This is a genomic window from Micromonospora nigra (assembly GCF_900091585.1).
In the GTDB taxonomy this organism is placed as follows: domain Bacteria; phylum Actinomycetota; class Actinomycetes; order Mycobacteriales; family Micromonosporaceae; genus Micromonospora; species Micromonospora nigra.
The window spans coordinates 286,352-517,037 of record NZ_FMHT01000003.1; the positions used below are offsets into that span (position 1 = coordinate 286,352).

General features: G+C 72.8%; 107 protein-coding genes and 7 pseudogenes (2 of these 114 cut by a window edge). 72 read left to right on the forward strand and 42 right to left on the reverse strand.

Translation table 11 applies throughout. From position 1 onward, the window contains the following. The 7 genes and pseudogenes from GA0070616_RS01610 to GA0070616_RS01640 all read right to left on the reverse strand — a co-directional run. A protein-coding gene (locus tag GA0070616_RS01610) for a type I polyketide synthase (protein WP_245712924.1) crosses the window boundary here: on the reverse strand, positions 1 to 908 show its beginning. The gene continues 8,884 nt to the left of window position 1, outside the view; the window shows 908 of its 9,792 coding nt (coding positions 1-908); its start codon is at positions 906 to 908; its stop codon lies off the left edge, out of view. A 129-nt stretch (positions 909 to 1,037) separates the two neighbouring features. Next, a pseudogene (locus tag GA0070616_RS28575) lies at positions 1,038 to 1,391 on the reverse strand (ketoreductase domain-containing protein); the annotation flags it as partial. Continuing rightward, on the reverse strand, positions 1,325 to 20,935 hold the full coding sequence (locus GA0070616_RS01615; protein ID WP_091075120.1) for a type I polyketide synthase: 19,611 nt from the start codon (positions 20,933 to 20,935) through the stop codon (positions 1,325 to 1,327). The pseudogene GA0070616_RS28575 and the gene GA0070616_RS01615, both read right to left, overlap by 67 nt. A gap of 25 nt (positions 20,936 to 20,960) precedes the next feature. Beyond that, the gene (locus tag GA0070616_RS01625; RefSeq protein ID WP_245712611.1) at positions 20,961 to 44,585 is read right to left on the reverse strand and encodes a type I polyketide synthase; all 23,625 of its coding nucleotides are present in this window, start codon (positions 44,583 to 44,585) and stop codon (positions 20,961 to 20,963) included. A gap of 305 nt (positions 44,586 to 44,890) precedes the next feature. After that, entirely contained in the window at positions 44,891 to 45,742 is an 852-nt protein-coding gene (locus GA0070616_RS01630) for a metallophosphoesterase family protein (RefSeq protein WP_091075122.1), read from the reverse strand. A gap of 154 nt (positions 45,743 to 45,896) precedes the next feature. After that, positions 45,897 to 60,185 (reverse strand): type I polyketide synthase, encoded by a 14,289-nt coding sequence (locus GA0070616_RS01635; protein ID WP_091075124.1) that lies wholly within the window; start codon positions 60,183 to 60,185, stop codon positions 45,897 to 45,899. Between the two features lie 49 nt (positions 60,186 to 60,234). Then, positions 60,235 to 65,937: a type I polyketide synthase gene (locus GA0070616_RS01640; RefSeq protein WP_425412915.1), complete on the reverse strand. Its 5,703-nt coding sequence runs from the start codon at positions 65,935 to 65,937 to the stop codon at positions 60,235 to 60,237. Between the two features lie 276 nt (positions 65,938 to 66,213). Here GA0070616_RS01640 and GA0070616_RS01645 point away from each other — a divergent pair, with 276 nt between their 5' ends. Continuing rightward, a complete protein-coding gene (locus GA0070616_RS01645) occupies positions 66,214 to 66,975 on the forward strand; it encodes a thioesterase II family protein (protein ID WP_281187695.1) in 762 nt (253 codons plus the stop codon). 64 nt (positions 66,976 to 67,039) lie between these two features. Here GA0070616_RS01645 and GA0070616_RS01650 read toward each other — a convergent pair whose 3' ends face one another. From GA0070616_RS01650 to GA0070616_RS01660, 3 genes and pseudogenes are all read right to left on the reverse strand, one after another. Beyond that, complete coding sequence (locus GA0070616_RS01650) at positions 67,040 to 67,927, reverse strand: SAM-dependent methyltransferase (protein WP_091075128.1); 888 nt, start codon at positions 67,925 to 67,927, stop codon at positions 67,040 to 67,042. Positions 67,928 to 67,950: 23 nt separating this feature from the next. Further along, positions 67,951 to 69,633 (reverse strand): annotated as a pseudogene (gene mhpA / locus GA0070616_RS01655) (bifunctional 3-(3-hydroxy-phenyl)propionate/3-hydroxycinnamic acid hydroxylase MhpA); the annotation flags it as partial. Positions 69,634 to 69,664: 31 nt separating this feature from the next. Further along, positions 69,665 to 84,391: a type I polyketide synthase gene (locus tag GA0070616_RS01660; protein ID WP_091075132.1), complete on the reverse strand. Its 14,727-nt coding sequence runs from the start codon at positions 84,389 to 84,391 to the stop codon at positions 69,665 to 69,667. A gap of 224 nt (positions 84,392 to 84,615) precedes the next feature. Between GA0070616_RS01660 and GA0070616_RS01665 the strand changes: the two genes are divergently transcribed. After that, on the forward strand, positions 84,616 to 85,449 hold the full coding sequence (locus GA0070616_RS01665) for a hypothetical protein (RefSeq protein WP_245712612.1): 834 nt from the start codon (positions 84,616 to 84,618) through the stop codon (positions 85,447 to 85,449). Continuing rightward, positions 85,430 to 86,467, forward strand: coding sequence for a 3-dehydroquinate synthase family protein (locus GA0070616_RS01670; RefSeq protein ID WP_091075134.1), 1,038 nt, complete (start codon positions 85,430 to 85,432; stop codon positions 86,465 to 86,467). Before GA0070616_RS01665 ends, GA0070616_RS01670 begins: the two co-directional genes overlap by 20 nt. A gap of 81 nt (positions 86,468 to 86,548) precedes the next feature. On the opposite strand, the gene GA0070616_RS01675 is transcribed toward GA0070616_RS01670, so the two are convergent. Next, positions 86,549 to 87,736 (reverse strand): ATP-grasp domain-containing protein, encoded by a 1,188-nt coding sequence (locus GA0070616_RS01675; protein ID WP_091075136.1) that lies wholly within the window; start codon positions 87,734 to 87,736, stop codon positions 86,549 to 86,551. A 538-nt stretch (positions 87,737 to 88,274) separates the two neighbouring features. Here GA0070616_RS01675 and GA0070616_RS01680 point away from each other — a divergent pair. Both GA0070616_RS01680 and GA0070616_RS01685 read left to right on the forward strand, forming a co-directional pair. Beyond that, a complete protein-coding gene (locus tag GA0070616_RS01680; protein WP_091075137.1) occupies positions 88,275 to 91,961 on the forward strand; it encodes a non-ribosomal peptide synthetase in 3,687 nt (1,228 codons plus the stop codon). A 102-nt stretch (positions 91,962 to 92,063) separates the two neighbouring features. Continuing rightward, the gene (locus tag GA0070616_RS01685) at positions 92,064 to 95,762 is read left to right on the forward strand and encodes a non-ribosomal peptide synthetase (RefSeq protein ID WP_091075140.1); all 3,699 of its coding nucleotides are present in this window, start codon (positions 92,064 to 92,066) and stop codon (positions 95,760 to 95,762) included. Positions 95,763 to 95,930: 168 nt separating this feature from the next. Here the strand turns inward: GA0070616_RS01685 and GA0070616_RS01690 are convergent, their stop codons facing one another. From GA0070616_RS01690 to GA0070616_RS01700, 3 genes are read right to left on the reverse strand one after another with little or no spacing between them, the layout of a single operon-like run. After that, entirely contained in the window at positions 95,931 to 96,626 is a 696-nt protein-coding gene (locus GA0070616_RS01690) for an HAD-IA family hydrolase (RefSeq protein ID WP_091089657.1), read from the reverse strand. A 37-nt stretch (positions 96,627 to 96,663) separates the two neighbouring features. Continuing rightward, the gene (locus tag GA0070616_RS01695; protein WP_091075142.1) at positions 96,664 to 97,791 is read right to left on the reverse strand and encodes a Gfo/Idh/MocA family protein; all 1,128 of its coding nucleotides are present in this window, start codon (positions 97,789 to 97,791) and stop codon (positions 96,664 to 96,666) included. Next, complete coding sequence (locus tag GA0070616_RS01700; protein WP_091075145.1) at positions 97,788 to 98,951, reverse strand: DegT/DnrJ/EryC1/StrS family aminotransferase; 1,164 nt, start codon at positions 98,949 to 98,951, stop codon at positions 97,788 to 97,790. Before GA0070616_RS01700 ends, GA0070616_RS01695 begins: the two co-directional genes overlap by 4 nt. 378 nt (positions 98,952 to 99,329) lie before the next feature. Here GA0070616_RS01700 and GA0070616_RS01705 point away from each other — a divergent pair, with 378 nt between their 5' ends. From GA0070616_RS01705 to GA0070616_RS01745, 9 genes are all read left to right on the forward strand, one after another. Beyond that, positions 99,330 to 99,761 (forward strand): type II 3-dehydroquinate dehydratase, encoded by a 432-nt coding sequence (locus GA0070616_RS01705; protein ID WP_091075147.1) that lies wholly within the window; start codon positions 99,330 to 99,332, stop codon positions 99,759 to 99,761. Between the two features lie 73 nt (positions 99,762 to 99,834). Continuing rightward, entirely contained in the window at positions 99,835 to 100,188 is a 354-nt protein-coding gene (locus GA0070616_RS01710; protein WP_091075149.1) for a DoxX family protein, read from the forward strand. A gap of 4 nt (positions 100,189 to 100,192) precedes the next feature. Beyond that, positions 100,193 to 101,146, forward strand: a complete 954-nt coding sequence (locus tag GA0070616_RS01715) for an ROK family protein (protein WP_091075151.1) — start codon at positions 100,193 to 100,195, stop codon at positions 101,144 to 101,146. Further along, positions 101,143 to 101,703 carry an NADPH-dependent FMN reductase gene (locus GA0070616_RS01720; protein WP_091075153.1) on the forward strand — a complete coding sequence of 187 codons (561 nt, stop codon included), beginning with the start codon at positions 101,143 to 101,145 and terminating at the stop codon, positions 101,701 to 101,703. The genes GA0070616_RS01715 and GA0070616_RS01720 overlap by 4 nt, the downstream gene beginning before the upstream one ends. Then, the gene (locus GA0070616_RS01725; RefSeq protein WP_091089660.1) at positions 101,700 to 102,506 is read left to right on the forward strand and encodes a shikimate dehydrogenase family protein; all 807 of its coding nucleotides are present in this window, start codon (positions 101,700 to 101,702) and stop codon (positions 102,504 to 102,506) included. Before GA0070616_RS01720 ends, GA0070616_RS01725 begins: the two co-directional genes overlap by 4 nt. 159 nt (positions 102,507 to 102,665) lie before the next feature. Continuing rightward, positions 102,666 to 103,286 carry an L-threonylcarbamoyladenylate synthase gene (locus GA0070616_RS01730; protein ID WP_091075154.1) on the forward strand — a complete coding sequence of 207 codons (621 nt, stop codon included), beginning with the start codon at positions 102,666 to 102,668 and terminating at the stop codon, positions 103,284 to 103,286. Positions 103,287 to 103,525: 239 nt separating this feature from the next. Then, the gene (locus tag GA0070616_RS01735) at positions 103,526 to 103,912 is read left to right on the forward strand and encodes a hypothetical protein (RefSeq protein WP_245712613.1); all 387 of its coding nucleotides are present in this window, start codon (positions 103,526 to 103,528) and stop codon (positions 103,910 to 103,912) included. 571 nt (positions 103,913 to 104,483) lie between these two features. Next, positions 104,484 to 107,234: a beta-L-arabinofuranosidase domain-containing protein gene (locus tag GA0070616_RS01740; RefSeq protein WP_091075156.1), complete on the forward strand. Its 2,751-nt coding sequence runs from the start codon at positions 104,484 to 104,486 to the stop codon at positions 107,232 to 107,234. 154 nt (positions 107,235 to 107,388) lie between these two features. Further along, positions 107,389 to 109,041 (forward strand): glycoside hydrolase family 27 protein, encoded by a 1,653-nt coding sequence (locus GA0070616_RS01745; RefSeq protein WP_091075158.1) that lies wholly within the window; start codon positions 107,389 to 107,391, stop codon positions 109,039 to 109,041. Between the two features lie 84 nt (positions 109,042 to 109,125). Here the strand turns inward: GA0070616_RS01745 and GA0070616_RS01750 are convergent. Further along, positions 109,126 to 109,617, reverse strand: a pseudogene (locus GA0070616_RS01750) (sigma factor-like helix-turn-helix DNA-binding protein); the annotation flags it as partial. Positions 109,618 to 109,787: 170 nt separating this feature from the next. Here GA0070616_RS01750 and GA0070616_RS01755 point away from each other — a divergent pair. The 10 genes from GA0070616_RS01755 (at position 109,788) to GA0070616_RS01800 (ending at position 119,127) form a co-directional block, all read left to right on the forward strand. Then, complete coding sequence (locus tag GA0070616_RS01755; protein ID WP_091075160.1) at positions 109,788 to 110,714, forward strand: hypothetical protein; 927 nt, start codon at positions 109,788 to 109,790, stop codon at positions 110,712 to 110,714. Continuing rightward, entirely contained in the window at positions 110,711 to 111,163 is a 453-nt protein-coding gene (locus tag GA0070616_RS01760) for an ABA4-like family protein (protein ID WP_091075162.1), read from the forward strand. Before GA0070616_RS01755 ends, GA0070616_RS01760 begins: the two co-directional genes overlap by 4 nt. Before the next feature lie 4 nt (positions 111,164 to 111,167). Continuing rightward, complete coding sequence (locus GA0070616_RS01765) at positions 111,168 to 112,394, forward strand: sensor histidine kinase (RefSeq protein WP_091075164.1); 1,227 nt, start codon at positions 111,168 to 111,170, stop codon at positions 112,392 to 112,394. After that, positions 112,391 to 113,017, forward strand: a complete 627-nt coding sequence (locus tag GA0070616_RS01770; protein ID WP_091075166.1) for a response regulator transcription factor — start codon at positions 112,391 to 112,393, stop codon at positions 113,015 to 113,017. Before GA0070616_RS01765 ends, GA0070616_RS01770 begins: the two co-directional genes overlap by 4 nt. Positions 113,018 to 113,261: 244 nt before the next feature. Continuing rightward, on the forward strand, positions 113,262 to 114,134 hold the full coding sequence (locus GA0070616_RS01775) for an STM4015 family protein (RefSeq protein WP_175439945.1): 873 nt from the start codon (positions 113,262 to 113,264) through the stop codon (positions 114,132 to 114,134). A gap of 94 nt (positions 114,135 to 114,228) precedes the next feature. Further along, complete coding sequence (locus GA0070616_RS01780; RefSeq protein ID WP_175439946.1) at positions 114,229 to 115,368, forward strand: STM4014 family protein; 1,140 nt, start codon at positions 114,229 to 114,231, stop codon at positions 115,366 to 115,368. Continuing rightward, entirely contained in the window at positions 115,356 to 116,159 is an 804-nt protein-coding gene (locus tag GA0070616_RS01785) for an STM4013/SEN3800 family hydrolase (RefSeq protein WP_091075171.1), read from the forward strand. The genes GA0070616_RS01780 and GA0070616_RS01785 overlap by 13 nt, the downstream gene beginning before the upstream one ends. Then, entirely contained in the window at positions 116,156 to 117,481 is a 1,326-nt protein-coding gene (locus GA0070616_RS01790; protein ID WP_245712614.1) for an STM4012 family radical SAM protein, read from the forward strand. The genes GA0070616_RS01785 and GA0070616_RS01790 overlap by 4 nt, the downstream gene beginning before the upstream one ends. Then, positions 117,478 to 118,335: an STM4011 family radical SAM protein gene (locus GA0070616_RS01795; protein WP_091075175.1), complete on the forward strand. Its 858-nt coding sequence runs from the start codon at positions 117,478 to 117,480 to the stop codon at positions 118,333 to 118,335. Before GA0070616_RS01790 ends, GA0070616_RS01795 begins: the two co-directional genes overlap by 4 nt. 222 nt (positions 118,336 to 118,557) lie before the next feature. After that, a complete protein-coding gene (locus tag GA0070616_RS01800) occupies positions 118,558 to 119,127 on the forward strand; it encodes a GNAT family N-acetyltransferase (RefSeq protein ID WP_091075177.1) in 570 nt (189 codons plus the stop codon). 101 nt (positions 119,128 to 119,228) lie between these two features. Here GA0070616_RS01800 and GA0070616_RS01805 read toward each other — a convergent pair whose 3' ends face one another. Next, positions 119,229 to 121,781, reverse strand: a complete 2,553-nt coding sequence (locus GA0070616_RS01805) for a hypothetical protein (RefSeq protein WP_091075179.1) — start codon at positions 121,779 to 121,781, stop codon at positions 119,229 to 119,231. Continuing rightward, entirely contained in the window at positions 121,778 to 123,103 is a 1,326-nt protein-coding gene (locus tag GA0070616_RS01810; RefSeq protein WP_091075181.1) for an SWIM zinc finger family protein, read from the reverse strand. The genes GA0070616_RS01805 and GA0070616_RS01810 overlap by 4 nt, the downstream gene beginning before the upstream one ends. A 37-nt stretch (positions 123,104 to 123,140) precedes the next feature. Between GA0070616_RS01810 and GA0070616_RS29365 the strand changes: the two are divergent. Further along, positions 123,141 to 123,448 (forward strand): annotated as a pseudogene (locus GA0070616_RS29365) (DUF6183 family protein). Between the two features lie 201 nt (positions 123,449 to 123,649). Here GA0070616_RS29365 and GA0070616_RS01815 read toward each other — a convergent pair. Continuing rightward, positions 123,650 to 124,351 carry a GNAT family N-acetyltransferase gene (locus GA0070616_RS01815; protein ID WP_175439947.1) on the reverse strand — a complete coding sequence of 234 codons (702 nt, stop codon included), beginning with the start codon at positions 124,349 to 124,351 and terminating at the stop codon, positions 123,650 to 123,652. Positions 124,352 to 124,579: 228 nt separating this feature from the next. Between GA0070616_RS01815 and GA0070616_RS01820 the strand changes: the two genes are divergently transcribed. The 6 genes from GA0070616_RS01820 to GA0070616_RS01845 all read left to right on the forward strand — a co-directional run bounded on the left by GA0070616_RS01820 (position 124,580) and on the right by GA0070616_RS01845 (position 130,867). Further along, a complete protein-coding gene (locus GA0070616_RS01820; protein ID WP_091075185.1) occupies positions 124,580 to 126,268 on the forward strand; it encodes a right-handed parallel beta-helix repeat-containing protein in 1,689 nt (562 codons plus the stop codon). 66 nt (positions 126,269 to 126,334) lie between these two features. Further along, entirely contained in the window at positions 126,335 to 127,126 is a 792-nt protein-coding gene (locus GA0070616_RS01825; RefSeq protein WP_175439948.1) for a formate/nitrite transporter family protein, read from the forward strand. A 285-nt stretch (positions 127,127 to 127,411) separates the two neighbouring features. After that, entirely contained in the window at positions 127,412 to 127,684 is a 273-nt protein-coding gene (locus GA0070616_RS01830; protein WP_091075188.1) for a hypothetical protein, read from the forward strand. 108 nt (positions 127,685 to 127,792) lie between these two features. Then, positions 127,793 to 128,719: a mechanosensitive ion channel family protein gene (locus GA0070616_RS01835; protein ID WP_091075190.1), complete on the forward strand. Its 927-nt coding sequence runs from the start codon at positions 127,793 to 127,795 to the stop codon at positions 128,717 to 128,719. A 118-nt stretch (positions 128,720 to 128,837) separates the two neighbouring features. Continuing rightward, positions 128,838 to 130,031 carry a DUF2254 domain-containing protein gene (locus GA0070616_RS01840; protein ID WP_175439949.1) on the forward strand — a complete coding sequence of 398 codons (1,194 nt, stop codon included), beginning with the start codon at positions 128,838 to 128,840 and terminating at the stop codon, positions 130,029 to 130,031. 56 nt (positions 130,032 to 130,087) lie between these two features. Next, the gene (locus tag GA0070616_RS01845; RefSeq protein ID WP_091075194.1) at positions 130,088 to 130,867 is read left to right on the forward strand and encodes a formate/nitrite transporter family protein; all 780 of its coding nucleotides are present in this window, start codon (positions 130,088 to 130,090) and stop codon (positions 130,865 to 130,867) included. A gap of 57 nt (positions 130,868 to 130,924) precedes the next feature. On the opposite strand, the gene GA0070616_RS01850 is transcribed toward GA0070616_RS01845, so the two are convergent. After that, positions 130,925 to 131,296, reverse strand: a complete 372-nt coding sequence (locus GA0070616_RS01850) for a DUF1330 domain-containing protein (protein WP_091075196.1) — start codon at positions 131,294 to 131,296, stop codon at positions 130,925 to 130,927. A gap of 202 nt (positions 131,297 to 131,498) precedes the next feature. Between GA0070616_RS01850 and qcrC the strand changes: the two genes are divergently transcribed. Genes qcrC through GA0070616_RS27910 form a run of 3 tightly spaced genes read left to right on the forward strand, consistent with a single transcriptional unit; the run spans position 131,499 to position 133,607 of the window. Then, positions 131,499 to 132,326 (forward strand): cytochrome bc1 complex diheme cytochrome c subunit, encoded by an 828-nt coding sequence (gene qcrC, locus GA0070616_RS01855; RefSeq protein WP_091075198.1) that lies wholly within the window; start codon positions 131,499 to 131,501, stop codon positions 132,324 to 132,326. Then, on the forward strand, positions 132,323 to 133,411 hold the full coding sequence (qcrA, locus tag GA0070616_RS01860; protein ID WP_091075200.1) for a cytochrome bc1 complex Rieske iron-sulfur subunit: 1,089 nt from the start codon (positions 132,323 to 132,325) through the stop codon (positions 133,409 to 133,411). Before qcrC ends, qcrA begins: the two co-directional genes overlap by 4 nt. 52 nt (positions 133,412 to 133,463) lie before the next feature. Further along, positions 133,464 to 133,607, forward strand: coding sequence for a hypothetical protein (locus GA0070616_RS27910; protein ID WP_175439950.1), 144 nt, complete (start codon positions 133,464 to 133,466; stop codon positions 133,605 to 133,607). 111 nt (positions 133,608 to 133,718) lie between these two features. On the opposite strand, the gene GA0070616_RS01865 is transcribed toward GA0070616_RS27910, so the two are convergent. Together GA0070616_RS01865 and GA0070616_RS01870 are read right to left on the reverse strand one after the other, a co-directional pair. Further along, positions 133,719 to 133,991 (reverse strand): BON domain-containing protein, encoded by a 273-nt coding sequence (locus GA0070616_RS01865; RefSeq protein ID WP_091075202.1) that lies wholly within the window; start codon positions 133,989 to 133,991, stop codon positions 133,719 to 133,721. 84 nt (positions 133,992 to 134,075) lie between these two features. Then, a complete protein-coding gene (locus tag GA0070616_RS01870; protein WP_091075204.1) occupies positions 134,076 to 134,501 on the reverse strand; it encodes a PRC-barrel domain-containing protein in 426 nt (141 codons plus the stop codon). A gap of 209 nt (positions 134,502 to 134,710) precedes the next feature. Between GA0070616_RS01870 and GA0070616_RS01875 the strand changes: the two genes are divergently transcribed. Beyond that, the gene (locus tag GA0070616_RS01875) at positions 134,711 to 135,742 is read left to right on the forward strand and encodes a S1C family serine protease (protein ID WP_245712616.1); all 1,032 of its coding nucleotides are present in this window, start codon (positions 134,711 to 134,713) and stop codon (positions 135,740 to 135,742) included. A 225-nt stretch (positions 135,743 to 135,967) separates the two neighbouring features. Here GA0070616_RS01875 and GA0070616_RS01885 read toward each other — a convergent pair whose 3' ends face one another. The 5 genes from GA0070616_RS01885 to GA0070616_RS01905 all read right to left on the reverse strand — a co-directional run bounded on the left by GA0070616_RS01885 (position 135,968) and on the right by GA0070616_RS01905 (position 140,176). Beyond that, positions 135,968 to 137,206: a cation:proton antiporter domain-containing protein gene (locus GA0070616_RS01885; RefSeq protein WP_091075210.1), complete on the reverse strand. Its 1,239-nt coding sequence runs from the start codon at positions 137,204 to 137,206 to the stop codon at positions 135,968 to 135,970. Positions 137,207 to 137,302: 96 nt separating this feature from the next. Continuing rightward, complete coding sequence (locus GA0070616_RS01890) at positions 137,303 to 138,169, reverse strand: cytochrome c biogenesis CcdA family protein (protein ID WP_091075212.1); 867 nt, start codon at positions 138,167 to 138,169, stop codon at positions 137,303 to 137,305. 3 nt (positions 138,170 to 138,172) lie between these two features. After that, entirely contained in the window at positions 138,173 to 138,688 is a 516-nt protein-coding gene (locus tag GA0070616_RS01895) for a redoxin domain-containing protein (protein ID WP_091075214.1), read from the reverse strand. Between the two features lie 76 nt (positions 138,689 to 138,764). Further along, a complete protein-coding gene (locus GA0070616_RS01900) occupies positions 138,765 to 139,166 on the reverse strand; it encodes a hypothetical protein (protein WP_091075216.1) in 402 nt (133 codons plus the stop codon). 26 nt (positions 139,167 to 139,192) lie between these two features. Next, the gene (locus tag GA0070616_RS01905) at positions 139,193 to 140,176 is read right to left on the reverse strand and encodes an AraC family transcriptional regulator (RefSeq protein WP_091089670.1); all 984 of its coding nucleotides are present in this window, start codon (positions 140,174 to 140,176) and stop codon (positions 139,193 to 139,195) included. A gap of 123 nt (positions 140,177 to 140,299) precedes the next feature. Here GA0070616_RS01905 and GA0070616_RS01910 point away from each other — a divergent pair, with 123 nt between their 5' ends. Further along, positions 140,300 to 140,770, forward strand: a complete 471-nt coding sequence (locus GA0070616_RS01910; RefSeq protein WP_091075217.1) for an anthrone oxygenase family protein — start codon at positions 140,300 to 140,302, stop codon at positions 140,768 to 140,770. 165 nt (positions 140,771 to 140,935) lie between these two features. Here GA0070616_RS01910 and GA0070616_RS01915 read toward each other — a convergent pair whose 3' ends face one another. Next, on the reverse strand, positions 140,936 to 141,766 hold the full coding sequence (locus GA0070616_RS01915) for an NmrA family NAD(P)-binding protein (RefSeq protein WP_091075219.1): 831 nt from the start codon (positions 141,764 to 141,766) through the stop codon (positions 140,936 to 140,938). 158 nt (positions 141,767 to 141,924) lie between these two features. Between GA0070616_RS01915 and GA0070616_RS01920 the strand changes: the two genes are divergently transcribed. The 8 genes and pseudogenes from GA0070616_RS01920 (at position 141,925) to GA0070616_RS27920 (ending at position 146,724) form a co-directional block, all read left to right on the forward strand. After that, positions 141,925 to 142,611: an arsenate reductase/protein-tyrosine-phosphatase family protein gene (locus GA0070616_RS01920; protein WP_091075221.1), complete on the forward strand. Its 687-nt coding sequence runs from the start codon at positions 141,925 to 141,927 to the stop codon at positions 142,609 to 142,611. After that, positions 142,608 to 143,270, forward strand: coding sequence for an arsenate reductase ArsC (locus GA0070616_RS28580; RefSeq protein WP_091075223.1), 663 nt, complete (start codon positions 142,608 to 142,610; stop codon positions 143,268 to 143,270). Before GA0070616_RS01920 ends, GA0070616_RS28580 begins: the two co-directional genes overlap by 4 nt. Positions 143,271 to 143,324: 54 nt before the next feature. Continuing rightward, entirely contained in the window at positions 143,325 to 144,068 is a 744-nt protein-coding gene (locus GA0070616_RS01930) for an aquaporin (protein WP_091075224.1), read from the forward strand. Continuing rightward, the gene (locus GA0070616_RS01935) at positions 144,065 to 144,250 is read left to right on the forward strand and encodes a hypothetical protein (RefSeq protein ID WP_091075227.1); all 186 of its coding nucleotides are present in this window, start codon (positions 144,065 to 144,067) and stop codon (positions 144,248 to 144,250) included. Before GA0070616_RS01930 ends, GA0070616_RS01935 begins: the two co-directional genes overlap by 4 nt. Then, positions 144,243 to 144,650 carry an arsenate reductase ArsC gene (locus GA0070616_RS01940; protein ID WP_091075231.1) on the forward strand — a complete coding sequence of 136 codons (408 nt, stop codon included), beginning with the start codon at positions 144,243 to 144,245 and terminating at the stop codon, positions 144,648 to 144,650. The genes GA0070616_RS01935 and GA0070616_RS01940 overlap by 8 nt, the downstream gene beginning before the upstream one ends. Before the next feature lie 156 nt (positions 144,651 to 144,806). Then, positions 144,807 to 145,022, forward strand: a pseudogene (locus tag GA0070616_RS29515) (MmyB family transcriptional regulator); the annotation flags it as partial. A gap of 127 nt (positions 145,023 to 145,149) precedes the next feature. Further along, positions 145,150 to 145,977: an SCO4651 family lipoprotein gene (locus GA0070616_RS01945; protein ID WP_245712617.1), complete on the forward strand. Its 828-nt coding sequence runs from the start codon at positions 145,150 to 145,152 to the stop codon at positions 145,975 to 145,977. A gap of 588 nt (positions 145,978 to 146,565) precedes the next feature. Beyond that, the gene (locus GA0070616_RS27920; protein WP_175439952.1) at positions 146,566 to 146,724 is read left to right on the forward strand and encodes a hypothetical protein; all 159 of its coding nucleotides are present in this window, start codon (positions 146,566 to 146,568) and stop codon (positions 146,722 to 146,724) included. A gap of 140 nt (positions 146,725 to 146,864) precedes the next feature. Here the strand turns inward: GA0070616_RS27920 and GA0070616_RS01950 are convergent, their stop codons facing one another. Both GA0070616_RS01950 and GA0070616_RS28585 read right to left on the reverse strand, forming a co-directional pair. Then, positions 146,865 to 148,925, reverse strand: a complete 2,061-nt coding sequence (locus GA0070616_RS01950; RefSeq protein ID WP_091075234.1) for a cellulose binding domain-containing protein — start codon at positions 148,923 to 148,925, stop codon at positions 146,865 to 146,867. Between the two features lie 429 nt (positions 148,926 to 149,354). After that, positions 149,355 to 149,582 (reverse strand): hypothetical protein, encoded by a 228-nt coding sequence (locus GA0070616_RS28585; protein WP_245712618.1) that lies wholly within the window; start codon positions 149,580 to 149,582, stop codon positions 149,355 to 149,357. 2,765 nt (positions 149,583 to 152,347) lie between these two features. On the opposite strand from GA0070616_RS28585, the gene GA0070616_RS01970 reads away from it, so the two are divergent. Together GA0070616_RS01970 and GA0070616_RS01975 are read left to right on the forward strand one after the other, a co-directional pair. After that, on the forward strand, positions 152,348 to 152,749 hold the full coding sequence (locus GA0070616_RS01970) for a hypothetical protein (RefSeq protein ID WP_091075241.1): 402 nt from the start codon (positions 152,348 to 152,350) through the stop codon (positions 152,747 to 152,749). A 182-nt stretch (positions 152,750 to 152,931) separates the two neighbouring features. Further along, positions 152,932 to 153,369: pseudogene (locus tag GA0070616_RS01975) on the forward strand (integrase core domain-containing protein); the annotation flags it as partial. A 547-nt stretch (positions 153,370 to 153,916) separates the two neighbouring features. On the opposite strand, the gene GA0070616_RS01985 reads toward GA0070616_RS01975, so the two are convergent. The 5 genes from GA0070616_RS01985 to GA0070616_RS02005 form a co-directional block, all read right to left on the reverse strand. Further along, entirely contained in the window at positions 153,917 to 155,014 is a 1,098-nt protein-coding gene (locus tag GA0070616_RS01985; RefSeq protein ID WP_175439953.1) for a serine hydrolase domain-containing protein, read from the reverse strand. Positions 155,015 to 155,112: 98 nt separating this feature from the next. Then, a complete protein-coding gene (locus GA0070616_RS01990) occupies positions 155,113 to 156,504 on the reverse strand; it encodes an RICIN domain-containing protein (RefSeq protein ID WP_217628173.1) in 1,392 nt (463 codons plus the stop codon). Between the two features lie 47 nt (positions 156,505 to 156,551). Continuing rightward, positions 156,552 to 158,006, reverse strand: coding sequence for an endo-1,4-beta-xylanase (locus tag GA0070616_RS01995; RefSeq protein WP_091075248.1), 1,455 nt, complete (start codon positions 158,004 to 158,006; stop codon positions 156,552 to 156,554). 483 nt (positions 158,007 to 158,489) lie between these two features. After that, complete coding sequence (locus GA0070616_RS02000) at positions 158,490 to 159,293, reverse strand: SGNH/GDSL hydrolase family protein (protein ID WP_091075251.1); 804 nt, start codon at positions 159,291 to 159,293, stop codon at positions 158,490 to 158,492. Positions 159,294 to 159,452: 159 nt separating this feature from the next. Next, a complete protein-coding gene (locus GA0070616_RS02005) occupies positions 159,453 to 160,418 on the reverse strand; it encodes a PaaX family transcriptional regulator (RefSeq protein ID WP_091075255.1) in 966 nt (321 codons plus the stop codon). Between the two features lie 278 nt (positions 160,419 to 160,696). Here GA0070616_RS02005 and GA0070616_RS02010 point away from each other — a divergent pair, with 278 nt between their 5' ends. Next, the gene (locus tag GA0070616_RS02010) at positions 160,697 to 162,046 is read left to right on the forward strand and encodes an extracellular catalytic domain type 1 short-chain-length polyhydroxyalkanoate depolymerase (protein WP_091075258.1); all 1,350 of its coding nucleotides are present in this window, start codon (positions 160,697 to 160,699) and stop codon (positions 162,044 to 162,046) included. A 58-nt stretch (positions 162,047 to 162,104) separates the two neighbouring features. Here GA0070616_RS02010 and GA0070616_RS02015 read toward each other — a convergent pair whose 3' ends face one another. After that, the gene (locus GA0070616_RS02015; RefSeq protein WP_091075261.1) at positions 162,105 to 162,629 is read right to left on the reverse strand and encodes a DinB family protein; all 525 of its coding nucleotides are present in this window, start codon (positions 162,627 to 162,629) and stop codon (positions 162,105 to 162,107) included. A gap of 370 nt (positions 162,630 to 162,999) precedes the next feature. On the opposite strand from GA0070616_RS02015, the gene GA0070616_RS02020 reads away from it, so the two are divergent. The 7 genes and pseudogenes from GA0070616_RS02020 (at position 163,000) to GA0070616_RS02050 (ending at position 168,592) form a co-directional block, all read left to right on the forward strand. Then, complete coding sequence (locus GA0070616_RS02020) at positions 163,000 to 163,296, forward strand: DUF1540 domain-containing protein (protein ID WP_091075265.1); 297 nt, start codon at positions 163,000 to 163,002, stop codon at positions 163,294 to 163,296. A 157-nt stretch (positions 163,297 to 163,453) separates the two neighbouring features. Continuing rightward, positions 163,454 to 164,275: pseudogene (locus GA0070616_RS02025) on the forward strand (DUF2470 domain-containing protein); the annotation flags it as partial. A gap of 228 nt (positions 164,276 to 164,503) precedes the next feature. Continuing rightward, entirely contained in the window at positions 164,504 to 165,043 is a 540-nt protein-coding gene (locus tag GA0070616_RS02030; RefSeq protein ID WP_091075269.1) for an RNA polymerase sigma factor, read from the forward strand. Then, on the forward strand, positions 165,040 to 165,846 hold the full coding sequence (locus GA0070616_RS02035) for a cupin domain-containing protein (protein ID WP_091075273.1): 807 nt from the start codon (positions 165,040 to 165,042) through the stop codon (positions 165,844 to 165,846). Before GA0070616_RS02030 ends, GA0070616_RS02035 begins: the two co-directional genes overlap by 4 nt. Positions 165,847 to 165,879: 33 nt before the next feature. Then, complete coding sequence (locus tag GA0070616_RS02040) at positions 165,880 to 166,686, forward strand: ABC transporter ATP-binding protein (protein ID WP_091075276.1); 807 nt, start codon at positions 165,880 to 165,882, stop codon at positions 166,684 to 166,686. Then, the gene (locus tag GA0070616_RS02045; RefSeq protein WP_091075279.1) at positions 166,683 to 168,017 is read left to right on the forward strand and encodes a hypothetical protein; all 1,335 of its coding nucleotides are present in this window, start codon (positions 166,683 to 166,685) and stop codon (positions 168,015 to 168,017) included. Before GA0070616_RS02040 ends, GA0070616_RS02045 begins: the two co-directional genes overlap by 4 nt. Further along, entirely contained in the window at positions 168,014 to 168,592 is a 579-nt protein-coding gene (locus GA0070616_RS02050) for a hypothetical protein (RefSeq protein ID WP_091075283.1), read from the forward strand. The genes GA0070616_RS02045 and GA0070616_RS02050 overlap by 4 nt, the downstream gene beginning before the upstream one ends. 29 nt (positions 168,593 to 168,621) lie before the next feature. Here GA0070616_RS02050 and GA0070616_RS02055 read toward each other — a convergent pair whose 3' ends face one another. After that, positions 168,622 to 169,815, reverse strand: coding sequence for a tetratricopeptide repeat protein (locus GA0070616_RS02055; RefSeq protein ID WP_091075287.1), 1,194 nt, complete (start codon positions 169,813 to 169,815; stop codon positions 168,622 to 168,624). Between the two features lie 202 nt (positions 169,816 to 170,017). Here GA0070616_RS02055 and GA0070616_RS02060 point away from each other — a divergent pair, with 202 nt between their 5' ends. Beyond that, positions 170,018 to 170,851 carry a MerR family transcriptional regulator gene (locus tag GA0070616_RS02060; RefSeq protein ID WP_091075291.1) on the forward strand — a complete coding sequence of 278 codons (834 nt, stop codon included), beginning with the start codon at positions 170,018 to 170,020 and terminating at the stop codon, positions 170,849 to 170,851. Positions 170,852 to 170,867: 16 nt separating this feature from the next. Here the strand turns inward: GA0070616_RS02060 and GA0070616_RS02065 are convergent, their stop codons facing one another. The 3 genes from GA0070616_RS02065 to GA0070616_RS02075 all read right to left on the reverse strand — a co-directional run bounded on the left by GA0070616_RS02065 (position 170,868) and on the right by GA0070616_RS02075 (position 174,236). Further along, positions 170,868 to 172,454 carry a peptide chain release factor 3 gene (locus tag GA0070616_RS02065; protein WP_245712619.1) on the reverse strand — a complete coding sequence of 529 codons (1,587 nt, stop codon included), beginning with the start codon at positions 172,452 to 172,454 and terminating at the stop codon, positions 170,868 to 170,870. 90 nt (positions 172,455 to 172,544) lie between these two features. Next, positions 172,545 to 172,979: a MerR family transcriptional regulator gene (locus GA0070616_RS02070; RefSeq protein WP_091075300.1), complete on the reverse strand. Its 435-nt coding sequence runs from the start codon at positions 172,977 to 172,979 to the stop codon at positions 172,545 to 172,547. Positions 172,980 to 173,093: 114 nt separating this feature from the next. Continuing rightward, on the reverse strand, positions 173,094 to 174,236 hold the full coding sequence (locus GA0070616_RS02075) for an FUSC family protein (RefSeq protein WP_091075305.1): 1,143 nt from the start codon (positions 174,234 to 174,236) through the stop codon (positions 173,094 to 173,096). A gap of 608 nt (positions 174,237 to 174,844) precedes the next feature. Between GA0070616_RS02075 and GA0070616_RS02080 the strand changes: the two genes are divergently transcribed. From GA0070616_RS02080 to GA0070616_RS02145, 14 genes are all read left to right on the forward strand, one after another. Further along, positions 174,845 to 176,344, forward strand: coding sequence for a SulP family inorganic anion transporter (locus tag GA0070616_RS02080; protein WP_091075309.1), 1,500 nt, complete (start codon positions 174,845 to 174,847; stop codon positions 176,342 to 176,344). Then, positions 176,344 to 176,790 carry a MerR family transcriptional regulator gene (locus tag GA0070616_RS02085; protein ID WP_091075313.1) on the forward strand — a complete coding sequence of 149 codons (447 nt, stop codon included), beginning with the start codon at positions 176,344 to 176,346 and terminating at the stop codon, positions 176,788 to 176,790. The genes GA0070616_RS02080 and GA0070616_RS02085 overlap by 1 nt, the downstream gene beginning before the upstream one ends. A gap of 152 nt (positions 176,791 to 176,942) precedes the next feature. Then, positions 176,943 to 178,241, forward strand: a complete 1,299-nt coding sequence (locus GA0070616_RS02090) for an MFS transporter (RefSeq protein ID WP_091075316.1) — start codon at positions 176,943 to 176,945, stop codon at positions 178,239 to 178,241. Between the two features lie 71 nt (positions 178,242 to 178,312). After that, positions 178,313 to 178,534 (forward strand): MbtH family protein, encoded by a 222-nt coding sequence (locus GA0070616_RS02095; protein ID WP_091075320.1) that lies wholly within the window; start codon positions 178,313 to 178,315, stop codon positions 178,532 to 178,534. A 21-nt stretch (positions 178,535 to 178,555) separates the two neighbouring features. After that, complete coding sequence (locus GA0070616_RS02100; protein WP_091075323.1) at positions 178,556 to 184,078, forward strand: non-ribosomal peptide synthetase; 5,523 nt, start codon at positions 178,556 to 178,558, stop codon at positions 184,076 to 184,078. Position 184,079: 1 nt separating this feature from the next. Beyond that, entirely contained in the window at positions 184,080 to 187,454 is a 3,375-nt protein-coding gene (locus tag GA0070616_RS02105) for a non-ribosomal peptide synthetase (RefSeq protein WP_091075327.1), read from the forward strand. Beyond that, entirely contained in the window at positions 187,451 to 188,110 is a 660-nt protein-coding gene (locus GA0070616_RS02110; RefSeq protein ID WP_091075331.1) for a hypothetical protein, read from the forward strand. Before GA0070616_RS02105 ends, GA0070616_RS02110 begins: the two co-directional genes overlap by 4 nt. 116 nt (positions 188,111 to 188,226) lie before the next feature. Then, positions 188,227 to 201,804: a non-ribosomal peptide synthetase gene (locus GA0070616_RS02115; RefSeq protein WP_175439954.1), complete on the forward strand. Its 13,578-nt coding sequence runs from the start codon at positions 188,227 to 188,229 to the stop codon at positions 201,802 to 201,804. Continuing rightward, entirely contained in the window at positions 201,801 to 205,859 is a 4,059-nt protein-coding gene (locus tag GA0070616_RS02120; RefSeq protein ID WP_091075338.1) for a non-ribosomal peptide synthetase, read from the forward strand. Before GA0070616_RS02115 ends, GA0070616_RS02120 begins: the two co-directional genes overlap by 4 nt. After that, the gene (locus tag GA0070616_RS02125; RefSeq protein ID WP_091075343.1) at positions 205,859 to 215,395 is read left to right on the forward strand and encodes a non-ribosomal peptide synthetase; all 9,537 of its coding nucleotides are present in this window, start codon (positions 205,859 to 205,861) and stop codon (positions 215,393 to 215,395) included. The genes GA0070616_RS02120 and GA0070616_RS02125 overlap by 1 nt, the downstream gene beginning before the upstream one ends. Beyond that, positions 215,392 to 216,456, forward strand: a complete 1,065-nt coding sequence (locus GA0070616_RS02130; RefSeq protein WP_091075347.1) for a GSCFA domain-containing protein — start codon at positions 215,392 to 215,394, stop codon at positions 216,454 to 216,456. Before GA0070616_RS02125 ends, GA0070616_RS02130 begins: the two co-directional genes overlap by 4 nt. After that, positions 216,419 to 217,114 carry a hypothetical protein gene (locus tag GA0070616_RS02135; protein ID WP_175439955.1) on the forward strand — a complete coding sequence of 232 codons (696 nt, stop codon included), beginning with the start codon at positions 216,419 to 216,421 and terminating at the stop codon, positions 217,112 to 217,114. Before GA0070616_RS02130 ends, GA0070616_RS02135 begins: the two co-directional genes overlap by 38 nt. Positions 217,115 to 217,136: 22 nt before the next feature. Further along, complete coding sequence (locus tag GA0070616_RS02140; protein WP_091075350.1) at positions 217,137 to 218,012, forward strand: TauD/TfdA dioxygenase family protein; 876 nt, start codon at positions 217,137 to 217,139, stop codon at positions 218,010 to 218,012. A gap of 100 nt (positions 218,013 to 218,112) precedes the next feature. After that, on the forward strand, positions 218,113 to 218,808 hold the full coding sequence (locus GA0070616_RS02145) for a GNAT family N-acetyltransferase (protein WP_091075354.1): 696 nt from the start codon (positions 218,113 to 218,115) through the stop codon (positions 218,806 to 218,808). A 34-nt stretch (positions 218,809 to 218,842) separates the two neighbouring features. Here the strand turns inward: GA0070616_RS02145 and GA0070616_RS02150 are convergent, their stop codons facing one another. Further along, entirely contained in the window at positions 218,843 to 219,898 is a 1,056-nt protein-coding gene (locus tag GA0070616_RS02150) for an FAD-dependent monooxygenase (RefSeq protein WP_091075358.1), read from the reverse strand. 149 nt (positions 219,899 to 220,047) lie between these two features. Further along, entirely contained in the window at positions 220,048 to 221,256 is a 1,209-nt protein-coding gene (locus GA0070616_RS02155) for a low temperature requirement protein A (RefSeq protein WP_175439956.1), read from the reverse strand. A 433-nt stretch (positions 221,257 to 221,689) separates the two neighbouring features. Between GA0070616_RS02155 and GA0070616_RS02160 the strand changes: the two genes are divergently transcribed. Both GA0070616_RS02160 and GA0070616_RS02165 read left to right on the forward strand, forming a co-directional pair. Continuing rightward, positions 221,690 to 222,589, forward strand: coding sequence for a hypothetical protein (locus GA0070616_RS02160; RefSeq protein ID WP_139128825.1), 900 nt, complete (start codon positions 221,690 to 221,692; stop codon positions 222,587 to 222,589). 290 nt (positions 222,590 to 222,879) lie between these two features. Beyond that, positions 222,880 to 224,109 (forward strand): trypsin-like serine peptidase, encoded by a 1,230-nt coding sequence (locus GA0070616_RS02165; RefSeq protein ID WP_091075370.1) that lies wholly within the window; start codon positions 222,880 to 222,882, stop codon positions 224,107 to 224,109. Positions 224,110 to 224,205: 96 nt separating this feature from the next. Here GA0070616_RS02165 and GA0070616_RS02170 read toward each other — a convergent pair whose 3' ends face one another. Then, positions 224,206 to 229,659 (reverse strand): ATP-binding protein, encoded by a 5,454-nt coding sequence (locus GA0070616_RS02170; RefSeq protein WP_091075373.1) that lies wholly within the window; start codon positions 229,657 to 229,659, stop codon positions 224,206 to 224,208. Between the two features lie 769 nt (positions 229,660 to 230,428). On the opposite strand from GA0070616_RS02170, the gene GA0070616_RS02175 reads away from it, so the two are divergent. After that, a protein-coding gene (locus GA0070616_RS02175; protein ID WP_091075377.1) for an acyl-CoA dehydrogenase family protein crosses the window boundary here: on the forward strand, positions 230,429 to 230,686 show its 5' portion. Its footprint extends 1,734 nt past the window's final position; only the first 258 of its 1,992 coding nucleotides appear in the window; the start codon lies at positions 230,429 to 230,431; its stop codon lies beyond the right edge, outside the window.

Sequence of the window (230,686 nt, forward strand, 5' to 3'; positions counted from 1 at the left end):
TGGGTCGCCCAGTCGTGGTACATGACGCCGGCGAACACGCCGGTGCGGCTGCCCCGCAACCGCGCGGGGTCCACCCCGGCGGACTCGAACGTCTCCCAGGACGCCTCCAGCAGCAGCCGCTGCTGCGGATCCATCGCCAGGGCCTCACGCGGACTGATCCCGAAGAAACCGGGATCGAACTCGGCCGCCCCGTACAGGAAGCCCCCTTCCCGGGCGTACGACGTCCCGCTGTGGTCGGGGTCCGGGTCGAACAGCGACTCCAGGTGCCAGCCCCGGTCGGCGGGGAACTCCGAGATGCCGTCCCCGCCGCCGACCAGCAGGTCCCAGAGCTGCTCCGGGTTGTCCGCCCCACCCGGATACCGACAGGCCATACCCACGATCGCGATCGGCTCGTCGGTACCGGTGGTGGCGCTGACGGCCAGGTCCGACGCGGATCCGGTCACGCCGGTCAGCTCGGACCACAGGTGGTCGGCGAGCACGGCCGGGGTGGGGTGGTCGAACACCAGCGTCGAGGCCAGCCGCAGGCCGGTCGCCGCATTGATCCGGTTACGCAGATCCACCGCGGTCAGCGAGTCGAAGCCCAACTCCCGGAACGCCCGGTCGGCCGGCACTGCGCTCGCGTCACGGTGCCCGAGCACCTGCGCCACCAGGCCCCGGACCAGGCTGGCGAGCTGCGCCCGACCCTCATCCTCGGTGAGCCCCGCGAGCCGATCGGCCCAGCCGCCGCCACCCTGCCCGGCCTGCCGACGAGCGGTGGTCGCGCCGACGAGGGCACGCAGCATCGGTGGTACGAGGCTCCCGGCGGTGGCGGCCCGCAACGCGGTCAGGTCGATGGTTGCCGGCACCAGGACCGGGCGTCCCGCCGCGAGTGCGGCGTCGAACAGCGCCAACCCGGTCTCCACGCTCATCGGAGTCAGACCCGCACGAGCCGAACGAGCCCGATCACCCGCAGACACCGACGCCGCCATCCCCGCCGTGTCCCACATCCCCCACGCCAACGACACCGCCGGCAACCCCACCTGCCGCCGAAACGACGCCAACCCATCCAAAAACGAGTTACCCGCCGCATACGCACCCTGCCCCGGCGACCCCAACACCCCCGCCACCGACGAAAACACCACAAACAAATCCAGATCCAGACCCACCGTCGCCTCATGCAAATGCCACGCCGCACCCACCTTCGGCGCCAACACCCGAGCCAACCGATCCGACGTCAACCCCTCAACAACACCGTCATCAAGAACACCCGCCGCATGCACCACACCCGCAAGCCGACCCCCAACCGCCAACCGACCCACCAAAGACCGCACCGCAGCCCCATCAGTCACATCACACGCCACCACCTCCACCGACGCACCCAAACCCGACAAACGCTCCACCAACACACCCACACCAGACGCCCCAGCCCCCGCCGCGACGCCAACACCAACGACCGCACCCCACACCCCGACACCAAATGCTCCGCCACCAACGCACCCAGAGCACCCGTACCACCAGTCACCAACACCACACCCGAACCCACCACAGACCCCACAGACCCCACAGAACCCGCAGAACCCACAGAAGCCCGCACCAGACGCGGCACCCACACCCCACCCGACCGCACGGCCACCTGACCGCCGACGGTGGTGTCGTCGAGGGTGCCGGTGAGCACGCCCAGCAGTTCGGGCGTCAGGTCAGCGGGCTCCGCGTCGGTGTCCAGGTCCACGAGGACCACGCGGCCGGGGTGTTCCGACTGGGCCGATCGGAGGAGGCCCCACACGGCGGCGCCCGCCAGGTCGGTGACCCGGTCGTCGTCGCGGGCGGCGACCGCGCCACGGGTCACCGTGACGAGGGTCGTGCCGGCGAGCGCGTCGGCGGCCAGCCACGCCTGGGTGACCGCGAGGACGTCCGACGTCACCGTCCGGGTGTGCGCGGGCAGGTCGTCGACCTGCTCGGGGGTGGCGGGGACCGGCAGCACGAGGACGCGCGGGGCGTCGGCGCCGGCGGTGATCGCAGCCACGATCGCCGCCACGTCGGGGTACGCCGTCAGGCCGGCCGGGAGCTGCGTCCGGTGCCCGGCGGTGCCGGTCAGCACAGCCCAGCCGGACACCGGCCCGGTCGGTGTGACCTGGGCCGCCTGCCAGGAGACCTCGAACAGTGACCGGGCAGCGGCGTCGGGGGCGGCCACCCCGGTCAGCTCACGCAGCACGAGCGAGTCCACCGACACGACCGGCGCACCCGACTCGTCGGCCGCCACCAGACGCACCGCCGCACCGGACCGCGCCAACCGCACCCGCAACACCCGCGCACCCGACGCGTACACCTGCACACCCTCGAACGCAAACGGCACCCGCGGCCCCGACACGTCCTCGGCCAGCAGCAACCCGATCGGATGCAACGCCGCGTCCAACAACGCCGGATGCACCCCGAACCGCACCGCCTCACCAGCCGCGTCCTCCGGCAACACCACCTCGGCATACACCTCACCGTCACCGGCCCACACCCGACGCAACCCACGGAACACCGGCCCGTACGACAGACCACCCCCCGCCAGCACGTCATACCAACCCGCCAGATCCACCTCCGACACCCCGACCGGCGGCCACACGCCCACAGCCGGCTCCTCAACCGACGCGGGCTCCAACACACCCTCGGCGTGCCGGGTCCAGCCTGCCTCCGGGTCGTTCTCGGGTCGGGAGTGGATGGTCATGCTGCGCTGCGGCGCATCGGCGGGCCCGTCGACCCGCACCTGGATGCGTACGCCCCCGGCGTCGGGGACGACCAGCGGCGTGGCCACGGTCAGGTCCCGGAGCCGGGGAAGTCCCGCCTCGTCACCGGCGCGTACGGCCAGTTCGACGAGTGCGGTGCCCGGTACCAGGGTCAGGCCGGCGACCGTGTGGTCGGCGAGCCAGGGGTGCGTGGTCAGGGAGAGGCGGCCGGTCAGCACCACCTCGTCGTCGCCGGCCAGGTCGACCGCCGCGCCGAGCAGTGGGTGCGCAGCGTCGCCGAGTCCCGCCCCCGACACGTCCCCGGTCCGGGGCCGGGGGGTCGCGGGCCAGTACCGCTGGTGCGCGAAGGCGTACGTGGGCAGATCAACCCGCCGTGCCCCGGTGTCGGCGAACCACTGCCGCCACGTCACCGGCACGCCGGTGACGTGCAGCTCGGCCAGGGCGGCGAGCAGGGCGGTGACCTCGGGCCGGTCCTTGCGCTGGGCGGCAACGGACAGCACATCGTCGTCGGGCAGGATGTCAGCGGTCAACGCGGTCAGCACACTCTGCGGACCGACCTCCACGAACGTGTCGACCCCGGCCGCCCGCAACGCGGCGACCCCGTCGGCGTACCGGACGGCCTCCCGCACATGCCGCACCCAGTAGTCGACCGTACGGATCTCGTCGGCGTCGGCGAGCGCCCCGGTCACATTCGACACGACCGGCACCAGCGGCGCGGCGAAGGACAACGTCTCCAGAACCGCCCGGAACTCGGCCAGCATCGGCTCCATCAACGGACTGTGGAACGCATGACTCACCGTCAACCGCCGGGTCCGCACCCCCCGCTCCCGCCAGACCCGCTCCACCTCGTCCAGGGTGGCGGCGGCACCGGACACCACCACCGAAGCCGGCCCGTTGACCGCGGCGATCCCCACCTCGCCCAGACCGGCGATCGAAGCCGCGACATCAGCCTCCGACGCAGCCACGGCCAGCATCCCACCACCAGCCGGCAACGCCTGCATCAACCGACCCCGCGCCGCCACCAACGCACACGCATCCGCCAACGACAGCACCCCGGCCACATGAGCGGCAGTGATCTCACCGACGGAGTGACCACCCACGAAGTCCGGGACGACCCCGAACGACTCCACGAGCCGGAACAACGCCACCTCAACCGCGAACAACCCCGCCTGCGTGAACACCGTCTGATCCAACAGACCCGCCTCCGGCGAGCCCGCCTCAGCGAACAACACCGACCTGAGCGGCTGCGGCAACAACGCATCCAGCAGTCCACACACCTCGTCCAACGCGGACGCGAACACCGGGAACACGCCGGACAACTCCCGACCCATCCCGGCACGCTGCGCACCCTGACCCGAGAACAGCAGGGCAAGCTGCCCGCGCTGCTCGGGAGCGCCGGTCAGCACAGCGGCGGACGGCTCACCGGCAGCGAGGGCACGCAGGCCGGCCAGCAGGTCGTGGCGATCAGCAGCGCTCACCACCGCCCGCTGCTCCAACATTGACCGGGTGGTCACCGACGACCACGCCACATCCACCGGACGCATCCGCTCGTCACCGGCCAACCACCGCGCCCACCGACCCGCCTGCAACGCCAGGGCCGCCTCCGACCGGGCGGACAGCAACACCGGCACGGCCCGCGTCAGCCCACCCTCGGACTGGACGGACGGCACGATCTCGCCGTCGACCACGGGCCGACCATCCGGCGCCGGAAAGACACCGTCGGCGGGCGGCTGCTCGATGATGACGTGGGCGTTGGTGCCGGAGATGCCGAATGACGACACCGCCGCCCGACGCGGCCGGTCCACGGCCGGCCACGGCGTCGCCTCCGTCGCCAGGTCCACCGCACCGGCCGTCCAGTCGACGTGCGGGGACGGCTCATCCACGTGCAGGGTCGGCGGAACCACACCATGCCGCATCGCCAGGACCATCTTGATCACCCCGGCCACCCCGGCAGCGGCCTGGGTGTGACCGATGTTCGACTTGATCGACCCGAGCAGCAGCGGACGGTCGGCGGGCCGGTCCTGCCCGTAGGTGGCCAGCAGGGCCTGCGCCTCGATCGGGTCGCCGAGGGTGGTACCGGTGCCGTGCGCTTCCACGACGTCGACCTGGGCGGGGGTGAGTCGGGCGTTGGCGAGAGCCTGCCGGATCACCCGCTGCTGCGACGGCCCGTTCGGCGCGGTCAACCCGTTCGACGCACCGTCGGAGTTGACGGCCGTGCCGCGAACGATCGCGTACACCCGCCGGCCCTCCCGGCGCGCGTCCGACAACCGCTGCACCAGCAGCATGCCGACGCCCTCGCCCCAGCCGGTGCCGTCGGCGGACGCCGCGAACGACCTGCACCGGCCGTCGCGGGACAGACCCCGCTGCCGGGAGAACTCGATGAACGTGCCCGGCGTGGCCATCACCGTCACACCACCGGCCAGCGCCAGGTCACACTCCCCCGACCGCAACGCCTGCGCCGCCAGGTGCAACGCCACCAACGACGACGAACACGCCGTGTCCACGGTGACCGCCGGACCTTCCAACCCGAACGTGTACGCCACCCGACCGGACAACACACTGCCCGACGTGCCGGTGCCGACATAGCCCTCGGCGTCCGGCGGCAGGTCGGCCAGGCGGGAGGCGTAGTCGTGGTACATGACGCCGGCGAACACGCCGGTGCGGCTGCCCCGCAACCGCGCCGGGTCGAGGCCGGCGGACTCGAACGTCTCCCACGTGGTTTCCAGCAGCAGCCGCTGCTGCGGGTCCATCGCTATCGCCTCGCGGGGCGAGATGCCGAAGAACGCGGGGTCGAAGTCCGCCGCTCCGGGCAGGAAACCTCCGTGCCGGGTGTACGACGTGCCGCTGTGGTCCGGGTTCGGGTCGAACAGCGACTCCAGGTGCCAGCCCCGGTCGGCGGGGAACTCCGAGATGCCGTCCCCGCCGCCGACCAGCAGGTCCCAGAGCTGCTCCGGGTTGTCCGCCCCACCCGGATACCGACAGGCCATACCCACGATCGCGATCGGCTCGTCGGTGGTGACGGCGCGGGCCGTCGACCGGCGGGCGGTGAGTCGGCCGGAGATCTCGGCGTGCAGGTGGTCGGCGAGCACGGCCGGGGTGGGGTGGTCGAACACCAGCGTCGAGGCCAGCCGCAGGCCGGTCGCCGCATTGATCCGGTTACGCAGATCCACCGCGGTCAGCGAGTCGAAGCCCAACTCCCGGAACGCCCGGTCGGCCGGCACTGCGCTCGCGTCACGGTGCCCGAGCACCTGCGCCACCAGGCCCCGGACCAGGCTGGCGAGCTGCGCCCGACCCTCATCCTCGGTGAGCCCCGCGAGCCGATCGGCCCAGCCGCCGCCACCCTGCCCGGCCTGCCGGCGAGCGGTGGTCGCGCCGACGAGGGTCCGCAGGACGGTCGGCACCGGGCCGGCGCCGAGTGCGGTCCGCATGGCCGGTACGTCGAGCACCGCCGGTACCGGTGCCGGCAGTCCGGCCGCGAGTGCGGCGTCGAACAGCGCCAACCCGGTCTCCACGCTCATCGGAGTCAGACCCGCACGAGCCGAACGAGCCCGATCACCCGCAGACACCGACGCCGCCATCCCCGCCGTGTCCCACATCCCCCACGCCAACGACACCGCCGGCAACCCCACCTGCCGCCGAAACGACGCCAACCCATCCAAAAACGAGTTACCCGCCGCATACGCACCCTGCCCCGGCGACCCCAACACCCCCGCCACCGACGAAAACACCACAAACAAATCCAGATCCAGACCCACCGTCGCCTCATGCAAATGCCACGCCGCACCCACCTTCGGCGCCAACACCCGAGCCAACCGATCCGACGTCAACCCCTCAACAACACCGTCATCAAGAACACCCGCCGCATGCACCACACCCGCAAGCCGACCCCCAACCGCCAACCGACCCACCAAAGACCGCACCGCAGCCCCATCAGTCACATCACACGCCACCACCTCCACCGACGCACCCAAACCCGACAAACGCTCCACCAACACACCCACACCAGACGCCCCAGCCCCCCGCCGCGACGCCAACACCAACGACCGCACCCCACACCCCGACACCAAATGCTCCGCCACCAACGCACCCAGAGCACCCGTACCACCAGTCACCAACACCACACCCGAACCCACCACAGACCCCACAGACCCCACAGACCCCACAGAACCCGCAGAACCCACAGAAGCCCGCACCAGACGCGGCACCCACACCCCACCCGACCGCACGGCCACCTGACCGCCCGTCGGGTCGTCGGCGGCCCGGGCGAGCAGGCCGAGTGTGTCCGTGTCCAGGTCGCCGTCGAGGTCGGCCAGAACGACCCGGCCCGGGTGTTCGCTCTGCGCGGCGCGCAGCAGGCCCCACACGGCCGTGCCCGCCAGGTCGGTGATCCGGTCGTCGGGGTGGGCCGCCACGGCGCCCCGGGTGACCACGACGAGCCGCGTGTCGGCGAGCGCGTCGGCGGCCAGCCACGCCTGGGTGACCGCGAGGACGTCGGCGGTGACCCGCCGGGTGGTGTCCGGGACGTCGACGGCGGTCCCCTCGGGCAGCGGCAGGAGCAGCGCGCGGGGCGCGGTGGCCCGGCCGGCGCCGACGGCTGCGGTCAGTGCCGCGACGTCGGGGTACGCGGGTAGGTCCGGCAGGCCGACGGTCCGGTCCGCGCCGGCCAGCAGCACCCAGTCGGACGGGTCGGCGGCGGTGAGGTCCTCGGGTTGCCAGGAGACCTCGAACAGTGACCGCGCCGCACCGCCCGGCGCAACGACGCCGGTCAGCTCCCGCAGCACGAGCGAGTCCACCGACACGACCGGCGCACCCGACTCGTCGGCCGCCACCAGACGCACCGCCGCACCGGACCGCGCCAACCGCACCCGCAACACCCGCGCACCCGACGCGTACACCTGCACACCCTCGAACGCAAACGGCACCCGCGGCCCCGACACGTCCTCGGCCAGCAGCAACCCGATCGGATGCAACGCCGCGTCCAACAACGCCGGATGCACCCCGAACCGCACCGCCTCACCAGCCGCGTCCTCCGGCAACACCACCTCGGCATACACCTCACCGTCACCGGCCCACACCCGACGCAACCCACGGAACACCGGCCCGTACGACAGACCACCCCCCGCCAGCACGTCATACCAACCCGCCAGATCCACCTCCGACGCACCAACCGGCGGCCACACGCCCACAGCCGGCTCCTCAACCGACGCGGGCTCCAACACACCCTCGGCGTGCCGGACCCACTCGGGATCGCCGTCGGACTGGGAGTGCAGTGCGACCGGCCGGGCACCGGTGCCGTCGGGCGGGCCGACGCGTACCTGCACGCGGACCGCCCCGGTGTCGGGCAGCACCAGCGGGGTGGCGATGGTCAGTTCCCGCAGTCGGGGGACGCCCGCCTCGTCACCGGCCCGGACGGCCAGTTCGACCAGGGCCGTGCCGGGGACGACCACGACTCCGGCGACGGTGTGGTCGGCGAGCCACGGGTGGGTGGCGACGGACAGGCGGCCGGTGAGCACCACCATGTCCTCGCCGGCGACGGTGACCGCCGCCCCGAGCAGCGGGTGCCCGGCCGCACCGAGTCCGGCGCCGGTGACGTCACCGGCCCGGGCCCTACCGATGCCGAGCCAGTAGCGTTCGTGCTGGAACGCGTACGTGGGCAGGTCGACCCACTGCGGGTCCACCCCGGCATACCACTGCGGCCAGGTGACGGGTACGCCGTGTACGTGCAGGTCGGCCAGGGCGGCGAGCAGGGCGCGCGGCTCGGGCCGGTCCCGCCGCTGGGCGGCCACGGTGAGCACGCCCTCGGCGGCCGGCAACGCGTCGGCGGTCATGGCGGTCAGGACGCTCTGCGGTCCGATCTCGACGAAGGTGTCGACGCCGGCGGCGTGCAGGGCGGTGATCCCGTCGGCGAACCGGACGGCCTCCCGGACGTGCCGCACCCAGTAGTCGGCGCAGGTCAGCTCCTGCGGGTCGGCGACCGTGCCGGTCAGGTTCGACACGACCGGCACCAGCGGCGCCCGGAACGTCAGGCCGTCGAGTACCGCCCGGAACTCGTCGAGCATCGGCTCCATCAACGGACTGTGGAACGCATGACTCACCGTCAACCGGCGGGTCCGTACACCCCTGTCCCGCCAGACCCGCTCCACCTCGTCCAGGGTGGCGGCGGCACCGGACACCACCACCGAAGCCGGCCCGTTGACCGCGGCGATCCCCACCTCGCCCAGGCCGGCGATCGACTCCGCGACATCAGCCTCCGACGCAGCCACGGCCAGCATCCCACCACCGGCCGGCAACCCCTGCATCAACCGACCCCGCGCCGCCACCAACGCACACGCATCCGCCAACGACAGCACCCCGGCCACATGAGCGGCAGTGATCTCACCGACGGAGTGACCACCCACGAAGTCCGGCACCACACCGAACGACTCCACGAGCCGGAACAACGCCACCTCAACCGCGAACAACCCCGCCTGCGTGAACACCGTCTGATCCAACAGACCAGCCTCCGGCGAGCCCGCCTCAGCGAACAACACCGACCTGAGCGGCTGCGGCAGCATCGGGTCCAGGTGTCCACACACCTCATCCAGAGCCGCTGCGAACACCGGGAACACGCCGGACAACTCCCGACCCATCCCGGCACGCTGCGCACCCTGACCCGAGAACAGGACCGCGAGCGGGCCCCGGGGCGTGCCGGTGCCGGTGACCACGGTGCCGGCCGGCGCGTCGGTGGCAAGGGCGCGCAGCCCGGTCAGCAACTCGTCCCGGTCCGCCGCCGTGATGACGGCGCGGTGTTCCAGGACGGCCCGGCCGGTCACGGAGGACCAGCCCACGTCGACCGGGTGCAGGTCCTCGTCGGCGGCGAGCCAGGCGGCCCAGCGCTGCGCCTGGGCGGCGAGGGCGGTCTCGCTGCGCGCCGACAGCAGCACGGCCGCCGGGGCGACCGGCGTGGGCGAAGACGACGGACGGGTCACGGCGGGCGGCTGCTCGATGATCACGTGGGCGTTGGTGCCACTGACCCCGAACGAGGAGACCGCCGCTCGGCGCGGCCGGCCCGGCTGCGGCCACGGCCGTGCCTCGGTGAGCAGTTCGACGGCGCCGGCCGTCCAGTCGACGTGCGGGGACGGCTCGTCGACGTGCAGGGTGCGCGGCATGGTGCCGTGTCGCATCGCCATGATCATCTTGATGATGCCGGCCACCCCGGCGGCGGCCTGGGTGTGCCCGATGTTCGACTTGATCGAGCCCAGCCACAGCGGACGGTCGGCCGGCCGGTCCTGCCCGTAGGTGGCCAACAGCGCCTGCGCCTCGATCGGGTCACCCAGGGTGGTACCGGTGCCGTGCGCCTCGACCGCGTCCACGTCGGCGGGGGTCAGCCGGGCGTTGGCGAGAGCCTGCCGGATCACCCGCTGCTGCGACGGACCGTTCGGCGCGGTCAACCCGTTCGACGCACCGTCCTGGTTCACCGCAGTGCCCCGCACCACGGCCAGAATCCGACGGCCGTCCCGCCGCGCGTCCGACAGCCGCTGCACCAGCAGCATCCCCACGCCCTCGGACCAGCCGGTGCCGTCCGCCGACGCCGCGAACGACCTGCACCGGCCGTCGGCCGACAGGCCACGCTGGCGCGAGAACTCGATGAACGTGCCCGGCGTGGCCATCACCGTCACACCACCAGCCAGCGCCAGGTCACACTCCCCCGACCGCAACGCCTGCACCGCCAGGTGCAACGCCACCAACGACGACGAACACGCCGTGTCCACGGTGACCGCCGGACCTTCCAACCCGAACGTGTAGGCGACCCGGCCGGAGACGATGCTGCCGGAGTTGCCGGTGCCGATGTAGCCCTCCAACCCGTCCGGCAGGTCCTGCACCTGGGAGGCGTAGTCGTGGTACATCAGCCCGGCGAACACGCCGGTGCGGCTGCCCCGTACCCGCGTCGGGTTGAGACCGGCGGATTCGAACGTCTCCCAGGACGCCTCCAGCAACAGCCGCTGCTGCGGGTCCATCGCGACGGCCTCCCGGGGCGAGATGCCGAAGAAGGCGGGGTCGAACGCGGCAGCGCCGCTGAGGAAGCCGCCGTGCCGGGCGTACGAGGTGCCGGGATGGTCGGGGTCCGGGTGGAAGAGGGCGTCGAGGTCCCAGCCCCGGTCGGTGGGGAACTCGCCGATGCCGTCCCCGCCGCCGGCCAGCAGCTCCCAGAGCTGCTCGGGGCTGTCCACGCCGCCCGGGTAACGACAGGCCATGCCGACGATCGCGATCGGCTCGTCGACGCCGGTGGCGGCCACCGCGTCGGGCCGGGCGACGACCGCGCCGGTGAGCTGCTCGTGCACGTGGGCCGCGAGGGCCGCCGGGGTCGGGTAGTCGAACACGAGCGTGGAGGCCAGCCGCAGGCCGGTCGCCGCGTTGACCCGGTTGCGCAGATCCACCGCGGTCAGCGAGTCGAAGCCCAACTCCCGGAACGCCCGGTCGGCCGGCACCGCGTCCGCGCCACCGTGGCCGAGCACCTGCGCCACCAAGCCCCGGACCAGGACGTCGACCTGGGCGTGGGCCTCGTCGGGGGCGAGGGTGGCCAGGCGCTGTGCCCAGCCCGAGGCCGCGCCGCCGGCCTGCCGCCGGGTGGCCACCGTGCCGACGAGAGCGCGCCACATCGGGGGTACGCCGGCGGTGACGGCCGCCGCACGCAGGGCCGGCACGTCGACGACAGCGGGGACGAGGGCGGGCGTGCCGGTGGCGACGGCCGCGTCGAGGAGGGCCATACCGACGGGTTCGGTGATCAGGCCGAGACCGGAGCGGGTGACCCGGGAACGGTCGGCGGCGCTGAGGGTGGCCGCCATGCCGTCGGTGTCCCACATGCCCCAGGCCAGGGAGTGCGCGGGCAGACCGCGGCCCCGTCGGTGGGCGGCGAGGGCGTCGAGGAAGCAGTTGGCCGCCGCGTACGCGCCCTGGCCCGGGGAGCCGAGCACCCCGGCGACGGAGGAGAAGACCACGAACAGGTCGAGGTCCAGGTCTGCGGTGGCCTCGTGCAGGTGCCAGGCAGCGTCGACCTTGGGGGCGAACACCCGGGCGAGCCGGTCGGCGTCGATGCCGGTGACGACGGCGTCGTCGAGGACCCCGGCGGTGTGCACCACCCCGGCGAGCCGGTCGCCGTCGGTGAGTTGCCCGACGAGGTCGCGTACGGCGGCGGGGTCGGTGACGTCGCAGGCGAGCACGCGGACCCGCGCGCCGTGGGCGGTCAGCTCGTCGGCCAGGCCGGCCGCGCCGGGCGCAGCGGGGCCGCGCCGGCTGACCAGGGCGAGGGAGTCCACGCCCCACGTGGTGACGAGGTGCCGGGCGACCAGGGCACCGAGCGCGCCGGTGCCGCCGGTGACCAGGACGGTGCCGCCGCGCAGCCGCGGGGTGTCCGCGGGTGGGGCGTCGGCGCGTACCAGACGGGGGGTCAGGGCCGCGTCGCCGCGGACCGCGAGCTGCGCCACGGCCGGGTCGGCGGCGGCGAGCAGCGCGACGGCCGGCGCGTCGAGGTCCCGGTCGAGATCGGCCAGGACGATCCGCCCGGGATGCTCGGACTGGGCGGCGCGCACCAGGCCCCAGACGGCCGCGCCGGCCAGGTCGTCGGCCGGGTCGGCGTCGCCGGCCCGCACCGCCCCCCGGGTGACCACCGCGAGTCGGGTGTCGGCGAGGTCGTCGGCGGCCAGCCACGCCTGCACCACGCCGAGCACGTCGGTGGTCGCGGCGCGGACCACCGCCGGCAGTTGCTCCGCCGGCAGGTCGGCGGGCACGGCGGGCACCGTCAGCAGCAGCAACGGGGGTACGTCGCCGGCGGTGACCAGCTCGGCGACTCCCGGGTACGAGGGGACGCCGGGCAGCTCCGGCGTGGACGCGCCCAGCAGGGCGGCCCCGGGTGCCGTGCCGGCGTCGATCGGCTCGGCCCGCCAGGCGACCTGGAACAGCGACCGGGCGGCGAGGGTGGCCGCCGACGGGTCGACGCTGGTCATCTCGCGCAGGACGACCGACTCGACGGAGACGACCGGCCGGTCGGTGTCGTCGACGGCGAGCAGCCGCACGCCGCCACCGACGCGGGTGAGGCGCACCCGCAGGGTGTCCGCGCCGACGGCGTGCACCTGGACTCCGGTGAACGCGAACGGTGCCTTCGGGCCGCTGGTTCCGTCGCCCGGCAGCAGCGCGGTCGGGTGCAGGGCGGCGTCGAGCAGGGCGGGGTGCACGCCGAAGGCGGGGCTGCCGTCGGAGGTGGCGGCGGGAAGGGTGACGTCGGCGTACACCGTGTCGTCGCCGGCCGTCCAGGCCCGCCGCAGACCCTGGAACAGCGGCCCGTAGGTCATCCCGTGGCCGGCGAGGGCGTCGTACCAGCCGTCGAGGTCCACCTCGACGGCTTCGGCCGGCGGCCAGGTGCCGAGACCGGCGTCGCCGGTCGGGCCGGTCGTGTCGACGGCGGTGAGCACACCTTCGGCGTGCCGCACCCAGTCGCCGTCCGGGTCGTCGTCGGGCTGGGAGTGGATGGTGACGGTCCGCCAGCCGGTGTGGTCACGCGGACCGACCTGGACCTGGACGCGGACCGCTCCGTGGGCGGGCAGGACGAGCGGGGCGGCGATGGTCAGCTCCCCCACCCGGCAGGGACCGAACTCGTCACCGGCCCGCAGTACCAGTTCGACCAGTGCCGTGCCGGGGACGACCACCGCGCCGGCCACCACGTGGTCGGCCAGCCAGGGTTGCGCGGCGACGGAGAGCCGGCCGGTGAGCACGGCGGCGTCCTCGCCGGCCAGCCGGATGGCGGCGGCGAGCAGCGGGTGGCCGGCGGCGCCGAGGCCGGCGACGGAGACGTCCGAGGCCCGGTCGGCGGGGCGCAGCCAGTAGCGTTCCTGCGCGAAGGCGTACGTCGGCAGGTCGGTCCGGGTGGCGGCGGTGCCGGCGAAGAGCGGCGTCCAGTCGACCGTGCCACCGGCGACGAAGAGTTCGGCCAGGCCGGTCAGCAGGCCGTGCGGCTCGGCGCGGTCGCGGCGTTGGGTGGGCACGGCGAGGACGCCGTGGGTGTCCCCGGTGAGGGACTCGCGGACCAGGGCGGTGAGCACCGCACCCGGTCCGATCTCGACAAAGGTGTCGACACCGGCGGCGTGCAGGGCGGTGATCCCGTCGGCGAACCGGACGGCCTCCCGGACGTGCCGCACCCAGTAGTCGGCGCAGGTCAGCTCCTGCGGGTCGGCGACCGTGCCGGTCAGGTTCGACACGACCGGCACCAGCGGCGCCCGGAACGTCAGGCCGTCGAGTACCGCCCGGAACTCGTCGAGCATCGGCTCCATCAACGGACTGTGGAACGCATGACTCACCGTCAACCGACGCGTCCGCACCCCCCGCTCCCGCCAGAACCGGTCCACCTCGTCCAGAGCGTCGACCGCACCGGACACCACCACCGCAGCCGGACCGTTCACCGCAGCGATCCCGACCCGGTCGACCAACCCACCAATCGACGCAGCAACATCGGCCTCGGACGCCGCCACAGCGAGCATCCCACCACCAGCCGGCAACCCCTGCATCAACCGACCCCGCGCGGCGACCAGCGCACACGCATCGGCCAGGGACAGCACCCCGGCCACATGAGCGGCAGTGATCTCACCGACGGAGTGACCACCCACGAAGTCCGGCACCACACCGAACGACTCCACGAGCCGGAACAACGCCACCTCAACCGCGAACAACCCCGCCTGCGTGAACACCGTCTGATCCAACAGACCAGCCTCCGGCGAGCCCGCCTCAGCGAACAACACCGACCTGAGCGGCTGCGGCAGCATCGGGTCCAGGTGTCCACACACCTCATCCAGAGCCGCTGCGAACACCGGGAACACGCCGGACAGCTCCCGACCCATCCCGGCCCGCTGCGCACCCTGACCCGAGAAGATCAGCGCGACGGGTCCCCGGTCGGTGGCGCGGCCGGTGACGACCGCGTCGGTGGGTTCGTCGGCGGCGAGGGCGGCCAGCCCACTGGTCAGCTCGGCGTGGTCGGCGGCGAAGAGCAGCGCGCGGTGTTCCAGCGCGGTACGGGCGGTCAACGACGTCCAGCCGACGTCGACGAGTCGGGGCAGGCCCTCACCGCCGAGGTGGTCGGCCCAGTGTCGGGCCTGACGGGTCAGCGCTCCCGCGCCCCGGGCGGAGAGCAGCACCGGCACCAGCGGCGGCGTGGTGGGCTCGACGGGTTCGCCCGCCACCACCTCGGCCGGCGGCTGCTCGACGATGACGTGGGCGTTGGTGCCGCTGACGCCGAAGGAGGAGACCGCCGCCCGGCGCGGGCGGTCGGTCTGCGGCCACGGGCGGGTCTCGGTGAGCAGTTCCACCGCGCCCGCCGACCAGTCGACGTGCGGGGTGGGTTCGTCCACGTGCAGGGTGCGGGGCAGCACGCCGTGGCGCAGCGCCTGCACCATCTTGATCACACCGGCCACCCCGGCGGCGGCCTGGGTGTGCCCGATGTTCGACTTGATCGACCCCAGCCACAGCGGCCGGTCGCCCGGCCGGTCCTGCCCGTACGTGGCGAGCAGCGCCTGCGCCTCGATCGGGTCGCCGAGGGTCGTCGCGGTGCCGTGCGCCTCGACCGCGTCGACGTCGGCGGTGCCGAGGCCGGCGTTGGCGAGGGCCTGCCGGATGACACGTTGCTGGGCGGGGCCGTTCGGCGCGGTCAGCCCGTTCGATGCCCCGTCCTGGTTGACGGCGCTGCCCCGCACGACGGCGAGGACGCGGTGGCCGTGGCGCTGCGCGTCGGAGAGCCGCTCCACCAGGAGCACGCCGACGCCCTCACCCCAGCCGGTGCCGTCGGCGCTGGCGGCGAAGGACCGGCACCGCCCGTCGGCGGAGAGGCCGCCCTGACGGGTGAACTCGACGAACGCCCCGGGGGTGACCAGCACGTTCACGCCGCCGGCGAGCGCGAGGTCGCATTCGCCCTGGCGCAGCGACTGCACGGCCAGGTGCAACGCGACCAGCGACGACGAGCAGGCGGTGTCCACGGTGACCGCCGGCCCCTCCAACCCGAACGTGTACGCCACCCGGCCGGAGATCACACTGTGCGCGCCGCCGGTGAGCCGGTATCCATCGAGGCCGGGGGTCTCGTCGCCGGTGCCGTAGCCGGACGGGGACGCCCCGACGAACACCCCGGTGGGGGTGCCGTGCAGCCGGTCGGGGGCGACGCCGGCCTGCTCGAACGCCTCCCAGGTGGCCTCCAGCAGCAGGCGTTGCTGCGGGTCCATGGCCAGGGCCTCGCGGGGCGAGATGCCGAAGAAGTCCGGGTCGAAGTCGGTGGCCCGGTCGATGAACCCGCCGTGCCGGGTGGCCGAGCGGCCGGGTGCCTCGGGGTCGTCGGAGAGGAGCCGGTCGAGGTCCCAGTGCCGGTCGGTGCGGAACTCGGTGATGCCGTCGCGTCCCGCGGCCACGAGTTCCCACAGTCCGTCGGGGTCGCTGACCCCACCCGGGTAGCGGCAGCTCATCCCGACGATGGCGATGGGCTCGTCGGTGCTGTCCCGGCCGGACGCGCCGGCCGGCGTCGCGGCGGGGTCGGGTTCGGCGTCGTCCAGCCGCAGCAGGGACGCCAGGTGCCCGGCGAGGGCGACCGGGTTCGGATAGTCGAAGATCAACGTGGTGGGCAGGGTCAGGCCGGTCGCGCCGGTGATCTGGTTGCGCAACTCCACCGCGGTCAGCGAGTCGAATCCCAGTTCCTTGAAGGCCCGGCGCGGGCTGACCGCGTCGGTGCCGGTGTGGCCGAGGACGGCGGCGGCGTGGTCGCGGACCAGGTCGGTGAGGTGACGGTCCCGTTCGGCGCGGGTGAGGCCGGCCAGTCGTCCGCGCAGCGCCGCGGCGGCGTCGTCGGTGGTCGCATCGGCGGGGTCGGCGGCGAGCGCCTCGCGGGCCTCAGCGATGTCGTCGAGCAGCGGACGCCGCCGGGCGGAGGCGTAGGCGGGCGCGAAGGTGGCCCAGTCGACGTCGGCGACGACGAGGCAGGTCTCGGCGTGCTCGACGGCGCGGCGCAGGGCGAGCAGCGCGGCGGCCGGCTGCATCGGGTTGAGGCCACGTCGGCTGAGCAGCCGCTGCGCCTCCTCGGTGGTGGCCATGCCACCCTCGGCCCAGGCACCCCAGGAGATGGAGGTGGCGGTCAGACCCCGGGCGCGGCGCTGTTCGGCGAGGGCGTCGAGGTACGCGTTCGCGGCGGCGTACGCGCCCTGCCCACCACTGCCCCACACGCCGGAGATGGAGGCGAAGGTGACGAAGGCGTCGAGTTGCCGGTCACCGAGGAACTCGTCGAGGTAGGCGGCACCGGCGACCTTGCCGGCCATGACGTGGTCGAACACGTCGAGGTCGGTGTCGACCAGCGCGGTGAGCCGGGTGATCCCGGCGGCGTGCAGCACGGCGGTCAACGGGGCGACCTCGTCCAGGCCGGCGACCAGCGCGGCGACCTGGTCGCGGTCGGCCATGTCGCAGGCGACGACACTGACCCGTACGCCGGTGGTGGTCAGCTCGTCGGCCAACTCCCGGGCACCGGTCGCGTCGAGGCCGCGCCGGCTGGTGAGCACGAGGTGCTCGGCGCCGTTGGCGGCGAGCCAGCGGGCGGCCTGCGCGCCGATCGCGCCGGTGCCGCCGGTGACGAGGACGGTGCCGCGCGGCTGCCACGGGGTGACCTGTGCGGCGGGACGGGCACCGGTACGGGCGAGCCGGCGGACGAAGGTGCCGAACGGACGGACGGCGAACTGGTCCTCGTCGTCGTCGCTGGTCAGGATGCGGGCCACCTCGGCCCAGATCGTGGCGTCCGGGTCGGCGGGCAGGTCGACCAGGCCACCCCAGCGGGTCGGGTGTTCCAGGCCGACCACCCGGGCGAGGCCCCAGAGCGCGTGCTGGGCGGCGCTGACCACCGGTTCGGCCGGGTCGGTGCCGACTCCGCCCGAGGTGAGGCACCACAGCGGTGCGGGCAGGTCGGCGTCGGCGAGGGCCTGCACGAGCCGGGTGGTGGCGACCAGCCCGGCGGGGACGCCCGGGTGGCCCGGGTGGTGGGCGTCGGTCACACCGAGCAGGGAGACGACCCCGGCCAGCGGGGTGTCCCGGTGCGCGGCGAGCGCCCGGGCGAGCGCGGGCCGGTCGACGTCGGCCGGGTGGACGTCGACCCGCCGGACCGCCGGTCCGCCGGCTGCGGTCAGGGCGTCCACCCAGCCGTCGAGGGTCGGGTCGCCGGCCGGGACGACCACGAGCAGGTCACCGGGGACGCTGGCCGGGTTGCTCCGGCCGATGGGCTTCCACCGCACCTGGTACGACCAGCCGTCCAGCACCGCCCGCTGCAACCGGGCCTTCCGCCAGGACGACAGCACGGGCAGCGCCGGGGCGAGCACCTCCAGGTCGGCCGGGTCACCGTCGAGCTGGGCGGCGAGGGCGGCCACGTCGGCGCGTTCCACCGCCGACCAGAACTCCACGTCGACCACGTCCGGGCTGACCGGCCCGGTGGCGGCGGAGGTGGTCCGTTCGGTCCAGTAGTGCTGCCGCTGGAAGGCGTAGGTGGGCAGGTCGGTGAGCACTGCGGTGGTGGCGAGCACCTGCCGGTAGTCCACCGGCAGGCCGTGGGTGTGGGCGGCGGCGATGCTGGTCAGCATCCGCACGGCCGCGTCCTCGTCCCGGCGGAGGGTGGCCAGCGCCCGCCCGGTCACCCCGGCGTCGTCGAGGATCGTGGTGAGGGGCATGCTCAGCACCGGGTGCGCGGAGACCTCGACGAAGTCGGTGAAGCCGGCGTCGAGGGCGGTCCGCACGGCGGTGTCGAACAGCACGGTGCGGCGCAGGTTCTCCGCCCAGTAGTCGGCGTCCAGTTCGGTGCCGTCGATCCAGGTGCCGGTGACGGTGGACAGGATCCGGACCTGGCCCGCACTCGGGGTCAGCCCGGCCAGGTCGGTGCGCATCCGCTCGGCGGCGGCGTCCACCAGCGGGCCGTGCGAGGCGTAGTCGATGTTGATGGCGCGGGCCCGGATCCCGTCCGCGGCGCAGGCGGCGACGAGAGCGGCCACCTGGTCGTGCGGGCCGGAGACGGTGACCGCGTGGGGGCCGTTGACCACCGCGATGGCGACCCCGTCGGGGAGCCGTCGGGTGGCGTCGTCGACGGAGAGGTCGAGGGCGGCCATGGTCCCGGGTTCGGCGAGGTCACTGACGGCGCGCAGCCGCACCGCGAGCAGCTTCACCGCATCGGCGAGGGTCAGCACCCCGGCGACGTGCGCGGCGACGACCTCGCTCTGCGAGTGGCCGATGACGGCCTGCGGGGTGGTCCCGGCAGCCTGCCACAACCGGGCCAGGCTGGTGGTGAGGGCGAACAGGATCGGCTGGACGATCTCGTGGCGGCCGAGCCAGGTCTCGTCGTCGCCGGTGAGGTGGCCGACGATGTCGAGGTCGAACCAGCGGTCGAACTCGGTCTGGCATTCGGCGAGCGCCTCGTCGAAGACCGGGCAGGCGCCGATCAGGCTGGTCGCCATGCCCAGGTGGTGCCCGCCGTAGCCGGGGAACACCCAGACCGGCCCCTCGGCCGGCTCGCCGGCCACTCCGGTGACCACGGAGCCGGCGGGACGGCCCTCGGCGAGGGCGTCGAGGCCGGCGAGGAGCTGCGCCGGTTCCGCACCGACGACGGCCGCCCGGTGTTCGAAGACCGACCGGGTGGTGGCCAGCGACCAGGCCACCCGGGCCGGGTCGACGTCCTCGCGGGAGCGGACGTACCGGGCGAGCCGGGCTGCCTGCTCGCGCAGGGCCGGCGCGGACCGGGCGGAGAGCGTCCACACGGTGGTGGGCGTGGTGAGCAGGCCGGGTCGTGCCGGTTCCGGCTCCGGGGCCGGTGCGGCGTGTTCGAGGATGACGTGGGCGTTGGTGCCGGAGATGCCGAACGACGACACGGCGGCCCGCCGGGGCCGGTCCACCCGTGGCCAGTCGCGGGCCTCGGTGAGCAGCGACACCGCCCCGGCCGACCAGTCGATGTGCGGGGACGGGGCGTCCACGTGCAGGGTGGCCGGCAGCCGCCCGTGCCGCATCGCCATCACCATCTTGATGATTCCGGCGACCCCGGCGGCCGACTGGCTGTGCCCGAGGTTCGACTTGATCGAGCCCAGCCAGAGCGGATCGCCCCCGCCGCGCTCCTGCCCGTACGTGGTGAGCAGCGCCTGCGCCTCGATCGGGTCGCCGAGGGTGGTGCCGGTGCCGTGGGCCTCCACGGCGTCCACGTCGGCGGGGGTGAGTCGGGCGTTGCTCAGCGCCTGCCGGATGACCCGCTGCTGGGCGGGTCCGTTTGGCGCGGTCAGGCCGTTGGAGGCGCCGTCGGAGTTGATCGCGGAGCCGCGTACCACGGCGAGGATCCGGTGGCCGTTGCGCTGGGCGTCGGAGAGCCGCTCGACGAGGAGCAGGCCGACGCCCTCGGCCCAGCCGGTGCCGTCGGCGGACGCGGCGAACGACTTGCACCGTCCGTCGGAGGCGAGGCCACGCTGCCGGGAGAAGCCGACGAACGCGCTGGGGGTGGCCATGACGGTCACACCGCCGGCCAGGGCCAGGTCGAACTCGCCGGAGCGCAGCGCCTGGCAGGCCAGGTGCAGGGCGACCAGGGACGACGAGCAGGCGGTGTCGACGGTGAGCGCCGGCCCCTCCAACCCGAGGGCGTACGCGATCCGGCCGGAGACGACGCTGCTGACGGTGCCGGTCAGCAGGTAGCCCTCGTCGGCGCCGTCCGCACCGCCGTCCGCGCCGACGCCGTAGCCGTTGGCGGTGGTGCCGACGAACACGCCGACCTTCTGCCCGCGTACGCCGGACGGGGCGATGCCGGCGCTCTCGAACGCCTCCCACGACGTCTCCAGCAGGAGCCGCTGCTGCGGGTCCATCGCCTGGGCCTCGCGTGGGCTGATGCCGAAGAAGTCGGCGTCGAAGCCGGCCGCGTCGTACAGGAACCCGCCCTGCCGGGTGGCGGAGCGCCCAGCCTGCTCGCCGGTCGGGTCGTACAGGTTGTCCAGATCCCAGCCCCGGTCGGTGGGGAAGCCGCCGATGGCGTCGTCGCCGGCGGCGACCAGGTCCCACAGCTGGTCGGGGCTGGACACCCCGCCCGGGTAGCGGCAGGACATCGCCACGATGGCGATGGGTTCCCGGGCGGCGGCGGTCAGCTGCTGGTTGAGCTGCTTGAGGCGGCTGGTCTCCTTGACCGAGGCCCGAAGCGCCTCGACGACCTTGTCTGCAGACGTGGACATGTGTACTCCGTACGTGGGGCAGGGGTCAGGACTCGGAGCCGTCGAGCGCCAGCCTGATCAGGGTGTCGGCGTCCATCTCGTCGATGTCGCCGTCCTCGTCGGTGGAGGCACGGTCGGTGTCGTCGCCGTCGGTGAGGTTGAGAAGCAGGTCCAGCAGGCCGGCCTCGCGGATGCGGGTCAGCGGGATGGTGGCGAGAGCCTGCCGCACCGCCGTCTCCGCCGGGTCGGCCGTCTCCTCCCGCTGTGTCTCGGGGACCAGTTCGGTGAGCAGGTGCCCCGCGACGGTGGCCGGGTCGGGATAGTCGAAGACCAGCGTGGTGGGCAGGGTCAGGCCGGTGACCCGGGTGAGCCGGTTGCGCAGTTCCACGGCGGTCAGCGAGTCGAAGCCCAGTTCCTTGAACGCCCGCCTCGGCTTGACCAGTCCGGGGCCGGTGTGGCCGAGCACGGCTGCGGCCTCCGCGCGGACCAGGTCGGTCAGGTGCCGGTCCCGCTCGTCGCCGGGCAGGGCGAGCAGCCGCTCGCGCAGCGACCGGCCGCCGTCGGCCGGCGTGTCCTCGGCCGGTGCGGTGGCCTGGTGGGCCTCCGGCAGGTCGGCCAGCAGCGGACGCGGGCCGGCGGCGGAGTACGCCGGGGCGAAGGTCGCCCAGTCGACGTCGACGACGGTGAGGCAGGGGCGACCACGGCCGACGGCGATCCGCAGGGCGTGCACGGCGTCGGTGGGGTTCATGACGCGCAGTCCGCGCCGGGCCAGTTCCCGGCGGGCCTCGTCGGTGGCCATCCCACCGTCGGCCCAGGGCCCCCACGCCACGGAGGTGGCCGCCAGGCCGCGGGCGCGTCGCCGTTCGGCCAGGGCGTCGAGGTACGCGTTGCCGGCCGCGTAGCCGGCCTGCCCGCCGCTGCCCCAGATCCCGGCGATGGAGGCGAAGAGGACGAACGCGTCGAGCGGTCGGTCGCCGAGCAGCTCGTCGAGGTGCACCGCGCCGGCGATCTTGCCGGACATCACTCCGGCGAGCCGGTCGGTGTCGGTGTCGAGCAGCGGGCTGACGTCGTTGAGTCCGGCGGCGTGCACGACCGCGGTCAGCGGGACGGGGTCGTCGTCGATGCGGGCGAGCAACGCGGCGACCGAGTCGCGGTCGGCGACGTCGCAGGCGGCGACCGTGACCCGGGCGCCGAGGGCGGTCAGCTCGTCGCGCAGTTCGGCAGCGCCGGGGGCGGAGTCGCCGCGCCGGCTGGTCAACACGAGGTGCGCGGCACCGTTGCCGGCCGCCCAGCGGGCCACGTGCGCGCCGAGGGCGCCGGTGCCGCCGGTGACGAGCACGGTGCCGGTGGGCCGCCACCGGTCGGCTGCCGCCGCGTCGGCGGGAGTGGCCCGGGTGAGCCGGCGCACGTGGACACCGGTCGGCCGGAGCGCGAGCTGGTCCTCGTCACCGGCGGCGGTGAGCACCGTGGCCAGTCGGGTCGGGTCGATGTCCCGCTCCGGCAGGTCCAGCAGCCCGATGCGCAGCTGCGGCAGTTCGAGACCGGCGACGCGGCCCATCCCCCACAGGCCGCCCTGGGCGGCACTGCGCGCGGCGTCGTCGCCGCCGGTGCCGACCGCACCCCGGGTGAGGCACCACAGTGGGACCGTCGGGTCGGTGTCGTGCAGCGCCTGGATCAGCAGGAGGGTCGCGGCGGTGCCGGCCGGCACGGCCGGGTGCCCGGGGTGCGGGTCGTCGGTCAGGCCGAGCAGCGACACGACGCCGTCGACCGGTGCGTCGGCGAGCGCGGCGGTCAGCTGTCGGGCCAGGCCGGCGCGGGTGGCGGTGCCCGCGTCGGCGGTCACCTGTCGCACGTCCCCGCCGGCGGCGGTGAGCGCGGCGGCGACGTCGGCGGCCACCGGGTCGCCGTCGGGGGCGACGAGCAGCCATCCGCCGGCTGTCGTCGGCCCGTCACCCAGCTCGATCCGTCGCCACTCGATCTGGTACGACCAGCCGTTGACCGTCGCGTCGCGGGTGCGGGCGTGTCGCCAGGAGGTGAGGGCGGGCAGGGCCGGGGTCAGCGCGTCGATCGCCTCGTCGCCGAGCTGCCCCGCCAACGCGGTCAGGTCACCACGCTCGACGGCGGCCCAGAACTCCACATCCCCACCGTCGACCGTGCTGCCGGCCCCGGCCCGGCCAACCGGTTCGGGCCAGAACCGCTGATGCTCGAACGCATACGTCGGCAGGTCGATCCGCCGCGCCCCCGTGCCGGCGAACCACTGCCGCCAGTTCACCGGCACCGCGTGGACGTGCAGCGCGGCCAGAGCGGCGAGCAGCGCGGCCGTCTCGGGCCGGTCCCGCCGCTGCACCGCAACGGCGAGCACGCTCTCGTCGCCAGGCAACGCGTCGGCGGTCATCGCGGTCAGCACGCTCTGCGGACCGACCTCCACGAACGTGTCCACCCCCGCCTTACGCAGCACGGTGAGCCCGTCGGCGTACCGGACGGCCTCCCGCACATGCCGCACCCAGTAGTCGACCGTACGGATCTCGTCACCGTCGGCGAGCGCCCCAGTCACATTCGACACGACCGGCAGCAGCGGCGCCGCGAAGGACAACGTCTCCAGAACCGCCCGGAACTCGTCGAGCATCGGCTCCATCAACGGACTGTGGAACGCATGACTCACCGTCAACCGACGCGTCCGCACCCCCCTGTCCCGCCAGACCCGCTCCACCTCGTCCAGGGTGGCGGCGGCACCGGACACCACCACCGAGGTCGGCCCGTTGACGGCCGCGATCCCCACCTCGGGCAGACCGGCGATCGACTCCGCGACCGAATCCTCGGCAGCGCCGACCGCCAGCATCCCACCACCGGCCGGCAACGCCTGCATCAACCGGCCCCGCGCCGCCACCAGCGTGCACGCGTCGGCCAACGACAGCACCCCGGCCACATGAGCGGCGGTGATCTCACCCACCGAATGACCACCCACGAAGTCCGGCACCACAGCGAACGACTCCACGAGCCGGAACAACGCCACCTCAACCGCAAACAACCCCGCCTGCGTGAAGAGGGTCTGATCCAACAGCCCAGCCTCCGGCGAGCCCGCCTCAGCGAACAACACCGACCTGAGCGGCTGCGGCAGCATCGGGTCCAGCAGACCGCACACCTCATCCAACGCAGACGCGAACACCGGGAAGGCGGCGGACAGCTCCCGACCCATCCCGGCACGCTGCGCACCCTGACCCGAGAACAGCAGGGCAAGCTGCCCGCGCTGCTCCGGAGCGCCGGTCAGCACAGCGGCGGACGGCTCACCGGCAGCGAGGGCACGCAGGCCGGCCAGCAGGTCGTGGCGATCAGCAGCGCTCACCACCGCCCGCTGCTCCAACATTGACCGGGTGGTCACCGACGACCACGCCACATCCACCGCACGCAGCGCCTCGTCACCAGCCAACCACCGCGCCCACCGACCCGCCTGCAACGCCAGGGCCGCCTCCGACCGGGCGGACAGCAGCACCGGCACGACCGGATCCACCGTCGCGGCGGACTGCGGGTCGGCGTCGACAGCCGGCTCCGGGCCTGCCTGCGGCAGCACCACGTCGGCGGGCGGCTGCTCGATGATCACGTGGGCGTTGGTGCCGGAGATCCCGAACGACGACACCGCCGCCCGACGGGGCCGATCCAACGTGGGCCACGGTGTCGGTTCGGTGGCCAGAGCCACCGCGCCGGCCGTCCAGTCGACGTGCGGGGACGGCTCGTCCACGTGCAGGGTCGGCGGAACCACGCCGTGCCGCATCGCGAGGACCATCTTGATCAGCCCGGCCACCCCGGCAGCGGCCTGGGTGTGACCCATGTTGGACTTGATCGAGCCGAGCAGCAACGGACGCTCGGCGGCCCGGTCCTGCCCGTACGTCGCCAGCAGCGCCTGCGCCTCGATGGGGTCACCGAGGGTGGTGCCCGTGCCGTGGGCCTCGACCGCGTCCACGTCGGCGGCGGTCAGCCGCGCGTTTGCCAGGGCCTGCCGTATCACCCGCTGCTGCGCCGGCCCGTTCGGCGCGGTCAACCCGTTCGACGCACCGTCCTGGTTAACCGCCGTGCCCCGCACCACGGCCAGGACCCGCCGACCCTCCCGCCGCGCGTCCGACAACCGCTGCACCAGCAGCATCCCCACACCCTCGGACCAACCCGTCCCGTCCGCCGACGCGGCGAACGACCTGCACCGCCCATCGGCAGACAGGCCACGCTGCCGGGAGAAGCCGACGAACGCGCTGGGCGTGGCCATCACGGTCACGCCACCGGCCAGCGCCAGGTCGCACTCCCCCGACCGCAGCGCCTGCGCCGCGAGGTGCAGCGCCACCAGCGACGACGAGCAGGCAGTGTCGACGGTGACCGCCGGGCCTTCGAGGCCGAAGGCGTACGCGACGCGGCCGGAGGCGACGCTGCCGGCGGTGCCGTTGACGAGGTACCCCTCCAGTTCCGCCGAGGCGTCGAGGCGGCTGGCGTAGTCGTGATGGATCAGGCCGGCAAAGACGCCGGTGGTCGCCTCCGTGGCGTACGGGTCGAGGCCGGCGGATTCGAACGCCTCCCACGAGGTCTCCAACAGCAACCGCTGCTGCGGATCCATCGCCAGGGCCTCACGCGGACTGATCCCGAAGAAAGCCGGATCGAACTCCGCCGCGTCGTACAGGAACCCACCCTGCCGCGTCGTCGACGTACCCGCCCGATCAGCATCCGGATCGTAGAGCGCCTCCAGATCCCAACCCCGATCAGCCGGGAACCCACCGATCGCATCCCCACCGGAGGACACCAGATCCCACAACTCATCCGGAGAGGAGATCCCACCAGGGAACCGACACGCCATCCCGATGATCGCGATCGGCTCGTCGGCTCCGGCCGGGGCGACCGTCCGCGCGGCGGCGGCGGGCGACGCCGGGTGTCCCAGTTGCTCGTGCAGGTGCTCGGCCAGCCGCTCCGGCGTCGGGTAGTCGAAGACGAGGGTGGCGGGCAGCCGCAGCCCGGTGGCGGCAGCCAACCGGTTACGCAACTCCACCGAGGTCAACGAGTCGAACCCGAGTTCCTTGAACGCCCGACCACCCGGCACCGCCTGCGCCGACGCGTGCCCCAGCACCGCCGCCGCCTCCGCACACACCAGATCCACCAACAGCCGACGGGCGTCCTCCTGCGCCACGCCGGCAAGCCGGTCGGACCAGCCTGACCCGGTGCCTGCGGAGCGGGCCTCGCGGCGGCCAGGGGTCCGGGCCAGTTGGCGGACGATGGGCGGGACCTGCTCCGCGGCGCCGGTGATTCGCAGCCGGGCGGCCACCACCGCCGGCAGAGTCCCGGCGGTCGTCGCGTCGAACAGGGCGGCGCCCTCGGTCTCGGTGAGGCCGCTCAGTCCGAGGCGGGCGAGTCGCTGGCGGTCGTCGGCACTGAGCTGGGCGGTCATGGTGCTGGTGGTGGCCCACATGCCCCAACCGATGCTGACCGCCGGCAGGCCCTGGTCCCGCCGGTGACCGGCGAGGGCGTCGAGGAAACTGTTGGCGGCGGCGTAGTTGCCCTGCCCGGGTGAGCCGAGCGTCGCCGCGATCGACGAGAACAACACGAACGCCGACAGGTCCAGATGCGCAGTCGCCTGATGCAGCGCCCACGCCGCGTCGACCTTCGGCCGCAGGACTGTGGCCAGGCCGTCGTCGGTGAGAGCGGTGATCGTCGCGTCGGCGATGACCCCGGCGGTGTGCACGACGGCCGTCAGTGGGTGGGCCGGGTCGACCCCGGCGACCAGGTCGGCAACCTGCGCGGCGTCGGTCACGTCGACTGACAGGTTCGTGACGGTCGCGCCGGCTTCGATCAGGTCGGCGACCAGAGCCGCGTAGTCGCTGCCCTCGGTGGGCAGGCGGCGGGAGGCGAGCAGCAGGTGCCGGGCCTGGCCGGTGGCGACGAGGTGCCGGGCCACCACACCGGCGAGGGCGCCGGACGCACCCGTGACCAGCGTCGTGCCGTCCGGATCCATCGGCGTCGGCACGGTCAGGACCACCTTGCCGACATGCCGGGCCTGACTGATGTGCCGCAACGCCCGCCGCGCCTGCCGCACATCCCACACCCGCACCGGCAACGGCCTCAACACACCCTGCTCGAACAGGTCAAGCAGTTCCGACAACATCTGCCCGATGCGGGCACCGCCCGCCTCGTTCAGATCGAACGCCCGATACACCACACCCGGATGCGCAGCCGCCACCGCATCGGCGTCGCGGACGTCGGTCTTGCCCATCTCCACGAACCGACCGCCACGCGGCAACAACCGCAACGACGCGTCCACGAACTCACCCGCCAGGGCATCCAACACCACGTCGACACCCGCACCACCCGAAGCGGTGGCGAAAGCCTGCTCGAAGTCCGTGGTCCGCGACGACGCGATCCGCTCGTCGGCCACCCCCAACTCCCGCAACACGCCCCACTTACCGGGACTCGCCGTGGCGAACACCGTCGCCCCGAAATGCTGCGCCAACTGGATCGCCGCCATGCCGACCCCACCCGCACCCGAATGGACCAGCACCGACTCACCCGACCGCAACCCCGCCAGATCGTGCAGGGCGTAGTAGGCGGTCAGGAACACCACCGGAACCGACGCGGCGTCCCGGTAGGACCAGCCGCTCGGCATCCGCGCGATCCGCTGCCGCTGAGCGACGACCTGCGGGCCGAAGCCCGGCTCGAACAACCCGAACACCCGATCACCGGGCACCAGGTCGTCCACGCCCGAACCGACCTCCACCACCACACCGGCACCCTCACTACCCATGACGGCGGTGGGATCCGGATACATACCGAGAGCGATCAACACGTCACGGAAGTTCACCCCGGCAGCCCGAACGGCCACGCGTACCTGACCGGGGGCGAGGGCGGCCGGGGCGGCCGGGACGATCTCGACGCCGTCCAGGGTGCCGGGGTGGGTCGCGGCGACGTGCCACAGGCCGTCGAGCGGCGGCGTCAGCTCCGCGCCCGCCTGCCGCACCAGCCGGGGTACGCGCACCTCGTCCCCCCGGACGGCCACCTGCCCGCCGGTAGAGGTCGGGTCGGCAGCGACCCCCGCCAGCAACGCCAACACCTCGACGTCCAGCACACGGTCCACATCGGCCAGCACAATCCGATCCGGATGCTCCGACTGCGCCGAACGCAGCAGACCCCACACCGCCGCACCCACCAGATCGGCCACCCGATCACCATCCCCGGCCACCACCGCACCCCGGGTCACCACCACCAGCCGCGAACCGGCACACACCTCCGCCACCAACCACTCCCGCACCACCGCGAGAACAGCCGCCGTCACCCCCCGCACCACACCAGGAAGCACAGTCTCGGCATCAGTCGAGACGGTGAAACCATCAGGGCCAGTGACCGACAACAGGACAGCCTGCGGCGGACTGCCACCCGCCCGCACCGAAGCCACCAACGCCGCCACATCCGAGAAGACCGCCACCTGAGGCAGTCGAGCGGCTCCGGGAAGGAGGACAGCGGCCGACTCGGCCGGCCCGGCCTCCACATCGGGCGTGCGGGGCAGCTCAAGCTGCGCCCAGTCCACCAGCTCGGCGACCGGAACAACCTGCTCGACCGGCCACGACACCTCGAACAACGACCGGTCCACCGCACCCGCAACAGCCACCCCGGTCAACTCACGCAACACGAGCGAATCCACCGACACCACCGGCGCACCCGACTCATCAAACGCCACCAGACACACCGACATGCCCGAACGCGTCAACCGCACCCGCAACACCCGCGCACCCGAGGCATGCACCTGCACACCCTCGAACGCAAACGGCACCCGCGGACCCGAACCCTCCACCAACAACCCGATCGGATGCAACGCCGCATCCAACAACGCCGGATGCACCCCGAACCCCGCCGCATCAGCCCCCTCGGGCAACACCACCTCGGCAAACACCTCACCGCCACCAACCCACACCCGACGCAACCCCCGAAACACCGACCCGTACGACAGGCCATGCTCGGCCAGAGCGTCATACCAGCCGGTGAGGTCGGTCTCCGGGACACCGACCGGTGGCCAGGCGGCGAGGGCGGGTTCGGTGGCGGTGGCCGGTTCCAGGACACCCTCGGCGTGCCGGATCCAGTCGGCCTCCGGGTCGTCGTCGGGCTGGGAGTACACGGCCACGTCCCGACCACCGGTGTCGTCGGCGGCACCGACCCGCACCTGCACCCGGACACCGCCGGAGGCGGGCAGGGTCAGCGGCGCGGCGATCGTGAGCTCCCGAACCCGCGACGCACCCACCTCGTCACCAGCCCGCACCACCAACTCCACCAGCGCGGTGCCCGGAACCAGCACCGCACCCGACACCACGTGCCCGGCGAGCCACGGATGCGTCGACACCGAGAGGCGGCCGGTGAGCAACGTCTCGTCGTCACCGGCGAGGCGCACCGCAGCGCCGAGCAGCGGGTGCCCGGGGGCTGCCAGGCCGGCACCGGAGACGTCGCCGGCCCGCCAGGCCGCCGCGTCGGGCCAGAACCGTTGCCGTTGGAACGGGTAGGTCGGCAGGTCGAGTGGGCGGTTGCCGTCGCCGGTCAGCGGGGTCCAGTCGATGGGCACGCCACCGGCGTACGCCTCGGCGAGGGCCGTGAGCAGCGCGGAAGCCTCGGTGCGGCCCTTGCGTAGGGTGGGCACGACCACCGGGCCGGGGTCGGCGGTGTCGGCGGCGAGGCAGTCGCGGGTCATGCCGGCGAGGACGCCGTCCGGCCCGACCTCCAGGTAGGTGTGGACGTGGCGTTGCCGCAGGTAGGCGACGCCGTCGGCGAAGCGGACGGTGTCGCGGACGTGGCGAACCCAGTATCCGGGGTCGCCGAGGTCCGCCGCGTCGGCGATCGTGCCGGTCAGGTTGGACACGACGGGCAGCAGCGGCGCGTGGAACGTCAGGCCGTCGAGTACCGCCCGGAACTCGTCGAGCATCGGCTCCATCAACGGACTGTGGAACGCATGACTCACCGTCAACCGACGCGTCCGCACCCCCCGCTCCCGCCAGAACCGCTCCACCTCGTCCAGAGCGTCGACCGCACCGGACACCACCACCGCAGCCGGACCGTTCACCGCAGCGATCCCGACCCGGTCGACCAACCCACCAATCGACGCAGCAACATCGGCCTCGGACGCCGCCACAGCGAGCATCCCACCACCAGCCGGCAACCCCTGCATCAACCGACCCCGCGCCGCCACCAGCGCACACGCATCCGCCAACGACAGCACCCCGGCCACATGAGCGGCAGTGATCTCACCCACCGAATGCCCACCCACGAAGTCCGGCACCACACCGAACGACTCCACGAGCCGGAACAACGCCACCTCAACCGCGAACAACCCCGCCTGCGTGAACACCGTCTGATCCAACAGACCCGCCTCCGGCGAGCCCGCCTCAGCAAACAACACCGACCTGAGCGGCTGCGGCAGCATCGGGTCCAGCAGACCGCACACCTCGTCCAACGCGGACGCGAACACCGGGAACACGCCGGACAACTCCCGACCCATCCCGGCACGCTGCGCACCCTGACCCGAGAACAGGACGGCGAGCCGGCCGGTGCCGGCGGCGCCGCGTACCACGATGGACGACGGCGTGTCGTCGGCGACGGCCGCCAGGCCGGCGAGGAGGTGCTGGCGGTCCCGGGGCAGCAGCACCGCCCGGTGGGTGAACGCGGAACGCCCGGTGGCCAGGGCGTGTCCGAGGTCGGGCAGCGCCGTGGTGGGGTGCCGCTCCAGCCAGGCGTGCAGTTGTCGGGCCTGGTCGCGCAGCGCCTCCCGGGTGCGGGCGGACAGCACGCACGGGGTGGTGAGGTCGCCGGAGGTGACGGCCTTCGGCCCGACCACCGTCGGGGTGGGGGTCGCGTCGGGGGCCTGTTCCAGGATGGTGTGGACGTTGGTGCCGCTGATGCCGAACGAGGAGATGGCGGCGCGGCGGGGCCGGTCCACCTCCGGCCACGGCCGGGCCTCGGCGAGCAGGGAGACGGCGCCGGCCGTCCAGTCGATGTGCGGGGACGGGTCGTCGACGTGCAGGGTGGCCGGGAGCTGACCGTTCCGCATCGCCATGACCATCTTGATCACTCCGGCGACACCGGCGGCTGCCTGGGTGTGGCCGATGTTCGACTTGATCGAGCCGAGCAGCAGGGGCTGGTCGGCGGGGCGCTGCTGCCCGTAGGTGGCGAGCAGGGCCTGGGCTTCGATGGGGTCACCGAGTGCGGTGCCGGTGCCGTGTGCCTCGACGGCGTCGACGTCGGCGGGGGCGAGCCGGGCGTTGGCGAGGGCCTGCCGGATGACCCGCTGCTGGGCGGGACCGTTCGGGGCGGTGAGGCCGCTGCTGGCACCGTCCTGGTTGACCGCGCTGCCCCGGACGACGGCGAGGATGCGTCGTCCGTTGCGCTGGGCGTCGGAGAGGCGTTCGAGCAGCAGCATGCCGACGCCCTCGGCGAAGCCGGTGCCGTCGGCGCCCGCGCCGAACGCCCTGCACCGGCCGTCGGGCGACAGGCCACGCTGGCGGGCGAACTCGGCGAGCATGCCGGGGGTGGACATGACGCTGACGCCACCGGCGAGGGCGAGCCCGCATTCGCCCTGCCGCAGGGCCTGGGTGGCCAGGTGCAGCGCGACCAGCGACGACGAGCAGGCGGTGTCGACGGTGACGGCTGGGCCTTCCAGGCCGAACAGGTAGGAGATGCGGCCGGAGGCGACGCTGCCGGCGCTGCCGTTGCCGACATATCCGTCGAGGTCGTCGGAGGTGCCGATGGCCTTGCCGGCGTAGTCGTGGTAGATCAGGCCGACGTAGACGCCGGTGCTGCCGCCCCGGGCGGTGAGCGGGTCGATGCCGGCGCGTTCGAACGCCTCCCACGAGGTTTCCAGCAGCAGCCGCTGCTGCGGGTCCATGGCGAGGGCTTCACGTGGGTTGATGCCGAAGAAGGCGGCGTCGAAGTCGGCGGCGTCATAGAGGAAGCCGCCGTGCTGCGGGGTGGTGCCGTCCCCGGTGTTCAGGGCGGCGAGATCCCAGCCACGGTCGGTGGGGAACGGCGCGATGACGTCGGCCCCGGCGGTGACCAGGTCCCAGAGCTGCTCCGGGGTGCGCACGTCGCCGGGGAAGCGGCAGGCCATACCGACGATGGCGATGGGTTCGTCGACTCCGGTGGCCGTGGCGGTGGCCGGGGTGGTCGTGGTGGCGGCCCGGCCACCGATCTCGCGGTCGAGGAAGTCGGCGAGCACGACGGGGGCCGGGTGGTCGAAGGCGACGGTGGCGGGCAGCCGCAGCCCGGTGGCAGCGGCCAACCGGTTGCGCAGTTCGACTGAGGTGAGGGAGTCGAAGCCCAGTTCCTTGAACGGCCGTTGCGGGTCGACGGTGTCGGCTGACCGGTGGCCGAGGACGGCGGCGACGCTGGCGGTGACCAGGTCGAGGAGTTGGCCGCGACGTTCGACGGGGCTGAGCGTCGCGAGCCGGTCGACCGTCGACAGGTCGGCGGCGGCGCGGGCCGCGACGCGCCGTCGGGACCGGGGTGGGCGGGCGACGTCGCGCAGCAGGGCGGGGATCCGGTCCGGGTCCGCGACCGGCGGCATCTTCATGAGTACGACGTGTGCGCCGCCGTGCCGCTGCGCGGCGTCGAGCAGGGCGAGTCCTTCGGCGTCGGTCAGGGGGGCGCTGCCGGTCCGGATGGCTCGCCGGTGCTCGCTGGTGTCGAGGTGGGCGGTCATGGTGCTGGTGGTGGCCCAGAGTCCCCAGGCGAGGCTGACCGCCGGCAGGCCCTGGTCCCGCCGGTGACCGGCGAGGGCGTCGAGGAAACTGTTGGCGGCGGCGTAGTTGCCCTGCCCGGGTGAACCGAGCGTCGCCGCGATCGACGAGAACAACACGAACGCCGACAGGTCCAGATGCGCAGTCGCCTGATGCAGCGCCCACGCGGCGTCGACCTTCGGCCGCATCACAGTGGCCAGAGCATCATCGGTCAGGGACGTGATCGTGGCGTCGGCGATGACCCCGGCGGTGTGCACCACAGCCGTCAACGGACGCGCCGGGTCGACCCCGGCGACCAGACCACCCACCTGCTCCGGATCCGCGACGTCCACCGACACGGCGCTCACCGTCGCCCCGGCCTCGGTCAGGTCCGCGACCAGAGCCGCGTAATCACTGCCCTCGGTGGGCAGGCGGCGGGAGGCGAGCAGCAGGTGCCGGGCCTGCCCGGTGGCGACCAGGTGCCGGGCCACCACACCGGCGAGGGCGCCGGACGCACCCGTGACCAACGTCGTACCCTCCGGATCCACCGGCGACGGCACGGTCAGAACCACCTTACCGACATGCCGGGCCTGACTGATGTGCCGCAACGCCCGCCGCGCCTGCCGCACATCCCACACCCGCACCGGCAACGGCCTCAACACACCCTGCTCGAACAGGTCAAGCAGTTCCGACAGCATCTGTCCGATGCGGGTGCCGCCGGCGGCGTTGAGTTCGAACGCCTGGTACGTCACGCCAGGGTGCTGTGCGGCGACGAGTTCCGGGTCACGGACGTCGGTCTTGCCCATCTCCACGAACCGACCACCACGCGGCAACAACCGCAACGACGCGTCCACGAACTCACCCGCCAGGGCATCCAACACCACGTCGACACCCGCACCACCCGAAGCGGTGGCGAAAGCCTGCTCGAAGTCCGTGGTCCGCGACGACGCGATCCGCTCGTCAGCCACCCCCAACTCCCGCAACACGCCCCACTTACCGGGACTCGCCGTGGCGAACACCGTCGCCCCGAAATGATGGGCAAGCTGAACCGCCGCCATACCCACCCCACCCGCACCCGAGTGCACCAGCACCGACTCACCCGACCGCAACCCCGCCAGATCGTGCAGGGCGTAGTAGGCGGTCAGGAACACCACCGGCACCGACGCGGCATCCCGGTAGGACCAACCACGCGGCACTCGCGCGATCCGCTCCCGCTGAGCGACGACCTGCGGGCCGAAGCCCGGCTCGAACAACCCGAACACCCGATCACCGGGCACCAGGTCGTCCACACCGGGACCGACCTCCAGCACCACGCCGGCACCCTCACTACCCATCACCGCAGTGGGATCCGGATACATACCGAGCGCGATCAACACGTCACGGAAGTTCACCCCGGCAGCCCGAACGGCCACCCGTACCTGACCGGCGGCCAGTGGCAGTGCCACGCCCGGCAGCACGTCGATGCCGTCGATCGTGCCGGGACGCACCGCCGCCACATGCCACAGGTCGGTCGACGGGATGAGGCGGTCGCCTGCCGGCCGGGTCACCCGGGGCGTGAACACGCTGCCGGCGCGCAGCGCGACCTGTCCGCCGGTGGGGGTCGGGTCGGCGGCGACCCCCGCCAGCAACGCCAACACCTCGGCGTCCGGCGCACGGTCCAGGTCGGCCAGCACGATCCGGTCCGGATGCTCCGACTGGGCCGAGCGCAGCAGGCCCCATACCGCCGCGCCCGCGAGGTCACCGGTCGCATCGCCCGGCTGCGCCGCGACGGCGTTGCGGGTGGCCACGACGAGCCGGGTGTCGGCGAGGGCATCGGCGGTCAGCCACGCCCGGACGATCGCCAGTACCTCCGCGGTGGTCGAGTGGACCCGGCGGTGCGGCTCGTCGTCTGCCGCGCCGCCGGCCAGCGGGAGCAGCACGGTACGGGGTGCGGGTTGTCCCGCCTCGATGGCGCTGAGCAGCACGGCCAGGTCGGGGTACGCCGGCGTCCCGGGCAGGTCGGCCAGGTCGCCGAGCACCGCCCAACCGGAGACGTCCCCGGTGGGGGTGACGTCCTCGGCCTGCCAGGTGACCTCGAACAGTGACCGGTCGGCGGCGCTCGACGTCGGTCCGGTGGCCATCTCCCGAAGGGTGAGGGAGTCCACCGACACCACGGGCGCACCGGAGGCGTCTGCGGCGACGAGGCGGACCGCCGTACCCGACCGGGTCAGCCGGACCCGGAGGGTCGGGGCGCCGGCCGCGTGCACCTGGACGCCCTCGAACGCGAACGGGATCCGGGGGGCGGTCTGCGCGTCGGCCAGCAGCAGCCCGATCGGATGCAGGGCGGCGTCGAGCAGCGCGGGGTGCACCTCGAACCGGCCGGCGCTGTCCGCGGCCTCGTCGGGCAGGGCGACCTCGGCGTACACCTCGCCGTCACCCGTCCACACCCGACGTAGTCCCCGGAACACCGGCCCGTACGACAGGCCGTGCCCGGCGAGGGTGTCGTACCAGCCGGTCATGTCCATCTCGGACGCCCCGACCGGCGGCCACGTGCCGACGGTCGGCTCCTCGGCCGACGCGGGTTCCAGAACACCCTCGGCGTGCCGGGTCCAGTCGGCGGCCGGGTCGTCCTCGGGTTGCGCGTGCACGGTGACGCCACGCGCGCCGTCCACGTCGGCCGCGCCGACGCGTACCTGCACCCGGACGGCTTCGGCGTGCGACAGGGTCAGCGGCGCGGCGATCGTGAGCTCCCGAACCCGCGACGCACCCACCTCGTCACCAGCCCGCACCACCAACTCCACCAGCGCCGTACCCGGCACCACCACCGCACCCGACACCACATGCCCGGCCAACCACGGATGCGTCGACACCGACAACCGACCGGTCAACAACGTCTCGTCATCACCAGCAAGGCGAACCGCAGCACCCAACAACGGATGCCCCGCCACCCCGAGCCCCGCCCCCGAAACATCACCAACCCGCCACGAACCCACCTCCGGCCAGAACCGCTCCCGCTGAAACGCATACGTCGGCAGATCCACCCCACCCGCACCCGCACCCGCGAACACAGCCGCCCAATCCACCGGCACACCGGTGACGTGCAGACCACCGAGCGCGGCGAGGAACTGGCGGGGGCCGTGTTCGTCGCGGCGCAGCGAGCCGACCACGACGCCGGGCTGTGCGGTGGCGGCCCGGTCGAGGGCGTCCTGCACCACGACCTTGAGCACGGGGTGCGGGCTGACCTCGACGAACGTGCGGAATCCCGCGTCGATCAGGGCGTCCACGACGGGGGCGAGTCGCACCGGTTCGCGCAGGTTCCGGTACCAGTAGTCGGCGTCCAGTTCGGTGCTGTCGACGAGGTCGCCGGTGACCGTGGAGTGGAAGGCGACCGTGGTGGGGCGGGCCTCGATGGTGCCGAGGGCGGCGGCCAGGTCGTCGCGGACGGCTTCCACGTGTTCGCAGTGGGAGGCGTAGTCGACGGCGATGCGTCGGGCCCGGATGTCGCGTTCGGCGCAGGTGTCGAGCAGTTCGGTGACGGCGGTCGCGTCGCCGGAGACGACGGTGACGGCGGCGCCGTTGAGGGCGGCGACGGTGAGGGCACCGGCCCAGGGGGCGATGAGCTGGGCGGTGTCGTCGGCGGACAGGGGCACGGAAACCATGCCACCGAGCCCGGAGATGGCCAACAGGCCCCGGCTGCGGGCGACGACGAGACGCAGCGCGTCGGGCAGGGTGAGCGCGCCGGCCACGCAGGCGGCGGCGATCTCGCCCTGGGAGTGGCCGATGACCGCGTCGGGCCGGACGCCGCAGGCCCGCCACACCTCGGCGAGGGAGATCATGACGCAGAACAGCAGCGGCTGCACGACGTCGACCCGTTCCATGGGCGGGGCGTCGGGTGCGCCACGCAGAACGTCCTCGGGGGTCCAGTCGACCAGCCCGGCCAGCTCGGCCGCGCACTCACCCATCCGGGCCCGGAAGACCGGCGAGGTGTCGAGCAGGTCGAGGGCCATGCCGGCCCACTGGGTGCCCTGACCGGGGAAGACGAAGACCACCTTCGGCGTACCGTCGCCGGTGCTGGCGTGGTGGTCGGCCTGGGCGAGCGCGGCCAGCCCGGCCAGCGCGTCGTCGCGGTCGGCGACCACGGCGGCCTGCCGGTAGGGGTGGTGGGCGCGGCCGGTGGCGAGCGCGTAGCCGACGTCGACCAGGTCGACCTCGGGCCGCTCGGCGAGGTGGGCGTGGATCCGGGCCGCCTGGTCGCGCAACGCACGGGCGGTGCGGCCCGAGACGAGCAGCGGTACGGCGTCGGCGGCGACCAGGCCGGGCACCGGCCCGGTGGGGGCGGAAGGGGTGGCCGGGGTGTCGGCGGGGGCCTGCTCGATGATGGCGTGGGCGTTGGTGCCACTGATGCCGAAGGAGGACACGGCGGCACGGCGGGGTCGGTCGACGTCCGGCCAGCGGGTGGCGTCGGTGGTCAGGGCCACCGCGCCGGTGGTCCAGTCGATGTGCGGGGACGGCTCGTCGACGTGCAGGGTGGGCGGGATCAGGCCGTGCCGCATGGCGAGGACCATCTTGATCACCCCGGCGACGCCGGCGGCGGCCTGGGTGTGACCGATGTTCGACTTGATCGACCCGAGCAGCAACGGTCGGTCGGCGGGCCGGTCCTGCCCGTAGGTGGCCAGCAGGGCCTGCGCCTCGATCGGGTCGCCGAGGGTGGTGCCGGTGCCGTGCGCTTCCACGACGTCGACCTGGGCGGGGGTGAGTCGGGCGTTGGCGAGAGCCTGCCGGATGACCCGCTGCTGCGCCGGCCCGTTGGGTGCGGTGAGACCGTTGGAGGCGCCGTCGGAGTTGACGGCGGTGCCCCGGACGACGGCGAGCACCCGGTGACCGCGTCGCCGGGCGTCGCTGAGGCGTTCGACGAGGAGCATGCCGACGCCCTCGCCCCAGCCGGTGCCGTCGGCGCCCGCGGCGAACGCCTTGCACCGGCCGTCGGGGGCGAGGCCGCCCTGGCGGGAGAACTCGGAGAACATGCCGGGTTGGGCCATCAGCGCGGCGCCGCCGACGAGGGCCATCTCGCACTCGCCGGAACGCAGCGCCTGGGTGGCCAGGTGCAGGGCGACCAACGACGACGAGCAGGCGGTGTCGACGGTGACGGCCGGCCCTTCCAGGCCGTAGGTGTAGGCGACGCGGCCGGAGGCGACGCTGCCGGCGGTGCCGGTGAGCAGGTGCCCTTCCAGGCCGTCGAGACCATCGCTGCCGTTGGCGGCGTAGCCGGAGGAGGCGGCGCCGATGAAGACGCCGGTGACGGTGCCGTGCACGGTGGCGGGGTCGAGGCCGGCGGATTCGAAGGCCTCCCACGAGGTTTCCAACAGCAACCGCTGCTGCGGATCCATCGCCAGGGCCTCACGCGGACTGATCCCGAAGAAACCCGGATCGAACTCCGCCGCGTCATACAGGAACCCACCCTGCCGCGTCGTCGACGTACCCGCCCGATCGGCCTCCGGGTCGTAGAGCGCCTCGAGATCCCAACCCCGATCAGCCGGGAACCCACCGATCGCATCCCCACCGGAGGACACCAACTCCCACAACTGATCCGGCCCAGACACACCACCAGGGAACCGACACGCCATCCCGATGATCGCGATCGGCTCGTCCGTCGTGGCAGGGGCGGTCGGGTGGGCGGGGTTCCGGCCGGGTGACGTGGGCTGGCCCAGTTGCTCGTGCAGCTGGGCGGCGAGGCGAGTGGGGGTGGGGTGGTCGAAGACGAGGGTGGCGGGCAGCCGCAGCCCGGTGGCGGCAGCCAACCGGTTACGCAACTCCACCGAGGTCAACGAGTCGAACCCGAGTTCCTTGAACGCCCGACCACCCGGCACCGCCTGCGCCGACGCGTGCCCCAGCACCGCCGCCGCCTCCGCACACACCAGATCCACCAACAACCGGCGGGCGTCCTCCTGCGCCAGGCCGGCGAGCCGGTGCGAGAAGGCGGGGCCGGTGGCGGTGGCAGGGCCGCCGGCCTGCCGGCGGGTGCCGCCGGTGCGGGCGAGCAGCCGGAGGATCGGCGGGACCTGCGCGGCGTCGCCGCTGATCCGCAGTCGGGCCGCGGCGACGGTGGACAGCGTCCGGGTGGTGGCGGCGTCGAACAGGGCGGCGCCCTCGGCCGCGGTCAGGCCGGCCATGCCGAGCCGGCGTAGCCGCCGCTCGTCGTCGCCGTCGAGGTGAGCGGTCATGGTGCTGGTGGTGGCCCAGAGTCCCCAGGCGAGGCTGACCGCCGGCAGGCCCTGGTCCCGCCGGTGACCGGCGAGGGCGTCGAGGAAACTGTTGGCGGCGGCGTAGTTGCCCTGCCCGGGTGAACCGAGCGTCGCCGCGATCGACGAGAACAACACGAACGCCGACAGGTCCAGATGCGCAGTCGCCTGATGCAGCGCCCACGCCGCGTCGACCTTCGGCCGCATCACAGTGGCCAGAGCATCATCGGTCAGGGACGTGATCGTGGCGTCGGCGATGACACCGGCGCAGTGCACCACGGCCGTCAACGGACGCGCCGGGTCGACCCCGGCGACCAGACCACCCACCTGCTCCGGATCCGCGACGTCCACCGACACGGCGCTCACCGTCGCCCCGGCCTCGGTCAGGTCCGCGACCAGAGCCGCGTAGTCACTGCCCTCGACCGGCAGACGCCGCGACGCCAACAACAGGTGCCGGGCCTGCCCGGTGGCGACCAGGTGCCGGGCCACCACACCGGCGAGAGTGCCGCTGGCCCCGGTGACCAACGTCGTACCCTCCGGATCCACCGGCGACGGCACGGTCAGGACCACCTTACCGACATGCCGGGCCTGACTGATGTGCCGCAACGCCTGCCGCGCCTGCCGCACATCCCACACCCGCACCGGCAACGGCCTCAACACACCCTGCTCGAACAGGTCAAGCAGTTCCGACAACATCTGCCCGATGCGGGCACCACCCGCCTCGTTCAGATCGAACGCCCGATACACCACACCCGGATGCGCAGCCGCCACCGCATCGGCGTCACGGACGTCGGTCTTGCCCATCTCCACGAACCGACCACCACGCGGCAACAACCGCAACGACGCGTCCACGAACTCACCCGCCAGGGCGTCGAGGACCACATCCACACCCGCACCACCGGAAACGGTGGCGAAAGCCTGCTCGAAGTCGGTCGTCCGCGACGACGCGATCCGCTCCTCCGCCACCCCCAACTCCCGCAGGGTGTCCCACTTACCCGCAGACGCCGTGGCGAACACCGTCGCCCCGAAATGCTGCGCCAACTGGATCGCCGCCATGCCGACCCCACCCGCACCCGAATGGACCAGCACCGACTCACCCGACCGCAACCCCGCCAGATCGTGCAGGGCGTAGTAGGCGGTCAGGAAGACCAGGGGGACGGAGGCCGCCTGGGTGAACGACCAGCCGGCGGGGATCCTCGCCACCCGTTCCCGCTCGGCGAGAGCCTGTGGGCCGAAGCCGGGTTCGAACATGCCCATCACCCGGTCACCGGGGACGAGGTCGTCGACACCAGGGCCGACCTCCAGCACGACGCCCGCGCCCTCGCTGCCCATTCGGGCCGTCGGGTCCGGGTACATGCCGAGGGCGATCAGCACGTCGCGGAAGTTCACGCCGGTGGCCCGTACGGCGATCCTGACCTGCCCCGGGCCCGGCCTCAACTCGGGTGCGGGCACCAAAGCGACGCCGTCGAGCGTGCCGGGAGCGACCGGCGCGAGGTGCCAGAGGCCCGACGCCGGGGGTGCCAGATCGTCTCCGTCGAGGCGGGTCAGCCGGGGTACGCGCACCTCGTCCCCCCGGACGGCCACCTGCCCGCCGGTAGAGGTCGGGTCGACAGCGACCCCCGCCAGCAACGCCAACACCTCGACGTCCAGCACACGGTCCACATCGGCCAGCACAATCCGATCCGGATGCTCCGACTGCGCCGAACGCAGCAGACCCCACACCGCCGCACCCACCAGATCGGCCACCCGATCCCCATCCCCGGCCACCACCGCACCCCGGGTCACCACCACCAGCCGCGAACCGGCACACACCTCCGCCACCAACCACTCCCGCACCACCGCGAGAACAGCCGCCGTCACCGCCCGCACCACACCAGGAAGCGTGGTGTCGGCATCGGTGGAGGTGGTGAGGGCGTCGGGACCGGTGACCGACAACAGGACAGCCTGCGGCGGACTGCCACCCGCCCCCACCGAAGCCACCAACGCCGCCACATCCGAGAAGACCGCCACGCCCGGCACCACATCGGGCGTGCGGGGCAGCTCAAGCTGCGCCCAGTCCACCAGCTCGGCGACCGGAACAACCTGCTCGACCGGCCACGACACCTCGAACAACGACCGGTCCACCGCACCCGCAACAGCCACCCCGGTCAACTCACGCAACACGAGCGAATCCACCGACACCACCGGCGCACCCGACTCATCAAACGCCACCAGACACACCGACATGCCCGAACGCGTCAACCGCACCCGCAACACCCGCGCACCCGAGGCATGCACCTGCACACCCTCGAACGCAAACGGCACCCGCGGACCCGAACCCTCCACCAACAACCCGATCGGATGCAACGCCGCATCCAACAACGCCGGATGCACCCCGAACCCCGCCGCATCAGCCCCCTCGGGCAACACCACCTCGGCAAACACCTCACCGCCACCAACCCACACCCGACGCAACCCCCGAAACACCGACCCGTACGACAGGCCATGCTCGGCCAGAGCGTCATACCAGCCGGTGAGGTCCACCTCGGACATGTCGACCGGGGGCCAGGTGCCAATGGTTGACCGCTCGGCGAGGACGGGCTCCAGGATGCCCTCGGCGTGGTGGATCCAGTCGGCCTCCGGGTCGTCGTCGGGCTGGGAGTAGACGGTCACCTGGCGGGCACCGGAGGAGTCGGTCGCGCCGACGCGTACCTGCACCCGGACGGCTTCGGCGTGCGACAGGGTCAGCGGCGCGGCGATCGTGAGCTCCCGAACCCGCGACGCACCCACCTCGTCACCAGCCCGCACCACCAACTCCACCAGCGCCGTACCCGGCACCACCACCGCACCCGACACCACATGCCCGGCCAACCACGGATGCGTCGACACCGACAACCGACCGGTCAACAACGTCTCGTCATCACCAGCAAGGCGAACCGCAGCACCCAACAACGGATGCCCCGCCACCCCGAGCCCCGCCCCCGAAACATCACCAACCCGCCACGAACCCACCTCCGGCCAGAACCGCTCCCGCTGAAACGCATACGTCGGCAGATCCACCCCACCCGCACCCGCACCCGCGAACACAGCCGCCCAATCCACCGGCACACCGGTGACGTGCAGCTCGGCCAGGGCGGCGAGCAGGGCGGTGACCTCGGGGCGGTCCTTGCGCTGGGCGGCAACGGACAGCACATCGTCGTCGGGCAGGATGTCAGCGGTCAACGCGGTCAGCACACTCTGCGGACCGACCTCCACGAACGTGTCGACCCCGGCCGCCCGCAACGCGGCGACCCCGTCGGCGTACCGGACGGCCTCCCGCACATGCCGCACCCAGTAGTCGACCGTACGGATCTCGTCACCGTCGGCGAGCGCCCCAGTCACATTCGACACAACCGGCAGCAGCGGCGCCGCGAAGGACAACGTCTCCAGAACCGCCCGGAACCCGGCCAGCATCGGCTCCATCAACGGACCGTGGAACGCATGACTCACCGTCAACCGCCGGGTCCGCACCCCCCGCTCCCGCCAGACCCGCTCCACCTCGTCCAGGGTGGCGGCGGCACCGGACACCACCACCGAAGCCGGCCCGTTGACCGCGGCGATCCCCACCTCGCCCAGACCGGCGATCGAAGCCGCGACATCAGCCTCCGACGCAGCCACGGCCAGCATCCCACCACCAGCCGGCAGCGCCTGCATCAACCGACCCCGCGCGGCGACCAGCGCACACGCATCGGCCAGGGGCAGCACCCCGGCCACATGAGCGGCGGTGATCTCACCGACGGAGTGACCACCCACGAAGTCCGGCACCACACCGAACGACTCCACGAGCCGGAACAACGCCACCTCAACCGCGAACAACCCCGCCTGCGTGAACACCGTCTGATCCAACAGACCAGCCTCCGGCGAGCCCGCCTCAGCGAACAACACCGACCTGAGCGGCTGCGGCAGCATCGGGTCCAGGTGTCCACACACCTCATCCAACGCGGACGCGAACACCGGGAACACGCCGGACAACTCCCGACCCATCCCGGCACGCTGCGCACCCTGACCCGAGAACAGGACCGCGAGCGGGCCCCGGTCGCCGGCCTGACCCGTGACCACCGTCGGCGAGGCGTCCCCCGCCGCCAGCGCCCGCAGCCCGGCCAGCAGGTCGTCGCGACCGCTCACGGTGACCACGGCACGAGAGTCCAGCGTGGACCGCGAACTGACCGACGAGTACGCCACGTCGATCGGGCGCACGTCGGCGTCGGCGTCCAGCCAGGCCACCCAACGACCGGCCTGCGCGGCGAGCGCCGTGGGGTGCGCGGCGGAGAGCAGGACCGGGACGGCGGGGAGCGCACGCGTGGGCGGCGCGTCCTCGACGACGGTTTCGGGTGTGGGGGCCTGTTCCAGGATGAGGTGGGCGTTGGTGCCGCTCATCCCGAAGGAGGAGACGGCAGCGCGACGGACGCGGCCGGGTTCCGCCGGCCACGGACGCGCATCGGTGAGCAGGGTGACCGCACCGGACGACCAGTCGATGTGCGGGGACGGCCGCGTGACGTGCAGGGTGCGCGGCATGGTGGCGTGCCGCATCGACTGCACCATCTTGATCACCCCGGCGACACCGGCCGCCGCCTGGGTGTGGCCGATGTTGGACTTCAGCGAGCCGAGCCAGAGCGGCCGATCCGCCGGGCGGTCCGTGCCGTACGTGGCCAGCAGCGCCTGCGCCTCGATCGGGTCGCCGAGGGTGGTGCCGGTGCCGTGGGCCTCCACGACGTCCACGTCGGCGGGGGTGAGCCGGGCGTTGTCCAGGGCCTGCCGGATGACGCGCTGCTGGGCGGGGCCGTTCGGGGCGGTGAGGCCGCTGCTGGCACCGTCGGAGTTGACGGCGCTGCCCTTGATCACGGCAAGGATCCGGTGGCCGTTGCGGCGGGCGTCCGACAGCCGTTCGACGAGCACCATGCCCACGCCCTCGGCCCAGCCGGTGCCGTCCGCGTCAGCGGAGAACGCCTTGCAGCGCCCGTCGGAGGCCAGGCCACGCTGACGGGAGAACTCGACGAAGCCGCCGGGGGTGGCCATCACGCTGACCCCGCCGGCCACGGCGAGCGTGCACTCGCCGTCCCGCAGGGCCTGACTGGCCAGGTGCAGGGCGACCAGCGAGGACGAGCAGGCGGTGTCGATGGTGACGGCCGGGCCTTCCAGGCCGAAGGTGTACGCGAGTCGGCCGGAGATGACGCTGGCGGCGGTGCCGGTCAGCACGTACCCCTCGGCGCCCTCGGGGAGGCGGCGCAGGACGGAGGTGTAGTCCTGTCCGGCGGTGCCGACGAACACGCCGGTACGGCTGCCGCGCAGCGCGCCCGCGTCGAGGCCGGAGCGTTCGAAGACCTCCCAGGTGGTCTCCAGCAGCAGCCGCTGCTGCGGGTCCATCGCGAGGGCCTCGCGAGGGGAGATGCCGAACAGGGTCGGATCGAAGTGCCCGGCGTCGTGCAGGAAGCCGCCCCGGTCGCTGTACGAGGTGCCGGGGTGGTCCGGGTCCGGGTCGTACAGTTGGGCCAGGTCCCACCCTCGGTCGGTGGGGAAGGTGCCGGTGGCGTCGGTGCCGGCGGCGACGAGGTCCCACAGTTCCTCGGGGGAGCTGACACCGCCGGGGAACCGGCAGGCCATGCCGACGATGGCGATCGGCTCCGGTTCGGCGTCCTCCAGTTCCCGCAGGCGTCGGTGCGCCTGGCGGAGTTCGGTGGTCACCCACTTGAGGTGTTCGAGGAGCTTCTCTTCGTCCGCCATGACCCACCCGCCCGGAGCTTGCTGCCGATCGATTCCACCGACTGAGGCCATCGATCCGGCGCGGCGTCACTGACCGGCACGACCGATGGCGAACACACTCACCGCTTCACCGTGTTGTCCTCACCGCTGATCACCCGCTCGGCACCGCCTCTCCCACCGGGGGAACGCGGCACCCGACCGCCACCGTGACTGGACGGTACTGAGCGGTGCGGGACGGCCCAACCCCTACGGACCCCTCATTCGCACCCGCCCGGCAGGGCGGATATCCGCAGCGTGCGGTGGGTCGGGCGGGCCGGGAACGCCGGTCAGCCGAGGTGCCGGGCGGGGGCCGGCAGGATCGTCCGCAGCCGCCCCGGTGGGGTGGCCCGGCGCCGCCACTCACGGGGGTAACCGACCGACACCTCCTCGAACCGGACGCCGTCGTACCAGGTGGTACGGGGAATGTGCAGGTGGCCGTAGACGGCGACGCGGGTGTCGTAGCGCAGGTGCCAGTCGGCGGTGAGGTCGGTGCCGCACCACTGGGCGAACTCCGGGAACCGCAGGATGCGGGTCGGTTCGCGGACCAGTGGGTAGTGGTTGACCAGGACGGTGGGCAGCCCGCCGCGTTCCGCGTCGAGCCGCCGCTCGGTCTCGATGACCCGAGCCCGACACCAGGCCTCTCGGCTCGGGTACGGGTCGGGGTGCAGCAGGATCTCGTCGGTGCAGACGATCCCGGTCTCGTGCGCCAGGGCCAGGGCCTGCTCCTGGGTGTACGTCCCGGGGGGCCGCCACGTGTAGTCGTACCCGACGAAGAGTGGGGCGATGAGGACGGGATCGCCGTCCGGGTCCCACACCGGGTACGGATCCTCTGGGGTGATCACGCCGAGTCGGCGGCACAACTCGACCAGGTGCCGGTAGCGCGCCTCGCCCCGCAGATCGACGGCGTCGTCGCGGGGGGTCCACAGTTCGTGGTTGCCCGGCGCCCAGATGACGGTGGCGAACCGCTCACGGAGCAGTCGGAGAGCCCACTCGACGTCGGCGGCGTACTCGCCGACGTCCCCGGCGACGATCAGCCAGTCGTCGTCGTTGTCGGGGCGCAGGGCCTCGACGACGGCGCGGTTCTCCGCGTACACGACGTGCAGGTCGCTGATCGCGACGAGCTGACGGACCGGGGTCACTCGGCACCTCCCGTACCTGCGGGCACCCCACCGGCCGGCGGCGTGCCGACGCGGCGGCCGACCACGACCACCTGGCAGCCTCCGACCCTATGAAGACTGCCAGGTGGCGGCACACCCCTAGCTGGGCGCGGCGCACCCCTAGGCGGGGTGGTGGTCACGACTTGCCGAACTCCCGCTGGATGATGTCGAAGATGTCGTCGGAACTGGCGGCGGCCAGGTCGTCGGCCGGTTCACCGGCAGGGGTGGCCGGCCAGTCCGCCGGCTCCGCGTCGGGGGTGGCTGGCGACGTCGCCTGGTCACCTCCCCGCCAGCGGGTGAGCAGGTCCTCCAGTCGGCGGGTGATCTGCGGGTCGCCGCGCCGATCGCCGGGAACGGCGCGCAGGAACTGGTCGAGCCGGTCGATCTCGGCGACGACCGGGGTGGCCGCGCCGTGGGGCACCAGTTCGGCACGCAGGTGCGCGGCGAGCGCCATGGGTGTCGGGTGGTCGAAGACGAGGGTCGTCGGCAGGGTGAGGCCGGTTTCGGTAGCCAGCCGGTTGCGCAGTTCGACGGCGGTGAGCGAGTCGAAGCCGAGTTCCAGGAAACCCCGGTTCGCCCGGATCCCGGTCGGCGTGCGGTGGCCGAGCACGGTGGCGGCCGTGCCGCGGACCAGGTCGAGGATGATGCGGTCCCGTTCGGCTTCACCGGCGGCGGCGAGCCGGTCCCGCAGCGCCTGCGACGGGCCCTCGGCAGAGGTCGACGGCTCTGCCCGCTCGGCGGTGCCGGCTTCGGAGATCTCGTCGAGCAGGGGGCTGGGGCGCAGGGCGGTGAAGGAGGCGGCGAACCGGTCCCAGGTGACGTCGGCGACCACCACGGTGCTGTCGTCCCGGTCGAGCGCACCCTGCAGGGCCGTCACCGCCAACTCAGGCGCCATCGCCGGCAGACCCCGACGGGCCAACTGCTCCTGCTGCTCACCCTGAGCCATGCCGGCACCGGCCCAGGGGCCCCAGGCCACCGCCGTGCCGACCGCACCACGGGCCCGCCGCCGCGCGACCAACCCGTCAAGGTACGCGTTGGCCGCCGCATAACCGGCCTGACCGGCCGACCCCCACACCCCGGAAATCGACGAGAACACCACGAACGCGTCCAACCCGTCACCGGGCAGCAACTCGTCGAGATGGGCCGCACCATCCACCTTCGCACGCAGGACATGATCCAGTTCGTCGGCGGTCAGCTCGGCCAGTGGGGTGGAGTGTGCCGCGCCGGCCGCGTGCACGACCGCTCGGACCGGGTCACCCTGGGCGGTGAGGTCGTCCAGCAGCGCGGTGAGTGCCGACCGGTCGGCCACGTCACAGGCAGCCACCGTCACCCGCGCACCGGACGCACGCAACCGTTCCGCCAACTCCACCGCACCCGCAGCCCGCTCCCCCCGCCGGCTGGTCAACACCACGTGCCCCGCACCAACCCCGACCGCCCACTCCGCGACCCGCGAACCGAGCGCACCCGTACCACCGGTCACCAACACCGTCCCCGACAACCGGAAGTCCCGCCGCACCACATCACCAGACGCCCGCACCAGACGCCGAACGAACACCCCCGACGACCGCACCGCCACCTGATCCTCGGCACCCGAGGCCAACACCCCACACAGCCGCCGCGCCACCCGACCGTCCACCGACTCCGGCAGATCCACCAGGCCACCCCACCGACGCGGCTCCTCCAACCCGGCGACCCGACCCAGGCCCCAGACGGCCGCCGCAACCGCATCCACCGGCGCATCGGACACACCCACCGACACCGCACCCCGGGTCACCCACCACACCCGCCCCACGTCGGATGCCCCGAGTGCCTGCACGGCCGCCAACGCCTCGCCGACACCCGCACCCGACAACGACAGCAACGACACCACCCCGGCGACCTCGCCGACGTCACACAGCGCCTTCGCCACCAGCTCCCGGTTGGCCGGGCCGTCGAGCAGCACCGACCGGACCTGCGCGCCGGCCGCCGTCAGACCGTCGGTCACGGCCGTGAGCAGCGGTTCGTCGATCCCGGTGTACGGCACCAGCAGCAGCCAGGTGCCCGACATCGCCGGCTCGGTGTCGGGTACGGCCCGCCAGTCGATCCGGTAGCGCCAGGAGTCGGCGGTGGCGCGTCGTCGTCCGGCCTGCCGCCACCGGGCCAGGGTCGGCAGCAGCGCACTCAGCGGCTGGTCCGCCGCCAGTGACAGTTCGTCTCCCAGCCCGGTCAGGTCATCCTGCTCCACCGCCGCCCAGAACCGCTCGTCGGTTGCCGAGTCGTTGGTGGTGTGCGGTGCGGCCGGTGGGGTGTCGTGCAGCCAGTACCGCTGGTGTTGGAAGGCGTAGGTGGGCAGGTCGACCGTACGGGGCCGGGCACCGGCCCGGGTGAACCAGGACGCCCAGTCCACCGACGTACCCGTCACATGCAACCGCGCCAGAGCGGTCAACACACCCACCGTCTCCGACTGGTCCCGACGCAGAGCCGCCACCAGATGCACCGGCCGGTCACCGGAAGTCTCAGCAGCCAACGCCGTCAACGTCGCATCCGGACCCACCTCCAGGAAGGTGCTGACCCCGGCCTCCAACAGAGCGGCGATCCCGTCACCGAACCGCACCGCCTCACGCACATGCCGCACCCAGTACTCCGGATCCGTGACCTCCACCGGATCAGCGACCCGACCCGTCACGTTCGACACCACCGGCAGATGCGGAGCACTCCACTCAAGACCAGCCAGCACCGCCCGGAACCCGTCCAGCATCGGCTCCATCAACCGCGAATGAAACGCATGACTGACCGACAGGTGTCTGGCCCGCCAGCCTCGTGCTGCGCACGACTCCGCGACCCGATGCAGCTCGGCCACCGGCCCCGACACCACCACCGACCGAGGCCCGTTCACCGCCGCCACATCCACACCGAGCGGACCGCCCCCACCGGCACCGGCACCGGCACCGGCACCGGCACCGGCGATGACCTCACGGATCTCAGCCTCAGACGCACCCACCGCCAGCATCCCGCCACCGACGGGCAGCGCCTGCATCAGAGACCCACGTGCCGCCACCAACGCGCAGGCGTCCTCCAGCGACAACACCCCCGCCACGTACGCGGCGGTCACCTCACCAACCGAATGCCCCGCCACACAGTCAGCGGCCACCCCGAACGACGACAACAACTCGAACAGCGCCACCTCCACCGCGAACAACCCCGCCTGCGTGAACACCGTCTCATCCAGCAGCCCTGCCAGCTCACTGCCCGGCTCGGCGAACACCACCTCCCGCAACGGATGACCGAGCCGACCGTCAAACAACCCACACACCCGATCGAACACGTCCGCGAACACCGGGAACCGCTCATACAACTCCCGACCCATCCCCGGACGCTGCGACCCCTGACCCGCAAACAACAACGCTCGACGACCGGCAGTCACCTCACCGACCACAAGATCCGGCACGGTCGTACCCCCGGCCAAGGCCGACAGACCCGCGCACAGGTCGTCGCCGGTGGAGCCGAGCACGATCGCGCGATGGTCGAGCGCGGCCCGGCCGGTGGCCAGCGACCAGGCCAGGTCGGCCGGGGACCGCTCCTGGTCCCGTCGCAGGTGCGCGGCGAGTCGGGTGGCCTGCCCGGCCAGGGCCTGCGTCGAGCGCCCCGACAGCAGCCACGGCACGACGGGTAGAGCGGCATCTGCCGCCGGCTCCACCTCGACCTGTTCCGGCTGCTCGATGATCACGTGGGCGTTGGTGCCGGAGATCCCGAAGGAGGAGACGGCACCCCGGCGGGGCCGGTCGACCGCCGGCCACGGCCGCGCGTCGGTCACCAATGTGACCGCTCCGGAGGTCCAGTCCACCTTGGTCGACGGCTCGTCGACGTGCAGGGTCGCGGGGACGAGGCCGTGCCGCATGGCGAGGATCATCTTGATCACCCCGGCGACGCCGGCGGCGGCCTGGGTGTGACCGATGTTGGACTTGATCGAACCGAGCAGGAGCGGTTCCCGGTCCTCCCGGTCCTGCCCGTAGGTGGCGAGCAGCGCCTGCGCCTCGATCGGGTCACCCAACGCCGTGCCGGTGCCGTGCGCCTCGACGGCGTCCACGTCGGCGCCGGTGAGCCCGGCGGTGGCGAGGGCCTGCCGGATCACCCGCTGCTGGGACGGCCCGTTCGGGGCGGTCAGCCCGTTCGACGCGCCGTCGGAGTTGACCGCCGAGCCCCGCACCACGGCAAGGACCCGGTGGCCGTGACGCCGGGCGTCGGAGAGCCGTTCGACGAGGAGCATGCCGACACCCTCGCCCCAGCCGGTGCCGTCGGCGGAGTCGGCGAACGACCGGCAGCGCCCGTCGGCGGAGAGACCACCCTGGCGGTTGAACTCGATGAAGGTGGCCGGGGAGGCCATCACGGTGACGCCGCCGGCGAGGGCGAGATCGCACTCCCCCGAGCGCAGTGACTGCGCCGCCAGGTGCAACGCGACCAGCGACGACGAGCACGCCGTGTCCACGGTGACCGCCGGCCCCTCGAACCCGAACGAGTACGCCACCCGCCCCGACAGCACACTGGTGGCGTTGCCGGTGAGCAGGTGACCGCCCACCTCCTGGTCGCGGCCCATCGCGGTCGAGGCGTACCCCTGGAAGCTGGCGCCTGCGAAGACGCCGACCCGCCCGCCCTTGAGTCGGGCCGGGTCCATCCCGGCCGACTCGACCGCTTCCCAGGACACCTCGAGCAGCAGCCGCTGCTGCGGGTCCATGGCCAGGGCCTCACGGGGGGAGATGCCGAAGAACTCGGCGTCGAACGCACCGGCGTCGTAGACGAAGCCACCCTGGCGGGGGAACGACGTGTCGGAGAGCCGGCCGTCGAGGAAGCTGTCCCAGCCCCGGTCGAGCGGGAAGTCGGAGATACCGTCGCGGCCGGTGACGAGCAGGTCCCACAGCTGGTCGGTGGTGTCGACGCCGCCGGGCAGGCGGCAGGCCATGCCGACGATGACGATCGGGTCGGTGTCGACGGCGGCGACCGGTTCCCGCGCCGGTGTCGCCGCCGGGGCGCCGGTCAGTTCGGTGCGCAGATGGGCCGCCAGGGCCAGCGGCGTGGGGTGGTCGAAGACGAGCGTGCTGGGCAGGGTGAGCCCGGTTTCGGCGGCCAGCCGGGTGCGCAGCTCGACGGCGGTGAGCGAGTCGAAGCCCTGCCGCTGGAACGCCCGGTCCGCCGGCACGGCGTCGGGTGTGGGGTGGCCGAGCACGGCGGCGGCCTGGGCGCGGACGAGGTCGAGCAGGTGCGCGTCCTGTTCGGCGGGGGTCATGCCGGCGAGCCGCCGGCCGGTCTTCCCGCCGTCGACAGCGGGGGCGCTGGCCGGTGCGGGTCGCGCCTCGGGGATCTCGTCGAGCAGGGGGCTGGGGCGCAGGGCGGTGAAGGAGGCGGCGAACCGGTCCCAGGTGACGTCGGCGACCACCACGGTGCTGTCGTCCCGGTCGAGCGCACCCTGCAGGGCCGTCACCGCCAACTCAGGCGCCATCACCGGCAGACCCCGACGGGCCAACTGTTCCTGTGCCTCGCCCTGGACAGCCATGCCGGCACCGGCCCACGGGCCCCACGCCACCGCCGTGCCGACCGCACCCCGCGCCCGCCGCCGCGCGACCAACCCGTCAAGGTACGCGTTGGCCGCCGCATAACCGGCCTGACCGGCCGACCCCCACACCCCGGCAATCGACGAGAACACCACGAACGCGTCCAACCCGTCACCGGGCAGCAACTCGTCGAGATGCGCCGCACCATCCACCTTCGCGCGCAGGGCGTCGCGCAGGTCGTCCGGGGTGATGTCGGGCAGCGGGGTGAACTGGGGTGCTCCGGCGGCGTGGAAGACGGCGCGCACGGGGTCGCCCTGGGCGGTGAGGTCGTCGAGCAGGGCGGCGAGTGCCGCGCGGTCGGCCACGTCGCAGGCCGCCACGGTCACCCGCGCTCCGCACGCGCGTAGCCGCTCCGCGAGGTCCACCGCCCCGGGAGCCCGCTCGCCCTGCCGGCTGGTCAGCACGACGTGCCCCGCGCCGACGTCGACCGCCCACTGCGCGACCCGCGAGCCGAGCGCACCCGTGCCGCCGGTGACCAACACCGTCCCCGACAGCCGGAAGTCCCGCCGCGCCACGTCCTGCACGGCCCGCACCAGACGCCGGACGAACACCCCCGACGAGCGCACCGCCACCTGATCCTCAACCCCGGACGCCAGCATCCCGCACAGCCGCCGCACCGCCCGCGCGTCGGTCGTCTCCGGCAGGTCGATCAGCCCGCCCCACCGGCGAGGGTCCTCCAGCGCCGCCACCCGGCCCAGACCCCAGGTGGCCGCCGCGACCGGATCCACGGGGGTGTCGGACGCCCCCACCGACACCGCGCCCCGGGTCACCCACCAGGTTCGACCGCTCACCTCGCAGTCGCCCAACGCCTGCACGGTCGCCAGCGCCTCGCCGACGCCCGCCCCGGACAGCGACAGCAGCGACACCACACCGGTGACCCCGCCGAGGTGGGGCACCGCGCCGCGCAGTCGCGCGGCAAGGGCGTCCCGGTGGGTCGCCGACGGGTCGAGCACCATCGGCACGACGTCCGCGCCGTGCGCGGCCAGGGCACCGACGAGCGGGTGGTCGGCCTGGTCGGGCAGCGCCAGGACCAGCCACGTCCCGGTCAGCCCCGGCTCGGGTACGGAGGGAGGCTGCCGCCACTCGACGCGGTAGCGCCAGGAGTCGGCGGTGGCGCGTCGCCGTCCCGCCCGCCGCCACCGGGTCAGGGTCGGCAGCAGCGCACTCAGCGGCTGGTCCGCCGCCAGGGAGAAGTCCTCCCCCAGCCCGGCCAGGTCCTCCTGCTCCACCGCCGCCCAGAACCGCTGGTCCAGGTCGTCGTCGGGTCGGGCGTTCCCGTTCCTGCCTGTCGTCGTCTCCGGCCAGTACCGCTGCCGTTGGAAGGCGTAGGTGGGCAGGTCGACCGTACGTGGCCGGGCACCGGCCAGGGTGAACCAGGACGCCCAGTCCACCGGCGTACCCGTCACATGCAACCGCGCCAACGCCGTGACCAGACTCGTCGTCTCCGACTGGTTCCGACGCAGAGTCGCCACCAGATGCGCCGGTCGATCGGTGCGAGTGTCGGCGGCCATCGCCGTGAGCGTCGCATCCGGACCCACCTCCAGGAAGGTGGTGACCCCGGCCTCCAGCAGAGCGGCGATCCCGTCACCGAACCGCACCGCCTCACGCACATGCCGCACCCAGTACTCCGGATCCGTGACCTCCACCGGATCAGCGACCCGACCCGTCACGTTCGACACCACCGGCACCCGCGGCTCCCGCCAGTCCAGACCCGTCAGCACCGCCCGGAACCCGTCCAGCATCGGCTCCATCAACCGCGAATGAAACGCATGACTCACCGACAACCGCTTTACCCGCCAACCCCGCCCGACACAACGCTGCGCGATGTCGTCGAGCTCCACCACCGGCCCCGACACCACCACCGACCGAGGCCCGTTCACCGCCGCCACATCCACACCACCGGCGGCGTCGAGGACCTCACGGACCTCAACCTCAGGCGCGCCCACCGCCAACATCCCGCCACCGGCCGGCAACGCCTGCATCAACGACCCACGCGCCGCCACCAACACACACGCATCCTCCAGCGACAACACACCGGCCACATGAGCCGCCGTGACCTCACCGATCGAATGCCCCGCCACGAAGTCGGGCCGCACACCCCACGAGGAAAGCAGCTCACACAGCGCCACCTCCACCGCGAACAACCCCGCCTGAGCGAACACCGTCTGATCCAACGAACCCGCCAGATCACTGCCCGGCTCGGCGAACACCACCTCCCGCAACGGATGATCAAGGCGACCCTCGAACAACCCACACACCTGGTCGAACGCAGCCGCGAACACCGGGAACCGGTCGTACAACTCCCGACCCATCCCCGGGCGCTGCGACCCCTGACCCGTGAACAACAACGCCCGACGACCGGGAGTCGCCTCACCGACAACCAGACCCGGCGCAGACCCACCCTCGGCCAGAGCGGACAGGCCCGCGCACAGGTCGTCGCCGGTGGAGCCGAGCACGACGGCCCGGTGCTCCAGAGCCGCCCGCGACGTCGCCAGCGACCAGGCAACATCCACGCAGGACAGGTCCTCGTGTCCGCGCGCGAACTCGGCCAGCCGTCCCGCCTGCCCCGCCAGAGCCGGCAGCGACCGGGCCGACACCAACCACGGCACCGGCAGCCCGGCCGTGGCCGCAGCCCCTGGACCCACCTCCGGCCGCTCCACGAACGGCTCCGACTCAGCTTCCGGCTGTTCGATGATGACGTGGGCGTTGGTGCCGGAGATCCCGAACGACGACACCGCCGCCCGACGCGGCCGACCCACCGCCGGCCACGGGGTGGGTGTCGTGGCGAGCGTGACCGCACCGGCGGACCAGTCCACCCTGGTCGACGGCTCGTCGACGTGCAGGGTCGCGGGGACGAGGCCGTGCCGCATGGCGAGAATCATCTTGATCACCCCGGCGACGCCGGCGGCGGCCTGGGTGTGACCGATGTTGGACTTGACCGAGCCGAGCAGGAGCGGTTCCCGGTCCTCCCGGCCCTGCCCGTACGTCGCCAACAGCGCCTGCGCCTCGATCGGATCGCCGAGGGTGGTGCCGGTCCCGTGCGCCTCGACGACGTCCACGTCTCCCGTCGTGAGCCCGGCGGTGGCGAGGGCCTGCCGGATCACCCGCTGCTGGGACGGCCCGTTCGGCGCGGTCAACCCGTTCGACGCACCGTCGGAGTTGACCGCGCTGCCCCGCACCACGGCCAGGATGCGGCGGTTGTCCCGCCGGGCGTCCGACAGACGTTGCACCAGCAGCACACCGACGCCCTCGCCCCAGCCGGTGCCGTCGGCGGAGTCGGCGAACGACCGGCAGCGCCCGTCGGCGGCCAGCCCGCGCTGCCGGGAGAACTCGACGAACGCCCCGGGGGTGGCCATGATCGTCACACCGCCCGCGAGGGCCAGGTCGCACTCCCCCGCACGCAGCGACTGCGCCGCCAGGTGCAACGCGACCAGCGACGACGAGCACGCCGTGTCCACGGTGACCGCCGGCCCCTCGAACCCGAACGAGTACGCCACCCGCCCCGACAGCACACTCGCGGAGGCGCCGGTCGCGCCGTAACCGGCGAGGTGTTCCCCGCCGTGCCGGATGAGGTTGTCGAAGTCCTGCCCGTTCGTGCCGGCGAAGACGCCGACACGGCTGCCGCGCAGCGTGAGCGGGTCGATCCGGGCGTCCTCGATGGCCGCCCAGGACGCTTCCAGCAGCACGCGCTGCTGCGGGTCCATGGCCACCGCCTCGCGGGGGGAGATGCCGAAGAACTCGGCGTCGAACGCCCCCGCGTCGTCGAGGAACGCTCCCTGTGTCACGTACGACGTACCGGGGCGCTCCGGGTCGGGGTGATGCAGCGCGGCCAGGTCCCAGTGCCGGTCGGCCGGGAAGTCGGACATCGCGTCGACGCCGTCGGCGAGCAGCCGCCAGAACTGCGCCGGTGATGCGGCCCCGGCAGGGAACCGGCAGTCCATCCCGACGATGACGATCGGGTCGTCGTCGGCGGGCCGTACCGTCGGGGTGTTCGGCGCGGGCAGCGCCGACCCGCCAAGCAGGTCCGTGCGGAGGTGTGCTGCCAGGGCGGCGGGGTTGGGATGGTCGAACGCGAGCGTGGCGGGCAGGGTGAGCCCGGTGGCGGCGTCGAGCCGGTTGCGCAGTTCGACGGCGCTGAGGGAGGTGAAGCCGAGGTCTCGGAACGCCCGCTCGGCCGGCACCTGGTCGGCGCTGTCGTGGCCGAGCACCGCGGCGACCTCGGCGCGCACCAGGTCGCGGAGCGCGGCGGACTGCTCGGCCTCGGGGAGCCCGGCGAGCCGCTGCCGCAACGCACCTCCGCCGGTGGCCCGGTCGGCGGTGGCGGCGTCGGTGACCTGCGGCGCGGTCAGCAGGCCGCGCAGCAGCGGGTCGGGGCGCGGGGCGGCGGCGTGGGCGGCCACCCGGTTCCAGTCGACGTCGGCGACGACGAGGTGGGTCTCGTCGTGGTCCAGGGCCCGGGTGAGGGCACGGACGGCCGTCGCGGGGTCCATCGCCCCGATGCCGGTGCGGGCCATCCGGTGGGCGAAGTCGCCGGCGCTGACTCCACCGTCGGCCCACAGGCCCCAGCCGATCGAGGTGGCGGGCAGCCCTTCGGCGCGGCGGCGGTGGGCGAGGGCGTCGAGCCAGGCGTTGCCCGGGGCGTAGTTGGCCTGACCGGGGCCGCCCAGGGTGCCGGCCAGGGATGAGAACAGAACGAACGCGGACAGATCGTGGTCGCGGGTCAACGCGTCGAGATTGCGCGCCGCGTCGACCTTCGCCCGCAGGGCGGTGGACATCTGCGCGACGGTGAGGGCGTCGACGACCGCGTCGTCGAGCGCCGCCGCGGTGTGCAGGACGGTGGTGAGCGGCAGGTCGGCCGGCACGGTCGCCAGCAGGTCACGCAGGGCGTCGGGGTCGGCGGCGTCGCAGGCGGCGACGGTGACGCGGGCCCCGAGGGCGGTCAGTTCCCGGGTGAGGGCGTCGGCACCGGGGGCGTCCGGACCGCGTCGGCTGACGAGTAGGAGATGCTCGGCGCCGGCCCCGGCGAGGGCGCGGGCCAGGTGAGCACCGAGGGCACCGGTCCCGCCGGTGACGAGGGTGGTGCCGCGTGGCTGCCAGGTACGGCCCGGGCCCGCCGGCTGGCCGGCGCGGACCAGCCGCCGGGCGTACGCGCCGGTGGTGCGCAGGGCGAGCTGGTCCTCGGTGCGCTCGCCACCGAGCAGCCGGCGCAGCAGTCGTACGGCGCGTGGGTCGGCGGTGGCCGGCAGGTCGACGAGGCCACCGAAGCGGTTGGGGTGTTCGGCGCGCAGCACGCCGCCGAAGCCCCACAGGCTCGCCTGGTCGGGGTCGACCGGCTGGTCGCGGGGGTCGACGGAGACCGCGCCCCGGGTGGCGATCCAGAGTCGGGCGGCGATCCCGGTGTCGCCGAGTGCCTGGGCGAGGGTGACGCTGGCGGCGAGGCCGGCCGGCACGGAGGCGGCGTCGGGGTGTGCTCCGGGGGCGAGGCCCAACAGCGACAGGACCGTGCCGGGCTTACCCTTCGGATCGGCGTACGCCTCGGTGAGGTCGTCGGCGAGGCCGGCCCGGTCCCGGCCGGCGGGCACCGGCAGCACCCGGACGCCGGGCGCGGCGAGGGCCGCCGCCCACTGCCCGGCCGGATCGGCGGGCACGGTGACGTCGGCGGGCGCGACGAGGTCGGCGGGCGCTGCGGCAGCGGGGGGCGCGAGGAGGTCGGCGGGCACGACGAGCAGAAGGTCGCCGACCTCCTGCCGATGGCTGTCGGGCAGCGACTGCCAGGCGATCCGGTACCGCCACGAGTCGAGGGTCGACTCGGTGTCCCGGCGGCGTCGCCACGCGGACAGGGCGGGGAGCACCGCGCCGAGCGGGGCCTGCGGGTCGACGGCGAGGGTGGTGGCGAGGGCTTCGACATCCTGGCTTTCGATGACCTGCCACAACGCGTCGTCGTCGTGGGGTGCGGTGCCGACGGTGCCGTGGGCGCGGGTACGGGCCTCCAGCCAGTAGCGCCGGTGATGGAAGGCGTAGGTGGGCAGGTCGATGGTGCGGGGTCGACCCGCGGCCTGGGTGAACCAGGCCGCCCAGTCCACCGGCGTGCCGGTGACGTGCAGCCGAGCCAGAGCGGTGAGCAGAGTGGTGGTCTCCGCCTGGTCGCGGCGCAGGGCCGCAACGAGGTGGGTCGACCGGTCGGTGGGGACGTCGGCTGCCATCGCCGTGAGCGTGGCGTCGGGGCCGACCTCCAGGAAGGTGGTGACCCCGACCTCGTGCAGGGCGGCGATCCCGTCGGCGAACCGCACCGTCTCCCGCACATGCCGCACCCAGTAGTCCGGTGTACGGATCTCCGCCGGATCCGCGATCCGGCCGGTCACGTTCGACACCATCGGCAGCCTCGGCACACGCCAGTCGAGGCTGCCGAGCACCGCCCGGAACTCGCCCAGCATCGGCTCCATCAGATGCGAGTGGAAGCCGTGACTGACCGGCAGGCGCCTGACCCGCCAGCCTCGTGCGACGCAGAGCTGCGCGATCCCGTCCAGCGCGACGGCCGGCCCGGACAGCACCACCGACCGTGGCCCGTTCACCGCCGCGACGTCCACCGCACCGCCATCACCGACCCTGCTGCCGGCTGCGCCGCCGGTGTCTGCCGCGCTGTCGCCGCCGGTGCCGGCCAGCTCCCTGACCTCGGCTTCGCTCGCACCCACCGCGAGCATCCCGCCCCCGGAGGGCAGCGCCTGCATCAGTGATCCCCGCGCCACCACCAGCGTGCAGGCGTCTTCCAGGGACAGCATCCCGGCCACGTACGCGGCGGTCACCTCACCTATCGAGTGCCCCGCCAGGTAGTCGGCCCGTACCCCCCACGAGGAAAGCAGTTCGTACAGCGCCACCTCCACCGCGAACAGCGCGGCCTGGGTGAACACCGTCTGGTCCAACAGTTTCGCCGGGTCACTGCCCGGCTCGGCGAACACCACCTCCCGTAGCGGGTGGTCGAGCCGACCATCGAACAACGCGCAGACCTGATCGAACACGTCGGCGTACACCGGGAACCGGTCGTACAACTCTCGACCCATGCCCGCCCGCTGCGCGCCCTGACCGGTGAACAGCATCGCCCGCCGGCCGGGACCGGCCTCGCCGGTGACGAGGCCGGCGGCGGTCGTGCCCGCGGCCAGCGCGGACAGGCCGGCGTACAGGCTGTCCCGGTCCGTCGCGAGCAGGACGGCCCGGTGTTCCAGGACGGCCCGCGACGTGGCGAGGGACCACCCGGCGTCCACCAGGGACCGATCGTCGCTCGCGCGCGTGAACTCGGCCAGGCGTCCCGCCTGCCCGGCCAGGGCCGGCAACGACCGCGCCGACACCAACCAGGGCACCACCGGCAGGTGGGGGCCAGGGGCCGGCTGCCCGCCGGGGCCCTCCCCCGCCGGCTGCCCGGTGCCGTCCGGCTGCCCGGTGTGCGGGTCCGTCGGCGCGGTGTCGGCCTGCTCGATGATGACGTGGGCGTTCGTGCCGGAGATGCCGAACGACGACACCGCCGCCCGACGCGGCCGATCCACCGCCGGCCACTGCCGCGCCCGCGTCGCCAAGGTCACCGCTCCGGCGGACCAGTCCACCTTCGACGACGGCTCATCCACGTGCAGGGTCGCCGGCACCACACCATGCCGCATCGCCTGCACCATCTTGATCACCCCGGCGACCCCGGCCGCCGCCTGGGTGTGGCCGATGTTCGACTTCACCGACCCCAACAACAACGGCTCGCGCCCGTCCCGGCCCTGCCCGTACGTCGCCAGCAGCGCCTGCGCCTCGATCGGATCGCCGAGGGTGGTGCCGGTGCCGTGTGCCTCGACCACGTCGACGTCGGTGGCGGACAGGCGGGCGTTGGCCAGCGCCGCCCGGATCACCCGCTGCTGCGCCGGCCCGTTCGGCGCGGTCAACCCGTTCGACGCGCCGTCCTGGTTCACCGCCGAGCCCCGCACCACCGCCAGCACCCGATGACCCAGCCGCCGCGCATCCGACAACCGCTCCACCAGGAGGACACCGACGCCCTCGGACCAGCCGGTGCCGTCGGCACTGTCGGAGAACGACTTGCACCGCCCGTCCGGGGCGAGTCCGCGTTGGCGGCTGAAGTCGATGAACGTCTCCAGGGTGGTCATCACGGTGACGCCGCCGGCCAGGGCGAGAGTGCACTCGCCGGAACGCAGCGCCTGCGCCGCGAGGTGCAGCGCGACGAGCGATGACGAGCAGGCGGTGTCGACGGTCAGTGCCGGGCCTTCGAAGCCGAAGGTGTACGCCACCCGCCCGGAGAGCACGCTGCTGGCCGTGCCGCCGCCGATGAAGCCGTCGAGGGTCGCCGGGATCTCGCCGAGCGCGGCGGCGAAGTTGTGGTACATCATGCCGGCGAACACGCCGACCTTCTGCCCGCGCAGGGTCGCCGGGTCGATCCGGGCGTCTTCGATCGCCTCCCAGGAGGCCTCCAGCATGAGCCGCTGCTGCGGGTCCATGGCCAGGGCCTCGTACGGCGAGACCTTGAACAGGTCCGGATCGAAGTTCCCGGCGTCGTGCAGGAAGCCGCCCTCCCGGGCGTACGTGCTGCCCCGCCGCTCCCCCGTCGGGTCGTACGCCCCGTCGGTGTCCCAGCCCCGGTCGGTGGGAAAGCCGGTGACGCCGTCGGTGGCGGTGGCGACGAGTTCCCACAGCTGCTCGGGTGAGCGGACCCCGCCCGGATAGCGGCAGCTCATCCCCACGATCGCGATGGGCTCGTGGTTCTTGGCGTCGGCGGCCCTGAGCCGTTCGCTGGTCTCGTGGAGGTCGGCGGTGACGCGCTTGAGGTACTCACGGAGCTTGGCTTCGTTCGCCATCGGGGTATTCACCTGTCGCGTTGGTCGGCAAGCCGGGGCGGTACGACGGTCAGGAGCGACCGAACGTGCTGTCGATGAAGTCGAAGAGTTCGTCGTCGCTGGCGTCGTCGATGGTCTCGGCGACGCCGGTGGCGGTGACGTCACCGTCGAAGCGGGTCAGCAGGGCCCGCAGGCGTGCGGTGATCGTCGAGCGGGTCTCCTCGTCGGCGGTCAGCTCCGCGAGAGCCTCCGCCGGGGTGGCGGCGAGCGTCGCCTCCAGCCGGTCCAGCTCGTCGAGGAGGGTGGGTGCGGGCCGGCCGGGACCGAGGCGGGACACCAGGTGGTCGGTGAGTGTCTCCGGGGTGGGATGGTCGAAGACCAGCGTGGCCGGCAACGTCAGGCCGGTCAGGGTGGTGAGCCGGTTACGCAGGTCCACGGCGGTCAGCGAGTCGAAGCCCAGCTCGGTGAAGGACTGTCCGGCACCGACGGCGGCTGCGGTGGCGTAGCCGAGCACCTCGGCGACCTGGCCGGTGACCAGTTCCTCGACCAACCGCCGGCGGTCCTCGTCGGACGCCCCGGCGATCCGGTCGCGGAACCCGTCGCCCGCGGCTCCGGCGGTGGTGCGTCGCGTGCGGTTGCCCGCCAGGCCGCGCAGCGGCACCGGGAGATGGTCGACGGTGGTGAGGGTACGCAACGCGGCCAGGTCGAGGCGGACGGGCAGCAGCAGCGGTTGCCGGCTGCGGCGGCTGGCGTCGAAGAGGGCGAGCGCCTGAGCGGTGCCGAGGGCGGCGATGCCCTGGCGGGCCATCCGTTCCCGACGGCCGGCACCCAGGTCGCGGGTCATCCCGCTGTCGGCCTCCCACACCCCCCAGGCCAGGGAGGTGGCGGCGAGCCCGGCGGCGCGGCGTTGGTGGGCCAGGCCGTCGAGGAACGCGTTGGCCGCCGCGTAGTTGCCCTGTCCGGGCCCGCCGAGCGGGCCGGCGATCGAGGAGAACAGCACGAACATCGGCAGGTCCAGGTGCCGGGTGAGGTCGTGCAGGTGCCAGGCGGCGTCGGCCTTGGGGCGTAGCACGGTGGCGGTACGCTCGGGGGTCAACGCGGTGACGGTCGCGTCGTCGAGGACGCCGGCGGCATGCACCACCCCGGTGAGCGGATGGTCGGCGGGAACCGCGTCGAGCAGCGCGGCGACCTGGTCGCGTTCGGCCACGTCGCAGGCGACGAAGCGGGCCTGCGCGCCGAGCCGGGTGAGGTCGTCGAGGAGGTCGGCCGCGCCGGGGGCGTCCTGCCCTCGCCGGCCGACGAGCAGGAGGTGCCGGACCTTGTGTGCGGCGACCAGGTGGCGGGCGACGTGCCCGCCGAGCGTGCCGGTGGCGCCGGTGACCAGCACCGTGCCGTCGGGGAGCAGGTCGACGGCACCCGTCGGGTCGGGTTCGGCGGGCGCGAGCCGGGGCACGAGGAGGCGACCGTCGCGGAGCGCGAGCTGGGGTTCGTCGCTGGCGAGGGCGCGGCCGAGCAGGTCGGCGTCGGCCTGATCGTCGAGGTCGACCAGCACGAACCGGCCGGGGTGTTCCAGTTGCGCCGAGCGGACCAGGCCCCAGACGGCGGCACCGGCCAGGTCGGTCACCGCACCGTCGGCGCCGACCGCGCCGCGGGTGAACACCACCAGCCGGCGGTCGGCGAACCGGTCGTCGGCCAGCCATTCCCGGACAGCGGTCAGGGTGCCGGCGAGCCGGTCGCGGGTCGCGTCCAGGGGGTCGCCGGGTGGGGCTTCGCCGGCGGGGAGCAGCACCAGCCGGGGGTCGTGCCGGCCGGCGTCGAGGGCGTGGGCGAGGGCGGCAAGTCCGCCGGTCAGTGCCGTGGCGGCGAGGCCGGCGGCGTCGAGGGCAACGATCCCGACGGCCGGGCGGGACGGCAGCGGCAACGGGGACCAGCGCAGGTCGAACAGGGGCAGCTCGGCCGGGTCGGTGGCGTCGAGCTGTTCGGCGCTGACCGGCCGGGAGACGAGCGATCCGATCCGGGCGACGGTCGCGCCGGTCCCGTCGGCGAGGGTCAGTGACACGGCCGGGCCGGCGCGGGTGACCCGTACCCGCAGCAGGGTCGCGCCGACGGCGGCGAGCGTGACGCCCGACCAGGCGAACGGGAGGCGGGCCCCGGGGGTGGGGGTGTCGGTGTCGTCGGTGAGGCCGACGACGTGCAGCGCCGCGTCCAGCAGCGCCGGGTGCAGGCCGAACCCGCCGGGGGTGACGCCGTCGGGCAGCGCGACCTCCGCGTAGACGGCGTCGTCGGTCCGCCACGCGGCGCGCAGCCCTCGGAAGGTGGGCCCGTGGTCGACGCCGAGCTGGTGCAGGTGCTCGTAGATCGGTGCGACGGGCACGGCGGTGGCACCGGTCGGCGGCCAGGTGGTCAACGGTTCCGCCGGGTCGACGGAACCGGGGGCGAGGACGCCTTCGGCGTGCCGGGTCCACTCGCCGTCCGGGTCGTCGGCGGGCCGGGAGTGCACGCTGAGCTGACGACGTCCGTGCTCGTCGGGGGCGGCCAGGATGAGCTGCACCGCGCGGGCACCCTGTTCAGGCAGGACCAGCGGGGCGGCGAGGGTCAGCTCCTCCAGGCTGTCGCAGGCGGCCTGTGCGCCGGCGTGCAGTGCCATCTCCACCAGCGCCGCGCCCGGTACGACGACCGCCCCCCACACCATGTGGTCGGCGAGCCAGGGTCGGGTGCGTACGGAGAGCCGGCCGCCGTGGATGCGTACGTCTCCGGCGGCGGTGACCAGTTCGGCGTCGAGCAGGGCGTGTGTGGTGCCCCGAACCCCGAGGCCGGTGGCGTCGGCACCGGACGAGCCGGCATCGAGCCAGTACCGCTGGTGTTGGAAGGCGTAGGTGGGCAGGTCGACCGTACGGGGCCGGGCACCGGCCCGGGTGAACCAGGACGCCCAGTCCACCGACGTACCCGTCACATGCAACCGCGCCAACGCGGTCAACACACCCACCGTCTCCGACTGGTCCCGACGCAGAGCCGCCACCAGATGCACCGGCCGGTCACCGGAAGTCTCAGCAGCCAACGCCGTCAACGTCGCATCCGGACCCACCTCCACAAACGTGCTGACCCCGGCCTCCAACAGAGCGGCGACCCCGTCACCGAACCGCACCGCCTCACGCACGTGCCGCACCCAGTACTCCGGATCCGTGATCTCGGCCGCATCCGCGATCCCGCCCGACACGTTCGACACCACCGGCAGTTGCGGAGAACTCCACTCAAGATCAGCCAGCACCGCCCGGAACTCGTCCAGCATCGGCTCCATCAACCGCGAATGAAACGCATGACTCACCGACAACCGCTTGGCCCGCCAACCCCGCCCGACACAACGCTGCGCGATGTCGTCGAGCTCCACCACCGGCCCCGACACCACCACCGACCGAGGCCCGTTCACCGCCGCCACATCCACACCCACACCACCGGCGTCGACGTCGACGTCGACGATCTCACGGATCTCCGCTTCGCTCGCAGCCACCGCGAGCATCCCGCCACCAGGCGGCAACGCCTGCATCAACGACCCACGCGCCACCACCAACGCACACGCATCCTCCAGCGACAACACCCCCGCCACATGGGCAGCCGTCACCTCACCAACCGAATGCCCCGCCACAACATCAGCCCGCACCCCGAACGACGACAACAACTCGAACAGCGCCACCTCCACCGCGAACAACCCCGCCTGCGTGAACGCCGTCTCATCCAGCAGCCCTGCCAGCTCACTGCCCGGCTCGGCGAACACCACCTCCCGCAACGGGTGATCGAGCCGACCGTCGAACAACCCACACACCCGATCGAACACGTCCGCGAACACCGGGAACCGCTCATACAACTCCCGACCCATCCCCGGACGCTGCGACCCCTGGCCCGCAAACAACAACGCCCGACGACCAGGGGTTGCCTGCCCGACCGCGAGGGTCGTACCGGCGGTGGGGTGACTCGGCGCGGAGGTCTGCTCTACGGGGCCGGCGGCGAGGGCGTCCACCGTGGCGACGAGCGCATCACGGTCGGTGCCGATGAGCACGGCCCGGTGGTCGAGGGCGGCACGGGCGGTGGCCAGCGACCAGCCGATCTCCACGGGCGACGTCCCGGTCTCCCGTCGGGCGAACTCGGCCAGGCGGGCCGCCTGGCCGGCCAGGCCCTCCGCGGACCGCCCCGACACGAGCCACGGCACCGGCAGGTCGGGGTCGTCCGTCCGTGACGACCCGCCGGGCACCGCCCCCACCGCCGGGGCGTCGACCGACGCGAAGACGCTGGCCGGCTGCCCGCCGTCGGCCGCCTCCGGCAGCCCGGTGGCGGCGGCAGCCGCCTGCGCGGTGCCCACCTCCGGCTGCCCCGCGATCGGCTGTGGCTGTGGTTGTGGCTGCTCGATGATGATGTGGGCGTTCGTGCCGGAGATGCCGAACGACGACACCGCCGCCCGACGCGGCCGATCCACCGCCGGCCACTGCCGCGCCCGCGTCACCAAGGTCACCGCCCCGGCGGACCAGTCCACCTTCGACGACGGCTCATCCACGTGCAGGGTCGCCGGCACCACACCATGCCGCATCGCCTGCACCATCTTGATCACCCCGGCGACCCCGGCCGCGGACTGCGTGTGGCCGATGTTCGACTTCACCGACCCCAACAACAACGGCTCATGCCCGTCCCGGCCCTGACCGTACGTCGCCAGCAGCGCCTGCGCCTCGATCGGGTCACCCAACGTCGTTCCGGTGCCGTGCGCCTCCAGCACATCCACGTCGGCCGTGGACAACCGGGCACTGGCGAGGGCCTGCCGGATCACCCGCTGCTGGGACGGCCCGTTCGGCGCGGTCAACCCGTTCGACGCGCCGTCCTGGTTCACCGCCGAGCCCCGCACCACCGCCAGCACCCGATGACCCAGCCGCCGCGCATCCGACAACCGCTCCACCAGGAGGACACCGATGCCCTCGGCGAGGGCGGTGCCGTCGGCGGCTTCCGCGAAGGCCCGGCAGCGGGCCGACATCGACAGGTTGCCCTGCCGGGTGAAGTCGACGAAGATGGCCGGGGTCGACAGCACCGAGACACCGCCGGCCAGGGCGAGGTCACACTCCCCCGACCGCAGCGACTGCGCCGCCAGGTGCAACGCCACCAGCGACGACGAGCACGCCGTGTCCACGGTGACCGCCGGCCCCTCGAACCCGAACGAGTACGCCACCCGGCCGGAGCTGATGCTGCCGGCGTTGCCGAGTCCGAGGTAGTCGACGGCACCGTCGGGCACGTCGGTGGCGCCGGTGGCGTAGCCGCCATGGGTGAGGCCGGCGAAGACGCCCACCGGGCCGCCCCGGAAGCCGGTCGGGTCCACGCCCGCCGACTCGAACGCCTCCCACGACACCTCCAGCAGCAGCCGCTGCTGCGGGTCCATCGCGAGGGCCTCCCGGGGGGAGATGCCGAAGAACCGGGGGTCGAAGTCGGCGGCGTCGTGGACGAACCCGCCCTCCCGTACGCAGGAGGTGCCGGGGCGCTCCCGGGTCGGGTCGTACAGGTCGGTGAGGTCCCAGCCGCGGTCGGTGGGGAACCCGCCGATGGCGTCGCCGGAGGCGGCGACGAGGTCCCACAGTGCCTCGGGCGACGTGATCCCGCCCGGGAACCGGCAGGCCATCCCGACGATGGCGATGGGCTGGTGGGCCTCGTCCTCGACGTCACGGAGCCGTTGCCGGGTGCGCCGCAGGTCGGTGGTGACCCTCTTCAGATACTCCCGGAGCTTCTCTTCGGTGTCCATCAACCTGACCCATCGCGGTGGCCGGCGGAGACCTGACGTAGGCGACGGTACGAATGCGCGAATTCCTCAAGCCAGATCGGTGACGTCCTTGTGCACAATTCAGCCGAGAGCCACGGGTCCCCTCGTCGGGGAAGTTATGGCGTCGCGATGACCTGCGACAACCCCTAACCCGTACGCCCGTCCGCTAGGGGTGTGCGGGCTCGGTGGATCGGTTTAGCGTCCCTGTGATCACCCCTGTGCCAGGTGTCCCGGCACCTCCGCTGGAAGGACCGCGTGAGAATGACCGATTCAGACAACGGCCTGTGGGTGCGCCGCTTCCACCCGGCACCGGGTGGGACCGGCGCCCCGCGGCTGGTGTGCCTGCCGCACGCCGGCGGGTCCGCCAGTTTCTACTTTCCCGTCTCCCGGGCGCTGTCGCCGGCCGTGGAGGTTCTCGCCATCCAGTATCCCGGGCGGCAGGACCGTCGCCAGGAGCCGTGCGTGGACGACATCGGGGAGCTGGCGCGGCAGGTGTTCGAGGTGCTGCGGCCGTGGCGGGACCGGCCGCTGGCTATCTTCGGACACAGCATGGGCGCGACCCTCGGTTTCGAGGTGGCGCGGCTGATCGAGGCGGACGGTGGGACACCGGTGGCGCACCTGTTCCCGTCGGGGCGCCGGGCGCCGTCCTGCCCCCGGCACGAGACGGTGCACCTGCTCGATGACGAGGGTCTGCTCGCGGACGTGCGCAAGCTCAGCGGCACCAACTCGGCGGTGCTGGGTGACCCGGAGATGCTGCGGGCGGCGCTGCCGGCGATCCGCAACGACTACCGGGCGGCGGAGACGTACGCGTACACGCCCGGGCCGAAGCTGAGCTGCCCGGTGACGGTGTTCACCGGGGACGACGACCCGAAGACCACGATCGACGAGGCCAGGGCGTGGCAGCAACACACCACCGGGCCGTTCGACCTTCAGGTCTTCGGGGGCGGGCACTTCTTCCTGGCCCAGCACCAGCCGGCCATCCTGCGGACCATCTCGGCGGCGCTGTCCACGACGGTGGGCTGACCCGACCCATGCACGTCGCGGCCCCGCCGCCCGGGACACACCCGGGGCGGCGGGGCCTCGCAGGTCACGGCTTGTGGGCCACGGCGATGACGTAGTCGAGCAACGCCAACTCCTTCTTGATCAGTTCCTCGTCGCGCCAGTGGTTGGCCATGCCCTTGACGGCGCTCTGCTCGGCCGCCGCCCGGAAGGCCGGGTCGGACGGACGGGCGGACTGGAACCGCCGCCACCCCTCCCACGTGTGGTCCTTGATGGACCGCACCTCCGGGTTGGCGAAGCCCGCGGCGGCCAACTGCTCGGCGTAGACGGTGCGGTCGTGCCAGTTCTCGTCGGGCACGCTGAACTTGACGAAGCTCAGCGGACCGGAGCTGATCGACATCCGGGGGGTGTCGGAGCTGAGCGGGATGATGTCGGCGGTGGTGAGGGTGCCGCCGGGCTTGAGCACCCGGAACGCCTCGGCGAAGAAGGCGCTGCGCGGATAGAAGTGGAAGGCCGACTCCAGCGCCACCACCCGGTCGAAGGTGCCGTCGGCGTAGGGCAGGTCGGTAGCGGTGCCGAGCCGGAACTCGGTCTGCTCGGCGAGGCCCTCGCGCCGGGCGCGGTCCTGGGCGTGCTCGACGTGCCGGGGCGTGACGTTGATGCCGTGCACCTTGGCCACCCTGCGGTTCCGCAGCCAGGTGAAGTCCTGGTCGCCGTAGCCGAAGCCGACGTCGAGGACGGTGTCGTCGGGCTTGAACCCAGCGGCGTCGGCGAGCTTGGTGGCCAGTGCCTCGCCGGCCACGTCGATGCTGGTCACCCCGTCCTCCCAGTAGCCGACGTTCATGTAGCGGGTGGTGCGGGCGGCGAACTCCACGCCTGGTGACTGGATCTCGTAGAAGCGCCGGACCCGGTTCACCGGGTCCTTCGTGGCCAGGGTTCGGATGACCCGGCCGAGGGTGCGGAGGTTCTCCAGCATGTCGTCTCCTTGAGCAGGGATGGTCAGGGGTGCAGGGCCCGGGCGCGGACCTGCTGGCGCAGGTCGTCCACCAGGGCGGCCAGGGCGTCCGGTCCGGTGGCGACGCCGAAGACGTAGAAGTCGGGCCGAACCAGCACGGCGTCGGCGTCCGCTTCGGCCAGCCAGGTGAGGTGGACGCCGTCGAGGTCGACGACGTCGATGATCGCGTCGCCGTCGACCGGGCCGTCTGTGGTCACGTCGTCGGCCGACCGACCGGCAGCGGTCGCGTCGCCGCTGGTCAGGCTGGCGGAGGAGGCGTCGCCGCTGGTCTGACCGGCGGAAGAGGGGTCAGCCGGGTGGACGGTGACCCGGCGGGTGCCCAGGGCGGCGAGGAACGCCGCGGCGTCCGGGTCGAGAGGGAGGTCGACACGGGTGATCAGGACGAAGCCGGTGCCGACCACGTCGTCGAACCGGCCGGTGCGGCCGGCCGTCGCCACCCGTCCCTGGGCAGCGGGCTGGCCGGCGTGCGGGGCCGGCGAGCCGTCGGCGTCGCGGTGCAGCACACCGTCGACGATGGCCTCGCGCAGCGAGCGGGCGTGTCGCTGCTGGGTGCGGCGGCGCAGCGCGGCCAGCATCACCGCGTCCCGACCGGCGGCCTTCTTCGGGTCGGTCTCACAGATCACCGTGCCGGAGTCGATGGACATCCGGATGGCGTGCTGCACGTGTGCCCGTCGCTCCACCTCGTACGTGTCGAGCAGCGTGTCGTCGGCGATGCCCCGGTGCACCAGGTCCAGCTTCCAGGCCAGGTTGACCACGTCCCGGAAACCGGAACTCATGCCCTGGCCGAGGAAGGGCGGCATGACGTGGGCGGCGTCCCCGGCGAGGAACACCCGGCCGCGGCGCCAGGTGTCGGCGGAACATGCCTGGGTGGTGTAGACGCCGTACCGGTCGAGGCGGGCGGTGTCGGGGGTGATGTCGAACAGACCGAGCAGCCGCCACGCACTGGCCTCGCTGCGGAACTCCTCCAGCGTCTCCCCCGGCACCCGCATGAACTCCCAGCGGCGGTAGCCGGGGCCGGCGGAGACGGCGGTGCGGGGGCGGGCCGGGTCGCAGATCTGCAGGTTGTTGGGCTTGAACTCGTGGGGCTCGTTGAGCACGACGTCGCAGACCAGCCAGTCGTGGGTGAAGCCGAGGTCGGTGACGGTGGCGTTCATCCAGCGGCGGACGAAGCTGTTCGCGCCGTCGCAGCCGAGCACCCAGGCGGCGGTGAAGGCGTGGACGCCGCCGTCGGTGTCGACGGCGGTCACGTCGACGCCGTCGCCCCGGTCGGTCATGGCGGTCACCTCGCACCCGCGTAGCACCTCGATGCCGGGCAGGGCGGCGCCCCGCGCGGCGAGGCGGGCCTCCAGGCCGGGCTGGTAGAAGGAGATCGAGTCGGGCCAGCCGGCGGGACCGTTCTCGGCGGCCTTGACGTGCAGCAGGGTCCGGCCGAAGCCGTTCTTCCAGGTGTACTCGCCGGACAGCTCGCACACCGGGTCGAGGGTGTCCCCGAGATCGCAGGCGGCCAGGATCCGGCTGGCCTCGCCGTCGTACGACACGGCGCGGGGCATGTTGTACGGGGTGGCCCACTTCTCCACCACCCGTACGGTGAAACCGCGCCGGGCCAGCAGGATCGCCGCCACCTGGCCCACCGGGCCGTAGCCCACGATCAGCACGTCGGTCATCGCCGCTTCCTCGTCGGTTCGTGTCGGGCTGGCATCAGAGCCCGAGTTCCGTGTCGATCAGGCTGAAGATCTCGTCGTCGCTGGCCTGCTGGAGGTCCAGGTCGTGGTCGGTGGCGGACGCGCCGCGCATGGTGCGCCACTTGGCGACCAGCACCTCCAGTCGCGCCGCGACCTGGGTGTGCAGTTCCGGTTCGACCACCGTCTCGGCCAGTGACCGTTCCAGGTTCTCCAGCTCGGCGAGGATGGCCGGGGCGGCCTGCCCGCCGTCGGGGACGAGCTGGACGCGCAGGAAGTCGGCCAGCGCGGTCGGGTCCGGGTAGTCGAAGATCACGGTGGGGGGCAGCCGGTGTCCGGTGGCTTCGGTGAGCCGGTTGCGCAGCTCGACGGCGGTCAGCGAATCGAAGCCGATCTCGTTGAACGCCTGGGTCGGCCGGACCGCGTCGGCGGTGCCGTGGCCGAGCACGGTGGCGGCCTCGGCCCGGACCAGGTCGAGCAGCAGAACGGACTGTTCGGCGGTGGTGAGGGCACGCAGCTGCCCGGCGAGGTCCCGGCCACCGGTGGTCGCCTCGGCGCGGGCCCGGGGGCGCTCCCGGCGGACCAGGCCGCGCATCATGGCCGGCACGGTGGCCCGGCCGACGAGCGCGGAAACGTCGACTCGGGTGGGCACCAGGTGTTCCTCGGGTGCGCCGAGTGCCGCGTCGAACAGCGCCATGCCCAGGTCGGTGGGGATGGCGAGCTGACCGTCGCGGGCGCTGATCCGGGAGTCGGTCCGGTCCAGCCCCGCGGTCATCGCGCTGGCCTGCTGCCACAGGCCCCACGCGTACGACTGGGCGGGCAGTCCGGCGCCGCGCCGCCGCCTGGCCAGGGCGTCGAGGTATGCGTTGGCGGCGGCGTAGTTGCCCTGCCCGGGGACACCGAACACGCCGGCCCCGGAGGAGAACAGCACGAAGCCGGCGAGGTCGAGATGGCGGGTCGCCTCGTCGAGGTGTCGGGCGGCATCGACCTTGGGGCCGAAGACGGTGTCGAACCGGTCGGGGGTGAGCGCGGTGACCACCCCGTCGTCGAGCACCCCGGCGAGGTGCACCACGGCGGTCAGGGGGTGCTCGGCCGGCACGGCGGCGACCAGCCGGGCCACCTGGTCGCGGTCGGCGACGTCGGCGGTGGTCACGGTGACCGTGGCGCCGAGGTCGGTCAGCTCCCGGGCCAGGGTCACCGCGCCCGGGGCGGTCGGGCCGCCGCGGCTGGCGAGCAGCAGGTGCCGCACCCCGTGCCCGGTGACCAGGCGACGGGCGACCAGCCCGCCGAGCAGGCCGGTGCCGCCGGTGACCAGGACGGTGCCGTCGGGGTGCCACCGGGTCGGCATGGTGAGCACGACCTTGCCGACGTGCCGGGCCTGACTGACGTGGCGGAAGGCTTCGGGTGCCTGGCGCACGTCCCAGGCACGTACCGGCAGCGGGGTGAGCGCCCCGGCCGCGAACAGGTCCATCAGGTCGACCAGCATCCGCTGGATCTCGGCGGGGTCGACGGTGGTCAGGTCGTACGGCTGGTAGCTGACACCGGGATGGTCGGCGGCGACCCGGTCGGGGTCACGCAGGTCGGTCTTGCCCATCTCCATGAACCGGCCGCCACGCGGCAGCAGCCGCAGCGACGCGTCGACGAACTCGCGGGCCAGCGAGTCGAGCACCACGTCGACGCCGCGTCCGCCGGTGGCGGTGCGGATGTGCGTCTCGAAGTCGAGGGTGCGCGACGAGGCGAGGTGGTCCTCGGGTAGGCCCATCGCCCGCAGGGCGGGCCACTTGGCGGGGCTGGCGGTGGCGTACACCTCGGCGCCGAGGTGCCGGGCGAGCTGCACGGCGGCCATGCCGACGCCACCGGCGGCGGCGTGCACCAGCACCGCCTCGCCGGCCCGGAGCCCGGCCAGGTCGACCAGCCCGTGGTAGGCGGTGAGGAACACCACGGGCACCGTCGCGGCCTGGGCGAACGTCCAGCCGTCGGGCACCGGCACCAGCAGCCGGCGGTCGGTGACCGCGACCGGGCCGAAGCAGCCGGTGAAGACACCGAGCACCCGGTCGCCGGGGCGCAGGTCGGTCACGGCGTCACCGACCTCGGTGACCACGCCGGCGGCCTCGCCGCCGGGCGGACCGGGGTCACCCGGGTAGTGACCGAGGGCGTTGAGCACGTCGCGGAAGTTGAGGCCGGCGGCACGGACCTGCACCCGTACCTCCAGGGGGCCGAGCGGCCGGTCGGCGGCGTCGGTGGCGGTGAGGGCGAGCGTGTCGAGGCTGCCGCGGGCGGGGGCGTCGAGTCGCCAGGCGGTCGCGCCGGCCGGCGGGGCGAGCGTCGGCGCGTCGGCACGTCGGGCCAGCCGGGGGGCGTACGGGCTGCCGCCGCGCAGCGCCACCTGGGGTTCGCCGGTGGCGAGGACGGCGGCCAGCTCGTCGGTGCCGGGCGGGGTGTCGGCGTCGAGCAGGACGAAACGGTCGGGATGCTCGGACTGTGCGGAGCGGACCAACCCCCAGGCGGTGGCGGCGTCCGGGTCGTCGACCTCGGCGGCGCTGTGCACGCCGACGGCGCCCCGGGTGAGCAGGACCAGCGGGGTGTCCGCCCAGCGGGGGTCGGCGAGCCAGCCCTGCACGAGGGTGAGCGCCTCGGCGGCGACCGTCCGCGCCCGGTCCCCCGACCCGCCGCGGGGCTCGGTGCCGGCCAGGGAGGCGAGGACGGCGTCGGGCCGGGGTGCGCCGGCGTCGACGGCCCGGCCGAGCGCGGCGAGGTCGGCGTACCGGGTGAACGCGCCGACGGCCCGGCCGAGCGCGGCGACCCGGACGGCCGGGGCGGGACTCGATCCGACGACCGGCTGCCAGTCGAGGCGGAACAGGGCGTCGTCGACGGCGGCGTCGCGGGCCCCGAGTTCGGTGCGGGAGATCGGGCGCATGGCCAGTGACGCGACCTGCACCACCGCGGCCCCACCGGCGTCGGCGGCGGTCAGCGCGATGGTGTGCGGCGCGACGCGGCGCAGCCGGACCCGCAGCGTGGTCGCCCCGGCGGCGTGCAGGGTCACGCCGTTCCAGGCGAACGGCAGCAGCAGCTTGTCCGGCCCGGCGTCGCCGATGCCGCCGAAGTGCGCGGCGTGCAGGGCGGCGTCGAGCAGGGCGGGGTGCAGGCCGTACCGGTCGGCGTCGGCGCGGGGCCCGGCCGGCAGTTCCACCTCGGCGTACACCTCGTCGGGGGTGGTCCACACCGCACGCAGTCCCTGGAACGCCGGCCCGTAGCCGTAGCCGTCGGCGACGAGGCGGGGGTAGAAGTCGGTCAGGTCCACCGGTCGGGCGTCGCGCGGCGGCCAGGCGGCGGGGCCGGCCGGTGGGTCGGGCTGCTCGGCGGACAGGGTGGCGGTGGCATGTCGGGTCCAGGGTGCGCCGGGTGGGCCGTCGGCGGGGCGGGAGTGCACGGTGGCGGAGCGGCGGCCGTCCCCGGCGGCGGGGCCGACGGCCACCTGCACCTGGGTGGCGGCGTCGTCGGGCAGGGCGAAGGGGGCCTCGATGACCAGTTCGTCGAGGACGGGGCAGCCGACCTCGTCGCCGGCGCGCAGGCACAGCTCGACCAGGCCGGTGCCGGGCAGCAGCACGGTGTCGCCGACCCGGTGGTCGACCAGCCACGCCGTGGCGGTGGGAGCGAGTCGGCCGGTGAACAGGTGCCCGCGCGTCTCGGCCAGCACCACGGACGCGCCGAGCAGCGGGTGACCGGAGGTGTCCAGGCCGGCCGCGCCGACGTCGCCGGGTCCGTCGATGCGGCGGGGCCAGTAGCGGCGATGGTCGAACGCGTAGGTGGGCAGGTCGACCCGGCGTCCGCCGGCCAGCGCCGGCTGCCAGTCGACGGGTACGCCCCGCACGTGCAGCTGCGCGGCGGAGAGCAGGAACCGGGCCCGGTCGCCCTGGCCCCGATGCACGGAGCCGACCACCAGCGCCGGTTGGTCCTGCCCGGCCAGGGTCTCCTCGATGCCGGCGGTGAGCACCGGGTGGGGGCTGCACTCGACGAACGTGTCGTGGCCCTGGCCGGCCAGGGCGCGGATCGCCTGTTCCAGCTCGACCGGCTGGCGCAGGTTGCGGTACCAGTAGTCGGGGCCCATCTCCTCTCCGTCGAGCCACCGCAGGTCGGTCGTGGAGTACAGCGGTACGGCGGCCGGGCCGGGCCGGATCCCGGCCACCGCCTCGGCCAGCTCGTCGCGGACGCGTTCGACGTGGGCGGAGTGGGAGGGGTAGTCGATGGGGACCCGGCGTGCCCGGATCCCCTCGGCGGTCAGCTCGGCGAGGATGTCCTCGACGACGGCCTCGTCACCGCTGACGACGACTGAGGTGGGGCCGTTGACGACTGCCACCGCGACGCGGTCGCCATGATGGGCGATCCGTTCGCGGACGACGTCGGCGGGCAGCGCCACCGAAGCCATCGTCCCGTGCCCGACCAGCGCTCTGAGCACGCGGCAGCGCAGCGCCACCAGCCGGGCGGCGTCGGGCAGGGACAGCACCCCGGCGACGCAGGCCGCGGCGATCTCGCCCTGCGAGTGACCGACCACGGCGGCGGGTTGGATGCCGTACGAGCGCCACAACTCGGCCAGCGACACCATGACCGCGAACAGGGCGGGTTGAACGACGTCGACCTGGTCGAAGGCGGGCGCCCCGGGGGCCTGCCGCAGCACGTCCAGCAGCGAGCAGCCCAGGTAGGGACGCAGGGCGGCGTCGCAGGCGGCCATCCGTTCGGCGAAGACGGGGGCCTGGTCGATGAGGTCCAGCGTCATGCCGGGCCACTGGGAGCCCTGGCCTGGGAAGACGAAGACCGGTCGGCCGGCGGGGGCGGCCTCGCCGCGTACCAGATCGGGGTGGGGGCGGCCGTCGGCGAGGGCGTCGAGGGCGGCGGCGACCCGGCGGTGGTCGGTGCCGACGACGACGGCTCGGGCGTCGAACGTGGCCCGGGTGCCGGCCAGCGACCAGGCCACGTCGAGGGGCGGCTGTTCGGGGTGCGCGGTGAGGTGCTCGCGCAGCCGTCGGGCCTGCCCGGCCAGCGCGTCGGGGGTCCGGGCGGACAGCAGCCACGGCAACGCGGTCGGGTGCGGTGGCGCGGGGACGGCCGGTGCGGCGGGTTCGGCGGCGGGGACCGCCTCCACGACGACGTGGGCGTTGGTGCCGCTGATGCCGAACGAGGAAACGCCGGCACGGGCGGGACGGTCGGCGCGGGGCCACGGGCGGGCCTCGGTGAGCAGGTCGACCGAACCGGCGTCCCAGTCGACGCGGCTGGTGCGGGTGGCGGCGTGCAGGGTTCGGGGCAGCACGCCGTGGCGCATCGCGAGGATCATCTTCAGCACCCCGGCCACGCCGGCGGCGGCCTGGGTGTGCCCGAGGTTGGACTTGACGGAGCCGAGCAGCAGCGGCGCGGCGTCGCCCCGGTCCTGGCCGTAGGTGGCGAGGATCGCCTCGGCCTCGATGGGATCGCCGAGCGGGGTGCCGGTGCCGTGGGCCTCGACGGCGTCCACGTCGGCGGGGGTCAGGCCGGCGGCGGCCAACGCGGCCCGGATGACCCGTTCCTGGGACGGCCCGTTGGGGGCGGTCAGCCCGTTGGACGCGCCGTCGGAGTTGACGGCGGTGCCGCGCACCAGCGCCAGCACGGGGTGGCCACGGCGTCGGGCGTCGGAGAGACGTTCGACGACCAGTACGCCGACGCCCTCGGACATGCCGAACCCGTCGGCCTCCTCGGCGAACGCCTTGGACCGACCGTCGGCGGCGAGTCCGCGCTGGCGGCTGAACCCGGTGAGACCGGCGGGGCTGGACATCACCGACACGCCGCCGGCCAGGGCCAGGTCGCAGTCCCCGGCGCGCAGGGCCTGCACGGCCAGGTGCAGGGCCACCAGCGACGCCGAGCAGGCGGTGTCCACGGTGACGGCCGGGCCCTCCAGCCCGAGCGCGTACGCGACGCGGCCGGACAGCACGCTGGCGGCGGTGCCGGTGAGCAGGTGTCCCTCGTCGGCGGTGGTCTCCCCGTCGTCGGCGGTCCCGCCGGGGGTGACCTGGTCGGCGTAGTCCTGCCCGTGGGTGCCGGCGAAGACGCCGGTGCGGCTGCCACGTAGCGTGCCCGGGTCGAGGCCGGCGCGTTCCAGGGCCTCCCAGCTGGTTTCCAGCAGCAGCCGGTGCTGCGGGTCCATGGCGAGGGCTTCGCGGGGGCTGATGCCGAAGAAGGCGGCGTCGAAGTCGGCGATGCCGGTGAGGAATCCGCCGGCGCGCACGTAGGTCCGTCCGGGCGTGCCGGGGACCGGGTCGTACAGGTCGGGCCAGCCCCGGTCGGTGGGCAGGTCACCGATGACGTCCCCGCCGGTGTCGAGCAGCCGCCACAGGTCCTCGGGTGAGCCGATGCCGCCGGGGAACCGGCAGGCCATAGCGACGACGGCGACCGGCTCGTCGGTGGTGACTATGCCGGTGTCGGTGGTGGCGGTGCTGGCGGCGCCGAACAGCCGGGCATGCAGGTGCGCGGCGAGCAGGTCGGGGGTGGGGTGGTTGAACACGGCGTGCGGGGCCAGGCGGACGCCGGTGGCGGCGGAGAGCCGGTTGCTCAGCTCGACGGCCATCAGCGAGTCGAAGCCGAGGTCCCGGAAGGGCCGGCGCGGTTCGATCTGGTCGGGGCCGGTGTGCCCGACGACGGTGGCGCAGCGGGTCCGCACGAGTTCCCGCAGCAGGTTGACCCGTTCGGCTTCGTCGAGGCCGGCGAGCTGGTCGGCGAAGCCGGCTGCGGTTGCGGGTCCGGGATCGGCGTTGACGGCGCGGCGCGGCGGTGGGGGCAGCATGGCCCGCAGCACGGCGGGCACCTCGCCGGAGGCGCGTACGGCGGCCAGGTCCAGTCCGATGGGTGCCAGGGTGGGCCGGTCGAGGTGCAGCGCGGCGTCGAACAGGGCGAGGCCGGCGGCCGGGTCCAGGGGGCGGGTGCCGCCGCGGGCGAGGCGGGCCAGGTCGGTGGGGGTGAGCCGGCCGGCCATGCCGTCCTCCGCGGCCCACAGCCCCCAGGCCAGGGCGGTGGCGGGCAGGCCGTGGGCGCGACGGTGCGCGGCGAGCGCGTCGAGGAACGCGTTGCCGGCCGCGTAGTTGCCCTGGCCGGGGCTGCCGAAGGTGGCCGAGGCGGAGGAGAACAGCACGAAGGCGGCCAGGTCGAGGTCGGCGGTCAGCTCGTGCAGGTGCCAGGCGCCGTGCACCTTGGCCCGCAGCGTGTGTTCCCAGCGGGCCGCATCGAGGCCGGTGAGCAGCGCGTCGTCGGTCGTACCGGCGGCGTGCACCACGGCGACGAGCCGGTCGGCGAGCCCGGCGACGATCTCGGCGAGGGCGGCCCGGTCGGCGACGTCGGCGGCCACCACCCGGATGTCGACGCCGGTGTCGGTGAGCGCGTCCATCCAGTCGGCCCGTCGCCCGGTGCGGCTGAGCAGCACCAGTTCGGCGACGCCGTGGGCGGTGGCGAGATGGGCGGCGACGTGCCGGCCGACCCCGCCGGTGCCGCCGGTGACGAGCACCGTCCCGCCGGCCAGCGCCGGCAACGGCAGCTCGGTGGCCGGCGTGGGCGGCCCGGCGGGGTCGATGTCGGTCGGGGGCGCCGCAGCGGGGCGGTGTTCGACGGGGCGTAGCCGGGGCAGCAGGGTGCGGCCGTCGTGGACGGCCACCTCGGGTTCGTCGGGGCCGGCGGCGAGGGCCGCCCGGACGGTCGCGTCGTCGGTGGCGTCCAGGTGCAGCAGCAGGAACCGGCCGGGATGTTCGGCCTGGGCGACGCGGACCAGCCCGACGACGGGGGCGTGCACCGCGTCGCCGTCGCGCACGGCGAGGGCGAGGCGGGTGGTGTCGGCGCGGGGGTCGGCCAGCCAGCGCTGGAGTACGCCGAGGATGTCGAGGCCGACGGCGTGCGCCCGGTCGGGCACGGGGTGGTCGGGATCGCCGTCGCCGACCCGTACGACCAGCACCGGGGGCAGTGACCCGTCGGGGGGCGTGCCGTCGGCGAGCGTCCACGCGGGTACCGGGGTCGCCGGTCCGGGGGCGGGCAGCCGGTCGACGGCGTACAGGGCGGCGGGGCCGGTCCCGGTGACCGGGGCGGCCGGTGGCGACGCGACGGCGCGCAGCACCACCCGGTCGACGTCGAGCACCGGTGCGCCGGTGTCGTCGACGGCGCTGAGGGTGACCGCGTCCGCCCCGGCCGGGGCGAGGCAGACCCGCAGGGTGTGCGCGCCGGTGGCGTGCACGCGCACCCCGGACCAGTCGGTGGGCACGGTGGCGTCGGCGGGGGCGAAGTCGGCGAGTGGGAGCAGGCGCAGGGCCGCGTCGAGCACCAGCGGGTGCACCCCGTACCGCTCGGTGTCGGTGTCCCGGGCGTCGTCGGGCAGGCGAACGTCGACGAAGAGCCGGTCCGCGGTGAGCCAGGCGGCTCGGGCCGGGTCGCCGGCCAGGGCACGGTTGCCGGGGTCCGTGAGGTCCACGGGTCGCGCCCCGGCCGGGGGCCACGCCGGGACGGTGGTGGCCGGTCCGGCGGCCGGGTCGGCGGGGGCGAGAACCGCCTCGGCGATCTCCTGCCACGGGTGACCCTCGGCGACCCGGACGTGGCAGCGGGCCACCCGGCGCAGCCGGTCGTCGGGCCCGTCGACGGTGACCTGCACGTCGACAGCGAGGCCGGCCGGCAGCGGTGTCGGCCCGGGGGTGCGCAGCCGCTCCACGGTGGGCGCGTCGAGCAGGCCGCCGAGGTGGGTGAGCACGTCGAGCAGGGCGGTGGCGGGCAGCGTGGCGGGCCGACCGTCGCAGGCCGCGAGCCACGGATGGGTGGTCGCGGCGATCCGGCCGGTGCAGACGAGCTGCCCGGTGCCCGCGACCGGCAGCACCGCGCCGAGCAGCGGGTGCCCGGCGTCGGCGAGCCCGACGTCGGCGGGGCCGCCGGCCACCGCGGAGTACGGCAGCCAGTAGTGCCGACGCTGGAACGGGTACGTGGGCAGGTCGACCCGCCGGTGGGGGCCCGCACCGGTGAGGGTGGCGGTGTCCACGGGGACGCCCCGCACGTGCAGTCGGGCCACGGCGGCGAGCAGGTCCGCCGGCTCCCGGTCGACGGACCGCATGGCGGGCACGACGGCCAGGTCGTCGTCGGTGTCGTCGGTGTCGTCGGTCAGGCACCCCTGGGCCATCGTGGTGAGCACCCCGGCGGGGCCGACCTCCAGGAACGTGGTCACCCCCAGCCGGCGCAGGGCGCGTACGCCGTCGTGGAAGCGGACGGTGCCGCGTACGTGGTCGACCCAGTGGTCGGGCGAGCAGAGCCGGGCCGGGTCGAGGGGCTCGCCGGTCAGGTTGGACACCACCGGCAGGTGCGGGGTGCGGTAGGTGAGGCCGGCGGCGACGGCGCGGAAGTCGGCCAGCATCGGTTCCATGTGCGGCGAGTGGAACGCGTGGGAGACGCGCAGCCGGTTGGTGCGCCGGCCGGCGGCGCGCAGGGTGGCCGCGACGGCCAGCACCGCGTCGGTGTCGCCGGACAGGACGACGCTGGTCGGGCCGTTGACGGCGGCCAGCCCCACCCGGTCGGTGAGGTGGGCGGCCACCTCGGCCTCGGCGGCCTCGACGGCGACCATCGCGCCCCCGGTGGGCAGCTGCTGCATCAGCCGGGCGCGGGCGGCCACCAACGCCGCCGCGTCGGCCAGGGACAGCACCCCGGCGACGTGCGCGGCGGTCAGCTCGCCGACGGAGTGGCCGAGCACCGCGTCGGGGCGTACGCCCCAGGATTCCAGCAGCCGGTAGAGGGCGACCTCGACGGCGAACAGGGCCGGCTGGGTGTAGAGGGTCTGGTCGAGCAGGTCGGCGCGCTCGTCGCCCTGGGGTGCGGCCACGACGGCGGCCACCGGGTGCGGGGCCTCGCCGGAGAGGCAGCGGTCCAGCTCGGCGCAGGCCGCGTCGAAGGCGTCGGCGAAGACCGGGTACGCCTCGCGCAGTCCCTGACTCATACCGGGACGCTGGCCGCCCTGGCCGCCGAAGAGCAGACCGAGATGGCCGTCGACCGGCCGGCCGGTGGGTACGGTCTCGGTGTCGCCGCGGGCCAGCGCGGTCAGCCCGGCCCGGGTGGCGGTCGGGTCGCCGGCCAGCACGACGGCCCGGTGGTCCAGGGCGGCGCGGGTGGTGGCCAGGGCGTGGCCGACGTCGGCCGGGTCGACGTCGGCACCGGGACCGTCCAGCCAGGTGAGCAGACGGGCAGCCTGGTCGCGCAGCGCCTCCGCGGTGGCAGCCGAGATCGGCCACGGCACGGGTGTCCGGCGGTGGGTGTCGGTCCCGCTGTCCGCGGCGTGGTCGGCCGGGGCGAGGTCTGCGGGGGGTGCCTCGACGATGAGGTGGGCGTTGGTGCCGCTGATGCCGAACGACGAGACACCGGCCCGGCGCGGCCGGTCCACCCGGGGCCACGGACGGTCCTCGGTGAGCAGGCGCACGGCACCGGCGGTCCAGTCCACCTCGGACGTCGGGGCGTCCACGTGCAGGGTGCGGGGCAGGGTCGCGTGCCGCATCGCGAGGATCATCTTGATCACCCCCGCCGCGCCGGCGGCGGCCTGGGTGTGGCCGAGGTTGGACTTCAACGAGCCCAGGGCCAGCGGGGCGGCGTCGCCCCGGCCCTGCCCGTACGTGGCCAGCAGCGCCTGGGCCTCGATCGGGTCACCGAGGCGGGTGCCGGTGCCGTGGGCCTCGACGGCGTCCACGTCCGCCGGGCTGAGCCCGGCGTTGGCGAGGGCACGGCGGATCACCCGCTCCTGGGCGGGACCGTTGGGGGCGGTGAGCCCGTTGGACGCCCCGTCGGAGTTGATGGCGCTGCCGCGCAGCACGGCCAGCACGGGGTGGCCGTTGCGTCGGGCGTCGGAGAGGCGCTCCAGCAGCAGCACGGCGACACCCTCGGACCAGCCGGTGCCGTCGGCGGCGTCGGCGAACGCCTTGCAGCGGCCGTCGGGGGCCAGTCCGCGCTGCCGGCTGAACTCGACGAACGCCTGCGGGGTGCCCATCACGGCGACGCCGCCGGCCACCGCGAGCGTGCAGTCCCCGGCACGCAGGGCCTGCGCGGCCAGGTGCAGCGCGACCAGCGACGAGGAGCAGGCGGTGTCCACGGTGACCGCCGGGCCCCCCAGCCCGAGGGCGTACGCCACCCGGCCGGAGACGACGCTTCCGGCGGTGCCGACGCCGAGGTAGCCCTCGGTGCCGGGCGGGGCATGGCGCAGGTTGGCGGCGTAGTCGTGGTGCATGACGCCGGTGAACACGCCGGTGGCGGTGCCGCGCAGCGAGGTGGGGTCGATGCCGGCGCGTTCGCACAGTTCCCACGACGTCTCCAGCAGCAGCCGCTGCTGCGGGTCCATCGCCAGAGCCTCGCGGGGGCTGATCCCGAACAGGGTGGCGTCGAAGTCCGCCGCGTCCGGCAGGAACCCGCCGACACGCACGTACGAGGTGCCGGGCCGGTCGGGGTCGTCCGAGAACAGGCGGGTGAGGTCCCAACCCCGGTCGGCGGGGAAGTCGGTGAGCCCTTCGCCGCCCTGCGCGACGAGGTCCCACAGCTGTTCGGGCGAGCCGATCCCGCCGGGCAGCCGGCAGGCCATGGCCACGACGACCACCGGGTCGTCGGCGTCCGCACCCGCGCCGGGGTGTTCCGGGTCGGCCGCGCCGGAGGTGGCGCCCCGCAGCCGGGCGGTCAGGTGCCCGGCGAGGGCGGCGGGGCTGGGATGGTCGAAGGCCGCCGTGGCCGACAGTCGCACCCCGGTGGCCCGGGCCAGCCGGTCGCGCAGCGTGACGGCGCCGACGGAGGTGAAGCCGAGTTCGGTGAATGCGCGACCGGGACGGACCGCCGCCGCGCCGGCCAGGCCCGCGATCTCGGCGGTGGCGGCGCGGACCAGGTCCAGCACGAGCCGGTCGGCCTCGACGGTGGTCAGCCCGGCGAGCCGGCGGCGCAGCGCGTCGGCGTCGGCGGCGTCGGGCTCCACGACGGGAGGTGCGGGCCACGCGGGATGGGTGGCGGCGACCGGATCGGCGGGTACGGCGAGCAGGAGGAGGTCGCCGCCGTCGTGCGCCACGTCGAACGCGGTGAGGTCGACGTCCGGCTGGTCTCCCGCCGTGCCGATCAGCCGGGCCGGCAGTCCCGCCGCGCGGCGGCGGGCGACGAGGGCGTGCAGGGCGCCGACGGCCACGGCGGCCCGGTCCCGGCCGGCGGCGCCCAGCAGGAGGGTCGCCGGCACGGCGACGGTGAACGCGGTCGCGTCGGCGTGGCGCGTGCGGGCGTCCAGCGTCTCGGCGAGGGCCAGCAGCGGCCCGGCGTCGTCGAGGTCGGTGTCGGACGGGCAGAGGAAGACCGCGCCGACCACCTCGTCGGCGGGCGGGGCCGGGGCCGGGCCGGGTCGGGCCGTCGCCGCGGTGGGCGGGGTCGCGGCGGCCGGCGCCCCCGGGCCGGGCACCGGCAGCGTCCCGGCGTCGACGCCGGCGGCGGCGAGCTCCGCCACCAGGTCGGCCGGCGCGCTGCCGGTCAGGCGCAGCCGCCGGGCGCCGAGTGCGCCGGTCAGGTGCCGGGCCAGCGCCGCCCCGGTGGGCCCGTCGAGGCCCGTGACCACCGCTGGCGCGGCGGGGTCGACGACGGTCGCCGCCCGTGCGGGCGGGTCGGCGGGGACCGGGCCGAGGACGGGGTGCCGGGCGGTGCCCGCACGTAGCGCCACCTGCGCGACGTCGGCGTCGAGCACGGCGGGCAGCAGGACGGTCGAGGTGGGGTCGGCGTCCCGGTCGACCAGCAGGAGCCGACCCGGGTGGGCGGCCTGTAGGCAGCGACCCACCGTCCAGGCGACGACGGCCGCCGGCACGAGGTCCGGGTCGTCGGCCCCGTCCGGGGTGGACGCGCACACCGCCCCGGTGGTCAGCAGCACCAGCCGGCTGGCGGCGTACCGGTCGTCGGCGAGCAGTTCGCCCAGCCCGTCGACCGGATCCGGCGCGTCGGCGGCTGGCAGCACCACCACGTCGGGCACGTCGGGGTCCGCGCGCAGCGCGTCGAGATCCGGGTACGACCGGAACCGGTCGTCCGGTGCGACCACGCGCAGCGCGTCGACCAGCGGTTCGCCGTCCGCGCCCAGCACCGCCCACCGGCGGCCCGGGCCGGGGGTGCTGGTCGGGGCCAGCGGTCGCCAGGTGATCCGGCTCAGCGTCTCGTGGTGGCCGCCGTTGACGGCGCGCAGCCGGGCCGGGAGTTCCCGCAGCAGCCGGCGGATGACCTTGCCGGAGGCGGTGCGGGGCACCTGCCCGATCTCGTACAGCGCGGCGGGCACCTTGTGGTAGGACAGCCGCTGCCGGCACGCCGCGTACGCCTCACGCGGGTCGAGGCCCTCCGGCGTGGGGACGACGTACGCCACCGGCACCTCGCCGAGCACCTCGTGGGGCAGGCCGGTGACGGCCACGTCGGCGATGCCGGGCACCGGGCGCAGGGCCTCCTCCACCTCGGACGGGTGGACCTTCTCCCCGCCCCGGATGATCAGTTCCTGGTGTCGGCCGGTGACGAACAGGTTGCCGTCGGCGTCGCGGCGGGCCAGGTCGCCGGTGCGGTACCAGCCGTCGCGCAGCGCGGCGGCGGTGACCTCCGGCAGGCCGTGGTAGCCGCGCATGACGCTCGGTCCGCGTACCCACACCTCGCCCTCACCGCCGGTCGGGACGTCCAGTCCCGTCTGCGGGCTCACCAGGCGCACCTCGACGCCGGGCACGGGCTGTCCACAGGAGCCCTCGACGGTGGGCCGGTCGGGGCGGGTGATCGCGATCGACCCGCAGGTCTCGGTGCTGCCGTAGGCGTCGAGCAGCGGAGCGGCGAAGACCTCCTCGAAGGACCGGCGCAGCGCGCCGGTGGTGATCGCCCCGCCGACCAGGCACACCCGCAGGGCGGGGGCGCGGAAACCGGTGTCGCGGGCGGCGGCGACCAGATGGTGGTACATGGCCGGCACCCCGGCCAGCACGGTCGCGGCGTCGGTGTCGACGGCGCGCAGCACGTCGTCTGCGGCGAAGCCGTCGACGAGCCGGGCGGACGCGCCGACGGCGGTCACGCTCAGCACGCAGCCGATGTGCGACAGGCTGTGGAACAGCGGCAGCGGCCACACCACCCGGTCGTCGGGGGTGAGCCCGGGGATCGGCACGTAGCAGGAGGCCACCGACCACAGGCAGCTGCGCTGGGTGGACAGCACGCCCTTGGGGCGGCCGGTGGTGCCGGAGGTGTAGAGCATCCAGGCGGTCTCGTCGAGGCCCAGGTCGTCGCGGGCGTCGACGCCCGGCTCGGTGTCGGCCAGGTCGCGCCAGGCGGCGACGGCGTCGGGCGTCGGGTCGTCGCCGGTCACCCACAGCCGCAGGCCCGGCCGGCCGGCGCGCAGCCGGCGCAGCTGGTCGAGGTGCTGCGGGTCGGTCACCACCAGCACCGCGCCGGAGTCGTCGAGCAGATGAGCCAGCTCCGCGTCGGTGCTGCGCGGGTTCAGCGGTACGCCGACGGCGGCGGCGCGGGCGACCGCCAGCCAGGTCTCCACCGTCTCCACCCGGTTGCCCAGGCAGAACGCCACCCGGTCGCCGCGTTCCACCCCGGCCGAGGCGAGGTGCCCGGCCAGGCGTCGGGTCCGTGCCTCCAGATCGCCGTAGCGGACGGCACGCCGGTCGTCGCGGAACGCGACCTTGTCCCCGAACCGGTCGGCATGGGCCCTGAGCAGGGCGGGCAACGGCTGGATCAGGTCGCTCCGAAGCATGTCACCATCCGTCCGTCGGCGAGACTCTCCATTCGCGGCGTAGACCTCGCTCGCCGTAACGGCCCAAGTCTTCCGAGCACCCCGGCGGGGGACCTACCCCTGTCACCCCCTAACCCGTCCCCAGTTCCGCCCGCTGATCGGCCGGCGGCGCAGGCCCCGGACCCATGATGTGGTCGACCTGCGCAGACCGTCGTGCCCGTGCCCCCCGCCCGCCGTCAGTCGAGGTGCCGTCGTTGGAACGCTCGTGGATGTTCGCCCGCCTCGCCGTGCCGAACGGTGAGTTACCGGACGAACGCGTGGCCGCGCTGGTCGGGTCGGTGCTCGTCGGGCTCGTCACCGCCGCCCGGCGCGTCGACCCGGCGGTCCAGTGGTTCTTCGACCGGGTCGACTCCCCCACCGGGCCGCGACTGAGCGTGGGCTTCCACGCCACCCCGACCGCGCTCGACACGGTACGGGCGGGGCTGTGCGCGTACGATCCGCAGGTCGCGTTCACCGGCGATCCGTACGCGGTGCGCGACGCCGCCCGGGGCGGTCCGCTCGCGTCCGCCGGCAGCGACCTGGCCCTGATCCTGCTCGGCGGCGACGCCCCCCTGCCGGGCGGCGCGCAGTTGCCGCTGGCCGTGGCGCACCTGCGACACCTGGCCGGGCTGGTGCCGGCGGCCGACCGGTTGGCGTTCCTGTTCCTGCACTGGCAGGACCGTGGTCACCAGCTCACCGGCGCACACCGGCGGGACCTGGCCGCGCGGGCGGCGGCCGGGGCGGAGAAGATCGTGCTGTCGGCCGGTGACCTGCCGCTGTCCAGTGCGGTGGGTGACGCGTGGCGGCGCTACCTGGCCCGGGTGGCCGAGGTGGTCGACGACAGCCAGGGGGCGGCGCCCCGCGGTTACCTGCTGGCGCGGCACGCCCAGCTCACCCACGACAGGTGGGGCATCGGTCCGGACGTCGACGCGCTGGCCGCGCTGGCGTTGCGGCTGTCGATGGTGCGGGACCGCCCGGTGGTGCCCGCGCCGAGGTCCGTACCGCCGAGGAGGCAGTCCCGTGCATCCGTCCCCCACTGAACGTCCCGCCGTCGAGCCCGTCGGCATCGAGGTGGCGCTCGGCGAGCGCGCGTACCCGGTGCTGATCGGCCCCGGCGTGCGTCACCGGCTGCCGGACGAGGTGGCGCGGCTCGGCGCGCGCCGGGTCGTGGTGGTGTCGGCCCGGCCACCGCGGTGGACGCCGGACCCGGGGGTGCCGCACCGGGTGGTGCCGGCCCGCGACGGTGAACACGACAAGAACCTCTCCACGGTGGAGCAGTTGTGCCGGGAGTTCGCCGACTTCGGCCTGACCCGGTCCGACGCGGTGGTCTCCTGCGGCGGTGGCACCACCACCGACGTGGTCGGGCTGGCCGCCGGCCTCTACCACCGGGGGGTCGCGGTGATCCACCTGCCGACGTCGCTGCTCGCCCAGGTGGACGCCAGCGTCGGCGGGAAGACGGCGGTGAACCTGCCGGAGGGCAAGAACCTCGTCGGGGTGTACTGGCAGCCCCGAGCGGTGCTCTGCGACACCGAGCACCTGGACACGCTGCCCGGTCGGGAGTGGCGCAACGGGTACGGCGAGATCGCTCGGGCCCACTTCATCGGCGCGGGCGACCTGCGCGGCAGGCCGGTGGCCACGCAGATCGCGGCCTGTGTGGCGCTCAAGGCCCGGGTGGTCGCCGCCGACGAGCGCGACTCGGGGCTGCGGCACATCCTCAACTACGGCCACACGCTCGGGCACGCGTTGGAACGGGCGACGGACTTCCGGCTGCGGCACGGCGAGGCGGTCGGGATCGGCACGGTCTTCGCGGGTCGGCTGGCCGGTGTGCTGGGTCGCGTCGACGCCGACCGGGTGGCCGAGCACCACGAGGTGGTGGCCGGCTACGGTCTCGACACCGCCCTGCCGGCGGGATCGGACCACGACCGGCTGGTGACGCTCATGCGGCGGGACAAGAAGGCCACCGCCGGGCTGTCGTTCGTCCTCGACGGTCCGGGCGGGGCCGATCTTGTCACCGACGTGCCGGAGTCGGCCGTCCGCGCCGCTCTCGCCCGGATGTGAGGGTCGGCCCGGACCCCGCCCATGTCGGCCCGGACCCCGCCGCGTGCGGATCGGCCCCGGACCGCCACCCGGGGCCGCCAGTCAGCTCAGCGCCCGCTGGATCTGCGCGATCAGCACACCGCACCTGTGCCGGTCCCGGGCACCCACCATGCCGATGATGGTCGCCGGGACGTCGCCGTTGTCCGTCATCGCCGGGTCGTAGTGCATCAACACGACGAGTTCCCCCCGGTCGATGAACGGGAGGAGCAGCGGCTCGGCGTCCACCCCCGAGGGGAGGGAGAAGAAGGTGGTCATGGCGCACGGGTGCTGACCCAGCAGGGAGCTGCGGTGCAGCAACGAGGTGGTGGCGCCGCTGACCCGGAAGTTCGGGTCGATGACCCGGTGCTCGCCGGTGCGGCTCGTCCCGGCGTCGAACGAGCAGTACCCCCGGTAACCGAGGGCGCTGGCCCTGCGTACCCCCGCGGTCAACGCCTCGACGAGTTCCGCCGGCGGTTGGTCGTCGTCCATCACGCACCCGGTCCACGTCGCGGTGGGTTGGGGCAGGTGCGCCGACGCACCGAGATACTCGACCGAACCGCTGGCCGTGACGGCGAACTGGACACCCCAGACCGACCGGAAGGGGATCTCCTCCTCCACGATCCACCGGTCGCTGATCTGTTCCAGTTGTTGGAACAGCGCCCGGTTGAGCCGGTCCTGCAACCGCCTGCTGAAGATCGCGATGCCGCTGTACACCTCGACGCCGGCCGGTTTGATCACCACCGGCCGGCGGTCCCGCTGCACGATCCGACGTACCTCGGCGGGGGTGGCGACCTGCCGCCGGGGCAGGTAGTCCGACCCGATCAGCGTCTCCAGAACGGTCTTGTTGTTGAGTTCTGCCAGCAGCTCCGGCGTGTTGCGGGCCGGTGCGGTCCGCAGGTGCGGGTCGTACTCGGGGAACTGGAGTTCGAGCAGTTCCCCCCGGTCGGCGGCGGCGCGGGCGAGCTGCACGGCCTGCGCGCCGGACCGGAACTCGCGTAGATCACTGGGAACCTTGAGGCCACAGCGGCTGAGCAGGCGTAGCGACTTGTCCGTGCTGGCTCCGCTGCTGCAGATGACCGCCGCCTGGTACGGCAGGGTCAGATGCATGCCGGTCACCAGGTCGAGGCCGTTCTGCAGGCCGGCGCCCGCACCGGTCAGGTAGCGGCTGTCCGCGGTCGCCACCGGGCTCGGCGGCCGGGCGAGGACCACGCCGTCAGGGGCGAACACCTGTACTTGGATGGGTCCATCCATGGGATCTCCTGTCATGCCGGCCCGCAAGGGGCCTCGGGGTGGCATAGGGTCCGGACGCACGGCGGCCACGATCCGCGGGATCGTGAATGGAGGCGTCGCGTTCCGGTCCGGATGGGGCCGCCGGCCGCGAGGTCGGGTGGCCCGTGTGCGTCGGTCGGCGGGAAGTGGGCTGAGCCGGCCAGGTAGCGGACTGGCTTGTGGTCAGAGCTGCCGCGGCGCGGTGCACACCAGCAGCCGGTGGTGGCTGCCGACCACCGGCTGGTTCATGATCGCCAAAGCATAGTCAGCTCCCGGCCGGGATAGGGATGGGCCGGACAGCCGAGTCCACACAGCCCTTTTCGCCACCGATCGGGTAGGGGTGGCCACTGAATCCGTCTAGGGGTGTACGTCTCCGTTTCGGAATCCGTAGGGTCGGGTGCCGCCGGGTCGTCACTCCCCTGCACCGCGACGGATCGGGGGGCGCCTGTGGGTACGCCGGTCGACCGGCCGCACCGGCCACGCGTCTACCGGTCGTCCCTTCCGATCGGAGGTACGGCTGATGTCTGTCGGGTTCGTTGGCGCTCAGGGTGTGGTTGGTGGGCGGTTCGACGGGGACGGGGCGGGCGGGGGTGTGGATCTGGTGGGGGATCTGCGTCGGCCGGTGGTGTGGCCGGCGCGGGCGGCCACCGAGGTGCGGGTCCTGGAGGACGTACCGGCGTCCGCAACGATGCTGCTGGCAGGTCTGGTGGGAGTCCTCGCCCGACACACCGGCCAGGACGAGATCACCATCGGCGGGCCCGAGAACGGTGTGCTGCGCGTCGACGTGACAGGAGATCCCGGCTTCGGGGAACTCGTCGACCGGGTCACCTGGGCCACGGCCGGTGACAACAACAGCTCGACAGCCGACAGCAGTGCCGGGAAGGTACGCGTCGGCCTGGTCGACGGGCCGGTGACCGAAACCAGACCCGACACCGTCGACGTCGACCTGATCGTCACCATCGCCACCGACACCACCACCATCCGCATCGACTACGCCGCCGACGGATACAGCCCACAGTGGATCCGATCCCTACTCGACCAGATCACCGCCCTCACCACGGCAGGACACCAGGCACCACAGACCACCCTGTCCCGACTACCGCTGCTCGGCGACGCCGAACGAGAACAACTCCTCGCCTGGGGACACGGCCCGCAGCAAGCCATCCCCACCGAACCGATCCACGACCTCGTCCTGCGCTGGGCACGGCAGACCCCCGACGCCATCGCCGCCATCGCCGACGACACCACCCTCACCTACCGCGAACTCGACCACCGCTCCGCAGCCCTCGCCGCATACCTCCACACCACCGGCATCAAACCCGGCGACGTCGTATCACTGGCCCTGGACCGCAGCCTCTGGACCATCATCGCCACCCTCGGCATCCTCCGCGCCGGCGCCGCCTACACCCCCATGGACACCACCTGGCCCCCCGAACGAATGCGCCTCCTCCTCACCGACAACGGAGCCCGCATCGTCCTGACCACCCACCACACCGCACCCCACATCCCCACCCCCGACGGCGTCACCGTCATCGCCCTCGACCACCACTGGCCCACCATCGCCACCCACACCCTCACCAACCCACCACACACCACCCCCGACACCCCCGCCTTCGTCATCTACACCTCCGGCTCCACCGGCACCCCCAAAGGCGTCACCCTCAGCCACGACAAACTCACCAACTTCCTCACCTGGATGACCAACGAATGCCACATCAACCCCGACAGCCGCATGCTGCATTCGGCGGCGCCGGTGTTCGACGCGGCCTTCGGGGAGGTCTTCGCCACGCTCATCGGAGGGGGCCGTGTCGTCGTCTGCTCCCGCGACGACCTGCTCGAACCGCGTAGGCTCACCGACCTCGTCAACCGGCACGGTGTCACGCACACGTTCGGGCCGGCCACGAACATCGCCCCGCTCGACCCGGCGGCCTGTCCCGGGCTGCGCTGCATCATCTTCGGCGGCGAAGCCGTTCCGCCGCCGCTGGCCCAGCGGTGGCTGGCGGCGGGCGTCCGGGTGCTCAACGCCTACGGTCCGGCGGAGATCGCCGTGGCGTGTTCGTGGTTTGATGCGTCAGCAGGGTGGGACGGGGCGTACGTGCCGATCGGCTGGCCCATGCCCAACCGGCAGATCCGCGTCGTCGACACCAACCTCGACCTCGTCCCCCTCGGCATGCCCGGCGAAATCCTCATCACCGGCCACGGCATCGCCGACGGATACCTCCACCGCCCCGAACTCACCGCCGAACGATTCGTGACCGACCCCCACAGCGGCCAACCCGCCTACCGCACCGGCGACCTCGCACGCTGGAACGCCACCGGCGCACTCGAAATCCTCGGCCGCATCGACCACCAGGTCAAAATCAACGGCATCCGCATCGAACTCGGCGAAATCGAAAGCATCCTCACCCAACACCCCCACGTCAACACCGCCGTCGTCATCCGCCACGAAAGCCACGGCACCACCCGCCTCATCGGCTACGTCACCCCCCGCGACAACCACACCCCCACCAACAACACCCTCCGCGAACACGCCACCAAACACCTCCCCCCATACATGGTCCCCGCCACCATCATCACCCTCGACACATTCCCCACCGGCAACACCGGAAAGATCAACCGCAACGCACTCCCCGAACCCGGAACACACCGCCCCGACCTCGACACCGAGTACGCCGAACCCGCCACCGGCGAGGAACGCCTCGTGGCCCGGGTGTTCGCCGAGGTACTCGGCATCGACCGGGTCGGCGCACAGGACAGCTTCTTCGATCTCGGCGGCACCTCGCTACAGTCCGCCGCCGTCGCCACCCGCATCGACGAAGCCACCGACACCGTCGTACCGGTGTCCCAGATCCACCGCACCCCCACCCCACACGAACTCGCCCACTGGCTCACCACCGCGCCCCGCCGTGCGCCCGCCGGTGTGCCGGCCCGCTCGCGCTCGGGGCTGGTGCCGCTCGCGCAGCAGGTGGCGAAGTGCCTGATGTCGCCGCTGGAGGTGGTCGTCCCGGTCACCTGGTGGATCGAGGGTGACCTGGACCTGCGGGCGCTGATGGCCGCACTCGGCGACGTACACCAACGACACGAAGCCCTACACGCCCGCTACCGCCGAGTCGACCCACCCGTCGCACTCATCCCCCCGAACCCCGGAAGACCACAGGTACAACTACTCGCCGACGCCACCAGCGAACACGAAGCAATGAACCAACTCGTGGCAACAGTGCAAAAGCCACTCGACTACACCCAGGGCCGCAACTGGCGCGCCGCCCTCATCCGCGAACGCACCACCAACCGCACCCTCCTCGGCATCGGCATCCACCACATCGCCTTCGACGGCTGGTCCCACTCACTCCTCGTCCGCGACCTCACCCACGCCTACACCGCCCGACACCACGGCCAACCCCCCACCTGGAACCACCCCGCCCCCACCCTGCGCCAAACCCACGACGAACACACCCGCCTCCGCAACGCCGCCGACCTCCCCACCCAACGCACCTACTGGCGCAACCAACTACGTGACCTGCCCCGACAGGGCCGCGGCGGACCGACGGTGGGTCTGGAGCAGGTGTTGGCGTGGGGGCCGAAGGCCGGGCACACGGTCACCGTCGGCCGGGAGGTGCTGCGGCGGTGGGACGAGGCGGCGCGGGAACACCGGTTCAGCCGCTCCAGCTACTTCGTCGCGGCATTCGCCTCCGCCCTACGCGCCGTCCACCAACAGGACGACATCGGCCTGCTGATGGTCGTGGCGAAGCGGGGCAGCCGCGTGCTCGACTCGGCGTTCACCACCCGGCTGAACCTGAACTGCGTACGGGTGCGGTTCGACGGGCCGCAGGACGACAAGCTCGTCCTGCGGGTCCACGAGACGATCGCCGACCTCATGCGCGCCCAGGATGTCCCCTTCGCGGAGACCGCCGACGATCCCGCCGCGGGTCTGCCCAGCGAGGTGGTCGCCAGCCTGCCGACCTTCGTGTACCAGGACAACGTGATGCTGCCGCTGGAACTGCCCGGCTGCCGCACCGAGGAGGTCGTCGACCCGTACGCCCGGGAGGTGTCCAACGGCCTGACGGTCGAGGTGCTGCCCCGGGTCGACCATGCCCTCCTGCGCGTCACGATCCGCACCGACTACCTGCCGTACCGGCTAGCCGAGGAGCTGAACGAGCACATGTCGCGCTTCCTCGAAGCCGGGCCGACCATGGTGTCCCACCACTGACCCGTCTCACCCACCCATTCCGGGCGACGACCGCCCTCGCAGTTCCCTGACCCGACCGCGTCCAGACGGGCGAAGCCGGGTTCCTGATCGGAGGTACGGCTGATGTCTGTCGGGTTCGTTGGCGCTCAGGGTGTGGTTGGTGGGCGGTTCGACGGGGACGGGGCGGGCGGGGGTGTGGATCTGGTGGGGGATCTGCGTCGGCCGGTGGTGTGGCCGGCGCGGGCGGCCACCGAGGTGCGGGTCCTGGAGGACGTACCGGCGTCCGCAACGATGCTGCTGGCAGGTCTGGTGGGAGTCCTCGCCCGACACACCGGCCAGGACGAGATCACCATCGGCGGGCCCGAGAACGGTGTGCTGCGCGTCGACGTGACAGGAGATCCCGGCTTCGGGGAACTCGTCGACCGGGTCACCTGGGCCACGGCCGGTGACAACAACAGCTCGACAGCCGACAGCAGTGCCGGGAAGGTACGCGTCGGCCTGGTCGACGGGCCGGTGACCGAAACCAGACCCGACACCGTCGACGTCGACCTGATCGTCACCATCGCCACCGACACCACCACCATCCGCATCGACTACGCCGCCGACGGATACAGCCCACAGTGGATCCGATCCCTACTCGACCAGATCACCGCCCTCACCACGGCAGGACACCAGGCACCACAGACCACCCTGTCCCGACTACCGCTGCTCGGCGACGCCGAACGAGAACAACTCCTCGCCTGGGGACACGGCCCGCAGCAAGCCATCCCCACCGAACCGATCCACGACCTCGTCCTGCGCTGGGCACGGCAGACCCCCGACGCCATCGCCGCCATCGCCGACGACACCACCCTCACCTACCGCGAACTCGACCACCGCTCCGCAGCCCTCGCCGCATACCTCCACACCACCGGCATCAAACCCGGCGACGTCGTATCACTGGCCCTGGACCGCAGCCTCTGGACCATCATCGCCACCCTCGGCATCCTCCGCGCCGGCGCCGCCTACACCCCCATGGACACCACCTGGCCCCCCGAACGAATGCGCCTCCTCCTCACCGACAACGGAGCCCGCATCGTCCTGACCACCCACCACACCGCACCCCACATCCCCACCCCCGACGGCGTCACCGTCATCGCCCTCGACCACCACTGGCCCACCATCGCCACCCACACCCTCACCAACCCACCACACACCACCCCCGACACCCCCGCCTTCGTCATCTACACCTCCGGCTCCACCGGCACCCCCAAAGGCGTCACCCTCAGCCACGACAAACTCACCAACTTCCTCACCTGGATGACCAACGAATGCCACATCAACCCCGACAGCCGAATGCTGCACTGCTGTTCACCGGTCTTCGATGTGGCACTGGGTGAGATCTTCACCGCCCTGACCTCCGGCGCGCGGGTCGTCGTCTGCTCCCGCGACGACCTGCTCGACAGCCGTCGGCTCACCGAGCTGATCGCCAAGGAGCAGGTGACCCACGCGTTCTGCCCGCCCACCAACCTGGCGTCGGTCGACCCGGCCGACTGCCCGAGCATGGCCTGCCTGACGCTCGCCGGGGAGGCGGTGCCGCCCTCGATGGCGCACCGCTGGATGTCCACCGGCGTACGCCTGGTGAACGCCTACGGTCCGGCGGAGGCCGCCGTGGCGTGTTCGTGGTTTGATGCGTCAGCAGGGTGGGACGGGGCGTACGTGCCGATCGGCTGGCCCATGCCCAACCGGCAGATCCGCGTCGTCGACACCAACCTCGACCTCGTCCCCCTCGGCATGCCCGGCGAAATCCTCATCACCGGCCACGGCATCGCCGACGGATACCTCCACCGCCCCGAACTCACCGCCGAACGATTCGTGACCGACCCCCACAGCGGCCAACCCGCCTACCGCACCGGCGACCTCGCACGCTGGAACGCCACCGGCGCACTCGAAATCCTCGGCCGCATCGACCACCAGGTCAAAATCAACGGCATCCGCATCGAACTCGGCGAAATCGAAAGCATCCTCACCCAACACCCCCACGTCAACACCGCCGTCGTCATCCGCCACGAAAGCCACGGCACCACCCGCCTCATCGGCTACGTCACCCCCCGCGACAACCACACCCCCACCAACAACACCCTCCGCGAACACGCCACCAAACACCTCCCCCCATACATGGTCCCCGCCACCATCATCACCCTCGACACATTCCCCACCGGCAACACCGGAAAGATCAACCGCAACGCACTCCCCGAACCCGGAACACACCGCCCCGACCCCGGTGTCGACTACGTCGAGCCCGCCACCGATCGCGAGGGACTCGTCGCCGACCTCTTCGCCGCCGTCCTCGGCATCGACCGGGTCGGCGCGAACGACAACTTCTTCCGCCTCGGCGGCACCTCGCTACAGTCCGCCGCCGTCGCCACCCGCATCGACGAAGCCACCGACACCGTCGTACCGGTGTCCCAGATCCACCGCACCCCCACCCCACGCGAACTCGCCCACTGGCTCACCACCGCGCCCCGCCGTCCCCGGCCCGAGCCCGAGCCGTCCGCCGCCGCGCGTTCCGGCCCGGTCAAGCCGGTTCCGTTGACGCCGTCGGTCGCCAAGTGCGTCTGGCTTCCCTTCGAACTGGTGTGTCCGAGCACCTGGTGGATCGAGGGTGACCTGGACCTGCGGGCGCTGATGGCCGCACTCGGCGACGTACACCAACGACACGAAGCCCTACACGCCCGCTACCGCCGAGTCGACCCACCCGTCGCACTCATCCCCCCGAACCCCGGAAGACCACAGGTACAACTACTCGCCGACGCCACCAGCGAACACGAAGCAATGAACCAACTCGTGGCAACAGTGCAAAAGCCACTCGACTACACCCAGGGCCGCAACTGGCGCGCCGCCCTCATCCGCGAACGCACCACCAACCGCACCCTCCTCGGCATCGGCATCCACCACATCGCCTTCGACGGCTGGTCCCACTCACTCCTCGTCCGCGACCTCACCCACGCCTACACCGCCCGACACCACGGCCAACCCCCCACCTGGAACCACCCCGCCCCCACCCTGCGCCAAACCCACGACGAACACACCCGCCTCCGCAACGCCGCCGACCTCCCCACCCAACGCACCTACTGGCGCAACCAACTACGTGACCTGCCCCAGCAGGGCCGCGGCGGGTCGAAGGCCCCGCTCGAACAGGCGCTCGCCTGGGGGCCCAAGGACGGACGGCTGCTCACGGTCACACCCGAGGTCGTCCGGCGGTGGGACGAGGCGGCGCGGGAACACCGGTTCAGCCGCTCCAGCTACTTCGTCGCGGCGTACGCCTCCGCCCTACGCGCCGTCCACCAACAGGACGACATCGGCCTGCTGATGATCGTCGCCAGGCGGGGCAGCCGGATCCTCGACGCGGCGTTCACCACCCGGATCAACTCCAACTGCGTACGGGTGCGGTTCCAGCCCGGTCAGGATCTGCTCCAGCACGTCCAGCAGACGATCGACGAGCTGATGGCCGCCCAGGACATCCCGTTCTCCGAAAGCGCCGCCGACCCGGCCGTCGGCCTGCCCAGCGAGGTGGTCGCCAGCCTGCCCGGCTTCGCTTACCAGGACAACGTGGTGCTGCCGCTGGAACTGCCCGGCTGCCGCACCGAGGAGGTCGTCGACCCGTACGCCCGGGAGGTGATGAGCGGGCTGACCGTGGAGGCGATCCCCCGCGACGACGGGGCCCTGCTGCGCATCACCTTCCGCACCGACCTGCTCCCGGTCAGCTTCGTCGACCAGATCGGTGCTCACATGCTGCGGTTCCTCGAAGCCGGTCCCCCGGCAGCCGCCCAGGCCGGCTGACCGGGACCCGGACGCGTCGGCAGGGAACCCCGACGGGCCGGGGGCGCCCTGCCGAGACCGGCTTGCCCTGCCGACATCGCGGGTGCCCTGCCGGCCCAGGGGCGCCCTGCCGAGACCGGCGCGTCACGTACACGCGGATGGGCCCGTCGCGGTGCCGCCCGGTGGAACTCAGCGGACGAGGACCGCCGGGCAGTGGGCGAGCAGGTCGTTCGGAGCGTGCGCGACCAGGTCGGGACCGGCGGCGAGCAGGGCGGTGACGTCGCCGCCGTGCCACGTGGTCGCGACCGTGGTGGCTCCGGCGTCCCGACCACTGAGCAGGTCGATCACCGCGTCACCGACCATCATGGCCTGGCCCGGCGCGACGCCGAGGTGGCCGAGGGCCTGGAGCACGATGTCGGGGGCCGGCTTGGGCCGGGGCACCTCGTCGGAGCCGATCACCCGGTCGAACAGGCCCAGCACGCCGAGCGTGTCGAGCAGTGAGCGGGCCCGGGGGCCGCTCTTGCCGGTGGCGATGGCCATCCGCACGCCCCGGGACCGCAGCGTCTCCAGGGTCTCCCGCACACCGGGGAAGAGCGGCACGAGGTGCGCCATCCGGTAGCTCTCCCGGACGAACGGCTCCTCCATCTCCAGCGGTAGTCCCATCAGCCGCATGATGTCCGGGAAGTATCGGCCCATGTGCCGGTTGTACTCCTCGAACGGGGCGGGCCCGTCGCCCACGACCTCGGCGTACGCGATGCTGAACGCCTCGCGCATGACGGCCGAGCTGTCGACCACGACACCGTCGAGGTCGAACACGACCGCGCGGACCGGACCCCGGCCTGCGGCCGGTGGGGACACGTCGACGCTGGACGGTGATTGGCTCATGGCTGCTCCCCGGAGCGAGTGAGGTCGCCGGTGGTTCTCACCGGTCGCGATGGCCCGCCAGTGCATGCTGCCGCCGCGGCTCGGTGGGCCGGGCGGAGTCGTAGACGCGTTCGATGACGCCGATGGTCCGGCGTGCCTCCGCGGCGGCTGCTCCCCGACTGTCCGGGTCGGCGAGCAGTGCCGGCAGGGCGTCGAGTTGGCGGTCGTACTCGGCGCCGACCGGCTCGTCGGGCAACGGCAGCCGGACGGTTTCGCCGTCGCGGGTGCGGGTGAGCACCGGCGTCGGTTCCCGGTTCGGGCTGAAGCCGAACGTGCAGCGCAGGGTCGCCGACCCGGCCACACCCTGGACGGTGATCGTGGTGCGGTCCCGCGCCTCGTGCGACGCCCAGCAGGCGTGTACGGCGACGGACGCGCCATCGGCGGTGAGCAGGAATCCCCGCGCGGTGTCCTCGACGTCGCCGCGGGTCCGGCCGTCGGTCGTGGCGTCACTGCGCCAGGCCGCCTGGGCGGCGCTGTCGTTGACGAAGTCGTCGGAGACACTGCCCACGGCGTGCACGATCCGGGTCGGGCCGAGCAGCGGCAGCGCCGTGTCGAGCAGGTGCCAGCCGAGGTCGACGAGGGCACCACCGCCGGCCAGGTCGCGGCGGGTGAACCAGCCGCCCGCGTCGGGCACCCCCCGGGCGCGGACCCAGGCGACGTCGACGTGACGGATCGGACCCAGCTCGGCGGCCACGTCGACGAGCGCGCGGACGTCGGCCCGCCAGCGGGCGGCGCTACCGGCCAGCAGCACCGCGCCGCCGGCGCGTTCCGCGGTGGCGAGCAGGTCCGCCTCGGCGGTGGTCAGGCAGACCGGCTTCTCCAGGAACACCGGCACGCCCCGGCGCAGCAGCCGGGCCGCCACGGCGGTGTGCAGGTGGTTGGGCACGGCCACGACCACGAGGTCGGCCGCGTCGGCGGGCAGGTCGTCGATGTCGGCGTACGCGGCGGGCACGGCGTGGATCGCGCGGGCCCGGTCGCGGACCGCCGCCTGCGGATCGACCAGCGCCGTCACCTGGAAGGCCGGGTGCGCGGCGAGCCGCGGCAGCCAGATCTCCCGGCCGGCCCAGCCGAGACCGACCACGGCGGTCCGGACCGGGGATGCGCCGGCCGCAGGGGCAGTGGTCATCCGGCGAGGACGTCGGTGAGCACGGCGGCGATGTCGTGCATCTGCTGTTCGGTGCCGAGCAGGGTGCGGTGGTGCAACCAGACGCAGTCGGAGTGGATCTGCTCCACGTTGGGGCAGCGGGCCGCGATCTGGTCGACGGTCTCGTCAGGTGCCCCGGCCTCCCAGAAGCCGTCGCAGCGGTAGATGGCCCGGAAGGCCACGAAGGCCGGCACCCCACGGGCGATGAGGGCGTCCACCACGGCGCGGCGACGCTGCACGGTGATGCCGGGGATACGGAACATGGCCATGTAGTGGGGGTTACGGTCGCCGCGCTCGTCGCGGCCCTGCGGCACCACGCCCGGGATCTCGGCGAGCAGGCTGGCCAGCAGCGGCCACCGTTGTTCGCGGACCGCGATCTGGGCGTCGAGCCGGGTCAGTTGGGCGCGCAGCACGGCGGCGCTGAACTCGTTCATCCGGTAGTTCGACCCGCTGGTGCGGTGCAGGTAGTCCCGGTCGGTGCGGGGCCGGCCGCAGCTGTGCACCAGGAAGGCGCGTTCGAGCAGTTCCGCGTCGGGGAAGAGCACCGCGCCGCCCTCACCGGCGGTCATCAGCTTGCCGTTCTGGAAGCTGAACGCGGCTACGGAGCCCAGTTCGCCGACCCGCCGACCCTGCCACTGCGCGCCGTGGGCGTGCGCAGCGTCCTGGAGCAGCGCCACCCCGGCGTCGGCGGCGACCTTGTCCAGCGCGTCCATGTCGGCGAACTGGCCGGCCATGTGCACCGGCATGATCACCTTGGTGCGGTCGGTGATGGCGGCGGCGACCGCGGCCGGATCGACACAGTACGTGTCGAGGTCGACGTCGACGGGCACGGCAACGGCACCGAGGCGCTGGGCGGCCAGCGACGACGAGATGAAGGTGAACGCCGGGACGATCACCTCGGTGCCCGGTCCGACGCCGAGCACCTCCAGGGCGACCTCCAGGGCGTGCGTGCCGTTGGTGACGGCGAGGGCGTGCGGACTGCCGTGGTAGGCCCCGAACTCGGCCTCGAAGGTGTCCACCTCGTTGCCGCCGACCCGCCACCACTGGCCCTGGTCGAGAGCGCGGATCAGACCGGCCCGCTCCTCGTCGCCGAACTGCGGCCACTCGGGGAACTCCGGCACCGTCGACGGCTCACCACTCATGACTTCCACATCCCAATCCAGGAGGACCAGCGGTCTGGCTGTCCCGCGGCTGCGCGCCGTCCCGCGGGCGCCGGGTGGGACCCGGGCCGCTCGGTCGGGTTCGAGGCGGACGCCGTCGCCGATCACGGCGAGTGCACTGCTCGCGATGGACGCTAACGGACCCGGCAGGCCGCTCACCTCCCCTAACAGCCCCTACCCAACCCTTAGCCGGGTGCCGGCCGACCCGGGTGGGCGGGCGGCCCGGTGCCGCGCCCCTAGCGGCCCCTAACCACCCCTTAGCCGGGCCGGCGACCCGAACGACGGCCTGCGCGCCTGGGCGATACTGTCGACACTGTCGTCGGTTCCGTCGCGGACGGGGCCGCTCCCGTGAGGTGAACCGTGTCCGACGTGCTCCTGTTGAACGGCCCGAACCTGGGCATCCTCGGTCGGCGGCAGCCGGAGATCTACGGCACCGACACCCTTGAGGACGTCGAGCGGGCGGTCGCCGAGGAGGTCTCGGCGCGCGGCTGGCGGGTCGTCGCGGAGCAGCACGACTGTGAGTGCGGGCTGATCCGCGCCGTGCAGGACAACTACGACAGTGTGGGCGCGATCGTCAATCCCGGTGCGCTGATGATCGCCGGGTGGGGGCTGCGGGACGCGCTGGCGAACTACCCCCGGCCGTGGCTCGAGGTCCACCTGTCCAACGTCTGGGCCCGGGAGAGCTTCCGGCACGAGTCGGTCCTCGCCCCGCTCGCCAGCGGCTTGATCGCCGGACTTGGTGCGCTGGGCTACCGGCTGGCCGCCCGCGCCCTGGTGAACACCGTCGAATGAGCGGCCCACCGAGAGGGATCGACAGCCTTCGGTACGGTCGTCGGCACCTCAGCCACTACACGAAGGACACTCCGTGCGCATCGCCATCATCACGCTGACCGTCATCCTCGCCTCGGTGTTCCTGGCCGTGGCCGTTCCGAAGCTCACCGGCCAGGCGCAGATGCGTGACCGGATGTCCCATCTCGGCGTCTCCGCCGGCCTCACCCGGCTGCTCGGTGTGCTGGAGATCGCCGCCGTGGTCGGCCTGCTGCTCGGCCTGCTCTGGTGGCCGGTCGGAGTCGCCGCCGCGATCGGCGTGACCCTGCAGATGATCGGTGCGGTCGTCTACCACGCCCGCGCCAGGGACCCGTTGCCGGTGACCCTGGTGCCGCTGGCCTTCGCCCTTGCCGCGGCCGCGCTCGCCGTCCTGCACGTGGCGAACGGCTGACCGGGTGCCGGCCACGCGGGGTGCCGCCGTGGGCGTGCTCGGTGTCGACGTCGGCGGCACCAAGGTCGCGCTGCGGGCGGAGGCGGCCGGCCGGCCGGCGTACGAACGGACGTTCCGCTGGCCGGCGGGCGGCACTCTGGATGCCGACCTGGCGGCCCTGCACGCCGAGCTGACGGCGCTGCGCGCGGCGTGGGGTCCGGTGCACGCGGTCGGCGTCGCCATGCCTGCGTCGACCGACGTCGCCGGCACCGTGACGACCTGGCCGGGCCGGCCGAGCTGGACCGGCCTGGACCTTGCCGGGACGCTGCGGCGGCTGGTCCCCGACTGCCCGGCGGCGTACGCCGACGACGGTGACCTCGCCGCGCTCGCCGAGGCCCGGCACGCCTGCCGGGACAACCTGGTCTACCTGGGTGTGGGCACCGGGGTCGGCGGCGGTGTGGTGCTGGATGGTCGGCTCGTGCCGGGCCGCGCGTCCGCGGAGGTCGGTCATGTCGTCGTCGACCTCGACGGCACGGTGTGCGACTGCGGCCGTACCGGCTGCCTCCAGTCGATCGCCTCGGGTCCGGCCACCCTGCGTCGCGCCGCTCACGCCCGAGGGCGGGAGGTGACCTTCGACGACCTGCGGACCGGGCTGCGCGACGGCCGGCCGTGGGCGGTCGACGCGGTCCATGACAGCGGCGTCGCGCTGGCGACGGCCGTGGTGAGCCTCGGCGAGCTGCTGGCCCCGACGACGGCGGTCCTGGGCGGTGGCTTCGCCAGCGGGCTGCCCGGCTTCGTCGACCTGGTCGGGCAGGCGGCACGCCGGGCCGGCCGCCCCGGGCGGCCCGCGCCGGTGGTGCAGGCCGCCGCCCTCGGCGGGCTGTCGTCGCTGCACGGCGCCCTCTGGCTGGCCCGTGACCTCGCCACCGGAACCGCCGGTGACCGATCCGACCCCACAGCGGAGGAGACTCCACGATGATCAGAATCGGCGTCATCGCCGGCAGCACCCGCCCCGGCCGCAAGTCCGACGCCGTGGCCCGGTGGGTGCGCGACATCGCCGCCAAACGGGACGACGCCACGGCGGAACTGGTCGACCTGCGCGATCACCGCCTGCCGCACCTCGACTCGCCGCTGCCACCGTCGATCGGTCCGTCCACGAACCCCACGGTCCGCCGGTGGGCGGGCACCATCGCCGCCCTCGACGCGTTCGTCTTCGTGACCCCGGAGTACAACCACTCGATCCCCGGCGTGCTCAAGGACGCCGTCGACTACCTCTACCAGGAGTGGCACAACAAGTCCGCCGGCCTGGTCAGTTACGGCATGCACGGCGGCACCCGCGCCGCCGAGCACCTGCGGCTGGTGCTCGCCCAGGTGGAGGTGGCCGACGTCCGCTCGCAGGTGGCGCTGTCCCTGCACACCGATTTCGTGGCGTTCCGCGACTTCCGGCCCGCCGCCCACCAGGAGGCGGCGGTGTCGGCCATGCTCGACCAGGTCGTGGCGTGGGGTCGGGCGCTGCGCGGGCTACGCCGGCCGTGACCGCCGCGCCCACGCCCGTGATCGGCGGCGCGACCCGGGTGTACGTGCTGCTCGGTGATCCGATCGCCCAGGTACGCGCACCCGGTCTGCTCAATCCGGTGCTGGCGCGGCGCGGCACCGACGCCGTGCTGGTCCCGATGCACGTGGCACCGGGCGACGTCGCGCCGGTGGTCGACGGGCTGCGGCGGGTGGTCAACGTGCACGGCATCCTGGTCACCGTGCCGCACAAGGCGACGGCCCTGACGCTCGCCGACCGGGTCACCGCCCGGGCCCGCCTGGCCGGCAGTGTCAACGCCCTGCGTCGGGAACCCGACGGCAGCTGGTCGGCGGACACCTTCGACGGTGTGGGTTTCGTGCGCGGCCTCGTGGCGGGCGGACACCGTCCCCACGGGCTGCGAACCTGCGTGGTGGGGGCGGGCGGGGCGGGCAGCGCGATCGCCGTCGCTCTGCTCGACGCCGGCGTGGCCGGGCTGTGCCTGGTCGACACGGATGCCGGCCGCCTCGACACGTTGCGACGGCGGCTGTCCGACGCGTACCCCGGGCGGGTGGACGCCGCGACCCGGCCACGGTTGGCCGACGTCGACCTCGTCGTCAACGCGACCCCGCTGGGCCTGCGGCCGGACGACCCGCTGCCGTTCCCCGTCGCCGACCTGCCGGCACACGCCGTGGTCGCCGAGATCATCATGTCTCCGGCCGAGACACCGCTGCTGAGGGCGGCGCGGCAGCGGCAGCTGGCCGGGCACCCCGGTGAGCCGATGCTCGCCCAGCAGATCGACTCCTACCTGGAGTTCTTCGGGCTGTGACCGCCCCCGATCCGCTTCGGGGCACCGGTCAGCCTGTGCACGGGTCAGGGCGGTCCGGTCGGACGCGGACCGGATCTCGGGTCAGCGGTGCGCGCCGACCAGGCCGCCACCTCCGCCGGCCCGGCGGAGTTCGCGTACCGGGACGGCTAGTCTCTGTCCATGGCGAGGTACTACGACGTGCACCCGGACAATCCGCAGCCCCGGGCCGTCCGCCAGATCGCCGACCTGATCCGTGACGGCGGACTGGTGGCATACCCGACGGACTCGTGCTTCGCGTTCGGGTGCCGGATCGGCAACCGGGAGGGACTGGCCCGGATCCGGGAGATCCGCCGGCTCGACGAGCGGCACCACTTCACGCTCGTGTGCCGGGACTTCGCCCAACTCGGCCGGTTCGTACACGTCAGCAACGCCGTCTTCCGCATGGTCAAGGCGTCCACACCGGGCAGTTACACGTTCATCCTGCCGGCCACCCCCGAGGTTCCCCGCCGGATGCTGCACCCACGTAAGCGCACCGTCGGTGTCCGCGTACCCCGGCACCCGGTCGTGCAGGCGCTGCTGGCCGAGTTGGGGGAGCCACTGGTGTCGAGCACCCTCATCCTGCCCGGCGACGAGGAGCCGATGACGCAGGGCTGGGAGATCAAGGAGCGGCTGGACCACCTCCTCGACGCCGTGGTCGACGCCGGGGACTGCGGCAGCGAACCCACGACGGTGGTGGACCTGTCGGGCTCGGAGCCTGAGGTGCTGCGCCGGGGCGCCGGCGACCCCTCCCCCTTCGAGTAACACCGCGCCGCCCGTCGGGCCACCGTCGCCGCCTTCCCCACCGGCACCTACCGCCAGCGCGTAGGTCACCCGCACAGGGTGGGCGTTCATCGACAACCTCATGGCGCTCCCGGTCAACCTGGGCCAGCCACGATGTTCTCATCGCGGTCGATGCTCGATCGAGCCGCCGAACCCCGTAGGGCGTGGTGCCAACGAAGGCTCGGCCAGCGCGTCCCTACGCCGCACGGAGGAGAAGCAGAGTGACCAGGACGACTATCCGACGGCCCCTGACGGTCGCCGCAGCCACGATCGCACTGATCGCCACCGGCGCGGTCATCGCCCCCGCACCGGCGTCTGCTCACTGGAGCTGCGGCAGAGCCGCACCGACGGACATCGACACCACCGGCGGCCACCACACCACCGGGTCCGCCAACATGCGCGTCGGGTCCAGCACCCGCTGCGCGATCGCCGGCATCTCGTACTCCAGCCAGTCGCTCGACTACCACTGCTACGCGCTGGACATCAACGGTATCGACACGTGGACCTACGTCGTCAACGTGCAGACGAAGGTCGGCGGCTGGATCCGAGACGACCTGCTGAACGACGGGGGCTCTCTGGAGTGGTGCCCCGGCCAGACCCAGGTCTGAGGCTGACCGCTACTCGGCTGCGGCCGACGTCGGGCCAGCAGCAGCGACACGGCTGACGGGACCACCGGGCTCCGGGTGATCACCCGGAGCCCGGTGGTCCATCCCGTGCAGCCACCGACCGGAGCCGGATCGGCAACGATCCGGCCCGGTCCGTCCGCGCCGGGGTGCGTGTCAGCAGGCACATCGACCGCGACCTCCACCGTCGAGGCGAGGGCGGTTGGATTCCGGCCAGTGGTCGGGGTTGGCCGGGCGTACGCAGGGCTCGGTGTGGCTGCGGCGCGGCGGGCGCTTCCGGGCGGCACCCGAACAACCGCCGGTACGCCCGACAGAGCGACGGTTCTGACGGGTTACGGCGGGGTTTCCGGCGCGGGTCGTTCTGGGGCGCCGAGGTCTTGCGGGCAGGTCCGATGCTGAGTATGTTAACGATAACATCGAGGTGTTCGGATGGCTCTACGAGGGCCGTCATCCCTGATCGACGACCGTCCGGCCGGTGTGCGGGTGACACCCGGCGACGCCGTGGCGGTCCACCGACTTGACGAATGGCGACTGACCCGAGGCTACGGAGGCCGCGATGCCCTCTCCTTCCCTGAACCGTCGATCTGTCCTACGGGCCGCCGGTGCGACCGCCATCGCCTCCGCGGTCGGGTCAGCCGTCGGGCCCCTCGCCGGTGGGGACGCCGCCCGGGCGGCGCTGCCCCCGGTCCGGTCCGACATCGGCGTCTCGGCGTACGCGTTCGAGCCCGGCCAGGTCCGGCTGACCGGCAGCCGCTGGCACGACAACCAGAGCCGCACGCTGAACTACCTGCGGTTCGTCGACGTCAACCGGCTGCTCTACAACTTCCGCGCCAACCACCGGCTGTCCACCGCCGGTGCCGCGCCGAACGGCGGCTGGGACGCCCCGACGTTCCCGTTCCGCACCCACGTCCAGGGGCACTTCCTGACCGCGTGGGCGCAGGCGTGGGCGGTGCTCGGCGACACCACCTGCCGGGACAAGGCCAACCACCTGGTCGCCGAACTGGCGAAGTGCCAGGCGAACAACCCGGCCGCCGGCTTCCACACCGGCTACCTGTCGGGGTTCCCCGAAGCCGACTTCAGCGCCCTCGAGGCCCGCACGCTGACCAACGGCAACGTGCCGTACTACTGCATCCACAAGACGTTGGCCGGCCTGCTCGACGTGTGGCGCCTCATCGGCAACACGCAGGCCCGTGACGTGCTGCTGGCGCTCGCCGGCTGGGTCGACTGGCGCACCGGACGACTCACCGCCAACCAGATGCAGGCCATGCTGGGCACCGAGTTCGGCGGCATGAACGCGGTGCTGACCGATCTGTACCAGCAGACCGGTGACGCGCGGTGGCTGACCGCCGCCCGACGGTTCGACCACGCCGCCGTGTTCAACCCGCTCGCGGCGAACCAGGACCAGCTCAACGGGCTGCACGCCAACACGCAGGTGCCCAAGTGGATCGGCGCGGCACGGGAGTACAAGGCCACCGGTACCACCCGGTACCGGGACATCGCCACCAACGCGTGGAACCTCACGGTGAACGCCCACAGCTACGTGATCGGCGGCAACAGTCAGGCCGAACACTTCCGGGCCCCCAACGCCATCGCCGGCTACCTGCGCAACGACACCTGCGAGGCGTGCAACACGTACAACATGCTCAGGCTGACGCGGGAGCTGTGGCAACTGGACCCCGACCGGGCCGCGTACTTCGACTTCTACGAGCGGGCCCTGCTCAACCATCTGATCGGGGCGCAGAATCCCACCGACAACCACGGCCACATCACCTACTTCACGCCACTGCAACCGGGCGGCCGGCGCGGTGTGGGCCCGGCGTGGGGCGGCGGCACGTGGAGCACCGACTACGACTCCTTCTGGTGCTGCCAGGGCACCGGGCTGGAGAGCAACACCACGCTGATGGACGCCGTCTACTTCCACAACGGCACCACCCTGACGGTCAACCTGTTCATGCCGTCGGTGCTGACCTGGACCCAGCGCGGGATCACGGTCACCCAGTCCACCTCGTACCCGGTCAGCGACACCACCACCCTGACCGTCACCGGCTCGGTCGGCGGATCGTGGACGATGCGGATCCGGATCCCGGCGTGGACGAGCGGGGCGACCGTCAGTGTCAACGGCACACCGCAGACCATCGCCACCACGCCGGGCAGCTACGCCAGCCTGACCCGCTCCTGGGCCTCCGGGGACGTGGTCACGGTGCGACTGCCGATGCGGGTCCTCATGGTCGCCGCCAACGACGACCCCGCGGTACAGGCGATCACGTACGGCCCGGTGGTGCTCTCCGGCAACTACGGCACCACGAGCCTGAGCGGGCTGCCCGCGCTGAACACCGGGTCCATCACCAGGACCGGCGGCAACGCGCTGGCGTTCACCGCCGTCGCCAACGGCACCACCGTCAGTCTCGGGCCGTTCCACGACGCCCACGGGCACAACTACACGGTCTACTGGAACACCGGCGGAGGCGGCGGCAACGACGCCAGCTTCCGTCTGGTCAACGCGGCCAGCGGCCTCGTACTCGGCATCCGGGACATGTCCACGGCCGACGGGGGCCTCGCCCTGCAGTGGGGGGACACCGGCACCGCCGACCACAACTGGCAGATCCTGGTCGACGGCTCCGCCGTCAAGCTGCGCAACGCGCACAGCGGGAAGGTGCTCGGAGTGGAGAACATGTCCACCGCCGACAACGCCCGCGTCCTCCAGTGGGCAGACAACGGCACCGCCGACCACCTCTGGACGATCGTCGACGTGGGCGACGGCACCCACAAGCTGCGCAACGTGCACACCGGCAAGCTGCTCGCCATCTCCGGCGGCTCCACCAGCCAGGGTGCCCAGGCCGTGCAGGACCCCGACAACGGCAGCCTGGACAACCAGTGGCGGTTCGTGCCGAACGGGGCCCGTCGGATCCAGAACCTCGCCAGTGGGCTCGTGCTCGGCGTACAGGACATGTCCACCGCCGACGGTGGCTCGGTCATCCAGTGGGGCGACACCGGCACCGCCGACCACCTCTGGACCGCGATCGTGGACACCGGGGGTTACCTGCGGCTGCGGAACTCACACAGCGGCAAGGTGCTCGGCGTCGAGGGCGGCGCCTCCGCCGCCGGTGCCCGGATCGTCCAGTGGGCCGACAACGGTGCCACCGACCACCGGTGGCGGCTGCGCCACGGCGGCGGCGACCACTTCCGCATCCAGTGCGCCCACGGTGGTCGCGTCCTCGGCGTCAGCGGCGGCTCCACCAGCCAGGGGGCGCGGATCGTCCTCGGCGACGACCGTGCGGCCGCCGACCAGCGCTGGCGCTTCATCTGAGCCACGGGTACGGGTCTGAGCCACGGGTACGGGCCGACGGCCCGCACCCGTGGTGACCACAGCTGACCGGCCGGGTCAGCGACGACCCGGCGCGGCGGTCCTCGAACACAGCGCGGTAGCGGCCTGTCGGATCCGATCACAAGGAGCAACTCACATGCGTGGACGCAGGACATCGGCGCCGGCGGTCCTGGGTGTGCTGACGGCCATCCTCGTGACAGCCGTCGCCGGACCGGCCGCGGCACCCCGCCCGGCGCAGGCACTGGACAACGGTGTCGCCCGCACCCCACCGATGGGCTGGAACACCTGGAACACGTTCGGCTGCGACATCAACGAGACCCTCATCCGGCAGACGGCCGACGCGATCGTCGACAACGGCCTGCGGGAGCAGGGGTACAGGTACGTCGTCGTCGACGACTGCTGGTTCGATCCGAACCGGGACGCGCAGGGCAACCTCCAGGCCCATCCCCAGCGGTTCCCGAGCGGGATGAAGGCCCTCGGCGACTACCTGCACTCCCGGGGTCTGCTGTTCGGCATCTACCAGTCGCCGCTGGACCAGACCTGCGCCCAGTACTTCGACACCTTTCCCGGCTCCACCGGCAGCCTCGGCCACGAACACCAGGACGCGCGGCAGTTCGCCGCCTGGGGCGTCGACTACCTGAAGTACGACTGGTGCTCCCCCACCGGGACCATCGACGACCAGGTGGCGAGGTTCGCCATCATGCGCGACGCGCTGGCGGCCACCGGCCGGCCGATCGTCTACAGCATCAACCCGAACAGCATCCACTCCAAGACCGGGCCGCAGCGCGACTGGAGCGATGTGGCGAACCTCTGGCGGACCACCGAGGACATCACCAACGCGTGGAACACCGGCCAGACCAACGGCTACCCGATGGGCATCCAGAACATCGTCGACGTCAACGTGCCCCTGGCCGGTCACGCCGCGCCGGGCGGCTTCAACGACCCGGACATGCTGGAGGTCGGCAACGGCGGTATGACCGACACCGAGATGCGCAGCCACTTCGCGCTGTGGGCGATGATGGCGGCGCCACTGATGATGGGCAACGACCTGCGCTCGGCGAACACCGCGACGTTGAACATCCTGCGCAACCAGCACCTGATCGCGATCAACCAGGATGCGCTCGGACGCCAGGCGGTGCAGGTCTCCCATGACGGCACCCGGCGGGTGCTGGCCAAACGGCTGGGCAACGGTGACGTCGCCGTCGCCCTGTTCAACCAGGGCAGCTCCACCACGACGATCTCCACCACGGCGGCGGCGATCGGCAAGACCGGCACCTCGTTCACCCTGCGGGACGCGTGGACCAACGGCACCGCCACCACCACCGGAGCCATCTCCGCGAGCGTCCCGGCCCACGGCACGGTGGTCTACCGGATCAGCGGCGGCGGCACCACCGACCCTCCGCCGCCGACCACGTTCCGGCTGCGCAGTAATTCGGCCGGCCGGTGCCTCGACGTCGACAACTCCCAGACCGCCAACGGCACCGGGGCGCTGGTCTGGGACTGCCACGGCAACGCCAACCAGCGGATCAGCCAGAACGGTCAGACGCTGCGGATGCTCGGTAAGTGCCTGGACGTGCCGCTCGACGCGGCCAACGGCACCCGGGTGCAGATCTGGGACTGCCACGGGGGCGCCAACCAGCAGTGGACGTTCACCGGTGACGGCACTGTCAGCAACGGCCGCTTCCCGGCGCTGTGCCTGGACGTGAACAACGCCGGCACGGCGAACGGAACCACGGTGATCCTCTGGACCTGTCACGGCGGCACCAACCAGCGGTGGAGCCGCGTGTGACGGCCGCGCCCGTGCCGGACGCGACCGGCCCGGCCCGCGTCGGTGGTCATCAGGTCCGCCCTGTGATTCACGGCTCGGCCAGCTGTGGAGGACGGCGAGCACCCCGGTGACCCGGGCCGGGAGGTCCTCGCGTAGCGGTACGCCGTAGGGGATCCTCGCCACTCTGATCTTCGCCTTGGCGCGGGTGATCCGCCGGCCCATGGTGGGCTCCTGGACCAGGAAGGCGTGGGCGATCTCGGGCACGGTGAGCCCGCCGACCATCCGCAGGGTCAGCGCGACCCGCGCCTCCACGGCGAGAGCGGGGTGGCAGCAGGTGAAGATGAGTCGGAGCCGATCGTCGTCGACGACACCGAGCGGCTCGGAGGTGTCCGACAGCAGCAGTGCCTCCTTCTGTTTCTCTTCGCGCCTGACCTCGCGCCACATCCGGTCGACGCCCCTGCGGTGGGCGGTGACGGTGAGCCACCCGCCGGGGTTGCGCGGAACGCCGTCGACCGGCCAGCGCTCGACGGCGATCGCGAACGCCTCGGCGGTCATCTCCTCGGCGACGTCGAGGTTCCCGAAGCGTCGGGTGGCCGTGCCGGGTGCCGCGAGGTCGCCGGCGAAGATCCGGTGGCCCTCGGCGGCTGATCCGGGCGTGGCGACCGGTCGGTCTCCTCCCAGGGGAGGAGATCGTCTCCGACCGTCGGCCGCGACCGGGGCCTGCGGTCGGACGCGGCGCGCAGGCGCGGTGACGAGTCTCTACAGGTATGACTACCGCGTTGCGCCGGGCGGCCCACTGGCACCGCCCGCTCATGCTCCTCACCTCGGCGATGGCGGTGCTCACCGTCGTCGCCGCCGTCGGCGTGTTCACCGATCCGCGCATTCTCACCGGCGTGCCGATCTGGCTCAAGCCGTTGAAGTTCGCCGTCTCCTTCGGGTTGTACGGCGTCACCCTCGCCTGGATGCTGTCGCAGTTGCGGCGCCGTAGCCGGGTCGCGGAATGGTCGGCGACCGTCATCGTCGCCATGTCGCTGGCCGAGCTGGTGGTGATCGTCGTGCAGGTGCTGCGCGGCACGACGAGCCACTACAACGGCACGACCCCGTTCGACACCGTCATGTGGCAGGTGATGGGCGCGTCGATCATGGTGTTGTTCGGGGCGCACGTCGTCATCGGTGTCGCGTTGCTGTTCCGCCCGGTCAGGGACCGGGCCACCAGGGTGGCGGTAGGGCTCGGGATCGGCCTGTCCAGCCTGGGGATGCTGGTCGCGATACCGATGGTGCGGGCAAGCCAGGCCCCGGCAGTCGAGGGGATCACCGGGGCGCACAGCGTCGGTGTGCCCGACGGCGGACCCGGGCTGCCGCTGGTCGGATGGAGCACCACCGGCGGTGACCTGCGTATCGGGCATTTCGTGGGGCTGCACGCGTTGCAGGTGCTGCCGATCCTGGCGATCCTGCTGCAGCGGCTCGGGACACGACTGGACGAGCGGACCCGCGTACGGCTGCTGGTGGTCGCGGGCGCGGCGTACGGCGTACTCACGATGCTGTTGACCTGGCAGGCCCTGCGCGGGCAGCCGCTGCTGCGCCCGGACCCGGCCACCCTCGGCGCGGTGGCAGCCCTGGTGGCCGCGACCGCGACCGCCGCCGGGGTGGTCGTGGCCCACCGTCGTCGCCCGGAACTGGTGCTGGCGGCGTGACCGGCGTGCTGTTCGAGCTGAGTTTCGCGGTGGCCGCGCCGTTCTGGGCGCTGATGATCCTGCTTCCGCGCTGGTCCTGGACCGAACGGATCGTCAGGTCGCCGCTGATCGTGCTGCCGGTCGTGGTGATCTACGGGCTGCTGGTGATCCCGGCGATGGGCGACGTGCTGCCGGCCGTCACGTCGCCGACCCTGGACGGGGTACGCGACCTGCTCGGCACCGACACCGGGGCGGCTGCGGGCTGGGCGCACATGATCGGATTCGACCTGTTCGTCGGGCGGTGGGCGTGGCTGGACAGTCGGGAACGGCGCGTGCCGGCGCTGGTCATGGCCCCGGTCCTGGTGCTGACGATCCTGCTGGGGCCGCTCGGGTTGGCCGTCTACCTCGGGGTGCGCCTCAGGTGGGCCCGGCCGCAGGATGCCGGCTCCGAGCGCCAGCCCCTAGGCTGACGTCGTGGGGTGGGCGGGGCGGCTGTTCGACGTGCGGGACACGCTCGTGCGGATCCTGCTGCTCGACCTCACCGGCGTGGGTTATCTGCTCTTCGGTACGCCGGCCGGTCACCCGCCGACGGTCCCGCAGTGGATTCTCGCGGTGGTCGCGTTCGCGGTCGCGTTGGCGTTGCACCGCCGGCCTCTGGCCAACCTGGCGGGACAGACCGCGCTGCTGGCGGTCGCGATCGTCGTCGTCGACGACACCACGATCCACCAGGTGGGTGCCGGCTGGGCGTTGGTGGAACTGACGGTGTGGGCCCGTCGGCCTCGGGTCATCTGGCTGGCGGCCGGGGCGCTGGCCACGGTCGCCCTGTCCGACTCGATCGGCGTGACGGTGCGGCAGTTCGCCGTCGGTGTGCTCGGGCTGGCGGTGCAGGTCGGTCTTCCGTTGCTGCTCGGCATGGTCATCCGCACGACCCGGGAGCTGAGCCGACAGGCTGAGCAGCGGGCCAGGGAGGAGCAGCGGCGACGTGAGTCCGACCACCGGGCCGCCCGTGCCGACGAACGCAGCGCCATCGCCCGTGAGCTGCACGACGTGGTCGCGCATCACGTGGCGTCGATGGTGCTGCGGGTCGGGGTGACCCGGCACGTGATCACGGACGTGGACCCACGCGTGGGCCAGGTGTTCGACGACGTGCACAGCACGGGAACGGCGGCGTTGGCGGATCTGCGCCGGCTGGTGGCGGTGCTGCGCGACCCCGACGCGGTGCGCGGTGAGGCGACGCTGACCGCGATAGAGCCGTCGGCGGTGCCGGCGGCACTGGGTGCGGCGGTCGACCGGGCCCGCCAGGCCGGTGTCACCGTGGAGGCCGACGTCGACGCGGGGGTCGGTTCACTGGACGCCGTACGGGGCCTGGCGGTGCTGCGGCTGACCCAGGAGGCGCTGACCAACGTGGTGAAGCACGCCGGCCCGGCCGCGTTGGCGCGGTTGTCGGTGTCGGTGGTCGACGGGGCGGTGCACTGGGAGGTCACGGACAACGGGCGGGGTTCGGTGCCGGCACCGGTGCCGCCCGGCGGCGGTCACGGCATCACCGGCATGCGTGAGCGCGTCGATCTGCTCGGGGGCCGGTTGGAGGTGGGGCCGGCCGGTGCCGGTTGGCGGGTCGCCACGGTCCTACCGGCCGGGTCCGCCGGTCCGTCGCGTTATCGCGGAACGGCGACCGGGCCCCCCGCGTCGGAGGTGGCATGATCCGCGTCCTGCTGGTCGACGACCAGCATCTCATCCGCGCGGGCCTGCGGATGCTCTGCGACGCTCAGCCGGACATCGAGGTCGTCGGCGAGGCCGACAACGGCCGCGAGGCCGTCTTGCTGGCAGCGCGACTCGTCCCCGACGTCGTCGTGATGGACCTGCGGATGCCCGGCGTCGACGGGATCACCGCGACCAGCCGGATCCTCGCCGATCGTCCCGCCACCCGGATCCTCGTGCTGACCACCTTCGGCGACGACGACCACCTCTATCCGGCGTTGACCGCCGGGGCCTGCGGGTTCCTGCTCAAGGACGCCCCGCCCGCCGACCTGGTCGACGGGGTCCGCCGGGCCGCCGCCGGGGACAGTCCGTTCAGCCAGCAGGTGCTGCAACGGCTGGTCCACCGCGCCGTGCACGCCCGGCCCGAAACGCCACGGCCCGCCCCGGGTCTGACGGCCCGTGAGCAGGACGTGCTGCACCTGGTGGCCGAGGGATTGTCCAACACGGAGATCGCCGATCGGCTCCACATCGGGGTCACCACCGTCAAGACCCACATCACCAGCCTGATGACCAAGACCAACAGCCCCAACCGGGTACGCCTGGCCCTGTTCGCCCGCGAAGCCTGAGGCTGACGGCAGCGGTGGCCAGCAGCACGCCGCCGGCCCGTGTCCGCCGCCGGCGGCACCTACCGTAAGCGGCGGGGCACCCGCCGAACCCCGTGGGACGTCCCCGGGGTACGGCTGCGGATCATCGTGTCGGAGTGGGCTGTTACGGTCTCGCCGCCCTTGCCGCAGTCGTACGGAGGTTGGTGTGATCCATTCGCACGCGTCGTCGTTCGCCGGGTTACCGGTGTTGCCCTTCACACCGGGCATGACACTGCCGGAGGATCCGTCCGCCGTGGCGTGGCGGCTGGAGGTCGAGAACTCCGAGGCGGGGCCGAAGGAGTTCACCGGCCTGGTCCGGGCGATGCTCGACGAGGTGCCGCACGAGTCGGTGCGAGCCGTGGTGGTGGGTGAATGGGGCGAGGCCTACGACCGCACGCTGCCGGTCGACCTGCTGGTCGACGCGGCACGACGGTGGCCGCACCTCCGGGCGGTCTTCCTCGCCGACCTGCTCAGCGAGCAGTGCGAGATCTCGTGGTTGAGCCACGACGACGTGACTCCGCTGCTGGCGGCGTGCCCGGCGTTGGAGGTGTTGTGGATCCGCGGCGCCGACGGCCTGGAGTTGACTCCGGTGCGCCACACCGGGCTGCGGGAACTGCGTATCGAGTCCGGTGGCCTGCCGGGCGAGGTGGTGCGCGCGGTCGGGGCGTGTGATCTGCCGCAGCTGCGGCGGCTCGACCTGTGGCTGGGCTGTGAGGACTACTACGGTGACAGCACGGTGCAGGATCTCGCCACCATCCTGGCCGGCAGCAACCTGCCGGCGCTGCGGCACCTGGCGCTGTGCAACGCGGAGAACGCCGACGCGGTCACCGCGGCGGTGGCCAGCGCCCCGGTCGTCGGCCGGCTGGAGGTCCTCGACCTGTCGATGGGGGTGCTCACCGACGAGGGCGGCGCGGCGCTGCTGGCCGGTCAGCCGCTGACTCACCTGCGCCGCCTGGACCTGCACCATCACTACCTGTCCGAGGAGACGGCCGCGGCGGTGGTCGCCGCGCTGCCGGGCGTGCAGGTCGACGTGTCCGACCCGCAGGAACCCGAGGACTACGACGGCACGATCTACCGCTACACCGCGGTCGGGGAGTGAACAGGGATGGCGTTGCCCTTCCGGGTCCGGGTGTCCGACGGCCGGCCGGCCGTCGGGGTTGCGGGGCCGGTCCACCCGGCGGTGTCGGCGTGACATGCGACTGACGGTGGTCGGTAACGCCGGTCGTCGCCGGGTGGAGATGTTCACCCGGGCGGCGCTGGCCGCAGGTCTGCCCCGGCCCGAGGTGCTGCCCTGGGTCGACGTGCTGACCGGGGCCGCGCCGCCACCGGCCGGGGCGTTGGTGCGGGTGGACTCCCCCGGTCAGGATCCGCAGGTCGACCAGTTGCTGCGCCGGTCGGCCACCGCCACCCGGCCGGGCGAGTTGGTCGGCCTGGCCGACGCGTACGCCGGTCTGGTCGACGGCATGGCGCGGGTGGCGGCAGGTGGCGCGGAACTGCTCAACCAGCCCGACGACGTCGCGGTGCTGTGTGACAAGCGGCGCTGTCACGCCGTGTTGTCGGCGGCCGGGCTGCCGGTGCCGGCCGCGTTGCCACCGGTCCGTGGGTACGCCGAACTCCGGGCGGAGATGGCGGCGGCCGGCTGGACGAGGGTGTTCGTGAAGCCGGCGCACGGGTCGTCCGCGGCCGGGGTGATCGCACTTGCGGTCGGGTCCCCACGTGCGGCGGGCCGACCCGGGCGGCACCGCTGCGGCCGGGTGCACGCGGTCACCACGATCGAGCACACCCCGCAGGCGCTGTTCAACTCCCTCCGGTTGCGTCGTTACACCGACGAGTCGCAGGTCGCCGCGATCGTCGACCGGCTCGCCCCGGACGGTCTGCACGTCGAACGATGGCTGCCCAAAGCCGGGCTGGGTGACCGGGTGGTGGACGTGCGGGTGCTGGTGGTCGCGGGGCGGCCCACGCACGCGGTGGTCCGCGCCGCCCGGGGGCCACTGACCAACCTGCATCTGGGAAACGCGCGTGGTGATCTCGCCGAGTTGCGGGCGGCGGCCGGGGTACGCGCCTGGTCGGCGGCGATGGAGGCGTGTGAGCGGGTCGGGGCGTGCTTTCCCGGGTCGCTGCACGTCGGGGTCGACCTGATGTTCCTGGTCGGTTGGCGTCGGCACGCCGTGGCCGAGGTCAACGCGTTCGGTGACCTGCTGCCCGGGGTGCTCCATGACGGGCGGGACAGCTACGCCGAGCAGGTGCACGCACTGACCAGTGGTCGGTGGCAGCGGTGGCGGGCGTCCGTCGGGGCGGCCTCGGGCGGGGAGCAGGTCGCGTGCGCAGCCTGATCGGTAGCCACGACCTGCTGCTGGTCACCCTCGACACGTTGCGATACGACGTGGCCGCGGAGGTGGCGGCGGCGGGGGGCACCCCGCAGTTGGCGCGGGCGCTGCCGGGTGGACGGTGGGAACGACGCCACTCCCCCGCCAGCTTCACCTACGCCGCGCACCACGCCTTCTTCGCCGGTTTCCTGCCCACGCCGGTGCGGCCGGGCCACCACGAGCGGCTGTTCTCGGCGGCGTTCCCGGGCAGTGCGACCTCCGGGGCCGACACGTGGGTGTTCGACGCCCCGGACCTGCCGACCGCCCTCGCCGAGGTCGGCTACCACACGCTCTGCCTGGGTGGAGTGGGGTTCTTCAACCGGTGCAGCCCGCTGGGGGCGGTGCTGCCGGGCATGTTCGCCGAGGCGCACTGGGAGCCGGAGTTCGGCGTCACCTCCCCCACCTGCCTGGACGCGCAGCTCGACCGGCTGGCCGAGGTGCTGCCCCGGGTGCCGGCGGCGCAGCCGCTGTTCACCTTCCTCAACGTCGCCGCGCTGCACCAACCCAACCGGCACCACCTGCCCGGCGCGCAGACCGACAGCCGGGCCAGTCACGCCGCCGCGCTGCGGTACGTCGACGGGCGCATCGGTCGGCTGTTCGCCCTGGTCACCGGCCGGGGGCGGCCGGTGTTCACCATCATCTGCTCCGACCACGGCACCGCCTACGGCGAGGATGGCCACACCGGCCACCGCATCGGCCACGACGTGGTGTGGACCGTCCCGTACGCCCACTTCGTCCTGTCTCCGGGGGAATGGTGACCAGCACCGAGGCGAGCCTCGACGGCTCCCCGTACCAGCAGTACCTGTACGCGTACCCGCACAAGACGTCCTACCGGCCGCTGCGGCCCCGCCCGTCGCTGGCCGAGGTGTGGCGGGCCGAACCACGCGAGGCGTTGTTCCTCTACCTGCACGTGCCGTTCTGCGAGATGCGGTGCGGCTTCTGCAACCTGTTCACCCGCGCCCACGCCCCACAGGAGCAGGTGACCGCGTACCTGCGGCAGCTGCGCCGGCAGGCCGAACAGGTCGCCGACGCCCTCGGCGGCGACGCGGGATACGCCCGTGCCGCGTTCGGTGGCGGCACCCCGACGTACCTGACCGCCGGGGAGCTGACCGAGCTGTTCGACATCGCCACCGGCACGGTCGGCGCGCGGCTGCCGGGCGTACCCCTGTCGGTGGAGACCTCACCGGCCACCGCCACGCCGGACCGGCTCGCGGTGCTCGCCGCGCACGGTACGACGCGGGTGAGCATCGGCGTGCAGAGCTTCCTGGACGTCGAGGCCCGTGCCGCCGGCCGGCCACAGCGTTGCACGGAGGTGGAGACGGCGCTGGCTGCGATCCGGCAGGCCCGCATCCCGGTGCTCAACATCGACCTGATCTACGGCATCGACGGGCAGAACGCCGGCACCTGGCAGGAGAGCCTGGACGCGGCACTGGCCTGGCAGCCCGAGGAGCTGTACCTGTACCCGCTGTACGTGCGGCCGCTGACGGGGCTCGGCCGGCGCGCCCACGACCGGGCCGACTGGGACGCCCAACGGTTGGCCCTCTACCGGCAGGCCGTGGAGACCCTCGGCGCGGCCGGGTACCGGCAGGAGTCGATGCGCCAGTTCCGCCGCCGCGACGTGCCGGTGCCCGACGGCCCGGACTACTGCTGCCAGGACGACGGCATGGTCGGCCTCGGGTGCGGTGCGCGTTCCTACACCACCGGCCTGCACTACTCGTTCGACTACGCGGTCAGCGTCTCCCAGGTGCGGGCGGTCCTCGACGACTACCTGGCCCGACCCGCCGACGACTTCCGGTACGCCGAGGTCGGGTTCCACCTCGACGATGCCGAGCAGCGCCGCCGCTGGCTGCTCACGTCGCTGCTGCGGGTCGACGGGGTGGACGCCGACGCCTACCGGGCACGGTTCGGGTGCCCGCCGACCGACGACTTCCCGCAGCTCGGTCGGCTCGTCGAGCGCGGCTGGGCCACCAACGGTGGGCTGCGGCTGACGGCTGCGGGGCTGGCCCGGTCAGACGCCATCGGCCCGTGGTTGACCTCCGCGCAGATCCGCGCCGCGATGACCGGGTTCGTGCTGCGGTGAACCTGACCGTCCTCTACCGCGGGCCGCTCGCCAGCTGCAACTACGACTGCCCGTACTGTCCCTTCGCGAAGCGGCACGACCCGCCGGAGCTGCTGCGCGCGGACCGGGCCGCGTTGACCCGGTTCACCGGCTGGGTGGCGGCGACCACCGACGTGCGGCTGTCGGTGCTGTTCACCCCGTGGGGCGAGGGGCTGACCCGCAGTTGGTACCGGGAGGCGATGGTGACGCTGTCCCACCTGCCGCACGTGGAACGGGTGGTCATCCAGACCAATCTCGCCGCCCGCGTCGACTGGCTGGCCGACGCCGACCCCCGGTCCGCTGCCCTGTGGACGACCTTCCATCCGGGGCAGATCGACCGGCAACAGTTCCTGCGCCGCTGCGCCCGTCTGGGCGAGTTGGGCGTCCGCTACTCCGTCGGGGTGGTCGGCCTGCCGGAACACCTCGACGAGGCGCGGGCGCTGCGCGCCGCGCTCCCGGAGGACGTCTACCTGTGGGTGAACGCCGCCGACGGCCGCCGCTACGACGCCGCCGAGGAGGCCACCTGGACCGGGTTGGACCCGCACTTCGGTTACAGCGTCCGTCCACACCTGTCGCTCGATCGTCCCTGCCATGCCGGGGAGAGCGCCATCTCCGTGCTCGGCGACGGCACCGTTCGGCGCTGCCACTTCATCCCCACCCCCATCGGCAACCTGTACGACGGATCGTGGCGGGCCGCGTTGCGGCCCCGGCTGTGCAGCAACGCGATCTGCGACTGCCACATCGGTTACGTCCACCTCAAACCACTCGGCCTTCGGGACGTCTTCGCCGGTGGGGTCCTGGAACGCGTTCCTGCCGCCTGGCCGCTGCCGCGCTGACGAACGGCCTGCTCCTCACGGCTGACCGGGATTCTCGCCTGCCGCTGTGGCAGCGCGTGCGTGGGTACGCCGTGCCACCTTCGGGGCAGACCGTACGACGAGGACGCCACGGAGTACCAGCCGCAGCCGCCACCGGCCCGGACGAGAGTCGTCACCATCGACTCGGGCTTCCGCCAGCCTGCTGCACCCTGTCCACAGCGGTCCCGCGATAGGGTCGACCGCATGGACGGTCATCACTCGATCCGGGTCCGCCTCGCCAGCCTCGCCGACCTGGCCGAGATCGTCGCGGTGCACGTGGCCGCCCGTACCGCCTACTACCGGGCAGGCGGGCTCACCGGCACCGAGATCGACAACCCCGCCGACCAGCTGCGGCGCCACGAAGGCTGGCAGGAGGCGATCCGTGCCCCGGAGAAGAGGGTGATCTGCGCGGAGCTGGACGGCCGGATTGTCGGAGTGGCGGCGATGGGGCCGCCGCTGGACGACGCGGGTTTCCTGGACGACGCAGGGCCGACCGGTGTCGGCCAGCTCTACCAGATCCACGTGCACCCGGAATGCTGGGGACGTGGCGTCGGCGGCCACCTGCACGCGGATTTCGTCGACTATCTGCGGTCGGAGGCGATGATGACGGGCCGACTGGAGGCGTGGGAACGGAACACGCGCGGGCACTCCTTCTACCTGCGACACGGCTGGCAGCCGGACGGGCACCGCCGTCCCGGCCCGGACGGCACCGACTACCTGCGGATGCGCCTGGACCTGAGCCCGGCGGACGGCAGCGTCGCCCGGGCGGGCTGATCTCCCGACGTACCCGTGCACGTGACCGGCACCGGGCCGCCGCGCCCGGCCGGGTCGACCGGAATGGTCGACCCGGCCGTCAGTGCGGGCTACTCGGCAGGTCAGGCGGCCAGCGCGGCGGCGAGTCGGCGGGCCTCGGTGACCAGCCGGCTCGCGCCGCCTCGCGCCACCAGGTCGGCCAGTCCCGGCACCTCGATGCGTACCCCGGTCGCGCCGGCCGTCTCGGCGGCCAGGGTGAGCAGGTCGGGTGTGCCGCGGGGCGGGGTCGGGGCGGTCAGCAGCGGCGGCAGGGCGGCGGCGAGCAGCCGCCAGACACTCAGCGGAGCACCGGCCGTGACCGCGTCGCGCAGCGGCACCGCCACCCGGCTCAGGGTCACCTGGCCGTCGGCGGCGAGTGCGCCCAGGTGCCCGCCGATGCCCGGGGCGTCGAGGTCGCCGGCGGCCGCCAGTGCCAGCAGCGCGTCGAGGGCGGCGGCGCGGTCCACCTCGTGCCGGGCACCCAGCCCGTACGCCAGAGCCAGGTCGAGCGCCGGACCGCCGTCGCCGGTGCACTCGGCGAACGTCGTCAGGACGGTGGCGGTCCCCCGCGCGTCCTCCTGCGCGGCCCTGGCGATCTCGGGCAGGAGGTGGGCGGCGGCCAGGCCACGGTGCCCCGGCAGCAGCGCTGGCCACAGGTGCTGCCAGCGGCTGCGTACCTCTCCGCTGCGGTGTGCCGGCACGGTGAGCAGCCCGAGGGGATCCGCCACGCCGTCGGGCGGAGTGCTGGCGACGATGGTGCGCCGCACCGGCAGACGGTCGTAGCCGAAGTCGTAGCTGCCCCTCCGTTCCCGTCGGTCGACCGTGATTATGCGGTAGACCGGGGTCGGCAGGGTGTCCCCGCGCAGCCAGTCGGCCAGTTCCCGCCCGGCCGGGGTGCCGAGCGCCGCGGCGCGGGCCGCGAGTGGCCCGTCGACGCCGGCCGGCAGTCGCAGCAGCGCCTGGGTGAGGTCCCATCGCCAGACCGGCCGGTCACCGAGGGCCGCGAGCCGTTCGTAGAGCGCGGTCGGGTCGATGGCCCCGGTGGTGGAGGTGGGCACCGCCAGGAGCCCCGGGTCCTGCCGTCCGGCCAACCGCTGGCCGATCTCGGCGAGGCGGGCGCAGTACAGCAGCGTGAGGGCGGACTGCTGGGGTGGGTTGGCGGCCGGCCGGTTCCGGAACGGGCGCAGCGCCCAGGCGGACGATGCGTTGAGGATCTCGGACCACTGGGCGCGTCGGGTGGCGGCCTCGGCCGGTGCGGCGGCGGCCAGCAGGACGCCGTGCAGCTGGATCGGCACGTTGAACACCGCCCACAGGCGGTCGCTGGCGCCGACCCGTTCGCGTCGCAGTACCGGCAGCAGTGCGGCCGCCAGCCGGTCCCGGTCGGTGGTGGTCAGCCGGACCAGCCCGTCGAGGACCCGTTCCACGGCCTGCGCGGGCCACAGGTGGCCGAGCAGCCCGGCGACCTCCTCGACGAGTTCGTCCACCTCCGTGATCGGTGGTGGCGCGGGCGCGGGCGACACCGGTGGTGGGAGTTCGTCACCAGCCACCGTCACGGTGACCGGGGCGGCCGGACGGTGACCGTGCCGCTGCGCCAGCGTCGTCGCCCGGTCCCGCAGATCGGCGGCCGGGTGCTCGGCACCGACCGCGAGCACCTCGGCGATCTTCCCCGCGTGCACGGGGTGCTGCCCGGCGAGCCGGTCCAGCCACGACAGTTGCGCCCGCACGAGGGCCTTCTCCGGCCGGCCGAGCACGACCTGCGCGGCGTCGAGCAGCGATTCGAGTTCCGCGCCACCGTCGGAGTCCCGCAGCGTCCGCTGGGCCAGGGCGGCCACCGGCCCCGGCGCGTCGGCGAGCAGCCGCAGGTACGCGTCGACCCGGGCCGCCACCTCGCCGGGGGTGGGTTCGAGGTGGTCGTGCAGGGCGAGGAACGGACGCAGCGCGGCCGGTCGGTCGCCGCGCAGCAGCCGACCGACGACCCCGTCGAGCAACGCCGCCCGGTCGAGGCGCCCCTCCGCGGCCAGCGTGGCCAACGCCCGGGGCACCGACGTGTCGTCGCCGTCGAACGGCAGCTCGGTGCCGACGCCGTCGACCTCGAACAGGCGGGGCAGCAGCGCGTCCAGGAACGGGTCGGCGCGGAGGCGGTCGACCAGGGGCGGCGGAGGCTGCCGCCGGTTGTGGGGTGGTTGCCACGACATCGCGTACGCCCAGCCGACGACGAACGCGTCCCCGGTCGGCGGTGCCGCCTTCTCCGCCATCAACATCCCGGCCGTGAAGTGCCAGTTCGCCCACGGTTCGTTGCGGCGCAGCCGCTCGGCCAGCCGGTAGCCCAGGTCGGCCAGCCAGGTCACGCCGCGTTGACGGGCGACGGCGATCACCGAATCGACGTCGACGTTCCGTAGCATGACGGTTCGCCGGCCGAGCAGCGTCGCGACCTTCGTCGCGGTGCTCAGCGTGCCCACGGCGGCCACCGCCAGGGCCGTCGCCTCCGGTGTCCGCCACCAGATGACCTGCTGATGCCTCACATGGTCGACCAGTTCGTCGCCGAGCCTGCGTCGGGCCGGTTCGTCGAGCGTGGCCAGCAGCGCCTCGACGGCGGCGACGTCGCCGCGAACCAGGGACTCTCGGAAAGCGGTCACACCCCCACCTCCGCCGCCGCCATGGATGCCGCGAGGGCGTGCCTGCAGGGTCCGCGTTGCCCCTGGTGTCGTGCCCACCACCGGCAGGTGCAGGTGCGGCTCCCGTCGGGCAGCCGGCGTACGCGATAGTCCCCGTCGCCGCCGCGTACCGTGGCATGCTCGCCGTCCCGGCGGACCGCGCCCTGCTCCACCAGCGCCCGTGCGCCGACCAGGCGGGGATTGTCCCGCTCGGCCCGCCCCGCGTCGTAGGGCATCACCCGGTGGAAGTACGCGCCCTCGGCGACGTCGTAGCCGACCCTCCCGGCGGTGCCGAGCTGCGCGAGGGCGGCGCGAACGCGGTCGTCGGGCAGGCCCGCCGCGTCGGCCAGCGCGGCGACGTCGATCGTCGGCTCCCAGGACAGCAGTGCACCGACCAGCTGCGCGTCGTCGATCACCTCGTCACCGGCGAGCGCGAGCAGAGCGGCCCCCTCGCCGGAGAACCCCCGGTACGGCTCCGGTGAGAGCGTCAGCGACAGTCGCAGTGCCCCGGTGTCCAGCTCCCACGTGCTCGCCACGGCCGGTGCGCCGGCGCGCACCGCCGGACCGTACACGCGCAGGGTGTGTGCGTGGCGGAGCAGCCCGCGCAGTGCGGTGAGGCGCCCCGCGCCGGCCAGGCAGACCGCGCCCGGCGTCGGCCTCGAGGTCAGCCGGAGGGTACGCCCGGCGGGCACCGCCCACAGCACGGAGCGGTCATTGGAGGGCAGCCGCCGCAGGAACGCGGTCGCCTCGGCGGCGGGGATCTCGGCGCGCGGTTCGAACCCGGCGGTGAGGACGTGCACCTCGGCGAAACCACGCAGCCAACGCCCGGGGAGCGGCACCTTCCGCTCCACCACCGTGTCGTCCATGGTGGAGACGGTGAGGTCGTCCGGGCCGACGGCCAGGTGCAGCGGGTCGATCCCACCCACCCGGGCGAGTGCTTCGCGCAGCGGCGGGTTGACGTCGACGTTGGTGGTGCCGTGGCCGACGATCTCGCCGTCGAAGCCGGCCGGGACCACGTCCATCCGGGCGTACACCCCGCAGCAGCCGGAGAACGACTCGAAGCGCAGCCGGTCCTGGCTGCCGGTGACCACCGGGTCGAGGCTGGCGGGGCTGACCGGCTGGTGGTAGCGGGTGCGGGCCACCTCGGCCACCGCGAGCAGGCCGGCGGCCGCCGCGGCGGGGGTGGTGAGGAACCCGGAGCAGAACCGCGGGTTTGCCGCCGGCCCGCCGCAGGTCTGCAGATCGAGACCGGTGTCGCGCAGGGCGGACGGCTGGAGGTATCGGTAGGTCTGGACGACGTTCACGGCGCACACCGTAGAACGACCGACCGACATCCTCCCGATCAGCAGCGACGCAGGCTGGCAGCAGCTGTTCGCGGCGGCATCGGCAGGCGGCGCCTACAGCTCCGGCGAACTCGGAGCGTACGGGAGGCTCCTGGCCTGGCGTACGGTCAGCGGGCTCACCGGTGCCGCGCACGTGCGTCCGCCGCTGACGTCGAGGCGCTGGCCCAGCGGTGTTCGTGGTACTCCTTCGCGGGCGCGAGCGACTGGTTCGACCGCGTCGCGTGGGACATCGGCCTGGCGGTGGTATCACCGGACGGCGGCACCTCGCCGTGCTGGCCGCCACCGACACCGACTGACGGTCAGTGATGATCAGGCGTCTAGAGTTCCGGGATGGACTCACCCTCCTCGAACGGAAGCTTCGCCCGGCCAGGCCGGGGCCGGAGGGCGCTCGACGCCCCTGCTGCTGCGGATCGAAGCGGCGATCCGGGGCGCGGGCACCGTGGGAAGTTCCGGGGATGCCCGTAGTGGCGACAGCAATGCGGGCAGGAGCGCGATCGGCGTCGAATCTCACGAAGGGTCCGCGTCACGCAGCGAGCGGCGGTAGACGGACAGACCTTCGCCATCGGGGGTGCTCTCCTGCGGCCCGGCCTCCCAGCCCAACCGTTCGTAGAAGGTGGGCGCCCCGGTGGGCCCGGTCGGGGTGACCAGCTCGGCCGTCGTCGCCCCGGCGAGACGGGCGTGCTCGACGAAGTGCGTCACCAGTGTCGAACCGATGCCGGTTCCCCGCCATTCCGGGCGTACCGCCAATGCGGTCATCACGGCCACCTGCGGCGCGGCGGTGGGCCGGTCCGGCCCGTCACCTCGCGGTTTCCGGGAGCGGAACCGGCGGGTCCACGGCCCCACCCGCGAGCGCAGCAGGCGGGTGGCAACCTTGGGCCGACGCACCAACGCGCTGGCGGCGGCCACCGCGAGGGACGCCACCGCGCGCCGGTCCGTCAGCAGCGCGGCTATGTGCGCGGTCTGGTCGGTGGTGCCCAACAGGAAGCCGACGAACTCCTCTCCCGGGGCGCTCGGATCGACGGCCACGTAGCCGACGCCGTGTCGGGAGTCGAGGAAGGTGCGATGCCACCGGCGGACGAACCGGGGGCCCAGCGACGGAAACAACCCGACCGGCAGGAGGTCGACGTGGGCGCGGGCCGTGGCATGAAGGTCGCGGCGTGTCGCAGGCCGCACGACAAGCCGGCCCGGCTCCGCGGCGCTGTCGCTCACACCCACGACACTAGCGAGCGTCCTGCGTACGGAGCGGGTCTTCGCCGATAACGGCGTCGGGGCCCGGCTGCGTGACTCCGGCGCGGTCGGGTGACCGGGGCCCGACTCTCGGCTATCTACCCTCGGCGCGGACGTGACCGACGTACCGTCGGGGCAGGCCAGTATCGCGGCGCTGGCGGGTGGGCGAAGGTCGGATCGATCTGCCCGCCGGTGGGAAGGTGATGTCCGGTGTCAGGTCAGGCGGCGTCCGCTCCGGGGGTACGCCCGTACGCGGTGGCCGGGGCGCCGTTGCTCTGCGACGCGCGGGGGCACGGTCTGACCGGTGACGGCACGACCAACGATCAACCTGCCCTCGCGGCGCTCGTCGATCGGCTGGGAGACGCGTTCGCCGCGGACGGGCGTGCGCGGGTGATCTACTGCCCGCCCGGCGTGTACGCCATTCGCGACGCCGGCACGGTCTGGCGGAGCGGGGTGTCCCTGATGGGCGCGGGCCCCGGTGCCACCCGGTTCGTGCTGAGCAACGAGGGCAACCGGACCCGACCGGTACCGTTGGCGTTCCACACGACCGAGTTGCACGGGGCGAGCCCGGATCGCAGTCTCGCCTACTGCACGTTCGCCGACTTCGAGATCGACGGCTCGGGGGTGGCGTCGGCGCAGTACAATCCGCTGGCCAAGGGCCTGGGGTTGCAGTACGTGACCGGTGGCCTGTTCCGGAACCTGTTCATCCATCACACGGCCGCCACCGGCTTCGGCTGCGACTTCCTACAGGACACCCTGGTCGAGGCTGTCCGGGTGCTGGAGTGCGGCCGGATGGACAACGGTGCGGAGATGGGCGGAGCCGGCATCGGCGTCGGCATCGGCGGGTGGGGGCCGACGGAGCGGCTGACCATCGCCAACTGTGTGGCTGTCGGCAACGCCACCAACGGCATCTTCCTGGAGATGCAGTTCTCCGACCGGCCGCAGCCGCGGGGCATCCGGATCGTCGGCTGCCACGCCGAGAGCAACCGGTTCGGCATCTCCGACTGGGGTGCCGACGGACTCATCGTCACCGGCTGCACGATGATGGGCAACCTGGAGGCCGGGTTCCAGGTGTCGGCGAAGGGCACCACCGGCATCTCCGGCAAAGGCGGTCTGCTCACCGACTGCCTGATCGACGGGAACCTGCGCGACGGGATCAACATCGGCAACACCGCCGGCCCGTACACCGTCCGGGGCAACCGGATCTCCGGCAACGGCCGCTACGGCTACCACCACCAGGACCTCGGTCAGGGTGACCGCTCCGCCGCCGAGGAGATCGTCATCGAGAGCAACGACATCTGGGGCAACAGCCTCGACGGAATCCGCTTCGACCGGCCGCTGCGCGACGCCGTCATCATCAACAACCGGATCCGCAACAACGGTCGCCAGTGCGCCGACGCCACCTCCGGCGGCGGCGAGTCCGTCCGCTACACCCACCACACCCTCGTCGACCAACACGCCAACTGGCCGGCCGACGGCCATCGCGGCAAGGTCCTGCGCGTCGGCCACCGGTACGCCGTCGTCGCCGCCAACAACGCCAACACCCTGAGCCTCGCGCCCATCCGCCCCGGCAGTGACAGCGCGTGGAGCGCCGACACGCCGCTGCCCGGAACGCCGTACGAGCTGCCACCGGCCCCGCCCAGTCGTGCCGGGATCACCATCGACGCCACCTCCGACTCGGTGACCATCCGCGGCAACCTCATCCGCGACAGCGGCTCACACACCCAGACCCACGGAATCTGGATCACCGACCGGGGCAACTGCTTCGACTGCCAGGTCGTCGACAACGGCCTGGACGGGAACCACACCGCGAGTCGGACCGACACCCCGGCACCGGGTGGTCACTGGGAAGGCAACCATCGTCATCCCAGGAATCCCAGCAACCACAGCAACCGGTGACGGCAAGGTCCCGGTCGTGGCGCACCGTGGCGTGGGCACCATCAACTGCGACGGGCAGGCTCCGGTGTGAGGGAAGATCGGTGGACCGGTTCCGAGCCGGAGGTGCGGCAGGCGTTCGACCGGGTGGTCGAGGAGGGCGCCATCCGGCTGGCCCGCCCCTGGGCCCCGTTGATCGTCACCGGGATCGTCGGCGGCGTCGACGTCGGCACCGGCGTGCTGGCCTACCTTCTGGTGAAGGAGGCCACCGGGCAGACGCTGCTGGCCGGGCTCGCCTTCAGCATCGGCTTCGTGGCGCTGCTGCTGGCCCGCAGCGAGCTGTTCACCGAGAACTTCCTGGTGCCGGTGACCGCGCTGGTCGCCGGCCGCAACACCCTCCGGGCACTGCTGCGGTTGTGGACCGTGACCCTGGCCGGCAACCTGCTCGGCGGCTGGCTGGTGGCCTGGCTGATCACCCAGGGCTTCCCCGAACTCGGCTCCACCGCCATCGAGACCGGCACCCACTTCGCCACCCTCGGGGTCAACCTGCGCTCCTTCACGCTGGCCGTGCTCGCCGGAATGGTGATCACCCTGATGACCCGGATGCAGCACGCCACCGAGAGTCTCGGCGTACGCCTGGTGCCGGCGCTGATCTTCGGCGCGCTGCTCGCCAGCGGGCAGCTGTTCCACAGCGTCCTCGACTCGATCATGATGTTCACCGCCCTCACCACCGACCGTGCCCCCTTCGGCTACCTGGCCTGGCTCGGTGCCCTCGGCTGGTCGACGCTGGGCAACATCGTCGGAGGCGTCGGCCTCGTCACCGGCCTCCGGTTGATCCGGGTGTCCGTCGAGATCGACGAAGAGCGGTCCCGTCAGCGGTGACCGTGCCCCGGCCGTGGCTGCCGCCGATGGGCATGTCGGCGACCCGCTCACCGCGCCTGGCGGCCCGGGCCGAACCCGCTGATCGGGGCCGCTGCGCAGGGTCGGAACAGGTCGTCACACAACTGTCACGGCTTTGCGGTCGTGCCGCCACCTGACGGGGAAGTCCTCCTGAAGGCGGCACGGCGCGGCGGAGGAACCGCGGACGACAGGGCGGCAGGGCCGCCCGGCCGGGGAGGACGCGTCGAGGGATCCGTACCGGCCACCGACCACTCACGGAGGAGCAGCATGACAGTCAGTGTCCTGGTCAGTGCCATCGTCGTCGGTCTGTTCACCGGCGCGCTGGGCCGGCTCGCCGTGCCGGCCTGCGATGCCATCCCGCGATGGTTGGCGATGGTCCTGGGAGTGACCGCAGCCATGCTCGTCACCATCCTCGCCGTGCTCAGCGGCATCGACGCCCGCAGCCTCGGCCTTCCCGGCGTTCTCGCCCAGGCGGGCTGCGCCACCCTGACCGTCATCCTGGTCGCGACCGCCGCCGACCGTCGTCAATCGTCCCGCTGAGGCTGCCCGCACGAGGCGCTTTCCGGGATCCGACCGCTGCCGGCTGCCTATGGTGGAGATGACGCGACGCATCGGCCGGGTCGCCGCCGAGGACGATGGGCAGGCAGCATGGAGCGGTTCCTGGAGGCTGTCTGGGACACGAGCAGCGTGAGCGGTCGCCTGGTGACCAGCATCGTCCTGGTCGTGCTGGCCATCGTGCTCGCCCCCCTGGTCGGCCGCCTGGCCGTCCGTCGGGTGGAGGACACCACCAACCGGTACTACCTGCGCAAGGCCGTGCACTACCTGATCGTCGTGGCGGTGCTGTTCGCGCTGGTGCTGCTGTGGCGGCCGTTCGCCGGTCGGGTGGGCGTGGTCGTCGGTCTGCTCGCCGCCGGTCTGGCACTGGCGATGCAGGAGGTCATCGGCGCGTTCGCCGGGTGGGTCAGCATCCTCACCGGACGGCAGTACCGGGTCGGTGACCGGATACAGATGTGCGGGGTACGCGGTGACGTCCTGGACATCACCCCACTGCGTACCCGCATTCTGGAGAGCGGTTCCTCCTCCGACCCGGAATCCTGGATCCGCGGCCGCCAGTACACCGGGCGGGTGGTCTCCCTGTCGAACCGCTTCGTGTTCACGGCGCCGGTGTACAACAGCAGTACGGTCCTGGATCACCTGTGGGAGGAGCTCACGCTGCCCGTTCCCTACGAGGCCGACTGGCACCTGGCGGAGTCCATCCTCTGCGAGGAGGCACAGCGGATCTCCTCGACGGCAGACGCGCGGCGCGCCATCGAACAGATGCGCCACAGCTACCCGGTCGCCGAGGCGGAGGTCGATGCTCGCGTCTTCGTCCGCGCCACCCCGAACTGGGTGGAGCTGTCAGCCCGCTTCGTGGTGCCGGTGCGCTCCGCCCGCCAGGTCAAGGACCAGGTCACCCGGCGGGTGTTGGACCGCTTCGCGGAGCGCGGCATACGGGTGGCCTCCGTGACCCAGGACATCACCATCCATCCACCCCAGGCCTCGGGGGCCGTCACCGGCCCGGCTGACCGCCGGTAGCCGCCGGGGCGAGCCGCTACCTCCCTGACCGGATTCCGCGGGCCCGCCTCGATGGTTGGGGAGCGCCACCTCCCCGCGTACGCCACGATGGACGGGTGACCTCGAGGAACCGGGCATCGTGAAACGGCCCCGCACCGTGTCCGCACGGCTCTCCGAGATATGGGAGAGCTTCTGGCTCGTGCCGGCCGTCTTCGCGGTGGGCGCGGTGTTGGCGGCGGTCGGCCTGGCGGCCCTGGAGCTGCAACTGGACCTCACCTTCGGCGGGATCCTGCCCAGCGGCCCCGCCGGTGCCCGCTCACTGCTGTCCTCGATCATCACGGCGATGATCTCCTTCACCGCGTTGGTCTTCTCCATCACGGTCGTGGCCCTGCAACTGGCCAGCAGCCAGTACTCCCCCCGGGTCCTGCGAACCTTCCTCCAGGACCGGACCATCCAGGCGACACTCGGGATCTTCGTCGCCACCTTCCTGTTCGCCATGGTGGTGCTCGCCGCCCTACCAGCCGAGGACGGCGAGCGGTTCCCGGAGCTGTCGCTCGCGGTGTCGATGTTGCTCGTCCTCGCCAGCAGCGGCACCTTCATCTACTACCTGCACCACATCACCACCGTGATGCGGGTGTCGCACATCATCGCCGCCATCGGCGCCCAGACACGACGGTCGATCCAACACCTGCCCCCGGCGGACGAGCCGCAGGCGACCGTCACCGGCGTGATCACGCAGACCGTGCCGGCTCCGGCGCCCGGAATGGTCAGCCACGTCGATCTCCGACTGCTCGCCCGGCTGGCCCGTGAGCACGACTGCGCCCTCACCGTCGCCCCCGCACCGGGTGACTTCGTCGTCACGGGGGCCCCGTTGGTTCGGGTGCACCGGGTAGCCGGCAGCGAGCCCCACCCGGTTCCGGACGACCGGGCCGGCGAGGGCGTGACCATCGGTGTGGAGCGGACCCCGGGCCAGGACGTCGCCTTCGGCTTCCGGCAACTCGCCGACATCGCCGAACGCGCGCTGTCCCCGTCGCTCAACGACGTGACCACGGCCATCCGGGCCGTGCAGGAGTTGCACGAACTCCTCCGCCGACTCGCGACCCGACCCGACCCGGTCCATCTTGTTCGTGACGACGACGGTCTGGTGCGCGTTGAGGTCCGCGGCGTGCCGTACGACACTCTGCTGGCGATGGTCGTCGACGACATCCGGCTCCTCGCCGACCAGCAGCCGCGCATCGTGCGACTGCTGGACGCCATCGTCGACGACCTGGCAACCGTCGCGATTCCCGCCCACCGGGCGGCGATCAGCCGTCGGCTCGCCTCGTCGTCGTAGCACGCTTCCCGTTTCCCGGGGCGGTTCGGTCGCGTCGGACGGGGTATCCGGCACAGATGGCTCAAGCCCCGAGACCGGAGGACGTCTACGCCAGTGCCCGCACCGAGGGCGAGCGCCGGCTGTCGATGAGCGCCCTGGAACAGGCCTCCACCGGCTTCATCGCCGGGGTCACGATCGTGTTCGGGATCGTCGCGCTGGGCATGGTCCGTGAACTGGTGGCACCCGACTTCGCCGACGGTGTGGGCCAACTGGTCGGTGCGCTGGCGTTCGGCATCGGTCTGGTCTTCGTGGTCGTCGGGCGCACCGAGCTGTTCACCGAGAACTTCTTCGACCCGGTCGCCGCGGCACTGCACCGCCGACGGCCCGCCGCCATCTGGCAGCTCGTGCGGCTGTGGACCCTGGTGCTGGTCCTCAACTTCGTCGGCGGCGCGGTGATGGCCGCCGTCTTCACCGTCGAGGGGACGCTGCCCGCCGGCGCCCACCACACCCTCGCCCTGATGGCGGAGGAGATCGCCGCCAAGGAGGGCCTCGCCACCGTCACCCGCGGGGTGGCCGCCGGCACCCTGTTGACGCTGCTGTCCTACCTGCTGCACGCGGTGGGGTCGGCCGGTAGCCGCATCGCCCTGGCGTACGTGGTCGGGTTCTTCCTCGCCCTCGGCCCGTTCGACCACGTCGTGGTCTCCGGGTTGCACCTGCTGTCGGGCATCTGGCTGGGCGCCGACGTCTCCTACGCCGACCTGGGCCTCAACGTCGTCCTCTCCGGCACCGGCAACCTGCTGGGCGGCCTGCTGCTGATGACGCTGACCCACGCCGTCCAGGTCAGGGGCACCCGGTGAAACCGGCGCCCCGACCGACACCGGCACCCCACGGCGTTCGGCCGGAGCCAACCCCGGTCAGCCGTCGACCCACCGGCTGGTGGGCTGGAGGACGGCCTCCCGCAGGGCAGCCGTACGCCACCGGGTGACCTCCTGGTATTCCGGGTCGGCGACCATCCGGCTGAAGGCCGACCGGCTCGGGTACCGCACCAGCACCACGGCGTCCCACGCCTGCCCCTCCTCGGCGACCAGGGCCGGCCCGCCGTCACCGGCGTAGAGCACCTTTGCGCCGTAACGCGGCAGGAACGTCTCCTGTAGTGCGGCGGCGTAGCGCTGGTAGGACTCCCTGCCACCCTCGGCGAAGCGCAGGAGGTTGAGCATCACCACCGGCTCCTCGGGGTCGGCGGCGAGGAACTCCTTCAGGTCACTGCCGGTCGGGTCGACTGCCATCGGTGTGCCTCCACTCCGTTCGTCAGTGGCGACATCAGATCACAGGCCGCCGGAGGCCGGAAGTAGCCGGCACGGAGGTCGGTGACAGCCACGTCGGGCCGGGCAGACGAAGCATTCGCCCAGCATGGGTGACGAAAACCTTGTACGGTGGCAAATCGGCGCGCTCGTCACCGCCACCCGCATCCGCGACGTGAGGAGAGCCATGGCAGATCGACTGTCTCACGCTTGTGCCCGATTCCGGAGACGTCGTCGCTCCGGTCCGACCGGAAGACGTGTCGGTGCGGTGGTGCGGATGGTCGCGGCCCTGGTTCTGGCGGGCGGGCTCTACGCGGTCTTCGCACCCCAGGCGCAGGCGCAGGAGGAGCCCGGGAACCGCGCGGCGGCGGCGGAGGGTGAGGCGCTGTTCGAGGTGGGCTGCATCACCTGCCACGGGCGTAGCGCCGGTGGTGTGGAGGGGCGGGGGCCAAGTCTGATCAACGTGGGCGGGGCGTCCGTCGAGTTCCAGGTTGGCAGCGGCCGGATGCCGCTGGCCCGGCAGGAGGCGCAGGCACTGCGGAAACCGCCGTTGTACACCGACGAGGAGGTGCGGCAGCTCGCCGCCTACATCGAGTCGCTCGGGGTCGGCCCGGTGGTGCCGGACGACGTCGACGCCCTCGTCGAGGACGCGAATCTCGCCCGGGGCGGGGAGCTGTTCCGGATCAACTGTTCCCAGTGTCACGCCTTCGGTGGTGGCGGCGGCGCGCTGTCCTCCGGCAAGTTCGCGCCGAGCCTCTATCCGGCCAGCGACCGGATCATCTACGCGGCCATGCTCAGCGGGCCACAGAACATGCCGGTGTTCGGTGACACCACCCTGACCCCCGAGGAGAAGGCGGACGTCATCGCCTACATCCAGCAGGTGATCCAGTCCGACACCGACCCGGGCGGATTCAACCTCGGCCGGTACGGTCCCTCGACCGAGGGTGTGGCGATCTTCCTGGTCGGCATCGTCGCGCTGGTCTTCGCCAGCCTGTGGATCGCGGGTAAGTCATGAGCGAACACCAGAGTCAGCAGAGCCGGGAACAGGTGGACGTCGGCGATGGCCGGCTGTCGCGGTTCGAGATCGTCCGTGAAGGCGCACGCCGCGACGACATCGAGATCGTCCACTACGACCCGCAGGTCACGCCGGGCTCGAAGGCGGAGCGCCGGTTGGTGCGTATCGTCGCCGCGCTGTTCCTGGTCGCCGCGGTGGCCGCGACCGCCTTTCTGGTCGTCTACATCTGGTGGCCGTGGCGGTACGAACTGGCCGCCGACATGGAGGAGTACTACACCCCGCTGCTCGGCACGACGATGGGTGTCGCGCTGCTGGGTGTCGGGTTCGGCATCCTCGTCTGGGGCAAGAAGCTGCTGCCCAAGGAGGTGTCCATCCAGGACCGGCACGAGGGTGCGGTCTCGGCCGACGACCGACGCGTCGCCGGGCAGACCATGCTCTTCATGGCCGACGAGCTCGGCGTGAAGCGACGCCCCCTGCTCGGGGTGTCCCTGCTCGCCGCGCTCGTCCCGGTCGGCGCCGTTGCCGCCGCGCCCCTGGTCGGGGGCCTGATCAGCGACCCGCACGACGACAGTGAACTCTTCCGGACCGGGTTCGCGCCCGCCGACGAGCAGGGCCCCGTCACCCGGATCCGCCTGGTGCGGGAGGACGGACGCCCGGTTCGTCCGGCCGACCTGCTGCCCGGAGCCCAGGTGACCGTCTTCCCCGGCATCCCCAACGGGGTCAGCAACGAGTACGCCGACTCGGTCACCCTGCTCATCCACCTGCGCGCCGAGGACGCCCTCACGGCGCGTCAGAACAACCGGGACGCCGGCAAAATCGACTGGATGTGGGGCAACTACATCGCCTACTCGAAGATCTGCACGCACGCCGGTTGCCCGGCGAGCCTCTACGAACAGCAGACCAACCGACTGCTGTGCCCCTGCCACCAGTCGCAGTTCCTGATCACCAACAACGCCGAGCCCATCTTCGGCCCCGCCAGCCGGCGTCTCCCCCAACTGCCCATCGAGGTCGACGACGAGGGCTTCTTCGTCGCGTCCGCCGACTACAACGAACCCATCGGCCCCGACTTCTGGGAACGCCCCTGATCCCGTCGTCGTCCGGTCGCCGCCGACCGGAACTTCGAGGAGGATGAGACGCGTGCGGATTCCCCTGTTGAACGTCGAGGTCCCCAGCAACGTCGTGTTCGTGGTGCTGATGGTTCTGCTGCTCGCTGTCGCAGCCGGGCTGTTCCTCGTCGGTCGGACCCGAGCCGGTCGGGACGACACAGGGTCGGACCGGTGAAACCGCCCGGGACTGCTCCACCAGCGGCGGTACCCCGACTCCGGCGGCGGGCCGCGACAGGCTGAGCGGTGGTCCTTCCCGGTGCCGCCGTCGACGGACGCCGGGGCCCGCTCATCCCTGGTGGTGACGCAGCCGGTTGTTGACGTCGTGCACGCCCGGACTGCCCCAGGCGAGGGCGTGGGCCCGGGCGATCACGTCGGCGTCGCTGGCGGACCCTTCCAGGATGACGACCCGGTTCTGCACCTCGATGCAGATGCGCTCGTGGCGGAGCAGGGGATCACGCTGCATGCGCTCGAGCAGCCGGCAGGCCAGTTGGGCGTCCTCACAGGTGGGTCCGGTCTGGAAGGCCGACGAAAGGTCGTAGGGGAACCAGGGGTAGCTCACCGTCAACTCCTCACGGGGTGGCGGGATGCCGGCGACCGCCGAAGCGGCCGGCCGGACCCCGCCTGGGCTGGGATCGGTTCCGGGTCAGCGCCGGATCGGGGGAAGCGGTTGCACGGGCGTGATCCCGGGACCGAAGAACGGCGGGTAGCCGTAGTACCCGTAGAGCTCCGCGTAGTAGCCGGTGTCGTCGACGACCTCCGGGTCGTACGTCGGTGCCTGCTCGATCTTCTGGCGGGTCAGGTCGACCCGTACCGTGTCGTCGTCGATGTCGCTGACGGCCTCCACGGGAATGAAGGTGGCGGTGGCACCGATGCCCAGGATTCCCCCGTGTTCGACCCGGAGGAACCGCACCTTGTGCTCCTCGCTGTCGATGAGGAGGTCGTCGACCTTGCCCAGTTCCTCGCCGCCGGCGTCGACGACGTGCCGGCCCCGCACATCCTTACCGGGCGCCGCGATCGTCTGCCCGGAGTCGCCGAGCTTCATCAGCGTCGCCGTGCTCTCGTCTGCCATGAGCTGCTCCTTCCGTAACTTCCGATGCCACTGCGCTACCCCGGTCAGGCGCTGACAACACGACGGAACGGTGACGATTGCCGGCCACTCGTGTGACAACCCGCGGCGCCGAGGGGCTGCGGCGTTTGCCACCGAAGGAGTCGGGTAGCGGCTCATCAGGGCGCCAGCACAGGTGCGCCGTCGGACGATCCCCCGGGGAGGACAGGGAAGTGACACGTCGATCGCGTTGGGTGGCCCTACTGGGAAGCGGGGCGATGCTGGTCGCCACCGTCGGCTGCACCACTGACGGTGGCGGCGAGGCGACGGCGACCCCGACGGGAGCACCGACCAGCACGACGGCCCCGGCCGTCGCCGACCTGCCGCAGATCGTCGCGCAACTGCAGCCCTCCGTCGTCACCGTCCGCGTGGGCCAGGGCATCGGCTCCGGGGTGGTCTTCCGCGACGGCGGGCTGATTCTGACCAACGAGCACGTCGTGGGTGACCAGGAGAACGTGGAGGTCGCCCTCGCCGACGGCACCCGGATCCCGGCCCGGGTGGTCGCCGCTGACGCCGTCACCGACCTCGCCGTGCTGCGCGCCGAGCGCACCGACCTGCCGCCCGCGCCGTTCCGCACCGAACTGCCCTCGCCCGGCGAGCCGGTCCTCGCCCTCGGCAGCCCGCTGGGCTTCCTCAACAGCGTCACCGCCGGCATCGTCTCCGGCGTCGGCAGGGAGATTCCCGGGTCGGCCAGCCAGGGCAACGCCCTGGTCGACCTGATCCAGACCGACGCCGCGATCTCGCCGGGCAACTCGGGCGGTGCGCTCGTCGACTTCTCCGGACGGGTGATCGGCATCAACGACGCGTACCTGCCGCCGCAGACCGGCGCGGTGTCCATCGGGTTCGCCATCCCCGCCGCCACGGCACTCGACATCGCCGACGACCTGCTCGACGACGGTCGGGTCACCCAGCCGTACCTTGGCGTGGCGGTGGCTCGGCTGACCTCGCAGATCGCCCAGTCCCTCGGTGCCGGCACGGACCGGGGTGTGCTCGTCCGCGACGTCGACGAGGACGGCCCGGCAGCCGAGGCCGGCATCCGCCCAGGGGACATCATCACCGAGGTGACCGGCGACCGCACCGAGACCCTGGAGGCGTTCCTCGGCGCACTGCGCTCGGTCGAGCCCGGCCAGCGGATCTCCGTGACGTACCTGCGCGACGGTGAGACCCGGCGAGCGACCGTGACGCCGACCACGGCGACCCGCTGACTCTGACCGGTGCTGTCGTGACCACGGTGCTGCACCATGCGGCACTCGTCTGCCTGGTCGGCGGTGTCGTCGCTGCGACAGTGGCACTGCTCGTCGTCAGGAACGTCCCCCTGGCCTTCCGCGTCCTGGTCGACCTGTGGCTGGCCGCCGGGCTGATCCGCCTGGCGCAGCCACCGTCCTGGCAGGGACTCCTGACAGTCGTCATGATCATCTTGGTGCGGCGAATCATCGGTCTCGACGTTGTCCTGCACCGCCACCGCCCCGGGCCTGCGCCGCGCCCGCGTAGCGGCGACGGGCCGGCGTCGCGGTGATCCCGTGCACGACCGTGCTCGCCACGACGACCAGGCTGCCCGCCGCCCACAGGCGCGGGTCCCGCACCCCCTCGTGTTCGCTGAACGTCACGTAGAACAGCGCGGACACCCCGATCGGCCCGAACCAGCCGAGGAAGACCACATCCCGTGCCGACATGGCCAGCGCCGGCCGCAACGCCAGCACCACCGGCAGCCGGCGCAGCAGCAGTACGCCCAGCACGAACGCGAACAACGGCCAGCCGAGGTCCAGCCAGGCCCGCCACGGCAGTTCGAGGCCGAGCAGGACGAACAACGGCAACAACAGGTACCGGCTGAGGGAGTCGTCCAGCTTCTGCTCCGACACCCGGGCGAAGTCCTTGATCACGGCGTTGTAGGCGAGCCCGGTGACGAACACGGCGAGCACGTCGTCGGTACGCAGCAGCGCACCGATTCCCAGCGCGGCGACCGCCAGCACCAACGCGAAGATCAGTAGTGAACCCTCGTCCACGTCCTCCCTGCGCAGCGCGGCCCGTACCGCCCATCCGGCCAGTGCCCCCACCACCACCCCGACCAGGATCGCTCCGCCCACCCCCCACAGCGCCTCGACGGTGCGCTCGCCCCACGTTCCGGCCCCGGTTGCTGCCAGTACGACCACCACGAGCGGGAACGCCAGCCCGTCGTTGCCACCCGACTCGGCGCTGATGATCTGCCGCAGTCTCGCCGGCAACTCCCGTTCGGCGGGACCACCGGAGACGATGCTGGCCGCGAGCACCGGGTCGGTGGGGGCGACACAGGCGCCGAGCAGCACCGCCAGGGACAGCGGCAGACCGAGCACCAGCCAGGCCAGCCCGGAGCTGACCAGCGTCATGCCCAGCAGCGCGGCCGTCAACAGCACCGCGACGGGTCGACCGACCGCGCGGTAGGCGGCCAGCGGGAACCGCAGCGCCACCGCCATCAGGGAGATGGCCAGCAGCAGCCGGCTCGCCTCGAAGGTGAACATGGACACGTCGGCGTCGGCGATGTCGAGGACGCCGAGCACGGGGCCGGCGAGCACGCCGAGTCCGAGGGCGAGCAGGGGTTCGCTGATGATCGCGTTGCGGATCGCGCTGGACCAGAAGACCAGCAGCACCGCGAGCGATCCGATCAGCGCGTAACCCATATCGAGCGAATGCACGCGTTCGGGTACCCCGTTCGTGGCGCGATCATACGGACGTGGCCCCGGCCCGAGGCCGTCCCGCGGTGGGTGCCCGCCCCACCGGGTCCCCGGCCCTCAGTCGGACGGGAGCCGGGACCGGAGCCTCGGGTGTCGCCACCACCAGAGCCCGCCGGTCACGGCGAGCAGTGCGACCAGCACGGCCGTGAGCGTGCCCGCGCCGGTGCGGGACAGCACCTCGGCCAGCCAGCGCTGCACCACGGCCGCGCCGTCCACGACGACGTCACCCGACGCGCTCCCCCGCAGGACCCGGATCTCGTACCACCCGTACCACGCCACATAGCCGCCGGCGACCACCAGCAGGACACCACCGACCCGCGACAGCAGCGCAGCGACCCGCCGGACCCGGCGGATCAGGCCGTCGCGCGCCAGCGCCACGGCCACCGCCGCGACCGCCACGGTCACCCCCATGCCGGCCGCGTACGCCACGAACAAGCCGGCACCCGAAGCCACGGAACCGGCCCGGAAACTGGTCACCACGATGGCCAGGAACGGCCCCACCGTGCACGACAGCGACGCCACCGCGTACGCCACACCGAACGCGACCATCGACGGCAGCGACCGGGTCACCGCCGGTCCCCGACCGGCCGCCAGGCCCAGGCCGGGCAGCGTCCGGCCGGCCAACAGCCAACCGCCCAGCCCGAGCAGCAGGACGCCCATCACGACCGTCACCCACGGCAGGTGACGCTGCACGGCACCACCGGCCGGCGCCACCAGCAACCCGAACACGCCGAACACGGCGACGAACCCCACGGTCATCGCCGCCGTGGCGACCAGCGCCCGCAGCACCGCAGCCCCACGACCGGCGCTGCCGTCACCGACGATCAGGAACGACAGGTACGCCGGCAGCAGGGCGAATCCGCACGGGTTGACCACCGCGAGCGTCCCGGCGGCCACCGCCAACGCCAACGGCGCCTCGTTCAACGCTCAGCCCACCAGTCCGTCGACCCGCCGCTTCAGCTCGTCCGGCTCCAGGTGACCGCGAGCGGCCACGGCCCCTTCGGAGTCGAGCACGACGAAAGTGGCCTGCGCCGTCACCTCCCACCGCTTCCACAGCAGGCCCTCGGTGTCGGCGAGCTGCGGGAACCCGTCGATGCCGGTCATGGTCACGAACTCCCGCATCGCCTGCGGTTCGCCGAGCCCCGCCACACCCACCACCGCCACCCGGTCGGCGTACTCGCCCGCCAGGTTCTTCACCGTCGGCGCCTCGGAGACACACGTCGAGCACCACGGAGCCCAGAACCACAGCACCGCCGGCTTCCCCCGAAGCCGGTCACCGGAGAACGTGCCACCGTCGACAGTGGCGACAGTGAAGGTCAGATCCGCCGCCGCTGCCGGTGTCGGCCCCACGCCGTCGTCCCCCGGCGCCGCATCCTTCCCGCACCCGACCAGGACCAACGCGGCGACGAGCACCAGCGTCACGGACGTCCGCCGAATCACCATTGCTGCTCCCGAATCCGTTGTGATCGTGTGTGGGCCGAAAGCCCGGCCCACGGGTGGCGTCACCGCCCGGTCGTGGTCAGCAACTGTAGTAACCGTTCTGCTGCGCCGCCTGTTCGTTGAAGGCGGCGAACTGCCTGACCCACTCCGTCACCTGGTCCTCGCCCGGGTGATCGTCGAGGAACACCAGCAGTTCCGCCACGACCTGCGCGTCGAGGGCGGCGCGCAGCCGACGGGCGACGAACGCCGCTTCGGCCGCCGTCGTGTGCCCCTCGTTGTAGAGGAACCGGCGCGTCGGCAGCGTCTCCTCGGTGACCTCCAGCCCCCGGGTGTCCAGCACCTGCGCGACGCCGTCCCCCGCCACCACCCCGGCCTCTATCATGATCATCCGTACGTAGTTCATCTGCTCACCGCTGAACGCACACGGGGTGCTGAGGTAACCCTCCTCGGTCGGCGGATCGAGACTGAATGCGTATCCCATGACCGCGCAGGATAGCGCCGCCACGCTCACCCACGGCCGCCCGCTGTCGGCCCGGCGGAAGGACAGAGCGCGGCGGGTACGACCGCCTGCCGGTGCTCCTGCGGGCTGACCCCACGGACCCGCTTGAAGGCGGTACTCAACGCGAACGCACTGCCGTAGCCGACCTGCCGGGCCACCGCCGCGACCGTCGCGTCGCTTCTCCGCAGCAGGTCGGCAGCGAGGTCCAGACGCCACCAGGTCAGGTAGGTCATCGGGCCCTCGCCCACCTGCGCGGTGAACCGGCGGGCCAGGGCCGCGCGGGAGACGCCGACCTTCACCGCCAGGTCCGCCACCGTCCACGGGTACGCCGGCTCCGCGTGCAGCAGCCGCAGCGCCGGACCCACCACAGGATCGTGCTGCGCGTGGTACCACCCCGCGTCAGGCGTCTCTGCGCTGGACAGCCAGGAACGCAGCACGCTGACCAGCAGCAGGTCGAGCAGCCGGTCGAGGATCAGCTCCTGACCCGGTTCGTCACGCACTACTTCCCGGCCGAGCAGCTCGATCAGCGGCGCGTCGGCCGCCTCGGTCCTGCGGATCAACACCGGCGGCAGCAGACGCAGCAGACGCTGGCTCACCTCACTGTCGATCTGGTACGTGCCGCTGAGCATGACGGCGGCACCGTCGCCGTCCGCACCCCAGGTGCGGACACCCAGCTGCATCGTCTCGGCGACGTCCCGCCCCTGGGGGGTGGTGCACCGCTGCCCGGGGTGGACGACGATCTGCACCGGGCGGCCCGGCTCGTCGGCAAAGGTGTAGCTGTCCGGACCACGCAGCAGGACGGCGTCGCCCGGCTCGATCCGCACCGCCTCGCCACCGTCGGGCAGGATCCAGGCGTGCCCGCGGATCATCGTCACCAGTGACAGGGGCGCCCGGTCCTCGACGCGGAGGGACCACGGCGGGGTGAGGATCGACCGGAGCAGGAAGGCCCCCCGTGCCCGAGGCTGGTCGAGCAGTTCGGCGAGTGCGTCCACCGCCACAGGCTAGACGCTCACGCATGGGGTCGAGTCGCGCAGCCATGGTTCACGCGGTGATGTGCGACCTAACGTTCTGCAGGACAGGAGGCTCCGGCGGTCGGTGCCGTCGAAGGAGGAGACATGTCGGTGGCGGCGCTGGTCATCGCGACGGTGACGACGGGTCTGGTGGCCGGGCTCTTCTTCGGGTTCTCGGTCGCGGTGATGCCCGCACTCGCGCGGGTCGACGACACCACGTTCGTCCGGGTCATGCAACAGGTCAACAGCGCCATCCAGAACGTCCTGTTCGGCCTGGTCTTCCTGGGCGCGCTTGTCGCCGGCGGTGCGGCGGCCTGGTGGCACCTCGATCACCCCGACGTCCGGGGCTGGGTCGTCGCCGGCGTCGCCGGCTACCTCGTCACGCTGGTGATCACCTTCGCGGTGAACATTCCGCTCAACAACCGCCTGGACCGCGCCGGCCCGCCCGACCGGCTGGCCGACCCCCGGGCGGCGCGGCGGGACTTCGAACAGCCGTGGGTCCGCTGGCACCACCTGCGCACCCTCATCTGCGTGGCCGCCTTCGGCTGCCTCTGCGCAGCCCTGGCCCTGGCGTGACCTGCCGCACCACCGGTGGCCCGCTGGTCGGGCAGATCCTGCCGCCTCGGCTGCGCTGCGTGGAGGTGTGCCCACGACGATCCGGACGCCACGCCGTTCCCCGAGGAACGCCTTCGGTGTACGCGCAGTCATCGGCACCCCTCCCGCCCCGTCGTCGACGACCGGTCAGCCCCATACCCCGGTGGCGGCGGTGTCACGGGCGAACTCGCGGAAGTCGCGGGGTTCCCGGCCCAACGCCCGCTGGACCCCGTCGGTCAGGTGTGCGTTGCGCCCGTCGAGGATGACGGTGAACAGCTCGACGTACTCCGCCGGCAGATCGTTCTCACGCAGCACGGCGGCGTACTGCTCGGCGGTCACCGGCAGGTACCGGACCTCGCGACCGGTGGCCCGGGAGATCTCGGCGGCGACGTCGTCGAAGGTGAGCAGGCGCGGGCCGGTCAGCTCGTAGACCTCACCAGCGTGCCGGTCCTCGGTGAGCGCGGCGACGGCGACGTCGGCGATGTCGTCGGCGTCGACGAACGGCTCGGCCGAGCCGCCGGCCGGCAGGGCGATCTCCCCGGCCAGCACCGGTTCCAGCAGGATATCTTCACTGAAGTTCTGGTTGAACCAGCTCGCACGGACGACGGTCACCGCCGCGCCGGTCTCCTGCACCGCCTCCTCGCTGATGCGGGCTTGCTGCTCACCACGGCCGGAGAGCAGCACCAGCCGCTGGACGCCCTTGCTCACGGCCAACTTGGCGAAGCCGCCGACGGCATCGGCAGCGCCGGGGAAGCCGAGGTCGGGAAAGTAGGAGATGTAGGCGGCCCCGACGCCGTCGAGGGCCGGACCCCACGTGCTCTGGTCCTCCCAGTCGAAGGGCACCGGTGCGGTACGGGAGCCGGCCCGCACCGGCAGTCCCCTGGCGGTCAGCCGCTCGGCCACCCGGCGCCCGGTCTTGCCCGTGGCTCCGAGGACGAGGATGGGCTTGGTCTTGGTGAGCTGTGCGTTCTCAGTCATGTCACCAGTACAGCCACCGGGTCGGGCGGCAACCATAGTTGCGCGGCTCAACCGCATGTCCGGTCGTCTAGCGACCCCGCTCTGCGGTTTCGGCGACCGTACGCCGACTGCTCTCGACCGACTTGACTCCACAGGATCGCTCAGTAATCATTGAGTCAATGAGCACTGACCTTTCCTCGTTGGCGGGGCGGGCCCGGATCCACGCCGCGCTCGGCGATCCGGCCCGCCTCGCGATCGTCGACGCGCTCAGCCTGGGCGACGCCTCCCCCGGGGAGATCGCCCACGCCCTCGACATGCCGACGAACCTGGTCGCCCACCACGTCAAGGTCCTCACCGACGCCGGTCTGGTCGCCAGGGGCCGCTCCGAGGGCGACCGGCGGCGCATCTACCTGCGGCTACGCCCCGAAACCCTCGCCACCCTCGCCACCCCGCGCCTGGCCGGCGTCGGTCGGGTGGTGTTCGTGTGCACCCACAACTCGGCCCGCTCGCAGCTGGCCGCCGCCCTGTGGAAACACCGCACCAGCGGCCCCGCCGCCTCCGCCGGCACCATGCCGGCCGCCCGGGTCCATCCCCGCGCCCTCGCCGTGGCCCACCGCCACGCCCTCGACCTCGACCCGACCGGCACCGCACACGTCGACGACGTCGTCCGCGACGACGACCTGGTCATCGCCGTCTGCGACAACGCCCACGAGGAGCTGACCGGCCCGGTTCGCCCCCGCCTGCACTGGTCCGTGCCGGATCCGGTGCGCATCGACACCGACGAGGCTTTCGAGGCGGCCTACGCCGACCTCGCCGACCGCGTCGGCCGCCTCGCCCCCACCTCCACCTCGAGAGGCACCCCATGACCCGCGCCAGCGCCGACGTCCACCCGCCACTCACCATCGACCAGCAGGTCGCCCTGCACACCGCCGCGACCCGCCTGGCGGTGGAGTTCGACGGCAGCTACGGCACCGAGACCATCGAGAAGTTCCTGCACCACAGCTACGACCAGTTCGCCACCGTCGCCACCATCTCCCACCACCTGCCGCTGCTGGCCGAACGCTTCGCCCGACAGCGGCTGCACGCCCTGGCCCGGGTCGAAGGTCACCACCGCGACGGCCGGCCCGTCGTGCTGTTCCTGTGCACCCACAACGCCGGCCGCTCCCAGATGGCCCTGGGCTTCCTCACCCACCTCGCCGGCGACCGAGCGATCGCCTGGTCCGGCGGCAGTGAACCCGGCACGGAGATCAACCCGCGCGCGATCGCCGCGATGAGCGAACGCGGCATCGACATCTCACAGGAGTTCCCCAAACCCTGGACCGACGAGGTGGTGCGTGCCGCCGACGTCGTGGTCACCATGGGCTGCGGCGACGCCTGCCCCGTCTTCCCCGGCACCCGCTACGAGAACTGGACCGTCGACGACCCCGCCGGGCTCGACCTGGTCGACGTCCGGCCGATCCGCGACGAGATCGAACGCCGCGTCCGCCGGCTGCTCGACGACCTGACCGTCACCACCACCCGATAGCCGTCACCGTCCCGGCACCTGCCGGGACCGCCCCACCAGGAGCGAGAAGAACTGATGACCATCGCACTTCGGCGGCGCCTGCTGGCCGAGTTCACCGGCACCGCCCTGTTGGTCACCGCCGTGGTCGGCTCCGGCATCATGGCCACCAACCTCTCCCCCGGCGACGTCGGCCTGCAACTGCTACAGAACTCCGTCGCCACGGCCTTCGCTCTCGGGGCGCTGATCCTGACCTTCGGCCCGGTCTCGGGGGCACACTTCAATCCGGTCGTGTCCGCCGCCGACTGGCTTCTCGGCCGCCGCGCCGGCACCGGCCTCACCGGCCGCGACCTCGGCGGCTACGTGGTGGCCCAGGTGTTGGGCGGAATCGCCGGTGCGGTGCTGGCGAACCTGATGTTCGACCTGGCCGCCGTCGACTTCTCGAGCAAGGACCGCGCGGCCGGCAACCTGTGGCTCGGCGAGGTCGTCGCCACCACAGGGCTGATCCTGCTGATCTTCGCCCTCGCCCGCTCCGGTCGCGCCCCGGTCGCTCCCGCCGCCGTCGGCGCCTACATCGGTGCCGCGTACTGGTTCACCTCGTCCACCTCCTTCGCCAATCCGGCGGTCACCGTCGGACGCGCGTTCACCGACACCTTCGCCGGCATCGCCCCCGGGTCGGTGCCCGGGTTCGTCCTCGCGCAACTCGTCGGCCTCGCCGTCGGTGTCGGTCTGCTCGCCGCCCTCTACCCCGACGCCGGTGCCGCCGCCGACCAGGTCGTCGTCCCCACCGACGAGGACGCCACCACCGGTCCCCGGCCGTGACAGCCCGGCACGACCACCGGGCGTCCCGCTCGTGCCTGTTGAACCGCCGGTACGGTCCCGGCCGCTACCGCCTGGTCGACCGCAACGGCACCGCCGACCACATCCCGCCTGACCAGGTCGACGACGCCCCGGTCAACCGGATCCGCGACCCGTACCGCACCGAGAGAGGCACTCATGAGTGACAAGCCCAGCGTCCTGTTCGTCTGCGTCCACAACGCCGGCCGCTCCCAGATGGCCGCCGGCTGGCTGCGCCACCTCGCCGGCGACACCGTCGAGGTCCGCTCCGCCGGCAGCGCACCCGCCGACCAGATCAACCCCGCCGCCGTCGAGGCCATGCGTGAGGTCGGCATCGACATCACCGACCAGACGCCGAAGCTTCTGGAGTACGCCACCGCCGAGTCGTCCGACGTCATCGTCACCATGGGCTGTGGCGACGCGTGTCCGGTCTTTCCCGGCAAGCGCTACGAGGACTGGAAGCTCGACGACCCCGCCGGCCAGGGCGTCGAGGCCGTGCGCCCGATCCGCGACGAGATCCGCGACCGGGTTCGGGCGCTGCTCGCCGAACTGCACCTGGCCCCCTGACAGCCCGACCGACGTCGCCCCGGCCGGGTCACCGAGCGCGCGGCCAGGTGGCGGCGTCAGCGGCCAGGTGGCGGTGTCAGCTGCGCGGGCGTACCGGGTGGGGCCACATCCGAAGGTGCGCGGTCGCGACGCAGGCTTGCGGCGCTCTGGCACTACTCCGGCGTGCCGGCGGACGAGCGCAACGTGGCAGTGCTGACATTCCACCCCGTCATCCGGGCGCGCCCCGTCAACTGGTCCGATCACGCCCGGCGGGTGGTTGCGGAAGTCCGGGCTGGCAGTGCCGGACTCACCGACGACCCTCGGTACACGTTGATTCTGGAACGGCTACGCGCCAACCCCGAGGTCGACCGGTGGTGGTCGGCGGGTGGGGCGTCCACCCCCGCCGGGACAGCCGTTCTGTGCCTGCAGCAGCAGGGCATCCGGGGTCGACCGGGTGGGATAGCGTGTCGCTGGTCAAATCTGGGGCCACCCCAGAATCCCGGGGGAAGGAAGCTGTCACGTGTCACTTCGGAAGAAGACCACCGTTGTGTTGGTCTCCGCTCTCACCGCCTTCGCGATGGCCGCCTGCGGCTCGAAGCCGGGCTCCGACGCGCCCGAACAGACCAGCGTGCTGGAGTTGCTCGCCACTGATCTCAGGGGCTCGTTGCAGAAGACGATGGAGGCCACCGACAAGAGCGACTCGGTGACCGCGGCGATGCAGGGCACGATGGGTGCCGAGAAGATCTCCATGCAGGGCGTCTTCGACCTGGGCGACCCGGTCAAGGCCGAGATGACGACGTCGGGCCCGGACGACGGTGCCCCGACCATCGTCCGATTGATCGGCACCGTGATCTTCGTCGAGGTTCCGGCGGAGGAGCGTGCGGGCATGGACGGGAAGCGCTGGATGAAGCTGGACCTTTCCGCAGCCGGCGAGCAGCTGGGCATGGACTTCACCAAGCAGTTCGAGAACATCGACCCGATCAAGCAGGTGAAGACGCTGCTCGCCCTTGAGGGCGTCACCGTCGTCGGCGAGGAGACCGTCAACGGGGCACGCACGGTCCACTACACCGTCACCGCCCCGGTGGCGACCTACCTCGGGCACCTCGACGCCGAACTGCGGTCGGGCGTCGAGAAGCAGTACGCCAAGCAGGGCGTCAAGGAGGTCACGATGGACCTCTGGGTCGACGAGGAGTACCGGCCGCGTCGGGCAGGCATGAACATGGGCAAGATGGGCGACATGACGGTCGACTACACCGACTACGGCAAGCCGGTGAACATCGAGACGCCGCCGGCCGCCGAGACCTTCGATTTCGCCGAGATGCTGAAGGGCCTGTCCGCCGGCAACTGACACCGATCCGCGCCGCTGCCCGCCTGGTGAGTGTCCTCACCGGGCGGGCAGCGCTGTCAGGCACCCGTCGGAGACTCACGAGTGTTCCGACAGCGACACCAGAATGGTCATCGGCACCCCCGTTGTCGTCGCAGTTATCGGGAGTGGACATTCCACACGGCCGACGCGGAGGTTGCGTCCCATACCGTTTCTTGCGGACACCTTCGCTGCCGTCGGCAATCGCCGGTCCCCTGAGCCGTAAAGCCGACAGGGCGGTTCCTCGGCCACCGAGCCAACCTGCTTTCGACGAAATTAGGCAGACGACAGATCCAAAGGGGAGGAGTCAGATGTTCATCGTGGCGACGCAGGATCCGAACACCCGCGGTCAGTCTGAGAGACCCGAATCGGGTGCGGAGGCATGGGGCGCGCTCCTGCCCATCGACGCCGGCCTCACGCAGGCCGAGGCGGATCGGCAACTGGCCACCTACCTGGCGGGGGTGCAGGCGGGCGAGCCGCTGTGCATCCGCGCGCACGGCAACGACCTGGAGATCGGGGACGCCGAGGCCGGCGCCAGGGACTGGGGCTGGACCTACAATTCTTCCGACTCAGATGGCGGTCCGCCTGGAATCGAACTGGCCCGGCGCCAACCACCTCGACGGGGTCGTCATCTACGGCTACAACCTGTCCGTCAATGTCAGCACGCCCGTTCCCTCGCCCCAGCAGTTGACCAGGAACGTTCAGGTGCAGCCTGTCATCGTGTCTCTGTGACCGCGAGCGAAAGCAGCGGGGCAGGGCGCTGACCGGGCGGTGTCCGGGTCACGTGGCACGGAACGACCCTGCCGCGAGCGGCATCGCCGCACCGGTGGTCCGGCCAGCCCGAGGAACAGGCCGACCGGACCACCGTGTCGTCAGCCGGTCGTGCAGACGGTGCCGTTGAGGGTGAACACGGTGGGCAGCACGTTCGGCCCGCTGTACGCGCCGACGAAGCCGCCGCTCACGCTGCCGCCGGCGGCGATCTGCCGGTTGTCGTCGGTGGGGGTGACCCGCACGCCGGTGCCGACCTGCTCCCAGGTGGCGTTCCAGCCGCTGCTCACCTGCTGCCAGCCGGTCGGCCACGTCCAGGTCAGCGTCCAGCCGTTGATCGGCTGGGTTCCGTTGTTGGTGATCTCGACGCCGCCGATGTAGCCGTTGCCCCAGTCGTTGTCGGTGGTGAAGCGCACGCTGCACGAGCTGGTGGCCGGGGCGCCGGTGGCGAAGGTCAGCGGCGGTGAGGACCAGGACACCCGTCCGGCCGTGTCCCGGGCCAGCACGTTCACGGTGTACCTGCTGCCGGGCACCAGGTTGTCGACCGTGAACGAGGTGCTCGCGGTCTCGCCGAGCTGCTCGCTGACGGCGCCGTTCTGCCGGTACACCTCGTACTTGGCGATGGGGCTGCCGCCCGGCGTGGCCGCCGGCCAGGAGATCGTCGCGGACCGCTCGGTGACGCCGCCGACGGCCGGCTGACCCGGTGCCGCGGGCCGCCCGGCGGTCACGCCGGCCGGCCGCAGCACCAGGGTCGTCAACGAGTACGGCGGCAGGGTCCGGCCGGTGGCGGAGCCGGACTGGCCGGTGGTGATGCCGGCGGCACCGTTGGTGAACGTGGACACCGTCGGGGCGGCGGCCGACGGGGTGAACCCGGCGTAGTCGATGGTGACCGGGTGTGCGTTGTCCGGGTCCTTGTTCACCAGCAGTACCGCGAGGTCGCCGTCGCGGCGGCGGACGGCGTGCGCGGTGACCAGGGGCTCGTCGGTGCCGGCTCGGACGAACTGCTCACCGGCCGTGGTGAACAGCTTCATCATCGTCAGCCCGTGGTAGGGCGCGAACGGCGTGTTCAGCGGCGGCTGGCAGACCGAGCCGTCCTCGGTGCAGCCACCGCTGGAGAGGATGCCGTAGTCGTCGTAGTCGGTCTCGCCGGCAACCTGCGACACGGTGCCGATGCCGTTACGCACGTTCCACCACTGGACGGTGAAGACGCCGTTGGCCAGCAGTTCGCTGTAGGCGTCGGCCAGGAACAGCGCCCCGGGTTGGGTGTTGCGGCCCTCGTCGACGTTCAGTTCGGTCAGGCTGATGCCGATGCGGTCGGCGTTCGGGCCGGCGTACCGGGTGAGTTGCTGCCGCAGCAGGTACGTCGCCTCGGCGACGTGGTTGGTGCGGGCCAGTGACTGGGCGGCGCTGCCACCGGGGTACCAGTGCACGTCCACGAAGTCGATCTTGGAGCCGGCGATGGAGAGCACGGTCTGGTTCCAGGGGCCCGGATCGTCGCCGGCGGTGATCCCATCCGGCCAGTTGCCCGGCATCGTCAGCACCGCGCCGACCTCGATGCTCGGGTCCACCGCCTTCATGGCGTCGGCGTACTCGACGACCAACCGCGCGTAGTACGACGCGCTCTTGTCCGGGTGCTCGTCGGCCTCCCACGCCGACCCGTAGTGGCCGTTGCCGTAGTTCTCGTTGCCGACCGTCCAGTACTTCGCGCCGTAGCCCTTGGTCACGTTGGCGTAGTGCACCCACTCGGCGGCCTCGGCGGGCGTACCGGTGCCGTAGTTCGCAATGATCATCGGTTGGGCGCCGGCCCGCCGGACCCCCGCCATGAAGGTGTCGAAGTCGGTGTTCGGTGCGACGTACCCGCCGGGGGCGGTGTGGTCCTTCCAGTGGTAGATGTCGGCGTACGAGCCACCGGGATAGCGCATCATCTGCACGCCGGCGTCGCGCAGCAGGTCCGACGTCTCGACGCTGCCGAGGTGCTGGTCCCAGATGGCGTGGTTGATGCCCAGCGCGGTGTCGGGCACGGGCGCGAGGCCCGCGCGGGCGTTCACGGTGACGGTGACCGGGTCGGGTGCCGCACTGGCGGTCGAGGGGTTGATGCCGGGCAGCGCGGCTGCGACGAGCAACAGGCTCGTCAGGAGTGCCACGCGACTCTTCGGAACGGGCATGGGGCTGGCTTCCTTCACGATGAACGAATGGTGAGTAGCCCGTCCGTCCGGGGTCCTGATCGGATCCCGGCTGCCCTTCGGACGGCGGTCAGCCCCGCGCGACACGGAACGCTATCGACGGCCAAGAATGTCACGGCCGGTCCGGCAATCTCAAGCGACTGGAACCCCCGAACGCTCGACGAGCTCAGCTGATCGTTGCCCGCACCGCGATTGCGCTGGCGAACCAGACGACAGACGCCCCGACTGCGACACCGACCATGATCGCCGCCTTGACGGTGGAAGGATTCCGGGCACGGGCGACGGCCAGGTTCGCCAGTACACCGAAGGCTCCGACGAGTCCGCCGAGGACACCACCGACAAAGACCAGCAGGATCGGCAGCAGGGCCAGGACTCGCAGGTGAATCGGGATCGCGGTCCCGGTCCGATGCGCTACGCCTTCAAAGCGCTGCGCACGACGACATCGACCGAACCGCCGCCAACTGCCGACATGGCGAACCGGCGCGTGCCCGCTCGTGGGGCCGGCACGCCGTCGACGCTGTTGAGCGCCTTCAGTGCGAGCCCGGGATTGTCCGGGGCGTGCCGGAACTTGTGCATGAACTCGTGGACCGCACCGATGTCGGCGCGGTACAGCATCCGCGGGGTTGCCCCGGTGTGCATCGACGTCCTCCCCCGCTCGTCGCCTTGATCTGTGCCACCAACTCGTCCACCGACCGTTCCCGTGCGGTGCGGGCGTGCCAGCCCGCCTCCGCGTAGGCCCGGTCGCGGTCTTCGGTCTCCGGGTCGTCGGACGGCCCGGTGAGCACGATGGCGATCCGCTTGTCTGGCCAGGCCAGCTCGGCCTGTCGGGTGAGTTCGAGCCCGCCTCGGTGACGGCCATCGAGGCGGGCTCGAAGGCGTCGAGGTCGGAGACGGCGAGCTGACCGGCGTCACCGCCGCCGGTGGCGAGGAATGCTTCTGGCCAGGTACCGGACGCAGCGGTCGGTCATCACCTTGGCGGAGGGCATTCCGATTGGGGCGTCGTCGTCGGAGCCGGAGTGGATGCCACCCTGACCGCCCTGGTTGGTCGCGCGGCCAAGGCGAACTTCCCGCGCACGTCTGATTCCCGGTGGATGTCTACTCTGGGGCACACGGCCACCGCACGACCTCCGGTTGTCTCCACAGCCCGCCGATGACAACGGCATCGGCGGGCTGTCGAACGAGGAGGCGCCCGGAAGTAGCGGACGTCGGCGGGCCCGCTCTCCTTCCCAGAAGCCGAGCGCCAGCCCATCGAGCTGGCGCTCGGAACTGCCGAGACCACGGTCGAGCCCGAACTGGTCAACGTGGTATCGGCTTGGGCGACATGTCGCCGACGACCAGCGCCCCAGCCGCGTTGTCTTAGCTGGCGGCGACGTCCTCGACACCACCGAAGGCGACGTCCTCGACACCACCGAAGGCGACGTCCTCGACACCACCGGCGGTGACCTTCGCCCGTGCCAGAGTCAGGATAGCCATCAACTTTCTCCTCTACTCGTAACAATTACACGAACAGGATGCCAATGAGAATGGCCGCATCGCCTCTGCGTGTCAAGGTACAAAAGGGAAGGGGAAGCCTGTTGGCGCACCGCAATCCGACCACGTAACCAAACAGCTCATCTAGGAGAATAGTGACGCGGCACGGGGGGATCCGACAAAGGCTGATAATGGTGCCGGCTCCAACGACGACCGGCATCCGGAAGTAGGCGGATTACCTGTTTGGCAGAGAGTGGGGTGATCTCAGCAGGGATCGGAGCACCTATCGGGCCCACATGAACGTAGCGTCCAGAACGGACAATGCTGGGGACTGCGCGTGGGGGTGCCTCGGTAGGCGGGGTACTCGCCGTCGAGTCCGAAAGCCGACGTGCTTCTACCAGGCACTTCTGGTGTTGGTGTGGTTCTGCGGAGATGAGAACAAGACCACCACCCCCGGAGCGGGATTCGGAGTGTCGAGGGCGACCGCCTACCCGTACGTCGCCGAGGGCAACGCCCCCCTTTGATCAATGCGATGCCTCGGAGAACGCGGAGATCACTTCACTGGCCGTCCTGTTGATAGCCACCACAGTTGCTGCGCTGCACATACTCACGAGCAGGGGGCGGCCCAACGGCGCCCGGCTCGGCTGGTTGACCTGCCGTCCTCAAGAGAGAGCGAGCCGGATTCGCGACAGGTCGTCGCGTCGGTCGCTCGTAGTCTGCGACGACCCGACGCCGGAGTAGCCGGATTCACATGACGGACACGAGTCGCACCAGACGACACGCGCACCGTTTCCGGCTGGATGGGCAGATCTTTCACCTCGCATATCGCCCTGCGGGCGCCGCCGTGATCACCCAGGCTCTGCCGTTGATCCTCTCGAAGAGGATGAACGGGTGGTCCGCCGGCCGTCGCTAGCGGCGGGCAACGACCCGAGCCGGCCGTACGACCTGGAGACCGACCGGCGATCGCCGAGTTCAAGTTGTCTGTGTGGAAGGGCGCGGACGCGACGCGTAAGCGCGGGGCGTTCGCGGACCTGGTCCACCTCGCCCTCGACACGTCGGGCCGCCAGGCGCAGCTTCCGGCGTGACCGGGAGAACGACGACCGACCCGACCGCACTCCTGATGCTGGCTCGACCGGCTCCGTGGTTCCGCGCCCTCCGGCACCTCGGGGTACAAGGGTCGAATCCAGTCCAGCCAGCGGGATCTGGCGGACGCCGCCCGCGCCCTTCAGGAACGAATGCGGGGAGCCAAGCCTTCTCTCGCCGAGGTGGCGCACACCATCAGGGCAGCGAACAGCGCTGCCACATGTCCCGCGGACAGCGTCGGTAGCTTTCCGGCTGCACGGGCTCCGCACCCGGATGCCTGTCTCGTTTGGGGGGTGGTGCCGTCACTGCTGGGGATCTGCCGCTGCTCCTGAATCCCGGCGAGCGATCGCGCGGGCGCTGGTATCGCAGAAGGCGACGCCAACCCGGCTGGCGCATTGGCTGGTCGAGTACGCCAGGGTGCGGCGTGCGTCGGGTCGGCCCGCTGAGGCGTTGGAGGCCGTGCACCGGGGGGCGGCGATTCAGCGCCAACTCGGTGACCGCAGTCAGGAGGCGATGGCTCTCGACGGTGCCGGCGAGGCGTACCGGGAGTTGGGGGCAGGCGGACGAGGCGATCGCCTTCCACCTACATGCGGCGGCGGCCCACCAGCAGTTGACCAGACTGCGGTGCCACAGGTGGCACCGTCTGCGCAGCTCAGAGCCATGGTCAAATAGTCGGTTGTCCATGATTGGTCACGCCTGATCCCTGGTTCGGGGCGGGTCACGGCGGCTACCGTTTGACCTATAAAGGGTATTGATCAGATTCAACCGGCAAGTGACGTCTGATCATCAGATTTGCCCTTTTCCCCCTCTAAGTGGGCCGCACCCTCGCGGCAACAGTCGAAGGAGTCACCATGTCCAACGAGCCCAAGAAGACAGCTGACCAGCCCGCTCCGAGCGCCAAGGACATCGCCGAGGCCGGCGCACTCCTGGTCCCCGCCACCTTCACCGGCATGCCGCCGACCGCGCAGCTCTTCTGGGCTGTGGTCGAGTCCAACGGTGTTCTGGCCCGCGGCTTCGGGGCCGTCTCGGCCACCCGCCTCGGCGTCGGGCAGTACCAGGTCGTGTTCAGCCACGACCTGACCCGCTCCGCGTACGTCGGGAGCCTCGGCCTGACCGGCTCCATCGGTTCCTCGCCGAGCGGCGAGATCGCCGTGGTCGGCCGTTTCGGCGTGCCGAACGGCGTCTTCGTCCAGACGTTCAACTCGGCGGGAGCGCCCGCCGACCGGGCGTTCCACCTGACCATCTCGTCCTGACATCGGCGCGTCCGGGTCCCCGCCACCCCCGGTGGCGGGGACCCGGACGCGCCTAACGACCACTGGACCGCCACCGAGACATGAGCCGTAAAGATGCGGGCGCTGCCGGAAGGCGCGGTCCGCCACGTCGACGCCAAGGTCATGTGCAAGCTCTACAGCGCGACCGCAACAGCCGCTACGCACCGAACATCGGCACCGCGTTCGTGCACATCGACCACCACTCCCGCGTCGCCTACGCCGAGGTCCGCGACGACGAAACCGCCGCCACGGCGATCGACGTGCTGCGCAACGCCGTCGCCTGGTTCGCCGGCCGCGGCGTGACCGTCGAACGCGTCCTGTCCGGCAACGGCTCGGCCTACAGATCACACGCCTGGCGCGAAGCATGCCACCATCTCGGCATCAAACCGAAAAAGACCCGTCCCTACCGTCTTCGGACCAACGGCAAGGTCGAACGGTTCCACCGCACCATGACCGAGGGCTGGGCACCACGACGCTTCTACAACTCAGAGCACACCCGACGAGCAGCCCTACCCGCCTGGCTCCATCACTACAATCACCACCGGCCCCACACCGCTACCAGCGGCAAACCGCCCACCACCAGGTTGACCAACGTCCCTGGCAGTACAGCTAGCAGGCCGGTTGCCGCCGGCGAGGGCTCGTCGAGCGCACCCTCGATCGCCGCCCGCAAGGACCCGACGGGCAGGACCACCAGCGTGAGCCCAGCACCGGTACGGACCGACAGGGAACCCATCGCCAAACGGTTCCCGCACCTCGGCGACTTCGCCGAGGCCCACTGGCAGGCAGCACCGGCGGGAATCGACACCGGCGGCGTGTCCGGGCCGACCGACATGCGCATCGAGGCGCTGGTCGTACTGCGACCAGACACCCTGGCCAACGCCATCACCGGGTACGAGTGGCAGCCGGCACCGCCCGGTTGGACGCCCCACTGAGCGGTGAGCTGCGGCCGCTCCTGCCTCCTGACGGCACCTGGCAGGTCAGTGAACGCTATGCCGAGGACGTGCGGACCTCGCGCTACAGCGGCACCGTCCACCTCGACGCCGCCAGCGGCATCGCCCCACTACCTCCCTCCCCCACCACGTTTGCAGGGAGATGTCGTGCGTCCGGACGGGTTTCTCGGCCCCGACGAACTGGCCGGGCGCGCCTCGCTCACGGCCGGCTGCTGCCGTTCAGGTCGCCGCCGAAGGCCAGGGCCCGGAGCAGGTCGAAGGCGTGGGTGTCGGGTGCGTGTGCGGTGTTGGTCAGCACCGCGACGGCGGCTCGTCGGTCGGGGATGAGCCCGATCCAGGACCGGAACCCGCCGGTGCCTCCGTTGTGCCAGAACTGGTGGGCCGAGCCGAAGCGGGGGTGCAGGCGCAGCCCCATCCAGCCGAGGGTGGTCCAGGTCCAGCGGTTGATCGGATGGGTGATCTCGCGGCTGAGCCGGATGGCATCGGCGGTGGGGCCGGCGGCGGTCTGACGGGTGCCTTCGGTGGTGGCGTCGAGCTGGGCGTGCAGGAAGGTGACCAGGTCGGCGGCGGTGGAGCGCAGCCCGCCGGCGCCGGCGAGGGCGGCCAGGTGCCACGGTGGGACGGGGCGTCGGCGCCCGGTGTGCCCCTGGGCGAGCCGTGCCTGCCGTGCCGCGTCGAGGGTGATCGCGGTGTCGGTCAGGCCCAGGGGCTGGCACACGTCGGCGGCGACGAGGGTTTCGTAGTCGGTGCCGGTCCGGGTCGCCAGGGCCAGGCCGAGCAGGCCGGCGCCGAGGTTGGAGTAGCGGCACCGGTCGCCGGGCGTGGCGCGCAGCCCGGTGTGGGCCAGGCCGGCGAGGACGACGTCGGCGGTGTAGCCGGCGTACGGATCGGGCGGGGTACGCCACGGCGCAGCCCACCACCGCACACCGGCGGGCAGCCGGGGCAGCCCGGAGGTGTGGGTGGCCAGGTGACGCAGGGTGATCTCCCTGCCCCCGCGCGACGGCACGGCGGTGCCGGCGGGCAGCAGAGCGCGTACCGGCTCGTCGAGGTCGACGGTGCCGGCAAGGGCCAGCCGCGCCAGCGCCAACCCGGTGAACACCTTGGTCACCGAACCGATCTCGAACAGGGTGTGGGCGTCGGGGCGACCCTCGTGGTCGACGCCGGTGCGCCCGGCCGCCCCGACGGCGCTCTCGTCGCCGCGTACGGCGCCGACCACGACGCCGACGTGGCGGGCGGCGAGCAGGTCGGCGGTGCGTCGCGCGAGGTCGGCCAGGTCCTGCGGGGCCTTCGTGGTCACCCTGTTCCTTCTACCAGACGTGGGCGAGAGCGGGCAGCGCCTGTTCCCTGGTGCGGGAGCAGGCGCTGCCGTCCAGCATCGACGTCGGTCACGCGGGGTCAGGAGAACTGCGCGAAGAACCTCCAGATCTCACCCTTGGTCCAGGTCGTGATGCCGCTCTCGGCGTACGTCCCGTCCACCGGCCCCGGCAGGTGACCGTTGTCGTACGCGGCCCACTGCACCGGATAGCCGGCCCGGCATCCCGAGTAGGTGGTGGTGATGTGCGTGCGGCTGCCCGCCCCCGGCTCGGGTGGGCTCTGGGCGGTGCAGCCGTTGTTGCGTACGAACGTGTCGCGCAGCGACCGGCCCTGGGCGATGGACAGGACGTTGTCCGAGATGCCGTGCAGCCCGAAGTACGCGACGGGCTGCGTGCCGCCGCTGCACCCGCTGATCTGCGCGCCGGAGATGACCGCGACGGCCCGGAAGACGGTGGCCCGCGCGCAGGCCAGCGCGTAGCTCATGCCGCCGCCCCAGCTGAAGCCGAGCGCGAACCGCTGCCTCGGGTTGACGCAGAGGTCACTCTCGATGCGCCTGATCATGTCGTCGACGAAGGTGACGTCCTCACCGCCGGTGTTGGCCCAGCCGTTGCCGAGCCCCTGCGGCGCGACCAGGATCGCGCTGTTGTTCGACTGTTCCTGCTGGCCGTAGTAGGACCAGGGGGTTCCGCTGGTGCCGCCGGAGGAGATCTCCTGCATGGTGCCGCCCCGCCAGTGGAACGCGAAGATCAACCGGTAGGGGTTGTTGGCGTCGTAGTCGGCGGGCACCCGCAGGATGAACGAGCGGCTCCTGCCGTTGCTCTGGATGGTGTGCGTGCCACTGGACAGCGTCGGCGCCCTGCCGCATCCGGTGCCGTCCGGCGGCGGGTTGCCGGTGTCGGCGACGCGGACCAGTTGCCACTGCTGGTTGGCCCCACCCCAGTCGTCGTACTGCACGATGCTGCCACCGTCAGCGGTTGAGGCACCCTGTACCTCCACCACCTTGTTGCTGTTGCGATTGACCAGACGCACGTAACCACCCGCCGAGTCCGCCAACCGGAACTGCTGGTTGACCCCGTTGCCGTCGGCCCACTGCACCACCGACGCACCATTGGCCGTCGAGAAGTTGAAGACATCCACCACCTTGCCGGAGTGGCGGGACTTCAACCGGTAGAACCCACCACCGGAATCCACGAACTGCCACTGCTGGTTCGCCCCATCCGTACGCGCCCACTGTGCCAACCGACCACCATCAGCCGTCGACCAGCCGTAGACATCCAACGCCTTGCCACTATGCCGATTGACCAGCACATACCACGCACTCGTGTCGACCGTCGCCGCGGACGCGGCCGGTGCGGCCACCACGACCGCGACCCCACCGGCGATCGCCGTCGCCATCGCCAGCAGCACGGCCAGCCACGACCGGCGGGCGCGGTACGGCGTCGACCACGCGCCGGCCGCCGCCCTGTCATTCATGGGTCTCACAGGAACGTCCCTCCCCGAAGCTCTGTGCGGGCGCCCGGCTATCCGATGCGGATCAGTTGCCACTGTTGGTTGCTGCCACCCCAGTCGAAGTACTGGACGATGTTCGCCGCGTCGGCGGTGGACGCGCCCTGCACCTCCACCGCCTTGCCGCTGTTGCGGTTGATCAGCCGCAGGTAACCGTCGGACGACTCGGCGAGCCGGAACTGCTGGTTGACCCCGTTGCCGTCGGCCCACTGCACGATGGCCGCCCCGTCGGAGGTGGAGAAGTTGTAGACGTCGAGCACCTTGCCGGAGTGGCGGGACTTCAGCCGGTAGTAGCCACCGCCGGAGTCCACGAACTGCCACTGCTGGTTCGTGCCGTTGGTGCGCGGCCACTGCGTCAGGCGACCGCCGTCGGCCGTCGACCAGTTGTAGACGTCCAGCGCCTTGCCGCTGTTGCGGTTGAGCAGCACGTACCAGGCGTTGGTGTCCACCGGGGAACCCGGCGGCGGCGTGGTGCCTGCGTTGAGGGTGTCGAGGACGGCGTTGTACGCCGCCTTCTTGTTGCCCGACCGGTCGAACAGCAGGGCGTCGTCGCTGCCGCGCCAGGAGTCGCTGTCGCGCACCCCCCAGACCGTGACGCCGGTGCAGCGCGCGACGGCCAGGCAGGCGCGCGTGACGGCGGCGTAGATGTTGGCCTGGTTGGGTCCGGTCATGACGTCCAGTTCCGTGATCTGCACGTCGACGCCGAGGTCGGCGAAGCGCTGCAGATTGGCCTGGTAGTCCCCCGCCAGGGAGGTGCCCAGGTGGGACTGGAAGCCGACGCAGTCGATCGGCACACCCCGGGCCTTGAAGTCGCGCACCATGTTGTAGATGCCGGTCGACTTCGCGTTGATGCCGTCGGTGTTGTAGTCGTTGTAACACAGCTTCGCGCCAGGGTCGGCCGCCCGGGCCGCGCGGAACGCCGCCTCGATCCAGTCGTTGCCCGTACGCTGCAGGTTCGAGTCACGCCGCGCGCCGCTGCCACCGTCGGCGAACGCCTCGTTGACCACGTCCCAGGAGTGGATCTGCCCCCGGAAGTGGGTGGCCACCTGGGTGACGTGGTTGATCGCGGCGTTGCGCAGCGCGCTGCCGGACATGTTCTGCGCCCAGCCCGGCTGCTGTGCGTGCCAGAGCAGGGCGTGGCCACGTACGCTCATGCCGTTGGCCCGGGCGTGGCTGACGAGGCGGTCGCCGCCGGTGTAGGTGAACCGACCCTGCTGCGGCTCGGTGGCGTCCCACTTCATCTCGTTCTCGGCGACGACGCTGTTGAACTCGCGGTTGAGGATGCCGACGTACTGGCCGTCGGAGAGCTTGCCCGTCGCGACGGCGGCACCGAAGTAGCGGCCCTTCTCGGCCGCCGCCGCCTTCAGTGTCGTTCCGGCGGCACCGGCCGCAGGAGCCAGCGCCGTCGTCATGCCCGCGATCAGTGCCACGGTGAGTGTCGCCGTCGCCAGGGCTCTTCTGGGTGTCATGTCGTTCCTTCTCCGTGGTGGTGGTGAGGGTGTGGGGTCGGCTCGCGACGGCCGGTGCGGATCGTCGTGCGGTCAGCGGGGTGCACGAGCGCCACTCCCGGCACGCGCGGGCCGGCGCGCGTGGCCGGCAGCTACGGGGAACTCGCAGGCGACGTCGCATGCCCTGGGGACGCCGCAATGCCCGAGATTCGACCTGTGCGGCTCGCCCGGTGAGCCACAGGAGTCGTCATTCGACATCGAGGGTGAGCGATAACATGTCGTTCGTCAAGACGTGACGGGTGCCCCGGCGGACACTTAACGACAGGGCTGTTATCGCTCTCAGCCAATGGGTCGGGCGATCGCGAGGGATGTCGGGCTCGGACTCGCCGTACGGGAGGGTGGCCGACGGCGGCTGCCGGCACGGCGACCAGACCGCTCCACGGACTGAAGGGGCCCCTGCCAGGCAAGGGCCCCTTCAGCGAGGACCGCGGGGAGAAGCAGGCGTCAGTCGGCCGCGGAGCGGAACACCGGGTAGTAGCCGCCGGACTGGCCGGCCGCCGTCGGGTGGTAGGAGACACCGATGTTGGCGATGTTGAGGGCGTGCAACCACTTCGTGCCGTAGCTGCACAGCTGGTGCCCGACGAACTGCGACCGGACGTCGGCGAAGGCGAACCCGGCGGCCACGGCGGCGCTGCGGGTGATGTCGTTCACCAGGTTGATACCTTCGTTGATCTTCGCACGCGAGGTGGCGCTGAGCCCGACGCACGTCGTGCCCAACTGGTAGAAGACCGGGTAGCCGACGACCACCACCCGGGCCGAGGGCGCCCGGTTGCGGATTCCGTTGTAGACGTTACGCAGCATGGTGGCGAGCTCGGCCCGGGCCTTGTCCTCGGCGGCCTGCACGGCGGCGACGCAGTTGGTGGTGCCGTAGAGCACGCAGGTGGTCATGATGTTGGCGAAGCCGACGTCGTTGCCGCCCACCGTGACGCTGACCAGCGTCGTGGTGGCGCTGAGCGCGCCGAGCTGCGTGTTGACCACGCTGGTGGTGGTGGCGCCCGAGCAGGCCACCGAGCGGTACGACGCGGGTCGCACGTCGGCGGCGTACAGCGCCGGGTAGGCCTTGGTGCTGCGTTTGCAGGAGCCGCTCTCGGCGGTGTAGCTGCCGGCGCCCACCCCGGAGGAGTAGGAGTCGCCGAGGGCGACGTAGTGGTCGCTGGGGGCGGCCTGGGCGGGTGTCGCCAGGGTGAGGGTGGCGACCAGGGTCGCGACCATGCTCAGGGTGATTGTTGCCAGACGGGATCTCTGCACGTCGCGCTCCGGTGATGGTGGGAGGTTCAGTGAGAGATAGATATCATCAAATATCGAAGCAGGAAAGATCTTTGCAGAGGGTTTCCGTGATCGTGGCGCTTTCCGCCGACGGTGGGGCGGTCGGCGGAGGTGTCAACAGGCCGATTCGTCCCGAGCCGGTTACGGGCCGCTCGCGTCGTCGCGCACCCCGATGAGCAGGTCGGCGGTGGTGTGGGCCTGGATGCCCGGCTGCGTGCCGTCGGTGAACCGGGCCACGACCGCCCGGACGTGCCGCTGGGCGGGTTCGGCGAGGCCGTCGTAGATCGCCGAGAACAGCTCGCGGGCCGGCCGCCTGCCCCATCCCGGCGGGAGAAGTTCCAGGGGAAGCTGCGGGTCGAGGGTGGAGAAGCGCCGGTAGGTGTCCATGACCTCGGTACGCGCCCGCACCGCCGCCGCGCCGTCGACCCGGCCGGCCTCCACCTGGGGCAGCAGTGGTGTCCAGCGCCGCAGGAACTGCTCGTAGTGCCGGCCGATCGCGTCGACGTCCCAGGCGTCGATGGGGGCGCGGCTGCCCGTCGAAGCAAGCGCGGTCTGCCGTGCGCGGAACACGGTGACGGCACCGGGGGTGAGTTGGGCGAGCTGCGCCTGGGCCGGCGGGGTCAGGTCGTACGGCGAGATCCACAGCCCGTCGTACAGCGGCGCGTAGCCGCACCAGCGGAGTTGGCCGCGCAGGGCCCGGCGCTGCGCACCTCGCTCCTGCGGCAGCGAGAAGGCGACTATCGTCCAGCACCCGTCCCACGTCGTGTCGGTGGGGGCGAGGATGCGGTGGCCGCCGGCGGACAGGTTGGCGGCGGCGGCGCGGCTGAGCCGGTAGGAACTGTGCCGTCCCCGCCGACTGCCGTCCAGTACGCCGCGCCGGGCCAGCCGGCTGATCGCGGTACGCGCGCCGGCCGTCGTCACCCCGGTCTCGGTGAGCAGCGCGACGACGGCGGCGGACGGGAGCGCGGCACGGGTCCGCAGGGTGTAGTCGGCCAGCAGGGTCACCGCGACGCCCTGGGTCGAGGTGCCGACCTGCCGCCGGGGCAGCCGCAGCGGGTGGTCGGTGTCGTCCGGGTAGATGTCCTCGATGTCGAACGGGCTTGCCATAGGCGCTCCGGGGCTCGGCTCGGGGACGGTGTGACGACTGTAGACGGGCCGCTGGCGGGCCGGTTCACCGTGGCAGGCGCGACCCAGTCTTCATCGAGGGACTTGGATTGACACTTGTCAGACCGGCAGGAACACTAAGTGCTACGTGACGCCACACGAGCCGGGCAGGGCGAGCCACAGGTGGTGGGCCGCGTGCGATCACCGCGGGAAGACGGGCGCACCCGCGACCGCAACGCGCACCCATCTCAGACCGCACAGGTGACCGAAGGAGTCGTCCCGTGAGAATCAGAAGGAGAGTGCTGCTCGGCCTGGTCGCGTCACTGGTTGCCGCCGGCCTGGTGACCGCCGGGCTGGTGGCCCCCGCGTTGAGGCCCGCGTACGCGGCGTCGCTGACCGAGGTGACCAGCTTCGGCGACAACCCCGGCCGGATGCGCATGCACGTCTACGTGCCGGACTCCCGCCCGGCCCGGCCGGCGACCGTGGTGGCCATGCACGGCTGCGGCGGATCCGGCCCCGGCTTCCACTCCGGCAGCGAGTTCGCCACCCTGGCCGACCGGCACGGTTTCATCGTGATCTACCCGACGGCGACCCAGCAGGCAGGGTTCGGCAACTGCTTCGACGTCTGGTCCGACGCCGCCAAACGCCGTGACGGCGGCAGCGACCCGGTGTCGATCGTCTCCATGCTGCGCCACGTGCAGCAGCAGTACGGCGCCGACCCGGACCGGGTCTACGCCACCGGCAGCTCGTCCGGCGGGATGATGACCAACCACCTGCTGGCCCTGTATCCCGACCTGTTCAAGGCCGGCGCCGCGTTCATGGGGGTGCCGTACAACTGCTTCGCCAACGCGGCGGACTTCCCGCCCCCGGGCAGCCAGTGCACCGGCGGGAACATGAACCGGAGCCCGCAGCAGTGGGGCGACCCGGTCCGGGTGGCCCATCCCGGCCACACCGGCCCCCGGCCACGGGTGCAGCTGTGGCACGGCACCAACGACACGCTCGTGCCGTTCTCACTGTTGCAGGAGACGATCGAGCAGTGGACCAACGTGTTCGGGCTGAGCCAGACACCCACCTCCACCGACACGCCCCAGGCCAACTGGAACCGGCGCAGGTACGCCGACGCCAGCGGCACCGTCCAGGTGGAGGCGTACAGCATCCAGGGCGCCGGGCACAGCCTGCCCGGCGGCGGCATGGCCGCGTCCGCCATCCAGTTCTTCGGCCTGACCGACCCGCCCGACCCGACCACGTCGCCGACCCCGACCACGTCGCCCAGCCCGACCGCGTCGCCGACCCCGACCACGCCGCCGGGCTCCGGTGCCTGCCGGGTGACCGTCGCCGTCAACGCCTGGAACACCGGGCTGACCGAGAACATCACCGTCACCAACACCGCCACCAGCGCCGTCAACGGCTGGTCCCTGGCCTTCACCCTGCCGGGTGGGCAGACCATCACCTCGGGCTGGAACGCCTCCTACTCCCCGACCAGCGGGCAGGTCACGGCCCGGAACCTCGCCTACAACGCCGGGATCCCCGTCAACGGATCGGTCACCATCGGCTTCCAGGCCACGCACACGGGTGACACCGCCAGGCCGGACTCGTTCACCCTCAACGGCGTGCCCTGCACGGTCGTCTGACACCGCCGGCCGGAGGGGGCCACTCCGGCCCGCCCCGCACCGGCCCGGCCAGCCCGCCTCAGCCACCCGCCTGCCGGAGCAACCTGAGCTGACCGATCTCGGCGGCGTTCTTCATCAGCTCGGCGTTGACCCAGGCGACCATGTGGGCGACCGTGTGGTCGGGATCGCCCTGCCACGGGAACGGAGCGGTGACGTCGAGGGCGGCGTCGTCGAGGCCGTCGAGCACCGTCGACCACTGGGCACGGAGGTCGCGCAGCCACGCCACCGCCCTGCCAGCGTCACCGGGCCAGGCGATCTCGGTGCGCTCCCGTGGCGTCCGCCCCTGAGCGTGGTCGATCGTGACGGTCCACCACCAGCCGATGTGCCAGGTGATCCAACCGATCGTCGGCACGGGGACAGGGTCGGGCTCGGCGTCCGCCCAGTCCGGCACCCACCCGCCGTCCGGCCCGGGTCGCACCGTCCAGCAGTGCGCGGCGGGCGCCCAGAGGACGTCCTCCGGATCCAACCGCTCCAGGTGGTACTCGAACAGCGACCAGGTCAGGTCGAACTGCCACCGCAGCAGGTCGAGACGGGATGCCGGCATCAGGCGATGCTGCCCCCGCCCGAGGTTCCCCGTCGAACGGTTTTCGTGGCAACCGGTCTCCGCCTTTTCCGCCGGCACCCCGAAATGGCGGTGGCGGCCATTCTTTCGGCGGCCCGGGTAAAGCAAGCCTGACCTAACAAAGGCCAGGCTAATCTTCGTTCTTCGGCGACGCGAAGCGCGGGTCAAAGGCGGGCACGAACGCTCCGCAGGCGTTGTTCCACTGCTAGGGTGGCTCCGAGCACGAATTGCACGACTGCCGGCTGGTGGCGGGGTTTACCTTGACACCTGCGCGGAAAACACAACTGACGTACGAGCACGCCGAGCCGGCGCGCCTTTTCCACTCCGCCGGCTCCGACTTCGTGGAGGCATCATGAAAACCCTGCTGCAGTCACCCCCCGTGCGCGAATGCGCCGCCACGGCGTGCAGTTTCAACGACAGTGGCTGCCACGCTCCGGCGATCACGGTGGCCTCGGCGGGTGACGCCGCGTCATGCGCGACGTTCGTGGAGTCGTCGGTGAGCGGCGGGGTCGCGGAGGTGACCGGGGCCGTGGGTGCCTGCGCCCGCTCCGAGTGCGTCTACAACACCAACCTCGCCTGCACGGCGGAGTCCATCACCGTCGGCCCCGGCGCCACCGCCAGCGACTGCCTCACCTACCAGCCCGCCTGACGGCCGCAGGTGCCGATCCGCCGGGATCACGGCGCCACGTGGTCGCACAGCGACCGAGGCGGTACGACACCACACCGCCTTGGCAAGGTTAGCCTAACCTACTAAGGTTGTTTCCCTAGGCCGAGCCCCACCTCACTTCGTGGCCGAAGGGACTGACATGGCGTTCCATCCAGCCGGACGGTCGGCAGACCTGGCGGACAGCGCGCCCACCACGGACGCCACCGTGACCACGGTGGCGTCCGTGGTCGGTGCGGACACCGTGCCGACCGACGCGGACGCCGTGACGCTTCGTTCCGTCCTGTCCGCCACGCCGTCCCTGCGACTCCGCCTCGGCGACACCACCGTCGACCTCGTCGACTCCCACGCCGTCCTGCCCGACGGCACGGTGGTCCTCGCCGTCGACGCGATGAGTCCGACCGGTGGCCTGCTCGTCGCCACCCGCGGTCGACCAGGTGCGGTACGGCTCGACGTGACACAGCTCATCCCGGTCACCGTACGGTCCCGGGTCCGAGCCAAAGCCTGGGTGCGGGGCACCGCCCGCCGGTTCGATCCGGGCAGCCTGGACTACTGTGACAGCGACACCATCCTGTCGCTGCTCGACCTACCACCCGTCGCGCTGTGGGCGGTCGAACCGGCCGAGGTGGGCATCGTCCGCGACTCCCACCGCCTCACGGTGGACATCGGCGCCTACCGCGCGGCACGGCCGGACCCGCTCGCCGCCGACGAAGCCGGCCACCTGCAACACCTCGCTCAACGGCACCGCGACGTCGTCGACCGGCTCGCGGCGCTGGTCGAACCGGCGTTGACCGCCCGGTCGACGCGGATCGCGCCGGTCGCCGTCGACGCCGACGGCATCGTGCTCCGCGCCGAGAGGCCCGACGGACACACCGACGTACGGCTGCCGTTCGCCCGTCGGGTCGCCCGCGGCGCTGACCTCGTCGAGGGGCTGCGAACACTGCTGGCCGGCGCGACCCGGCACTGACCCGACCCGGCACTGACCCGACCCGTTCCGCCACGACCGACGACCGTGGCGCCCCCTTTCCGGCAGCCGACGTCAACGCCGGCGCGGCTCATACACCGCCGACCACGGACCGCACCCGCTCGCGGTCTCCTGGTGGTCCGCGACCTCCCGTTCCCACGTCGCCCGGTGGCGTGACGACGGCTCCTCCCGTCGCGAGAGAACTTGATCTTGTGTTCCGGCGTCTGTATGGGTGTGAGGGTGGATGAGACCGAACTGGTGCGGCGCACCGCGCGCGGCGACCGGGCGGCTTTCGACGAGCTGTACCGCCGGACGTCCCCGTGGCTGCTGGTCCGGCTGCGTCGGCGCTGCGATGACGACGACCTGGTCGCCGATGTCATGCAGGAGACGTATCTGGCGGTGTGGCGGGCCGCCGACTCGTTCGCGGGGGTGAGCGCCGGCAGCGGGCTCGGCTGGTTGTGGTCCATCGCCGCGCGGCGGCTGATCGACGCGTTCCGGCGGCGGGCGCGGGACTCGCAGGCGGTGCCGCTGCCGCTGGCCCTGGAGAACCCGCCGGCGGCGGAGGACGTGGCACTGGCCGGCACGGTCGGTGACGACGTCGGGGACGCCCTGCGCAGGCTGGCGCCGGAGCTGCGCCAGGTTCTGCACGCCATGGTGGTGGACGGACTCACGGTCCACGAGACCGCGGTCCTGCTCGGCCTGCCGGAGGGGACCGTCAAGACTCGCGCCCGCCGTGCGCGACTGGCTCTGCGGGAGGCGCTGTCATGACCGCACACATCTCGACCGACCTGCTGGGCCGGTACGTCGCCGGGGACGCCGGCATCCCGCCGGACGTGTTGTGGGCGATGGAGGCACATCTGGAGGAGTGCGCGCACTGCCGGGGCAGGCTGGCCGAGGTCGGCGACGTCGACACGGCGGCGCTGCTGGCCCGGGTCTGGACGGATCTGAACGCCGCGGTCGCCGCCACCGCGCCGGCCCCCGCCCGACGTCGGTGGCTGCCGTCCCGGTCCACCCGGTGGGTGACGCCGGTGGTCGTTCCCTGGCTCGCGACGACGGTGCTCGTGGTCCTGGTCGCGCTCGGCTTCGACCTGGCGGCCGCGACCAGCGGCGGGACGCTGCCTTCGCTGGTCGTCCTCCTCGCTCCGGTGGCGCCGTTCCTCGGAGTCGCCACCGCCTGGACGCAGCGGGTCGATCCGGCCCACGAGATGGTCGCCGCGACAGCGCGGGCGGGCCTCGGTCTGGTGTTGCGGCGAACCTTCGTCGTCCTCGTCGTGGTCATTCCGGTGCTCGCCGTGGCCGGCTGGCTGGTGGACACCTCCCCCGCCCGCTGGCTACTGCCGTGCCTGGCCTTCACGATGTGCGCGCTGGCGCTGGGTGAGGTGGTCGGCCTGCCCCGGGCCACGGCAGGGCTGGCGGTGCTGTGGGCGGCGGTGGTCATCGGGCCGAGCATCGTCACCGCCCGGATGTCGGTGCTGCTGACCGAAGCCGCCCTGCCGGGCTGGGCCGCGCTGACAGCGGTCGTCACCGTCGTACTGGTGGCCCGTCGCAACAGCGCCGCCGAACTTCGATGAATCCGCCGAACTTCGATGAAGAGGAAGTACGGAATGAGGAACGCGATCAGCGCCGCGCACACGGCGCCGACAACGTACGCCTGGGCGATCCGGGCGGTGGACCTGCGGGTCCGGGCCGGTCGGCGACTCGTCGTCGACGGTCTCGACCTGTCGTTGGGCGTCGGTGTGCACGGGCTGCTCGGGCCCAACGGCGCCGGCAAGACGACGTTGATGCGGGTGCTGGCGACCGTGCTGCGCCCGGCCGGCGGTGACCTCGAACTGCTGGGTCACGCGACCGGCGGACGCCTCGACCTGCGGACGTTGCGGCGCTCGATCGGATACCTGCCGCAGGAGTTCGGTTTCTACGGCCGGTTCACGGTGCGGGAGTTCATCGAGTACATGGCCTGGTTGAAGGAGATGCCCGCGCGCGACGTACCGGACGCGGTCCAGCGTGCGCTGGAACGGACGCGGCTCGCCGATCGCGGCAACACACGGATGAAGACGCTGTCCGGAGGCATGCTCCGGCGGGCGGGGATCGCGCAGGCCATCGTCAACGACCCCGAGATCCTGCTGTTGGACGAGCCGACGGTGGGCCTCGACCCCGAGCAGCGGACGGACTTCAGGTCGTTGCTGCGGGAACTGGGCACCCACACCTGCGTACTGGTGTCGACACATCTGGTGGAGGACGTGGTGGCGGCGTGCACGGGCGTGGTGCTGATGGACACCGGACGGGTGGTGTTCCACGGGGTGCCCGCCGACCTGGTGGAGCTGGGTCAGGACGGGGTGGTGGGCGACAGCGCGGCCGAACGCGGGTACTCCGAACTGCTGCGCCGGCACCGGGACACGGAGGGCGCGGCATGACCGGGCGGATCCTGCGCATCGAGATCCACCGGTCGGCCGCGCTCTGGGTCGCCGCCGGGACGGCCCTGCTCGGAGCCGCCCTGCTGTACGTCGCCGTGGGCGGCTGGGGCGGACGCTGGATGCTCCTGGCGCTCTGGCAGCGGGAGTACCTGTTCATCCTCTGGCCCATGGCCCTCGGCCTGGGCGCCTGGCACGCGGGACGTGACCGCAGGTGCCGCACCGACGAGCTGATCTCGACGACCGCCCGGCCGCGTTGGCAGCGGGTCCTGCCGGCAGCCGCCGCGATGGCACTGTCGGCGGCCGCCGGCTACGTCCTGATGTACGCCACCGGCGCGGCCCAGGTCGCGGCGCTCGCCAGCTACCTGCCGGGCCAGTCCGTGGTGCTGGCCGGGGTCGGCGTCCTCTGGATGGTGTCCGGTGCCTGGCTCGGCATGGCCGTCGGCGCGCTCGTGCCGTCGCGTCTGACCCCGGCCGTCACCGCTGTCGTCGGTGCGGCCGTGGCGATGGTCGCCATCACCGATCGTGGATACTCCCACGTGCCCAAGGTCGTCCACCTGCTGACGCCGTCGCCGTTCGGGTTCTGGGGCGACTTCGTGACGGTCACCGGCAGAGTCAGCGTCGCGCACACCGTCTGGCTCGTCGGCCTGGCCGTCACCGGCCTCGCCGGTTTCGTCTGTGCCACCCGCGGCACCCGGCTGGTGGCCCTCCTGCCGGCAGCGGTCGCGGCCGTCACCGCCCTGGCGCTGCTGCCCGCCGACCGTCAGCGGCTGCCGGTGCCCGACCCGGCGGCTGCCGCACCCGTGTGCGAATCCGGGCCGCGGGTCTGTGTCACCAGGGTGCACGCCACCGCCCTGGCGGACCTGCGGGAACCGGCGCGGCAGGCGCTCGCGACACTGGCGGCGAAGCTTCCGCAGGCGCCCACCTCCGTCCGGGAAACCCCCGTCCCGTGGTACGAGGCGCAGGCCCGGGCACGACCACACGACACCCTGCTCGTGGAACTGGAACTCGACCCGTGGGGAGGGACGAAGGCAACTCCGGACGAACTGCGGTGGCGGCTGCTGGACGGGGCCGGGACGCGGCCGTGTACGTACATCCTCGGCAAGCCGGACGCGGCCGGAGCACACCACACCGCGCGGCTCGCGGCGGCGGCCTGGCTGGTCGACGCCCCACCACCGTCCGGTGAGTACGGTGATGCGGCGCTTCGGGCGTGGGAGAAGCTGCGATCGTTGCCGGCAACCGAGCAGCGGGCCCGCGTCGCCGCGTTGCGGGAGGCGGCACTGGCCTGCGTACAGGTGAATCTGCTCGACGTTCTCGTCGGCGACGCTCGATGAGATGGCTCGCGCTGCACCTGCGGTGCCGAGGCGTCCCCGCCTCGGCGGCGGCGGCGCTGGCCGCCGCGACGGTGCTGTGGTGGCTGGGCCAGGCGACCGACGTGCCCCGGCTCAGGCTGTCGGTCGCGCTGCTGACGGTGCTGGTGGCGACCGTCGCGTTCGGACCAGGGCTCACCGGGGCGGACCCGGCCCTGGACCGGTCGGCCGCGCTGGCCTGGCTGCCCCGGCGTGCCGCACACGTCCTGGCCATCATGGCGACCGCTGCGGCCGTCGCCGCCGCGCCGGCACTGGTGAGCGACCCACTGGCGGCGGTGGCGCTCCTGGTGCGGGACGCTGCCGGGTTCGGCGGGCTGCTCGCCCTCGGAGGAGTTGCCTGGGGGGCTCAGTGGGCCTGGCTGCTGCCCGCCGGGTGGACCCTGACGGTGCTGCTGACCGGGCCGGCGAGTTCGCCGACGTTTCGCGAGGTTCTGACCTGGATGATGCAGCCGCCGGGCACCACCTCGGCCACGGTCACCGCCGTGGCCATCGGCTTCGTGGGCGTGCTCGCCCATGCGGTCCTCGGTGGCCGCCGGTGACGCACGGCATCTGCGGGACGCGCCGGGGGTCACGCCGTACGCCGGCTGACCACGAAGACGTCGGCCTCCAGGAGCCGACCGGAAAGGCGCCCGGCCTCGTGGATCTGGTCGTCGGTCATCATGGGCACGATCTTGTGCGCCTCGTGGATCCCGTCGCCGTTGTCGGCGTCGAGCAGGCGGAGGTACCAACGCAGCGCCTGAACCAGGTCGACCGGACCACCGAACCCGTCCCGGTACCAGCAGGCCGCGGCGAACATGCACCCCGCGTGCCCGTCCTCGGCGCCACGGACGTACCAGTGCAGCGCCTCGTCATCGAGGTCGAGTTCGCTGAGGCGATTCGCCAGCTGCGGGTACGCCTCGGAGACTCCGCCCTGCGCGGCCCGCCGCAACCACCGCACCGCCTCGTGTGGATCGCTGGTGGTGACGCCGAGGTTGTAGGCGCCGTAGCCGTCACCGGCCTCGGCCGCCGCCCGGAACAGCGCCACGGCCCGTTCCCTGTCCTCCGGCCGGCCTGCGTCGTCATCGAGCAGGAAGGCCAGCGCCCGTTGCGCCTCGGGGTCGCCTCCGGCCGCGGAGACCTCCAGCGACTCGGCGCCGGCGTTCCGCTCGCCGAGATGGATGGCGAGGACGACGCCGAGTATCGTTCGTGCGCGGGTGTCGGCGGCTGCCAGCTCGCGAAGCCGCGGCACGAGCAGCACGAGTTCCCGCACCGCCGGCGCGCTGCCCTCCTTCGCGGCACGCAGGAACCACTGCGCCGCCACCACCGGGTCCCGCCGGTGGTGGGCGAAGAGGATGCCCAGCTCGAACGAGGCCTGGTGGTCGCCACCTGCCAACGCGGCCAGGAGGAGACGCTCGGCCTCGACGTCGTCGACGGCGACGCCCTGTCCGGTCGCGTACATGACACCGGCCATCCGGTACGCCTCCGGCCGGCCGAGTTCCGCTGCGCGCCGGTAGCAGTCCACAGCGGCCGGGTAGCGCTGCTCGTTGGCACAGATCGCGGCGAGGTTGAACGCCGCCTCGGGGCTGCCCCGTTCAGCGGCGCGCTCGAACAGCGACACCTTCTTCGCCGCGTCCACCGGCTCTCCGAGCCCTTCGCCAGCGAGCCAGCCGAGTAGGAACAGCGCCTGCGAGTCGTCGCCGGCCGACTCCAGCCGTTCCCGGCCGACGCCGTACTCCCCCCGCCGTACCGCCAGCAGACCCTGCTCGTACGCCGTCAACGCCACGGTGTGCAGTGTAGGCCGGTTCGTCGCGGCCCGGCCCGGACGGGATGCCGCCCTGCGCCCGGGCCGGGCTGCCGCAGCGGGTCGAGTTCCCGCGCGGCGCACCAGGCGAGCCCGTCGACTACCGGGCGGGCTGACGTGGTCGGGTGGGCCGTCGGAAGCGGGAACTTGCCCTTCCGGTTACTGCAAGGGTCACCCTGGTGTCATGTTGTCGATCAGTGAGTTCAGCCAGATGTGCCACCTGTCGCCTCAGGCCCTGCGCTTCTACCACGCCGAGGGCCTGCTCGTGCCGGCGGAGACCGACGAGCGGACCGGCTACCGCTCGTACGCGTTCGACCAGGTGGAACAGGCCATGCTGATCGCGCTTCTGCGGGACACCGGGATGAGCGTCAAGCTCGTCCGGCAGGCCCTCGACGAACCGGACCGGGCGGTTGCCCTGCTCGACCGGCACAGCGACGAGGTCCATCGGCAGCGCGGGGCCCAGGACGAGGCGATCCGGGCCGCCCGCAGTGTCTTCGAAGCGCAGCCGGAACCCCGGTTGCGGCACGTGCCGGCGATGACGGTGGTGGCCATGTTGGTGCACGGCACACCGCTCGGACGTGACGCGCAGGAGTGGGACAGGGCCGAGGCCACCGTCGCGGCGGCCACCGCCGAACTGGTCGCCAGGGTGCAGGAGGTCGGCGTCAGGTGCCTGGGCAGGCCGCGGCGAGCCTTGGCGTTCGAGACCCAGACACCGGACCGACGCGTTCTCGACGGTGAGGGTGCGGCCTGGATGGTCGAGGTTCCGGTGGCCGCGACCACGGCTGCGCTGGCGGCGCTGCCCGCCGACCTCCTCGTGCACGCGCAGGCCGCTCGCGACGAACTGGCGATCTTCATGCCGGGCCGCAACACGATGGCCAAGTACGGCACCGTGATCCTGCGGCTGCTCCACGCCCACCCGCTCGACGACGGAAGGTTCGTCGACATCGCACGTCTGCGCCAGGAGATCCATGACGACGGGGTGCTGAGCAGCGCCCCCGTCGAACAGCAGCCGGAGTGAACCTCTGCCGGCTTCGTCAACCTGCCGGCAGGAGCGGGTCGAGGGTGAGCCCGGGTTGCCGGTCGGCGATGGAGCCCATGCGCCACCCGCTGGTGAACAGTGCGAGCAGGACGCCGTCACGCACCCGGGTGAGGACTTCGGCGTCGGGCTGGCCGCGTAGGCGTTCCTCGCTGGCCGGGTCGGTGCGGCGGGCCACCTGGTAGGGCAGGTGTTCGAGGTGGGTGGTGACGTTGAACTCGGCGTCGAGGCGGGCGACGGCGACCTCGAACTGCATCGGACCGACAGCCGCGAGGACCGGGGCCTGGTCGCCCCGGCGGTCGGAGCGGAGAACCTGGACGACTCCTTCGGCGTCGAGCTGCTCGACGCCGCGGCGGAAGCGTTTGAAGGTGGAGGTGTCGGCGGCTCGCAGGACCGCGAAGTGTTCGGGGACGAACGAGGGCAGCGGAGGGAAGGTCACCGGGGGACCGTCGTGCAGGGTGTCGCCGATGCTCAGCGCGGTGGCGTTGACGAGGCCGATCACGTCGCCGGGGTACGCCTCGTCGATGGTTTCCCGGTCGGCGCCGAACATCTGCTGCGCGTACTTGGTGGCGAAGGGCCGGCCGGTGGTGGCGTGGGTGACGGTCATGCCGCGGGTGAACCGGCCGGAACAGATCCGTACGAAGGCGACCTGGTCGCGGTGGGCCTTGTTCATGTTGGCCTGGATCTTGAAGACGAAGCCGGCGAAGGGCGCGTCGACGGATCGCGGTGTGCCGCTGGTGTCGGGCCGGGGTTGAGGGGTGGGGGCGTGGGTGGCGAGGACGTCGAGCAGCTGCCGGACACCGAAGTTGGCGACGGCGGCGCCGAAGAGCACGGGCGTGGTGGTGGCGGCGGCGAAGGCGTCCTGGTCGTGGCCGGCGCCGGTGAGGGTGAGCAGGTCGAGTTCCTCGGTGGCGCGGTGCCAGTCCTCGCCGTGTCGGTGGGCCGCCTCGGCGGGGGCGAGGTGTTCCTCGATGGCGGCGGTGGCACCGCCGGGGGTGCGGTGAAAGGCGGTCATCTCGCCGGTGCGACGGTCGACGACGCCGTGGAAGTGTCCGGCGATGCCGACGGGCCAGGTGATCGGGGTGGGGCGGAGGTTGGTCCGCTCTTCGATCTCGTCGAGCAGGGCGAGGGGTTCACGGCCGGGGCGGTCCCACTTGTTGATGAAGGTGATGACGGGGGTGCGGCGGGCGCGGCAGACCTCGAACAGTTTCAGGGTCTGCGGTTCGAGTCCCCTGGCGGCGTCGAGGAGCATCACGGCGCAGTCCACGGCGGTGAGGACCCGGTAGGTGTCCTCGGAGAAGTCGGCGTGACCGGGGGTGTCGAGCAGGTTGACGACGAGGTCGCGGTAGGCGAACTGCAGTACGGCGGAGGTGATGGAGATGCCACGTTGTTGTTCCATGGCCATCCAGTCGGAGACCACGCCCTTGCGGCCGGTCTTGCCGTGTACGGCACCGGCCTCGCCGATCACCTGGGCGTGCAGGGCGAGTGCCTCGGTGATGGTGGACTTCCCGGCGTCGGGATGGGAGATCACCGCGAACGTCCGCCGTCGGGCCGCTTCGGCGGCGACGAGGGACGTCGTTGCCACCCCTGGCACCGCATCCCCCTCTCCGGCCCGATCAGTCGTCACAACATACCCTCACGTGAGGGTTGCCCACCCGCGTGGGGGCGGCAAGGATCAGTTGCCGGTCGCGGCGCGGGGGGCGGCGGACTCCCGAAGCGCGTCGATGTGGCTGGTGAGGGTGGCGGCGAACTCCTCCGCGGTGGCGAGCTGCGCCCGCAGCGCCGCGCAGCGCTCGTGGACGGCTTCGCGGTAGCCGGCGAGGGTGTCGAGCAGTTCTTCCCGCTCGGCCCTGCCCTGTCGGACATCGGTGGACAGCCGGTCGACGATCGCCAGCAGATCGCGCATCTGCTCCAGGGTGAACTCCAGCGGCTTCATCCGCTTGACCACCTGGAGCCGGTCCACGTCGGCGTCGGTGTAGAGGCGGAAGCCGCCCTGGCTGCGGGCGGAGGGGACCACCAGGCCCACCTCCTCGTAGTAACGGATCGTCCGCAGGCTCAGCCCCGTCCGCTCGGCCACCTCGCCGATCTGCATCAGTGCGCCGTCACCCATGGCGTCCGCCCCGCTCCGATCGTGCCCGCGACCCGGCGGACCTCCCACCGGCCGCCCAACTGAACCGCAACCCTACCCTCACGGAAGGGTGCGCACGGTGCGGCCTCAGCGGCCCTAGAGGACACCACCAGCGCGGCGCACGTCGCGGTCCGCCTCATCGTGGGTCAGCCCGGTGGTGCCGAGCAGGTCGGTGGCGATCGCCCGGACCTGCGCCACCACGACGTTACCGGAGAAGCCCAGACCCTGCTGGTGGGCGGCGCTCGCCGCGCGTACGGCGCGACGCAGCAGGTCGGTGGCCCCCGAAGGCGCGTGCCCCCGGCCGAGATCGTGACGGATGACGTCGGCGGCGTCGGCCAGTGCGGCCACCGCCTCGCCGAGTGGCGGCGGGGCGGGTTCGCCGTCGCGCAGCAGCGTCACCGTCCGGCGGGCGAGCACCCGGGCGTTGCGGATCGAGCGTTCGAGGTACTCGGCCGATTCGAGATAGCGGCGCAGGGCGCCGCGGGCGTGCCAGCGCAGCGGTGCCATCGTCGCCGCCTCCTGCCCCTCGGGCAGGATCCGGTGGAACTCGCTCAGCTTGCCCTCGCCTTCGCTCAGCAGCGTCAGTGCGTCGTCAGCGAACGCCACGTCCTGCTCGCGCAGACCACGGGCGGCGCCGCGCAGGCCGTCGATCAGGACGCCGAGGGCGGGCTTGGCGGCCCGGGACACCACGGTCAGCGGGTCGACCGGCAGCAGCACCGCCATCACGACCAGGGCGACCACGCCACCGATCAGGGCGTCGACGACGCGGGAGAAGTAGATGCCCTCGGTGGGTGGGGTGAGAGTGGCGATCAGCACCGCCGAAGCGGCCGACTGAGCAACCACGGCGGCGCTACCGCCGGCAGCCACGGCGGCGACCATCGCCAGCGCCACCGCCACGCCGATCTGCCAGCCGCCGGTGCCGATGAACCAGATGAGCGCGTCGCCGACGGCGACGCCCAGCGCCACCCCGAGGACCAACTCGACCGCGCGACGGTACCGCTGCCCCGTGGAGATTCCCAGGGTGATCACCGCGGAGATCGGGGCGAACACGGGCTCCGGATTACCGACGAGGCGGCTGGCGATCGTCCATGACACGGCGGCGGCGACCGAGGTCTGCAGCACGACGACCGCCAGAGCGCGCAGCCGCTGCAACCGCTCCCGCAGACCTTCGGCTGCGCGAGCCCGCAGCCCGGTCGTGCCGCCGCCCACCCGCGCTCCCCCGCCGCTGGGCTTCGTCACGGCTCACACGCTAGGCGTCCCCAAGTCACGGCACGGACCGAGCGGCCGGAGTTCCCCTGTAGGGGTCACCACTGCGCACCACCACCATCACGTGAGGGTCGTTTCACGGGCGAGGAGACTGACGCGGGTGGGCTCCTCGTGCCGCGGTGACCGCCCGCCGATCCACTGCACGCGGGCGTTCGGCGTCGGGCCTTGTGCCCGCCGGGGCACCGCACCCCCAGGTCCCCCTCCACCGTGCGGGCCCCGCGTCGCCGGTCCATTTCAGCACCGTGTACCAGCCCTGGCGGGCCATGTCGGGGCGATCAGCGACGTCGCGGATGCCGTGGCCGCGCTCGCGTCACGCTGGCATAACCCGAGCGGCGCTCCCCGTCGACACGCCCGGTGATGATCATCACGTAGGAACGAACTCTACCCTCACCGGACGGTAGGTTCGGGTGCAGGTCGTCGAGATGCGGCTGTCGGCCCCTCGCGGTCTTCTCCCGGGCGACGGTGCCCGGAAACGGTCCGGAAACCTCCGACCGGTAGTTGTGTGCAGGTCAATCGCCGTGCCCTGGCGGGTACGGCATCGTGTGTGTGCCCGGCACGCGCACCCCGAGCGGAAACGGCTGATGTCTTCTGTGCTGTCCGCGGTCGGCCGACCGCGTCTGTCCCGCCCGTCCTGGCTGTCGCCGAAGGTGTTCCGCACGGAGGTCCTCGCCGGTCTGGTCGTCGCCCTGGCCCTGATCCCCGAGGCGATCAGCTTCTCCATCCTGGCGGGGGTCGACCCCCGGGTCGGGCTGTTCGCCTCGTTCACCATGGCCGTGGTCATCGCCATCTGCGGCGGACGCCCGGCGATGATCTCCGCCGCGACCGGCGCGATCGCTCTGGTCGTCGCCCCGCTGGCCAAGGAACACGGCCTGGACTACCTGATCGCCGCGGTGATCCTCGGCGGCGTCATCCAGGTGCTCCTCGCGGTCCTCGGGGTGGCGAAGCTGATGCGGTTCATCCCGCGCAGCGTCATGGTCGGCTTCGTCAACGCCCTCGCCATCCTGATCTTCGCCGCCCAGGTCCCCTACCTGCTCGGCGTACCGTGGCTGGTCTACCCGCTCGTCGCGCTCGCCCTGGTGATCATGGTCGGACTCCCCCGGCTCACCAGGGCCGTGCCGGCCCCGCTGGTGGCGATCATCGTGTTGACGGTCATCACCGTCGGCGCGAGCATGGCCGTGCCCACCGTCGGCGACCAGGGCGAGCTGCCGAACAGCCTGCCGACCCTCGGCCTGCCGCAGATCCCGTGGACGATGGACACCCTGACCCTGATCGCCCCCTACGCCCTGGGTGTGGCGCTGGTCGGGCTGATGGAGTCGCTGATGACCGCGAAGCTGGTCGACGACATCACCGACACCCACTCCAACAAGACCCGCGAATCCTGGGGCCAGGGTGTCGCCAACATCGTCACCGGCTTCTTCGGCGGCATGGGCGGCTGCGCCATGATCGGCCAGACGATGATCAACGTGAAGGCCTCCGGCGCCCGCACCCGCCTGTCGACGTTCCTGGCCGGTGTCTTCCTGCTCATCCTGGTGGTCAGCCTCGGCGACGTGGTCGCGGTGATCCCGATGGCCGCCCTCGTCGCCGTGATGATCATCGTCGCCGTCGCCACCTTCGACTGGCACTCCGTCGCCCCCGCCACCCTCAAGCGGATGCCGTTGGGCGAGACCCTGGTCATGGTCACCACCGTCGGCGCGGTGCTCGCCACCCACAACCTGGCCATCGGCGTGATCATCGGCGTCCTCACCGCCATGGTGATCTTCGCCCGCCGGGTCGCCCACCTCGTCGAGGTCACCAGCGTGCTGGACCCCGACGGCGGCACCCGCATCTACTCCGTGCACGGCGAACTGTTCTTCGCCTCCAGCAACGACCTGGTCTACCAGTTCGACTACGCCAACGACCCGGAGAACGTGATCATCGACATGACCCACGCCCACGTGTGGGACGCCTCGTCCGTCGCGGCCCTCGACGCGATCACCACGAAGTACGCCGCCCGCGGCAAGACCGTCGAGATCATCGAGCTGAACAAGAGCAGCGCCGCCATCCACGGCACCCTCGCCGGCACCCTCAGCGCGGGCCACTGATGCCGGACGCCCTGCGGGACACCGGGCCGCAGCACTCCTGCGGCCCGGCCGCCGGCCGGCTGATGCAGATCGGCGAGGCCGCCGACCGCGTCGGACTGAGCATCCGCACCATCCGGCACTACGAGGACGCCGGGCTGATCGTCCCGTCCGCGCGCAGCGAGGGCGGCTTCCGCCTCTACACCGAGCCGGACCTCGACCGACTCGCCGTGGTCAAGCGGATGAAACCGCTCGGCTTCACCCTCGACGAGATGCGGGACCTGCTCGGCGTCCTCGACGCCCTGCCCACCGCCGACCCGGACGACCGGCCGGCCCTGCTCGACCGGCTCGGCATGTTCCACACCGTCGCCACCGCCCGGGTGACCGCGCTGCGTGAGCAGTTGGCCGCCGCCACGGGTTTCGCCGACACCCTGCGCCACCAGCTCGACCAGCACACGTCCCCCCGCTGACCGGGTGACGTCACCCGGTGCGGCCGGGCCTCCACCGCAGTCACCGCGAACGGGCCTGAACCCCGTGGCTTCCGGGGGCCCGGCGGCCGGCACGAGCGACCCGATCGCCGGGTGCTGCCGGGGGCGGCCTGCCGGGTAGCCTGACCGGCACCATGGACGGTCACCGATTCGCCGTGTCCCGGCTCCTGCCACCACCCGGGCTGCCCCGGGCCATCGCGTACCGGTCCGCCATGGTCGCCGTCGGCAGCGGCACCTTCCTCACCGGCAGCATCGTGTTCTTCACCGAGGTTCTCGGGCTGAGCCCGGTGCAGATCGGGATCGGCTTCTCGATCGCCGGGCTCGCCGGGGTGGTCACCTCCCTGCCGCTGGGCGCGCTGGCCGACCGGATCGGCGGGCAGCGGTCCTGGGCCGTCGGCGCGCTCGGTTCGGCGCTGACCTTCGCCGCCTATCCGCTCGTGACGTCCTTCGCGGGCTTCGCGATCCTGATGGTGGTGGCCGCCGTCACCGACTCGTTCGCCAACGCCGGACGCACCATCTACACCGCCGCCGCCATGCCGGCGCAGGACCGGGTGCGCACGATGGCGTACGCGCGCTCCTACCTCAACGCCGGGTTCACCGTCGGCACCGGCCTCGGTGCCCTGGCGCTGGCGTTCGACACCGCCGCCGCGCTCGTCGCCATGGTGCTGCTCAACTCGGCGCTGTCCCTGCTCAATGCCGGCCTCGTGACCCGGCTCCCGGCCGCACCGGTGGTGCGCCACGACCGGGCGGCCACCGGCTCGCGGTGGGCGGCCCTGAAGGACCTGCCCTACGTCACGACCGCCGCGCTGCTCGCCGTCATGATGTTCCACTCGGTGATCCTCGTGGAGATCCTGCCGCTGTGGGCAATCACCCACACCGACGCCCCGAAGCCGTTGCTCGGCGCGATGCTGGCCCTCAACACGCTGCTGGTGATCAGCCTGCAGGTGCCGGCGGCGCGCGGGGCGACCTCGCTACCCGGCGCGGCCCGCCTGATCCGGCGGGGCGCGCTGGTCACCGCGGTCGCCTGCCCCGTGGCCGCGCTCGCGGGCCGCACCGGCGGCGGATGGACCATCGTCGTGCTCATGGGCGTCGTGGTGCTGGTGACGACCACCGAGCTGTGGTTCTCGGCGGCCCTGTGGTTCTTCCAGACCAACGTGCCGCCCGCCGCGTCGCGGGGGGTGTACCTCGGCGCGGCCCAGACCATCAGTTCGACGGCGGACATCTTCGCGCCGGTCGGCCTGACCCTCCTCGCGATCCAGACCGGGGGTTGGGGCTGGTGGGTCGTCGCGGCGATCTTCGTGGGCTGCGCGCTCGCCGCCGGCCCGGCCGTCGGCTGGGTCGCTCGGACACCCCGGACCGGCGGGCCCACCGCCATCCCGCCGGCAGCGTCCGAACCGGACGCCGAGACCGCCGGACGACCCGCCTCCGCCTGACGGCGGACCTCCGGACGGCTCCTTGACACTGAATCGACGCGACTGGAATCCTTCCCGGCGAAGGGGGTCCGATGAGCGCTGACGACGACGACACCCGCACGTATGCCGTGGTGGTGAACGACGAGGAACAGTTCTCCATCTGGTGGGACGACCGGGAACTGCCCGCCGGCTGGCGGCGCGAGGGCACCACCGGCACCCGCGACGAGTGCCTCGCCCGGATCGACGAGGTGTGGACGGACATGCGACCGCTGTCGTTGCGGCGCTGGATGGACGCGAACGCGGCCACCGGCTGACGCCGCACCGGACGAGGGCGCATGAACGACAGTCTCCAGCGGTACCCGGCCCTCGCCGTGCAACGCGGCATGGTGCTACAGACCCTCCGGCAACCCGGTGCGGGCGTCGACGTCCAGCAGGTCACGATCAGGTGGGACGGTCCGCCGGACCGGGACGCCCTCACCGCCGCCTGGCAGGCCGCGACCGACCGGCACGCGGTGCTGCGGACGGCCTTCGAGGTCGACGGTGACCACGGCGTGGTCCAGGTCGTACCGTCCACCGTGGCCGCCGACCTGCGGTGGCGGGACTCGCCGGTCGACGACTTCCTCCCCATCGACCGGTACGAACCCTTCGACGTCGGTCGGGCGCCCCTGCTCCGGGTCACCACGCTGGCCGACCACCACGTCGTCGTCACCTTCCACCACGCGATCCTCGACGGTCGCTCCACCCGGATGCTGCTCGACGAGGTCCTCGCCGACTACGCCGCGCGTCGGGCGGGCCGGCTGCCGGACCCGCCACGCCGGCCGCCGTTCGCGGACTTCGTGCACTGGTCGGGCGGCACGGTCGCCGGGGCCGCCCGCACGGGCGGGCCCGAGCCGTCCACCGACGACGCGTTCTGGCAGGAACACCTCGCCGGGGTTCCGCTGCCCAGGGCGCTTCCGGGTCGCCTCGACCCGGCCCCCGGCGCACGCGGCGTGCCGGCCACCCACGAGGTCGTCCTGACCCGGCAGGACTCCGACCGGCTCCGCGCCGCCGCCGCGACGGCCGGGGCCGGTGTCAGCGCGGTGGTCCACGCGGCCTGGGCGCTGCTGCGCGGCGGCTACGGCGGGGTCGACGACGTCACCTTCGCGGTCACCAGATCCTGCCGGTACGACAGCGTCCCGGACGCCGAGCAGATCCTCGGGCTGCTGATCAACACGGTGCCCCTGCGGATCCGGTGTGATCCGGAATGGACGGTGCGGAAGTTCCTCGCCGACGTGGCCGACCGGATCCGGCGGATCCGGGAACACCAGCTCACACCGCTGCACGCCATCCTCGACCGGGCAGGCCTGGCACCCGACACACCACTGCTGGACACCCTCCTGGTGTTCGAACGGCAGCGGCTGGCCACCGCCCTGGCCGAGGGCGGGCCGGAGCCGGCGCGACACACGGCCCGCGTCCACCGGATGCCCGGCTATCCGCTGACGGTGCACGCCTTCGACGAACCGGAGCTGCGCCTGGGCGTGACGTGGGACGCCACCGGGCTGCTGACCGCCTCGGCGCGGCGGATCCTCGCGCAACTGCACCACACCGTGCTCGAGGTGGCCGGTCGGCCGGACACCCGCCTGGCCGAGCTGGATCTCGGCGCCGCCCGGGAGGCGCCACTGCGCGCCACCTGGAACGCCACCCGGCGGCCCTATCCCCGCGACCGGTCCGTCCCCGAGGTCTTCGCGGCGCGCGTCGCCGACGACCCGGCCGCCACCGCGCTGGTGGTCGGCGACCGCACGGTCTCGTACGCGCAGCTGGACCGGGCGGCCGACCGGCTGGCCTGGACGCTGCGCGGCCACGGGGTGACCGGGGACGACCCCGTCGCGGTGCTGCTGCCCCGGGGCGAACCGCTGATCCGGGCCCTGCTGGGCGTGCTCAAGGCAGGCGGGGCCTACCTTCCGGTGGATCCGGCGTCCCCACCCGCCCGGATCGCGGGCATCCTCGCGGCCAGCGGTGCCCGCCTGCTGCTGACCAACCCCGCGATCGCCGCCGACCTGCCCGACCTGGGTCCGGTCCGGATGCTCGACGTCGACGCGCCGGCCGGTCCGGGCGGCGGCACCGCAGCACCGACGCCGGCCGGGCCGCCGCCGCGGATCCACCCGTTGCAGCTCGCCTGCGTCCTGCACACCTCCGGCTCCTCCGGGGCACCCAAGCGGGTCGGGATCACCCACCGGGGCGTGGTGCGGCTGGTGACCGGCCCGGACTTCGCCACCCTCGGCCCCGGCGAGCGGCTGCTCCAGTTCGCCCCGACCGCGTTCGACGCCTCCACCTGGGAGATCTGGGGTGCACTGCTGACCGGCGCCACGGCGGTGGTCGCGCCGCCGGATCCGGTGGACCTCACCCGGCTGACCACGCTGATCCGCACCGGCGGGGTGACCGTCGCCTTCCTCACCGCCGGGCTGTTCCGGCAGCTCGCCGAGGCCGACGCCACGGCGTTGGCGGGAGTCCGGCAGCTCCTCACCGGCGGGGACGTGGCCGACCCGGGCACGGTCCGCGCCGTACTCGCCGCGCGCGGCGGGCTGCCGTTGGTCAACGCGTACGGGCCGACCGAGAACACGACGTTGACCAGTTGTCACCTGATGGCCGGCGACGGGCCGGTGGGTGACCGGGTGCCGATCGGCCGTCCCGTGCCGCAGACCACCGTCCACGTGCTCGACGCCGACGGCCGGCCGGTGCCGGTCGGGGTCGCGGGTGAGCTGTGCACGGGCGGCGACGGGCTGGCCCGCGGCTACCTCGGCGATCCGGCGGCGACCGCCCGGTCGTTCGTGCCGGATCCACAGGTGCCCGGCGAGCGCCTCTACCGCACCGGTGACGTCGTCCGCTGGCGCGCGGACGGGGTGCTGGAGTTCCTCGGCCGCCGCGACGACCAGGTGAAGATCCGGGGGTTCCGGGTCGAACCGGGCGAGGTCGAGGCGGTGCTCAGGGCCCACCCGCAGGTCGCGGCGGCGGCGGTGGGTGTGCGGGGCGACGGGGCGCAGCGTCACCTGGTCGGCTACGTCACGCCGGCCGGCGCGGCGGCCCCGACCCCGGCGGGCCTGCGGGACCACGTCGCCGCCCGGCTGCCGGCGCACCTGGTGCCGGCCGCGTTCGTCGTCCTCGACCGGCTGCCGCTGACCGCCCACGGGAAGGTCGACCGGGCGGCGCTGCCGGCACCCGACTTCGCGCAGGAGGATCCGGAGGTCGCCGGCCCCGCCTCGCCGACCGAACACCGGTTGGCGGGGCTGTGGTCCCGGCTGCTGCCCGGCGGGCGACCGGCCGCGAGCATCGGACGGGACAGCAGCTTCTTCGCCCTCGGCGGCAACTCGCTGACGGTCACCCGGTTGATGTTCCGGATCCGTGAGGCGTTCGGCGTCGAGTTGGGCGTGGGCCCCTTCTACCGGGCACCGACGCTGGCCGCGACGGCGGCGTCGATCGACGCGGCGACCCGCCCGGAGTTGGGCGGTCAGGGGCAGGCCGGTCCGATGCTGCGCCGCCGCGACCGCGTCCCGCACCGCAGCGGGCGGGACCGGCCCGACCACCTGGCCCGGTTGACCGACGGGTGGGCCCTGTGGCGAACCGTCTGCCTGCGCGGTGCCGGCCTCCCCGTCGACCTGCTGGCCCCGCTGGGCGACACGGAACTGGCCGCCGCCGCCGACCGGGTGGTGGCGGCCCAGGCCGGCGGCGACCCGGCCGATGTCGCCCGCGCCGAGGCGGCGTACGCGGCCGTCTACCCGGACGCGGTCAGTCGGCTCACCGTCGCGCTGCACGCGGTGGCGGCCCACCCCCGGTTCCGCGAGGCGGTGGCCTGGCAGAACCCGCACGCGCTGCGCACCGGCGTCGACGCGCTGCTGCGACGGGGCCCCGGGAACCCGACCCGCAACACCAAGCACCGCCAGCACGAGGCACTGGTCACCAGCTACCTCCAGCGCTACTGCGCGAAGAACGACACCATCGGGTTCTTCGGTCCGGTCGGCTGGGCGCGGATCGAGCCGGGTGCGGGTGTCCGGGTCGACGCCACGGAGCCACCGGCGCTGCTCGCCGAACGGACGGTCTACCTGGAGGGCTGGGCGGTCGCGGCGGTGCTGGCGCCCTACGCGGTCCGGCTGCGTCCGTGGCTCGTACCCCGACTCATGCCGTTCCTGGACCTGGCCGGGACGACGCTGCGGGTGCCGCTCGCCGCACCGGTGCGGTTGCGCGACGCCGAGGCCGCGGTGTTGCGCGCCTGCGACGGGGTCCGCGACGCCAACGGGGTCGCCGAGACGGTGCTGGCCGACCCGGGGTCGGGCCTGCGGTCGACACAGGAGGTGTACCAGGTGTTGGAGGCGTTGGCGACAGCCCACCGGATCGCCTGGCAGCCGGAGGTGGCACCACACGACACCCGGCCGGAGCGCACCATGCGGGACCAACTGAGCCGGGTCACCGACGAGGCCGTCCGCGCGCCCGCGCTCGCCGCCCTCGACGAGCTCTGCGCCGCCCGGGACGCGCTGGCCGCGACCGCCGGTGACCCGGACGGGTTGACCACCGCGATGGCCGGCCTGGAGGCCACCTTCACCCGGCTGGCCGGCGTCCCGGCCACCCGGCGGGCCGGCACGATGTACGCCGGGCGCACGCCCGTCTACGAGGAGTGCCTGCGGGCCGGCACGGTCGGTGTCGGCGAGGCGAGCCTGGACGGGATCCGCGACGCGCTCGGCCTGGTGTTGGCCGGCGCGCGGTGGTTCACCGCCGCCGGCGCGACGCTCTACCAGCGACTCTGTGCCGAGATCTACCAGCGGCGGGCCGCCGAGCTGGGCACCGACGTGGTTCCGCTGGCCGACTTCTGGCTGCTGGCCGGCGAGGCGCTGTTCCACCCGCCGCAACGGCTGACCGCCCTGCTCACCACCGCGCTGCACCGGCGCTGGGCCGACGTCCTGACGCTGCCGGCGGGCCGGCGGCGGGTCCGGCTCACGGCGGCGGAACTGGCGCCGGCGGTGGCCGCCGCCTTCCCGCCGGGCCGGCCCGGCTGGCCGACCGCGCGGCAGCACAGCCCGGACCTGATGCGGGCCGGCGACGAGTGGGTGCTGGGCGAGCTGCACCCGGGCGTCAACACGCTGCGGTACGCCACCTGGGTGGCCTACCACCCCGACGCTGACGCGCTGCGCGCCGCGCAGACCCGGGACGTGGGCGCCGGGGCGGTCTATCCCGCCGAGACCGGCCAGGAGGGTGGCGTGCCGACCCGGCAGAGCAACGCCCTGACCGGGCCCGACGACATTCGGCTCGTGTTCGCGCACGACTCGTTCGGGCACGACCCGCGCCGGAGCCTGCGGGTCGGCGAGTGCGACCTGGTCGGGACGGCCGGCGGGCTGCGGGTGCGGTCGCGCGACGGACGGATCGACGTGGACCTGATGCACGTCCTCGGTGACGTGGTCGGTGCCGGGCTGTCGCAGCTCTTCCGCGTGTTGCCCCCGGCGGCGCACCAGCCCAGGGTCACCATCGACTCCCTCGTGGTCAGCCGCGAGTCGTGGACGTTCACCGCCGCCGACCTGGCCTTCGCCGAGACCCGCGACGAGGCGCTGCGGTTCCGGCAGGTGCGGGCCTGGGCCGGCGGGCACGGCCTGCCGCGCCACGTGTTCCTGCGCTGCGCCGGCGAGCGGAAACCGGTCCACGCCGACCTGACCAGCCTCGCCTCGGTCGACCTGGTGGCCCGCTCGGTGCGCCGCGCCCGCCGGCACGGCGGCGACGGTGCCACGGTCGGGGTGGTGGAGATGTTGCCGGCGCCGGACCAGCTCTGGCTCACCGGGCCCGACGGCCGGTACACCGCCGAGCTGCGGGTGGTCGCGGTCGACGGGACGGTGCGCTGACATGTCGGTCTTCGAGTTCCCGGCGTCGGCGGCGCAGCGGCGGATGTGGCTGCTCGACCAGTTGGACCCGGGCCAGCCGACCTACCACGTCGGGTGGGCGGTGTGGCTGGACGGCTTCCTGGACACCGCCGCCCTCGACGGGGCCTGGGCGGCGGTGGTGCGGCGGCACGAGATCCTGCGCACCACCTTCCGGGCCAACGGCGGGCGACCGGTCCAGGTGATCGACGAGAGTGCCCGCGCGTCCGCCCTTGAGGTCGTGCTGCTCGACCACCTGCCGGAGGCGGACCGGGAGGCGGCGGCCCGCACCGCGCTGCGGGAGCACGCCCGCACCCCGTTGCCGCTGGAGCGTGGCCCGTTGACCCGGGTGCGGCTGCTGCGGCTCGGCCCGCAGCGGCACGTCCTGGCGCTGGTGGCGCACCACGCGATCGTCGACGGCTGGTCGATGCGGCTGCTGTTCGACGAACTCTCCGCCGACTACGAGGCGTTGCGCGCCGGCCGGCCGGCCGCCTCGGTCGAGCCGCCCCTGCAGTACGCGGACTTCGCCCTCTGGGAGCGGGAGCACGCCGACGCGGGCGGCCACGCCGAGGCGGAACGTTTCTGGCCGGCCGAACTGGCCGGCGCCCCACCGGAGGTGCCGCTGCCGGTCGACCACCCGTACCCCGACCGGTTGTCGCCGGCCGCCGCCGAGGTGGCGGTGCCGGTCGACGGGGAGCTGGCCGGGGCGCTGCGTCGCCTGGCCGGCGCACGGGGCAGCACGCTGTTCACCGTCCTGCTGACCGCGTACGCGGCACTGCTGTCCCGGCTCAGCGGCGCCGACGAGGTGCTCGTCGGCGTGCCGGTGGCCGGACGCACCCGCATCGAGACCGAACCGATGCTCGGCCTGTTCGCCAACACCGTCGCGATCCGGGCGGTGCTGCACGGTGACCCGACGCTCGCCGAACTCCTCGACCGGCTGCACGCCGCCACCGCCCGCGCCCAGGCCCACCAGGACCTGCCGTTCGCGCGGGTGGTCGAGCTGTGCCGGCCGCAGCGGCACCCGTCCCGGGCACCGCTGGTGCAGGTGATGTGCACGGTCGAGGAGTCGCTGCCGCCGTTCGGGCGGGGGGCGCTGCGCTGGCGGCCCGAGCTGGTGCCCACCGGCACCGGCAAGTTCGAACTGGAACTGGCCGCCGTCACCGGCCCCGACGAGCTGACCGTGACGCTGCGGTATCTCACCGACCTGTTCACCCCGCAGGGCGCGGGCCGGCTCGCCGACGCCCTGGCCGCGATCCTGACCGCGCTGGCGACCGCCCCGCAGACCCGGGTCTGCGACGTGGACGTTCTCGCCCCGGCGACGGCGGACCTCGTCACCCGGGTGTGGCCGGCGGCCGGCTCCGGGTCGGTCCCACCACCGGGAAGCACCGCGGCGGCGCTGGTGGCCACGATCGACGCCGGCGACCGGACGGTGATCCGGGGCGACGACGTGACCCTGACCGGGACCGAACTGCGCGGGCTCACCGCCCGGATCGCCGCCGGTCTGCGAGGGCTCGGCGTGCGGGCCCAGGACACCGTCGGCATCGTCCTGCCCCGGGGAGCACGACCGCTCCCGGCGCTGCTGGGCGTCTGGTGGATCGGGGCGGCGTACCTGCCGCTCGACCCGACCCACCCGCCGCACCGGCTGCACGGGATGCTCACCGACGCCGGGGTACGGGTGGTCGTCACCGACAGCCGCGCCGTCCCCGCGCCGCTGCTGGCCGAGCTGGCGGCGTCGGTGACCCTGCTCGACCTGACGGCCGGGGAGGCGACCGCAGCGGCACGACGAGACGACGCCGGCCACCCACCAGCCGACACGGCGGCGGGGGAGGCGCCCGACGACACGGCGACAGAACCGGCGGTGGGGCAGCCGTGTGCGGTCCCGGCGACGGCGGCGGCGTACGTGCTGTTCACGTCGGGGTCCACCGGGCGGCCGAAGGCCGTCACCGTCACCCAGGGCGCGGTGGCGCACCTGCTGCACGCCTTCCGCGAGCTGATCCCGCTGGGGCCGGCCGACCGGGTCGTGTCGGTGAGCCCGTTCGCGTTCGACATCGCCCTGCTCGACCTGCTCCTGCCGCTGCTGTGCGGGGCACCTGTGGTGGTGGCCGGCGACGACGACGTGATCGACGGCAACCGGCTGCGGCGGCTGCTGACCACGACCGGGGCCACGATGCTCCAGGCGACGCCGACGACCTGGCGGATGCTGGTCGCGGCCGGTGGGGTGCCGGCCGGGGTGCGGCTGCGCCTCAGCGGCGGGGAGGCGCTGCCCCGGGCCCTCGCCGACGCCCTGGCGGAGCCGGGCACGCGCCTGTGGAACCTGTACGGCCCGACGGAGACGACCGTCTACTCGACCGGGGCGCAGGTGCAGCCGGGTTCGGCGCCGCCGGATCTCGGCCCGGCCGTCGCCGGCAGCCGGGTCTACGTGCTGGACAGGTGGCTGCGGCCGGTGCCGCCCGGCGTGGTCGGGGAGATCTGCATCGGCGGCGCGGGGGTCGCCCGGGGCTACGCCGGGGCACCCGGCGGAACCGCCGAACGGTTCGTGCCCGACCCGTTCACCCCCGGCGGCCGGCTCTACCGCAGCGGGGACCTGGGCAGGTGGCTGCCGAACGGGCGGATCGAGCCGCTGGGGCGGGCCGACCGGCAGGTGAAGGTGCGCGGGTTCCGGGTCGAGACGGCGGAGGTCGAGGCGGTGCTGCGCGGCCACCCGCAGGTCCGCGACGCGGTCGTCACGGCGATGTCCGACGTGGACAACGACGGCATGCGGCTGGTCGGCTACGTGGTCACCGATCCGGCCGGGACCGAACCGCCGGCGGGGTTGCCCGAGTACGCGCGCCGGTTCCTGCCCGCCCACATGGTGCCGGCGGTCCTGGTGGCGCTGCCGGAGCTGCCCCGGACCTCCCGCGGCAAGCTGGACCTGCGCGCCCTGCCCCGGCCCGAACCGGGTGTCGGTTCCGGTGCGGCGCCGGTGGCTGCGCGTACCCCGATGGAGCGGGAACTGGCGGCGCTGGTGGCCGACCTGCTGGGCCTGCCCGATCCGGTGGGGGTCGCCGACAACTTCTTCGTCCTGGGCGGGCACTCCGTGAAGGCCACCCAGCTGATGGCCCGGATCTGGACGGCGTACGGGGTGGACCTGCCGGTCCGGACGCTCTTCGACGACCCGACCGTGGCCGGCCTGGCTGCCGCGGTCAGCGCCGCCGGGGCCACGACGCACCCGGGGGCCGCCGCGACGCGCGCCGGCACCGCGCCGGCGGGGACCGACGCCACGGCTCGATCCGGCGGCGCGGGCTACCTCGACACGTTGACCGACGACGACGTCGACGACCTGCTCGCCGACCTGGACCGGCCGTCGAGGTGGGACGGATGAGCGAACCGCCGGCCTGGCTGACGGCGGTGCTCGCCGCGCTCGCCGAGGGCCACGAGACCGCACCGGCCCACTGGCGGCGGCGGGTGGACGCCGAACTCGACCGGCTCGCCGGCCGGGTGCCGTTCCGGGTGGTGTACGACTGGCACGCCCGCGTGCTCGCGTCGACACCCGACGGTGACGCCGGCCGGCCGGTGGGTGACCTGTTCCGACGGGCGCTGGCCGGGGACCGGGCCGGGGCGCACGAGTGGCACGCCGCGCTCCGGCCGGCCCTGCGCGGGTTGTACCGGGCCGCCTACCCGTACGCCGATGCCCGGTCGGTGGCGTACGCCAACGCCCACGCGTACGCGACCGCCAACGGTTACGGCCCGGACGAGGCGGTGGAGTTCGCCGCGCACTACGCCGACCTGAGCACCGGGGCCAACGCCGAGGCGTTCGCCGACGCCAACGCCATCGCGAACGCCGACGCGCTGGGGACCGCCCTGGCGCGGGCGGACGGGCCGGCGTACGCCCTGACGTACCCGGCCGCTCTGGTGCGCGCGTACGCCATGGCGGCGGCGAACCGGGCCGGTGCGACGGGCACCGCGGACGAGCTCCGGGCGGCGTACGGACGGCTGGTTGACGCGCTGGCCGAAAGTCTGCGCGACGTGCCGGGTTGAGGTCCACGGCCCCGTCCGTCGACCCCTGGTTTCGGCCTGTCGACTCATCTACTGTGGTTCCACTTCGGCCGATGTGCGGCGGCGCGGCGGGCCACTGGGGATTCGAGGGGGCACACTTGCCGGACGACAACCCGACCCGGGTCCCGACCCCGGACGGCGTTCCACCGGCCCGGACGTCCGCCGAGGTCGAGCGCCTGCCGGATCGGTCCGGCGTCCTGCCGCTGTCCTTCGCGCAGCGGCGTTTGTGGTTCCTGGAACGGCTCGGCGGCCTCGGCCCCACCTACCACATGCCACTCGCCCTGCAACTCGACGGCCGGCTCGACCGGGACGCGCTGCGGTCGGCCCTGGACGCCCTGGTGGCCCGGCACGAGGCCCTGCGCACCCGCATCGTCGCCGACGGCGCCGAGGCGGGGCAGCAGATCGACCCACCCGGGGTCGGGTTCACGCTCCGGGTCGACGACCTGACCGGGCACGCCGACAGCGCTGCCGCCCTGGCGGCTCTCCAGCAGGAGGAGAGCACCGCCCCGTTCGACCTGGCCGCCGGTCCGCTGATCCGGGGCCGCCTGGTCGTTCTCGGCGCGGAGCGGCACGTGCTGCTGCTGACGATGCACCACATCGTCTCCGACGGCTGGTCGCTGGGGATCCTGACCCGTGAGCTGGGGGTGTTGTACATCGCTCACCACCACGGCCGGCCCGACCCGCTGCCACCCCTGCCCGTCCAGTACGCCGACTACGCCGCCTGGCAACGCCAATGGCTCACCGACGACACCCTCACCCGCCAGGAAACCCACTGGCGACACACCCTCGCCAACGCCCCCACCCTGCTCGACCTACCCACCGACCGACCCCGCCCCACCGAACAGGACCACCACGGCGCCCACCTCCCCATCACCCTCGACCCCCACCTCACCACCGCCCTGAAAACCCTCACCACCAGCCACGGCACCACCCTCTACATGACCCTGCTCACCGCCTGGGCCATCGTCCTGTCCCGCCTCTCCGGCCACCACGACCTCATCATCGGCACCCCCACCGCCAACCGACGCCGCGCCGAACTCGAAAACCTCATCGGCTTCTTCGTCAACACCCTCGCCCTACGCATCGACCTCACCGACCACCCCACCACCACCCAACTCCTGCACCGCATCCGCGACCTCACCCTCACCACCCTCGACCACCAGGACCTCCCCTTCGAACACGTCGTCGAAGCCGTCAACCCCACCCGCAACCTCGCCCACACCCCCCTGTTCCAGGTCATGTTCGCCTGGCAGAACAACGAGGACGTGGCCCTGGAGCTGCCCGGCGTCGAGGTGACCGCCCTGCGCAGTCCGTGGACCAGCGCCAAGTTCGACCTCACGCTCGCCCTGGCCGAACACGACGGGCGGATCACCGGCAGCCTCGAGTACGCCACCGCCCTGTTCGACACCACCACCGCCCAGCGGCACATCCGCTACCTGCACCACGTCCTCACCCAACTCGTCGCACACCCCGACCGACCCATCGACGAGGTGACGCTGCTCGACGCGACCGAGCGCCGCGAACTCGTCGCGGCCTGGGGCGAGGCGACCGCGTACCCGGTCGAGCAGACGATCCCGGAGTTGTTCGCGCGGCAGGTCGCGGCGACCCCCGACGCGGTGGCGGTCACCTTCGAGACCACGTCCCTGACCTACCGCGACCTCGACACCCGCGCCAACCAACTGGCCCACCACCTACGCGACCACGGCGTCGGCCCCGACACCCTCGTCGCCGTCTGCCTGCAACGCTCACCCGAACTGGTCGTCGCGCTGCTGGCGGTGCTCAAGGCCGGCGGCGCGTACGTCCCACTCGACCCGACCCATCCCGTCGAGCGTCTCACCGACCTGCTCCGTGACACCGACCCGGTGGCCGTGCTCGTCCACGCCGCCACCCGCACCACCCTCCACGACCTCACCACCGCACCCCTGGTCGACCTCGACACCCCCCACTGGACACACCGACCCACCACCAGCCCCGACCCCGGCACCCGACCCGACCACCTCGCCTACGTCATCCACACCTCCGGCTCCACCGGCCGACCCAAGGGCGTCATGGTCGAGCACGCGAACGTGGTGCGGCTCTTCTCCGCCACGGCCGGGTGGTTCGGTTTCGGGCCGGCCGACGTGTGGAGCCTCTTCCACTCCTTCGCGTTCGACTTCTCCGTGTGGGAGATCTGGGGAGCGCTGCTGCACGGCGGCCGGCTGGTGATCGTCCCGCAGCTGGTCAGCCGCTCCCCCGCCGACTTCCACCGGCTCCTCTGCGACGAGGGGGTGACCGTCCTCAACCAGACGCCCAGCGCGTTCCGCAGCCTGATCGCCGCGCAGGCCGACAGCACGCGAACCCACCGGCTGCGTACGGTGGTCTTCGGCGGCGAGGCGTTGGACCCGACGATGCTGCGGCCGTGGTACGCCGACCGGCGCAACGGGGACACCGAGCTGGTCAACATGTACGGCATCACCGAGACCACCGTGCACGTGACCTACCGGCCGTTGACCCCCGCCGACGCCGAACGGCCGGGCGTGAGTCCGATCGGGCGGCCCCTCGGGGACCTGCGCCTCTACGTGCTCGACGGGCGGGGGGAGCCGGTGCCGCCCGGGGTCGTCGGTGAACTCCACGTCGGCGGCGCGGGGGTCGCCCGCGGCTACCTCAACCGTCCGGCGCTGACCGCGCAGCGGTTCCGGCCCAGCCCGTTCGTGGCCACCGACCGGCTCTACGCCACCGGCGACCTGGTCCGCCACCGCGCCGACGGCAGCCTCGAGTATCTCGGCCGCAACGACTCCCAGGTGCAGATTCGCGGCTACCGCGTCGAACTGGGCGAGATCGAGGCCCAGCTGGCCGCCTGTCCCGGCGTCCGCGACGCGGTGGTGACGGTCACCACCGACGCCACCCACGAGCCACGTCTGGTCGGCTACTACACCGCGTCGGTGCGCCGGCTGACGGCCGAGGCGCTGCGGACCCGGCTCGCCGGTGTCCTGCCGGAACACATGGTCCCGGCCGCGTACGTGCGGGTCGCGGAGTGGCCGCTCACGCCCAACGGCAAGCTCGACCACACGGCGCTGCCCGCCCCCGACGGGTCGGCCTTCGCCGCCGAGCACTACGCCGAACCGGTCGGTCCGACGGAGACCGCCCTCGCCGCCATCTGGGCCGAGGTGCTCGGGGTCGAACGGGTCGGCCGGCACGACAACTTCTTCGCGCTGGGCGGGCATTCGCTGCTGGCCCTGCGGGTGCTGGAGCGGATGCGCCGGCAGGGTCTGTCCGCCGACGTACGCACCCTCTTCGGTTCGCCGGTCCTGGCCGACCTGGCCGCCGCGGTGGGTGCCGGCGCGGACCGGGCCGACGCCGCCCCGGAGCCGATCCCGGCCGGCTGCGACCGGATCACCCCGGACCTGCTGCCGCTGGTCACGTTCAGCCAGGAGGAGATCGACACGGTCGTCGCCACCGTCGACGGTGGGGCGTCGAACGTGCGGGACATCTACCCCCTGGCCCCGGTGCAGGAGGGGATGCTCTTCCACCACCTGATGGCCCGCGACCGCGACCCCTACCTGGTCACCACCGTCCTGCGCTTCGCCGACCGGCACCGGCTGGACCGCTACCGCGCCGCGTTGGAGGCGGTGATCGCCCGGCACGACGTGCTGCGTACCGGGGTGGTGTGGCACGGGGTCACCGAGCCGGTGCAGGTGGTGTGGCGGCGGGCACCACTGCCGGTGGAGGAGGTCACTGTCGACCCGGCCGGTGCCGACCCGCTCCGGCAGCTCCGCGAGCACGTCGACCGGCGCCACGGTCGCCTCCCCCTCGACCGGGCACCCCTGCTGCGGCTGGTGGTGGCGCGGGACCCGCACGACGGCGGGTGGCTCGCCGTGGAACTGATCCACCACATCGTCGACGACAACACCTCGCTCAAGCAGTTGCGGGCCGAGGTCCGCGCGTACCTGGCCGGCGAGGGCGACCGGCTGCCGCCGCCGCTGCCCTTCCGTGACTTCGTGGCGCGGATCCGGCGCGGCACGGACCGGGCCGAGCAGGAGAGCTTCTTCCGCCGGATGCTCTCCGACGTCGACAGCCCGACCGTGCCCTTCGGCCTGCGGGACATCCACGGGGACGGGCACACCATGCGGGACGCCCGGCTGCGGCTCGGCGCGGATCTGACGCTGCGGCTGCGGCAGCGGGCCCAGGCCCTGCACGTCGGGGTGACGAGCCTCTTCCACGTCGCCTGGGGGCAGGTGCTGGCGCGGGCCAGCGGCCGACGCGACGTGGTGTTCGGCACCGTGCTGTCCGGCCGGATGGACGGCGGCGCGGGCAACGACCGGATCCTCGGGCCCTTCCTCAACACGCTTCCACTGCGGATCACCCTCGACGGCACCGGCACCACGGAGTGCGTGCTGCGCACCCATGAGGCGTTGACCGGGCTGATCCGGCACGAGCACGCGTCGCTGGCGCTGGCCCAGTCGTGCAGCGGAGTGGCTCCGCCGGCTCCCCTGTTCACCGCCCTGCTCAACTACCGGCACGCCGAGGTGCTGGCCGAGTCGGACGTTCCCGCGCCGACCCCCGACGCCGACGACCTGACCTACCTGACCGCGCAGGAACGCGGCAACTACCCGCTGGCGCTGGACGTCGACGACCTGCGGGACGACGTCCTGCTGACCGTCGCTGCCGCGGCCGAAGTGGCGGCCGACCGGATCTGCACGATGGTACGGCAGGCCCTGGAGACGCTGGTCGACGCGCTGGAGCGCACCCCGGACGCGACGGTGGACGGGCTCGACGTGCTGCCCCCCGCCGAGCGACGCCGGCTGGTCGAGGAGGGCAACGACGCCACGGTGGCGTACCCGGCGGGGCGCTGCGTGCACCACCTGATCGAGGACCAGGCGGCCCGCGACCCGCACGCGGTGGCCCTCGTCCTCGGCGACGACCAGCTCACCTACGGCGAACTGGACACCCGGGCCAACCGGCTGGCCCACCACCTCCGCGCCCGGGGTGTCGGGCCGGACCGGCTGGTGGCGATCTGCCTCGAACGCTCGCTGGACACGGTGGTGGCCCTGCTCGCGGTGCTCAAGGCGGGCGGTGCCTACCTGCCGCTCGATCCGGCCTACCCGGTCGACCGGCTCGCCGCCATGCTGCGCGACAGCACACCGGTGGCGGCGCTGACCCACGGCCCGGCCCGCGAACGGCTGCATGCCGCGTCGGCCGGGTCGGACACCCCGGTGGTCGACCTGGACCTCGACGCGGCGGACTGGGCGGAGCTGCCGGCGGACGCCCCGGTCGTCGACGGGGCGGGCGCGCACCACCTGGCGTACGTCATCTACACCTCCGGCACCGCCGGCACCGCCAACGGGGTGCTGGTCGAGCACCGGCACCTGATGGCCGTCGCCGCCGCCTGGGAACACGTGCTCGACCTGCGACCGGGCCTCGTGCACCTGCAGATGGCCAGCTTCTCCTTCGACGTCTTCACCGCCGACGTGGTGCGGGCGCTCGGCTTCGGCGGGCGGCTGGTGCTCTGCCCGCGTCCGCTGCTGCTGGACAGCGCGGGCCTGTACGCCCTGCTGCGCCGCCACGACGTGGACTTCGCCGACTTCGTGCCGGCGGTGCTCAACCCGCTGCTGGATCACCTGGACTCCACCGGCGGCAGCCTCGACGGGCTGGAGACGGTGGTCTGCGGCTCGGACGCCTGGACCGCCGCGAACGCCGCCCGCCTGCGGTCCCGGTGCGGGCCACGGGTGCGGATCGTCAACGCGTACGGGGTGACCGAGGCAGCCGTCGACAGCACCTGCCACCTGCTTCCGGCCGACGGTCTCGCCGAGGCGACCTGCCTGCCGATCGGCCGCCCGCTGCCGAACGTGCGGGTCTACCTGCTGGACCCGGCCGGTGAGCCGGTTCCGGACGGGGTGGTCGGCGAGATCCACATCGGCGGCGCGGGGGTGGCCCGCGGCTACCTGAACCGGCCCGAGCTGACCGCGCAACGCTTCCGCGCCAACCCCTTCGTGCCGGGCGAACGGCTCTACCGCACCGGTGACCTGGCGCGTCGCCTGCCGGACGGCGAACTGGAGTTCCTGGGCCGGGACGACTTCCAGGTCAAGATCCGGGGCTTCCGGGTCGAACTGGGCGAGATCGAGACACGGTTGGCGGCCACCGAGGGGGTGCGGGAGGCGGTCGTCGTGGCGCGTCCCGACAGCGGCGGCCATCAGCGACTGATCGCGTACGTGCTGGCCGGGCCGGGACCGGCGCCGGACGCGGCACGGTTGCGGGACCGGCTCGCCGGTGAACTACCCGACTACATGGTGCCCGCGGCGTACGTCCGGCTGGCCGCGTGGCCGCTGACGCCCAACGGCAAGCTCGACCGGGCGGCGCTGCCCACGCCGGACGGGGAGGCCTTCGGCCAGGGCGGACACGTCGATCCGGTCGGTCTGCTGGAGACCATGGTCGCCGGCATCTGGGCGGAGGTGCTGGGGATCGAGCGGGTCGGCCGGCACGACGACTTCTTCGCCCTGGGCGGCCACTCACTGCTGGCCATGCGGCTGGTGTCCAGGATCCGGCAGGTGCTGGGTCGGGAGGTCTCACCGGCGGCGCTGTTCGCGGCACCGGTCCTGTCCGCCTTCGTCGCCCGGCTGACCCCGGACGGCCGCGACGTGCTGCCGCCGATCCGCCCCGTCGACCGGGCGGCCGGCGCGTGGGAGCTGTCCTACGCGCAGCGGCGGTTGTGGTTCCTGGAACGGCTCGGCGGCCTCGGCCCCACCTACCACATGCCGCTCGCCCTGGATCTGGCCGGCTGGCTCGACCGGGACGCGCTGCGGTCGGCCCTGGACGCCCTGGTGGCCCGGCACGAGGCCCTGCGCACCCGCCTCGTCCCGGTCGGCTCCGACGTCCACCAGCACGTCGACCCGCCCGGGACCGGGTTCACCCTGCACACGCACGACCTCACCGGGATGCCCGACGCCGCCGCCCGGCTGGCCCGCCTTCAGGACGAGGAGTTCACGGCCCCGTTCGACCTGGCCGCCGGTCCGCTGATCCGGGGCCGCCTGGTCACCCTCGCCCCGGACCGGCACGTGCTGCTCGTCACCATGCACCACATCGTCTCCGACGGCTGGTCCATCGGCGTCCTGGTCCGCGACCTGGGGGCGTTGTACACCGCTCACCACCACGGCCGGCCCGACCCGCTGCCACCCCTGCCCGTCCAGTACGCCGACTACGCCGCCTGGCAACGCCAATGGCTCACCGACGACACCCTCACCCGCCAGGAAACCCACTGGCGACACACCCTCGCCAACGCCCCCACCCTGCTCGACCTACCCACCGACCGACCCCGCCCCACCGAACAGGACCACCACGGCGCCCACCTCCCCATCACCCTCGACCCCCACCTCACCACCGCCCTGAAAACCCTCACCACCAGCCACGGCACCACCCTCTACATGACCCTGCTCACCGCCTGGGCCATCGTCCTGTCCCGCCTCTCCGGCCACCACGACCTCATCATCGGCACCCCCACCGCCAACCGACGCCGCGCCGAACTCGAAAACCTCATCGGCTTCTTCGTCAACACCCTCGCCCTACGCATCGACCTCACCGACCACCCCACCACCACCCAACTCCTGCACCGCATCCGCGACCTCACCCTCACCACCCTCGACCACCAGGACCTCCCCTTCGAACACGTCGTCGAAGCCGTCAACCCCACCCGCAACCTCGCCCACACCCCCCTGTTCCAGGTCATGTTCGCCTGGCAGAACACCGACGACGGCGAGCTGACCCTCCCCGGCGTGCGGGTCACCGCCCTGCCGCCGCCGCACACCACGGCCAAGTTCGACCTCACGCTCACCCTCGCCGAACACGACGGGCGGATCACCGGCAGCCTCGAGTACGCCACCGCCCTGTTCGACACCACCACCGCCCAGCGGCACATCCGTCACCTGCACCACGTCCTCACCCAACTCGTCGCACACCCCGACCGACCCATCGACGAGGTGACCCTGCTCGACGAGCGGGAACGTGAGCGGGCGCTGCGCCAACCCGGGCCGTCCCCGGTCGAACGGGGCGTCGTCGCCCGTCTCGCGCGGCAGGTCGCGGCGACCCCCGACGCGGTGGCGGTCACCTTCGAGACCACGTCCCTGACCTACCGCGACCTCGACACCCGCGCCAACCAACTGGCCCACCACCTACGCGACCACGGCGTCGGCCCCGACACCCTCGTCGCCGTCTGCCTGCAACGCTCACCCGAACTGGTCGTCGCGCTGCTGGCCATCGCCAGAGCCGGCGGGGCGTACCTTCCCCTGGACCCGGCCCACCCCGCCGCACGCCTGGCCCACCTGCTGGCCGACGGCGACCCGGTGGCCGTGCTCGTCCACGCCGCCACCCGCACCACCCTCCACGACCTCACCACCGCACCCCTGATCGACCTCGACACCCCCCACTGGACACACCGACCCACCACCAGCCCCGACCCCGGCACCCGACCCGACCACCTCGCCTACGTCATCCACACCTCCGGCTCCACCGGCCGACCCAAGGGCGTGGCGCAGACCTGGCGGTGCCTCGACAACCTGATCGACTGGCAGGTGCGCTACGCCGCGCCGGGCAGCCCGCCGCCACAGCGGGTGCTCCAGTTCGCCTCGATCGGCTTCGACGTCTCCGTGCAGGAGATCTGGAGCACCCTCTGCCAGGGCGGCACGCTCGTGCTGATCGGTGCGGACCGCAGCCGGGACGTGGGCCAGCTCCGGCACGTCCTCGCCGAGCAGCGGGTACGACGGGCGTTCCTGCCGGCGGCCGTGCTGCACCAGGTGGCCGGTCTCACCGCGGCCGTCGACCCACTCACGCCCGGCTGTGAGATCGTCACGGCCGGCGAGGCGCTGCGGATCAACGACGACGTCCGCGCCCTGGTGGTCGGGCTGGGTGGCCGGTACCTTTACAACCAGTACGGACCGACGGAGACCCACGTGGTCAGTCAGTTCGCCCTGGCCACCACGGCGGCGGCCGACTGGCCGGCGCTTCCGCCCATCGGCCGGCCGATCGCCAACGCCCGGCTCTACGTGCTCGACGACCGGTGCGAGCCGGTGCCGCCCGGGGTGCTCGGCGAGCTGTACATCGGCGGCGCCGGGCTGGCCCGGGGCTACCTGAACCGGCCGGCGGCGACCGCCGCGCGGTTCCTGCCCGACCCGTTCGCCGGGCCGGGCGAGCGGATGTACCGCAGCGGCGACCTGGCCCGCCGCCGGGCCGACGGCACCGTCGAGTTCGTCGGGCGGGCCGACGACCAGGTGAAGGTACGCGGCTTCCGGGTCGAGCCGGGTGAGGTGGAGAGCGTCCTGCGGCACGTCGCGGGCGTCCGCGACGCCGCCGTCCTGCTGCGCGAGGACACCCCCGGCGATCCGCACCTGGTCGGTTACCTGGTCGGCGACGTCACCGCCGAGGTGGCCCGCGAACAGTTGCGCCGCCAGCTGCCCGAACACCTGGTGCCGACCCGCTGGGTGGTGCTGGACCGGCTGCCGCTGACCGCCAACGGCAAGCTGGACCGGCGGGCCCTGCGCGCACCGGAGCAGGCCGACGTCGTCACCGCCTACGTCGCGCCGCGCGACGACCGGGAGGCCCGGATGGCTGCCATCTGGGCCGAGGTGCTGCGCCGCGACCGGGTCGGCGCGCACGACGACTTCTTCGCGCTCGGCGGCCACTCGCTTCTGGCGACCCGGCTCGTCCACGCCATCAACGAACGGATGTCGGCGCGGCTGTCGCTGCGTACCCTCTTCCGGAAGCCGGTGCTGGCCGACCTGGCGGCCGAACTCGCCGGATCCGGCTCCCCCACCGTCGACGCCCTCCCGCCGCTGGTCGGCGACCCCGCCAACCGGCACGAGCCGTTCCCGCTCACCGACATCCAGGAGGCCTACTGGGTGGGTCGCGGCTCCACCATCGAACTCGGCGGGGTCGGCGCGCACGGCTACAGCGAACTGCGCCTGCGTGACTTCGACGAGCAGCGCTTCACCCGGGCGCTGCACCGGCTGATCGACCGCCACGACATGCTCCGCGCGGTCTTTAACGACGGAGTGCAGCGGGTCCTGCCGGACGTGCCGCGCTACCTGATGGCCCGCCAGGACCTGCGGGGGCTCGACGCGCGGACCGCCGGCCGCCGGCTGGCCGAGACCCGCGAACGGATGTCCCACCAGGTGCTCGACGCGAGCCGCTGGCCGCTGTTCGAGTTCGCGGTGACGCAGCTCGACGGCGAGGCGCGCCTGCACGTCAGTATCGACGCACTGATCCTCGACGCGGCCAGCGGGCAGATCCTGGAACACGAGCTGGCGCTGCTCTACGCCGATCCGGACGTCGACCTGCCGCCGCTCGCGGTGACCTTCCGCGACTACGTCCTGGCCGAACGGGCGTTGCGGCACACGCCGCGCTACGAGCGGGCGCTCGACTACTGGCGGCAGCGGGTCGACACGCTGGCCCCCGCTCCGCAGCTACCACTGGAACGGCAGCCGGAGAGCGTCGAACGGCCGCGCTTCACCCGCTACGACGAGGTGGTGCCGGCGGAGCGCTGGAGCCGGCTGAAGGCCACCGCAGGCCGGCACGGGGTGACCCCGTCGGTGTTGCTGGTGACCGCCTTCGCCCAGGTGCTGGCCCGGTGGAGCCGCCAGTCGCGGTTCACGTTGAGCCTGCCGCTGTTCAACCGGCTGCCGCTGCACCCGGACATCAACACGGTGATCGGTGACTTCACCTCGCTGGTCCTGCTGGAGGTCGACGTGCCGGCCGGGGTCGACTTCGTGACCCGGGCCCGTGCCGTGCAGGAACAGCTCTGGCAGGACATCGACCACTCGGCGGTCAGCGGCGTACGGGTCAACCGGGAACTCGCCCGGGCCCGGGGCACCCGCCACGCGGCCCTGCCGGTGGTCTTCAACAGCACGTTGGCCGAGGCGGCCCCCGACCTCGGGGACAGCGGTCTCGCGGCGGCGCTCGGCGGGGAGGTCGTGCACGGCATCACCCAGACCCCGCAGGTGTGGATCGACCACACGGTCCTGGAGGCCGGCGGGCGGCTGCACGTGAACTGGGACAGCATCGACGAACTCTTCCCCGCCGGCCTGGTCGCCGAGATGTTCGCCGCGTACCGGACGCTGCTCGGGCGGCTGGAGGAACCGGACGCGTGGCACGCCCCGGCGGACGGGCCGCTCGCCCCGCCGGTGCCGGCGGCTCCGCCGGCCCACCGTGGACTCCTGCACGAACTGGTCGACCGGCAGGCGCTGGCGACCCCCGCCGCGCCCGCCGTGCTCGCCGCGGACCGGCGGCTGGACTACGCCACGGTACGCACCGAGGCGCGGCGACTGGCCGGGCGGCTCCAGGACCGGGGCGTCGGGCCCGGCCACCTCGTCGCGGTGCTGCTCGACCGGGGCTGGAAGCAGGTCGTCGCCACCCTGGCGGTCCTGCACGCCGGGGGCGCGTACCTGCCGCTGGATCCGCAGTGGCCGGCCGAGCGGGTGGCCCGGGTGCTCGATCGGGCCGGGGCGGGGCTGGTCCTGGTGGAGTCGGCTGCGGCGCCCCTGCCCGAGGGGGTGGAACGCCTGGTGGTGGACGCGGACACCGTCGGCGCGGGCGGGCCGGCGCTGCGGCCGGTCGACCTGACCGAGAACGACGTCGCGTACGTGATCTACACGTCCGGGTCCACCGGCACGCCGAAGGGCGTGACGATCGACCATCGCGGCGCGGTGAACACCCTCCTCGACGTCACCGGGCGCTTCGGTGTCGGGCCGGCCGACCGGGTCCTGGCCGTCAGCGCGCTCAGCTTCGACCTGTCCGTCTTCGACATCTTCGGCACGCTCGCGGTCGGCGCGGCGGTCGTGACGCTCGACCCGGAACTGGCCCGGGATCCGGCCCACTGGCGGGACGTGGCCCACACCCACCGCGTCAGCGTCTGGAACTCGGTGCCGGCGCTGGCCGGCATGCTGGTCGACCACGCCGACGCCGGTCACCCGCTGCCGGCGTCGCTGCGCCTGGCCATGCTCTCCGGGGACTGGATCCCGCTCACCCTCCCCGACCGGCTGCGCGCGGCGCTGCCCGGGATCCGGGTCGAGAGCCTCGGCGGCGCCACCGAGGCGTCGATCTGGTCCATCCACCACCCGGTCGACGAGGTCGATCCGACCTGGCGCAGCATCCCCTACGGCCGGGCGCTGGCCCACCAGGGGGTCCACGTGCTGGACGAGGCGTTGCGCCCCCGGCCCACCTGGGCCGTCGGCGACCTCTACATCAGCGGCGTCGGGCTGGCGCGGGGCTACTGGCGCGACGAGGCGGCGACAGCGGCCAGCTTCGTCGTCCACCCGGTCACCGGCGAGCGGCTCTACCGCACCGGCGACCTGGGCCGGCTGCGCCCGGACGGGACGATCGAGTTCCTCGGCCGCGAGGACGGCCAGGTCAAGGTGCACGGCTACCGGATCGAGCTGGGTGAGATCGAGGCGGCGTTGGCGGGGCATCCGGGGGTACGCGCCGCCGCGCTGCGGCTGCTCGGTGCGGCGCAGGGCGAGAAACGGCTGGCCGCGTACGTGGTGCCCGACGGCCCCGCACCCGACCCGGCCGCCCTGGTCGCGTACCTGGAGCGGCAGTTGCCGGCGTACATGGTGCCCGCCTCGTTCACCGTCCTCGACGGGTTGCCGCTGTCGGCCAACGGCAAGGTCGACCGCAGCCAGCTGCCCGAACCGAAGCCGTCGGCCGACCCGGTCGTCGAGGCGCCGGTGCTCACCGACGCCGCCGAGATCCGGTTGGCGGAGATCGTCGCCGAGATCCTCGACCTGCCCGTCGTCGCGCCCGACGCCAACCTGCTGATGCTCGGCGCCACCTCGATCCACATCGTACGGATCGCGAACGCCCTCGCCGGCGAGTTGGGTTTCCGACCGAAACTGGCCCGGCTGATGGGCCAGCCGACCCTCGCCGACCTGCTGCGGATGTTCCGTGAGCACACCGCCGGACGGGCCGTCGCCGCGACCGCGCCGCAGGCCGTGGTCGAGGACCCGGCTGCCCGGGCCGCGTTCACGGCGGCCGGCCGGGGCCGTCGCGGCTTCCCGTCGGACACCCCGGCGGTCGCGCTGGCCGCGCCGACCGACCCGGCGTACGACGGGCGTTACACCGGCTACCGCACCGTCCGCCGGTTCGACGCGGACCCGATGCCGGCCGGGGCGCTCGGCCGGCTGCTGGCCACCCTCACCCAGCGGGAGGTCGACGGCCGGGCCAGGTTCCAGTACGGCTCCGCCGGCGGCACCTACTCCGTGCAGACGTACGTCCTGGTGAAGACGGGGCGGGTCGACGGCGTGCCGGGCGGGGCGTACTACCACGACCCGGCGACGCACCGGCTGGTGGTGCTCGGACGCGACCGCGAGCTGAGTGCCGACGCCTTCGACTACTTCGTCAACCGGCCGGTCTTCGAGGCCGCCGCGTTCGCGCTCTTCCTGGTGGCGCAACGCGCGGCCATCGAGCCGCTGTACCAGGAGCAGAGCCCCACGTTCACCGCCATCGAGGCGGGCGCCATGGCCCAGCTGCTGACGATGGCTGCTCCCGACCACGGTCTCGGCCTGTGCGGGATCGGCACCCTGGACACGGCGGAGCTGGCCGCCCTGTTCGACCTCGAACCATCCCACCGGCTGGTCTACGCGCTGGTCGGCGGCAGCCGACCGGGGACGCCGACGCTCGACGCCGCGACCAGCGACACCATCACGGTGGAACTGTGAACGCCGTCGAGGTGCTCGACACGCTCCGCCGGCACGGGGTGGAGCTGCGGGTCGACGGCGACCGCCTCCGCCTGACCGGCTCCCGGGAGGTCCTCACCTCCGAGCTGCTGGCCGCCATCAAGCTCCACAAGGAACAGTTGCTCGCGATCCTGGCCGGGGCCGGTCCGGACACGATCGCCCGCCGACCCCGGCCGGACGCCCCGGTGCCGGTCGCGTTCGCCCAACGGCAACTGTGGTTCCTCGACCAGCTCTCCCCCGGCAACCCCTTCTACAACAACCCGGTCGCCTTCGACGTCGTCGGTGCCCTGGACGTGTCGGCGCTGGCCCGCGCCCTGACCGAGGTGGTACGCCGGCACGAGGCCCTGCGTACCGTCTTCCCGCTGGTCGACGGGGAGCCCTGCCAGGTGGTACGGCCCGCCGGGCCGGTCGCCGTGGCGGTCACGGACCTCACCGCGCTCCCCCGCCCGCTGCGGTCCCGCCGCGCCGACGAGGCCGCCGAGGCCGAGGCGCGGGCACCGTTCGACCTGGCCACCGGCCCGCTGCTACGCAGCGCCCTGCTCCGGTTGGCCCCCGACGAGCACCGCTGGCTGCTCACCGTGCACCACATGGTGGCCGACGGCTGGTCCGTCGGCATCCTGATCGGCGAGGTGGCCGCGCTCTACGCCGCGTACGCCCGGGGCGAGACCGCCGCGCTGGCCGAGCTGCCCGTGCAGTACCCGGACTACGCGCTGTGGCAGCGCCGGCACCTCGACGGCGGCGAACTGGAGCGCCAGCTCGGCTACTGGACGCGGACGCTGGCCGGCGCGCCCGCGCTGCTGGCCCTGCCGACCGACCGGCCCCGGCCGGCGGTGCAACGCTACCGGGGCGACTGCCACGGCACGACGGTGGACGCGACGGTGCTCCGGGGGCTGCGCGAGGTGGGCCGGGACGGCGACGCGACGCTGTTCATGACGTTGATGGCCGCACTGTCGGTGCTGCTGTGGCGCTACAGCGGGCAGGACGACGTGTGCGTCGGCACCCCGTTCGCCAACCGCAACCACCGCGACGTGGAGGGCCTCATCGGCCACTTCGTGAACACGGTGGTGATCCGCAACCGGCTGGACCCGGAGCAGTCGTTCGCGGCCCTGCTGGCCGACGTCCGTCGGCACCTGCTCGACGCGTACGCCCATCCCGACCTGCCGTTCGAGCAGCTCGTCGACGCGCTCAACCCGGAACGGCACACCAGCTACTCGCCGCTGTTCCAGGTGATGCTGGTGCTGCAGAACATTCCGCGTGGTCGGCTCGAACTGCCGGGCCTGGTGCTACGGCCCCTGTCCAGCAGCACCGGCGCGGCGAAGTTCGACCTGTCGGTCGAGGTGTTGGAGCACGCCGACGGCCTGCACGTCGTCTTCGAGTACAACACCGACCTCTTCGACGCCGCGACCGTCGGCCGGATGGCCGACCACTTCGTCCGCCTGCTCGCCCAGGTGGCGGCCGACCCGTCGGTGCCGGTCGGCGCGCTGCGGCTGCTCGGCCCGCAGGAGCGGCACCGGCTGCTGGTCGAGCGGAACAGCACCGCGCGACCCCTCATCGGCCCGCCGGACGTGGTGACGCGGATCGCGGCGCAGGCGCGACGGCACCCCGACCGGCTCGCCGTGGCCGACGACGACGAACGGCTCGACTACGCCACGCTGGAGCGGCGGTCCAACCGCCTGGCGCACGCGCTGATCGCCCGGGGCGTCCGCCCCGACCAGGTCGTCGGCCTGCACGCGCGCCGCCGCGCCGGGCTGATCGTCGCCATCCTGGGCGTCCTCAAGGCCGGTGCCGCCTATCTGCCGCTGGATCCGACCCTGCCGCCGGACCGGCTCGCCGGCATGGTCGCCGACGCCGCGCCGACGCTGGTGCTCGGCGACGACGATCTGGCTGTCGTCGAGGCCGAGGGAGGTCACGACACCCCGCCCGGCGTCGTCACGCACCCCGCCAACCTGGCCTATGTGATCTTCACGTCGGGTTCGACCGGCCGGCCCAAGGGCGTCGCGGTGCCGCACGGCGGTGTCGTGAACCTGCTCGACAACTGGGTGTCGCAGCTCGGCTGCGCCGAAGGGGAGGCGGCGGCGCTCTGGTCGAGCGTCGGCTTCGACGTGTCGGTGCAGGAGATCTTCCTGCCGCTGACCACCGGCGGGGCCCTGCACCTGGTACCCGAGCGGCTGCGCGGCGACCCGGCGGCGCTGATGGGCTGGCTGCGCGAGCGGCGCGTCGTGCAGGCGTACCTGCCGCCGGCCTTCGTCCGGTGGATCGACGAGGATCCGGCGACCCGCCTGGCCGGGCTGGCGCTGCGGCAGCTGCTGGTCGGGGTCGAGCCACTGCCGGAGCAGGGCCTGCACCGGATCGAGCAGGCGCTGCCGGGGCTGCGGGTGCTCAACGGGTACGGGCCGACGGAGACCACCGTCTACAGCACCGCCTACCTCGACCCGCAGCCGTCGACCCGGCAGTGCCCGATCGGTCGGCCGGTGGCCAACACCCGCGTCTACCTGCTCGACGAGCGGTTGGAGCCGGTGCCGGTCGGGGTCACCGGCGAGATCCACATCGGTGGCGTCGGGGTCGCCCGCGGCTACCTGAACCGGCCGGCGGCGAGCGCCGAGCGGTTCGTTCCCGACCCGTTCGTGCCGGGTGAGCGGGTCTACCGCACCGGCGACCTGGCTCGCCTCCTGCCCGACGGGAACCTCGAGTACCTCGGCCGCCGGGACGGCCAGGTCAAGATCCGGGGCTTCCGCATCGAACTGGGCGAGATCGAGGCCGCGCTGCTGGACCAGCCGGACGTCCGTGAGGCGGCGGTGCTGGTCGACGCCGACGCTGCCGGCGAGCCGAGGCTGGTCGCCGGGGTCTGCCGGGGCGGGGCCGCGCCGCTGCTGGTCAGCGAGTGGCGTGAGGTGCTGTCCCGCCGGCTGCCCGGCTACATGATCCCGTCGCTGTTCGTGGAACTGCCGAGACTGCCGCTGACCGCCAACGGCAAGCTCGACCGGGCCGAGGTGCTGCGGCTGGCCCGCACCAGCGCGCCGTGGCAGGTCAACCTGGCCAGCCCGCGTGACCAGATCGAGCTGACCCTCTACCAGATCTGGAAGCGGCTGCTGCTGCATCCGGAGATCGGCATCAACGACCGGTTCTTCGACGTGGGCGGCACCTCGATCTCGGCGATCAAGCTGGCCCACGCGATCGGTGCGGCGTTCGGCGAACCGCTGCCGGTCCACGAGATCATGCTGCACCCGACGATCGAGGCGCTCGGCGGCCGGCTGCGCCGGGGCGCGTCGGGCCGGCCACCGAGCAACCTGATCGAGTTCCGGGCGGGCGACGGCACCGGCCGGGTGATCTGCGTGCACCCGGCCGGCGGCACCGCCTTCTGCTACCTGTCGCTGGCGAAGGCGCTGCCGGAATCCCTCGGCGTGTACGGAATCCAGTCCCCGGGGGTGAACCCGGGCGAGGAGTTCCTGCCCACGGTGGAGGCGATGGCCGACGCGTACCTGCGGCAGGTGGCGCACCTGCTGGACGGCCCGGTGGTGCTCACCGGGCTCTCCTACGGCGGGCTGGTCGCGTACGAGATGGGACGCCGGCTGGCCCTCGCCGGGCATCCGGGGCTGAGCGTCGTGCTGCTGGACACCCTGGGCACGGACGACCCGGCCCACCGGGGCGCGATCGAGCCGGTGGACATGGCCGAGTTCCGCGACAAGCTCATCAAGTTCAACGGGATGTACCCGGGCATCGACGACGAGCAGATCGACCAGTATCACCGCATCTACAACCACAACCGGTCGACGATGCGCGACTACCCGACTCCGGCGTCCCCGGCCCGGCTGGTGCTGTTGCAGGCCACCGCCGGGCGCCAGGAGAGCTTCCTGCGCGAGGTGCGCGCCTTCTGGCAGCGGCGCGGCGACGCCGACTTCCTGCTGGAGCAGGTGCACTGCGACCACTGGGACATCCTGGAGAGTGCGGTGGTGCTGCGGGTGGCCGCGCTGCTCCGCCGCGAGATGGACCGCATCCGCGACGCCCGCCCGACGACACCGGCCCTGCGGGAGGCGTGATGGCCCCCGCTCCCGGTCTCGCCTCCGCCGTGCTCGCCCAGGCCCGCCGTACCCCCGACGCGATCGCGGTGGTCGACGGCGACCGGCGCCTGCGCTACGCCGACCTGGACGCCGCCGGCGCCACCGTCGCCCGGTCCCTGCGCCGGGTCGGGGTCCGGCCTGGTCAGGCGGTCGCGGTGCACCTGCCGCGCGGCTGGCGGCTGGTCTGCGTCATGCTCGGCATCCTGCGGCTCGGCGCGACCGTGGTGCCGCTGGACCGGCAGAGCCCACCGGAGCGTCGGGGCCACATGCTGCGCGACTCGGACGCCGTGGCGGTGATCCACGGCCCGGACGTTCCCGGCGACCTGCCCGACGGGGTCGCGCCGCTGCCGGTGCACGAGCTGTTCCGACCGGCCGCCCCACCCGGGGCGGACGGGGAGCCGGCCCCGCCGGCCCCACCCGCGCCGGTCGCGTTCGTCTTCTACACCTCGGGCACCACCGGCCGCCCGAAGGGCGTGGAGGTGCGCGACGAAGGCATCCTGCGGCTGGCCCGGCCCGGCTACCTCGACCTGGCCCCGGCGGCCCGCTACGCCAGCCTCGCCAACCCGGCGTTCGACGCGCTCAGCTTCGAGGTCTGGGTACCGCTGCTGACCGGCGGCTGCTGTGTCGTCCTGGACGACGAGACGGCCGCGGCCCCGCACCTGCTCGACGCCGCGCTGCGCCGGGAGCGGATCGACACGCTCTTCATCACGGTGGCGCTGTTCAACGCGGTGGTCGACGAGCTACCGCACTGCTTCTCCGGGGTCGGCCAGGTGCTGGTCGGCGGCGAGCAGCTCAACGCCCGGCTGATCCGCCGCTGGTACCGCGACAACCCCACCAGCCGCACCCGGCTGCACAACGTCTACGGGCCCACCGAGGCGAGCACGTTCGCCCTGTGCCATCCGATCCCGCGCGACTTCGACGCGGAGGTGGTGCCGATCGGCCGGGTGCTGCCGGGCACCGACGCGCACCTGGTGGTCGACGGTGTCCGCGCCGCCGCGCCGGGCGAGGTCGCCGAGCTCTACCTCGGCGGTGCGGCGCTGGCGGCCGGCTACCGCAACCTGCCGCAGGAGACCGCTGCCCGCTTCGTCCGACTGCCCTGGTTGGACGGCTCCACCGGCCGCCACTACCGCACCGGAGACCTCGTGCGCGCCGACGCCGCCGGCCGCATCGAGTACGTCGGTCGGGTCGACCGGCAGGTCAAGGTGCGCGGCTTCCGGGTCGAGCCCGGCGAGGTGGAGCGGCAGATCCTCGCCCATCCCGGGGTCCGGCAGGCGTACGTGTGCACCCGACGCGACCACGCCCACGGCACGAACGAGCTGCTGGCGTACGTGGTGACGGCCGCCGGGCTGACCTTCGCGGACTTCGACCGGCACCTGGGCGCGGCCCTGCCGCCGTACCTGCGCCCGCACCGGGTGTACCGCGTCGGGGCGTTGCCGCTGACCCCGAACGGCAAGGTGGACTCCGACGCGTTGCTGCGGCGCGACGACCCGCCCTGGCGCGACGGTGACCTCACCGACACGCCCGTCACGGCGTGGCAGCAGGCGGTGCTCGGGCTGGCCGGCGAGGTGCTGGGCGTGCCGGACCTGCGACCGGGCGACCGGTGGATCGCCAGCGGCGGGGATTCGTTGAAGGCGCTGCGGCTGCGCTTCGCGATCCAGCGGCGGTGGGGCGGCGAGGTGCCGCAGGCCGTGGTGCTCGACAGCGACTTCGCCGAGCTGGCCGAGGCGATCGGTGCGGCCCGCACCACGACCGGTGCGACGTATCCGGTGCCGGGCGGACCGGCCGGTGCCCGGTCCGCGCCGGCCACCTCCGAGCAGCAACGACTCTGGCTGTTGCAGCAGCGGTCACCGGCCTCCACCGCGTACCACGTGCGGCTCGCCTTCGCGCTGCGGGGCCGGGTCGACCTCGGCGCGCTGCGGCAGGCGCTGTGCCGGATGGTGGCGCGTCATCCGGCGCTGCGGACCGCCTTCCGGGCAACGCCGCAGGGGCTGCGCCAGGAGGTGGCCGAGCCGTACGACCCGTGGCGGGAACCCGTCGCCGCCGACGACGGCGACCCGGTCGGGTGGCGGCAGCAGGCCCACGCCCTCCTCGCCACCCCCTTCGACCTCGGCCAGCCGCACATGCTGCGCGCGTCCTGGCTGGCCCGCGACGGCGACGGGGTGTTGCTGCTGCACCTGCACCACATCGCGGTCGACGGCTGGTCACTCGACGTGCTGTTCCGCGAGCTGTCGGCCGAGTACGCGGCGGCGCTGGACGGCACCACCACCGACGGGGGCGAGCCGGTGCCGACCCCGTTGGACTACGCCCGGTGGCAGGCCGAATGGTTCGCCCACCCGGCCTACCGGGTGCAGCGCGACGCCCTGCGCCGCCACTACGCCGACGTGCCGGAGATCGCCGCCCCGTTGCGGCCCGTCCGGCAGCGCACCGGCAACGGGGACCACCTGCTGAGGACCACGATCGACGCGACGCGCCGCAGCGCTCTCGACCGCCTCGGCGCCGACCTCGGGCTGACCCGCTTCCCGGTGCTGTTGACGCTGTTCGGTTGGGCCGTGCACGGGGTGACCGGGCGCACCCATCCGCGCGTCGCCAGCCCGGTGGCGAACCGGCCCGTACGCGACTTCGAGGCCAGCGTCGGCATGTTCGCCAACACGGTGCTGCTGCCCCTGGCGCTGGCACCCCGGGAGGAGCTGCGGGCGCAGCTGCGGCGGCAGGCCGACGCCGTACGCGCCGTGCTCGACGCCCAGGACGTGGCGCTCGCGCACGCCGTCGCCGACCACGACTTCGGCGCCGACGCCCCGTTGTTCGACTTCCTCTTCGTACTCGACAACACCGACTTCTCCGCGCTGGCGCTGCCCGGCTGCGCGTCCCGCCCGGTGTGGTTGGCGCCGGCCGAGGCCAAGTGCCCGCTCACCCTCTCGATCGTGGAGCACGAGGCCGGCTTCGACTGCCTCTGGGAGTACGCCGACGACCACTTCGACGCCGACGACGTGGCGGCGGCCGCCGACCTGTTCCGGCGCGGCCTCGACGCGCTGACCGGCGCCGGCCCGAGCAGCGGCAGCGGCCCGAGCAGCGGCAGCGGCCCGAGCAGCGGCAGCGGCCCGAGCACGCTGGCCGAGCTGGTCCGGCCCTACCGCGCCGGCCTGCCGGAGCCCGGCCGGGGTCCGCGTACCCCGCTGGCCTTCCCCACGGTGGCCGAGGAGTTCGCCCGGCGGGTGCGGACGGAGCCGACCGCCACCGCGCTGGTCGCCGGTGACCGCCGCCTCAGCTACGCCGACCTCGACGCGCACGTCTCGACGCTCGCCGCCGGGTTGGCACGGCACCATCCGGTCTCGACCGACGGCCGGCACCACGTCGCCCTGTTCTTCGAACCGTCGGTGGAGCACGTGGTGGCGCTGCTGGCGGCGGCCCGGCTCAATCTCACCGTGGTGCCGCTGGACCGGGCCTACCCGCCGGCGCTGCTCCGCCAGGTTCTGGGCCAGGTCGATCCGCTGTGTGTGCTGCTGGCACCCGGCGACGAGCCCGCCCTCGACGTGATCGACGCGGGCGGGCACCCCCGCCACCCGGTGGTGCTGTCCCGGTCGGGCCCCGCGGTCGCGCCGTCGTACGCCGGCCGTCCCCTGTACACCCTGTTCACCTCGGGCTCCACGGGTACGCCCAAGGGGGTCCAGGTCGGCGACGCCCTGCTGGTCAACCTGCTGCGCTGGCAGAGCGGGGCCGGCGGACTGACGGGTGGGGCGACGACCCTGCAGTTCGCCATGCTCTCCTTCGACGTCTCCTTCCAGGAGATCTTCGGCACGCTCTGCGGCGGCGGCACCCTGCACCTGACCCGGCCCGGATGGCGGCAGGACATGCCGGCGCTGCTGGAACACCTCGACACCGCCGGCATCGAGCGGATCTTCCTGCCGTACGTCGCCCTGCAACTGCTGGCCGAGCACGGGGTACGCCTCGGCCGGTATCCGTCCCGGCTGCGGGAGGTCGTCACCGCCGGTGAACAGCTGATCTGCACCGACAGCATCCGCCGCTGGTTCGCCGGGCTGCCCGGCGCACGCCTGTTCAACCACTACGGCCCGACCGAGACCCACGTGGTCAGCAGTCTGTGCCTCGACGGTGACCCGGCCACCTGGCCGATCCGGCCGGCCATCGGCCGTCCGGTCGCCAACACCTGGCTACGGGTGGTGGACTCGGCCGACGAGGTGGTGCCGCCGGACTGCCCCGGGCAGTTGCTGATCGGCGGGGACCTGGTCACACCCTGCTACCTCGACGACCCGGCGCTCGACCGGGCCCGCTTCGTCGAGCTGCCCGGCCTCGGCTGGTTCTTCCGCAGCGGCGACCAGGCCCGGTTCGACCGGGACGGTCTGCTGCACTACCTGGGTCGCGACGACCAGCAGGTGAAGGTCAGTGGGCACCGGCTGGAGCTGGGCCAGGTCGAGGCGGCACTGCTCACGCACCCGGCCGTCGTCAACGCCGTGGTGGTCCGCGACGGTCCACACCTGGTCGCCTGCCTGCAGTTCCGCGCCGACCCACCGACCCCGCAGGAGCTGACCGCCCATCTCGCGGGGCTGCTGCCCGCGTACGCGCGGGTGGACCGGTTCCGACGGTTGACGGAGCTGCCGCGTACCGCCAGCGGGAAGCTGGACCGCCGTCGCGCCCTGGCCGCGCCTGGCGAGGAGCTCCGCCCGGATGGTGCCGCTTCGGTGCCGGTCATGTCGGACCTGGAGCAACGACTGGCCGGGCTCTTCGAGGAGGTCGTCGGCATCCCGATCGGGCCGGACCGGCGCTTCTTCGACCAGGGCGCGGGCAGCCTGGACCTGATGCGCTTCCACCTGCGTTGTGCCGCCGAAGGGTTGCCGCTGACGATCCCCGACCTGTTCGAGCACGTCACGATCCGCCGCCTCGCCCGGTTCCTCACCGACCGGCGGGCCACGAAGGTGGCGGCGGCCGGGCGGGACGAGGCCGGCGCGGGCCCGGCGGACGAGCCGGTCGCGGTGGTGGGGATGGCCGTCCGGTTGCCCGGCGCCGACGACCTGGCGGCCTTCTGGGCGATGGTGGAGGCCGGCGACCGGGGCGTCGAGCACTTCGACGCCACCGACGGTCTGGTGGGCGCCCGCAGCCAGCTGGCCGCTCCGCTCGGCTTCGACCCGGGCCACTTCGGCATCAGCCGGCAGGAGGCCAGGCTGATGGATCCGCAGCAGCGGCACCTGCTGATGAGCTGTGTCGAGGCGTTGGCACACGCCGGCATCGCCGATCCCGCCGGGCGGCGGGTGGGCCTGCTCGCCAGCTGCGGCGAGAACACCTACTTCCAGACGATGCTGCGGGCGGCCGACCCGGCGCTGTTGCCGGACTCCTTCCAGTTGGCGCTGCACCACGAGAAGGACTTCCTCGCCACGAAGGTCGCCTACCACCTGCGCCTGACCGGCCCGGCCTTCACCGTGCAGGCGGCCTGCGCCAGCTCGTTGGTGGCGGTGCACGTCGCGGCCGGGCTGCTGCGACAGGGCGACAGCGACGTGATGCTGGTCGGCGGGGTGCTGGTGGACCCGCTGCTGAGCGCGGGCTACCGCTACCAGCCGCAGCACATCTTCTCCCCGGACGGGCACTGCCGGCCGTTCAGCGACGACGCCGCGGGCACCGTGGGCGCCAGTGGGGTGGGCGTGGTGGTGCTCAAGCCCCTGCGGACGGCCCGACGCGACGGCGACACCGTCTACGCCGTGATCACTGGATCGGCGGTCAACAACGACGGCGCGGACAAGCTCGGCTTCGCCGCCCCCTCGGTCGTCGGCCAGCGGGAGGTGATCCGTGCCGCGCTGCGCCGCAGCGGACGCGTCGGTGGCGACCTCGGCTACGTGGAGGCGCACGGCACCGCGACGGAGCTGGGCGATCCGGTGGAGGTGGCGGCACTGCGCCAGGCGTACGACCTGGCCGAGCCGGGCCGCACCGCGCTGGCATCGGTGAAGAGCCAGATCGGTCACCTCGGCGCGGCGGCGGGCGTCGTCGGCCTGGTCCGCGCGGTGCTGGCCGTGCACCACGGGCGGATCCCGCCGAATGTCGACTTCCGTCGGCTCAGTCCACGGCTGGGCCCCGACCTGGCCCCGTTCTACATCCCCACCAAGGCCCGGCCCTGGCCGGTCGACCGGCCACGGGTGGCGGCGGTGAGCAGCTTCGGAATCGGCGGCACCAACGCCCACCTGATCTGCGAGGCGGTCGAGCCGGTCGACAGCGCCCCGGCGATGCCATCCGACCCCGCTGGTGCGGTGGTGGTGCTCGCCAGCGGCAGCGCTGCCGGCCTGCGCGCCGACGCCGCCCGTGTCGCCAGCTACCTGGCGGCCCGGCCGGAGACCTACCACCGGGTGCTGCGTCACCTCCAGGCCGGTCGCACACCGGGACGCTGGCGGGCGGCGGCCGTCTGCGCCGACGCCGCTGCCGCCGTGGCCTGGCTGCACACCGCGACGGCCGTCGAGGTGAGTCCCGTCGAGGCGACGCCCGTCGAGGTCACCGACTCGGCCGGTACGCCGCAGGCGGCCACCCTCGTCGCCGCCTGGCTGGCCGGACGGCCCATCCGGTGGCCGGCCGGGCCGGCGCAACCGCCCTGGGACTTCCCCCCGCCGGCGTTCGTCCTCGACCATCACGAGTTCGCCCGCGCCGCCCCGTCGGCCGGGGCGGCAGCCCTGACGGGGGGCACTTCCACGACCGGGGCGGCAGCGCTGACCGGGGGCACGCCGTCGACCGGGGCGGCAGCGCCCGCCGCGACCGCGTCGCCCGCCGAGGCCGTCTCGACCGATCAGCGGTGGCCGGCGCGGCTGCCCGAGGCCGAGTGGCTGCACCAGCCGCACTGGGTGCGCTGGCGGCACGCGGGCACCGAACCCGCCGCCCGTCGCCCGGACACGCTCGTCATCCTGGCGGTGCAGCCACCGCCGCCCGCCGCACTGCGCGCCTTCGCGGCGTCCCACGCCCGGGTGGTGACCGTCACCGCCGCCGACGGCTTCGCCCGGCTCGGTCCGGACTGCTACCGGGTGGACGCGGCCGACCCCGCCTCCCTGGGCCGGCTGCTCGACGCGCTGACCGACGGCGACCCGCCGACTCACGCCGACCCGCGGGCCGACGCCGAGCGGGGCGGTGTCGACTGGCTGCACGCGCTGCCCTTGGCCGTCGACGGGCCGGTCGACACGGACACGCTGGCCCACTCGTACCGGGCCTGCGTCGACACCCCGGCGGCGCTGCTGGCGGCCGTCGCCGCGTCGCCCCGCCGGCCCCGGCTGCGGGCCTGGTGGCTGTCGCAGCAGGCGCAACCCGTCGACGACGACGTACGCCGGCCGGAGCTGGGCCTGCTGGCCGGGGCGTGCGAGGTCGCGCCCCAGGAGAGCGACGTCGAGAGCCACTGGCTGGATCTGCCGGGCCCCGATCCGGTCGACTGGGCGGCGGCGCTCGCGGTGGTGCTGGCCGAGCGGACAGCGCCACCCCGGCGACTCGCGCTGCGGGGCGGCTACTGGTGGGAGCAGGCGCTGCTGCCGGTCCGCCCGCCGGCCGGACCGGCCACGCGCCCACTGCCGGCCGCACCGGGTGAGCGCCCACGGCCGGCCGCGCCGACCACGAAGCCGCCGGCCACACCGGCCGAGCACCCGACGCCGGCCGGACCGGCCCGGTATCTGGTCCTCGGCGGAACCGGCGGCATCGGGCGCAGCATCGCCGCCTGGCTGCTGGAGCAGGGCGACTGCGAGGTGGTCCTGCTGGCGCGACGCGGGCCGCTGCCGGCTGAGCTGACGCCGTGGGCCGACCGCGTCGACCTCGTCGAGGCAGACCTCACCGAGGCGGATCCCGACGATCTGGTGGTGCGGCTCGGCACCCGGCGGGTCGACGGGGTGGTCCACGCCGCGGGCATCGCAGCCGGCACGCTGATCGGTCGACGGGACGCGGCCACGATGCGGCGGGCCACGACCGCCAGGACCCACGGGGCGCTGCTCGTGGAACGGCTGGTCGCGCGGCACAAGCCGGCGTTCGTCGTCTACTGCTCGTCGATGTCGGCGCAGCTGGGCGGCGTCGGTCAGCTCGACTACGCCGCCAGTCACGGGCTGTTGGGCACCTTCGCCCGGCACCGGCCCACCGGGACTGACACCACGCTGCGTATCTGCGTCGACTGGGACGTCTGGAACGAGGTGGGTCTGGCCCTGGACGCCCTGCCCACCGACGCCCGGCACGGGGCGCACCTGGCGGTCGGCCTCCGCGTGGACGAGGGGCTTCGGCTCTTCGCGCAGGCCCTGCGGCTGGGTCTGCCGCACGTGCTCGTCTGCACCACCGCGCTGGGCCGGGCGCGGGAGTTCTACGCGCCACCGGCCGGCCCGCAGGTCCCGACACCCGCCGGGCCGCCCCGGCCGGCCGCCGATGTGGTCGGCGGATGGCTGCGTGACTGGCTGGGCACCGAACAGCTCGACCCGGCCGCGAACCTCTACGACCTGGGGGCCGACTCGTTGCTGTTGCTGAACCTGATCGACCGGGTCAAGGACAACTTCGGGGTCGGCCTCAACCTGTCCCAGCTGAGCCACCGGGTGAGCCTGACCGAGGTGCTGGGCCTCCTCGGCGCAACGATCGGCGCCACCGATGCCGTCGGGGCCGCCGGATCCACCAGACCCACCGGATCCACCGGGCCCACCGGGCCCACCGGATCGACCGGGTCGGCCAGGGAGACCGGGTCGGCCGGGGAGACCGGGTCGGCCAGGGAGACCGGGTCGGCCAGGGAGACCGGGTCGGCCGGGGAGACCGGTCCCGCCGTGACGGTGGACGTCTGGCAGGCCGGTCGGGGACGGTCGGTGCTCTGCCTGGTCCATCCGGTCGGTGGCGACGTGCAGGCGTACCGGCCGCTGGTATCGGCGCTCGACCCGACGCTCACGGTCTGCGTCATCGCCGATCCCGCGTTGACCCACACCGGGCAGCCGGCCTGGTCGCTCGCGGAGCGGGCCGCCCGCTACCACACCGCGCTGTCCGACCGCTTCCCCCGGGACGAGTGGCGCTGGCGGCTCGGCGGGTGGTCGTTCGGCGCCTGGGTGGCGCTCGGGATGGCGGCTCGGGCCGAGGCGGTCGGCCAGCCGGCGGACGAGCTCTACCTGCTGGATCCGCCGCCGCCGGACGCCGGGCCGACCTTCCGGGCGTACGACGAGGAACGACTGGCCGCACTCTTCGCCCACGAGCTGGGTGCGGCGACCGGCGCGGAACCCGCCGCGACGGCGTACGCGCAGGCGTTGGCGCGCTGCTGCCGGGCCAACCTGGCGAGCATGACGCGGCACACCCTGCCCCGGCTGGCCGGCACACCCGGGCGGTTGTGGCTCGCGGGCCGCCCGACGGCCGGCCTGCCGGCGCTCGCCCCGCCACCCGATCAGGCCCGGCAGTGGCGGACGCACCTGGCCGGGCTCGCGTGGCACCTCGTCGACACCACCCACTACGGCATCGTCGCGGCGCCGCACGTGCGGACCGTTGCCGAGGCCGTCAACGGCGCGACCCGGTCCACCGGCCCGAGGGTGGCGCGATGAACCCGTACCGGTCGCTGCCCGCGCGGTCCTTCTGGCGCAGCGCGGTGGCCGAGCCGGAGATGCTGGCCATCGAGGAGGTGTGGACGCCGAAGTTCACCCTCGGCCCGGACGATCCGGTGCTCACCGCCGGTTCCTGCTTCGCCCGCCACCTCGGGCCCGCCCTGCTCGACGAGGGGATGAACTGGCGTGAGGTCGAGCTGCCCCCGCCGGGGCTGACCGAGGCCGAGCGCCGGGCCCGCCACTACGGCGCGTTCTCCTTCCGCACCGGCACCATCTACACGGCCGCCACGCTGCGGCAGTGGCTGGGCTGGGCGTTGGCGGGCGACCCCGGGCCCGACGAGGTCTGGCGCGACGGTGACCGGTTCTTCGACCCGTACCGCCCGTCGGTGGAGCCCGACGGCTACGAATCGGCGGAGGCGACGCTGGCCGCCCGCCGGGCCACGCTGGCCGCGATCCGGGGGGCGGTCGCCGAGGCGGGGTGTCTCATCTTCACCCTCGGTCTGACCGAGGCCTGGCGGGACGTGGTCACCGACACCGTCCATCCGGTGTGCCCGGGCACCGTTCGCGGCACCTTCGACGCCGGCCGGCACGTCTTCCACAACTTCACCGTGGCCGAGGTGCACCGGGACCTCTCCGCCGTCGTGGCGCTGCTGCGCGCCGCCAACCCCCGGCTGACCGTGCTGCTGACCGTGTCGCCGGTGCCGCTCACCGCGACGGCCACCGGGGCGCACGCGCTGACCGCCACCACCTACTCCAAGTCGGTGCTGCGGGCGGCGGCGGGCCAACTGGCCCAGGAGCACGACCACGTCGACTACTTCCCCTCGTACGAGCTGATCACCGGCTTCCCGTTCCGGGGGGTCTTCTTCGCGCCGAACCTGCGCGCCGTGACGCCGGCGGGGGTCGCCTTCGTCATGCGCCACTTCTTCAACGCCCTCGAACGCGTCCGCGTCGGGGCCCGACCAGCGGACGCCACCGCGACGGCACGGGACCGTCGCGCCGACGCCGACGGAGGTGACCTCTACTGTGACGACGCCGTCCTCGACCACTACCGCGCCGGCTAGGTTCCTGCTGCTGGGCGACTCGCACGCCGGGCCGATCGCCCGCGCGGCGACGGCGGCGGGGGTGCCCTTCGTCGGCGGCCCGGTCGGCTCGGGACGCGACTTCAACGCCAACTTCTTCGACGGGTACGACGACGGTGTGGTGTTCCGGGACGACGCCGTGCAGCAACGCCACCGAGACTTCCTGGCCGAGCTGGGCGTGACCGGCATCGGTCAGCTCGGCGTCCCGTTGGTCTCGACGTTCGGTCTCAGCGCCCACTTCTTCGCCACCGGTGCGAACTGGGGGATCTACCGGGCTGGCGACGGCAACTTCCCGGCGGGGTTCCTCACCGGCGACCTCTTCGACGGCATCGTGCGCGCGATGGCCCGCGACGCGCTGGCCTTCTACCGCCACGTCCTCGACCTGGGGGTGCGCGTCCTCGCGGTGCTGCCACCGCAGCGGGTGCCGGGGATGTCCGATCCGCAGGTCTTCACGGCGGCCCAGGAGACGATCCGCCGCGCGCTCGTCGAACTCGGCGTCGAGATCGTGGACCTGCGCGCCCGGGTGACTGACGGCGCGGGCCGGCAACGGGCCGCGTTCTGCGAGCCGGACGACCCGATCCACGGCAACCTCGCCTTCGGCCGGTTGATCGTGGCCGACCTGCTGGCCCGGGGGCTGTGACACCCAATCCTGGAGGGAACGAATGGAAGAGCACGTCCTTGCCGCCGTCGAGCGGGCGACGACCCGCCCTTCGGAGCACTACGACACCATCACCGTCACGCCGATCTCGCCGGTGATCGGCGCGGAGGTGTCCGGCCTCGACCTCGCCACCGAGCTGTCGGACACGCAACTGGCCGAGGTCAGACGCGCGTTCCTCGCCCACCACGTGCTGGTGTTCCGCGACCAGGTGCTCTCCGCCGAGGACCACAAGCGCTTCGCCGGCCACTTCGGCGAGTTGCGCCGCCAGCCCCTCGCGGACCTGGACGGCGGCGACCCCGCCATCCTCGAGATCAGCGCCGACCGGGAGTCACGTTTCGTGGCGGGCGAGGACTGGCACACCGACGGCACCGCCGAGGCCGAGCCGTCGCTGGGTTCGATGCTCTACGTGACCAGGACACCGGAGATCGGCGTCGGTGGCGACACCCTCTGGGCGAACATGCACCTGGCGTACGAGATGCTCTCCGCGCCGATGCGGGCGTTCCTCGACGGTCTGACCGCGATCCACGACGGCCTGATCCCGTGGCAGGGGCACACCCCACCACCGGAGTACGTCGTGCCCAGGAGCGAACACCCGGTCGTCGTACGCCACCCGGAGACCGGTCGCCGGCTGCTCTTCGTCAACGCCGGTTTCACCTCGCACATCGTGCAGCTCTCCCGGCACGAGAGCCGGGCGCTGCTGGACATGCTGTTCGGCTGGGTCGCCGGGCAGCCGATCCTGAGCTGCCGGGTCCGCTGGACGCCGAACACGCTGGTGTTCTGGGACAACCGCTGCACCCAGCACCACGCCGTGTGGGACTACTATCCGCACTCCCGCTACGGCCAACGGGTGACCATCAACGGCAGCCGGCCGGTCGGGTGACCCGGCCGGTTCGACCCTCGAGCGGGATGACACATGACCGGGTCGGCCGACGGTCGGCCCGGTCGGTCGACACGGCCGGCGATCGGAACGGCCCGGGGCGATGACCAGGCAGGGCGAGGACGGCGCCGGTACGACCGAGCCGGCCGGTCGTGAGCTGTCCGGTCTGCTCGCCGCCTGGGTGCGCGGGTGGGCCGCCTCACGAGCCGTGCCGCCCCCGACCCCCGTGCCCGGTGGATGGCGCCTCCAGGTCGGGCTCGCGGGTCATCGCGTCCGCTACGTGCTGGCGGCGTACGACGACGCGTCGTTGGCCGAACTGGGCCGCCGGCGGGCCACACCGGGTACCTGGATCAAGGCTGCGGCGGATCCGGCGGACCTGCGCACGGCGCTACCCGCCGCCTGGACGATGGCCGACACCGGTCATCTCATGACCATCCCCTTCACCGCCGGCACCGCGACGCCTCCGGCGTCGTACACCACCCGGATCGCGGTCCTCGGCGACGTCATCGTCGCCAAGGTCATCGACGCCGCCGGCGAGGTCGCCGCTTCGGGCCGGCTCGCACCGGCAGGCCAGGTCGGAGTCATCGACCAGGTCGAGACCGCCCCCGCGCACCGCCGTCGCGGCCTCGGCAGCTCGGTGATGCGCACCCTCAGCCACCACGCGGTCCGGCTCGGCGTGCACCGCGGCGTCCTCGTCGCCACCGACGAGGGCCGCGACCTGTACCGCGCCCTGGGCTGGACGGTACGCGCGCCCGTCGCCGCCGCACACGTACCGGAAGCCGGCGTACCACTGACGTGATCGACCGTGGTGGCACGGCGCCAGACGGGCGCGGTCAGCCGCGCACGATCTGCTCGGTGTAGGTCCAGTCGGCGTCGAGGGCGGCGTCGCGTTCGTCGGTCAGGCCGGTCAGGTCGGCGTGGGCGACGCGGCCGGCAGCCGCGACGCGGTCCCGCAGGATCCGGGCCGTGACCAGGGCGGCCCGGGTGCCCTGTGCGGTGACCGGGTCCAGGTGGTAACCGGCGTCGCCGACCAGGCACCACCCCGGCCCGCTCATCGGTCGACGCAGCATGCGCATCCGCCCGGCGCCGCCGATCGTGGTGCTGCGGCGGCCGGCGGCGACGGCCGGGCCGAGGTGCGGGTCGTCGCGCACCATCCGCTCGAACGTGTGTGCCGGGTGCCGACCGGTCTCGTCGATCAGGCTCTGGTGCAGGTCGAGCGCGACGCACCACTGCTTGTCGCCGCAGGGCGTCGAGATGAGCACGCTGCGGTCCTGCAGGGAGAAGTACGAGCGGTCGGTGGGCAGCGGCAGGTTCTCGTAGTACGCCAGCAACGCGAACCACGGTGACTCGACGACCCGGTAGGCGCCCGCCCCCACACGTTCGGCGTTGCGCGAGAGCCGGCCGTCCGCGAGCACCAGCAGGTCACAGGTGACCTCGATGTCGACGCCCCCGTGCCGTACGGTCGCTGCGCGCACCCGTCCGGCGTCGATCGTGAGGTCCCGTACCCGGGCCGGGCGCACCACGGTGACGTTGCCCCGGGTGCGTGCCGCGGCCAGCAGCGCCGGGTCCAGCACCTCGCGGGGCACGCTCATCCGGAACGAGTAGGCGTCCTCGCGCGGGTAGACCCGCTCGGCCACGTCCTCGCCGACGCGCTGGGTGTCGCCGTAGGTGCGCGGGGCACCGCAGGCCAGGACCGTCTCCAGCAGGTCGAGTTCCGCCCAGGCGAGGTTTCCGGACCGGTCCCAGGTGGACTGCTGCGGCCAGAACGCGGTGGGCTGCGAGGCGTCCAGCACGAGGACGCGCTCCGCGTACGGTGCCAGGGCCCAGGCGGTGGACGCCCCGGCTATCCGGCCGCCGACCACGACGACCTCCCAGTGGCCGGCGATCATGCCGCCACCGGCTGGACGCGGTGGTGCTCCGGCGGGCTCCCGACGGCGTCGAACGGCACGGCGCAGTCTCCCATCCGGAAGCCTGTCCGGACCAGAGCCGATCGCAGGGCGGCCAGGTTGTCGGTGGCGACGACCAGACCGGGGCGTCCTCAGGCAGGTGGTGCCGGTGCCTCCGGTGGGCGTCCGGCGGAGCGCCGGGCGTCGGCTGCGGCGACCCCGAACAGGACGACGGAGGCGGCGATGGCGGCGACCAACGCGCTGGTGAACGCGAGCGGCACCATGAGCACGGCCAGGGCGACGATGGCGACGACGCGACGCCGGGACAGCCGGTCGAACACGACCCGTTCCAGTCGGATGCGACCCCAGAGGAACAGCGCCGGGCCGCCCAGGATCACCACCACCCACAACGGGAAGGGCCGGTCGAGGGCGTGTTGCTGCACGAGCTTGTAGCCGATCGCCGTGGCGACGATGCCGAACACCATCACGATGTGCGCCGCGCCGGTGATCCGGCCCAGGTTGTTCCGTCCCCGGACGCTGTCCAGCGCCTCACCGAGCATCTCCCCCGAGCGGTGGTAGTAGACCCGCCAGAGCAGGACGGTGGTGAGGTACGCCGTCAGCAGCCCGATGGTCGTCTCGGTCGTGGCCGGCTCGTTGGTGTACGAGATGCCGAGCGCCAGGACGGTCTCCCCCAGGGCGATGAGCAGCAGCTGCTGGTACCGCTCCGGGAGGTGCCGGCCGCGTTCCACCGCCCACGCGCTGGCGGGGAGACGAGCCAGCCCGCGTACGGGCCAGTTGAGTCGGGCCCCGATGAGGTCGACGGCCACCGCCGACGTCCACAACACCACCCGCCGCCACTCCGTGGTCAGCGCACCGCCGATCCACAGCACCGCCGAACCGGCGAACCAGATCGCCGACCGGAGGTAGAGGGCCCGGACGGCGTCACCGACCGGCAGCGTGAAGATGAAGAGCAGGGGCCGACCGGCCTGGAGGAGCACATACGGCAACGCGAACGCCAGGCCCCGCCCGGAGAACGCGTACGGCAGGGACGTACCCATGATCAGCAGACCGAGGGCACTGATCAGCACCACCAACTGGATCAGCCGTCGCCGGGGGTCGAAGCGGCTGGTGATGTGGCCGGTGGTGGTCCAGAGCCAGAGCAGCGGCAGCGCCAGCACCACGGTCTGGAACAGCGCCGCCCAGCGGACGTTGAGGTCGTCCGTGGTCAGCGCGGGCACGATCCGGTTGACCAACCCGTTCAGTGCGAACACCAGCACCAGATCGAAGAACAGCTCGAGGTAGTCGGCCTGGTGGGCGCTCTCCCGGCCACCCGGTACGTAGCGTCCCCGATCGCGTTCCACCCGGTCATGCTCTCCCCGAACCGGATCGCTCCGTCGCCGTTCGGCCTTAACGATCACCACCGGCACCGGGCTTCGCCGCCCGCCTCCGCGCAGAGTTGATCAACCGGCGGCGCACCGAGGGCGAGGAGCGCCGGTGCGCGTGCCGGGGCCGGTTGGTGTCGCACACCCGTCCGTCCCGGCGCCGCAACAGCGGGCCCATGCTCGGCGTCGCGGTGGCTGCGGGGGGAATAAGGGGATCGAAGGGCATCAAGGTGGATCAGCCATGATATGCCCGTCAATGCCGCCAGAGCAGCAGTCAGTCGGCTACACGCAGTAGTCAGATCTTGGATAACTCCTGGTCGCCCAACTACTTAACGTGAGCGGGGTTAGGTCAGCGCTCGACAACGGGCGCCCCACCGGCACTGCGCCGGAATCGTGGAACAGGAGCGACACCATGTCACATCGAACAGCACGCCGCCGCCTCACCGTACGCGGGCTCGTCCTCGTGCTCGGCATCACCGCGGTGGCGGTCGCCCCGGCGGGACCCGCCTCGGCGGCCGTGCCGGGCCTGGTGAGGATCGCCGCGGTCAGCGCGTCGAACTCCAACGACTTCCGCTCGGTCACCGCGACCTGCCCGGCGGGCAAGGTGCTCACCGGCACCGGGTACGAGATCAACGGTGCCACCGGCGAGGTGGTGGTGGACGACCTGCGGCCCAACGGCAGCACGGTCACCGCTCCGACAGCCGTGACCGTCGGAGCGTACGAGGCGGATCCGTTCGCCGGGAACTGGACCGTCACCGCGTACGCCGTCTGCGCCAACCCGCTGCCCGGCCTGATCCGGGTGACGGCGGTCAGCGACACCGACCTGAACGACTTCCACGCCGCCACCGCGGCCTGCCCGTTCGGCAAGGTGCTGACCGGCACCGGCTTCGAGATGACCGGCATCACCGGCGAGGGGGTCGTCGACGACCTGCGCCCCAACGGCAGCCCGGTCAGCGCGCCCAACGCCGTCACCGTCGGGGCGTACGAGGTGGACACCTTCCTGGGCAGTTGGAACGTCCGGGCGTACGGGATCTGCGCGAACCCGATCCCGGGGCTGGTGCGGATCACGACGGTCAGCGCCCGCGACTCCAGCGACTCCCGCTTCAGCACGACGGTCTGCCTCAACGGGCAGGTGATGACCGGGGGCGGCTTCGAGGTGAACGGCGCGCTCGGTGAGGTGGTCGTGGACGACTTCCGGCCCAACGGCAGCGCCGCCACCGCGCCGGTCGCGCTCACCGCGGGGGCGTACGAGGAGGACCCGTTCGCCGGCAACTGGAACCTGCGGTCGTACGCGATCTGTGCCACCAGGTAATCCGTACGCCGGCAGCCGGCCACCGGGCCCGCCCGCCCATGCGGCCCCCCTCGACGGCCCGCCGGCCACCGGCACGGCCGCCCCGCCCGGCCGCGCACCCGCCGGGCTCCATCCGGGAGCCGCCCCTCGTCGGGCGGCTCCCGGATCCGTCGGTCCCGCCCGGAGCCGGCCGCCGACGAGACGCCGCGAGTCGCCGAGGCGAAAGCATCGATAGACTTGCATACATCACTGCCGGTCCGGTATGAAGTCCGCAAGCGCGTCGATGCGCCTGTTCCTGGAGGGGAGCGACTATGAAACTCGCCCTGCGTCGCCTACGGATGGCGGCGGTCACACTCGGTGCCTGCACTCTCGGGCTCAGCCTGGTATCGGTGCCCGCCGCCGAGGCGTACTCCGTCCGACCGCTCGCACCCCAATCCGAGCGGGCACCCGAGGCGGAGCAGTTCTCGGCGGAGGGCGTCACCACCGTCGGCGAGCTGCGCACCGTGAACGGCGTGTTGTCTCACGCTCCCGACGGCCGCAAGCAGGTTATCCGGCACCCCGGCGCCGCGTACGTCAAGGTGCACTTCAGCTCCCTGCGCCTGGCGCACGGCGACTACGTCACCGTGGCGAGCGCCGACGGCCGGGAGAGCTACCGGTACGACCGCTACCTCAACCGGGCCACCAGCTCGGACTACACCACCGACGGCGGTCCGGGCTTCTGGGCGATGTCCGTGGAGGGCGACACCGCGGTGGTGACGCTGCACAGCAGCCGTACCTCCCGCGCCAGGGCCGTGACCATCGACCGGTTCTGGCGCGGCTACGACCGGGCGGAGCTGACGCAGCACAACTTCTCCACGCAGTCGGTGTGCAGCACCGACGCCCGCCGCGACGTGGTCTGCTACCGCACCAGCCACCCCACCGAGTACGCCCGTGGCAACGCGGTCGCGCGGCTGCTGATCGCCGGCGGCGGCATGTGCACCACCTGGCGGGTGGGCAACACCAACCGCATGCTGACCAACAAGCACTGCATCTCGACGCAGTCCGCCGTCAGCGGTAGCGAGATGCAGTTCAACTACCAGTGCGCCACCTGCGGCGGCAACAACCCCGGCGCCGGCACCAAGGTCAGCGGCGCCACTCTCTACAAGGTCAGCAGCGGCGGTTCCAGCCAGCTGGACTACACCCTGTACTCGGTGAACAACTTCGCCAACATCCAGAGCTACGGCACGCTGTACCTGGCGACGACCGCCACCAGTAACGGCACCCAGATGTACATCCCCGGCCACGGCGACGGTCGCCCGAAGCGGTTGTCGATCTACGAGGACAGCCAGGGCGGTACGCGGTGCACCGTGCGGAACGCGAACTACAACACCTGGAACATCAGCTACAGCTGTGACACCTCCGGCGGCAACTCCGGCTCGCCGGTGCTGGACAGCAGCCACCGGGTGATCGCCCTGCACCACCTCGGCGGCTGCCCGTCGAACCAGGGCGCGAAGTCCCACCTGATCTACAACGAGATCAAGGGTCTGATCGACAACGGCTGACGACGACGGGCCGGCGGAGCGCACGTCGCGCTCCGCCGGCCCGTTCCGTCCTGCGACGGGGTGCCACGGCGAGGTCGTCGCCGTGGCACCCCGCTGTCAGCGCAGCCGGGACTCGATGGCCTCGATGATCCGGGGGCGCAGGTCCGCCGCACGGATGACCGCGTCGACGGAGCCGACCTCGACGGCGCGCTGGATGTTGTGCACCCGGTCGAACTCCGTCGCCACCTCGCCGAGCTTCTCCGCCCGGACCGACGCCCGCAGCTCGTCGAGTTCGGCGGTCAGCGCGGCGCGGTCGGTACCGGACGCCGCCGCGACGCGGGCCTCCAGGTCCCGTACCCGGTGATCGGCGGCGGTGCGGGCGTTGACCTCACCGGAGAAGACCACGGCGGCGGCGGGGGCACCACCGAGCACCGAGGCGAACGAGCCGTCGATCGCCAGGACGGTCATGTTCGGGTTCAACGCCTTCGAGAAGACCACGAACGCGCCGCCGTGATACCGCGAGATCACGCAGAACACGATGGGCCCGCGGAAGTTCACGATCGCCCGGCCGATCTCGGCTCCGTACTCCAGTTGCAGCTTGCGCATCGACTCCGGGGAGCCGTCGAAGCCCGAGAGGTTCGCCAGGACCACCAGGGGCCGGTTGCCGCTCGCCGCGTTGATCGCCCGCGCGGCCTTCTTCGACGACCGGGGGAACAGCGTGCCCGCGCTGTAGGTGTCCGGTCCGTCGGTGGGCGGGAAGCCCCGCCGCGGCACCGACCGGGACTCGATGCCCAGCAGGCACACCGGCATGCCGCCGAGGTGGACGTCCTGCACCACGGCGGTCTCCGCGTCGGCCATGCCCGCCCAGCGTTCCAGCACCGGGTGGTCCTGGTCGGACAGCGCCCGCATCACGGTCCGGATGTCGAACGGCTTCTTCCGCTGCGGGTTGGCGGTGGCGGAGAAGATCTCGCCGACCGTGGTGAAGTCGCTGCCCTCGACGACATGCGGGAAGCCGGAGATGTCGCGGTCGACCGGGTCGGTCGTGGTCGTCCGCCGCGGTGCCTCCTCGCCGGGCGCGACGTACGTGTGGTCGTAGTGCGCCATCAGCACGTCCCGGGCGGCGGTGAGGTTCGGCGCCCAGTACTGTGCCTGCCCGTTCGGGCCCATCACCCGGTCGTAGCCGCCGATGCCGTGGTTGTCCTCGGCCGACACGCCGCCGGAGAAGTCGAGCGACTGCTTGCCGGTGAGCACCATCGCCGACTCCGGCGTCATCACCAGGACGCCCCTGGTGTGCATGAGCATCGTCGCCTCGGCGTTCCAGTACGGCTGCGCGCCGACGTTGATGCCCGCGACGACGATGTTGATCTCTCCGCCGTCCTGGGTGAACTCCACGATCCGCTTCAGTGCCGCGGCCACCCAGTCCATGTTCTCCGTGCCGGAGGTCATCGAGATCCGGGCACCGGAGGAGAGCGCGTACCACTCCAGCGGTACCCGCATCCGCTCGGCCAGGTCGAGCGCGGAGATCACCCGGCGGCACTCCGGCTCGGACAACGCGCCGAGCGACTTCGTGGGATCGCCGAGCAGCACCACCCTGGTGACGCCCTGCGGGTGCCGCCGGGTCGGCGTGGTCACCACACCCGCGACGAGCGCCGCGGTGTTGCGCCCCTTCGGCCGGTTGACCGGTACCAGCACGTGCTGGTCGTCGAGGTCGTGTTCGACGAAGTCGCCGAGCAGGCCGGTCAGCTCGTACGGGTACACGGCGTTGCGGCTGCTCGCCCGCAGCACCTTCTGCCGGTAGTCGTCGAGCGGCTCGACCGGTTCGTCCGACGGGTCGCCGACGGTGAGCTCGGTGCCACCCGTGGCGTCGAAGGAGACCCGTACGGCGACCTTGGTCAGCTCGCCGGTCCTCGGGTCGCGCTGCCGCGCGATGAAGAGGATCTCCTCCAGCCCCGCACCCGCGGTCGTCGGCAGCACGCGGTCGGCGAGCATGTCCAGCTCCGCCCGGGTCAGGCCGCTCGGCGGCCAGACGTAGAGCACGATCCGGTTGGTGTTGAAGCGCTTCTTCGACGACCGTCGCGACTGCGTGCGGCGGATCGAGTCGAGGCAGGCGGCGAGGGTGTCCTCAGCCGTCGGCAGCGAGATCAGTCGACCGTCGTGCTCGCGCAGTTCGGTCAGGTCGCGTACCTGCGCGAACGCGACGAGACGGTCGTCGGACGGGTTCTCCCGCGCGACACACTGGAAGAGGTACACCTCCTCGTCCGACGACGGCAACCGGGTGAGGTCGAACTTGCTCAGCCGCTCGATCTGCATCCGCTGCGCGATGTACGGGTGCAGGCCACGGATCAGCCGCTCCTCGGCCATCCCGCTTCCCGACGGTCGGAACGTGAAGTGGTGGTGCATCACCGCGCCGCTACGACCGGCGACGGTGGCGGTGACCCTCTCGACCTGCTCAGGCAGGGGGTGCGCGCCGATGACCTCGTGCAGCGCCGCCACCATCGCGTCGGAGTCCGTCGGCTGGTTCTCCCAGGCGAGGTAGATGTCGGCGTTGATCGACCCCTCCCCGCTCGCCAGCTCGGCGAGCCCTCCCAGCGCGCTGCCGAACGCGTCGAAGCGCACGGCGGCGGAGACCACGCACGAACCTCCGCGCTCGGCGACCACGAACGTGCAGCCGGCGACCTCGCTCGTGCGGACGCTGAGACCCCGGTTCCCGTAGTACCGCCGGGTCAGCACCTCCAGCATGACCGCGTTGTCGAGGTCGTCACGGACGAGCCTCTGGCCGAGCAGCCGAACCAGCGGCTCGGTGCTGCGTACCATCTCGGCGACGCGCTCGGCGCGGTCCGGGGCGTCCGGGTGCGCGTCCAGGTGCTGCAGGTGCCGGCGGACCTGGGCGTAGACGCGGGCCCGGTTGCGGCGCAGCAGCGGCTGGGCGAACCAGGCGTACACCACACCGCGGGCCAGGTCGCAGACCACAGGGAAGCGGACCTGCGTCGCGGCCACCAGCCGTTCCAGCGCGAGACCGGCCGGCTCGCGCAGCGTGTCGGCCGGCGGTGGCTCCCGCAGCCACGCGCGCAGCAGCGTCGCGACGACCGTGGCGTCGGTGGAGGCACGCTGCTGGGCGAGGAAGATCCGGAACACCGCGGCCTCGAGCGCGGGGCTGCGCTCCAGGTCGGTGACACCGTAGTGCCCGAGCGCCTTGGCGAGCTTGGCCCGGAACGCCGGCGGCAGCCCCGCCCGCTCGACGTCGAGGCACTGCAGGTAGGTGTGGAAGTACTCGCGGGCGCTGTGCACGTGACCGTCGCCGCCGTCCTCGCCGCTCGGCCGGTTGCGGCTCAGCTCGGCGAGGTCGGCGAAGACGTTGACGAGTTCGAGTTCCCCGGCCAACGGCCGGTGGCCGTCCGCGATGGCCGCCAGCCGCGCGACGACGTAGTCGTCGAGCACCCGCCCTTCGTCGTGCGGGTCGACGTCGTAGCCGAGCAGCAGACTGCGCAGGTCCTCCAGGCCGCGCGCGGTGCGCTCCCGGGCCGGGGTCGTCCCGCGGGCGTCGGGCAGGTCCAGTTCGACGGAACCGGTGGCCGAGGTGTCCTCCGCCTCGGCGTCGGCGAGCGGCTCCAGGCGCAGCAGCGGTGCGCCGGCGTCCGCCTGGCTGCCCACGGAGACGAGGCACTCCTTCAACCGTGCCTTGAACGGTGCCCGCAGCACCGTCTCCATCTTCATGGCCTCCAGCACCAGCACCGGCGCACCGGCCTCGACCTCGGCACCCACCTTGACCGGCGTGGCGACCACCAGCGCCGGCATGGGAGAACGGACGATGCCGCCCTCGTCGCGGCTGACCCGGTGCGTCACGCCGTCCACCTCGATCAGATGGATCGGCCCGTGCGTGCCGGTCAGCAGGCGGTGGCGGGCGCCGTTGACGACGATCTGCCCACTGTGCCGGTCGAAGCGTTCGAGCTCCACGTCGGCGGTGCGCACCTCGCCGGCGGCCTCGATCCCGACCCGGAACCGATGGGCGCCGACCCGCGCGACGCGCAGGCGGTAGGAGGCACCCCGAAGCTTGAGATCCAGCGGTCGGCCGCTCTGGTGCTGCACCTGCGGGCTGCCGCCGAACGCCGTCGACAGCAGCCGTTGCCGCTCGGCACGTTCCTCCTCCTCGTAGGCCTCGATGGCGGCGGCCGCGAGCGCGACGGCGGTGTGCCGGTGTGACACGAGCCCGCCCTGGGCGTAGACGCGGTCGATCCAGCCGGTGTCCGCGCTGGCGTCGATCACCTCGGGCCGGTCGAGCAGGTCGATCACGAAGCTCTTGTTGGTCGCGCCGCCCTCGATGATCACCGTGGTCTCGGCCATCGCCCGGCGCAGCCGGCCCAGCGCCTCGTCACGATCGCGGCCGTAGGCGATGATCTTCGCGATCATCGAGTCGAAGTCGGCGGGGATGGTGTCCCCCTCGCTGACGCCGGTGTCCACGCGGATGCCGGGCCCGGCGGGCAGGTCGAGGCGGGCGATGCGGCCTGGGGCGGGAGCGAAGTCACGATCGGGGTCCTCGGCGTTGAGCCGGGCCTCGATGGCGTGCCCGCGCTCCACCGGCGGCTCACCGACGAGCCGAGTGCCGGACGCCACCCGTAGCTGTGCCTTGACCAGGTCGAAACCGGTGGTGGACTCGGTGATCGGGTGCTCGACCTGGAGGCGGGTGTTGACCTCGAGAAACGCGAACAGCCTGTCGCCGGGGTGGTAGAGGAACTCGACGGTCGCCGCGCCACGGTAACCGACCGCGACGGCGAGCCGTTCGGCCGACGCCTTGAGTTCGGCCGCCTGCGCCGGGCTGAGCACCGGCGACGCCGACTCCTCGATGATCTTCTGGTTGCGTCGCTGCACCGAGCAGTCGCGCACCCCGAGCGCCCAGGCGGTGCCCTCGCCGTCCGCGATCACCTGCACCTCGACGTGTCGGGCACCGGTGACCAGCCGCTCCAGGAACACGACACCGCTGCCGAACGCCCGCGCGGCCTCCTGGCTGGTGCGCTCGTAGGCGTCGGCGAGCTCGGCCTCGTTGGTGATCACGCGGATGCCGCGCCCGCCGCCGCCCGCGGTCGCCTTCAGCATCAGTGGGTAGCCGATCTCGGCCGCCGCCGCCAGGGCGGCGTCCAGGGTCTCGACCGCACCGCGGCTCCACGGCGCGACGGGCACGCCGACCTCCTCGGCGATCAGCTTCGCACCGATCTTGTCGCCGAGCTTGCGCATGGCCTCCGGACTCGGTCCGACGAAGGTGACGCCGACCCTCTCACACAGCTCCGCGAACGCCGGATCCTCGGCGACGAAGCCCCAGCCGACCCACGCGGCGTCGGCGCCGGTCTCCACGAGCGCGCGTTCCAGCACCGCCAGATCGAGGTACGGGCGCGCAGCAGCGGGACCGAGTTCGTAGGACAGGTCCGCTTCGCGGACGAATGTGGCGGTCCTGTCGACGTCGGTGTGCAGGGCGACGGTCTCGATCCGGTGCCCGCTCTCGGCGGCCAACTCCCGGACAGCGTGGATGAGCCGCATCGCGGCCTCACCACGGTTGACGATGGCGACACGACTGAACACTCGATCAAGCCTTCCTGTAAGAACCACGATGTACGCACCCGGTGACGCGGTGATTCCGACAGTGTTCACCCTTCCCGCCTCGTCGGCTACGCCCCGACCCGGACAGCGCACGATCCATAGTCACCGCAATCAGCAAGAGCGTCGAGCACCTCCGTCTGACCAGGGCGTATCCGAGCGGACGGCGGCGCACGCCCGAGTACGGGCGTACGGGCGCGACCCGCCGGCCAGTCGTCGGCGAGGGCGACCGATCCGGCTCAGTGCTCGGCGGTGATCCCCGGGGCGAGGCCATCGTCGACGGCGAGCTCCACATCGGGTGGTGAAGGTCGGGTCCGCGGCGAGCAAGAGGGCGCAGGCCATGGCAGAGCAGCTCGGCGGGCCCGCGAAACCGTGCCGTCCACAACTCGGTGAGCACCTCCCGCTCGGCGGCATGCAGGCCCGCTATCGCGCCGGTCGGCAGGGCGACGCCCCTGACCAGCGCCACTGAGCTGCGACTACGCCTCAGTGACGAGCTCGCGCCCCACCGGCCGGTTCTCCGACGGTGCCTGGCTGGTCGATCGGGCGGCCCTCGGTCGCCCCGAACCGCGCGTGAACCGCAGCCACCATGGTCAAGTGGCCACTGGCGGGCACCAGCGATCACCGCTGCCGGGCGGTACCGCCCGCGGCGATGGTGTCCCGTCTCACCGCCGTCTCGCTCCCCTGGTGACCGTGGCAGGCCGGTACCCTTGATCAGGACCATACTGTGCGCATATGTCCGATTCGAGGGGGGACCATGCCCGATCACGCGTCCGGCCACATCGACCTCGCCCGCCTTCAGGAAGTGCTCGACGGACCGTGGGCCGAGGTCCGCAACGCGCACCGGAACCAACTCGACGCGCGTTTCCTCCCGGTGTACGGCGAGACCGGCGACCAGGCACGTGAGCGGATCACCCGACTGCTCACCGCACTCCCCGTCGAGCTTGGTATCGCGTCGGCCTTCCCCACCGAGTACGGCGGCAGTTCCGACGTCGGTGGCTCGATCGTCGCCACC

Excerpts from the sequence above, each read along its gene's own strand:
- GA0070616_RS01615 (WP_091075120.1), bottom strand. The coding sequence starts at position 20,935 with ATGTCCACGTCTGCAGACAAGGTCGTCGAGGCGCTTCGGGCCTCGGTC.
- GA0070616_RS01625 (WP_245712611.1), bottom strand. The coding sequence starts at position 44,585 with ATGGCGGACGAAGAGAAGCTCCTCGAACACCTCAAGTGGGTGACCACC.
- GA0070616_RS01635 (WP_091075124.1), bottom strand. The coding sequence starts at position 60,185 with ATGGCGAACGAAGCCAAGCTCCGTGAGTACCTCAAGCGCGTCACCGCC.
- GA0070616_RS01645 (WP_281187695.1), top strand. The coding sequence starts at position 66,214 with ATGACCGATTCAGACAACGGCCTGTGGGTGCGCCGCTTCCACCCGGCA.
- GA0070616_RS01650 (WP_091075128.1), bottom strand. The coding sequence starts at position 67,927 with ATGCTGGAGAACCTCCGCACCCTCGGCCGGGTCATCCGAACCCTGGCC.
- GA0070616_RS01660 (WP_091075132.1), bottom strand. The coding sequence starts at position 84,391 with ATGCTTCGGAGCGACCTGATCCAGCCGTTGCCCGCCCTGCTCAGGGCC.
- GA0070616_RS01675 (WP_091075136.1), bottom strand. The coding sequence starts at position 87,736 with ATGGATGGACCCATCCAAGTACAGGTGTTCGCCCCTGACGGCGTGGTC.
- GA0070616_RS01680 (WP_091075137.1), top strand. The coding sequence starts at position 88,275 with ATGTCTGTCGGGTTCGTTGGCGCTCAGGGTGTGGTTGGTGGGCGGTTC.
- GA0070616_RS01685 (WP_091075140.1), top strand. The coding sequence starts at position 92,064 with ATGTCTGTCGGGTTCGTTGGCGCTCAGGGTGTGGTTGGTGGGCGGTTC.
- GA0070616_RS01690 (WP_091089657.1), bottom strand. The coding sequence starts at position 96,626 with ATGAGCCAATCACCGTCCAGCGTCGACGTGTCCCCACCGGCCGCAGGC.
- GA0070616_RS01695 (WP_091075142.1), bottom strand. The coding sequence starts at position 97,791 with ATGACCACTGCCCCTGCGGCCGGCGCATCCCCGGTCCGGACCGCCGTG.
- GA0070616_RS01700 (WP_091075145.1), bottom strand. The coding sequence starts at position 98,951 with ATGAGTGGTGAGCCGTCGACGGTGCCGGAGTTCCCCGAGTGGCCGCAG.
- GA0070616_RS01720 (WP_091075153.1), top strand. The coding sequence starts at position 101,143 with ATGATCAGAATCGGCGTCATCGCCGGCAGCACCCGCCCCGGCCGCAAG.
- GA0070616_RS01730 (WP_091075154.1), top strand. The coding sequence starts at position 102,666 with ATGGCGAGGTACTACGACGTGCACCCGGACAATCCGCAGCCCCGGGCC.
- GA0070616_RS01740 (WP_091075156.1), top strand. The coding sequence starts at position 104,484 with ATGCCCTCTCCTTCCCTGAACCGTCGATCTGTCCTACGGGCCGCCGGT.
- GA0070616_RS01745 (WP_091075158.1), top strand. The coding sequence starts at position 107,389 with ATGCGTGGACGCAGGACATCGGCGCCGGCGGTCCTGGGTGTGCTGACG.
- GA0070616_RS01755 (WP_091075160.1), top strand. The coding sequence starts at position 109,788 with ATGACTACCGCGTTGCGCCGGGCGGCCCACTGGCACCGCCCGCTCATG.
- GA0070616_RS01770 (WP_091075166.1), top strand. The coding sequence starts at position 112,391 with ATGATCCGCGTCCTGCTGGTCGACGACCAGCATCTCATCCGCGCGGGC.
- GA0070616_RS01775 (WP_175439945.1), top strand. The coding sequence starts at position 113,262 with ATGACACTGCCGGAGGATCCGTCCGCCGTGGCGTGGCGGCTGGAGGTC.
- GA0070616_RS01780 (WP_175439946.1), top strand. The coding sequence starts at position 114,229 with ATGCGACTGACGGTGGTCGGTAACGCCGGTCGTCGCCGGGTGGAGATG.
- GA0070616_RS01800 (WP_091075177.1), top strand. The coding sequence starts at position 118,558 with ATGGACGGTCATCACTCGATCCGGGTCCGCCTCGCCAGCCTCGCCGAC.
- GA0070616_RS01830 (WP_091075188.1), top strand. The coding sequence starts at position 127,412 with ATGACAGTCAGTGTCCTGGTCAGTGCCATCGTCGTCGGTCTGTTCACC.
- GA0070616_RS01835 (WP_091075190.1), top strand. The coding sequence starts at position 127,793 with ATGGAGCGGTTCCTGGAGGCTGTCTGGGACACGAGCAGCGTGAGCGGT.
- GA0070616_RS01845 (WP_091075194.1), top strand. The coding sequence starts at position 130,088 with ATGGCTCAAGCCCCGAGACCGGAGGACGTCTACGCCAGTGCCCGCACC.
- GA0070616_RS01850 (WP_091075196.1), bottom strand. The coding sequence starts at position 131,296 with ATGGCAGTCGACCCGACCGGCAGTGACCTGAAGGAGTTCCTCGCCGCC.
- qcrC (WP_091075198.1), top strand. The coding sequence starts at position 131,499 with ATGGCAGATCGACTGTCTCACGCTTGTGCCCGATTCCGGAGACGTCGT.
- qcrA (WP_091075200.1), top strand. The coding sequence starts at position 132,323 with ATGAGCGAACACCAGAGTCAGCAGAGCCGGGAACAGGTGGACGTCGGC.
- GA0070616_RS01870 (WP_091075204.1), bottom strand. The coding sequence starts at position 134,501 with ATGGCAGACGAGAGCACGGCGACGCTGATGAAGCTCGGCGACTCCGGG.
- GA0070616_RS01895 (WP_091075214.1), bottom strand. The coding sequence starts at position 138,688 with ATGGTGATTCGGCGGACGTCCGTGACGCTGGTGCTCGTCGCCGCGTTG.
- GA0070616_RS01900 (WP_091075216.1), bottom strand. The coding sequence starts at position 139,166 with ATGGGATACGCATTCAGTCTCGATCCGCCGACCGAGGAGGGTTACCTC.
- GA0070616_RS01910 (WP_091075217.1), top strand. The coding sequence starts at position 140,300 with ATGTCGGTGGCGGCGCTGGTCATCGCGACGGTGACGACGGGTCTGGTG.
- GA0070616_RS01915 (WP_091075219.1), bottom strand. The coding sequence starts at position 141,766 with ATGACTGAGAACGCACAGCTCACCAAGACCAAGCCCATCCTCGTCCTC.
- GA0070616_RS01920 (WP_091075221.1), top strand. The coding sequence starts at position 141,925 with ATGAGCACTGACCTTTCCTCGTTGGCGGGGCGGGCCCGGATCCACGCC.
- GA0070616_RS28580 (WP_091075223.1), top strand. The coding sequence starts at position 142,608 with ATGACCCGCGCCAGCGCCGACGTCCACCCGCCACTCACCATCGACCAG.
- GA0070616_RS01930 (WP_091075224.1), top strand. The coding sequence starts at position 143,325 with ATGACCATCGCACTTCGGCGGCGCCTGCTGGCCGAGTTCACCGGCACC.
- GA0070616_RS01940 (WP_091075231.1), top strand. The coding sequence starts at position 144,243 with ATGAGTGACAAGCCCAGCGTCCTGTTCGTCTGCGTCCACAACGCCGGC.
- GA0070616_RS27920 (WP_175439952.1), top strand. The coding sequence starts at position 146,566 with ATGGCGGTCCGCCTGGAATCGAACTGGCCCGGCGCCAACCACCTCGAC.
- GA0070616_RS01950 (WP_091075234.1), bottom strand. The coding sequence starts at position 148,925 with ATGCCCGTTCCGAAGAGTCGCGTGGCACTCCTGACGAGCCTGTTGCTC.
- GA0070616_RS28585 (WP_245712618.1), bottom strand. The coding sequence starts at position 149,582 with ATGCACACCGGGGCAACCCCGCGGATGCTGTACCGCGCCGACATCGGT.
- GA0070616_RS01970 (WP_091075241.1), top strand. The coding sequence starts at position 152,348 with ATGTCCAACGAGCCCAAGAAGACAGCTGACCAGCCCGCTCCGAGCGCC.
- GA0070616_RS01990 (WP_217628173.1), bottom strand. The coding sequence starts at position 156,504 with ATGAATGACAGGGCGGCGGCCGGCGCGTGGTCGACGCCGTACCGCGCC.
- GA0070616_RS01995 (WP_091075248.1), bottom strand. The coding sequence starts at position 158,006 with ATGACACCCAGAAGAGCCCTGGCGACGGCGACACTCACCGTGGCACTG.
- GA0070616_RS02005 (WP_091075255.1), bottom strand. The coding sequence starts at position 160,418 with ATGGCAAGCCCGTTCGACATCGAGGACATCTACCCGGACGACACCGAC.
- GA0070616_RS02015 (WP_091075261.1), bottom strand. The coding sequence starts at position 162,629 with ATGCCGGCATCCCGTCTCGACCTGCTGCGGTGGCAGTTCGACCTGACC.
- GA0070616_RS02020 (WP_091075265.1), top strand. The coding sequence starts at position 163,000 with ATGAAAACCCTGCTGCAGTCACCCCCCGTGCGCGAATGCGCCGCCACG.
- GA0070616_RS02030 (WP_091075269.1), top strand. The coding sequence starts at position 164,504 with ATGGGTGTGAGGGTGGATGAGACCGAACTGGTGCGGCGCACCGCGCGC.
- GA0070616_RS02035 (WP_091075273.1), top strand. The coding sequence starts at position 165,040 with ATGACCGCACACATCTCGACCGACCTGCTGGGCCGGTACGTCGCCGGG.
- GA0070616_RS02040 (WP_091075276.1), top strand. The coding sequence starts at position 165,880 with ATGAGGAACGCGATCAGCGCCGCGCACACGGCGCCGACAACGTACGCC.
- GA0070616_RS02045 (WP_091075279.1), top strand. The coding sequence starts at position 166,683 with ATGACCGGGCGGATCCTGCGCATCGAGATCCACCGGTCGGCCGCGCTC.
- GA0070616_RS02050 (WP_091075283.1), top strand. The coding sequence starts at position 168,014 with ATGAGATGGCTCGCGCTGCACCTGCGGTGCCGAGGCGTCCCCGCCTCG.
- GA0070616_RS02060 (WP_091075291.1), top strand. The coding sequence starts at position 170,018 with ATGTTGTCGATCAGTGAGTTCAGCCAGATGTGCCACCTGTCGCCTCAG.
- GA0070616_RS02070 (WP_091075300.1), bottom strand. The coding sequence starts at position 172,979 with ATGGGTGACGGCGCACTGATGCAGATCGGCGAGGTGGCCGAGCGGACG.
- GA0070616_RS02080 (WP_091075309.1), top strand. The coding sequence starts at position 174,845 with ATGTCTTCTGTGCTGTCCGCGGTCGGCCGACCGCGTCTGTCCCGCCCG.
- GA0070616_RS02085 (WP_091075313.1), top strand. The coding sequence starts at position 176,344 with ATGCCGGACGCCCTGCGGGACACCGGGCCGCAGCACTCCTGCGGCCCG.
- GA0070616_RS02090 (WP_091075316.1), top strand. The coding sequence starts at position 176,943 with ATGGACGGTCACCGATTCGCCGTGTCCCGGCTCCTGCCACCACCCGGG.
- GA0070616_RS02095 (WP_091075320.1), top strand. The coding sequence starts at position 178,313 with ATGAGCGCTGACGACGACGACACCCGCACGTATGCCGTGGTGGTGAAC.
- GA0070616_RS02100 (WP_091075323.1), top strand. The coding sequence starts at position 178,556 with ATGAACGACAGTCTCCAGCGGTACCCGGCCCTCGCCGTGCAACGCGGC.
- GA0070616_RS02105 (WP_091075327.1), top strand. The coding sequence starts at position 184,080 with ATGTCGGTCTTCGAGTTCCCGGCGTCGGCGGCGCAGCGGCGGATGTGG.
- GA0070616_RS02110 (WP_091075331.1), top strand. The coding sequence starts at position 187,451 with ATGAGCGAACCGCCGGCCTGGCTGACGGCGGTGCTCGCCGCGCTCGCC.
- GA0070616_RS02125 (WP_091075343.1), top strand. The coding sequence starts at position 205,859 with ATGGCCCCCGCTCCCGGTCTCGCCTCCGCCGTGCTCGCCCAGGCCCGC.
- GA0070616_RS02130 (WP_091075347.1), top strand. The coding sequence starts at position 215,392 with ATGAACCCGTACCGGTCGCTGCCCGCGCGGTCCTTCTGGCGCAGCGCG.
- GA0070616_RS02140 (WP_091075350.1), top strand. The coding sequence starts at position 217,137 with ATGGAAGAGCACGTCCTTGCCGCCGTCGAGCGGGCGACGACCCGCCCT.
- GA0070616_RS02145 (WP_091075354.1), top strand. The coding sequence starts at position 218,113 with ATGACCAGGCAGGGCGAGGACGGCGCCGGTACGACCGAGCCGGCCGGT.
- GA0070616_RS02150 (WP_091075358.1), bottom strand. The coding sequence starts at position 219,898 with ATGATCGCCGGCCACTGGGAGGTCGTCGTGGTCGGCGGCCGGATAGCC.
- GA0070616_RS02160 (WP_139128825.1), top strand. The coding sequence starts at position 221,690 with ATGTCACATCGAACAGCACGCCGCCGCCTCACCGTACGCGGGCTCGTC.
- GA0070616_RS02165 (WP_091075370.1), top strand. The coding sequence starts at position 222,880 with ATGAAACTCGCCCTGCGTCGCCTACGGATGGCGGCGGTCACACTCGGT.